Consider the following 230686-nt stretch of genomic DNA (forward strand, 5'->3'; position numbering starts at 1 on the left):
CAGTGTGATAACGCCCAGCATGTCGGAAGATTTCTTCTTAACCGTTACACCGATTTGGTTTACTTCTTGTGGTAGAGATGACGTCGCCTGTGCCACCAAGTTGTTCACACGAACCTGCGCCATATCGCCATCTGCGCCCACTCGGAAGTAAATACGCAATGTGTATGAGCCATCATTACCAATCACAGAAGACATGTAAATCATGTCTTCAACGCCATTGACTTTGGCTTCTATCGGTTGTGCTACCGTCTTTTTAACCACGTCCGCGTTTGCACCCGGATACATGGTGCTCACCGTAATTACCGTTGGAGAGATTTGAGGATACTCAGAAATTGGCAAGACTTTCAGGGCGATCATACCCATCAATGTCATCGCCAGTGAGATCACCAAAGCAAACTTCGGCCGGTGAATGAAAAATTTACTTAACATCAGTACTCACTCAGCCTTGTTCACTCTGTAGTTCAACGTCTTTCACCGTTGCACCCGGACGCACTTTTTGTAGACCATTGACGATGACTTTTTCGTTAGCCGCCAAGCCAGTCAGCACAGCACGTTTCACACCGTAGGTCTGACCGAGTTCAACGTTACGACGAGACACTACGTGATCATCACCAACCACCATGACGTAGTCACCCGCTTGATCTTGCTGAACAGCCGCCGATGGGATAAGCAAACCATCAATGGTTTTGTTGCGCAGCTTGATGGTCAAGTTGCCATATTCACCCGGCATAAGCGCGTAAGTTGGGTTATCAAATTGTGCTTCTGCTCGAATTGAGCCTGTTTCTAAATCGATCTTGTTGCCAACGGCGTAGATCTTGCCATCAAGCGGATACAATGAACCGTCTGAAAGCGTCAGTGTTAAATCAACATCCAGTTTGTCATCGTTACGATGAGCCACATCAATCGCACTTCTTACGCGGCGGTAGAGCTTCTCATCCACATCAAAGCCAAAGCGAATTGGGTCAATTTGAGTGATCGAAACAAGAGGAACGAGTTGAATTTTCGAAATACGGTCACCCACTCGGAAGTTGCTGAAACCCACGCGGCCAGAGAAAGGAGCACGCACAGAGCTAAATTCAAGATCGAGCCTTGCTGAAACCAGCGTCGCTTTCGCCTCTTCTACCGAGGCAATCGCTGCGGCGTGCGCAGCAATGGCGTCATCGTATTGCTGCTCACTGATGCTTTTATCTTTGATGAGTTTCTTCACACGTTCTGCATCACGCGTAGTTTGAACGAGTTGTGCTTTTGCTTTTTGCAACGACGCTTTTGCATACGCCAGTGCCGCTTTGTAAGGACGGTCGTCGATTTCAAACAGCAATTGGCCTTTTTCGACCATATCGCCATCTTTAAAATGAATCGCGGTTAATTCGCCACCGACTCGAGGCATAATATCAACGTCATTTACCGCTTCAGTTCGACCGATAAAAGTATGATAAGGAGTGATTTTTGTTTCGGTTAGGGTAACGGTTTCAACAGAGGGTGCTTGGGCAGTTTTCGTTGCGATATCGCCAGTTTTGCATCCTGATAGTAATGCAGAAGATATAGCAATAGATACCAACGCAAATTTATATTTGGCTTTCATGATAAACCTACTTTATGTAGAAAGTGCCCTAGCCTAAATTTTTAAATATATGGATAAACACACTTTCTATTCTGGAAATAAACGAGGGAGTTAGAATTGGTAGTTAAATTCGATACGGTGATCACCATCACCGAAATTAACGTGCTCATTCCAGTTTGCAAAGTAACGAATATTTGCGCGAGGATTAATTTGATAAGACAACGCAAACTCATGAGTTAAGATATTATCTTCACCCGCGTAATAAGTATCTTTATATTGACTAGACCCTGACAATGTATGCATATACATTGGGTTGTAGTTAATCCAGATTTTATCGGTTAATTCAATTTTTGAGTACATACCGACAACAGTGAAAGTACCTGGAATTTCATAACCTTTGTCATCACCACTAAAATCATTAGCAATAGTGACACCCGCACCAGCCAAAGGAAATAACTGCAACATGCCAAACTTAGGTAGGCCTTGAATAAAGCTATAAGATGCATCTAATTTATCGTTATCAACATCGTAGTTTACATCCAATTGACGGCCTAGACCTTTTGCGACTTCTACTTGGAAATTACGTAGTCGGAAAGAGTCAATGCTATCATCAACATTGGCATACATTGGATCGTCATTATCGCGAATGCCAAATAGCTCACCACCAATGCCTTTCATTTCGATGATGTTCATCGCCATGGTGCCAGGCTGGCTAGATTGGTAAGTTTGACCGATTTTGATGTTCGCGCCTTTGTCAGTAATACCAAAGCCCGCTTGGGTGTAAACCGCAAGTGGGTCAGACATATCTTGTAGTTCTTCGTCATTATTTGTCTGAGCATAAGCAGAAGACGCGAGTTGAAGGGCTGCTGCCATGATAACAACAGACGGTTTCACTAAATTCATAAAACTGTATCCATTTTAATGATTATAAAATTATTCACGTCATGAGGTCATCATAAATAGCAAGCAACACAACTCGCTTTGGATAATATAAATTATCAAAGCAAATTTAATAATGACGAAACATTAGACGTTTTAATTAAAATAAAATAAAGCGTCGTAAAAGTTCAATCACTGCTACTTATATCTTATATAACTTGAAATTTGGTAAGCTTTACGAAGAAGGGAATATTAAAACTTATGAAAATTCAATTATCATTAGAACAAATGATTAATTAAATTTACCATATAAATAAGGAGTGCAATGGTGTTAGGTGATCGCGATCAAGTTTTATTTTTATCGTATATTACTCTTCAGGTAAAGAAGATAGTTGTAATAAATTGCAAATACCTTAATTTAATTAGCCTTGCGGTCAATTTAGAATAGTTACTCCACAATAAATTGAAAGGAAATCACACTCTGTGATTCCCTTTTATTTTCGAGTGCAAAAGCACCAATGCATTTCGTTAACTAAAAACGCAAACGATTCGCACTATTGCAGTTTCTCTATCCCCATATTGAACAGTGCAAAGCTATAAATATCTGCATTTGTCTCAATTATTTTACGCGTTGGTGTGCCAGCACCATGTCCTGCATTGGTTTCGATGCGAATCAAGGTCGGATTTGAACCCGCCTGTTTTGACTGCAACTCAGCAGCAAATTTGTAAGAGTGAGCAGGAACAACACGATCATCATGATCACCCGTTGTAATCAATGTCGCTGGGTATTCCACCCCCGCTTTTACATTGTGCACTGGCGAATAACCTTTCAGATATTGGAACATCTCTTTACTTTGCTCTGCCGTACCGTAGTCATACGCCCAACCAGCACCTGCGGTAAAAGTATGATAACGCAGCATGTCCAGTACGCCGACTGCTGGCAGCGCCACTTTAAACAACTCTGGACGTTGCGTCATAACAGCCCCCACTAACAAGCCACCATTCGATCCACCGTTAATGGCTAACTTGTTTGATGACGTTACCTTTTCATCAATTAGAAATTCAGCCGCCGCAATAAAGTCATCAAACACATTTTGCTTTTGCATTTGAATGCCAGCGTTGTGCCACTCTTTACCATACTCCCCACCGCCACGAATGTTCGCTACCGCGTAAACACCACCAAGCTCAAGCCAAGCTGCACGTGTCGGGCTAAAAGATGGTGTGAGGCTAATGTTGAAACCACCATAACCATATAGGATGGTTGGTGCACTGCCGTCCATCGGTGTCCCTTTTTTATAGGTGATGATCATCGGCACTTTTGTTCCGTCTTTTGAGGTGTAAAACACCAGACGAGATTCATACAAAGCTGGATCAAATGGCGCTTTAGATTTGTAGTACACCTCGCTATCACCATCTTTGATGTTCAGACGATACGTAGTGCTTGGCATCTTGTAGTTGGTGAAAGAATAGTAGACTTCGGTTTCTTCTTTTTTACCTGAAAAACCGTACGCACTACCAATATCAGGCAGCTTGATTTCACGGATGAGTTTGCCGTTCATGTCGTATTGCTTCACCATCGAGATCGCATCAACAATATAGCTCGCAAACAAATTGCCACCCGCGGTAGAAACGCGTAACACATTCTTTGTTTCAGGAATCAAATCTTTCCAGTTTTTGGGCTGCGGCTGACTCGCATCCACCGTCACGACGCGTTTGTTCGGCGCATTAAGGTTCGTAACCAAGTACAGTTTCGTGCCTTGGTTGTCTATCACCCAAGTATCAGAGCTGGTGTTATATAAAATGGTTTTAAGCGGGCTGTTTGGCTTACTCAGATCTTTAAAGAACAGTTTGTTACCCGATGTCGATACGCTGGCTGAGATAAACAAGTAGCGTTCATCATCCGACGTATAACCGCCAACATAACGGTATTTCTCTTCCTCAAACCCGCCGAAAATCAGCTGGTCTTCACTTTGTTTTGTTCCAAGGGTATGAAAGTAGAGCTTGTGTTGATCTGTCTTCGCGGAGAGTTCACTCCCCTGTGGCTTGTCATAACTTGAGTAATAGAAACCTTGATTGCCGAGCCAACTGATACCGCTGAACTTAATATCCACCAGCGTTTCACCGACTGGCTTTTTGGTTTCTGTGTCTAACACAATGACTTTGCGCCAATCGCTACCGCCTTCCGAAATGCTGTATGCGACCAAAGAACCGTCTCGTGAAAAGCTCACTCCCGCTAACGATGTGGTGCCATCTTCACTAAAAGTATTTGGATCGAGGAAAATTTCTGCTTCACCATCACCTAGCTGCCGATAAAGCACATCTTGGTTTTGTAGCCCGTCATTTTTGTAGAAATAAGTGAACTTACCCTCTTTGAACGGTTGACTTTGTTTTTCGTAATCCATGAGCTTAGTAATGCGCTCTTCAATCTGCTCGCGGTAAGGGATTTTCAACAGATAATCAAACGTCACTGCATTTTGTGCCTTCACCCATTCTGCGGTTTCTGGGCTGAGATCGTCTTCCAACCAGCGATAAGGATCACTCACTTTTGTACCAAAGTAGTCATCGACAACATCCACTTTTTGTGTGGTTGGGTACGTGATGGCTTTCGGGTTTACCTGTTCAACCGACGACTGCGCCGCTTCATTTGCATGCGCCACAGACAACACACTTCCGAGTGCGAGAGCCGTTGCGAATGCTAGGGTGTTCTTTTTCATGAAATTCCTTTTTATTTTTCTGTTGTCTTTTTGTGCAATACATCAGAACTCTACTATATATCGACAAAATGAATCTAATTTCATTAAACGAGTTGTGAAAGCCATCCTAACTCCCTCATTTCCCACCAATTCTACATATCGGTAAGTGGCGGTGTAGAGCTTAGGAACAACGCTGAAGAGCTACGATGGCGTTTACTCTCTTTCGTTTAATTCAGTTCGATTTGACGCAAAACCCCAGACTCAGAAGCGAAATCTTGGTCGTGACTAATCAGAACAAATCCACCTTTGTATGTATTTAACGCCTGACTAAGCATTATTTTTGACTCGAGATCGAGATGATTATCTGGCTCATCAAGCAGCAGCAAAGGCTGGGAGTGTTGATGGCTGACGATCAGCATTGCGAGCTTCATCTTCTCGCCACCACTGAGTATGCATCCCAACCGAAACACAGCGTCTCGACGAAAACCGATCCCGGCCAATAAGGTTCTCGCTTCACTTTCCGTCATCTCTTGGCAGGTCTCCATTACGTTCTCAAGTAACGAAAGATTTGGATTCACTGCGCCAAAGTGTTGGTCGAGATAATACAAAGGCGTATTCACTTGCAGCTCACCTCTCAGCAACGACAACTCGCCAAGCAACGTCTTTAACAAGGTTGACTTTCCGCAGCCATTTTTCCCTTTGAGATGGACTTTATCGTTCGCAAAAATCTGCAAAGTGATAGGAGTAGAATCCCCAAAAGGCAATATACCTTCTTGTATCGACAACACTTTTCTCGAACGGTTCGGATTATCTGCAAGATAAAGCTTTTGCACTTTGAGCTGCTCATGTCGCGATTGCAATGCCCGGTCTTTGGCTTGTAAATGCACTTGTCTGAGTTGCTCATTCTTATTGCGACTTGAGGTGCTGGCGGTCGCGCTATCCTTTTTGCCATCAAGCAAAATTTTGGGCTGACTGCCGTCTTTGCGCAGTTTGTTCCCTTGCGCGGCGCGTTGGTCTGCTTTTTCGCGATTTTTCTGGGCTTGCTCAGCTAACCGTTTTTTCTGTTTATCGACCTGCGCCAACTGCCTTTCGACCGCTTGTAACTCAGTGCGTTTTTGCTCGGCATACACATCGTAATTTCCACCAAAAACCTTTAAGCCTAGGCCCGAGAGTTCCCAAATTTCCTCCATTGCTCGCAGCAGCTCACGATCGTGACTGATGAGTAAAATCGCGCCGCCGAAATGCGTCATAGACTCTATCAACCATTGTTTCGCCTCGGTATCGAGGTGATTGGATGGCTCATCGAGAATCAAAAGTTCGGTTTCGTTTTCAAACAACTGCCATAACTGCAAACGCGCCAACTGACCACCACTGAGCCGAGCACATGAGAAATCAGGGTCTTGCGGTAAGCCCATCGCAGCAAGCTGCTGTTTGAGTTTCTGTTCAATATCCCACTGTTCGCCAACCAGTTCGAACCAATGCTCAGAAACATCACCTTGTTCAATCTGCTTTAAAGCATGCAAGACCGAGTCTGTTCCCAGGAACTGGGCGATCGATTGCTGACCTGAAAGCAAATCAGACGGCTGCTGGCGATACATCATGAAAGAAGAGGGAAAAGTCACAACACCGCTGGCAGGCTGAGTTTCGCCCGCCAAAATGGAAGCCAAAAGCGACTTACCGATGCCATTGCGCCCAACCAAACCAACACGTCGTTTAGTCATGGAACAAGAAATAGACTGGAATAGCGTCTCGCCATTATCAAACTGATGGCTAACATTAAAAGCTTGTAAAACTGGCATAATTTGCCTCCTGTATGACAGGGACAACAGCCGTAGCTATGATTTGAGATTGCAACAAAACGCGTGCACAAACGCATTAAGCTCTATGCAAAGCTCGACGATAAACGTCAAATCAAAAAGTCGTCTTGTTGCAAAGAAATATCGGAAAGTGAGCTACGCCTACTAACCCTGCAGATCCAAAAAATCAGTAAAAATATGGATAACAGGTTTAGTTCTTCATGTTGGCGTAATCTCCTAGAGAAATGATTTGCGAAGTTTAGCGGGTTTTCTGACTAAAAAGCAAGCAGCATTATTTATCAAAACTTTGAACGATTTCGAGATCTTATCTACACAAATTTTGCCCAAGCCATACTATGCTTACAGTAAAGCTAATCCACATAAGGGCGTGGTAATGAAATACAAACATATCCTTGTTGCACTCGAACTGTCCGATGAAAGCACAGTTCTGATCGACAGAGCCGTAGCGATGGCTAACTATCTCGACTCCGATATTTCATTCATCCATATTGATGGAACTCACGGGGAAATTTATCGTGAGCTCGTAGACATTAAAGAGAACCCAGACCAAAGGCCGCTGAATGAGCACTCTATGGAGTGCTTGAGAACATTCAGTGAGTACATGGATTATCCACTCAAACACTTCTTCGTGGGTACTGGTGATTTAGCCGATAAGCTCGAAATTACCATCAAAGAGCAAGAAGTGGACTTGCTGATTTGTGGCCATCACCAAGATTTCTGGAGCAAAATCATTTCCTACTCAAGACATCTTATCAACAAGTCACCAGTCGATATTTTAGTCGTTCCTATTCATGATTAATTAGAATTTGACGCTTGCCAAAACCACCAACTTATTTGGTGGTTTTTTATTGATATTGAAACAGCTTAAGCACTTTTCCAAGCTAGCTTGACGGCCATTTATGAGTTACATTTTCTAACCAACCTGCGCTCCTACCGGGCATGGTTATTTAGATAGCAAGGATCCTTATGGCGAATAAAAAAGTATTAATTCTCTTTGCTCATCCTTCCCAGCATCGTTCAGAAGTGAATACTCCACTTTTCAAAGAAGCTCAAAAAATTGAAGGCGTGACATGTGTTGATCTCTATGGTGAATACCCTCGTTTCGATATCAATATCGACCGTGAACAACAACGCTTGCGTGAGCATGATGTAGTGGTTTTTCAATTCCCACTATATTGGTATTCAACCCCAGCAATTTTAAAAGAGTGGCAAGATCTGGTTTTGGAGTATGGCTTTGCTTACGGCACTGAAGGAACCGAACTACAAGGTAAAACCATGCTGTGCGTACTTTCGGCCGGCGGCAAGGAAGAAGCCTATAAAGCCGAAGGCTACAACCATTTTACGATTCGGGAACTGCTCGCTCCTATTGAGCAAATGTCAGCGCTCACGGGTATGCACTACATTGCGCCTCTTGCTTTGTTCGGCGCACGTACAGCCGAAGAGGAAGGACGAATTCCCCGTCATGTCCAACGGTACAAAAGCCTGCTAACAGCATTAGTCGAAGATAGACTGGATGTTGAAGCAGCTGCGTCATTAATCAAACTCAACAGCGCACTTCCGAAGCTCATCAAGGAGGCTTCATGACAGGGATATTCTTACAAGCCTTCGTGTATTTGATTGCCGCTGTAATTGCGGTACCACTTGCCAAGCGTTTAGGGCTCGGTTCCGTTTTAGGTTACCTCATCGCTGGTGTGGTAATTGGTCCAATTATCGGTTTAGTCGGTGAAGAAACAACGACAATTCAGCACTTTGCCGAATTTGGCGTGGTGATGATGCTATTCCTAGTGGGGTTAGAGCTAGAGCCTAAAATGCTCTGGTCAATGCGAAATCGTTTAATGGGCTTAGGCGGTCTTCAAGTTGGCGGGACCATCGCGGCGATTATGGGTATTGCCCTGTACTTTGAGCAGCCTTGGACCATTGCCTTAGCCATCGGCTTGATTTTCGCCCTTTCTTCTACCGCGATTGTTTTGCAAACTTTTAGCGAAAAAGGGTTAACGAAGACAGAAGGTGGACAAAACGCGTTCTCTGTTTTGCTTTTCCAAGATATCGCTGTTATCCCGATGTTGGCCTTTATTCCGTTGCTGGCCCTGCCAGAGTTAGTCGAACAAGCACAAAATGCCGTTCAAACTGCTGCGCAGCATCATGACGATTTAAACCTCGTGGCCGATTTACCGGGCTGGGCGTACGGAATCGTGATCACAGCATCGATTGCGATTGTCGTCGTTGGTGGACACTTTTTAAGTCGACCTCTGTTGAGCTATGTTGCTAGCTCTGGGCTGCGTGAGATTTTTACCGCCACCGCATTGATGCTGGTGATCGGCATCGCAGCACTGATGAGTTTGGTTGGCTTATCTCCTGCATTAGGAACGTTCTTGGCTGGCGTTGTATTGGCGAACAGCGAATTCCGTCACGAGCTAGAGTCCAATATCGAACCATTTAAAGGGTTGCTGCTGGGTCTGTTTTTCATCACCGTCGGCGCAGGGATCAATTTCTCGGTTCTATTTGGTGACTTCTGGTTGATCATGGCACTGACCATTGGCGTGATGGTATTGAAAGCCTTGGTGCTATTTATTCTCGCGCTGATATTTAGGGTGAAAGGCAGCAACCGCTGGCTGTTTACCTTAAGCTTGGCTCAAGCGGGTGAATTTGGTTTTGTGTTGCTAAGCTTCTCTGTGCAAAACCACGTCATTCCGTTTGAACTCTCACAAACGCTTGCGCTGGTTGTTGCTATCTCAATGTTCTTAACGCCAGGTTTGTTCATTCTATTTGACAAATTAATACTGCCGCGTTTTGAAACTCAATCAAACGAAAGGGAAAGCGATACGATTGAAGAAAAAGGCACAGTAATCATCGCTGGTATCGGCCGTTTTGGTCAGATTGTTAACCGCTTGCTTGTTTCTAATGGTGTAACAACCGTGGTGCTCGATCACCAAGCCAACCAAGTTGATAACATGCGCCAGATTGGCACTCGTGCTTATTTTGGCGATGCGACTCGACCAGATATGCTGCACACTGCAGGCATCGAGCATGCGGCTGCGTTGGTCGTCGCAATTGATAACCAAGAATCGAGTGTGGAACTGGTGAAGTACGTCAAACACACGTACCCCAAAGTAACGGTGATCGCACGCGCCTTTGACCGTGGTCACGGCTATCTTTTGCGTCAAGCTGGGGCTGATATTATTGAATCGGAAACCTACCATTCCGCATTGGAGATGGGTGGTCACACGATGAAAGCACTCGGTATTCATCCCTTCTTTGTTGAGCAGCAAAAAGCGACATACAAGCGTGTTGAAGCACGCAAGTCCGAGATACTCTACAAAGCTTGGGAAGATGATTCTGAAGGCGAACGTTATGACAACAATTTCCGACAACTGTTTATTCAGTTAGAGGAAAAAATGGCGGAAGAGATGCAAAAAGATCGCCATGACAAACTCTCGCGCTCAGAACGTGGTTGGACGCCACCGCCGAAAGGTTACGCCGATGACTTCAATGAAGATAACGTTCAAGAACTAACACCGCCGAGAGAAGAGCCGCTCTGACGGTAACTTGCTCAATATTAAAAACCTCCCGTTTGGGAGGTTTTTCTTTTTCAGTACCGAGTCACATGCCGTGCAGGATAAAATGATCTTCTCACGAGATTACATAAGATCATTCATTAAAATCTCATACTCTTCGTTTGCTTCTTCCACTAAGTGAGAAAGCTCTAACGCATCAGTAACTGCAAGATTGAACTGCCACGGAGTTGTGTCTTCTTTACCACAGATTCGAGTTTCACACCCACGGCTCTCAAAAGACAAATCATCAAACTCTGTGGTATGGCGCTCTTGAAGTTCTACAATCTCAACTTCTAATTTACCGACAGGGTTAACTTTAACGTGAGCATGTAAATCTGAACTGTTAGACAAACAATAATCTCTATGAACCGCAATCATGGCCGCCTCCTTGGTCTGCCAACTGACAACTCACCCATGAGTGTAGACGAGGGAGTTTGAACGTGGGGTGAAATAATAATGAAGATTGATCTGTCTCATTGAAGTAGACAATTATTGTTGTGCTGGTATGAGCCGGTATGAATCTCATCTGATTTAAATCGTTACTAGATCACAAGAGTTGGCATTTACCGAGACTTTCCCTATTATCGAAACAAATTTACTGTAGTCATTCTTTAGAGGTCAGTATGGAGCTTGAAGCCGTCGCTAAAGCACTAAAAGAGTTAGGGCATCCTACTCGTTTAAGTATTTACAAAGAAGTTGTCAAAGCGGGATACAAAGGTATCGCGGTAGGCGGCGTACAAGAAAAGCTTGGCATTCCTGCATCCACTCTCTCTCATCATATTTCTAGTCTAGCCTCAGCCGGGCTTCTCACCCAACGTCGTGAGGGGCGAACCCTTTTTTGCGTTGCAGAGTACCAATGTTTAGATGATGTAATCGGCTTTTTAAAGGCTGAATGTTGCGTTAATGAGTGCTCATAACCTCATAGCATAGGCGAAAGACTTCGGTTTTACATTAGACTTTACCCGTTCTTGAATGACCGCCGACAAACATAAACACCGAGCTCGCTAAGCTCGGTGTTTTATTTTTTAGTTTTCGACGAGCAACATTGAGGCTTTAGGTGGCACAATTAACTTACCGTCAGATGGAACGTCCTGATCCGTCATCAAATCCACCCAGTCGCCATCCATTTTCAATGCCAAAGACTGCTGACGCTGCGATTTATTAAGCACGACAATGCCTTTGCTCCCTCGCTTAAATACCAGCATATCATCGTTACCTTCAAGAACACTCATCGACTCGCCATGCGTCATATTATGGAACTGGATCATTTTCGCCATTCGCGGATCGTGCCATGCGCCTTGCCATCTTGGCTTGCCATTTTTATCTGTAATACCGCTAGTGTTTAAGTCGGTATAAACCAATGGCACACCACCATCGCGGCCTAGAATGTAAGCATAAGCTAACCATTCGTTTTCCTCATCCATGATCAGATCAAGAAAAACGTCATTGTTAGGAATGTCATGCGTGACAACAAATGTAATGGCGCGACCAGGCGAAAGGGCCTGACCGAAACAGTATGGGTCAATCAACGACTTGAAACTGCCCTTTTTAGCAAACGCCTTAAAAATGGTCGAGAACAACGGGAAATCGTAAGCGCCTAAGCGAGTTTCCTGTAAATACGGCTCAAGAAACAACTGATACTCTTCTTCCGTCGCACCGCCATCGGTAATAATTTCGCCAAATATATGCACATCGCGCGTGATGTCGTCTGTCCAAACACGTTTAAGATGCTCTAACGTCATGTGTTTCGCGGCATCAATACGAAAACCTTTCACACCAATGGCTTTCAGTGCTTTTAGGTAAGCGCGTTGCTGCTCAACGACATGGTCACAAACACGGAGGGTTGGCAAGCCAGGATCGGTTGGTCCACCTGTGATGCGTCCATTTTGTACCTGCCATTTATCTTTCCAGTCTTTAATACCGAACGCTTCAACAAAGTCCTCTTCATCAAAAAGCGGTTGAGATAAGTCGCCAAATAACGTTAGCGACTGATATTTCTGTTTGTTTTGTTGGTATTCCTCCAAGACATCTTTTCTTGGGTATTGGAGGTCTCGGCGAAGGTGGGCCTCATTTGCCATATGGTTAAACACCACGTCAGCGTAAACCCACACGCCAACTTGCTCCAGTTCACGAACCATACGGATAAAGTCTTTGGTATCACCCAACGCATTGTCGATGACACGGTAATCTTGAGGTTGATAGCGCTGCCACCAGCGATCATCGTGGGCGCTTTTCATTGGTGGCGAAACCAGCACGGAGCCGTAACCTAGCTCGTGGATTTCTTTTGCTCGTTGGGCAATGTCAACATACTTCCAATCAAATGCATGTAAGATAACATTCGCACCGAATGATTGTATTTCCTGTGAGCCACTCATGTTGTTCTCCTACTCGTTTTCACTCACGATTACTTGTTTGCATTTTTTTGTGAGTGAATTCAATAGTCGAAATTATAAGAGCTATTCATCAGACGCCCTCACCCTTTTCGCCCTAACTCAAGGCTGAAAATGAAGGCGTAGTGACTCCTCCATTGCACAAGTAGAAACGGTTCTGGACGTAAACGAGTAGATGGCATTCAAGCACACCGCACATAAAATAAATTAAGTCATTGTTTTGTATTGCAAAAAATTGCATTCAAAATATATGAAAGAAAATGCCCGGGTACGCCCTAAAGGAGGCCAAAGACTAAAAACAGCCAAACCACTCTATTGAGTAACTAATTTTTAATAAAGTGAAACTGGCAGGTGGATCACGTTTGGCGCGTATTCAAAACAGCCCCCTTCTGCGTATCCAACCTTAAAACATGGAAGATTACCGTTTGTATCTATCCCGAAATGACTTCAAAATGCGGAACTTAGCTTATGCCTATTGGTATGAATTACCTTGGAGGGTAATCATGAATATCAAAGAGTTTTCTAGCCTCGTCGGCTTGTCTGCTCATACACTTCGATACTATGAAAAAATTGGCTTACTTAAACATGTCCATAGAAACGCGAGTGGGCATCGAGTGTATAGTGCGAAAGATCTAAGCTGGATTAGCTTCGTAAAGCGATTAAAAGAAACTGCAATGCCGCTTGAAGAGATTCTGGAATATGCAAAATTAAGGGAAGTCGGCTCAGAATCTGTACGACAACGCCAAGCCTTGCTAGAGCAACACCAAGAAAACCTCAAGCTCCACATTGAACAGCAGCAAAAGCACTTAACGGCTCTAGAAGAAAAAATTGCATTGTATAAAAGCGGAAAAGTTCGTTGACTTAGAGTTAACTCTAACGATTAAGGTATGTTTGCATTTATTCACTAGGAACATATCGATGGAACAATCACGCTTTAACAAAGGATTAGAACTACTCTCTCACATTGATGGCGACGCTGGTCACAATGTCATCGAAAGCTTACAAGATATTTGCCCAGATTTAGCTCAGTACACCATTGAGTACCCGTTTGGCGATATTTATGCTCGCCCAGGCTTAGACCTAAAATCGAGAGAAATCGCAACCGTCGCCGCGCTAACGGCAATGGGGAATTGTTCGCCACAACTGAAAGTACATCTCAATGCAGCACTGAATGTAGGCTGCAGCGAGGCTGAAATTAAAGAAGTCATCTTACAGATGTCCGTCTACGCAGGGTTTCCAGCGGCATTAAACGGCATGTTTGCATTCAAAGAAGTGCTAGCGGAAAGAGCAGAGTAATAACGACGTTGGAATCAATTTAAAGGCAATTAAATTAAAAACGGCCCTTGGGGATCGGGCCGTGATTTAAACAACGAGTGAATTAGCGCTCAGGGGTTTCAAGCAGTTTAACCGCGCAATCTACCGCGTTGTTAATGCCTTGACTACTCTCCAACTTGCCTGAACTTGCAGGACCAAGGGCACAAGAATACAAAGCCAGCTGCTTATCGAACGGCAGATCCAACTGTTCATATAGATTTTGTCGGATTCTTGCATGTTGTTCTGGTTCTTGGTTAGCAAGGCTAATCAACGTTTCATAAATAAGCGTTTTCATGTCTTTCCCTTTTCACTTTATTGCACGGGGTGCATATATATTGTATCCGTTTGGAAAGCACAAATCAGAAGCTAGGTCACAGAACGCGTCGCTAAAAAAGTTTATGTGCGCGGTAAATTGTAATACAAACCTAAAGCCGTTTAGAAAAAGAGCAAAGGATAACTCGATAAATCAGCCGATTAACTGGCATTCGCCGCTGTTTGATCACAATAGCGTCCGATACAAACAAAAACGCCGCCCTATGAGCGACGTTTTTTATCTCGATTTCAGCTAATCGAACATGTTTTAGTTGAAGTGCACTAACATTTCAACGTCATCACCTTGTTCTGGTGCTTGAAGAGAGAAGTGCACATAGCCCGCTTCAGTAACAGGAATCGCAAGGTATTCGTTGCTGCCTGCATAGTTGGACACGTACTCGTGTTGCTCAACTGTAGGCCAATGCTCCCTACTCGCGTATAGGTCGACATTACCTGTTTGAGAGTGAGCCGTTAGCCATACACGAACCTCTTCAACACCTTCAGGTACATACACTGCCGCATAACGCTGCTTGTGAACGGTCAGCATTTTTGCTTCACCAGACTCTAATACCACCGGTGCCAAATCGTCTTGCACTTGTGTTGGCGGTGTTTGCGCTTCAACGTCTAAAGCAGCCACAAGATTCACTGAGTCATAGTTATCACGGCCAGTTAAACTGATGTAGTAACGACCTGCTTTCACGTAACCATCCTGCTCTGGCTCAAATACAATCTCTTCATTGCTGCCATCGCCATACTGGCTCATTTCAAAGTCGTAGTAATGCGCAACTTTGTTGTAGCTCATGTAAAGATCCGCATCCCCCGCACCTTCAATAGATACATTAAAGCGAACGGTGTTGGCTGGTACGTCAACGTAGAACAGTTTTTCACTGTATGCTTCGCCACTGAGTTGAATGCTTTGGTTCGCCGTCAATTCAGTCACTTGTGCTTCAGGTTCTGTTGGTTCTATTGGCTCTTCTGGGTCAGTACCTGGTTGCTCTGGCTCCACTTCTAACGTATCCAACCAACGCTCAAACTCTGCGTCATATTGTTGACCTAATGTCGTCACCTGTTGCGCCCACTGTTCAAACTGACCAGTGCGCGACAACGCCAACAAGCTTTCTACGTCTTGCGGATGATTTTCTAGCATGAATCGAACGGCCAAGTAACCCCAACGATAGATACGATTAGTATCGTGAGAATATGTGGTATCAAACACAGTTGAAAGGCTCAGTTTACCGCCTGCAATCAGTTCGATCGCCGCTTGGTAGCCTTGTTTGTAATGCATGTATTCAGCAAAACCTTCCAGCCACCACACGATATGACCGTGGGCTAAGTTATCACTGAACGAGCCGTACTGGTTAAATCGCGCGTCCAAATAGTGCGTGTACTCATGCTCTAGATTCAAGATCGATAAATCTTCGCCATTCGCATAGCGATAAGCCACGAAACGGGCGGTATTGTCCGCTTTTGATGGATTCCCTTCAAGGTACTGACCACCGTTGTCCGTTGTATTACCAAACAGGAACGAAGAATAATCAACGTAGCTGTCGTTACTAGCAAACACCGCCACCTCAACACGATCATTCAAGTCATCAGCGACAGGTTGATTGCCCGTATTCACCACTTGATGGAAGTCGGCTTCTTTCGCAGCCAGTACTTCACACGCTTTCGCAGCTTGAGCATCGGTTAGATCTTCAGAGCGAATGATGGCAGGTCCCTGACACTCAAAACGATTTGGCATCACGCGCGCTGCTAGATCTTGCTTCGCTTGGTCTAGGTCCAGACCGTTTAAGCCTTCAGGAGCGTAGTAGCTCATCATCTCTACGGCAGCAAGCCACAGTTTGTCATGCTCACTGCCCAATGGATAACGCTGCATCACTTGTTGCATCACAACCAAGGCTTTGCGTTTGGTCTCCTGGTCTGGGCTCGCAAGCAAACGACCAGTTTCACGTAATGCATTGAAAACAATAAAGCTCGCATCCGTATCCAATGCCCAAGCGTTATCAGATGCGAATCTCGCTAATGTATCAATATGGTGAGTATTGTTTGCCATGTAGCGGTAGAACTCATCGTTTGCTACATGACCTGCCATAGAACGGAACAGGTTGTTTAAACCATCGACCCATTGCGTGTCCTGCGCGGTTTCACGATTAAAGTGCATCAACGCGGCCATCATGCTATCCATGGTCAGCGGCAACTGCTTCACGTTATCAACCATCAAAGTCAAGCTCTTCATTGCGCCAACTTGTTCACGGCCTTGATCCAAAGCATGAGGGTTGTTAAGGAATAGGTTCGTCGACTGAGCAAAACGCTGACTCAACGCTTCTGAAAACTCAGGTGTACCTGTGCCAGCATTGTAACGAACGTAGTATGCAGCACGAATAAACTCGCCCAGATTTTCTAGAACACGAGCTTGCTCTGCTTCTCCACGATAGCGGGCAATTTCTTGATCCAACGCGACTTGGATACGGCTTAAGCTCGCTTCGCTGTAAATATCGTTCAGCGTTGCGGAAGGAGCTGAAAACCAAGCGTGGTAGCAATCATACTCAGCACCAGAAACGGCAGCAGCCAAGTCTCTCGATTGTTGTAAATCAGCAACAGCGCACTGGTTTTGTGCAAAAGAGAAGCTAGACACACTCGCTAGCATACAAGCAAGCGCCAAACGATGGCGCGGGAAAAAACGAATATGAGACATAACAACACTCATTGATTATTAACATACATTGAGTGGGGGTTTATATTCTTTACAGCTCAAACAGTGAAATCAGTGTCATAAAATTTATGAAATCGCTCCCAAAAATAGGCTTTTTACTCTAAATTTATGGGATCAATCCCAACCCAAGATTTCTCACAATTATCAATAAAAACATTAATTTACCTTTTTCTAAATAACAACTTTATGAGGAAAATTGCCCTTAAACGCCCCCCTTAACTCTTCCAGATAGAGTTCACGACAATCAAAGGTTCTAAATTAAATTTTGATGCTTGATACCATCTATTTTTATTTGTGACTCATTCCCAATAAGTCATCGAGTGCATATCAAAAGGTTGGCATTAATGGTAAATTCTCCGCCAAATCAAACACATTTACTCCTCGAGTCATTGATGAGTGAATAAAGCAGATATTTGGCTAGGGATAATACATGTCACTTTGGGTTTTTTTGGGAGCGGGGATTGCCTACTTCATGACAACGTTTGCCTTTGTTTTTGGCGGCATTTTTTGGTTATGTGCTGAAGGTAATACATTAAGAGAAACAAAGCGCCAATCATCAATAATGTCCGGGGTTATTGCTTGTACTATTGGAACTTGGGTGCTTGCTTTTGGTGTTTACGTTTACGGTTACTTTTGGGATAACTCTTCTCACTATTATTTTTATTTGCTCGCTCCATGGGGACTTGCCATTTTTGGGGTAAAACTTCGTAACCGCTGGGTTAAGCAATACGCGCGTGTAAAACACGCAAAAGAAGAACAGTGGCAAAAGCGCTGGCGAGAATTATTAGGGGAAGATACTGAAGATCTTCCACCATATCCACATGATTACGAGCTCTACTCGGGCATTTGGCAAGCCAATGAAGCGCTCCGAGAACAGTGTTTTTCAGCCCTTCCTCACGGGAAAGCAGTCTACGAGAGAGTGAAAGCCTTCCAAACGATGGCCTCCCCCGCTGGTGACATAAACAATCAAGTTTTGCTGAGTAAACTCGATCAACTAGAGGATGAAATCATTCAAGTTCTTGAGCAACACTCGCAAAAGAAAGTAAGCATTGAAACTGGCGCAGGTACTTTACGCAAAGAGTCAAAACGCAATGTTTATCACCATGAGAATAGCCCAACAGAAGAGCAACTGTACGACTCAATCAACCTCCAACATGATTTGGATCGAGAGCTACGCAACATTATCTATGATCGGCTCGGTTACGATGGCGAAGATGAGTACTTTTTCCTCCAAGCGCCACTCGAAGAGCTTACCGAGAATGAAACCGCAATCAACTGGATGCTCTGGGGTTTAGTAAGCGACCATTTTGCTGTTGACCCATACCAAACGGCGTTGGATCTCAGCCTAATGAATGCGGAACCAAGATGGGGCCAAAATGAACGGTTTGTAATGATTACGGCTCAATAAACGCAAGTACTAAGTCTAACTTTAATACAACCTATTCTGAGACCACCCTCGCGTTGGTTAACTTAGCCAATAAGCCGCCAACGCGATCACGCATTTCACGTCTGTCCACAATCATATCTAATGCGCCATGTGCCAATAAAAACTCACTTCTTTGAAACTCGTCTGGTAGCTTTTCACGTACCGTTTGTTCAATAACACGCCTTCCCGCAAAGCCGATGCTTGCTTTAGGCTCACCAATATTGATGTCTCCCAACATGGCTAAACTCGCCGAGACGCCACCATAAGTTTGGTCCGTCAATACTGAGATATAGGGTAATCTGTGCTCAGATAAATGGTTTAACGCGGCGCTGGTTTTTGACATTTGCATTAGTGCTACCAAAGACTCTTGCATGCGCGCCCCTCCGCAAGCAGAAAAACACACTAGCCCAGATTTTGTATTAATCGCAGTTTCAACGGCGCGGACAAATTTCTCGCCAACCACCGCCCCCATCGAGCCAGCCATGAAAGAGAATTCAAACGCACAAGCTACAACAGGCAAGCCTAGCAACTTCCCCTGCATCACAACCAAGGCATCTTTTTCTCCAGTCGTTTTCTGCGCGATGGCAATTCGCTCTTTATATCGCTTTAAGTCTTTAAAACCCAAAATATCCTGCGGTTCCAACTCACTTGCCAACTCTTGCTGTGTTCCATGATCCAGAAAAGTGTTCAACCTTTGACGTGCAGCCATTCTCATGTGATGAGAGCACCTAGGACATACTTCCAAATTCTCTTTTAATGCCGCGCGATAAAGTATTTGTTCACATTCAGGGCATTTTGTCCAAACGCCCTCAGGAATAGACGCTTTGCGCGAACCTATTATATTCTTATTCTCAAATAACCTTTCTAGCCAACTCATGAGTACCTCATTATTGATCACCTCGTAGCAGGACATCTGCATCGTTTGCCCGCTCTGACTGTTAAATAAAATTGTATGCAACTCAGTCTGAGGATAAAGTGCAATATGCTGGCTTGATAATCCAATAAAGTGGGACAATAGAATGTTTGATAACGTCGACCAAATCTGGTTAAAAAGTTTTCACTGTGTGTATGAAAACAACAGCTTTAAGCGAGCCGCTGAGTGTTTGAATATACCAACATCGAATGTCAGCCGACATATTGCCCTGCTTGAAGAAAAGTTAAACATCAGGTTGTTCAATAGAACGACAAGGCGAATGACGCCTACCGAGGCTGGAGAAGAGCTCTATAGCAGCACTCGTCCACTACTAGAACAACTCAACAACGCGCTAGAAACCGTGACTCGCCACTCGCACACCGTAACGGGAGAGCTACGTATTCTTATGCCAGACACACCTGTACTGGCCAAAGCGGTTGTCACCTTTTGCACGCAATACCCGTCAATCTCTTTGTCTTGCGATACAACGCTAAACCCTAAAGATGATGTTATTGATAGCTTTGATGTCATTTTGAGTTTTCATAGAGGGACTTTGTCTGACAGCAATTGGGTAGCAAGGGAAATCAAACGCTGGCCCAGTGCTATTTTGGCTGCGCCTCAACTGCTTAATAAGTACGCCAGCCCTTACAAAATTACGGATTTAAATCATGTTCCCTGTATCACGACACTTACCGCAGTAAATGGTGCTCCCTGGGTGTTTAAAAACCCCGACGGAGGTCATATTACACAAACAGTACAATCCTCGTTCAAAGTAAACAGTGGCCATCTCGCTAAATCTGGCGCGTTATCAGGGCTTGGATACGCAATACTTCCAATAGAATCATGCAAAGATGAGATCGAGAGCGGCAAGCTTGAAGTCATCCCTCTAGAATACGAACCTGAAGATTTAGTGCTTTATGCGTTTTACTCTTCTAGAAAGCACTTAGCCAAGAAAATCTCTATGTTTGTTGAGCACTTAAAACAACACGCGAAGCTTAACGCCTAGTTAAGCACTAATCATTTATCCCAATAACTATAAAAACTGGCATAGTAGAGCAAATCGACATTCGATTTTCTCAAATAAAAAAGCCAGCAATCGAGATTTACTGGCTTTTGCAAAAGGATTTCCGTTGGCGTTTAAATTCTAAACGCTCCTACGTGGCGATCGAGAGTTCTCGATAATTCCGCAAGTTGTTGACTTGATTCTTCCAATTGCTCACTCGCCGTTAGCGCGTTTTTAACGGAGTGACTGACGGTATCCATATTCATGTTAATTTCATTTGCTACCGTCGATTGCTGTTCTGTTGCCGTTGCCACTTGAGTATTGATATCCAAAATAGTAGTAACTTGATCAGCAATTGCCTCTAGTGCTTGTCGAGCCAGCTCCGTTTCTGCAGTGCCTTCTTCAATAAGGATTCTACTATTACTCATTGAATTAACCGCACTTTGGGCTTCGGTTTGCAACTGATGGATCATATTGTCAATTTCATCAGTGGACTGAGCCGTTTTAGTTGCAAGATTACGAACCTCGTCTGCCACTACGGCGAAACCTCGTCCGGCATCACCGGCGCGCGCTGCTTCAATAGCGGCATTTAACGCCAATAAGTTCGTTTGCTCAGAGATCCCTCTAATGACTTCGAGAATACTACCAATCGACTGAGTGTTGTCCGCAAGACTTACGATAATATTGGAAGTACTGTTCATCTCGTTTTCAAGATTCGTCATCGCCGTCTTGGTGCGTTCTAGCGTCTTGTAGCCATCTTGAGTCTCATTACTTGCCGTGCTCGCAGCACTCGCTGCACCAGCAGCATTTGACGCAATTTCGTTGACGGTCGCGATCATTTCGTTCATAGACGTGACAACCAACATGGTTTGCTCATTCTGCTCCTGCCCTCTTGCGAGCGCTTGTTGAGATTGTCCACGCAGCGCAACAGCAGAACCATTCAGATCCACACCAGTATTTACAACTTGTGTAATTATTTCATGTACCTTGCCAACAAACACGTTGAACGCCGAAGAAATTTGTGCGACTTCATCATTACCTTTTGCTGGTAAACGAACCGTTAAGTCTCCGTCACCTTTCGAGATGTCTTGCAACGCCTCCTTAAGCGCAGATAGCGGTCGCATCAGCTTGTTGAGTAGAAGCGATAGAGCCAAAACACACAGAACGAAGATCACCACCATGGAAATCAGTTGGGAAGTAATAATTCCATTCGTCGCTTGGCTTACTTCTGTAATAGGAATACCAATATCAAACGTACCGTACAACTGACCATTCACGTAGATCGGCGCCATGATATCAAACACCCACACTTTCTGGACATCGGCATACCACTTTGAATACTGTTGTACACCTTTGGTTGCACCTTCAACGGTGTAGTTATCATTGTAGGTTTTATTTAGCTTCTGCTTATCACTGTGAGCAACCGCCGTCACATTGCGATCAATTACGACTGCATAGCTTACGTCTGAACGTTGTTTCAAACCCTCAACAAGCGATTGTAAGTCTTGCATTGGGTTGGCTGAGTTCTCCAAAATATAACTTGCATTTCCTGCTAAAAACTCAGCTTGAACTTGGGATTTGTTTAAGATGATGTCATCGATTTTCTGACTCGAAATTAGGTACGTTGATGCCATACTTGCCACGACAGCAATACCAAACATGGCGCAAACGGCTAATAAGATGATTCTTTTCATTTTAATTGTCTCGGTACAATTCAATGTGATGCTCACGACAGAGCGTTAAGCCTTTCGCCTCTTATAACCAACACAAACTGTATTTTTAGCCTGTCTGGCAAAGCTAGACGTAACTTTGTAGCCACTGTATCTGCCTGATTACCGATAACTTTAGAATGAAGGAAGAAAAGTCTTCAAACGTCACATTTCTACGAGGTTTGACTGAAAAACAAGAGAGCAATCGCTAACTTCAAGTAAGCGGCCACACTAGCATCGAGAGTTAAAAAAAGAGTTCTAGTTAGAGCCTTGAAAATATAAATAAGCGAGCGCTTCGACCTATATTCTTACAATTCTCCTTTGCTCAATTAAGTTAATTCTATTCCAAACTCTTTAATAACGATGGTCACAATGAAGAAACAAACGATTGAAATAATGGCGCAAATTCCCAAAGAGAACCAAAACGAATATCGGCTCAGTAAGAAAGGAAAAACTAGAAACATCGGCAATGTAGGCAGTACATACCAAAAAGTATAAAACGCGTGGTTCGCGAGCTTTTCCTGACCTTGCCCTTCAATATACATCCAAATTAAAGCTAAAATAGTGACCGTCGGGAGCGCGGCAATCAGCGCTCCCGCTTTATCACTTCTCTTGGCAACTTCAGATATCAGCACCACTATTCCTGCGGTTAACGCGTACTTAGTAATCATCCACAACATGAAAGAGCTACCTTTAATAAACAAAAAGCGACGTAATAATTACAACAGAGCTTAGCTCATTAACGTCGTAAACCCGTGCATGCCCATATACATACCAACGGCACTAATCAAGATCCCCGATAGATAAGGTGCACGACGAGCCACATCGTTCAAACCACTCCACTTCGATGTTGCTTTTTGAACGCCCACTGCCGCGACAACACCAACCGCAACTAAAGTTAACGCTAGACCAATACTGAACGACACCACCAAGGTTGCACCAAGTGTCATGGCCTTAAGTTGCAAACAAATGAGTAAAACAGTGACCGCCGCCGGGCATGGTATTAACCCACCAGTCAAACCAAACAGAAGTATTTGTCCATTGGTAACATCTCGATCGCCAAAGCGCTTTTGAATATCTAGAGCGTGAGCACGCTCATGAGCATCTTGGTACTCTTTATTCTCACTTTCCGAATGGGAATCCGCATGAAAATGCACCTCGAAATCGTGGGTGTGATCATGGTGCCCGACCATCAATGTGACGAAAAAATCATCAGAGGCTTCAATACAGGAGGCAGATTCCAAATAGCCATCGCGCTCAATAAAGTGATAAATATCAGAAGGCTGTCTGATTGCGTTGGGTAGCACTAGTTTAACGTTTTCAGCCGTTAAAGGCTTACCGTTAAGTGTGCGTAACTGAAAACGGCAGTGATGCCCTTCTTCTACGATAGAAAGCGATAGATGCCCATGACCAGTATCGACAACTTGCGTTCTCCAGTCTCGAGCTTGCTTATGAGCTTTGTGCCAAGCTCGCTCATCACTCCACGTTCTCCAGAACATCCATAAACCCGTCGAAACGATAATCACCCCAGAGATAAGCTGCATCCATGGCTCCGCAGCTTCTGCAGTAAATCTTTGACTTATATACATCCCACCCGCAGCAATTATCCATACGATCGCCGTATGGGAAAGCGTTGCAGCCAACCCCAACATCACGGCCTGCTTCACTGTTCCTTTTACGGCCACAATAAACGCGGCCATCATCGTTTTTGAATGTCCTGGCTCTAATCCATGTAACGCTCCTAATAAAATGGCGCTGGGTATAAAAAACCATCCATTACCTTGTTGTAATAATGCGACAAAATCCATTGTTATTCTCAATATGCTCTTCTAAAGTTGCCCCAAACTATACTCCCCCCCAGTATTAAATACTACCCCCCAGTATAAGATAAGTGCTACATTATCAGTTAGAATCTCGCAGTCAGTAACTTAAAGAAGATAAGTCATGTCCCATACAACCAGAGATCAAAAGAAGCTCAATACCCGTGTCAGCAAAATACAGGGTCAGGTGAATGGTCTTAAAAAAATGCTGGAAGAAGAACATGAGTGCCAAGATGTGTTGCAACAAATCGCTGCAATTCGAGGGGCTGTAAATGGCTTAATGAAAGAAGTAATTAAAGGCCACTTACTTGAGCACGTTGTACTTGAGGAAGACAAAACTCAACGTGAAAAAGATATGGAAGTCGTATTGAAAGTACTGGACTCTTATATAAAGTAACCCTACTTCGCTAGAGTAAAGTCACTAGGGTTAAACTCGAATAGATCCTTTATATGTAATCGTTAACTAAACGGGAAATAGAGATTCCATTTCATATCGATTAGGTTGAAAGAAACTATATCAGTTCAAGTTAAATAGTTTAGTTATCAGAACTAAAACGGCCCAAACGTAGGGCCGTTCATATTATTAAAAATCCCTAAACTATCTGCTAAAAATACATATTGTGATAGGTTTTGACTTTATGGAAGAGTACAAGTAAACCTTTATACCTCTTGTAATTCGACGTGCTTAGCGCTGTAAGATTTTGTAAATGCAATACACCCCAAAAGTACAGCAAGTGGTAACACGGGATCAAAGATTGAACCATGAGATCCGAAGAATAAGTTAAGAATCATGACTAATGAACCACCAATAGCCCAAGCAATTGTTGTTGGAATAGTCCAAATAATGAGTTGTTTCTTAACCTCAGTCACCCCCATTAGTCGATTAACAATATGGAATAACGAGTCATTAAAGTAGCCAGCAAATAGAGATCCCATCGTAGCTGCCGTCGCTGCGAATAAAAGGTTAACATCAGGAATATTCACTAAAACTGGGGCAGATATAGAAGCAGCGGTTATCATGGAGACTGTACCAGAGCCTTGAATAATGCGAACTAACGTCGCAATAATAAATGGAATCATAACCGCAGAAATAGGAAGCCCTGCAACTTGGTTGGCAATCTCTGCGCCCGCCCCCGTTTCACGCAATACCGCACCTAACGCGCCACCAGCACCTGTTACTAACAAAATGATGCCACAAGTGGAGATTCCTTGTTCCATCTTTTCATTCGCTTCTTCTTTGGTAAGGTTATTACCCAATGTGTAAACCGCTAATAAGGTTGCTATTGATAGTGCAATTGTAGGGCTGCCGATAAAAGCGATAAATTGACCAAATGTTGTTGCTGTCAGCCCTTCGAAACCGAAAGTACCCTCTAATAAACCCATCACTGATTTCGCAAGTATAAGTAAAATAGGGATAATAATTGGAGCGATAGATTTACTTAAAGATGGTAGGTCTTTCGCTTCTTTACTTGCAATGTACTCTTTGTGATCATTAATCAGTTGCTCACTAGACTTCGAGAAATGTTCGGTTGGAATGAATTCAGGAAACTGCTTTTCTAACCATCTTGCATACCAAACAATACCCATGACACAAGGCGCTGCGATCATCAAACCAAAACCTAACATGCTGGCAAGATCGACACCAAAGATACCAGCAACTCCCAAAGGCCCTGGAGTCGGCGGAATAGCGTGATGCGCTACGACCAAGCCGCCCGCCAGAGCAACCGTAAGCGTTAAAATCGAGCGATTGGACGTTTTTGACAAAGACTTCGCTATTGGATAAAGAATGATAAGCGCGCTATCCACAAAGATTGGGATGCTAACAATATAGCCAGTTACAGCAAGAGCGGCCTCTTCTTTCTTTTTTCCTAACCACTTTATAAAATTATAGGCAATACTTTCTCCTGCTCCAGAAGCCTCTAAAATAGCCCCCATCATAACGCCGAGACCGATGACAATCCCTATACCGCCTAATGTTCCACCAAATCCTTTGCTAACGGTCGCAATAGTGTCGTCAACACTTAACCCACCAATAATACCTGCGATACATGCCGCAATTAACATCGCAATTAACACATGTACTTTTGTACGTAATACAAGAAAAACAAGGACTGATACGGCTACTATTAGTCCAATTACTGAGGTTGGTAACATTAGACAATCTCCATATTGTTAACAGAAATAAATTGTTGTAATACATCCTTGAAATTACTGTCTGCTTTAAATCCAAGCTCCAGTTCTTTAGTACAATCAATTTTTTGTGGCCAACTACTCACAATACGATCAATACCCGCATCATGCTCATAGGTAATATAATTAGAAAGTTGTTTACCCATTAGAGTGTCCATTGTTTGAATCATCTCAGCTGGTGTAGTTTGAATGCCAGGTAAATTAAGCGTTCTATAGGACAGATTATTTAACTGCTCATAAGGCATTAGCCCTGCATACTGAATATTGTCAACCACTCTAGACGGGCTCGATATCCAAAGTTTTAGCGTAGGGTCTACAGGACAATTTGATTCTTGAGCATTCAAAGGCTCACGAATAATTCCGCTTACGAAAGAGCTAGCGGCAAGGTTTGGTTTCCCAGGGCGAATACAAATAGTCGGTAAACGTACGGATACAGCTTTAACAAAGCCTTTACGGGCATAGTCGTTCACCAATAACTCACCTATAGCTTTTTGCGTCCCGTAGGATGACTGAGGATGAAGTGCTGTTATTGGTGTAATCGTTTCCGGAAGATCACCACCAAATACAGCTAAAGATGAAGCAAACGTAAAACGAATATTAGGGTTTACTTTACGGCAACGCTCAAGCAATAACTGTGTGGTCGTCAGATTTACAGCTACGCCTAAATCAAAATCTTGCTCAGCATGGCTCGATACAATTGCCGCTAAATGAAAAATGTGTGTCGTTTCGGCAGTAATAACTTGGTCTATATTTTCTCGCTTTGTCATATCCATGACTAAAGAAACGACTCGGTCATCAATGCCCTCTAAGCGCGACTTTTGAATGTCGATAATAGTAATACTTTCAGCTTTGTTTTCTTTTAGTAGTGATTTGGCAAGTAGGGTTCCGAGAAAACCCGCCCCTCCAGTTATGATAATATTCATAGTCACGACCCTTTGTTTTTGTAATTAGTTTCAAGTTATTTATGGATAGAAATTAAAATTGTTATAGGTATGGTTTAACCCAACTAAGGCCCAGCTGCGTGCTATGCCTTGGGTTGTATTCACAACCGATCCAGCCTTGGTAACCAGAGTCATCCAAAACATTGAATAGGTGTGGGTAATTCAGTTCGCCTTCCGATGGTTCGTGCCTTTCAGGCACAGAAGCAATTTGAATATGGCCTGTGTATGGCGCCACATCGCGAATCAACGTACTCAGATCACCGTCCATAATTTGTGCGTGATAGAGATCGAGCTGCAATTTCACGTTTGGACGAGCCACTTGTTTGATGAGTTCCACCGCTTCACGTTGATGTGCAACAAAGTAGTTCGGTACATCGCGATTGTTGAGTGGCTCAATCATCAGCTCAACACCATGTTCGGCAAACTTATCCGCTGCATAACGAATGTTTGAGATAAAGGTTTCAATATGCTGATCACGAGTGAAGCGTGAATCAACAATGCCAGACATAGCGTGAACCTTTTTACAGTTCAGTGCCTTGGCGTACATCAACGCAGTCTCGACGCTCGTTTTAAATTCATCCTCACGCCCCGGAATAGCTGCAAAACCTCGTTCACCTGCATCCCAATCACCTGGAGGCATGTTGAATAACGCTTGCTCAAAACCAAACTGCTGTATCTTGCTTGCTAGTTCTTGCGCTTCGAATGCGTATGGAAAAAGGTATTCCACCGCTTTGAAGCCCGCTTGGTGTGCTTTTTCGAAACGATCTATAAAAGGAACTTCTGTGAATAACATTGTCAGATTTGCCGCGAATTTAGCCATTACTTACCTCTCCCTTTTAGGTCTTGAATCTCAGTATCCGTTAAGTAGCGGATGTTGCTGTCTTTAAGAATGAACGCTAGCTTCGCTGTCTCTTCTAGCTCTTCTGCGTTATCCACTGCATCTTCAAAGTCCGTACCCGTGATCACTGGACCATGGTTCGCCAGGAGGAAAGCTCTGTAGTCACTAGCCCGCTGCGCAAGTTCTTCAGCAATCTGAGGGTCGCCCGGGCGCAGGTACGGAATCACTGGCAGTTCGCCAATGCGCATTACAAAGTAAGGTGTGAAAGCTTTGATGGCATTCTCGCGATCTAAACCTTCAAGACAAGAAAGCGCCGTCAAGTAAGTAGAATGCAGATGCACAATCGCATTACACTTTGAGTTATTTCGATAAATCGCCAGATGAAAAGCCACTTCTTTTGATGGCTTTTCACCAGAGATATGGTTGCCATCAATATCCACAACCGAAAGCTCTTCAGCAATCAAGCGGCCGAACGAAGAACCAGTTGGCGTTGCCAGAAAGTGTCCATTAGGCAGTTTTAGAGAAAGGTTGCCAGCGCCGCCAGTCGCATAGCCACGTTCAAACATAGAGCGCGCCATAGTGACCATTTGCTCTCGAAGTTGTTGTTCTGTCATCAATTCTTTATTCATCACAACCTCACCTATTCAAAAAACGACTGTGCTTTGGCAAAGAAGTGTTCATCGCCGAAGTTGCCCGATTTCAGAGCCAAAGAAAGCTCGCCTTCAAGTGACTTCACCCAAGGTACACCTGGTGCGATTTGAGGACCGATATGAAAACCTTTTACGGCTAGGCTTTGGGTTACAACCCCTGAGGTTTCCCCACCCGCAACGATGAAATTTTTCACACCGTGCTGCTGAAGTTTGATTGCAAGTTGGCTAAAGAATTGTTCAACCGCGTGACTTGAAGCATGCGCGCCAAACTCTTGTTGAATCGCTTTTAACGCCGCTGCATCTGCGGTTGCGTAAACCAGTGGTGCGAACTCGCTTTCGATGTTGGTCATGACCCAATCAAACACTTGATTTGAGTAATCTTCTTCCGTCAGACACGCCTTCACATCAATAGCAAAGTGTGGCGCTTTTTCTTTGTAAACAGCGACCTGTTGGTTGGTCATGACAGAACAAGATCCAGATAACACAACGGTTGGTGCCTTTTTAGGGTTCCCCTCTTGCTTCGCATCACTTTGATCTTCAAGGTTCTCTATCCAGTTCTTAGCAATACCCGCAGCCAAACCAGAACCACCAGTTACCAGTTTTAGAGACTTCGCCGCTTGACCAAGTGTGACAAGATGCTCTGCATTGAATGCATCAACCACTGCATAGCGGTTGCCTTGTACTTTTAGCTCTTCAAAGCGCTCAATTACCGCTTTTGGACCTTGTTCAATTATTTGGAAGTTCACCAGGCCAGATTTGCCTTGAGATTGAGCATCCATCATACGAACTAGGCTTGAATCAGTCATTGGTGTCACAGGGTGATTACGCATACCTGAGTCGCTTAGCAAGTCTTGGAATACAAATAGATGGCCGTTGTAAACTGTGCGACCATTCACTGGTAATGATGGGCATACAATGGTGAACGCTTCACCTAGCTCTGCAAGCAGTGCATCCGTTACAGGACCAATGTTACCTTCTGCTGTGCTGTCAAACGTTGAGCAGTACTTGAAGTAAAACTGCTGACAGCCATTTGCTTGCAGCCACTTAAGCGCAGCTACTGAATCCTCGATTGCCTCATCTACAGGACAGGAGCGAGATTTAAGACTGATCACGACCGCATCTGCGTTTACATCAATCTCTTCTTTTGGAATACCGTTAAGCTGAACTGTGCGCATGCCGTTTTCTACAAGAAAACCTGCGATGTCTGTTGCGCCAGTAAAGTCGTCTGCGATAACGCCTAATAACATCATTTTTTCTCCGTTTTACGTGCGCTTACTTCTGTTTGTTTTCTACACCTGGAAGCTCAATACCATCAAAAATCTTGATAACGGCACTGTCGTCTTCCTGGCCAAAACCAGCATTGCTTGCACTCAAAAACATGTTTAGTGCTGTGCTTGATAGAGGAAGTGGAAATTTGAGATCTTTTGCTGTGTCCGATACGAGGTTTAGATCTTTCACAAAGATGTCGACCATAGATTTAGGGGAGTAGTCACCATCAACTACATGCTTCATGCGGTTCTCAAACATCCAAGAGTTACCCGCTGCATTCGTCACCACGTCGTACATCAGGTCAAGAGGAATGTTTGCACGTGCCGCTAATGCCATTGCTTCAGCACCAGCTGCGATATGAACACCTGCTAGCAATTGGTGGATAATCTTCACAGTTGCGCCTAGGCCAATCGCTTCACCGATGTTGTAGACCTTAGCTGCCGTTGCGTTGAGTACTGGTTCAAGTGCATCAAATGTGCTTTGCGCTCCCGACGCCATAATAGTCATCTCACCTGATTCTGCTTTTGCAGCACCACCAGATACCGGTGCATCAAGCATCACAAGGTTGTGTTCTGCCAATTTCGCTTCAATTTGTTTTGCGTCTTCTGCTGAGATGGTTGCTGAAACCATTACTGGCGTATTCGGCTTAAGCGCTGTAGCAAGACCGGTTTTGAACAAGACCGTGTTAACTTGAGCTGCGTTCACAACAAGAACTAGAACCGAATCAAGCTTATCTGCAAACTCAACTGCATTTGTAGAAACAGCTTTTGCACCGAATGAACCTAGCTCTTCAAGCGCTTGAGAATTTAAATCGAAACCATATACATCTAGGCCTGCACGCACACATGACTTTGCGGCGCCCATTCCCATAGAGCCTAAACCGATAACACCTACAGATTGAACATCACTCATAAAAACAATGCCTTCTGGTCTATTAAACTTTGTTAATTCTTGTTTGGTTGATGTGATTATATGTGAAGATTAATACTAAGACTTCGCTTTGAATCACATTTTTTCACATAAATTAACAATGTCGTGATATATACCTCTTTATGGGAAGAGACATTCCGAGCAGTTAACACAAGCGAAGGCTGTTCTTACAACGTTGAGAACATAATTCACAGATATTCACAAAAAATAAAAAGATTGGTAGGATACTGAAAAACAAGAATATAGAAATGAAATTATGATCCCAGCAGAACGTCAAAGAACCATATTATCCCTGTTATCACATCAAGAAGTGTTAAGCATTTCAGATTTAACCGACCACCTTGGCGTATCACATATGACCATTCGTCGTGATATCGTGAAGCTTGAATCCTCAGGTAAAGTCGTTTCTGTTTCTGGTGGAGTGCAACTCGCTCAAGCTCTACATTCAGAACTTTCCCATGATGCGAAGGTCGAGCAACAAGCGGATGAAAAGATTCAAATTGGTAAGCTGGCGGCTACGTTAATTGGCCAAGACGCTACTATTTACTTGGATGCGGGAACAACCTCTCTAGAAATCGCCCATCAAATAGCAAATCGTAGTGATCTTTTAGTGATCACCAATGACTTCTCTATTGCTGCTTTCCTTATGACGCACAGTGAATGTGAGCTTTACCACACAGGAGGAAAAATTGACCGCGAAAACCAATCCACCATTGGTGGAAAAGTCGCAGAGTTCTTGAACGGGCTAAATATTGATATCGCCTTTATTTCGACTTCTTCTTGGAGCTTGAAGGGCTTATCAACACCTAATGAAAATAAAGTTCTCGTAAAAAAAGCGATCATCAAGGCGGCACAAACCAACTATCTGATCTCAGACTCAACTAAATACGGTCAGATAGCGAGCTTTCATGCATTAGACATCGAGCAATTGGACGGAATTATTACCGATCGAAACCTATCAGAAGTGGTCACACAAGAATTAACGGATAAAGGATTACGTGTTTATAAAGAGTAACACTACCTAAACACCTGAGTTCGCGTCACTTTTATACTCGTTAATCTATAGGTGCTTCCAATATACATAGACCTTACTGTGTACTTTCTGGCAGAAAACACATCCTTTTGTTTTCTAAATTACCAAATTACTGATTACATCTGGATATGGACGCTCACTTCGCTTTATCGCTGCTCGTCACTTGTCATCAACCGCAATTGCCATCAAAACTAAGCCTGAGATTGGCAGCAAGACACCTAATGGCGAGCGCTCTATGTAAGGCAGATTCTCTGCAATCAATAAACCCCACTCGGGTTCTGGCGGCTTAACGCCTAGTCCGATAAAACTCAGAGAAGTCAGGCTGATCGTAATGTACGGCAAACGCAGAAACGCGTGACGAATCAATGGCGGCAGCACATAAGGCAACAAGTAGTAACGGAGTACTCGCCACTGACTGGTTCCCCAAATGGGCGCAAGATGCGTATAAGGCTGCGCTTTGGCTTCCATTAACAAGCTCGCGCAGGGCGCCGCTAATGGTGCCCACGACACCATAACAATCGCAATCAAGGCACTGTTTGGGTTCATCCCCGTTAGACCAGCGGTCAGCAGACCCGCCACAATGTATGGCACACCTTTGGTGATCTCAATTAAGCCTCGGCTATAACGAGTCACGAAGCCGAGCAGCAAACTAATCACCAAACTTAGGAACGTTGCGATGATGCCCATTTTGATCGTCGACATCATACCGCCGCCTACACGAGCAAGCAGATCTCGACCAACGGCGTCGGCACCAAACGCAATTCAAGGCGAGTAAAGTGGATGGTGTAAGGATCGCGCATTAACGCCCACCCCGCACAACCAATCAGCAAGGCAAAGCGTAAGATTTGAAACTTACTGATGTTCGCCGATAGCCAAGTGATCACCCAAGGCTCATCTAATACACGCTGAGGCTGTCATTGAGCAAGCGCCCGAACATGAACCAGAGTTCTCCAGCAAGGAATAGCATGGATAACTGATACAACCAGCAAACGTATTCTCATACAAAGCTTCAAATAGGATAACGACTTATGAGAAAAGCCAAGTTAACTACATATAAATGAGTTTCTAGTTTGGAAAGATTAGCGTTTGGTTGAGCATGGCAGATCAGAATGTATCTGCCATGTCATAACGGTAGTGATTGGCGAAAAGAGGCCGTACAGATGATATTTAAGGCTTGTGGGTTTCATCTGACAATGTTTAGGTATATACCAAGCCTTATGTTCTGTAAAGCACCTTTACAACATGCCAACCGAACTTGGTTTTAACTAAATGTGGCGTCAGAACCTCGCCAGAAAAGCACACTTTGTCGAACTGAGGTACCATTTGACCACGGCGGAACTCACCAAGATCACCACCGCGCTTACCTGACGGGCAAGTGGAATACTTCTTCGCTAGTGTCTGAAACTTTGCGCCTTTTTTCAGTTGCTTGATAATGTCTTCTGCTTGCTCTTTGTGCTTCACAAGAATATGTAATGCGGCTGCTGTATTTGCCATTGATCTATCTCTCACTATTCTGGTCGCGCAAGTGTACCCAATCCCTTTTAACACGCCAAACATTTCTTGTTTATACCTAGGCGGCTTCAAGGCTCAAATACATGGGACTATAAAACTTTCGGCATAACAAGATTAAAATACAACCAAGTTTTGCTCAGTTAATCACTATTCTTTAAGAGATTGTCTAAAAAGCTCACATTTGTCTCTCCGATGGTTGAAGCCTTCGTCTGATAAGATTAGATTAGACACAATTCGGTGGTATTTATAAGGTTATTTCATGGCAAAAGTCGTTAGTAAAGCGAATCAATCTCAGGGCATGTTGATGTTCAAACTCACCCTGCAACAGAGTTTCGCGATAGGCACGCTAAAAGTCCGTGAAATCGTTCCGTATATGCCAACCACGAAGATCCCTTACTCGCATCATCACGTCATTGGCACCGTTACAATACGTAACTTAACAGTGCCTGTGATCGACATGTCAGCGGCTGTCGGCTTTCGTCCTATCAGTGAAGAAGAATACAAGAATTGCTACTTGATCGTGACAGACTGTTTGCGAACCGTGGTCGCCTTTATGGTTCGTAGTATTGAGAAGATCATTGAATGCGATTGGAAAGCCATTGAAACCCCACCAGCGAGCGCTGGGAAAAATATTTTCGTAACAGGTATTACTCGCTACGAAGACAAAACGGTTCAGATGCTGGATGTAGAACTGCTACTTTCCAAAATTTATCCGCAATACGAAAACTCAAAGATCCCGATGCTGACAGATGTTGAACGTGAGCGCCTAAAAGCATTAAGCATTCTTTTGGTGGATGACTCTTCCATCGCTCGTAAACAGCTGTGTGATGCTCTTGATAGTATCAATATCGGATACCAAATTTGTAAAAATGGTTTAGACGCATTAGAGCTGATGAAAAGCGAGGCTGAGGCTCATCGACCAATCGATATTTTGGTCAGTGATATTGAGATGCCAGGGCTTGACGGCTACGAGCTAGCATTCGAAGTACAAAATGACTCCGCTCTTAATCACTCATACCGCATTTTGCATACGTCGTTATCGAGCGAAATCTGTGTAGACAGAGCTCACCAAGTTGGCGCACACGAGGCGCTTGAGAAGTTCAATGCTGGTGAGCTGATTGAAGCCATGCTGCGCGGAGCAAAAGAACTAGAAGCCAAAGCTATGGCTTCTTAACTCTAAACTAAACAGCCAAGAAGCAAATTGTCGAATATGGTGTTTTTCGGCCATTTTTTCGCGCAGAAGCTTTGATGCTCGCAGCTGCTAGTTTCTCAGGTCACTTCTTTGGCATCGAGTAACTACGAGATACAAACTCTGTCTCTTCGACTTGATTGATGTGATTAATATAAGAAGCCAAGCTATAAAGTACATTCGCTAATAAGTTCGCGTAACGAAATAGAATGGGGGCAGGTTGCTTCTTACCTGCATGTTCGATCGCAACTAATGCTCGTACCGTTTTTTTAGCTTGACAGCGGCACAAATGCAATTGACTGGATGCAGGGTACCCTCCGGGTAGAACGAAACCTTTGAATCCACCATCAATGCGTTGCTTAAGCGAATCATAATCTGCCTTTAGCTCCTCAACTTCCGCTTCTGTAATCGCCAGCTTTCCGCGAACCGAACCATTTAGGTGATAAACATTAGGCTGCATTCTTGTCAGTATATCGCGGCTAAACTCGTCCAGATCCATCGCGAGAACTAAACCAATACGACTACAAAGTTCATCTGCCGTGATTTCAAAGTCACAAACTGGACTGTCCTCGTAAATAAAGGGATAGCAAATCTCGCTCAATTCCTTGCTCACAGGCTTCATGCTTTTGTTCCAATATAAAAAAGGGAGCCAGTATAACCTAACTCCCCTTATGCGTTCATTATTCCGAATGATCGATATTTACATGACCGATTTACAATCAAGCACTTTCGATTTTCTTGTGACCTTCTTGAAGGTGAACAAAATCTACTAAATCATCACCAGACACTTGATACGCCTGACCAAAGCCTTTAACAAATAGCCCCGATTCTGGCTTTAAGTTAAACAACACGAAATCCTCTAGTTGGCTGAGACCATCAATTATCTCCCCAAAACGTTCTTTCATTTGTCCAACAACTTGGTGCCACATCTCCGTGTCACGCTCAACCACATTTGCCACAGCATCAAAAGTTAAACGCTTACGAGCAAACAACTGCTTTGAAGATTCTTCATCTTCGATCATCATCAAAGAAACGTTTGGATTTTCTAGAAGGTTACGAGCATGACGAGCGATTTTAGAAATGAGTACGAAGTAGCCTTCCTGGTTTTGGACATAAGGCGCGTAGCTTACATTCGGGCGACCTTCTGCATCGACAGTTGCAAGCTGAAGTGTACGACGCTCCTGACGAAACTCTTTGATCTCTGGCCCTAAACGACCTTGCAAACGCTCTTGTTTAACTTGTTGATCCATATTGATACCTGACTTTACTAATTAGTATTCGAGTTGAGCCTCGATTATGTTTGTGATTACTTTTTCAATTCGGCTTGTAGGGCGCGGAATGCGGTGACTTGATCTTCAAGTAGCTCGCGCTTTTCGTTACGGCCTAAATAAACTTTGAAAATATTGCTTCCGCACTCAGAGAAAAAGCCAAAATAGTGACTCTCTCTACCCATAAACGGTTTGCTTACCAACGCAACATTTTTAACATTATCTAGTTTCAAGTGACCGTGTAGCTCACCTTCTCTGCCCATTAAATTGTAATAGCCACGCGCCACTTTTCCTTTTGGGAATGGTGCTTTGACTTCAAAAATAGAGCCAAAAGAGTGAACAATAGTCGTCACCGGGCCGAAACCAACCAAACCTTCTAGAATGCTTTGTGCTTGCGCTCCTGGAGCGATGGCCACCATTTCCTGCGGCAAAGCCGCAACAACCTCAAATTCAGAAAAACCGAGACGTTCTGCCATCGCTGCTGGCAATAATTGCGGTTCTTGCTCTAGTAATGCTTCAACTTGTTGTTTGATTGATTCCATATGTTTTCCGTCTTTGTTCAATTTTTTCATTAATTATTGGATACTTTCGGTACGGTTTCGTTCATCTCTGACGTAAGTACCTGAATACAACCTTGAGCCAATGAAACAGCCCAGAAACTACCAGCAAGAGTAAGAACTAGGCTGCGTTCATGCAGTTCTACTAAACCTTTTTGCTGCCACACTTTAAATAGAGGCATTAAAAATCCGAACGTGTCCTCCCCCATAAACGATGGCAGTTGGTTTGCCTGAACGATACCGCGATCAAACCCGGATTTGAGTGCAGAAAATAGTGGCTCTAGAGGGCTTTGCTTCATCATCATAGCGATGGTGCTTTGTCCTTCTTTGATGGCTTTAATATAGGTCGCCAATGTGCGATGTTGCATCATTCCGTAACCACCGATATTACCTCCAGCGCCACAGCCAATTGGCAGTACCTCTGCATATGTCTTGGCTAAACTGTTGTATAAACTACGTTCACGGTTATCGATTGCCCAATGGTTCACACTCAGTTGCTTCATATGGTGTTTGGCCATAAAGTTCACACCGAGCTCATACATGCCTGCTTTTTCTGGCGTGGTAGCTGGTGGGGGGATTTTTCCTTTTTCTACAAGGTTAAGCATGGGTGCTGAACCACCGACGACCAACTGATATAAGTCCAACCCGTGTGCGCCAGTCGAGAGAAAATCATTTAAATCTTGCTCTAACACTTCTTTGGTTTGATAAGGCAAGCCGTAGAGTAAATCGATAATGACAGGAATTTTGTCTTCGTTGGCAATCTCGCTAACTCGCTTGAGCACATCTTCTCTATCATCTAATCGTTTCGCGCTGCGACGCACTTGTGTATTAAAACTTTGTACACCAAAAGAGAAACGATTAAATCCACCATCGAGAGCGCCTTGGTATAGCTCATCAGAAAAACGGTTGATGCGACCTTCTAAGGTGATTTCACAATCCGAGGCCAAAGGAAAGTGCTCATGAATCGCCTGACCTAACACGCGAACCTGTGCTGGAGACAGATCCGTTGGCGTTCCACCACCGATATACACAGCATGGAAAATACCGTTTTGTGTCCAAGGCAATGCAGCTTTCTCCTTGAGCTCCTGCATCAGTGCGTCAAAGTACTCATCAACCAGTGCGCGGCTCGCAGCATTTTGAAAGAAGTTACAAAAGGTGCAACGTACGCGACAAAATGGAACGTGAATATAAAGACAACGTTTATTGGTCGCTTTAACCGAGTTAGCGGTAACGCTTGAAAAAATCGCCTGCTGCTGAGGTGGAGGTACAGGCACGCTCGCTCCGCCAGCGTGTGCCGAATGTTTCTTAACAAAGGCAAATCGCAATGGGTCAGGGCTATCGCTTCCCAACACTGATTCGTCAAATTTATCGATATCGACGCTCATATATACTCGCTTAGCTCCCACCATATAAGGGGTAGAGGCTGGTCTTTAAAAATCTGCAAGAATCATAATTTGAGCGTAATGATAATGCAATTGATAATTGATCTTATTTCGGTTGTGAGTAATAATCTGCTCAAGTTTTCATAGTTTCCCGAGATATTCCGTGAACGTACAAAGATATGTCATTGCAGGAGGTGCTTCCCTTGCCATCCATGCCGCACTTCTTTTTGTTTCTCAAGAAACGAAAGTGTTCGCGATGCCTGCTGGAAATCCAGCAAGTTCGGTAAGTTTAAACCTTGTATCGGCACCACCACCTACCGTCGAAAAATCCACGCCAGAAAATGTGGCGCCACCAAAAGAGCCTCAGGAGCAGCCTGAGCCAGAAAAGAAGATCGTAAAGAAACAGGTCGTCAAGAAAGACGCTGTTAAGAAAAAGGTAGTGGAGAAAAAAACAGAGCCAGTTAAACAATCTAAGCCTAAGACGGTTAAACCAACCAAAGCCGTAACAAAACAAGAGAATCAGCCCGAAGCCAAACCGAAGAAAAAAACGGAACCGGCGAAGAAAGAGATGGTCGCTCAGCAAACCGCGCCAGCGAGCCAATCCAAAGGGGCAACGTCTCAACCTATTTTGGTCGACAAACCAACGTTTGTGAATCAACCAACTCAGCCTCGCTACCCAAGATCTGCACAAAGACGCGGTATCGAAGGCGTAGCCTTATATGAAATATGGCTCGATGAAAATGGCAATCAAATTAAACAGGTTTTGATTGAGTCTTCCGGCACAGAATCGCTGGATGCCTCAGCGCTTCGTGCCATCAAACAGTGGCAATTTACACCACATATTTCGGGCGGGCTAAAAGTGGCTCACCGAGTACAAGTACCTGTTCGTTTTAAGTTGGATGGATAATGGAACAACTACAAGAATTACAAACTCAACTTGGCCTAATGACATGGCCTTTGATCATTTGCTCAGCCCTCACCGTCATGATCATTACCGAGCGGTTATTCCACGTTTTGATTAGCCTTGGCGTCGGGAAACGAGCCATTCGCCAAAAACTCATTGGGTTAGACCCAACGAATGGAAACGATCTTGAGACGCTTGCAGAAGAATTGTCGCATAAGCGACCGCTCCTTTATCGTGGCGTTGCCATGTTGCTTGCCCATCACTCTTTCTCAAAGTCTCTAAGAGAAGATGCCGCAGGCATTTGGCTACAAGAAAAACGTCATCAGCTGCATTCTGGCCTTCGCTTACTGACGTTGATTGGCGTCATTAGCCCTTTGATTGGTTTGCTTGGTACGGTACTTGGCTTAATTGAGATGTTCAAAGGCATCGCTGTCTCAACGGGGAATATCACCCCGAATGATTTGGCAGACGGTCTAGGCTTGGCCATGCGCACTACTGCAGCAGGTCTTATTATCGCCCTTCCTGCGATTTCAGGAGCACAAATCATTGGTTTGTGGGCGGATCGTGTGATCGCCAAACTCGAACACACATTAAACTATGTCAACTTATGGCTTGAAGGTATCTCTCTGCAACACGTGTCGCCAGACAATTCAACATTAGCAGTGCGCTCTTCTGCAAAGGTCGAGGCAGAAGCACAATGATTAAAACGCCACAAGACAACACTCGTAACGACTTAACTCCAGATTTAACACCGCTGTTGGACATCATTTTTATCGTAATGGTTTTCCTGATGTTAACTGCAGCGGTCAAGCTCGATTCATTAGATGTCAATTTACCGAGTACAGAATCTCAGGCCGTTGCAGATGTCGATAAGCAATCCATCACGGTAAATATTCTCAAAGACGAGCCTTACTGGGCCATTAACGGCAAGACATACATCGATTGGGACAACTTTACCCTCGCGCTGCTAGAAGAGAGTAAATCAAGCGATAAACCGATTGTGATTGGAGCAGAAAAAACCGCGAACATTCAGTCGCTAGTTCAACTTCTCGGCTTTTTACAAGAAAACGGAATTCAGGCAACTCAGTTACTCACTGAAGAGCCATCATAAAAATAAGTAAGATAGAGATCCTTTCAAAATGAAGAACACACGTGCCACCATTCATGCTGTTGTTACGGCTGCCATTTCCCTACTTGCGAGTAGCCAACTTTTTGCCAATGAAACACCATCATCAGAGCGTGTTGTTAGTGCAGGCAGTGCCGTCACTGAACTGTTGCTTGAACTCGACGCCAAAGATAGCTTGGTTGCTATCGACGTAACCAGTCAGTTACCAAAAGGCATGGAGCTGCCTAAAGTAGGCTACCATCGCCGCCTTTCAGCAGAAGGGTTGCTCGCCTTACGTCCGACAAAAGTCATTGGCTCTGATGAGATGGGACCGAAAACGGCATTGAACCAATTAAAAGCGGCGGGGGTAGATGTAGAAATCGTCAATACCGATGCCAACGTTGAGGGCCTTTACCAACGTATCGATCAAATTGCGAACCTTATGAATCGCCAGGCTAAAGCGGAAGATTTAAAGCAAGATGTGAAAGCACAAGTTCAAGCACTCAATGCAAATCAACCTGCTCAAGCTCAGAAAAAGAAAGTACTGTTTCTACTCATCCATGAAGGTCGACCTGCGAACGTTGCAGGATCAGAAACCACACCCGATGCAATTATCCAGCTAGCAGGAGGACAAAACCCAGCTGCTGACCAGCTGTCTTCTTACAAGCCTTTATCCACAGAAGCCATGGTAGAGATGCAGCCTGACGTTATTCTCGTTAGCGGTCGCAGCTATGAAACGCTGGGCGGTGCCGATGCGATTTTAAAAGCAATGCCACTTCTCGCCGCAACACCTGCGGGAATGAATAAAAATATCATCACGATTGACGGTCACGCCCTTGTTGGTGGTTTGGGTCTTAAAAGCCTTGCAGAAGCCGAGCGTTTGAATACGCTGCTTTACCCATAGAGACATGGCATGTTGTTAAGACGTATCTCCCTTTCAACGACGTTATCCGTACTTAGTGGCTTTTTAGCATTTGTTGCTATCGCCTCTATTACCGTTGGTCCAATGAGCATTAGTTTCACTGACAGTTTGCGTAGCCTAACAGGAAGCAGTTCTGATCTCGCTCCTCACATTCAGTTGGTGATTAATGAGATCCGATTACCTCGCACCATTTTATGTATGTTCATCGGGGCTATTTTGGCGATTTGTGGCGTGGTTATGCAGGGCTTATTCCGCAACCCGTTGGCCGAACCCGGCATCATTGGCGTGTCTGCTGGCGCTGCTCTTGGTGGTGCATTCGCTATTGTTGTATTTGCTGAGTTTAGCCAAAACTATCCGCATCTAATGAACTTAGCTGCACTGCCTCTTTTTGCTTTCCTAGGTGGTGCGTTGACGACCATTCTCGTTTATAAGCTCGGCACAAGTAAATTTGGTACCTCAGTGACGATTATGTTGTTAGCTGGTGTTGCCATCAGCGCGCTTTCAGGAGCGGCGATCGGTTACATGAACTTTATTGCTGATGATCAGATGCTACGAGATCTAACACTTTGGTCGATGGGCTCATTAGCTGGCGCAAATTGGTCGGGGATAGGCCTATCCGCTGTCACGCTGGTCGTCCTATTATTCTGGTTCCAGAAAAAATCGATGGCGCTGAATGCTCTTCTGCTAGGGGAATCAGAAGCAAGACACTTGGGAGTTCCGGTCCAAAAACTCAAACGACAGCTTATTTTGCTCTCTGCATTGGGGGTTGGTATCACGGTGAGTATTAGTGGTGCAATTGGTTTTATCGGGCTCGTGATTCCTCACTTAGGACGCATGCTAGCAGGCCCCGACCATCGAACGCTACTGCCAATCTCTGCACTCATGGGAGCGCTGCTTCTTACCGCTGCTGATATGTTTGCTCGTATTGCCGTGGCACCAGCAGAATTACCCGTCGGTATCGTGACCGCCTTGATCGGTGCACCCTTCTTCATCTACTTATTGTTCCAGCAGAAAGGGAAGATTTTGTAATGAACCAGATCGTTTTATCGGGTAAAAACATTTCGATGAAATTTGGCAAGCGAATTGTTCTCGATGACATCAATATTGATATCCGAGCTGGTGAAGTGACCGCCCTACTCGGCCCCAACGGTGCGGGCAAAAGTACTTTGCTCAAGCTTCTGTGTGGTGAAATCTCTTCAAATCATGACATCGCCTACTTCGGTAAACAAAAGCATGATTGGGAGCCTGAAAAAAGCGCAAAACACATTGCGATGCTTCCACAGCACAGTACCTTGACCTTCCCATTTCTAGCCAGAGAAGTGGTCGAATTAGGCGCGATTCCGCTATCGCTGTCCAATAAAGAAACAACTAAGTTAGCTTTACATTACATGGAACAAACCGATGTAATGCATTTGGCAGAAAGCCTCTACCCATCTTTATCTGGTGGCGAAAAGCAACGATTACATCTAGCACGCGTGATGACACAGCTACACCAATCTGGCGAGGAACGAATCTTGATGCTTGATGAGCCAACCTCTGCGTTAGATCTCGCCCACCAACACAACACGTTAAAGATTGCTCGTGAGGCCGCGAAAATACAGAACGCCGCAGTCGTTGTCGTGTTGCATGACTTGAATTTAGCCTCCCAGTACGCAGACCGACTTGTACTTTTACATAACGGAAAACTGGTTTGTGATGACACACCATGGAATGCACTGACGCCAGAACGCATTGAGCACGTTTATGGCTACCGCTCCATCGTGACAAAACATCCAACTTTAGACTTTCCTCAAGTTCACGCCGCCGCTTAGCGTGTATCTCTTCTGAGCCGTCTCTTCTGCTTTCCAAACGACAAAGGCCCGCAATAATCATATTGCGGGCCTTTGCTTTGATATTTAATCGAATCTTGGGCTCAAAAGAGCGGCGAGAAAATTACTGTGTTCTGCCTTGGCTTTACAACCAAAGCAGCAAACAAGTGTTCATCTAGCGCTCTCAATTGCTATTACTTACTCATTTGGATCAATGAACGACCAATCAACCACTCGAGCTCTTTGTCACCACCTGCGCCAAACTGGCTTTCAACCATTTTGTATAAACGGTCAATACCGTTAGCAGCAAATTCTTGCGCATTTTCGGCCGTGACAATGTGATGGAATAGCAGTCGTAAAATCGCGAGGAACTCAGCATCTTCCAGTGCTTTAATCCAACTTTGTGAAAATGCACTTAGCCCTTTATCAAACTCTAGGTGTTCAATAAACATTTTAAAGATACGGCCATCCAGTGCGGCGGTGAAGTCCGTTTTCTTAGGGAAGTGATGGCTAATACCGGTACGAGATATACCTGTCTGCTGACTTAGAGTCGTGTACGACATTTTGTCGTAACCTAGTCTTAGTAGCTGATCAACAACGGCATCCATGATCTTTTGGATAGTGATTTCGGTATCTTCTTTACTACGCTTTGGCATATTTTAAGCTCTTCTCTTTGTAAATCCATCTAACTCACTATTAAATGAGGCCAGAATGAAATCATTCTTAGCATTATACCCAATTAGCCCAAGGCACTTCGTTAAGCGAAACCTAAAAATTGAACCGCTAACACCTGCGCATTAAGGCCGTTTGGATATATGTACTGCGACTACTTAATATAAAGTTAAGTTCCAAATCATAACGTCTTTACACTGCGTAATGTGCAATTTGCAGTTATGTTTTTGTCAATACATGCTACTCAAAATAAGGCGAAAAGTTAGTCTCATCAAAACCTTGCGCCAATTATTCATCGAAACTATTCAAAGACCAAGAATGATAATTATTAAAAATAATCAATCAAGAAATAGTCTTATAAATTGTCCATTAGTTCAACTGGGCTGAGCGAAATCTCGTCACTATGTTCGTTAATTGATTTTAAATGTTGATATATATCACATTAACGTTCTTGATGATTTAGTAATCCAATCTTTAACCCTTACTTAACAAGCGCCTATTCTGTTCTTTTTTTATTCAAAACTCGTCATTTTTGTAGATACAGATCAAATACCTGATAGAATACCCTTAGTATTTACAAGAGGATTCGTTATGAGTGTCGAATTAGAAAAAAACCAAGTATGTGAAGCTTGCGGCTGCGCAGGCGAGATTGGCTTCATCATCAAAGAAGGTGACGAAGTTGCCGACGTAACGGTTTTCGCACAGACAAAAACAGAGCTAGAGTCTGAACTACAAAAATACATTGAGCTCGCTAAATCAGTATGTGCTGATGTTGAATACAATGTTTCTGAAATAACAGAAGAGTCAAACCAAGCGACGGCTCGATTCAAATTTGAAGTAAGTGCTGAAAAGCTTATCTTTGAATTAAAAACTCGCTCACTCGCGCGTTAATGGAAAAAGCGAGCTCTGTGCTCGCTTTTTTATTTTTCCGTTATCCTAATATTAAACAGACCGTTTTTTGGTGTTTATTTATCTTTTTTGAATACCACCCACTTTAACGAACCATTCGTTTCAAAATCGTTCTCAGCTGTACACATCAGTAATACACCCTCAACATTAATCACGGCTCCGGTGGTGTAGGCTTTATCATCGTAGTAACAGATACGCTGACCTACCTTGCCGTCAGCGACCACCAGCGCTTTGCTTTCTGGCGTACTGTATGATTTAGCAAAAGCGGCCCCAGATAGTAGTACTGCTACAACACCAGCGACAAAAATAGACACTCTTTTTAACTTCATGAAAATCTCCCTCAGACGCTCATGATACTAACAAGGACGCTTGTTCAGTTCTTGGCAGAACCTCATATTCTTCATATCTCTACTGATATTTTTCTCACATTTACTTTTAAATAAACTATATAATCAATCACTTAATCATTCCCTAACTTGCACACTGAAGCAACTCGGCATCGTGAGAGCGTGTATGCTTTCAGATAAAGCCCTAATTTGAAGTTCTTGGGCTATAAATCAAAAACTGTTAACAAAGTATGCATAATGAGTCTATTTAAGTATAAGATGAGCACTTAAGATCTCTATGTTTAACTAAGTCTCTGGCTATGCGTATTGTTTCCCTTTTCCTTACTTTGATGCTGCTCTGCTTCTCATCTTACGCATATGAGCTAGATTACTACTCTAAGTTTGGTCACACCGATAATTACGGTAATCTTGATCTACGAAACAAACCTTACACCCAATTACCTTCTGGGTTAGTGGTCAAAGGCAACTTAAATATCTCGCAAACCCCGATCAAAAAGCTGCCTAAGGGGCTTGATGTTGGAGGCAGTTTGGAAGCAACCAACAGCGCGCTCAAAACCATTCGCTCAGGTACAAAGATAAAAGGTTATGCGAATCTACTGGGTAGTAAGATCGAAAGCTGGCCTAGGGGCATCAAACTCGGCGGTTATCTGAACTTGACGGATACACCATTAAAAACGCTCCCAGCTAAACTTCGAGTCAAAGGCGATTTAAGTGTTATTCGCACTCCTATCTCTGCTCTTCCTGAAGGATTGGTGGTTGATGGTAACCTTTATATAGGAGGATCCGCGCTACAAGTATTTCCAGACACGATGACGGTGAAAGGGAATATCTTTTTAGGTGGTAACAAGATCACCAAGTGGCCTAGCAATTTAACCCTTGGCGGGGCTGTTGCACCTTAAAAAGCAGACAAGAAAAAGCCCCGGGAAACCGAGGCTTTAAGGCGTTCATAATCCATCAAGTTCAGTGATGAATATTACTCTTGATTGTTCACTGGGTTGGCATAGCTCGCCACCAAATAAGGTCTTGCCCCTTCAGGTAACTGCTCCAATTTATCCGCGAGGTGACGCTTCACCGCCTCTGTGATGATGCTTGAATCTTCGCGTCCAGCAGCTAGCAAGTTGATTGGGTACAACTTGTAGTTGTTGTGAATTTGGCGGTCGATTTCGCCGGCAAGAGATTCTGGCGTTTCAAACTCTTGATCAATCACATCACCAAACGCGACATGCACACGGCCTTTATAACCAATGATGCCCTGAATGATGCTTTCGATATCTTCAAATTCACCTTTTTCATAACGGCCATTTTCTGCTTTTTCGTACAGCTCTTTTGCTTTGGCAATGTCACATGGATCATTTTCATAGGCAATCGAGACAGGAACGATTTTCAAAGAACGCGTGTATTCACCAAAGCTGATCTTCTGCTTGCGACCTTCAACATGGAACATTTTTAAAATCGCAGGATCAGTAAAGTCATTTCCATCTTTGGCACGACCTTCCTTTTGGGCAATCCAAATTGAATTACCGGTATCAAGCGAGTGTTTAATGTAGCTCGACAGTTGTCCTAATGCTTTCATCATTTCTCTAGGCGCCTTAGCAGAGCGCTTAACGATGAAGCTTTTATTGAGTCGCATCAATTCAGTCGCACATGGCTTCTTCAGCAGGTTGTCACCAATCGCAATACGAACTGTACGGTGCCCACTTTGGTACAAGCCATAGTTTACTAGCGCAGGGTCCATCGCAATATCACGGTGGTTAGAAACGAATAAGTACGACGTGTTTTTATCCAGCTTATCCAAACCAGAAAAAGTGACGCCATCCGTTGTCTTATTCAATGTATCTTTCAGATACTTCTTCACTTCAATCTGAATCGCTTCTACAGAATCAAGCTTGCTCCATTTAGCTTTCAGGTAGATGCGCAGGATCGGGCTCATTAGCGTTTTAAACCACGCTGCTTTATTAGCAAAGCGATGATCGAGAATAGCAGTGATAAATTCATCATCTTGGATTAGACGATCCAGCGCTGCTGGAATTTCTTCGTCATTGTAAGGACGAATTTCAATATAAGGATCGGTATTGGCAGTCATTGTTCATTACATATCAAAAAAAGCTGGCACATTTTACGCATAGTTTTGCTGACAAGCAGCATTTCAACCCATACTTTTAACATGGTCATACCAGTTAAGCTACAATTTCTCATGCTAAAAAATTCTCTCAGCTGGTTGGAATCGTATAGGTTTAACGTTACCCTTAGCGCCAAAAAACACTGGTACTCATAATGAACTACGCAATTGAATTTCACGACGCTAAATACCCCTTTCTTGAAGTAGCTGCGCGCAAAAAAGCACTGAAGCACAGTCTGCTGTCTGTCGTCGAAGGGTTAGCCGTCATTAAATTGGGTAAGCAGGAGTATGCCATTGAACCAGGCCAATATTTTTGGATTCCTCAAGGATGTTTGAGCTCCCTCACCTTTTTACCTAATTCTCGTGTATATCGTTGTGATTTTTCTGTGCGTTTAAATGATGACTTCTCACAACAAGCAGGGTTTGTGAAACCTTCACCGCTGCTAAAAGCCCTCGTCGAGAAACTAGCAACAACAGCCGAGCGCTCAGATCTGCAAACCGATCTACTGACGGTAGTAAGACATGAAGTATTGACTCTCTCTCCGAAACTAGCGCACTCAACGTTAACAAAAACCATCAATCAGTGGACGCCTGGTTGTGACATGGACATTTCTAAGGAGCTGTGCTTGGTACTGACACTCCGTGAAGCAAGAAAAATGAAGCTGTCGGGAAAGAAAGAAGAGCAGATTGTCGATACGCTTTTTGCGGGTAATACAGAAGAATATGAGCAACTTTGCTTTTTGGTCTTTGGAGAAGCGCTATAACTCGCATTCTAAAGAGCGATCTTTTCAGTATTACGCAGAGTGACGCGCGCAGAAAATAGAGACTCAGATAAAAATAAAAAGGGCGTACATGGATGATGTACGCCCTTTTTATGTTCGCTCAAGGTGACTAGAAGGGAACTTCAATCTGCATCATCCAGTCAGCGTCGTAATATTCGTGCCAACGATAATCAAATCGCATTCTTGGCTGTCCGTCGGATTTATCACCAAAACCCACGCTGAACATCAGGCCATGACTACGGAGCCACTCTTCTGTGTCCATTTTGCTCTCTTCGTCTCGGAGCTCTTCCGGCATCCAAAAACCAAGCCCAAAATAATTCTTTTCTAGATTTTGGGTTAGGAGTGGTGTGTCTTCCGGCTTAATCGCCCACTCTTCCCAATAGTTTTCTGTTGGCCCTTCGAATTTCGCTTCCGCAGCATACCAAATCAACGCATCCGTACTTAATACGCCAATGGAATCTAAAATTTCTTCACAGATAGGAAGGGTGTTATCTTCAAACACAACAGAACGATCAGAAAAATAGTTACACGCAGAATGAGCTTGTGTGACCACAAGCAGCGCACATGCACTAAATACGGCTAATCTGACCATGAAAATCTGACCTCTCAGTTCCCAGATAATGTTTCTTTGTATAAGCCTTTGTTAAGCAACAATTCACAGACGGACGGGGTTGTGTAGGCGTTTATGTCTTCACCCGTAACCAATGCGTTACGTATATCCGTGCTTCTGACTTTTACTTTTTCAGGGCACGCCATAACAGTCCAACGTTCCATAATCTCTTCTGCTCTACTAAATTTAGCAAATTTGAAGAAATTATCAGGACCTATGACAAAAGTTATATCGGCTGTTGGGTAGATTTCTTGAATTTTTTCTAACAACGCATAGGTTGTCACACTTTGTCCGGGTTGGTATAAAGCTTGCTCTGCATCAGAACGCTGAACATTAGAAAGCCCCATATCTTTGATGAATGCATCAACCATTTTGCACCGAGTTGGGTAATCGAGCATATTCTTGCCCCAAGCGTGTGCAATGCTAGGTTCAAGTAGCACAAGGTCAAAGTGGCTCAATGACTCAATAACACTTTTATGCCCTAAACTAGGTGGGTTAAATGCACTACCAAAAATGGCGATTTTTTTCATATCCGGTGATTACCTGGTTGAAGAGAGTTTTCTAATCTGATGATTTCGGTATGATACTACTAATCTTTACAGCTTTTGACCCTAAAGTCGTGTTTATCAGTCTCAATTGCATGGTTTATCAACATTTGAGCAAGCGGGCTTTGGTGTCTGAAATATTTGCAGGAAAAGGAACCCTAAATGGAACAATCCATCCGTGATGAAATGCGTGTACTCCCTTCAATTGATCCGCATTTTGAAATTGAACGCCGTATTGCTTTTATTAAGCGTAAGCTACAAGAAGCAGGTTGTAAGTCACTCGTGCTTGGCATTAGTGGCGGTGTTGACTCAACCACGTTAGGTCGCCTTGCCCAGCTTGCAGTAGAACAATTGAATGCGGAATCTGGTACTGACAAATATCAGTTTATCGCAGTACGTCTGCCTTACGGTGAGCAAAAAGATGAAGATGAAGCGCAACTGGCACTCTCTTTCATCAAGCCAACACACTCTGTGTCTGTGAACATTAAAGATGGTGTTGACGGTTTGCATGCGGCGACTGATACCGCGTTGCAAGGGACGGGCCTGCTTCCGACTGAAGCCGACAAAATTGATTTCGTAAAAGGTAACGTAAAAGCGCGAGCTCGTATGATTGCACAATATGAAATCGCTGGTTACGTTGGTGGCTTAGTATTGGGAACAGACCACTCAGCAGAGAACATCACTGGTTTTTACACTAAGTTTGGTGACGGCGCGTGCGACCTTGCCCCTCTATTTGGTTTAAGCAAGCGTCAAGTCCGCGAGTTGGCTGCAACATTAGGCGCACCAGAACTACTTGTTAAGAAAGTACCAACGGCAGATCTAGAAGAACTAGAGCCGCAAAAAGCAGATGAAGATGCTCTGAACTTAACTTATGAACAGATCGATGACTTCTTAGAAGGCAAACCCGTTCCACAGCAAGTGAGTGATCGTCTGGTAGCGATTTACAAAGCTACGCAGCACAAACGTCAGCCAATCCCGACGATTTACGACTAAGCGATATTTTTCGTTCACTTTTAAACTCAAAACGCTGCTAAAGTTAGCAGCGTTTTTATTGAGAACCCGGGAGCCTTCTCGCTTAGTTTGTTACCGTCACGTCCGTCTCTGGAACAGCACAACACGCCAATACGGTTCCCATCGCACGTTCCTCATCTGTCAACGCAGGCACGTCCGGATGATGTACTTGACCCGACGTAAGCTGAACCTTACACGCGCCGCATAAGCCAGCACGGCAGCTATTGCTAACAACCTTCCCTGCGTCTTCAAGCTGATCTAACAACGTTTTCTGATTATTCCCTACAACTTTCGTCCCATTAAAATCGATCGCTATGCTCTTCTCTGGTCTTGAAGTGACTGAAGATACGCCAAACGCTTCTTGATGGTAGTTTTCTTCTGGCAGCCCTTTTCTTAGTAGGAGATTTTTCGCTTTCTCCATAAAACCATCAGGACCACACACAAACACTTGGCGCTGTTCAATATCTTTGATTTGCTTAATGTGTGACAAACTTAAACGCCCTTTTAACCCAAACCAATCAACGGCAGGCTGCGTCAAGCAGATTTTCACTTCTAACCCCGGGTGCTTACGCTTTAACTGCTCCAACTCAGAGCGACAAGGAATATCATTTTCGGTACGACATTGATGGTAGAAAACCACGTTCTCCAACTGATTATGATCCGCTAAGTAACGTACCATCGATAGCATTGGTGTTACTCCACTGCCTGCAGAGAGTAACAATAAAGGCTGCGCTTCATGAGTTTTTAGGTGGAACTGGCCATCAGGTTGTTCTGCCTCTAAAACATCACCGACTTGTAAATTGTCTAAGAGCGAATTAGAGACTCTTCCACCTGCAATACGCTTAACAGAAATAGCATAGCGACCCGGACGAGACGGACTGGATGATAGCGTATAGCGTCGACCTACTTTCTTACCATCAATATTCACTTCTATTGGCAGGTGTTGTCCTGGCAAGTAATTAGGTAAAGAACCTTTGTTTGGTTCTAACCATAAGGTCACGAAGTCTTTGGCGATTTCTTCACGCTCAACACATGTTAACGTCATGCGCACTGGCGAGTTATCTGCGTAAAACTCCGGCTCTTTGTACTCCAATACTTCAACTTTATCGCCTTGACGAATAATGCCTTCATTTCGCGCGACAAGATTTTGCCCGAAGAACACACCACCGACATCATTTGCACGGAACTGTTGTAAGGTTTTAAGTGGCTCCTTGCTCTCTCGGAACGTGCCTCTTTGAGTATTCACCGTAGTCAGGATACAGCGCTCGCAAGGTTTGAGAGACTCAAACTCTACCTCACCGATTCGTATGCGCTTCCATGAATCTTCTTCAAACGGCTTGGTATCAGAGACCACTAAGTTAGTACGGAACTGATCCATAGAGTGTTGCTCAGAGCTTCTTCGGTTCAGTTCATCAAGGGAAGCCTGGCTAATCACTAACACCGGATAACCATCGGCAAAGCTAACGTTTTGTCCTAGCTTTTCGCGAACACGATTAGATTGCTCACCACTAAACAACAACTCAACACGTTGACCCAATACACGACTAAACCAATCATCTGCATCATCTGTGGTGGTATATGCAGTAAAGGTGTCTTTCCAAACTGTTGCTGGCGTTTCCTGCATTTTAAAGTCTTGATAACGGATTTTAAGCGGCTCCATCCCCAAACTGCTAAACACAACCCCATCGGATAATAAGGCAGACTTAATGGTTACCATTTGCGGATACTTTCGCGCAGTGATCATCGAGCCATCAGCTTTCGCAATCATAAAGCGACGATCGAAGCTCAATCCTTGCTTCTCAACCCATACGGACGACAGCGATAATCCGCCAACTGACTTAACCGGAAAAACATTAATTTGGGATAAAACGGGTTGCGACATGGCCTTCTTCCTACAGGGTGTTTTTTATTTGTTGCAGTATTGTATACCCAAATCACATTAAGTTGCAGAGTCTACTGCCGCTTCATCCAACTCAACTTTTCTGAATGTTATTCTTATAAATTTGGTTTGAGCGACAAGTATTTACTACACTCAACATTCGCGTTTTTTAACACCGTTCTGACCAAATACCGTTTGATAAAGTGTGATACGGCACACATAATTCATCTGAGTTATCACTGCCCCCATTTATTGATTTGGAGCTTAATTATGGATACAAGAAAACTGGTTCTGATTTTGTTATGTATCTTTCTTCCACCCGTCGCGGTGTTTATGGAGAAAGGTTTGAACAAAGACTTTTTGATCAACCTAATCTTGACGTGTTTCTTCTTTCTACCAGGTACGATCCACGCGCTTTGGTTAACAATGAAGTAACCACTTACACTCTCACTCTGTAGAAAAGTGAAAAATGGGATGAAATGTGAGGGCAATTCCTCTATCATCCTGTCGCCTAAGCGCAAGCGTTTGCTCAAAAGCAAATACGGCGCTTAGGCTCCAATCAGACAACTTTTCAATGGTGGGAGCAATTAATGACAACACTGACAATCACTCGTCCTGACGACTGGCACGTTCACTTACGCGATGGGGAAGTTCTTAAAGACACCGTTCGCGACATCAGCCGCTACAATGGCCGTGCGCTGATCATGCCAAATACCGTCCCACCAGTTACTACAACTGAGCTCGCCCTAGCCTACCGTGACCGAATTCTAAAAGAGCAACATGGCGAACAGTTTGAACCTTTGATGGCGCTTTACCTCACAGACAACACCACACCAGATGAAATACGTAAGGCTAAAGCCACCGGAAACATTGTTGCTGCCAAGCTTTATCCTGCAGGCGCTACCACAAACTCAGATTCCGGTGTGACCAATGCGAAGAACATTTACCACGTTCTCGAAGCAATGGAAGAAGTCGGAATGTTACTTCTGGTTCATGGCGAAGTAACACATCACGATGTTGATATCTTCGACCGAGAGAAAGAATTCCTTGATACTGTCCTCGCTCCTATCGTCAATGACTTCCCTAATCTTAAAATCGTTCTAGAACACATCACTACCGCCGACGCAGCAAACTTCGTTAATAACGCCTCAGATAACGTAGCTGCTACCATCACTGCTCACCATCTTCTTTTCAACCGTAACCATATGCTTGTGGGTGGTATTAAACCTCATTTCTACTGTTTGCCAATTCTTAAGCGCGGAACCCACCAGCAAGCGCTGATCGAAGCAGCAACTAGTGGTAGCAAGAAGTTTTTCCTAGGTACAGACTCGGCACCACATGCGAAAGGGGCAAAAGAGTCCGCTTGCGGTTGTGCTGGTTCTTACACTGCACACGCAGCGCTAGAGCTTTATGCAGAAGTATTCGAGAATGAAGGCAAGCTGGAAAACTTGGAAGCGTTTTCAAGCTTCAATGGTCCTGATTTTTACGGCATTGCGCGCAACACAGATACGGTAACGTTAGAAAAATCCGCTTGGGATGTGCCGGAAACGATGCCATTTGGCAATGATATCGTTGTGCCTATTCGAGCAAATGAACAGATCGAATGGAAAGTGAAGTAAGTACTTTATTGACGTTCCATCCATAAAAGAGGGTCATGCCTTTCTGTGAAAAGAAGTCATGACCCTTGTTGTTCTTTTCTTGTTTTGAGCTGTGATTACTAGTGGCCGCGAATTTTTTCTACAGCAGTCCACACAGCAACCACAATCAAACCCGCCACAAAGCCGATAATGCCGTTAAGCAAAATAGGCAGAATCGCTGTAGCAACCGAATGACCACTAAAGTTCATAATAATCGGCTCTACAAAGTGATGAATGGCAGGTACGTTGTGCACAACAATCCCCCCGCCGACTAAAAACATCGCGGCAGTTCCCACAATCGTTAACAACTTCATCAGCTTTGGTGCGAAAGCAACTAAAGCACTGCCGACTTTCGCCATCCAGCCCTTACCTTTTGAGCGAATTTCAAGGTAGAAGCCCAAGTCATCCAATTTCACGATGCCTGCTACTAAGCCATAAACACCAATGGTCATGATGACTGCAATTAAGCTCACCACTAAGATTTGCGTCACAAGGCTCGCCCCAGTCACGGTACCCAACGCAATCACAATGATTTCCGCTGAAAGAATAAAGTCCGTTCGAATCGCACCAGCAACTTTGCGTTTTTCATACTCTTCTATCGACTCGCCAGTATTAACTAACTCTTCTTTTTCTTCGTGCGGATGCGAGTGAGGGAACACTTTCTCAAGCACCTTTTCTGCCCCTTCAAAGCAGAGAAACAAGCCGCCAATTAGCAATAATGGCATGATAAGCCATGGAATAATCGCGCTAATTAGCAATGCTGAAGGAACTAAAATCAATTTGTTTTTGAACGAGCCTTTCGCAACCGCCCAAACCACTGGAATTTCTCGCTCAGATGCAACACCAGACACTTGTTGAGCGTTTAACGCTAGGTCATCACCCAACACACCTGCGGTTTTCTTTGCCGCCATTTTCGACATTAAGGCGACATCGTCGAGTACCGTGGCAATATCATCCAACAGTGTGAGTAAACTTGCTCCAGCCATTTTTTGTCTCTTATATGAAATTGAGTAAGTAACAAAATGTAACACCAATAAATCACTCATCAAAGTGATGATTTTGCAAAGAATACTATGCCAAATGGTGTTTTATATTGCCGTTAAGATAAGACAGGTCTAGTCTTGTGGTACCTTTCAGCAGTCAAAAGAAAAAGTATAGATGAAAAGTGGATACATTTACCCAATCGGTACCCCTGGCCAACCTTGGAGCGAAGAGGAACGTAAAGCTTGGTTAGCAACGCAAGAAGTAAAACGTAGCTACCAAGATGAAGTCGTCAGTAAAATCGATGCCCTACGCGAGCGTTTTGATGTTGAACAATATGGTGCGCTCTCATACAACGAGGCACGTTTCCCTCTGTTTTGTATCAAAACTCGCAATTGGGATTCAACGAAGCCTATTGTATTGGTCACAGGCGGCGTGCACGGTTACGAAACCAGCGGTATACATGGCGCTTTAAAGTTTGTAGAAACAGAAGCAGAGCGCTACGCAGAGCATTTCAATATTGTCGTTGCACCTTGCGTGAGCCCTTGGGGTTACGAGGTGATCAACCGCTGGAATCCAAACGCGATTGATCCAAACCGCTCTTTCTATAAGGATAGCCCCGCCGAAGAATCCGCCAACCTCATGAAGCTCGTTGCGACATTAGGCGATGTATTAATGCACATTGATTTGCACGAGACGACAGACTCCGATGAAACAGAGTTCCGTCCTGCGCTTGCCGCTCGTGATGGCATTGAGTACATCGAGGGCATGATCCCAGACGGTTTTTACACAGTTGGAGATAGTGAAAACCCTCAACCCGAGTTTCAAAAAGCGGTGATTGAATCGGTTGCGAAAGTGACTCACATTGCACCTGCAGATGAAAATGGCGAAATCATTGGTTCACCAGTCGTACAGTTTGGCGTTATCAACTACCCAATGGTGAAGCTGGGTCTGTGTGGCGGCGTAACAAATTGCGTTTACGGCACGACAACGGAAGTGTACCCAGACAGCCCAACGGTGACCGACGAAGAGTGCAACGATGCGCAAGTTGCAGCCGTGGTCGGTGGTCTAGATTACGTTCTGGCTCAGTTATAATAAGCGGTTCTTATATTGCTCCGGTGTCATGCCGGAGTATTTCTTGAACATCGCGATAAAAGGGCTGGCTTGGTTATAACCTAACGTTAGCGCGACTTCTTTCACGGTCTGCCCTTTACGCAACAACTCCATAGAATGCAAATAACGCACACGTAAACGCCACTCAGTAAAGCTCATGCCCAACTCACTCTGACAGTGTCTCGCCAACGTGCGTTCTGTGGTATGCACTTTTTCCGCCCACTCCGCCAAACTGATCTCATCCGTCGGCGATTCTTCTACTGCTTTTAAGATCGGTTCAAGATACTTGTTATCGGTCGTTGGTAAAAAGTGGTGTTCCACTTCTTGCTTTGCAAGCTGGTCCAATAACACCTGGACCAAGCGCTTGTCTTCATCACTTTGCGCCACGTTAATGTCTCGTTGGCGAAAGTCCTCAATAATGGACGACACGATTGGAGTCACTTTGATCAGACTCGTTTTGGTAGGAAAGTGCGCTGTCAATTCAGGGGCAATGTTCAAAGAACAATATTCGATAGGTTTACGGTTGTAACTAGTATGACGGATACCAGCAGGAACCCAAATTGCAAGATGCGGAGGCGCTAGAAATCTTGTATCTTCTGCATCCATCTCTAGGATCCCACCGCTGATCAGCTGCACTTGCCCCCAAGGATGGCTATGAATTCGCGTTTCTGTATTAGAGAGAAAGGCTTCAAAATTCATAAATACATCCGATGGTGCGCGGTCGATTGATAATGAGGGATGAAGATTTCTGGCGCTCTTTTTCAAAATTGTCTTCCTATCGCTTACGATGTCTTTTAAGAGATACTTTTTATTATAAAGACCTGCCAGACTAGCGCCATCAATAATTGTGCTATAGGGTTCTCATGATTTATTTACTTCCGTTTTTCACCGTTATGATTTGGGGTGGTAACTCAATTGTGAATAAGATGGCAGCAAGCGCCATTGAACCAAGTGCGATGAGTTTCTATCGTTGGTTTGTCGCAATGGTACTTCTAACTCCATTTTGTCTACCTGCGATCATCAAACAACGACAAATTATTCGACCTTACTTAACTAAGCTGGCATTTCTTGCGTTACTTGGCATGGTACTCAACCAATCACTTGGCTACTACGCTGGTTTAACGACAACGGCTTCCAACATGGCACTGATTACCTCTTTGGTTCCTTTGATCAGTGTATTTTTAAGTGTTCCTCTGTTAGGCAAGTCTGTATCAATGTTAAGTATCGTCGGTGGTGTGATTTCGCTCGGCGGCTTGGCGTTTATGCTTGGTCATGGTGATATCACCTACTTTTTACATCAAGACATGACCCAAGGTGATAGCCTTATGCTGATTGCAGCCATGGTATACGCGGCTTATTGCGTGCTGCTAAAACGCTGGAAGATGCCTTTCAGTAGTTTGACTCTGGTTTACATGCAAGGCTTCTTCTCGGTTGTGATGCTTACACCACTTTGGCTCTCTAGTGAGCAACTGTTACCAAGCCAAGGCGCGCTACCATTAATCGCCTATGCTGGCATTGCGGCTTCCATTTTTGCGCCGTTAATGTGGGTGAAAGCGATTGATTCAATTGGCGCTGATTCAAGTGCCATGTTCATGAACTTAATGCCCGTGGTTTCTGTCGTACTTGCTTCAACGTTGATTGGTGAGAAAATTTACGCTTACCACATTATTGGTGGGCTGTTAGTCATCTCTGGCGTTATCCTGTCGCAAATAAAAATACGACACAGAAAGCCATTGCCCAATTCTGAGATTGCCTCCACCGCCAATTAATCCCAGTTCCCCAAGCCACAGAACTACGCTGTGGCTTTTTGTTTTCAGCGTTCGAATAAAAGTTAATATTTTGTTTCATTCGCTATTCCCGAAAATTCATCTTGCTGCTAAATTGGGAAAACAATAACCCATCAAGGAAAGACAGATGAGCAGTGGTCAAAGAGACATTACCCTTCGCTTTTTAGCAGAACCCAGTGACGTCAATTTCGGCGGAAAAGTGCACGGCGGTGCCGTAATGAAATGGATCGACTTAGCAGCCTACGCCTGCTCTGCAGCGTGGAGTGGCAAATATTGCATTACTGCATACGCAGGTGGTATTCGTTTTGTTGCGCCGATTCATGTCGGCAACTTAGTCGAAGTTAGCGCGAAAGTCATTTATACCGGACGAAGCTCAATGCACATCGCGATTGACGTGCAAGCCAGTGACCCAAAACAAATGAAAAACAGACTCACCACCCACTGTATCGTTATTATGGTTGCTGTAGATGAGAACGGAAAACCAACCGACGTGCCGAAATGGGTTCCAGAGTCTGATGAAGATAAAGCCTTGGAACAATCCGCTATCCGCCTTATGAACATGCGCAAAGAAATCGGGGAAGAGATGGAAGCGCACGTAAAGTATCTCAAGTAACCTACATCCGTTAAGAACGCTATTGACTACCTCAACGTTACTTATAATCAGAGTGTGGAGCAACATCATGGTTTTGCCATTTGCTTCACACTCGGCCTCCTCTGTCATAAATCCTTCACCTAGCTTTGCTTAAATCCTTCCACTATTTTGGAGTTGGATAGAGTTTGGATCTTGAGACTAAAAGAAACGACCTTAAGTGAAGAGACGTTGACCAATTTAAAAGCGGTCGAGTACCAGTGGGTAAGAACCATGTACGTCGAGGGGTATAACGAAACAGAAATTAACCATTACATTCAAACCTGCTTTGGCGGTGATGTCACCTTTGCAAATTTATTTCGTCGCGTCGCACTACAGCAAGAAAGCTTATACACGCTGCTTCAATACGTTGGATGTGCCCCCTCCAGTCGAGAGTTTTAATCCTTACCTACCTCAATTTTACTGATACCTGAACTCAGGTTATTTATGTGAAGTGCTACGCAGGGCATTATTCAAGCCCTGTGTAATCCATTGCAAAGCCGCTAATCTTTATCTGCTTATTGAACAACTGTATTTAACAAGTATAAAAAAACCTGAGTCTAAACTCAGGTTATGGTTACAAAAACTGTTAGTGATTGAATCGTAAGGAACTAAGCTAACAGCCAGCTATGCGTAACGCCAATAAAAGCCAAGATATTACTGATCGGCGGCCAAACCAAAATTGTAATATCCGTGCTACGTATAAGGGCGACCATGTGGTCGCCCTTTTCTAGTTATTCTTATCAATCTCAGACCACAAGAGATTATCCTTTCACACCACCAGCGGTTAGACCACCAACCAACCAGCGTTGAGCAAGTAAGAATACGGCAGTGATTGGCACTGCTGAAAGTACAGCAGCTGCAGCAAAGTCACCCCACAAGTAGTTTTGTGGATATAGGTATTGCTGCATACCCACTGCAAGTGTGTACGAGTCTACATCAGAAAGTAGTAGTGATGCTACAGGAACTTCACCAATTACCATGATGAACGACAAGATGAATACTACCGCTAGGATTGGCACAGACAGTGGCAGCAATACCAAACGGAATGCTTGCCATGGTGTCGCACCATCCAGTGCCGCCGCTTCTTCTAACGAAGAGTCAATACTTTCGAAGTAGCCTTTAATCGTCCAAACGTGCAGTGCGATACCCCCTAAGTAAGCGAATATCAGACCGCCGTGCGTGTTGAGACCAAGGAATGGGATGTACTGACCCAATTTGTCGAACAACGCGTATAGAGCAACCAATGCCAATACCGCAGGGAACATTTGGAAGATCATCATCGCTTTTAGGATAGTGTTCTTACCTTTGAACTTCATACGAGCAAACGCATAAGCTGATGTGGTTGATAGCGCCACGATTAGGATTGCAGAAATACCACCCACTTTTACTGAGTTCCACAGCCATGTCATGACTGGGAATGGTGGCGGTGTAACTGTACCGTCTGGGTTCGTCACCGAGAAACCTAATGCCAATTTCCAATGATCAAGCGTTGGGTTGTCTGGGATCAGGCTACCCGTTGCAAAGTTACCTTCACGGAATGAAATCGCGATGATCATCAGTAAAGGGAAAATAATCAGTGCCAAGAATGCCCACATCGCAATATGAGTAGCCCAAACACGATACTTTAATGACTTACCTTGTACCATTGCCATTGTAATCTCTCCTTAGTCCTGAGCTACTTTAGTTACGCGTAGGTTGATAAGTGCCAATGCGCCAACCAATAGGAAGATAAGTGTTGCTACTGCACTTGCTAGACCGAAGTCTTGACCGCCTGCACCTTCGAATGCGATTCGGTAGGTGTAACTTACCAATAGGTCTGTGTAACCCGCAGGCTCTGACGTACCAATCATGTTTGGACCGCCGCCTGTCAACAACTGGATAAGCACGAAGTTGTTGAAGTTGAAGGCAAAGCTCGCAATCAACAGTGGTGTTAACGGCTTCAACATCATTGGTAGCGTGATACGAGTAAAGTTAGTAATAAAGTTCGCACCATCAATTGCTGACGCTTCATATAAATCATCAGGAATCGCTTTTAGTAGACCCATACATAGAATCATCATGTAAGGGAAACCAAGCCACGTGTTCACAATCAGAATCATGGTTTTCGCCATGAATGGGTCTGAGAACCAAGCTGGGCTAATACCGAACAAACCTTCCAGAAGCATGTTGATCTCACCAAAGCTTTGGTTAAACAAACCTTTAAAGATCAAGATAGAAATAAACGCCGGTACCGCATAAGGCAGAATCAGTAAGAGTCGGTAAACCGAGCGGCCTTTTAATGCTTCCCACTGAACAACACTTGCTAGAACAAGACCAATTACAAGCGTAAATAGTACGGTGAGTGCCGAGAACACAATCGTCCAGATAAAGATACTGATAAACGGCTCTTTGATGCCATCATCTTTCCACACACGCTCAAAGTTGTGCGTGCCAATATTCACCACAAAGCCAGGAGACACTGTGCTACCAACAAACTGACCATTTTCATCGACAGGTTGGTAGTAACCTACTTCCATATTTGGACGTAACGTCTCTTCAGTACGATTGTTGTAAAGCGTTTCGCCGTCTTCTTGCAGCGTGTACAAAGGCACAACTGCCGCAAACTTACGTAACCCGCTCATGCGGATGTCTTCACCGCTCGGCAGATGCAAATCAACACTGCTCAACGTATTACGGCTCTTAACAATCGTCTTGATTGATTCTTTCTCGCCCGTTGCTTCTTCAATTGGCGATAGGTCAAGATCCGATGCTGAGAGGCTATCTAGTTGAAAAGTGGGCGTAGCAAGTAGCTCACCATCTTTTTCAACCACAAGCTGATGTCCTTGATCCGTTTTATATAAAGTGAACGGGTAGCTATCACCACTTTGATAAGTTCTGTCCAAAAGTACGCTCTGCGCACGATCAAAAGAGAGTTGGTTTTTCGCGCTGTAGTTGGTAAACGCCAAACCTATGGTGTACGCCAGAGGGAAAAGAATGAAAAGGATCATCCCTGCGATACCAGGGTAGATGTAACGGTGTGCGTACGTCTTTTTACTACCAAAGATGAACAACGCTAAAGCGGTAAGAATGATCGTAAGTAGTGCAAACGCAATCTCACCGCGTGAATACATAAGGATTGTTGCGTAGCCATTGATAATGCCGACTGTGCCTAAAAGTGACCATTTCATGAACACTTTTTTGCTGCTCGGAAGGCTGGCTTCTGGTGCTGTCATAGCATTTGTACCTTGAACTGACTGCATAGGGAACCTGCTAGCGAATATAGAATAAATATAGAAAAGTAAGGAGGAGTTGCCCCCTCCTTAAAAAGGTCTTACTTAATTATTTAGTCATTTGTTTTTCTGCGTCTGCCAATGCTGCATCGACAGTTTGACGACCATCAACTACGTTGATGATTGCGTTCTTAGCCGCGCCCCAGAATGCGTTCATTTGAGGAATGTTTGGCATAATTTCGCCGTTCATCGCGTTATCCATAGTCGCAGCGATACGAGTATCTGAATCTAGTTCACGTTGGAACGAGTTAAGCGCTACCGCACCTAGAGGCTTATCGTTGTTAACCATACGTAGGCCGTCGTTTGTTAGTAGGTAGTTCTCAATGAACTCAACCGCTAGGTCTTTGTTTGGAGACGCAGTACTGATACCAGCCGTTAGAACACCAACGAATGGCTTAGAAGATTGACCTTGGAACTTAGGTAGCGTAGTCACGCCGTAGTTAACGCCAGACTTCTCGATGTTGCCCCAAGACCATGGACCGTTGATCGTCATCGCTGTTTTGCCTTGGTTGAATGCAGACTCAGATACTGAGTAGTCCATATCTGCAGAGATTACGCCTTTGTCGACCAAGCCTTTTACGAAGCTCATTGCGTCTTTAACGCCTTCTTTCGCGATACCTGCGTCTTTAACATCGTAACCTTCAGAAGTGTATTTGAACGCGTAGCCGCCATCAGCAGCCATTAGTGGCCAAGTGAAGTACGGTTCTTTTAGGTTCCACATGATTGCAGACTTGCCGTCTTTTTTAAGTTTTGCATCTAGCGCTGCAACTTCTTCCCAAGACTTCGGTGGGTTTGGAACTAGGTCTTTGTTGTAGATTAGAGATAGAGACTCAACCGCAACTGGGTAGCCGATCAATTTACCGTCGTAACGTACAGCATCCCAAGCGAAATCAACAATACCTTCTTGAATGTTCTTAGAAGGTTTAATTTCTGCTAGCAGGCCAGCTTCTGCGTAACCACCGAAACGGTCGTGAGCCCAGAATACGATGTCAGGACCGTCACCAGTCGCTGCAGTTTGAGGGAATTTGTCTTGAAGGCCATCTGGGTGAGCCACTGTCACTTTAATGCCAGTGTCTTCTTCGAATTTTTTACCAACTTCAGCAAGGCCGTTGTAACCTTTGTCGCCGTTGATCCAGATAGTAAGTTGTCCTTCTTCGATGGCAGCATTAGCACCAAAAGAACCCAAAGCAACAAGAGTACCTAGTGCTACAGCGCTTAACTTTTTCATGTTCGTATCCTTTTTATATTTTTGATGTAGGGCTAGTCCATTGAGGTTCAGCCGTATTTCGACATATATCATCTGAAATAATCCAATATGTCTCATCCTCCTAATCCCTACGCCCTTACAATTATGACGTATTTTCGTGATCTAAATCGCCAAGGGTAAGAGACTCAAATCACAAAACGGATACTTCCTGTGATCGGTTTCAACTTTAGGTGGTGCAATAATGTGATTTCCGACCAACTGCTTTATTCCTCCTCCTTTTTTACTCCTCCCTACCTACTCCCCCTACAATTATTTCTATTAGGAGGATGTCGCACCTCGCACAATCTTACAAACTTCAGTCATCCAAGAGTGGATGGTAAGAACCCTTTCCCAGCAGTGCCTACGTATTAGGAAAAAGATTTGCTGGTTTTGCATTGCCAGACGAGTGGAATGTCATTATTGGTGTTGTTTGTGGTAATTATTTCACGGGGGAGACAACACGAATAATGTGGGGGAGAGAAACTCGTACTTGGCTATGATGGGTAGCACTTCTATTCAGGACATTTTATTGAAGTGCTACCCTACTTTTCTTACCAACCGCAATAACTTACCGATTCCTACTGTTACTGCTCGCTAGATAATTCATATAATGATGAGCGGTGAATAATAAAAAATTGATCGAGGACGAGCTACATGGCGAGTGTCACGTTAAAAAATGTTTGTAAAGCGTATGGCGACGTACTGATTTCTAAGAACGTAGACCTAACAATCAACGAAGGTGAATTTGTTGTTTTCGTAGGTCCATCAGGTTGTGGTAAATCTACCCTTTTACGTTGTATTGCCGGTCTTGAAGACATTACTTCAGGTGATTTGTATATTGGTGACCAGCGCATGAATGACGTCGAACCATCCAAACGTGGTGTTGGTATGGTATTCCAGTCTTACGCTCTTTACCCACACCTTAACTTATATGACAACATGTCATTTGGCTTAAAATTAGCAAAAGCAGACAAAGCAGAAATCGACAAACGTGTTGAGCAAGCTGCAGAAATTCTACAATTGGGCCACTTACTTGAACGCCAACCAAAAGCGCTTTCAGGTGGTCAGCGTCAACGTGTGGCGATTGGCCGAACACTGGTATCGCAGCCAAATGTATTCCTTCTAGATGAGCCTCTATCAAACTTGGATGCGGCACTGCGTGTAAACATGCGTGCGCAAATCACTAAGCTACAACGTCAACTTGGTTGTACCATGATCTACGTAACGCACGATCAGGTAGAAGCAATGACAATGGCAGATAAAATCGTTGTACTAGACGGCGGTTATGTATCGCAAGTTGGTAAGCCGCTTGAGCTTTACCATTACCCACAAAACCGCTTTGTAGCAGGCTTTATCGGTTCTCCGAAAATGAACTTCATGAGCGTATTCATTGATGAAGTAGAAGCAGAGCGCGTCAAAGTTCAACTATCTAATGGCGTATCTTTCTGGATTCCAGTGGATGGCACGACGGTTAACCGTGGCGACCGAATGTCTTTAGGCATTCGCCCTGAGCACCTATTATCCGCTTCTGAAGCTGATGCAAGCATTCACGGTGAAGTGATGATTGTTGAGAAGCTAGGTAACGAAACTCAAGTATACCTAAACCTAGAAGGTGCGGACGCGGACGTTATTTTCCGTCAGCCTGACACGCTCGCAGTCGATACCGGCGATAAAATCGAGATTGGTATTCCAGCACACCGTTGTCACCTGTTCCACAGTGATGGTCGTGCATGCCGCCGCCTATACAAAGAAAACGGCGTAGAAGTCGAATAATTCATTCGTCCTTAATCACAAAAAATCCCTCTCACTTGAGAGGGATTTTTTTATCCTAATAAATATCAGTAATTCGATACTAAATCATTAATCGTTAACGAATAAGATCACCCGTTTCTTCTACCTTTACATAAACCATTGTCTTTGTACTGATACTTCATTTTTAATACTTTTCCTCATCCCTCATGAGTAAGTACCAGCTTTTTCCTAACCCGCCAAACTTAGCCAAAGGTCTAAATTTCATTCTTATTTCCACTTACCTCAACAACGCAAATTTTTACACTTATCAACGAAATTACACGTGATAAAAAACTCAGAAGCATTCAACAGAATGCTCTGTTCACTAACTACTAATAACGCTCACGACACGGCAATTGGGGGAGACACCCAAGGGCGGTAGCGTGTAAGAAGGGAAACTGAGTCATGAAACAAAAAGGACTTATCCGCTCTCACGAGATGGAGTTCGCTTTTTTATATCGCATCTCAGATCTTGCTGTCATCGTCTCTTTTATGCTGCTTTTAGTGTTCAAAGACATGAATACTGCGATGGGGAAAGATTACGTCATACTGGCTTTTGTTGGAGGCATCTCCTTTCTATTTATGGCAGAAAGCGGCAACCTATACCGCTCTTGGCGAACCAGTTCGTTTAAAGAGCAGATGATTATTGTCTGTGTGGCCTGGGCAGTAACTTCCGCGCTTATCTTTATTGTTCTGTATTTTTCGGAAGTCTATGACTTATTTGATAACACTATTCTGGCATGGTGGTTTGCGATTACGCCCGCTCTACTTTTGGCATGGCGAGTGACATTCCGTACCGGATTAGCCTATTTAAGAAAAAAAGGATTCAACACTCGTACTGCAATAATCATCGGCCAAACTCCTCACGGCATTACCCTTGCTAACGAAATTCAAAACCACACTGAACACGGTGTACTTTTTGATGGCTTTTACGATGAGCGTTCTTCCGACAGATTGCCAAATTCTGCTTACCCTATTAAAGGGGCAGTTGACCACGCTCTTGAGCGAGCCAAAAAAGGGGAAGTGGATTACGTCTATATCGCAATGCCAATGCACGCAAAAGAACGTATTGCATCGCTTCTTAACCAATTCTCAGACACCACCGCAAATACGTATCTGATTCCCGACTTCTTTACCTATAACCTTTTGCATTCTCGTTGGGCACAAATCGGCCAAGTTCAAACGCTCAGCGTGTTTGATACACCATTTGCTGGAGTTTCTTCCTGGGTAAAACGGTTTGAAGACATCTTGTTTTCGAGCATTATTTTAGCCTTGATCTCTCCAGTCCTGCTCACCATTGCGATTGGCATTAAGCTGACCTCTAAAGGTCCGGTCATTTTTAAACAGCATCGTTACGGCCTCGATGGACGCAAGATTGAAGTCTGGAAATTCCGTTCAATGACCACTATGGATCAAGGCCCTCACGTGAAACAGGCGACAAAGAACGACCCACGCATTACGCCTTTTGGTGGTTTTCTGCGTCGCACCTCTTTGGACGAACTGCCTCAATTTATCAATGTACTGCAAGGGACCATGTCTATTGTTGGTCCACGCCCTCATGCCGTGGCGCACAATGAAGAGTATCGCCAGATTGTTGACCGATACATGCTACGTCACAAAGTAAAACCAGGCATTACTGGCTGGGCGCAAATTAATGGCTATCGCGGCGAAACAGACACCTTAGAAAAAATGGAAAAGAGAGTCGAGTTTGATTTGGATTACATCCACCACTGGTCGGTTTGGATGGACATCAAAATCATCTTTATGACCGTTTTCAAAGGCTTCACTGGTGCTAACGCTTACTAAGGTTGAGATTATGAAGAAACTGACAATGGCAATAGCATTGAGTCTGTTTTCAACTGGCTTACTCGCAGAACCGATGGCTTACCAAACCGAGTCTGGCATTGAGTTTATTCCCCTCGTAAGAACTTTCTACGAGGGCGATGACAACATCAACAAAGCGGAGGAATCCGGCAATGTAGAATCGGTCAATATTTGGGGTATAGAGCCAAGCTTATTAGCACGTATAGAAAGGAATCACTATCGCGCAGATATTTTATACAAGTTGAAAGCAGGTTTTTCATCCGATGACCGCAACGACTTCGACGATCATACCTTTCAGTTTTCCAACTTTTTTGAGTTCAATCATCGTCATCGTTTAGTGGTTGATTATCGTTTTCGCGCCCAGCATGAAATTAGAGGGGAAGACATTACCGAAGGTAATGGTAGCGCAATAGACTCACCAATTGAGTTCAACCGTAACGATATCAAAACCAATTATGTCTTTGGCTCTAACGGTGCAAAAGGCAGACTCGAATTCGGTTTAGGCTACAGTGATAAAACCTATCAAAATTACCGTGACGGCTTACCTGGGCGCACAAACGCTAAAACAAAATACAACGATTTTCGAGCCCCTAATGCACACTTGGAATTCTATTTAAGGGCGACGCCAAGAACCTATTGGTTAGTTGGGACAAAACAAATAGTAACCGACTATCAGCACCGAAATTCTGCTCTTCCTTCCAAAGATAATAGCACCAGTTTCTATTACACCGGTGCCGAATGGGAAGTAACGGGAAAAACCAAAGGCATCGCTCGACTCGGTTATCAAATCAAAGATTTTGACAGCGCTCAACGAGAGACATTTAAAGGGTTCAGTTGGGATATCGGCTTTGAATGGCTGCCTCAAGAACAAACTCTAGTCAGCGTGAAAACCACTCAAGCGGCAGTTAACCCAGATCAAGATGGCGATTACAACCTACAAACTCGTTATCGACTGAACCTCAAGCACGATTGGAATAGTTACCTTGCAACTCGCTTAGGTGCTATTTATCAACAAGATGACTATACGGGAATCTCCAGAAACGACGATCGCTACACCCTATCTTTTGGTATCGATTATCAAATTAAACGCTGGATACAGCTGCAAGCCGACTGGCAATACCAAGATAAAACCTCTAACCGACCAGGTTATAGCTTCGAACAGAACATTTGGACTTTAAGCGCACAGTTTTCTCTGTAAAAAGGATTATTAATGAAGGCATTCATCACATTCATGAGTGTAGCGTTGTTGCTATTTAGCACTTTGGTCAACGCTGACTCAAACGAGGAAGATTACTTACTCGACACGGGCGATACCATTTCCGTGCAGGTCTACGGTGAAGAAGATCTTACGATTAAAAATATTCTAATAACGTCAGATGGCTATTTTGATTACCCCTACCTTGGCCGAATCAAAGCAATCAAAAAAACACCGAAACAACTCAAGTACGAAATAGAAACGGGCTTAAAAGGCGATTATCTCATCAACCCAAAAGTGATGGTCACCATCAATAACTTTCGTCTGTTTTATGTCAATGGCGAAGTCAGGAAACCAGGTGGATTTGAATATCGACCAGGATTAACTATCGAAAAGGCGATCGCTTTAGCTGGTGGCTTGACCGACCGAGCCTCACGCAAAGGCATTAACCTCACCAAACATAAAACGGGTCAAACGATAGAGGGTGTCAGTATGCACCGCAACGTTGAGCCTGGTGACATTGTATTTATCGACCAGAGCTTCTTTTAAGTGACAGGGAATCAAATGAACGGGACTCATCCAAATAATCTCCAGATGAACAAAGTAGAACTGATTCGTTTTGGTCATCACTTTAAAGCGATTAAAAAGAATTGGCTAAGCATCGCAGCTTTCACGCTTCTGTTTTCATTAACTTGTACTTGGTATATCTACTCCAAAGCCTCGATATACCAAGCTACAGCAACGCTACTCATCCAAGAAGAGCAAAAAAGCGCCCTTTCAATCGAGGAAGTATATGGCGTCGACACGACAAAAAAAGAGTACTTTCAAACGCAAATCGCTATTTTAAAATCGAATCATATCGCAGATAAGGTCATTAGAGAGCTGAACCTAACTCAACTACCGGAGTTCACACGCTCAGGTGGATTAAATCAAAAGATCGACCAAATAAAGTCGATCCCTTTTGTTCAAGACCTACTGAATGTGGCACCAAGCCCAAAAGAAACCGCCCAGTTTTCAGAGTCCTATTATCAAGCGCTTCAAGCTTTCAGAAGTAAACTCGATATTGAGCCGGTACGTAACACCCAATTAGTCAGAATTCGCTTTCGTTCTACCGATCCTAAGCTTGCGACAACAATCGCCAACGCGGTCGGCCAAGCCTACATTGACGCAAATTTTGAAGCCAAATTGGTCGTTACACAAAATGCGGCCACTTGGTTGACAAATAACTCACAAAAATTGGAGGAGCGATTACGTAACTCTGAGCAAGCGCTGCAAGAATTCTTGTTAAAAGAAGGATTGATCGATATAAACGGTATTGATGAAATTTACGCAAATGAGCTAGAAGAACTCACTCGCAAGCTAAATGTCGCTGTTAATAAGCGCATTGAAGCGCAGACGTTAATCCAACTGTTAAGACGTAAATCCTCACAAAGTTTAGACAGCTTGCTGTCAATTGATGAATTCGCTAATCAAGCGCAGATCCGCGACCTAAAATTATCGGAAGCTCAGGCAGCCAAAAATCTCTCTGAGCTGGCACAGCGCTACGGCCCCAAGCATGACCGAATGATTCAGGCGAAAGCGCAGCTTGCTGAAATTCAATCTAGAACCCAGCAACTCATTCGTGACATTTCCTTCAGTAAGCAACAAGACCTTCTTGCTGCAAAGGCTCAAGAGGACATGCTTCGAGCAGAACTCGATCACAAAAAGTCGGACTTCCAATCGTTAGGGTCACAAAAAGCGCGTTACGAACAGTTAAAACGCGAGGTTGAATCCAATAAGGCACTCTATGAAGCGTTCTTAAATCGTGAGAAAGAGACCAACGCCACCAGCGACTACAAAAATGTCACTGCACGTTTTACTGATAAAGCCATCATCCCTCTATTTCCGGTAGCACCGCAACGAATCAAACTGGTACTGATTGCCACATTTTTTGGCTTTGCCATTGCTTGTGCGCTGGTCATCATCTTAGAAACTCTGCGAGAAGTTATCCGAAGCACAGCCGATGTGCAGGAAAAACTTGGTGTTACGTGTTTAGGCGTGATTCCGATGGTCAAAAAACGCAATTTGCGTAAAAACGGCGTCAGTTATACCGCGTATTTAGATGATGAAGAAAAGCTATTTAGTGAAGCTTGTCGCTCCGTCAGAACCTCGCTTCTGCTCAGACTAACCAACACTAAGCAAAAGATATTGCCCTTTACTTCTGCCATTCCAGAAGAAGGAAAAACATCGACCAGTATCAATATGGCGGTGTCGTTTTCAAAAATGGAAAAGGTATTGATCATCGACTGCGATTTACGCCGACCTTCCATCGCAAAACGGTTTGGTATTGCTGAATCAAGCCCAGGCTTAACGCATATCCTGACTATGGATACGCCAATCAAAGATTGTGTTACGCATATAAAAGAAGCCAACTTAGATGTATTACCGGCAGGCCTAATTCCGCCAAACCCACAGGAACTGCTAGCTTCTGATCGCTTTAAAAAGTTGCTCGAACATTTTCAAAATAAGTATGACCGGATCATTATCGATACACCGCCCCTACTGTCAGTGAGTGATGCACTTATTCTTGGTCAGTATGCCAATGGTCTGATTACCGTCATTCGCTCTGAGTCGACAAAATCATCACTGGTTAACCTTGCGTTATCTAAACAAATACAACACTCAGTTCCATCTCTTGGCGTCTTAATCACACAAGCCAAGACTAAGGAAGGAGAAACGCTTTATGTCCAGAAATACGCCTACTAACTCAAACGCATCTTGGTACCAAACGTTGAAAAGCCAAGAACAACCGGTATTGATCTATCAAATGGGCAAAGTAGGTTCGAGTGCATTAGAACATTCCATTCCCAACTCGATTCACTTGCACGATCTTATGACTGTCGATGCGCAAAAACAGATATCCCCTGTAAGGGCGCAATTGCATAAACCTCAGATCAATGCGTTAAAGCGACGACTCAAGCGCATAGCGATGAGCCGTATGTTAAAGCGCAAGAAAAAAGTTCGAATTATCTCGCTGGTGCGTGAACCGATCGGACGAAATGTTTCAATGTTCTTTCAAGCACTTCCGTTTTGGATGGCGGACAAATATCTAAAAGATGACAGCGCAATACGTACCGAACGACCGCAATTACTCCAAGAGGCATTTGATAAGCACATGAATCATCAATATGCGCTGCAGTGGTTTGACAACGAGATCAAACAACTAACAGGGATTGATGTGTTTAACGAACCTTTTAATCACGAAGTAGGCTATCAAACATACCACAACAACAACTTCTCACTGTTGGTCATTCGAAGTGACAAGCTAGCGAAGGCTAACTCCGCAGTTGAAGACTTTTTAGGTTACCCCGTGGATGTTGTTTATGAAAATCAGTCAGACAACAAATGGTACTCGCCACTAATGAAAGAATTCAAAACGCAATTTCAACCTACACCCGAGTACGTTGAAGAAATGCTGAATTCTAAATTGACGAAGCACTTTTTCTCAAATGCAGAAATCATCGACCTTAAACAGCAATATCTGACCAATTAATCATGAAAACCAAGATTCTACATATTATTAATGATCTTTCTCAGAACGGCGGTGCTCAGAAGTTCTTAGTCGACCTTGTTTTAGAACATAAGCCTGAATACGAAATCAAAATTTTGGTCTTGTGTGATGAAAATGATTACTTACCAACGCTATCCGCCCAAGGGATAGAGTGTTTTAACTGGCGCACTTTGTCATTGAGTGAGAAATACTGTTTGCTGCGTTGGCCGCATGTCGTTCACGGGCACCTCTACCCTTCCATTTATCTAGCGCTATTGGCGGTAGGTAAAAAACGAATCCAGACTGAGCACTGCTCTTACAACCGTCGACGTGACTATCCGTTGTTTAAGTTCATGGAATATGTCTTGTATTGGGGCCACGACTTGACGGTCAGTATTAGTGAAAAAGTACAAGATGAACTGGTGAAGTTCATGCCTCGCTACCAACATAAATATCACGTGGTGCACAATGGCGTTGATTTAAAAAGGTTTCCTATGATGCCGAAGTGCGCCAGCCACCTGATCGACAAACCAGTCATCAAGATTGGCATGGTGGGCCGACTTCACCAACATAAAGATCATGAAACGCTTATCCAAGCACTTGTCCATTTACCAAGACGATACGAGCTCCATCTTGCTGGAGATGGCGAAAAAAAATCGCCACTGCAAGCATTGGCAACAAAGCTCAACGTCACGCAACGTGTTCACTTTCATGGGGTAGTTTCTGATGTTCCAGCGTTTTTGAACGACATGGACATTTACGTGCAATCATCGCATGTCGAAGGCTTTGGCTTGGCGGCGGTTGAGGCCATGGCAGCAGGCTTACCCGTATTATCATCGGACGTACCCGGTTTGGATGACGTCACCGGACGTGCCGAATATTTATTTCAGGTTGGTAACTCAAATGAGCTGAGCCAGAAAGTGCTCCAGCTGTGTGAAAGTGTTGAGCGGTATGACGCTGCAAGTCAATACTCAGTCAATAGGGCCTCTCTTTACACCATCGATAAATTTCGTGAAGGTTACTATGGAATCTACCAGCAGCTTTGCACCAACAAATAGCTCCGCGCCATCGAGCCATCGAGCCTCATGGTTTGCAGCATGCCTATTAGCATTGTTCTTTATTCCTATGAAGTTTCGTGCTGGAGGAATAGCACTAGCACCTTCAGACATCGTAAGTCTTTTGTCCATTGGTTTTACAGCGTTAGTGGTATTGGAAGGAAAAGCTGAAAAACTCATGCATCCCTGCATGGGGTTCCTTGTACTGTTCAGTGGGTATGTGTTCTTAAATGGCCTGCTAAATCGCGTCCCCTTAATGCCGCTAGTTATAGAAACCGTGCAATGGCTGGCGATTCTCTGCTTGCTTAGCCTAATGTACGCCTATGGCGTGTTTGATGATGAATGGGTAATGGTTTATTTCACTTATCTGCTGTTTTTGATCTGCACGCTCGTTGCCTTATGGCACTTTGCTCAAGGCTATCAAAGCGGCTTTAAGTTACTCGGGGTAAGTAAATACGGTTTCGGTGTACTTTGCTCACTACTATACCTTTATCGGGATAAAATTCGCGCTTTCCACCTTTTAATGCTCGTTGCTTTGGTACTACTGGTGTTGTCGCAAGAAAGAAAAGCACTACTTGGTTTTTGTCTGCTTTTCTTCTTTGACCAGCTGCTCGTAAAAAACCTGATGAGAAAATCGCTTAATGAAACGTACACGTGGACGATTTTATTAGCCTTAAGCTTCATTGTGTTTACTGCCGTCACAACCACACTCTACGTTGGGTTTGAAACGCTAGCGGACACATTGGAAATAACCCAAGAAGACGTCTTATTTGCCAACCAAAGTGAAGCCCGCTGGGTATCGAATCTTCATAGAAAACTCTTACTTGCCAATGGGTTAGACATTTTACTTCAGCACCCTGTTTTAGGTGTCGGCGCGAAAATGTTACCCAACTTTATGATCAGTTACTTTAACTATGATGAGCTGGCGATCTACACCCACAACTTTGTGTTAGATACCGCAATTGAATACGGGTTGCTCGGTATCGCCCTATTGTTTGGTGGTTATTTTCTGTTTATTCGCTTTTGCTTCCGTAGTCTCAATGACAACAGAAAAAGCCTCTTACTCGCGATATACGCCCTCATCATGGTGTTCTTCGTTGCGGTAAATACCACCATCATTTTAATACTCTTATTACCCGTCATGATAAGCATGAGCCGCGAGTCAAAGGTCAACACCATTGCTCATACTTTTCCGGTAAACCATCACCACGAATTTGAATAATCAAGGATAGGATAGATGAAGTATTCAATCTCTCGACAATTTGAAAAGAACCGAGAACTCCAAGCTGACAATTTTGTTTTAGTTTACCAAATGGGCAAAGTTGGCTCATCGTCAATTGAGCACACGCTGGGAGAAAGAAATATCCCAAGCTATCACATCCACACCTTTGATGATCACGAAGAATTTCACATGTATCACAATAAAAAAGACGTGAGTAAATTTTTCGATTTCAAAAACCGTGCGCTCTACCGCTTAGTGCTCAAGCAACGAAAACGTATCTTACAAAAACGCGAACAAATCAAAATCGTCACACTGGTCCGCGATCCAATCGCAACAGTCTTTTCTCGTTTCTTTCAAGACCTCCATTTGCAATTTATCGAAGGCAAAAAGAATGACGCAATTCACCGAGATATGGCAGTCACGTATCAGCACCTCGAACATTGTTTCGATAACTATATCAATCTCAACTATTTTGCGGACTGGTTCGACAACGAGTTAAAACGTAACTTCAATATCGATGTGATGCGTCAAGAACTGGACAACACTCAACCTTTCTTCACATTCAAGAACGAGCAAGCCAACGTCATGCTAATCAAATGCGAAAAGCTCAGTTCTCTCGATAAAGAAATTGGTGAGTTTCTCGGGCTGCAAGACTTCGTGCTGAAAAACAGCAATGAAGCGAAAAACAAGTGGTACTCCAATATCCACCAGCACTTTAAGCATCACTACGACTTTTCAAAACTGTTCTATATGTACGATCTTCCCTTATATCGCCACGTTTATTCAGAACAAGAACGTGATGCTTTCAAGCATAAATGGATACAGACACCAGGAACAAAATCATTATGAAAAAAGTGCTCCATATTACAGAAGCCTTCGGAGGTGGCGTTCAAACCGCCCTCTATAGTTATGCTCACTCCTCTCGAGATGAGCCCTATCAACATTTCTTGCTAGCCAGAGCTCGAGAAAGCGACTTAACCAATGAGAACAACCATCATATTTTCACACAGACCAAATGGGTGGAAGGCAGCTTACTTCAATTTGTTCGCGAAGCAAACCACATGATTGCATCACTTACGCCTGACGTTGTGCATTTGCACTCGAGTAAAGCGGGATTTCTCGGGCGATTTCTAAAACTTGGCAAGGCGCGCTTGGTTTACACTCCGCACTGTTATGCTTTCGAACGTGAAGATATCTCCGAACTCGCGCGCCAGCTCTATAAAGCGCTAGAGAAAGTAAAACTAAGCAAAATTGATGTGGTGGCAGGCTGTAGCCAACGAGAATGTGACCTGGCGATTAGCATTGGCGCGAAACGTGCTGAACTGCTCAACAACTACGTGTCTTATCAAAGTGAAGAGCGTTTAGTGCGAAACAGACAAGAAGCGCTGCGACTTGTTGTGCTTGGTCGTGTCGCGCCCCAAAAGGATCCGCAATTTCTCATCGACACATTGCAACACCTTAATCGATATGCGCTTAACCGCCCATTAGATATCACTTGGATAGGTGGCGGTGACCACACACTCGAACAAAAATTGCGTACAGAAAATGTGGATGTGACTGGCATGTTGCCTCGTGATGAAGTGGTTAAAAAGCTCAAGGGTTCAGACCTTTACTTACATACTGCAGCATGGGAAGGGATGCCGTTAACTATTCTAGAAGCAGCCAAATTACATCTTCCTATGGTGATTCGAACTATCGGCGCGACCCAAGATCTCAACTACCCATTTTTAGCGCTAACACCTGAAGAAATGGCCAAGCAGATCGCACACTGTGTCAATCATTATGATGAAATTGATTTTTGCCAATATACAACAGCGTTAAACGACGCCTTCAGTGAAGAAAAACAGCGCCTCGCACTCAATAATATTTACGGTTAAATACCTCTATGTTTCACACTATTCAACAAAAATTACTGTTGATGCCCAGCGGTAAAAAAAGCTTGCTATCTACTGGATTGAAAACCGCAATCACGCGTGTGTTGAGTGCGCTATTTGCTTTTTTACTGACACTGATTGTATCGAAGACCAGTGACCCTTCGACGTCCGGTCAATTTTTCTTTTTATTCAACCTAGTCTCACTACTCGCGATCGTTTCTCAGCTAGGTTTTGATGTCTCATTAGTTCGCTACAATGCGATCGCTTTTAATAACAAAGAGACACTTCAACAAAGCCATAACTATAAAACAGCACTTTATCGAAGTATGGCGTTTTGCTTGCTAGCCATTGCCGTTTTGTTGGTAGGATTTAATCTGTTTCCTGAACAGCTAAATCAGACCCAATCGCCAATGCATGCGATTACTTTAGGCTTGTTCTGCATACCGTTTTTGGTGCTTGCACAGACCAACAGTCGTGTGCTTCAAGCATGTAGAAAGGTCGTGTCATCACTGTTTGCTTTACAGCTTGGCGTGAGTATGTTGATGGTCTTTTTTGTCTTTGGCTTGGACTATATCGGTCAGCAAAATATCAACAATCTGATGACCGCACTGCTTCTGGCGAGTATGAGCGTCGCGGTAATATCCAGTGTTAATTGGCTAGGTTCAGGTCAGTATCAGACATCGGCTTTCGTACCAAACAAAAAAATGGTCGCTTCTGCCAAGCAAGTCTGGATTGGCAGTATCTTCACGAACGTTCTTCAATGGGGAAGCCTTGTCATTGCGGGCTTTTTTATCTCAACAGCGGAACTCGGTCTATTAGCTGCAGCTCAACGTACATCACTACTGATTGGCTTTGTGCTGATTACCATTAACTTTGTGGTCGCCCCTATGTTTGCCTCTCTCTACAAAGAACGCCAAATGATCAAACTGCAAAGCCTGAGCCGTTTAGCTTGCCGAGCCAACGTTGGTTTGGCCATTGTGCCCGTGATTATTTGCACTCTATTCCCAGAGTTTGTGATGCGGTTTTTTGGTGAAGAGTTTCTTGCTGCTGCGCCACTGTTAGTCGTCCTGTCTTTAGGGCAGTTAGTCAATGTTGCGACTGGCTCTGTAGGGTTTTTATTACTCATGAGCGGTCACGAAAGAACCATGAAATACATTACAATTTCCTCCGGCACAATCTCTATCTGCTTGCTCATTGCGCTTTGCCAAACGTTCGGTGTTATTGGTGCAGCATGGGCGATGGCAATTGGCATGGCAATTCAGAATCTAGCAGCGTTGTACTTTGTAAAACGTTACTTAGGCTTCTTTCCAATAGGTTAATTATGGTTTCAATACTGACACGGATAAGTTTTGTTTTCGTTCTGACGCTTACGGCTTCACTCTCTTTGTGGAAAAGCTCTGACTTACACCATGCCACTTACTTGCAAATGGAAACCTACTTAGGTGGATCGAGTACGCTTCACTTTACTTTCAGTTTATTGATCGGCTTTTTATCGGTCTTCACCTTTCCCTCTTTAGTAAGTTCCAGTAAAGCCGACGTCTTTGGCATCCGCCTTTTGCTACTGCTGTTGGCTATCGTTTCAATGGAAGAAATAAGCCAAATTTTTATTCCAAGTCGCTCATTTAGTTTTAATGATCTCAGTACCAACTGGATAGGCATTATCTCGGGTTACTTTAGTGCCAAGTTGATTCGCGTCCTGCGCACTCGCTCGTTCTCTTGAAATAAGCACCTCAAGGTTATTTGGGTATATAATTACGCCAAACAATCAGACTAACGAGTACATCATGTCATCCCACCCAACCAAGATTACCTTTTTTGAATTCTTAACCCCGTTGATCACATCAGGCAAAAAAACGATTACGATTCGAGATGAATCAGAAAGTCACTACGTTCCAAATACAGAGGTCGAAGTTTTTACCCTAGAGACGGATCGTAAAGTCTGCAACATCAAAATACGCTCTGTAGAACCACTCAACTTTGAAGATATCAATGAGTTTCATGCTGAACAAGAAGCCATCGAACTACCAAAACTCAAGCAGTTAATTCGAGAAATCTACCCAAACACCGATACGCTATTTGTGATTGAGTACGAGCTAATCAAATAACCTACAACAAACACTAGACGACTGGTCTAATTCATTCTATAGTACGCTTCATGAACGCAAAGACGAACGACACACGCCAACATATTCTCGACGTCGGATACGAGTTAATCGTAAACCGAGGGTTTACGAGTGTTGGCCTTTCAGAGCTTTTAAAAAAGGCCGCGGTGCCGAAAGGCTCGTTTTATCATTACTTCAAATCCAAAGAACAATTTGGTGAAGCGATGATTCAAGACTACTTTACTAAGTATTTTGAGCGTTTAAACGCACGCTTTACCAATACCGATCTGAATGGCTACCAACGCCTAATGAGCTACTTTGAAGAAATGGTCAAAGTAGAAGACGACGTATGTAATGCGAACAAATGTTTGTTGGTCAAGTTAAGTGCGGAAGTCTCCGATCTCTCAGAGTCCATGCGTCTAGCGTTACGCCAAGGTGCAGACAAAACCATTCAAGCAATGGCGGATTGCATTGACGTAGGCATTCAAGATGGCTCTATCCCAAATGGTGACAGTGCTTTATTGGCAAGGCAGATATACTACCTTTGGAACGGCGCAAGCTTGCTGAACAAACTGTATCAAGATCAGGCAGCATTAACGCAAAGTCTGACCTATACTCAACATCTACTGCAAAACACGCGAACTTGCCCATAGTAGGTAGCGTAAAAGTAAGATGAACACCCTACATGTGTTTCACATTTGGTAATAACTCCTGTGATTACACAATACACCTTCCCGCTCTATGAGCGGGATATTTTGAAATCAAAACTAGACGACCGGTCTAATCAATAAGTGAGATAAATATGACTAACGCAACAAATCGCAGAATCGTACTCGCGTCACGTCCCCACGGTGCACCAACAAAAGAAAACTTTCGTCTAGAAGAAGTGGCGAAACCGACTCCTCAAGATGGTGAGATGCTACTGAGAACCGTTTACTTATCTCTCGACCCATACATGCGCGGTCGCATGAGCGATGCCGAGTCATACGCCGATCCTGTTGCGGTTGATGACGTAATGATCGCTGGCACAGTTTGTCAGGTAGAAGCATCGAACCACCCAGATTATGAAGCGGGTGAATGGGTTCTTGCATACACTGTTGGCTGGCAAGACTACGCGCTCTCAACTGGTGAGATGGTGATTAAACTAGGCAAAGAACCACAAAACCCATCATACGCTCTAGGTGTTGCTGGCATGCCAGGCTTTACCGCGTATATGGGCTTGCTCGATATCGGTCAGCCAAAACCAGGTGAAACCATTGTGGTAGCGGCCGCGACGGGCCCTGTGGGCGCGACTGTTGGTCAAATTGGCAAAATCAAAGGTTGCCGAGTTGTTGGTATTGCAGGCGGAGAAGAAAAGTGCCGTTACGCCAAAGAAGTCCTTGGCTTCGATGAATGTATTGATCACAAAGCTGACGACTTTGCAGAGCAGTTGAAAAACGCCTGTGACCAAGGTATCGATGTTTACTTCGAAAACGTAGGTGGCAAAGTATTCGAAGCTGTAATGCCACTTCTGAATACCAGCGCACGTATCCCACTTTGTGGTTTGATTTCTCAGTACAACGCAACAGAACTGCCTGAAGGTACCGACCATCTTCCATTATTAATGGGTAAGCTGCTGACTAAACGAATCAAGGTGCAAGGCTTCATCATTTTTGATGACTACGGACATCGTTACGGTGAATTTGCGCAAGATATTAATCAATGGTTGGCAGAAGGAAAGATCCAATACCGTGAACATCTAGTACAAGGACTGGAGAATGCACCAGAAGCATTTATCGGTCTGTTGGAAGGTAAGAACTTCGGCAAGCTTGTAGTACAGATTAACGACCCATTATAAGGAAGGGATAAATAAATGATTAAACTTCACCATCTCAATCAGTCTCGCTCAAAGCGCATCATTTGGTTACTTGAAGAGCTAAATGTGGATTACGAAATCGTGCCTTATGTTCGTGACAAAGTGACCTTCATGGCACCGCCTGAGCTAAAGAGCGTTCATCCGCTCGGTAAATCGCCCCTGCTTGAAGATGATGGCGAGTTCATCATTGAGTCAGGCGCGATGACCGAATATTTGATTGAGAAGTACAGTGATGGTGCGTTGGCTCCTGAGCGTGGGACGAAGGCGCACACTGAGTACCTACAATGGATGCACTTTGCTGAAAGTTCAGCAATCTTACCAATGTTGTTAAAAATCTTTATCAGCAAAGAGCCAAACGAAACTCAATTTCTATCAGGCTATGCTGACAAAGAAGCGATGAACGTTCTGGGTTATTTCGAGCAATCGCTAGAAGGCAAAACTTACCTAGTAGAAGAACGTTTAACTGGCGCAGACATCATGATGTCATTTATTGTCGAGCTCGTGCATAAGTTCGGTTTGGCTGGTCACTTCCCGAATATTGAGCGTTATGGAAAACAACTCGCAACGCATCCAGCGTTTGAAAAAGCTGAGCAAATTGAAGTGAAGTACTCCTAATCATTCCGCCCCTTTGATGTTCAATAAAGCGATATCAAAGGGGCGATTTCCGACATTAGCCTTGTCAACAAAGCGCAATTCATGCAAATGCTTGCGTGCTCTTTTTACCCTTTTCGCCAATACGTTAATAAACCAATCATAAAAATCAGCTAAGAATTTGATTCTAAGTTACTTTTCATCATCGTTACCACCTATTGAATTGATAAGCAGTATCAGTTTTTGCTTCCAGCTTTTCCGTAATAATCTTCTCTTCAGTTGCTAAGGTATTGATCCCTGGAGGGGAAGAAAAATGACAAATAAGAAATTAACCACCGCCGCAGGCTGTCCTGTCGCCCATAATCAAAATGTGATGACTGCAGGTCCTCGTGGCCCCCAACTACTGCAAGACGTTTGGTTCCTTGAAAAACTGGCACACTTTGACCGCGAAGTGATTCCTGAGCGCCGTATGCACGCCAAAGGCTCAGGCGCTTACGGCACCTTTACTGTGACTCATGACATCACAAAATACACTCGCGCGAAGATCTTCTCGGAGATTGGTAAAAAGACCGAGCTATTTGCTCGCTTTACCACCGTTGCGGGGGAGCGCGGTGCCGCAGATGCAGAGCGCGACATCCGTGGTTTTGCTCTAAAGTTTTACACCGAAGAAGGCAACTGGGACTTGGTTGGTAACAACACGCCAGTGTTCTTCCTCCGTGATCCACTAAAATTTCCAGATCTAAACCACGCGGTGAAACGCGATCCACGCACCAACATGCGCAGCTCGACAAACAACTGGGATTTTTGGACATCACTACCAGAAGCATTCCACCAAGTTACGATCGTTATGAGTGATCGTGGTATTCCAGCGTCTTACCGTCATATGCACGGCTTCGGTAGCCACACATTCAGCTTTATCAACGCAGAAAACGAACGTTACTGGGTGAAATTCCACTTTAAAACTCAGCAAGGCATCAAAAACCTGACTGACCAAGAAGCAGAAGCGATCGTAGGTAAAGACCGCGAAAGCCATCACCGTGACCTTTACGAAGCGATTGAGCGTCAAGACTTCCCTAAATGGAAGATGTACGTACAGATCATGCCTGAGCTAGGAGCGGATGAAGTGAACTTTAACCCGTTCGATCTAACAAAAGTATGGTCACAAAAAGATTATCCATTGATCCCAGTAGGCGAGTTTGAACTGAACCGTAACCCAGAAAATTTCTATGCGGAAGTTGAGCAATCCGCATTTAACCCGGCAGCTATCGTTCCTGGAATTGGCTTCTCGCCAGACAAAATGCTGCAAGGCCGTCTGTTTGCATACGGAGATGCGCAGCGTTACCGCCTAGGTGTAAACCATCACCAAATTCCAGTTAACGCGCCTCGTTGTCCGGTACACAGCTACCACCGCGATGGCGCAATGCGCGTTGATGGCAACTTTGGTTCAACACTAGGTTACGAGCCAAACTACAAACAAGAATGGGCAGAGCAACCAGATTATTCTGAGCCACCTCTACGCATCAACGGCAATGCTGATCATTACGATCACCGTGTAGACGAAGACTACTTCAGCCAAGCGGGTGACCTATTCCGTCTTATGAGCGAAGAACAGCGTCAAACTCTGTTCGACAACACCGCTCGTGCAATGGATGGTGTGCCAGACTTCATCAAAGAACGTCACGTTAACCACGCCTACCAAGCGGACGAAGCTTACGGCAAAGGCCTTGAGATTGCGCTAGGCTTAAACAAGTAAACGGACACTGCACCAGCAAATGCTGTGATAAGTAGACATAAAAAAGGAGGTGCCCCAAAGCACCTCCTCATTCAAGTTCGTTAGTCACACACTAATGTTCAAGGGGAACGATTGTGATCAACTTAAATTTCTTCAAGCTCTTTGATACCAAAGAACTGTTTATCTACTACTGATTCTTAGCGACGGCTCTAATCAGAACAGACGTATCCATGCGGCCTAAACCATCACGCTGAAGGTCAGCGTATTGCTCATCCACTTTCTTAGTCAGTGGGAGCTCTAGACCCACTCGCTCTGCTTCTTGCAGACAGAAGCCTAAGTCTTTGCGCATCCAATCAATCGCGAAGCCAAAATCAAACTTATCTTGCGCCATCGTCTTGGCGCGGTTTTCCATTTGCCATGACCCTGCAGCACCGTGCTTGAGTGTTTCAACTACTTGTTCAATATCCAAACCGGATTTCTGCGCGAGTAACAACGCTTCGCTCAAGCCTTGAAGCACACCACCAATACAGATTTGGTTTACCATTTTACAACGTTGACCTTGGCCATTTTCACCCAGAAGCGTCATTTGCTTTGCATATACGTCCATCGCTGGAGACACACGATCAAAAATGTTCTGCTCGCCACCACACATGATGGTTAGTACGCCATTTTCTGCGCCGGCTTGACCACCAGATACCGGAGCATCAATAAAGTGGTTACCATATTTGGTACAAGCGTCGGCCAACTCAACGGCTAAATCAGCGGAAGTCGTGGTGTGATCAACCAGTACCGCGCCTGCTTTTAGACCGACTAGAATGCCTTCTTCACCGTATACAACGCTGCGCACGTCATCGTCATTACCGACACAAGTAAATACGATATCGCAACCTTCTGCCGCTTCTCGCGGTGTCTCACACGCAATGCCGTTGTATTCTTCAGCCCATTTATCAGCTTTGGCTTTAGTGCGGTTGTATACTTTGGTTTCATACCCCGCTTTGCTCAAATAGCCCGCCATTGGGTAACCCATAACACCCAAACCAATAAATGCTACTCGTTGTTTTTCCATTGCACGCTTCCCTTAGTTCACCTGACTGAAATGTTTTGTAACATGCTACTAAAGAATTGAAAACATTACTCGTAATTTATCCTTCACTCGCGGCACAAATAAAAGCGAACCGCGATGTTGGAGTAAATACCAAAAGCATTCATCAGGGTCATCGAGGAGACATTTCTCAGAAGTTAAATGTTAAGACACTCTACGAGCTTGCAACAAAGCCGTGGCGTTCAACATGGCATCCTTGGTACTGACATCCAAGACTTGGATTTTTCGAAAACGTTCCGGTTCTTTAATCGCCACATCGTGAGCAAAAATCACAAACTTCGCTTTCTCGATGTCTTTCTCGGTAATTCGGTTGATGACTCCATTCGCGCCTTGGGTTTCGACTTTAATCTTAATGCCGAGTGCACAAGCCGCTTTTTCCAATGACTTAGCCGCTAAGAACGTATGTGCCACACCTGATGGACAAGATGTGACCGCCAAAACATCCGCCTCACCTTCGCCTTGAACAGAGCCATATACTTGAGAATGACCAGTGTAACTCTCATCTTCGGTGACGGTTTTCTTTAGTGCAATCACGATCAACGCCGTGGTAACAGAGCCCGCAATCGTGCCGATGATGTACCCAATTTTTCCATCCACAACAGGGAGAACAATCCAACCGCCCCACGGTGCATGGTTCATTACGTGGAACATAAAGCCAATCACGTTACCAACGATGCCACCCGCCACAATAGCGGGTAATACTCGCGCAGGGTCACCAGCGGCAAAAGGAATCGCACCTTCGCTAATACCGATCATCCCCATAATACCTGCGGCTTTCCCCGCTTCGCGTTCATCTCGCTTGAATTTACTCGGCGCCAAAAATGTGGCTAGTGCCATACCCAATGGCGGCGTACAAATTGCAATACCGACCCCGCCCATCAACCATGGTTGCGTGTTCACTTGGGTTTGAGCAAACAACGTCGCCACTTTGTTAATTGGGCCGCCCATATCAAACGCGGTCATTGCCCCAAGCACAGTTCCGAGCATCACTTTGCCTGACCCCGCCATGCCCGTCAGCACCTCGTTCATGGTGGTCATTGCGCTGGCTATCGGAGCACCTATCACCCACATCACCGCGCCGCAAGTAACAAACGTCCCCACTAGCGGATAAATAAAAATCGAGCCAAGCGAACTCATGCTGTCTGGTAGCTGAATTTTCTTTAATAGCCAAACGACAAAGCCAGCAAAAAAGCCGACCACAATCGCACCTAAAAAACCCGTATTGTAATGACTGACAGCAATCCAAGATCCAATCATACCCGGCGCAAGGCCCGGCTTGTCGGCAATAGAATAAGCAATGTAACCACCAAGAACGGCAGTAAACAATGTCAGGCCAGCAATCCCCATTTGAGCAATATCGGCCAAAATGCCCTCTTGTGGTACACCACCGTGACCAGAGATCATCACCGACAACGACAACAACACACCGCCCGCAACGATAAACGGGATCATGTGAGATGTGCCAAACAGCAGGTGCTCTTTAATGCGACCAAGTTTTTGCGCCCAAGGGCTTAGGGGTTCTGATGTAAATTCTAAAGAAGTTGGGAGAAATTCATTGGATTGGGTTTGAATATCAGTCAACATCTCAAGCGCTTCTTCTCGCGATTGAGCCTGTTTGAGCTTTTCAACAAAGCCGTCTTCGATAATTTTGGTGGAAATTTGTGCCAATACTTCAATGTGATGATGATCATCACCATCTGGGGACGCCAGCATGAAAAACACATCGGACAGCTCGCCATCTTCGGCGCCATAATCAATCCCATTACGGCTGATCCCGACCGCGACAGCCGGTTTCGCTACAGCATCACTTTTGGCATGAGGGATCGCAATACCATCATCAAATCCTGTGTTACCGATCTCTTCTCGTTTCCAGATATCTGCCAAGAACTGGCTTTGACTATTGAGCTTGCCGGCTGCCTCTAGCATCTCGACCAGCTCTTTGAGCGCTTCATCTTTGGTTTGAGCTTTTAGATCTAAACATATCGTTTCCAGCTCAATTAGGTTTGTGATGTCCATTGTTTTACCTTCCAATATTCACGCTCGAATATATACCCAAGTGAGTTTGAGATACAGGATCCCCCTGGCTCGTATGCGTTCCTACTCATTTTATTTGGGCATAGATTAACCAGTGCCTCCCCTTTGATATATAGGACTAAAAGTGCATTAACTGGATTAATGTAACATGAGATTCAAACTGTGATAGAGCTCTTGCGTTAATCCAGCTCAAATCAATTCAATCTGCGGTGGCTGTGCTAATATCCACAAAAAATAAAATGGATAGAACATGAAAATCGTAGCGGTGACAGCATGCCCTACAGGCATCGCTCATACTTATATGGCAGCAGATGCACTAATGAAAGCTGCGCCAAAACATAACGTGCAAATTAAAGTAGAAACGCAAGGTGCGATGGGGATAGAAAATCAGCTCACTCCTCACGATATCGCTCAAGCGGATCGGGTTTTGATCGTGTCGGATATTGAGATAGAACAACCAGGCCGATTCGAAGGGACGCGCCAAATTCAAATCCCCATTGAAGAGGTTTTGCTTAACGTCGACAAAGTATTCCTCGTCCACTGCCGCGACTAAATTTGTAGATGAACGAATACCAAATCACCTTTTTCGTCGATAATGCAAATGCCAGTGCGCACGTTGCTCAGCCACTCAATCGAGTGGCAAAGAAGTTCAAAAGCACCTTACATATCATTAATTTAACGCAAAATCGTGTTGCGGAACTCACCAAGTCCGTGGCGATTTTGCAAGCAGGTCTACAACAAGGTGATTTGTGTCAAATCACAGCGATTGGCATTGACGCAGAGCTGGCCTGCTTCGTCATCAAAGACATGATTGCTGAACACTTTACTGTGGTGGGATCTCATATCAACTATGAGTTTTCTAGCCAACTGGCCGAGCGTTTACCGCAAATTTGCCCACCTTGTGAAATCAAATGGCAGTACGCTAAAGCGCATACCGAGCTCACCAAGTTTGAATGCCTTAAAGGACTGGCTCAGCTCATCCACCCCATTCATCCCGACGAACTGATTCTTGCTTTTATTAAACGTGAAGAACGTTCATCAACTTGCGTGACTCCGGGGATCGCTCTACCGCATGTGATGTTTTCAGGTGTTGACCATATTTCTATTGCTGTTATTGCGAATGAAAAGTCGATGGATTGGGCTTCGAAGATGGGTGATGTTCATCTGGCTATTGCACTGGTGATGCCAGAAAAGCCGACCCGAGAACAGATCATTGCGGCCACTAACCTCACACGAAATATGCTTACCGATCAAATGGCGGAACGCCTACTACTAACAAAAAGCAGCGTCGACTTACAAGCGCTGCTGATGTACGCCATGTCGAGGCTGCTCGCCTAAACTTCTCTATGATTTACGCATTCTGACTGAAGGCTTAAATCGAACCACGATATTCCGTCGGCGTTCTGCCTGTACGGTTCTTAAATACTCGGCAGAAATAGTTCACGTCTTTAAATCCACAGCGCACTGACACGTCATTGAGTTTGAAGTTGTATTTCTTGAGCATAAACTTCGCGCGATCCACGCGTACCCAAGTAATGTAGTCTGCCAAGGTCATGTGCCCCTGCTGACGGAACAAGCGCGACAAATGGTTCGAGGAAATACTGAATCTCGACGCAATGCTGTCACGCGTGATTGGGCGATGGAAGTTCTCTTGAATGTAGATGCAGATCCCTTGATAGAGATCTTGCACACGGCTATGTGACTGCTGCTCGACTGGCGCATCCAACATCGTCTTCGCGTATTGCAGTAATGCTTGTAGTAAAAGCTCATCCATTGGTTTTTTAGTATTCTCACGAGCCAGTGAGCTCAACGCTTCTAAGATGTTATCTATCGCAAATCCTGAGCGCGTTTGGATGCTATGCTTTTGAATATCGTAAAAGTTTGCCTCACCTTTGCGTTTGCTCACCAAACTCAACCCAAGTTGTCGACGCCCAAACAAAATACTTAACACTGAGCAATCGGTATCCCAGTCTGGTTTATTCCAACAGTTAGGTGGAATAAATATCGCGTCGCCTTTTTTAGCAACGATGTGCGTTACTTTTCGATCATGACTTTCCATTTCATTAATATATTCCCCATCCAGAACTAACTCTAGGCGAGGGAAATTAACTTGATAGCTAAATTCAGGCGGCGTATGAAAATCTCCTGCAAACCAAATATTATGAAATGGCTCTCTTTCATTTAATACAGCTGAAATTAAATCATGAAAAATCATTGTCTCACACTCTATATATGCATCAATGATGCTATTTACTATAGATATACACCGGACTGGACTTTTGTGCTATTGAGCAAAATCACACTTCCATTTTAATGTTACAAAAATCCAGTTAACGCATCAAATCTCCAGTAACAAAAACTCTATCAACAACACTCAATCCCTTTTCAAGTGGGAGCGAGGCCACATTTCACTTATCGTTTAGCTTCTTATCCATCATGTCACAGATATGCAGCTAGATTTGTCCAGTGAACGATCTAAATCACACTATAGTTAGTCGGTTACAATCCTCCAGTAAATGCATTTTTTCTTCACTACAGTCTTTTTCTCACTAATTTAAAAATATCCCTGAAATAAAAATTATATTTATAGGGGTTCTACAATGATCACCAAACTAATAAATGAAGACTTAATTAAGCTTGATCTTAAAGCGTCTTCAAAAGAAGACGTATTTAAAGAACTGGTTGCCGTTCTTCATGCCCAAGGTCGTATTTCTGACCAAACACAATTTCTTGCAGATATAAAAGCACGTGAAGAATTAGGAAATACTGGATTTGAAGATGGCGTGGCAATTCCACACGCGAAAAGCGCCGCTGTGATTGAACCAGCGGTTGTGATCGGCGTAAGCAAATCAGGTATCGAATACGGCGCGGAAGACGGCTTGCCTTCAAAACTGTTCTTCATGATAGCTTCTCCAGACGGTGGCGATAACCACCATATCGAAGTACTTGCAGAACTGTCTTCAAAATTGATTGAAGATGGTTTCATCGATGCGTTCTTAGGCGCAACAAACATCCACGACGCACTGGCACTCCTTCTTGCTAAAGAAGAACCGCAACCAGTGACAGATGCTCCAGCAAACCAAGGTTTCATCATTGGTGTTACTGGTTGTCCTGCTGGCGTTGCCCACACGTACCTAGCGGCGGAAGCGCTAGAGAAAGGTGCAGCGGCGATGGGTTACGAAATCAAGGTTGAAACGAACGGTTCAATCGGTGTGAAGAACAGCCCAACCGCAGAAGAAATCGAGCGTGCAGATGCCATCATCGTCGCCTGTGACAAACAAGTCGACATGAACCGCTTCGCGGGCAAACGCGTGGTTACAACCAACGTAAAAGCCCCAATCCGCGATGCTCAAGGACTGATTAGTGAAGCGTTAAACGCACCGACGTACCAAGCTGAGTCCAATGGCAATACGCAAGCGTCAGTTGCAAACAAAGCTTCTCAAGCCCGTTCTGACTTATATCGCTACTTGATGAACGGCGTATCACACATGATCCCCTTCGTCGTAACGGGGGGTCTGTTGATTGCACTTGCTCTTGCAATCGGCGGTCAGCCAAGTGAAGCCGGCATGGCCATCCCTGAAGGCAGCATGTGGAACCAAATCCTCAACGTCGGTGTGGTTGCCTTTACGCTGATGATCCCAATCCTAGCGGGTTACATTGCTTACGCGATTGCTGACCGCCCTGCTCTAACTCCTGGCTTGATCGGTGGTTGGATTGCAAACAACGGTTCTTTCTACGGCGCAGACGCAGGTACAGGCTTTATCGGTGCCATCATCGCAGGCCTGCTTGTGGGTTACTTCGTGAAGTGGATTACGTCGATTAACTACCACAAGTTTATTCAACCTTTGGTGCCAATCATGATTGCGCCAATCACAGGTTCGTTGTTCATCGCAGGTCTTTTCATCTTCGTTATCGGCGCGCCAATCGCAAGCCTAATGGACGGTCTGACTGCGCTACTAACGAGCATGAGTACAGGTAACGTCGTTCTACTGGGTATCGTACTTGGAGGTATGGCTGGCTTCGATATGGGTGGTCCATTCAACAAGGTCGCATTCCTATTCTCTGTGGGCATGATTGCGAGCGGTCAAACTCAATTTATGGGTGCGATGGCGTGTGCAATCCCTGTTGCACCTTTAGGCATGGCACTGGCAACGGCGCTTGGTCGTAAGTTCGACCTGTTCGAAGAATCAGAAACCGAAGCGGGTAAAGCCGCAGGCGCAATGGGTCTGGTGGGTATCTCTGAAGGTGCGATTCCGTTCGCAGCGCAAGATCCAATGTCAGTGATTCCTGCAAACGTACTTGGCTCAATGGTGGCGGCAGTAATGGCGTTCTCATTCGGCATCACCAACAGCGTTGCTCACGGTGGTCCCGTGGTCGCTCTGCTTGGCGCGATGAACCACCCAGTCCTTGCTCTGATTTGTATGGCAGCTGGCGCAACGGTTACCGCAGTAACGTGTGTAACGTTGAAGAAAGTGCGTAAAGCAAAAATGATGCAAGCAGCCGCTTAATCCCCCCTCCCCCAAATGGCTCCTATGGCTTGGGCAATGTCGCCCAAGCCATGATTTTCTCTCATGGTGACACTCTATGTCTGATTTAACGATGTCCGATACACAAACGATTCAAACTCAAGCTAAGCATCCGACGTTTTTCCTGATGAACAACGTGATTCAAAACTACGCTTGGGGCAGTACTACTTCTGTTAACCAACTGTTTGGCATTGAAAACCCAACGGGCGAACCACAAGCAGAAGTATGGATGGGCGCGCATCCAAACGGTTGCTCAGTGGTGATGGTAAACGACGAGGAGACCAAACTCTCTTCACTGATTGCTCTAGACATGAATGCTTTTCTGAGTGAAGAAGTCGCAAACCGTTTTGGTGAACTTCCATACCTGTTTAAAGTGCTTGCCGCCGAGAAAGCGCTGTCGATTCAGGTGCACCCAAACAAGCAACAAGCAGAACTGGGTTTTGCACTGGAAGAAAAACAAGGCATTCCCCTAACCGCTGCAAACCGTAACTACAAAGATCCAAACCACAAACCAGAATTGGTTTACGCGCTAACCGAATACCAAGCGATGAATGGCTTCCGCCCAACAAGTGAAATCATCAGCTTCTTCTCTGAGCTGGCGATTCCTGAGCTGCAAGGCTTGGTGGATGACCTTATCGCAAACCAAACGCCAACGGGCTTAGCGACCTTCTTCTCCGGTCTACTGTCACTAGAAGGCGAACAGAAAGAGATGGCGTTGACGGTGCTATTGGCACAAGCTCGCATCACCGACTTACCTCTGTTCAACCTGATCTTGGAGTTAGAAACGCAATACCCGGGTGACATTGGTTTGTTTGCGCCCTTGCTACTCAACGTCATCACGCTGAAACCAGGCGAAGCGATGTTCTTGAATGCAGAAACGCCACACGCGTACTTGAAAGGTACGGGGCTTGAGATCATGGCGAACTCAGACAACGTGCTACGTGCCGGTTTAACGCCGAAGTATATGGACGTAAAAGAACTCGTTGCATGCACATGCTTCGAAGAAAAGCCATTCGACACTCTACTGCTTGCGCCAATCGAAAACGACGACATGTTGGAATACCCAATTCCCGTCGACGATTTCAAATTCGCGATTGTAAAACAAGCCAACCACCGAACGCTTGATGTAAGAACCGCAGAAATCCTGTTGCCGCTAGATTCCCCGCTCGTGATTACACACGCAAATGGTGAAACGTGTGTAGTAGATAAAGGCCAATCTGTTTTCATCCCAGCTTACGCCAAACAATACAGTTTGAATTGCGAAGGTCGTGTGGCGCGGGCTTACAGTTAATATCGCTGATTAAGTTTGCATGTCGTTACTGCCAATAAGCAAAAAAGAGCAGAGAAACGTCTCTGCTCTTTTACTTAATATGCGCTTTTCCCGATAAATTCACGCAATAATCAAATTGTCTAGAAAGGTTTACTGCTTAGCGTGGAACATCGCTTGTCCACTTTTATCTTTATTCGACCAAAAGTTAATATTGAACTGTGCATCATCGCTCATTTCAATACGATGCCAATACTGTGGCGGGCTTGTCGCGAACTGACCTGCGTTGATCACGACGACCATTTCAGGCTCTGTCGTGAATTCATCAGCAAAACCATAGTAGGTGACTTGCCCCTCCATTACGCATAACTGCCCAAACACGCCTTCGGCTGTGTTGTGATGAGTTAGAAGAGCTGGAGGCACACTGCCTTTGGTAAAAAATGGCGTCGAACGTTGAACCGTCCAGTCTTTCTGAATACGAAGATGTGACATGGTTATACCCTCTTTGAATATAAAATAGTGCTGCTTGAAGCGAGTTACGATTGCGCGACTTGAGACAGTTCACGCAGTAACGGAAAAGCCTGAGCCACTTGCTCGCCCGTAACAACAAACCCTGTCAATATGCTTTGTTCATTTTCAGCTTTTGCTACGATGCCAGATTGAGAAATCTGCACATTCCAATTCGCGACAGCACTGAAGTCCCCGGCAAGCTGAATTGGGTAACTCGGCGTTTTGACTTTTACCATCATTGGCGGCAACTTCAATTGCGCTTCCTGCCCAAGCAACTGCTTACCTAAAACATTAGCGCTCAACACGATTGGCTGAAGGTATGGAAGCATGCGCCCTTGTATCTCGGCGCAATCGCCCAGAGCGAATACATTGTTCGCAGAAGTCTGCAGCTTAGCGTCGACAGCAATGCCTTTCCCAACCTCTAATCCACAAGCATTCGCTAATTGAGTGTTTGAACGTAAGCCAGCGGCAGAAATCACTACATCAGTATCGATCACTTCACCGCTGTTCAAAGTCGCCACCAACGAATCGGCGGTACGATTCACCTCAACAACCCCATTTCCCAACGCCAGTTGAATGCCTTGCTGCTTAAGTTGGCTTTCCAGAGGCAACGCCACAAACTCAGGAATAAGATTGGCAAGCAAGCGTTGGTTTGATTCAACCACCGTAACGGCTTTGCCGCTGCTCGCAATATCCATTGCAATCTCAACGCCAATCAAACCACCACCGATAACCATTACGCGCTTTGCTTGACTGATTCGCTCTTCTGCGAGCTGATACTCTTGTAACGAATTGAGCGTTAGGACATCGCCAGAAGCATCACCTCGCATTGGAGGAACAAAGGCTTTCGCGCCCGTTGCAAAAATCAGTTTGGAGTACGCATAAACTTGTCCATCTGCTACCACTTGTTGGGCTTGCGTATCCACACTCTCAATTTTAGTGTGGGTTAATAACTCGATATGGTGCTCTTGGGCAAACGCTTCTCCCGTTTTTACCACCAGATCCCTCGCGGTCTGTTTTCTACTGAACACATGGCTCAAATCAGGCTTGTTATACTCCGCACCGTCATCAGCGGTGAATACTTGAATTGACACCTGTGCATCCATTCGACGCACAGTTTTAACCAGTTGATAGGCAGCAAAGCCACTGCCTATGATTACTATTGGTGCTTGCATCACAGCTCCTCACCCCTTGAACTCAACAAATACATCTTTACCCAAGTGACATTCAGGGCAGAGGAAGTAGTCCGGAACGTCTGACCACGTGGTACCCGCTTCAATTCCTTGATTAGGCTCACCCTGAGCAGGGTCATACACCCAGTTACAAACGGTGCAAATCATGCACTGGCAATCTGATGGATGTGCTTCTGAGCTTGGATTAATAAGCTCCCTTTCGACCACGGCTTGCGTTTCTACTTGTACAACGGGCTGTGATTGAACTTGCGGTTCAGACGCAGCCATCATCGGAGACGCAGCAGGACTTGTTAGTGGATGTTTCGCCCACAATTTCGCGATGCTCTTGCCATGTTCACGACACTCACGCATCGCTTTACCATCTGGTCGCCATTTGGTTTTCAGGCTGACTGCCGTTTCAAAACCCGCATCGGTCAACCGTGCGTGGATACGGTCTACCGCACCACCATTCCAACCGTAGCTACCGAATGCAGCGGCTTTTTTCGCTTTAAAGCGCAGACCGGTAATTTCTTCTAGCATGCCTGCGATCTTCGGCATCATGACGTTATTCATGGTAGATGAACCAACCAATATGCCTTTTGAGCGGAACACATTGGCGAGGATTTCATTTTTGTCATGTTTAGAGACATTGAAGACTTTGACCGCCACGCTAGGGTCAACATCGTGGATGCCCTGTGCAATCGCGTCCGCCATCATTCGGGTATTGTTCGACATAGAATCGTAGAAGATGGTAATACGATCTTCTTGGTAGTTATCCGCCCATTCCAAATATTGCTCGATGATTTGAACTGGGTTATCGCGCCATACAATACCGTGTGAAGTTGCAATCATGTCGACAGGCAAATTAAAGCTCAACACTTCTTTAATTTTGGATGTTACCAAGCTGCTGAATGGCGTTAGGATGTTTGAGTAGTAACGCAAACACTGTTCCATCAACTCATTTTGATCCACCTCATCGTTGAACAAACGCTCATCGCAGTAGTGCTGACCAAATGCGTCATTACTGAATAGCACCGCATCGCCCGTTAGGTATGTCATCATACTGTCTGGCCAATGCAGCATCGGCGCTTCCACGAACACCAATTGCTTACCGTTGCCAATATCAATGCTGTCACCCGTTTTTACCGTTTTAAAGTTCCATTCGGGATGATGGTGATGGCCAACAATCGAATCAATCGCCGCTTCCGTACAGTAAATTGGCGTGTTCGGAATCTTCTCCATCAATGCAGACAATGCGCCCGAGTGATCTTCCTCTGCATGGTTCACGACGATAAAATCGATCGTCTTAAGATCGATTTCCATTTCTAGGTTCTGGATAAATTGCTGGCTGAATCGATGATCGACCGTATCGATCAGTATGGTTTTCTCTTCACGAATTAGATAACTGTTGTAACTGGTGCCTTTTGTCATTTTGTATTCTGTACCATGGAAATCTTGAACTTCCCAATCGCGTTGACCTACCCAGTGGATATTGTTTTTTACGTGAATTGTCATAATTACTACCTTGAATGACGGGATAAACAAAAATAATTTCTTCTTGTATTGCACTGGGCATGCCAACTTTTAATTACCATATATTTCAATAACTTAATTAAAACACAACTTTAACAACTGTCATTAAGACACAGTTGATAATTGTCATTAAGACACTAAAATAGTCATATTGACACAATTGGTATTGGCTATGACTTCTTTAATCGCGCAATGGCTACACATCACGCAAGACCTAAATTCAGCGCTCACTCGGCAAGCTCGATTTGATACCTTATTAACAACGATTCGCGAGATATTAAAATGTGATGCTTCTGCTCTTCTTTTGTATGAAGATCAGCACTTTAAGCCGCTGGCTATCAATGGCTTAGCAAAGGAAGTATTGGGACGCCGTTTTTCTATAAACCAACACCCGAGATTGGAAGCCATTGCACGCGCTGGCGATATCGTACGGTTTCCATCGAATAGCGACTTACCCGATCCCTATGACGGGTTAATTCCGAACCACGACGACAAGCTGCACGTCCATTCATGTATTGGCCTCCCTTTGTTGATCGACGATCAATTGATTGGCGCGATCACTATTGATGCCTTCGACCCGAACCAGTTCGATGGTTTACTCAATCAAGAACTACGCTTTGTAAGTGCGTTAGCCGCGGGTGGCTTGCACACTGCTCTACTACTGGAGCAGTTAGAAACACAAGCTAGCTTGCCACGTGGGTCTTACACTGAGAAACGTACGCTAAGCAACGAAATCATTGGCAAATCTGCTGGGATGAAAGCACTTCAAGAGCAAATCGATGCGGTGGCAGATACCGAGCTATCAGTGTTGATAATGGGTGAAACAGGGGTTGGTAAAGAGCTCGTCGCAAACGCAATTCATCATCGCTCTCACCGAGCCAATAATACCTTGGTGTACTTAAACTGTGCCGCGTTACCTGAATCTGTCGCAGAGAGTGAACTTTTTGGTCATATCAAAGGTGCTTTTACTGGTGCTATCAGTAATCGGAAAGGTAAGTTCGAGCAAGCCGACGGCGGCACACTATTCTTGGATGAAGTTGGCGAACTTTCTCTGGAGTTGCAAGCCAAGCTACTTCGCGCATTGCAATATGGCGATATCCAGCGTGTTGGGGATGACCGACATATTCGAGTCAACACACGCATTGTGGCGGCAACGAACCGTGTTCTGCATGAAGAAGTAAAAGCTGGCCGTTTCAGAGCAGATTTGTACCACCGTTTGAGTGTATTCCCTCTTCATGTTCCCCCACTTCGTGAACGTGAAGACGATGTCGTGCTACTGGCTGGTTTCTTTGCAGAGCAACTACGCAGCAAGTTGGGGCTGAACAGTGTTCGACTCTCTCCCACTCTAGTTCAAGCACTTAAAGATTACTCTTGGCCGGGCAACGTGCGTGAACTGGAACACGTCATCAAACGAGCGGGCGTGCTTGCCAAAGCTAGAACTCAATCGCTGGATATCGAATTGGTGGAACAAGATTTCGATATCAAAGCGTCGAACAATCAGCCCACCACTGAAGAGTCAGGTATACCTAGCTCTTCATTTGAACTGTCAGACGCTGGTTTAAAGCAAGCCACTGACACCTTCCAAAAAGCCATGATTATAAAAGCACTAGAGCAGAATCAAGGAAACTGGGCTGCAACAGCACGTCAGTTAGAACTCGATAATGGTAATTTACACCGCTTAGCCAAACGGTTAGGTATAAAGTAAAAAAGGATACGGACGGTTTGAATTCCGCAAGAAAATCTATCTCGCTTATGTCAAAATGCACCATCACAATCGAAAAGTCTGTAATGTAATGAACTACCAAGCTGCTATTTTTGATATGGATGGTTTGCTCCTTGATACTGAGCGCGTCTGTATGCGTATTTTCCAAGAAGCATGTGAAGTCCAAAACCTTCCGTTTTATGAAGATGTTTACCTGTCGATCATTGGTCGCAATGCGGCAGGCATTGAAGCAATTTTCCGCAAAGCCTACGGTGAGAACCTAGACCGCCTGCATCATGAATGGCGTACTCGTTACAATGCTGTCGTCAAACACCAAGCCATCCCAGTGAAAAATGGTGTTGTTGAGCTGCTAGAATGGCTGAAAGCACAAGGCTTACCAATCGCAGTAGCGACTTCTACGGCAAAAGAGGTGGCGAAAATCAAACTGGAATTAGCGGGTTTGAGTAAGTACTTCGACAACCTCACCACAGGCTGCGAGGTAAACCACGGTAAGCCCGATCCAGAAATCTATTTACTGGCAGCAAACCGTCTGGATGTAGAACCAAGCCAATGTCTTGCCTTTGAAGATTCCAATAACGGTGTTCGCGCAGCCGTGGCAGCGAATATGGTTACTTATCAGATTCCGGATTTAGTTGAACCTTGCGAAGAGGTAAAACAATTTGGTCATTCCATCGTGCCGTCATTACATGAAGCATTAGATGCGTTGAAGCAAAATCGCTAAACGTAAACTGCCGCTCTAACTGTTAAAGCTCAGCAATTTGGCTGAGCTTTTTTATGCTTGAGCCTCTCCCCTCACCTTCTCTAATCTACTTCTAATAAATGCCAAGATACTGCTCCAAAGGCTTAATAAGATAGACCTTATCTCTGTACGGGGCGTATTCCTTTCTTTTTTGATTTACCTCACGCCATCGCATGAAATAGGGCCTATGAGTGATCAAATAGTGGAACTAACCAGTACAACTTTGCAACAAAACGTCAATATACCGCTTGAAGCACGTTTTTCGAGTGAAAATTGGCTGATAATGAGAACTATTGGATGAGGTTAATCCAAGTCAGCCCAAAATATAAAATGGAGAGTGTTATATGTCTTTACGTTTATTAGCAGCAACCTTCGCATTAGTAGGAATGAGCTTTGGTGCCCAAGCCAGTGCCGAGTGTGAAGTGTCCCTAGATGCTAACGATATGATGCAGTTTTCTACTAAAACACTGAGCGTTCCAGCCACTTGTAAAGAAGTAAAACTGACGCTAAACCACACAGGTAAAATGCCTGCACAATCAATGGGTCACAACGTCGTTATCGCAGATACCGCTAATCTACAAGCAGTAGGTACGGACGGCATGGCAGCAGGTGCAGAAAACAATTACGTGAAGCCAAATGACGACCGTGTATACGCTCACACAAAAGTGATTGGCGGCGGTGAAAGCACCAGCATTACTTTCAGCACTGAAAAAATGAAAGCTGGTGGCGACTACTCATTCTTCTGCTCGTTCCCTGGTCACTGGGCTATCATGCAGGGTAAATTTGAGTTCAAATAAGAGCTAACAAAGTCAAAACAAGACTCACTATAGGGAAGCCATCGCTTCCCTTTTTATTGCACCTTAGTTAAGCACGTCGATGGATAATCTCATCCAAAGGTACAGGCCTTGCTAAGTAAAACCCTTGAACTTTATCAACCCCACTTGACCGCACAAAGTCATAGTCAGACTGCGTTTCCACCCCTTCCGCTACGACCTCGCAATTTGCAATATGTCCTAACTTAGCAACCAATCGATACAGTTGCCGTCCACGATGATCGTTAGCGTCCAATAGCAGCGATCTGTCTAGCTTAATCTTGTTAAATGGATACTTGAACAAATGAGGAAACGATGCGTAGCCCGTACCAAAATCATCCATTGTGATACGAACTCCCATACTCTGTAGAGCTTTCATGGTGTTAGTTAAAGAAACTTCATTGTCTAATACGGCTTCTTCAGTAATTTCAATTTCAAGCCATTCTGCCGGGATTCCAAAATAGACCAACCTGTCTTGTAAATGCTGAACAAAATCCACTTGTTGAATGGTAGCAACAGAAACATTAATGGCCACTCTTCGCTGCTCAGATAATCCCATTTCCTTCATATCCGACAACACCTTTTCGAGTACTAATTTATCGAGCAGTGGCATGGCATCTAACCGGTGAAAATCTTCAATAAACGTTGGTGAAAGTAAGTTTCCATCTTCATCTTTATATCGAATAAGCGCTTCGTAAGAATACTGTTCCGCATCCTTTGTTGAGTGCTGCTTTTGATAAAACATCACCAACTCGCCTTCACGAAGAATGGAAGTTAAACGCTTCTGCGCGGATGACTTGCTGATACTCGATGTGTTCGCATCTTTCACACTACTGAGTAGTGATTTAAATAGGGATTGTTCTAAACCATTGTAAGTATTACTTACACCAAGCTGCCCCACATATTTGCCTGCATAGGCTAGATAAAAAGGTCGATAAATTAGTACACCAATCGCAATCACCACCAGTTGAAGTATCGCCCCCTGTACCTGATGCCCCATTGCAACATAACCACTCAACAGAGGCGGTGTCATCCAGTTCACAATATTTTCAACAGGCGCAATTAAGCCGGAAGCAATCGCACAGTAGGTGATGATAAAACTTACCAGCGGTACTAATACAAATGGGACGACCAGAATAGGGTTAAAGATGATAGGCAAGCCAAATAGCAGCACTTCATTGATGTTGAACATCACCAATGGTGCTGCCGCTAACGCCAGTAAAATATGATTGCGCTCTTTAGCGAACAATAACAGACACAGGAGTAAACTGATGCTATTCCCTGACCCGCCCATGGATAAAAATGCGTCGTAAAAACCTTGGCTAATGACGTTAAGCGACGCTTCGCCTGTTTGCCAAGCAGCCATGTTGGCTTCGGTCGCAGCGTATATTTGCTGCTTGATGGCAAACAACATGTTGTGACCATTAATGCCCGCCGCTCCTAATAAGCTCAAGATGGATTGATAAAATAATCCTCCTGTGAACGTCAGCGGATCAAAGTTAAGTCCAGCCACTGTTGTAGTAAAAGCATCCATCACCGCTGCGGTGACATGAGATAAGCTAACCGCAAATAAAACGAATACGAAAAAATGTAAGACATCTTTAAAAAGACGAGAAGAGAAGTCCATTGCTTGAGGATCAAGCAGCTCAATTCGGAAACTTTTACAATAAACGTATGACACCGTTGCACTGAAGAGTGCTAATAAAGGGTTATTCGGCAACATGTAATTACTAGAAAGGCTGTCATTCTCTATTGAAATTAAATAGAACATGACCAACGAATAAATGATGATAATCGCACTCGACACATTCACTTTATGCGATAAATAGTAACCAGCCACAATGCAAAACGCTGTGGGATATAAGTTGATTAAAATATCAGAAAGATGGAACAATAACTGAGAAACCTCTGACACCCCTAGGATTCTAGAAGCGTGACCAAGAAAGATAGCAAGTGCGTTAGATAGCGTCAGCGGTAACAGCAATAAGGCAATAGATGCGAGATCAGTAAGATAAGATTTAGATCCAAGTCGCCATTTATCTGTAAATACCGTTAGACGATGAAAGGGATCAAATACGCGTTCACGACGAGTGTGCATGGTGAGTTCTTATATTAAGTAATAATCATCGGCTGCGAAATAGGCAGCCGTAAATGCAACGGCCAGACTCAGTAACGTATTATTTGGTGGATAATTTTTAGTGTTTCTATTGGCTAAAACAATAGTTTGAATTGCCAGTCACAGCGCAAAGATGTCGCAAGTGCAATTTAACGATTATATACCCCTTGATCCAATGAGATTATTATCCTTAACGATAAAAGCCATACCAAGCATCTCGATATGGCTATCGTTAAAACTGATGTATATACCCTAATGACTTCAAGAAGTAGGCTTCGGTGACATGCCCTTGACGGGCGAGTTGATTTGGCTCACATACACTGTGAACGATTTTTGATTTAACACGAGTAGAACTTCAAGTCGTTGTCTCGTCTGTAAAACAAGTCATTCAATCCCGTGTAGCTCTTTCCAGTTTCCTGGATGAACCACGTAGCCGAATAGAGCATGCCCACCATAAACTAGCTCGGTTCCTTCCGGGATCCACAGCATTTGACCTGGGTGCACAAAATGTGTCTCACCATTTGCGGTCAGCTCGAAACAGCCTTCAATCACAAAAATAACCTCATCATAAAGCACCGTCCAAGCCACTTGAGCGCCTTCCCATTTAGCAAAGCCTACGCCAATGTTTGGTGAGATTTCTGGGCTTAACGCTCGGGCTACGTACGCCATTCCCGGCGTATCACCACGAACATTAAAATCTAGGTTTTTACTATCAACGAGTTTGACTTGCTTCATAACTCACTCCGGCTTTGCCATTTTGCTAATTGGATACGCGTTTTTACTCCCATGCCTAAAAAAGGCTCTGGCGGATTCAAACAAGGCATTCCTGTCACTTGCTGTATGTCATCCAATGATTTAGATGTCGCACCAACGACATAGTCAGCTAACAGCGTTCCAGAAATGGTTCCCCACGCAGCGCCAACACCATTGTCACAAGCGCTGGCATAAACACCTTCATCTAATTGACCAAAAAAGTTAGTAAAGTTACGAGAGATGGCATATACCCCACCCCATGTGTGAGTAAATGGTACGTCGGCCAGCTCGGGGTAACGCGCCAAAAAGACTTGACGATGATCGTCTCGGATTTGCTCTCTGACTTTATCGTTCATGCTTGAGCCATATTTCGGCACGTGTTTGTAAGTATTTCGGATCAAAATACGTCGATCGGCGGTCATACGTAACGTCGTTCCCGCATGATCTGCTGGAGTTAAACCCCAATTCAGCTCACCTCCGTATCGTTGCATTTCTGCGTCGGTCAATGGACGCGTCCAGCTTGCAAACGTCATCACTGGCAGTAATCTGTTTTTAAGGTAACCAAACTCACGAGTAAAAATGCTGGTGCCAAGTAACAGTTCAGTGGTTTCAACAGAACCACTATCTCCATGTAATACCCAGTAACCGTTTTCTTTACTGAGTTTGCGGATTGGCGAGTTTTCTAACACCTCGACATTCTCTGGAAGGCTTTCCCCTAGCCCACGCACCAGAGCAGCAGGTTGCATTAAATAACCACCTGGCGTGTAAATTGCGCGGCTGTAGTAATTTGTCCCTAAGACTTTCGCCAGCTCACTGCCATTAACATGGAAGTATGGTTCGCCAAGGTCTTTCATTAGGTGCTCAAAGTGATCGAGATACGCTTCACCGCGCGCCCCTACGGCTGCTTGATATTTGCCCTTTGCTGACCACTGACAAGAAATACTGTGCTTCGACACTAAAGTGTCTAGCTGAGCAATCGCAGAACGGTTGAGCGATAATAACTTTTGTTTGTGCTCAGGATCGGGATGCTCAAGTGAAAACTTATGAGGCAAATCGATCACAAAGCCCGAATTTCTCCCTGACGCCCCTTGGCCGATACGTTGCGCATCAATCAGTATAATTCGTGCGTTAGGCTGAAGCTCAGCTAAACGTCTTGCCATAGCTAGTCCAGCGAAACCGGCACCTAGCACGGCATAGTCAGCAGTTTGTTTACCTTTTAACGCTGGTTTTTCTGCAATACTTGGCAACGCATGGTACCAACCACATGTTGCATCATCATTGGGTAAATGAATCATCTTCTTTCTCCGTTACGCTGCTGACAGTTTCAATGACAATTGATCTAGCCAAGGACCTCGTAATGACTGTACTTTTCTTCCTAGCAACGCAAAGCCAAGCATCGTTCCCTCAGGAGAATAAAACGCAGCGGTCAATTCATCTGCCTGACTCTCGATGTACCATTGTCCCAGTTCGTTCGGGGCAACCGGGAAAATAGTGAGTGGAAGAATCGGCGTTTTTACAATCACAGGAGTTGGCGTTAACGAGATTGACGCGACATCGCCTAGCAAGCTTTTCGCTACGGAAGGAATCATTTGATTAATCGGCGCAATATACGGCTGCCAACCTTGCTCGGTTTCAACACAGTCGCCTAGCGAGTAAATACTCTCATCACTCGTCTGGCCGAATTGATTCACTTTAATGCCGCGGCCCACTTCGAGCCCTGCTTGCTCAGCCAGCGATACATTTGGCTTGAGCCCAACCGCGCTTAGCACTAGGTCTGCTTCAATCTGCTTGCCACTGTTTAGATGCAAAACCGCGCTTGATTCGGACCTTGGCTCGATTCTGGCGATACTGTCTTGTAGAGCCCATTGCACGCCTCGATCTGCAAGTGCGCTTTGTAATGATTCACCCAACTGTTGCGGGATCAAACGCTCCATTGGCCATTGACCTAACCCGATAACTGTCACTTCATAGCCGCCTTCGATCAGGTCATTCGCGAACTCACAGCCAATTAAGCCATCGCCGAGGATTGCGATGCGCTTTTTGTTCTGAAGCTGAGCTCTGAAACGGCGGTAATCAACTAAGTCGTTCACACTCATAACACAAGAGCGATCGCCCTCAATTGGGATTTCAATCGGTGATGCACCTGTTGCCAGTACCAAACGGCTGTAGGCGTATTTACCGATAGAGGTGTGTAGCGTTGAATTGGCACGCTCGATCTTTTCAACGCGGGTATGCGGGTAAACGCGGACATTGAGACGGCTTTCCCACTCCAACGCGCTCTCACTTTGTAGCGCGTCGCCATCTTTCTTCATGGCCAGTGCATTAGACAAGGCAGGCTTGCTGTACAGTGCGCCATCATCAGCGGTAAAGACAGTGATCGGAACCGTTTCAGATTGCGCTCTAAGTGCCGCTGCCAACTGGTAACCACTGTGGCCACTACCGATGATAACGATAGGGTCAGCTGAAAATATAGGTTGAGTGACTTCAGATGGAAGTGGCTGAGCCGAATTTGGCTGAACAGACGATCCTACCGATACCGAAGACACTGCCGCGACCTCTTCTACTGGCTCATCGTCGGTGATTTCGATCATTTCAAAATCGGCCTTACCCACTAAACAGTCGGGGCATAACCAATCATCCGGCACATCTTCCCATGCTGTTCCTGGTGCAATGCCATCGGATGGCCAACCTTGTGCTTCATCATAGATTAAGCCGCAAATAATACAGAGCCACTTTCTCATCACTTTTACTCCAACTACCTTGTTCAGAATTTCCGTGTTTACAAACCACTGTCAGATTTGTAGCGATTCCATCAACCTCGCCCTAGCTTGTGGTCTGAAATCCAAGCCGGTGCGAGGTGATGAAAATCAAGTTACACGGTAGCTATACGTTGCTGTCTTGCTGCAAACGAATGGCAATATTGCGTGTCTGGACATAGCTATAAATCGCTTCTTGTCCTTTTTCTCGCCCAAAACCGGACAAGCCCACGCCACCAAATGGTGTTTCGATACCACCAGCAAACCATTCATTGATGAACACTTGTCCACCACGCAGTTGCTGTGCCACACGCAATGTTTGGTTTAGGCTTTCACCAAAGACACCAGCAACCAGGCCAAAATCGGTGCCATTCGCGATCTCGATTGCTTCTTGCTCAGTTTCAAACGGTGTAATCACCAATACAGGACCAAACACTTCTTCTTGTGCAATGCGCACATCTGGTGAGGCTTCAATCACCGTCGGTGCCACAAAGTAACCCGATAAATCAGGGGCGTACCCACCTGTTAGGATGTTCGCGCCGTCGGCTTTTGCTTGTTCAATCATTTCAAGCACGCGTGCTTGTTGATCAGCCGATACCAACGGTGTGATGTCCGGCTGGCTTTCGCCTTGGCCAATGGTTAGGCTTTTTGCCATTTCCACTACTGCCGCTTTTACTTCTTCATAACGCTCTTTTTGAATCAGCAAACGAGACATTGCCGAACACACTTGACCAGCGTTAAAGAAAATACCGACTTGAACGCTTTTCAAAAGTGTTTCGAGGTTCGCATCTTTCAGCGCGATAGCAGCAGATTTACCACCCAGCTCCATCACCGATGGTGTGGCGCGTTGTGCAGAATCTTTCAGGATGCGTTGACCTGTCGGTACCGAACCCGTAAAGACGATTTGATCGACCTCTTGATGCTGCACCAAATGACTGCCAACCACAGAGCCTTTGCCACATAGCAGGTTAATCGTGCCTTTCGGGAAGCCCGCTTTTTCAATCGCTTTAATCAACAACGTCATGGCAAGTGGGGAAATCTCCGGCGATTTGATCACCACTGCATTACCAGCAGCTAATGCAGGTGCCAATGAGCGTGCACAAATAGAGACGGGGAAGTTCCACGGCACAATCTGCACTGACACGCCAAACGGCACATATTGAGTGAAGTCGACATAGTCTTTGCCCAACGGAATTGACGTGCCTTCCAGCTTGTCGGCCATGCCAGCGTAGTATTCGAAGTAACGTGCCGATTCTAAAAACTCATCTTTGGCATCTTGCAAAGATTTCCCATTTTCACGACAGGCAACTAACCCACCTTCATCAACCATTTCACGAATAGCTGCGGCTGCTTTTAACATCCACTCGGTTCTGACGGCTGGACGAACGTCCGAAAGAAGACCTTGATTGACTACTCGACGTGCCGCTTCCATTGCGCGATCGGCATCGGTGATAGTGGCTTCTGCAATCGTCGCATACGGTTCGGCTGTGCCAGGGTTCATGACGGTCAGCGCTTGCTCTGAATCGCACCACTCACCATCAATATAATTAAGGTAATGCATCATATTACTGCTCCAGTGCCGCTTTCACTTGCTTTGCCAACCAGGTTTGGAAGAAATGCGTCGGAACATCCATTTCTGGTGAGAACACACCACCACCAAAGCCAGGTGAGTAACGACCTTCCTGCATACCTTCGACCGCTCCAATATCTTCGCCGAACACGACTCGCCACGACTCAACGGTAGCAGTACGACACGCAGCAAACTCATCTTTCGTTGCTTCATCACCCACATAGAAAACACGTAGGTGCTCAACACTCTTATTCGCAGTGATTGGTTCAATCATCATTGCAAAGGCATGATCGGCTTGAATACCAAGCAACACGTTTGGAAAGAGTGCAACGTATTCTGCATGACGCAGTTTATCTTCTGGCCAGCTTGGAAATTTAGGTAAGTGTGTTCCTGCTGTATCTGAAAGGTTGTACGCGAGACTACCTTGACCAGCAAAGCGCTCTGCAAACATGATGTTGTAGTGATCCTCTAGGCGAGAATAACTGTTCAAACTCGGATGCACCCAAGGTAAGTGGTAAGCCTCACAGTAGTTTTCTACGGCAAGCTTCCAGTTACTTTTCACTTCTATCTCTAAGTTGCCACCCATGTTCACGCGGCGAAGAAGCCCTAACCCTTCTTCACCTAAGAATTGCTGCCAACGTTGCTCTAGCGGCGCGATATGCTCTTCAAAGCTTTCTGCATTGCCCGATAAGTTGACGAATACCATGTCCATCCAAACGGCTGAACGAAGTGGCTTAAGGCCGTGCTTTTCACACTTAAATCGATCATCTTTGTGTTTTGCGATACCACCAATGTGTGGTGTGCCTTTTAGATTGCCGTCAAGATCGTACGTCCATGAATGGTAAGGACAGCGAATCATGCCTTGAACTTCGCCTGCCTCATGAACCAGCTTCATACCTCGGTGGCTACACACGTTGTGGAAAACTTGGACTTCACCTTGGCGATTTCTCATCATGAGTAGTGGAAGATTCATGAAATCAAGTGGCATCACATAACCATTTTTAAGCAGGTCTGATGCAAAACCAATGCATACCCAAGTGTTACCAAACACCTGATCACGCTCAAAAGTAAAATACTCTTCGCTGGTGTAGGCCTGATTCGGCATTCCTGTTGCTTCACTGATTGGGTTCAGTACATTATCAACAAGTTCAACAGGAATAATGGTTTGGTTGACATTGCTCATATTCTTATCTCCGAGAGTCGAGTTGCATCCAGTGCGTACAACATCGTGTTGTGTTAGTGGAGATGATTTTGATTAACAACCCGGCAACAAACAAACGACTTTTTCGCCGGGCTTGGATGAGTTTTTGTCATTCATGCATTGATCTCGAACAAAAAAATAACCTTTTAATAAACAATGATCTTCTTGTCATGATTAATACTCATTAACCGATGAGTATTAATCAGTTGAAACACAAAAGCCCTCTCTCTACTCTCTTTCAAAAATTAACAATAACGCAACAAACAATAACGCTAAAACAAACGCACTGTGAGGGATGCCTATGAGAGCAACATCTGGGATATTGAAAGGACTCAATCCGACTGTGACAATCGCATCAAAGATCGTCGTTATCGGTTTTGTACTTTTCTGCGCCATTCTCGCCAATCAAGCGGGCCAATACTTCGAAACGATTTCCGGCATTTTGCTACAGAATATGAAGTGGTTTTACATCGGACTTGTTTCACTCGTTGTCGGTTTTCTTCTTTACCTTATGGTTAGTCGATATGGGCATATTCGTTTGAGTAAAGATGACGAAAAACCAGAGTTTAGTTATTTGTCTTGGGTATCCATGCTTTTTTCCGGAGGCATGGGGATAGGCTTAATTTTCTGGTCGGTCGCCGAACCGATGTGGCATTACGCTGACAACCCATTTACTCAAGGCCTGACCAATGAAGCCGCAACAACATCAATGAAGCTGACATTCTTTCATTGGGGTCTACATCCTTGGTCTGTCTTTATCATTGTTGCACTCGCATTAGCTTACTTTTCCTACCGTAAAGATCTGCCTTTTACCCTACGCTCTATCTTGTACCCTTTGATTGGCGATCGTATTTATGGGCCTATCGGGCACACGGTTGATATCCTAACAGTCGCGGTGACTGCTTTCGGTATCTCTCAAACCTTAGGGATGGGAGTTATCCAAATAAACTCTGGTTTGAATCAAGCCTTTGGTCTAGACATTAGTTTGGGGATTCAACTCTTTATTATCGTTTCCCTTTGTACTTGTGCGGTTGCATCGGTGCTATCTGGTGTAGGGAAAGGTATTCGCCGTTTATCAGAATGGAACATGCTGCTCTCACTCGCACTCGTGCTGGTCGTACTTTACATTGGCCCAACTCGCTATATCTTAAATACGCTACTCGAAAGTACGGGGCTTTATGCACAAAACATTGTCGGTATGAGCTTATGGAGCGATGCACAGAATGACTCTGGCTGGCAAAACTGGTGGACGGCTTATTACTGGCCTTGGTGGATGACTTGGGCACCTTTCGTTGGCATGTTTGTAGCTCGTATCTCTAAAGGGCGCACAATACGTGAGCTTATCGGTGGTGCTCTCATAGTTCCTACGCTGATCACGTTTTTATGGATTTCAGTATTTGGTGGCGCAGCGTTAAAGGTAGAGCAAGACGCTCGTGTTGCTCATCAAGAGCAAGTCACTGCGGCACAAGAAGCCAAACAAACACCACCTGCGGATTTTTCTGGCGGCCCGATTCTTGAAGCGACTAAAGCCGATACGACACGCGCTTTGTTTACGCTATTCGACAATCTAGATACAGGTATGTTTGGTAAACTACTTAGCGTACTTGCGTGTTTATTACTCGGTACTTATTTCATTACCTCCGCTGACTCAGGTACCTTAGTTCTATGTACCCTCGATGCCGCTGGACACAGTGAGCCTCCTACCTCTATACGCGTATTGTGGGGGATCATGATCGCCGCCATTGCGGGAGTGCTTCTATATGCAGGAGGGTTAAAAGCAATGCAAACGGCCTCAATTATTGCCGGTTTCCCTATCGCGATTTTTATCGCGGTGATGAGCTTAACGCTGTTCCATAGTATTCGACGCGAACCTAAGCCATGGGCAATGCTTCCTGAGCATGTTCACCCAGAGCAAGAGAAACTTGATGGTCCTGTTGAACCGCTTGTTGAAAGCAAAACTGTGGCTTCCGAGCCTATCGCTTCAACATCCTCGCTGAAAGATGATTCCACACTTAATCAGGGACCAGTACTAAGTTAGTGCGTCGTTTCATCAATCAATTAAAAAAGCGGGAACTGATATTCCCGCTTTTTTAACATTACCAAACTCTGTTATTTTCTCTGCTTATTGATTTAAGCTAAGCCTCGATCACCTACCTCATCTGGCAACTGATGCAAAAGCCATTCTCTAAAACGTTTGACGCTGGCTGGGATTAAACCTCTATTTTTAGGTTCAAGCATAGAGAAATTGGAAGGTGTTGAAAGCACGTGTTCGACTGGCCTAACTAAAGCACCGCTTTGTAAGTAGTCGTCCACTAATGATCCCCAGGCTAACGCGATTCCCTGACCATTAATTGCCGCTTGTAACAGCATTGGATAGTTATTGATGTTCATGCGATTACGAGGCGAAATATTTGGCAATCCAACACTCGCAAACCACTGCTCCCAATTCACCCAATCTCTTTGAGACTCTTCCAGATAGAGTAACGTTTTATTGAAGATTTCTTCTGGCTCACTAGGCTGGCCTATTTTCTCTAAATAAAGCGGGCTACACACAGGGAATACTTCTTCTGAAAATAGCGTTGTCACATCCATTTCCGCAGGTGGAGTGCGACAATAAAACAAGGCGATATCGCAATCTAATCGGCGTAAGTCCAACACATTATCTGAGGCCAATATCCTTATATCGATGTCATCATGTTCATTTTGAAATTGAGCGACCTTAGGCAACAACCACAAAGCGGCCATTGCGTTTGTCGTCGCAACCGTGATCTTTTGTTCGCCCTGCCATTTCTTCACTTCACCCGTGATTTGAGCAATATCGAGCAAAGATTGGCTGACAGCTTGATAATATTGAAGACCTGTAGGCGTTAAGTTAATGCTTCGATTGGCTCGCGTGAACATAGCCTTGCCTAAGTATTCTTCTAATTGTCTAATTTGGCGACTGATAGCACCTTGGGTCACGTTTAGCTCGTCAGCGGCTAACGTAAAACTCAAGTGCCGCGCCGACGCTTCAAACGCAACGAGGCTATTTAAAGGTGGGAGGGGTTTGATTTTCATGTATCTTCCAGTAAGGCAGTATTGTAATTATTTTTATTCCCGGCAATCTTATGTTGCACGTGGATAATGCCATTCTGGACAACACCTCAAAAACGACAATTTATAAATGATAAAAAATAGAGATGAATCATAAATTGTTGTGAGAGAGACTGCCGTATACAGTTTCGTGGCTACAACGAGCACAAAAAAGAGGAGCAGTTACTCCTCTTATGCTTAGCCTTTTGGTCATTTTCTCCGAGTTAGCCCATTTACCCTATTGCCAGTTTAGTACTCACGTAACGCGCTTTTTTCTTTCTTGGGCTGGCTAAGAAGTACGCCAAAGTAAGTGGGCCTAATCGTCCCATAAACATCATGAAGATGATCACTAACTCACCCGGTTCGGACAAACTGCCCGTTAAGCCTCGCGATAACCCAACCGTACCCAGCGCTGAGACCGCTTCAAACATAATGTCTAACATAGACGCTTTCTCTGTCAGTAACAGCATGAAGATGGCAAACCAAGTCACGCCCACCGAGATCAGAGTCAGCGCCAATGCCTTGCTGATGGTCTCTTTGGGAATCTCGCGTTGAAAGGCATAGGTTGCTTCATCGCGACGCAAATAGCTGTAAGTTGCCAAGACTAACACCATAAATGTCACAACTTTAATGCCACTTGCCGTGCTCAATGATCCACCGCCGATAAACATCAACACCAGAATGATCGCCGTTGTGGCATCTTCCAACTGATCGATAGCTAAAGTATTGAACCCTGCCGTTCTTGGCGTCACCGCTTGAAACCACGATGCCCACCATTTCCCCGCTTCGCTCAACGGAGCAAGCGTGTTGGGGTTGTCATATTCAATCAGGTAAATCGCAATAAGTGCCACCACGTTAATGATCACCGTGCCTAAGATCATCATTCGACTGTAAACGGTGAGTCGGTGCCAACGGCGATTGCGTTTTAAGTCAATCCAAACCGAGAAGCCTAAACCACCAATAATAAACAAACTGGTAATGGTGAAGTTAACGACCGGGTCGTCCACGTAAGGCATTAAGCTATCGGCACTCAACGCAAAACCTGCATTGTTAAACGCACTGATGGTGTAGAAGAAACCATGGAACAGACTGGTTTTCCAGCCCAGCTCTTCACTCCAATAAACGCTCAAAATAGTGAAACCAATAAGTTCAACGAGCAGAGCGAACATCAATACAGATTTAGCAGTGGCAATGAGTGTCGACGAGTCAGTTTGGTTGAACGCCTCTCTCGCGACGGCTCGCTCCAAAAAGCCAATTTTTCCGCCCAGAGCCAGCAAGGTCACGATGGCAAACGTCATTAAACCTAGGCCACCACATTGAATCAGGAAAGCAATAACCACTTGCCCAAAAGGCGTAAACGCCGTGCCCGTGTCCACCACAACTAATCCCGTCACCGTAATGGCCGATGTTGCTGTAAACAGGCTTTGAATCCAAGTGATGGGCTCTGTGGTGGCAATCGGCAGTTTGAGTAAGACCGTGCCGAGCATGATCAAACACGCAAAGCTGAGGCTAAGTATTAATGGCGGTGCGCCCAACAATTTTTTGCCCGCTTTGGGTTTTCGCTCGATTGGGATAATAGAGGGATGCCACAAAACCATGTTACACCAACCTTGGAGCGACGTATTTCAGCTCAGCGCGACTACCACAAAGCAACAGCGTGTCGAACTCATTAAGCACAAACTCATCATTGATATTGGTGTAGACGGCTTCTTCGCGCTTCACCAAGATAGGCTGAATGTTGTAACTGCCTCGGCTGATCAACTTAGAAAGCGGCGTATCGTGCAGATTGGATTTAACGTGGATTTCCACCACATACAAACCATGCCCCATTTCCAAATAGTTGTTCACCATCGGATAGTTGAGTGCCTGCGCGACTCTTACGCCCATCTCCTCTTCCGGATGAATAATGCGTTGTACACCAAGCTTAGACACGATGGTGTGGTGTGCTTTGGTGCTCGCTTTGACCCAAATGGATTTCACGCCTAAATTTTTCAGCGCCAGCGTACACAACAAACTGGCTTGCATGTCTTCGCCAATCGCCACCAACACCACATCACTATTCGCTAACGCTAACTCTCTGAGTGCACCTTCGTCTGTTGCGTCACATATGACCGCTTGCGTTAACTCTTCGACGTATTTTTCGACGATTTTCGGGTCGCTATCCACCCCCGTTACGGTGTGTCCAAGATGAATAAGTTCTAAGCTGGCGGCAACGCCAAATCGCCCTAAACCAATTACTGTAAAGTGAGCCATATCAATACCTAACTGTGTTTTATGTATAGAAAATGCTAATGCGTTAAGGGCTAGACTGATTTTCCGTCGCGGAAAATAGGCAACACGAATCCTGTTCGAGTGCCGATAACCAGCACTAAACCTTGGCATTAACGTTGATTAAATTTGGAATTTAGTGGTGCTTGGACGTCTCAAGCACTAAACGATAACCCAGCCCCGGCTCGGTTTTTAATAGCCGCTGTTCGTCAGCACTATCGTTCAGTTTTTTGCGTAGTTGACTCACTAACACGCGTAAGTAGTGAGTATCTTCGATATGACTTTTTCCCCAAATTACCGATAGCAAATGAGTTTGCTCAATGAGTTTTCCCGGCTTGAGAATCAACTGTTCAATGAAGGAAAACTCTTTCTTGGTGAGTGGAATTTCCCTCTGATCCAACCAAAATTGGTGAGTACTTTTGATGATTTTGACTCGGCCAGCCACCAGCTCATCAGCGACGGCTTGCTCATCCACCAAATCTCGAACCAGCACTTTGATGCGCGCGATGAGCTCTTTTACGCCAAAAGGCTTGCTCAAGTAATCATTCGCGCCCGCTTCTAAAAGGCGGATTTTTTCCTCTTCTTGATCGCGAGCTGTCAGCACTAGCACTGGCGTTTTATAGGTCTGACGAAGCGCAGTGAGGAACTCCGTCCCATCGCCGTCGGGCAAGCCTAAATCTAGCAGAATGACGTGCGGCGAATGCGCTTCGAAACACGCTTTGGCTTCTGCAATGGTACTCGCGCCAATGTAATCAAACCCTTCAGCAGACAGCGAAATTCGAATAAAGGTATGAATGCGAGGCTCATCGTCCACGACTAAAACTTTGTAACTCACGCCTGCTCTGCTCCTTGATTGAGTGGAAGTCGAATGCGGATCAGCGTCCCTTCTGATACTGGCATAGATTGAATCTCTCCTTGGTGTGCGGTGATGATGCCTTTGGCAACCGCGAGTCCCATTCCGGTTCCTGAATCGGCCGATTTGTTGTTCACGCCGGAATAGAAAAGGTTGAATATTTTTTCCGCATCTTCAGCTTTGATGCCAATCCCCATGTCCCGAACATCAATCACGCACGACGAACCCTGCTTAGAAAGTGAAACCTCAACAGATTCATTCTCTGGTGAAAATCGCATGGCATTATCCAACACATTAAAAATCGCTTGTTCGATGAGCGAACGACTTACTGACAAATGACCAACGGAATCATCTATATTCATGGACACTTTCTCGGTGTAATTCGGCAAACGAGAAACCGCATCCCGAACAATATCTGCAATCGACTCGTCTTTTTTGGTAATTTTTAATGTACCGTGCTGGAGCTTAGTCGCCTGTAAGAGGTTCTCGATATATTGATGCAAGCGGTGGCTTTCTGAAGTCGCACTGTCGAGCAATTCTTTACGCTCTAAGTCATTGAGCTTGGGCATGTACTCGTTGAGTGTGGTCAATGTTCCAATAATGGTTGCCAGCGGCGTGCGTAGGTCATGGGACACCGATAGCAGGATGCTGTTTTGCAGCTTGGTTTGTTTTAACTCGCCCTGCTGACGACGATAAAGATCTGCAAAAGTGCTGGTGATAAATGCCACCACCATAAACACGACTAGATTAAAAATGTCTTCCGGACGAAGCATCTGCAAAGAGTAACGAGGCGTCGTGAAAAAGAAGTTGAAGCTCAACGCTTCGATCACCGCCGCCGCATAAGCGAATCGCGAGTTGCATTGAAACGCCACCACCACAACTGCTAACTGCAAAATCAGCAGGACCGCAGCTGTAGAGCCAAACAATTGGTCCAACAGCCATGAGGCCACAACCGCGCCAACAATCACGATGGCAGAAAAGAGAAATGTGTTATCTCGCCAATGAGCAAACATAAAGTACATCAACCAAAATTCGATGCAGAAACTTTAGCAAAAGCCCATTCGGAGTTCGCGTAAAAAAAGCGTAAAAAATGCAAGAACGACAGTGAGTTATAGACATAACCATCATTAAGTTGGCCTAACTTAATGAATAATCACAAGTAAACGTCACCCATTGACGCCTACTCACTCGGTATAAACGGCAGACATAAAAAAGAGGAGCATTTGCTCCTCTTTCGTGTAGCGTCATATTAGATGACTTGCAGTTGAGCATCACCTTGCTCAGACAAAAAGCCGCCGGTTTGATGCTTCCACAACTGAGCGTAAACACCACCCAATTGCAGCAGCTCGTAATGCGAGCCTTGCTCAATGATTTTGCCGTCATCCATCACAATCAAACGATCCATCGCGGCAATCGTTGATAAACGGTGAGCAATCGCAATCACAGTTTTTCCTTCCATCAGAACTTCAAGGTTTTCTTGAATTGCCGATTCTACTTCTGAATCAAGTGCAGACGTTGCTTCATCCATGATCAAAATTGGCGCGTTTTTCAGCAGCACGCGAGCAATCGCCACACGTTGACGCTGACCACCAGACAGCTTCACACCGCGTTCACCCACTTCAACGTCATAGCCAACGTTACCTTGCTCGTCTCGTAGAGATTGAATGAAATCATGAGCATGTGCTTTCTCAGCAGCTGCGATAACGGCATCCATTGAAGCATCTGGATCACCGTAAAGAATGTTCTCTTTAATTGAACGATGCAGCAAAGAGGTGTCTTGCGTGATCATACCGATATGTTGGCGCAGCGACTCTTGTTCGACTTGAGAAATGTCCTGTCCATCAATACAAATCTTACCCGTATTTACGTCGTAAAAACGCAGCAACAAGTTAACCAACGTAGATTTACCCGCCCCTGAACGACCGACAATGCCGACTTTTTCGCCCGGTTTGATGGTCAGATTCAAGTTCTCAAATACCGCCTTTTCATCACTGTAGTTAAAACCTACGTGATCAAAGCAGATCTCACCTTGAGAGATTTGCAGAGGCTTGGCATTTGGTATGTCTTTTACTTCAACGTCGTTTGAAATCGTATTAATACCGTCCACTACCGTACCGATGTTTTCAAACAGTGCACTAACTTCCCACATGATCCACTTCGACATTCCTTGTACGCGCAACGCAATACTAATGGCAATCGCAATAGCACCAATAGTTACAGCGTGATCTAGCCATAGATAAACCGAAATGGCACTGATAGACATCAGCAGTAAATAGTTGATGGCATCGACACTAAACAGCAAACAAGTCACCATGCGCATTTGGCGGTAAACCGTCACCAAAAATTGCTTCATGCTGCTTTCTGCGTATTCCAACTCTCGCTGTGAATGAGCGAATAGTTTTACGGTAGAAATGTTGGTGTAAGAATCGACAATGCGCCCAGTCATTACAGAGCGAGCATCCGCTTGCTCTGTCGCTACTTGTTTCATTTTAGGGATAAAGTAGAACTGGATAACCGCGTACATTCCTATCCAAATCACAATAGGCAACATTAGCAAACCATCGGCTTCGCCCATCATCCAAAGCATCGAAAGAAAATAAACGCTGATATAAACCAGTACATCCACCAGCTTCATGACCGTTTCTCGTACCGCTAACGCACTTTGCATCACTTTGGTCGCAACTCGGCCTGCAAAGTCACGTTGAAAAAATCCAACCGCTTGTTTTAGCAAGTAACGGTGAATCAACCAACGGATAGACATCGGGTAGTTACCCAATAACGTTTGGTGCATCACCATTGAGTGGACAAAACCCAGAGCTGGCATCACAACCGCAACTAAGAACAGCATCATTAGCATGCGATCACCCTGATCTTGCCAGAATGTTGCGCGATCTTGATTAGAGAGAATATCGACGAGCTCACCCATATAACGCAACAGCGTCACCTCAGTAATGGCAATAAGCGCACTGAACACAGCCATGACAAGTAAAGGGGCTTCAAAGCCACGAGTGTAAAAGCGACAGAAGCCAAAAAGTGTCTTCGGTGGCTTTTCGGTTTCCATCTGGGGAAAGGGTTGGGTCAGTTTTTCAAACCAATTGAACATAACAACGACTTTAAGTACCGCGAATGAATTTGCGAACGTTTTACTATCTTTTGATACAAAAGTCAGTAAAATACCGAAACAAAAGTTCAAATGATAATAATTACAATTAAGCTTAGCGTTAATCATAATTGTCGGGAATATATTTATGACAAAGAATAACTTACTGACCATCGCGATCCGTAACGCATTGGTCTGTGCTTTGGCACCAACAGCAGCAGTGGTTGCATTCACAGCACAAGCTCAAGAAGACGTTGTACAAGATGACATTATTGCAATGGAGACCATTACGGTCACCGCACAAGCACTTAAAGTAGAAACCCCTGCGGCAGAAACGCCGCGCAGCGTATCTATCATTTCTGAAGATGAACTTCGTGTTCGTGCACCGCAAAAATTGGACGAAGCATTACGCTACACGTCTGGTGTAACCGCTCAACCTTATGGCGCAGACAACGACACTGATTGGTTCAAAGTTCGTGGATTTGATGCAGCGACTTACCTAAACGGCAACCGCCTATTCCGCGATGGTTACTACACATGGTTGGTCGAACCTTACGGCCTAGAAAGTGTGGAAGTGGTTAAAGGCCCATCAGCTATTCTGTTTGGTGAATCGGCACCAGGCGGCATCGTGAATGCGGTGCAGAAAAAACCAACGTTTACGCCTCAAGGCGAAGTAAAAGTCGAAGTGGGCAACAACCAACACCAGTCTGTGGGTTTTGACATTGCTGATGAAGCAAACGACGATGGCACAATCCGCTACCGTTTGGTTGGCCTGATGACAAGCCAAGATGGCGAACTGGACGGCACCAATAACGAGCGTTTTTATCTAGCGCCAAGCGTCGAGTTCGACATTTCTGACCGCACAATGCTGACCGTTTTGGCCACTTACCTTCGTGATGACGGTGTGCCAACCAACCCATTTTTCCCAGCGGCAGGCACTCTGATTGGTTCTAACTTTGGCAAAATCGATCCTTCGACTAACCTTGGTCAGCCAAACTACGATAAATACGAACGCACGCAGTTCTCTCTAGCTTATTTGCTAGAGCACGACATCAATGACACGTGGTCATTCTCTCAAAACCTCAACTACGGCTCCAATGAGTTGTACTTGCGCAGCTCTTACGCATTCTCAAACAACGATCCTGCGAAAGAAGAATTAGCGCAAGGCATCGTATTCCGTGACGGCAAAAACCAGAGCATCACATTCGACAATAACGCTGTCGGCAACTGGATGACTGACAACGCAGAGCACACGGTGCTTGTCGGTATGGATCTGCAATTCCACAAAACCGATGGCGACGAGCAGGACAACTACGCGTTTGGCACCATCAACCCGTGGAACCCAGTTTACGGCAACTTCACCCCGCTTGATCCTGCCAACAACGTGAAACGTGAGATTGAGAAATCTCAAGCAAGTCTCTATTCGCAATACCAATTGAAACTGCATGAACAGTGGATTGGTAACGTGGGTGCTCGTTACGACTGGGTGAAAACAGAAAACTCTGGCAAAGGCGCAGGCGTTGATCAAAACGAATCTCGTGATGATGGTCAGTTGTCTCTCAGCGCGGGTGTAATGTTCCTTGCAAACAATGGTTTGTCACCTTACGCAAACTACTCTCAGTCGTTTGAAGTGATCAGCACCATTGATGCTGCAACCAATGAGCTTTACAAACCGCTGGAAGGCGAGCAAGTAGAAGTGGGTGTGAAGTATGAGCCAAGCTTTATGGATGGCTTTATCAACCTTGCATGGTTCGACATTACGCAAAAGAACGCGTTGGTGACTAACCCTTCAACATGGATCGCGACACAAACGGGGGAAGTGACTTCTCAAGGTATTGAGCTTGAAAGCACGGCGCAGCTAACCGACGATCTAAAACTGATGGCAAGCTACACCTACACTAAAGCGAAAACAGATGAGAGTTTTGGCCAAGGTAAAAAACAAGCCGCACTTATTCCTGAACACCAAGCTTCAGCATGGGTAGACTACAGCGCCTACAGCCTGATTCCAGGCCTCAATATCGGTACTGGTGTGCGCTACGTAGGTGAGTCAAAAGATAACCCTAAGAGCTCGAACCTAACTGTTCCTTCAGTCACTCTTTGGGATGCGTCAGTCACTTACGACATCACTTCACAGTGGCAAGCACAGCTAAACGTTAACAACATTCTGGATAAAGAGTTTGTTTCAGGTTGCGATTACTGGTGTTACTACGGCCAGTCTCGCTCTGTCATGCTAAACGCAAACTACCGCTGGTAATTGAACTTTCTACTCCCCTCTCTTGAGGGGAGTTTTCTCCTGAGAGCCATCCATGTTTCAACTGTCTAATATTGAGATCGTTCGAGGTGGACGTCAGATCCTCGGCATCGACCAACTTAACATCCCAACGAATGAACTGACTGTCGTTTTGGGCCATAACGGTTCGGGCAAATCGACACTGGTGAACCTTCTTTCTGGTCAAATGTCACCAGATAAAGGCACGGTAGCATTAAACGACACTTCCCTTTCATCACTCAAAACCAAAGAGCTGGCAAAGCAGATCGCCTATTTGCCACAAAAGCTGCCCTCCTCGGCTGGTTTAACAGTAGAAGAGCTAGTGCGCTTAGGTCGCTTTCCGTGGCGTGGCGCACTTGGTCGTTGGAAACCTGAAGACAAACAGATTATCGCTGAAGCCATGGCTCGCACTGGCGTAGCTCCGTTTGCTCAAGCATTAGCGGACGATTTATCGGGTGGTGAGCGCCAACGCGCTTGGGTGTCTATGCTGTTGGCTCAACAATCACCGATTTTGATTCTCGATGAACCGACCTCCGCACTCGATGTTCACCATCAGTTTCAACTAATGGCGCTGCTGGCAGAGCTGAATAGAACCGAGAACGTAGGCATTATCGTGATCCTGCACGATCTGAACTTAGCACTGCGCTACGCAACGCACATTGTCGCGCTCAAAAAAGGTCAGATTGCCTTTGAAGGCACCGCCGACATGTTGTTAGATGAAGCGCGTTTGTCTGCACTTTACGAATCACCGATTAAGCTCATTGATCATCCAACTCCAGCCAACACATTGGCGAGCCAAAAGGTGGCTGTTGTATGCGCATAATAGCTCGTTTACTTACTGTGGTTACACAATCTGCTTTTCTGTTAGCATTTTTTATGACTAATGCAAATGCAGTCATCACCGTTACCGATGAATATGGTGAGCATAGTTTTGAGCAAGCGCCGCAGCGCGTTATCGCCTTAAATTGGGACATCCTAGAACAAGTTTTGGCGCTAGACGTGGAACCGATTGCCGCCCCCAATTTACCAGGCTACCGCCAATGGGTGGTTAATCCGTATGCGCCAGAGTCAATCGAAGATATTGGAACCCGAGCCGAGCCCAACTTAGAAAAAATCGCCAACTTGAAGCCTGATGTCATCCTTGCTGCGTCTCCACAGCAAGACTTGATTCCGTTACTCAAACAAATTGCTCCGGTTATCTATTTACCTAATTTTTCTGAAAATGAGGCTGCGGCCGAGACTGCTATTCGCCACTTTCGTACGCTTGGCAAGCTATTCAATAAAGAGGCACTTGCTGAACAGAAACTGGCAGAATTAGATGCTTCATTTGCGCAGATGCGCCAGCGAATTCGCCACTATTACTCTGAGTCACTAAGTGTTCTGGTGATGCGTTTTTCAACCCCGAATACGGTGTTTCTTGCAACCGAAAATTCCACCACAGACTACGTGGTCAGAAAGCTGGGATTACAGACTCCAATTAAAGAGGCTCCACGCGCGTGGGGCGTAAAGCAAGATCGGATTAATCGACTTCAAAACCTTCAAAGCAGCTACGTTCTCTACGTACAACCTTTCCCAGAAGAACGCAAACTGAAAGATTCGCCACTTTGGCAAGCGATGCCGTTTGTAAAGAAGCAGCGGGTAAATTCAGTCAGAGCAGTGTGGGCGTATGGCGGTGCTATGTCTTTGCAATACACCGCTGAAGCGATTACCGACAGTCTAATAGAGTTGGCACCAAAGCAATGAGAACGAAACATTATATTGGTTATCTGGCGCTGATTACGTTACTTAGCGTCTTTAGTCTACAAATTGACACTAATTTATCACTCTTCGAACAGTGGCAATTATTAACAAAACCAGAGGTAGCGAGCGAATTTCGTGACGTATTTTTTACGCAAGCTCAGCTTCCTAGGTTAAGTATTACTCTGCTTGTTGGTGCCATGCTTGGTCTCACTGGCAGCTTAATGCAGCAATTAACGCAGAATAACCTCACCTCTCCTTTGACTCTTGGCACCTCTTCTGGGGCTTGGCTTGCATTAGTCGTGGTAAACATTTGGTTTGTTGATTGGGTAGCCGACTACTCTGCATTAGCCGCAATGGTAGGCGCCTTAGTGGCGTTTGGCCTGATCGTATCTATTGCCGGTGTGCGTAATATGACAGGTTTGCCGTTGGTCGTTTCGGGGATGGTGATCAATATCTTGCTCGGTTCTATCGCCACAGCCATTATTATTTTAAACGCCCAGTTTGCACAGAATATTTTTATGTGGGGAGCGGGCGACCTTTCACAATACAGCTGGGATTGGTTTGAGTGGTTATTGCCTCGCTGCGCTATCGCAATCGTCATTTTGATCGTCGCACCACGTATTCTGACTCTAATAAAACTAGGGCAAGAAGGCGCTGCAGCCCGAGGCTTAGCGGTATTACCTGCTTTTAGCACGTTAATGGTGATGGGTATTTGGCTGGTATCAGCCTCAATCACTGCGGTTGGTATCATCAGTTTTATCGGCTTGTTAACACCAAACATCGCCCGTGCAATGGGAGCGAGAACGCCACGCGACGAATTGATCAGCAGCATGCTAATGGGCGCAATGCTATTAATCATCACCGACTCTGCCGCCATCTCGCTAAGCTTATGGTTAGAGGAAACCATTCCTAGCGGCGTAGCGGCTGCAGCTATTGGCGCTCCCGCTTTAATTTGGTTTACTCGTAAAAAGCTGACGGCAACCGATCAACTTAACCTTTCAATGAGCCAAGGAAAAACGGCGCTTTCTAAACGCGCGGTATGCAGCATTGCGCTATTCAGTCTGGTTGGGATTCTAGCTTACTCATTCGTTACCCATGGTATAAACGGGATCCAATGGTCCGTGCCAGGGGAGTTTCAATGGCAATTGCGCTGGCCGCGAATGTTAACCGCACTTTCTGTCGGTATTGCTCTATCCGTTGCCGGAATCATTTTGCAACGCATTGTTTACAACTCTCTGGCAAGTCCCGATATTCTCGGTGTGTCTTCCGGAGCCACGTTTGCCATTATTACGACTGGAGTTATCGCTGGGTCACTTCTCTCCGCATTTAACTGGGGTATCGCTTTTTTCGGAAGTATGTCCGTATTGATGTTATTGCTGATTATCGGTAAACGAAGCCATTTTAATCCATCTAACTTCGTGTTGTCCGGCATCGCACTAACGGCACTATTGGAAGCCCTCGTTCAATTTTCGCTAGCTCAAGGTTCTGGTGACAGTTACAAAATTTTATTGTGGCTAACTGGTTCAATTTATCGAGTCACAGCCGACACCGCACTGATGCTATGTTTGGCAATAATGGTTCTGCTTACCGCTGTATTCGCGATTTCTCGCTGGCTAACATTAATTTCCATCGGACGACAATTCTCAAATGCACGAGGACTTAACCCCACCGTAGCCAATACGCTAATGCTCACCATCGTTGCTTTATTATGCGCCTTTTCTACCGCTACAGTTGGTCCGATATCTTTTGTTGGCTTGGTCGCTCCCCATATGGCGATGATGTTAGGAGCAAGAAAAGTGAAAGAGCAACTAAGTGTCGGAGCCTTAATTGGTGCAACCCTAATGTTGTGGGCAGATTGGCTGGGACAAATCGCTATTTATCCAAGTCAGGTCGCAGCTGGCACATTGGTCGCTATTTTAGGCAGTACTTACTTTCTGTTTTTAATGCTGAAAAGTAAATTCAGCTAAGTATTCAGGGAATATAGTTAGAGCTGGAAATACCGTTAGAAAAACAAACCCCGCTATGTTTGATAGCGGGGTTTGTTCTAACTGGCGTACGACACTTCTCTATTTTTCACTCACCACAGGAAAGCGCTGCTCATAAAGTTCCATAAAGTCTTTACGAATCAAATGCTCCAAGTGGTTAGCTTTATCGGTCGGACAGAAAATCATAACATGCAAAATCTGCTCACCATTGATATTGCTAGAAATATGCATATGTGGCTCTGCACCGGGAAGATCGACCCCAGCGTGTTTTTCAATCATCGCATTGTAGCGATGTGCAACATCACTGAAGTAGCTACAATGCTCTTCAATCTTGTCGGTCAAGATTGGTAACAGAGGATACAAATTAACGAAGTCTTTCACCACGATAGAGAAATTGTGGTAGACGTAGCGCTTCATAAAATTGAGGTTCTTTACTGGGTAAGTAAAAAACATACTATTGGGTAAGGTCGCGGTTTTTCCGGTGTAGTGATATTGCCCATGGTGCAGGTCGATCTCTTGAATCACCGTCGCCATCATATTGTGCTCGATCACTTCGCCGCACAGTTTACCGACCTCAATCCAGTCACCGACACGAAAAGAACGTGAGCTTGCTCTTTGAATCGAGCCTGTAAAACACAAAATTATCTCTTTGGATGCCACAACAATGGCAACCGCTATCGCCGTGACGCTTAGAGCAAACTCGTTTATTTCTGATTGCCATAAAATAAATAAAATCAGTAATGTAACGGCAAAGGTGCCGTTCTTAGTTCTGGACATCCAGCTGCGCTGATCTTCAGAAAGAAAGGCATGATCACCACGAATCATCGATAAAATGGTACGACGAATTAACCACATAATCACAAAGATCAGTGCGGTAAAAATCAGTTTATGAGTGAGAAGAAAATCGACGACTAACTGCACTTTCTCCATTCCACGGCTCCCTTAGAATTAAAATACGGCCTAGTAACGGGTAACCATAACAAATTATTTTGTCAGTTGTCCGTGTTCACTCAAGTACTTTTGAGATTACTCCTCTCTAAAGGCGCGATTCATGCTTTCAGTGATTGGCTTTATTAAATAACTTAAAGGCGTTCGCGGTTCAGATAAAATAAGCACTTCCGCGTTCATTCCTGAAGTTAAGCGGTGTTTGGCTACATCTTCTTGCGAAATTGCAATTCTAGCGAGGTAAAAATCCTCTTGGTTTTCTTGTGAAAGCTTATCCGCAGAAATCGTTAACACCGTGCCGTCTAATGGTGCCAACGTTCTAGCATTCAGAGCGGTCAGACGAACATGCGCCTGCTGACCTGGGTTAACTAGATCGATATCCTGAGGATTCACGCGAGCCTCGACTAACAACTTATCGTCTTGAGGAACCAACTCCAATAGCGTTTCACCCGAACCAATCACACCTTTTTCAGTAAACACCTGCATGTTGACCACACGGCCTGCAATAGGTGCATTGATGGTTGTTCTCGCTACAATATCTTGTGCTGAGCGATACTCTTCACGAATGGCGACGATTTCCTTTTTGGTGTTTCGTAGCTCCTCGACAATCTCATTCAGTCTTTCAAGCTTCAACTCTTCAATTTGCGCTTGGTTTTCATCCAACCTTTTGCTGACTGTGAGTGATTGTCTGTCTAACTGACTTAAGGTACTCCGCACTTCCGCCGCAAGACGTTTGAGTTGAAGTAAGGTGGATTTACCCGAAAAGCCTTTTTGAACTAGAGCTTGGTTACTGTCTATTTCTTCGGCGATAAAATTGAGTCTTTCTCTCTCAATTACCTTGGTTTGCTGGAGGTTTTCCAGCTCCAAATTTGCCCCAGAAATACTCTGCTCAATGATGCTCAGCTTACTATCAAAGAATCGCTTTCTCGCTTCAAAGATCTTGTTTTGAACCAGTTGAGCTTCTTGGACGATATCGACGCGAGGAATACTTTCAAGATCATCAGACCATACGATCGTTGGCAATTCATCTAGCTCAGCACTTAGACGGTTTTCCTTCGCTAGAGTATGAATAAACTGACCACTTAATGAATCCAACTTCGCCATAGCTTGTCGCTTAGAGAGTTGAATTAATAATTGACCTTTTTCAACCAAGTCTCCCTCCTGCACGTACAGCTTTTCAATAATGCCGCCTTCTAGATGTTGAATTTCTTGTCGCTTAGTGAGAACAGACAAATCGCCATAAGCAATCGCAGCACTCTCTAATTTCGCTGTCGCAGCCCAGTAGCCTAGACCGCCAAGAAAAACACTTAGCGTCACCACACCAAGTAAAATTGGCTTTCGAAAGCTTAGTTTCGCTTGCGGACTAAAACGATAAACGGTTTCAGACGGATGCTGATTAACGGCTGGCAGTTGATTGCTCATTTCTTACCCTTGGAATATCTGTTCTTTCTTCGCCCATCAAGCGTTTTAATACTTCATCTTTATCACCGTATAATTTGACTCGACCTTCAGCTAAATACAGCAATCTATCCATTTGTCGTAATGTACTCGGATTATGGGCAATGACGATAATCGTTGATCCTTGCGCCTTTAAATGGGCAATCAAACGTTGATATGCAGCCTCTCCTTCACCATCAAGGTTGGCATTAGCTTCATCGAAAATCACAATAGATGGATCGCCATAAACGGCTCTTGCAAGTGCGATTCTCTGCCTTTCTCCTCCAGATAAACCACGGCCATTTTCGCCAATAACGAAATCATAGCCTTTGTTTTTCTTGAGTATTAATTCATGACATCCTGCTAGTTGCGCCGCCTTGATGACTTTAGCGGGGTCTTCCTCTTTGAAGCGCGCGATGTTCTCCCGAATTGTGCCAGGAAACAACTCTACTTCTTGAGCGAGATAACCAAAATGGGCGCCGCGGTCTTCCGATGCCCAAGTAGACACTTCCATACCATCAAGCGTAACCTTACCCGCTAGTGGCTTGATCGTACCTAATAACAACCGAGCAAACGTCGATTTACCAGTACCAGAAGGGCCAATAACTCCGACAGCGACTCCGGGAGGAATAGATAAGTTGATCGATGAGAGTACAGGGTCTGCTGTGCCAGGATGGCGATAAGCAAGTCCAGTAAGTTCATAGTGTCCTTTTGGCTTTGGCAGTGGCATATTCGATTCATCTTGGCGCACGATTGCGTCGATTTCTTTAAGTCGTTTATACGCGCCTTTAGCAGACATAGCACTTCGCCATGTACCAATCGCCTGCTCCATCGGCGAGAGTGCCCGACTCATTAAAATGGAACTCGCGATCATCGCTCCCGCAGTAATCTCATGTTGGATCACTAACCATGCTCCGCCCCCCAGCAAAAAGATCTGTAGTGAACCACGTACAAACTTAGAAAAGTTAGCCATGTAAATGGACTTACCTGCCACTCGCTCTTCGAGCACATTGACTTCATTCACGCGCGACTGCCATTTCTCTAAAAACGCGTTCATCATCCCCATCGCAAGAATTGAATTGGCATTTTGCGTGGCTAGCTCGGCGTTGTTGATATGAGAGATCGCCCTAACTTCACTTTCTTGCATGGTTTTACGCGTCATTAGCTCATTGAGTAGCCCGAGACTAAACAATACGATAGACCCGAGTAACGCGATGTGACCCAATACTGGGTGCAATAAATATACGAACAAAATAAACAGCGGTGTCCAAGGCGCATCCAATAGTGGATAGGGTGCTTGGCTGCTCAAAAAGCTTTTGATGTTCTGAATGTCTCGCAGCGTTTGCGAGGTGTAACTCTTCCCGGTGTGCGATTGGTATTGAATGCTGCGCTTAAGCATAAAAGTGGACAGTTTGGTGTCCATCCAATAACCAAATGATTTACTCATTTGCGCGCGAGCGATATCAATAATTGACATGGTTAATAACGCGACAATCACGATAATAGTGAGCAAAAGTAGAGTATCGGTTGAATAGGAGGATATCACTCGGTTGTACACTTGAAGCATGTACAAGGGTATCGAGAGGACTAGTAAGTTGATAAAAAGGCTAAAAGCGATTAGCAAGCCCGCAAGCGTGCATAGTTTTTGTCTCACTTCTTTGAAAACCGTTTTTTGCACGACTATTTCCGTTTAAATTGAAAATGTAGGCGCCAGCAAAAGCTAGCACCTAACTTAAGACAGCCTCAAATACACTCTAGAATGACCGAGTTAGTTCACCTCAGCGTGACAGAGCCACACAAACTAATCCCATTCTGAGTGATTTAGGTCATTTAAATTGCAAATAAATCCGCACCGTAAGTATTGATGTCAGTTTCGGTAACGCCAATGAGTTTCACGGTTAGATCAGCACCATCGGTAAACACGGCATTACCTACAGCATCATAGCTAAAGCTTAAATCACCGAAGTCTGTGACCGAGTCGCTAATAATGTGCAAAGAATCTTCACCAATGGTGAAATCCACAACTTTTGCTTCGCCATGGCCACCAAACTTATCCGTGAACACAAACTTATCGCCATTGCTGCCGCCAACTAGAACATTATCACCAGAACCAGCTACAAGAATATCTTCACCGACGCCGCCATTTAGTTTGTTGTCACCCAACAAACCCAAAAGCAAATCATTACCTGTACCACCGCCGAGGTAATCGTTTCCTGTACCAGCCCTTAGGATGTCATCACCAGCACCACCAGTTAGGCGATCATCACCGTCGCCGCCGATCACATAATCGTTACCGCCACCGCCAACAAACGAATCATTACCACCAAAACCAATAAACAAGTCATCGCCGCCATCGAAATCAGCAAATTGGTTATTTACACCTGCATCGCCTAGATACGTGTCATTGTCACTTGTGCTCATTTTTATTCCCTCTTGTCTTAATAATTGAATAGACCTTTTATTCTATGTCTGAGTAGATTTGTAACAGACATGAGAAGTCTAATAGTCAACCGAATAGGAATAAGTTTGAATATGGGATGATATTTCAGACTGACATTTTAATAATAAATATAAAACTTAGTACTTTATAGAGCATTTTCTTTTTATTACAGTAAGTTAATACTAGTACTACAGATTTCGCCTAGCCCAACTTGTTGCTTGCGTACGGTTCTTTACTTCTAACTTTCTAAAAATATTGTATAGATGTGATTTAATAGTATGCTCACTGATAAATAAAGAATCAGCAATTTCCATATTTGAGCCTCCTTCTTTCAACATTTTTAAAACTTGAATTTCACGCCGAGTAAGCTCTACCTCGATAGCGGGCTCAATAATGCTATTCGCTTCTTTTCCTCGATAATAATTAACCAGCTGATCCAGTAATCTTCGAGACAGCCAATTATCTCCTTTTATTATTGCTTTTAACCCCTGACACACCTTGTCCATGGAGTCTCCCGGACCGAATATACCCTTTACATGCGGCCATGAGGCGAGTTCTTCTGTGTCTAAGTCATAACCTAAATTAAGCATTATGGTTCCTAGTACTTTATTACTATCTTTTAAATAAACTAAAGTTTCGGATGGAATCTCAACTGAAAAATCAACAAGCAAAAAGTAGCGTTCCGGAATGAGTTCGTGATAACTAGGGTTTTTAGTATCTATGATCGTTATTTTAGTTTCTATATTTTTAGAAAGCATTTCCTTAAAGTTTTCACTCTGTAAACTTTGTTGAGTGAGCATTAGGACTTCAGGCTTTTCCATATACTGTTCCATAATGTTTCTCATACTTTCAGTGACTTAACATTCTTAAATTAGTCGTTAATCGTCCGCACTTAATGTGATATGTAAGTGCTAGTCCACAGAGTAAAGTTATTTGCTACTTTTTTAAATTCCAAAGTTATTAAAAAGAGAATCAAAAAAAGTGTTTCTCATAAAAGAAACACTTTTAACACATTTAGGTCACAGTAATGATTAAGAATTCACTAAATTAAATAACGCAATATTTCAAGGACATTACACTGTTAACGAGTTATCCGAAATATTTTCTTTCGCCCAAATAAGTGCTTGGACTCTATTTTTTACTTCAATCTTCTTGAAAATATTGTGTAAATGAGTCTTTACCGTATTCTCGCTCACAAATAGTTGTTCGGCAATTTGTTGATTGGAAGCCCCCATAGAGAGAAAGGTAATTATTTGTTGTTCTCGTTTGGTCAAAATAGCGGGAACATTCTTATTTATCGGTTTGCAGTGGCGACGAAGGTGAGTAATGTATTGCTGAGAAAACTTACGGCTGAACCACATATCTCCCTGAAGTACCTTACCAATTCCAACTTGCAGCGTTTTTATATCATCAGAGGTATAGAAAATACCTGCAAGAGTACGCCAAGCAAAAAGATCTTCAGTAGAAATGGATTGATCACAATTAATTAAGATTTCGAGCGTATCTTTCTGTTGCGACTCTTTAAATTCCGAATAACGCCGAAAGATTTCATCAGTGATCACGCTGCAATCAACAATAATGGCCGACGCTAAAGGCGAATCTAACGCTCCGTGAATAAGAGAGTCTGGTGTGATTAGAGCAACACTAATACCGAGTTTGGTCTCCAATACATCTTTCAGCAGAGATGACTGCAGACTGCCCTCCGTGATTAAAATGACATTTCTTGTTTTTTGTTGCTCCATCCTGATCGCATTCCCTTGGTCGCTTTTATTGAAATACGCAATAGATTTAGATAGAGCAGTAGTATTGTCAAGTATGAAAATAACTAGTACTAATTAATAACTCATTGAAGTGTCAATAATTTTTAAGTGGCAAGTCTGTAAGAGGTATTAGCATTTTTCAGGCATTAAAAAAGGGAGCATACACTCCCTTTTTTGTATTTTAGTTGGTGATTTTGTCGCGCCCGTTAGAGCCGAAACCTCACCCTAGCTTAGTGAACTGGAACAGAGTTTTTTTGGTTAAATTTACCAAAGTGTTGCTCTAACACTTCTGCCGTCAACTTACCTTCTGCTTCCAGCTTTTTTAGCTCAGCGACGATCGCTTTTTGCTCTTCTAGCGACGGCAGTTTTACTTCTGGCTCCTGAGCGGCTTCCTGAGAAATCTGCTCTAGTTCTTTTTCGAAGTCATTCATAGTACTTACCTAAATTTAGTTAGTGAACTTTTAAACTTCGGCTATTCTATCCAACTCTATAGCTTGAAGCTACCAACCATCTTGTCCAAACGTGAAGAGAGCGCTTGAAGATCACGACTTGCATCCGCCAGTTCTTCTGCCGTTGCCGTTGTCATTTCATTGATCGCGTTGATTTCTTCAATGTTTTGGTTAATGGTATGCACCACCGTGGATTGCTCTTCCGTCGCCGTTGCAACTTGTGTATTACGATCAGAGATGTCTGTAATTCGCTCAGAAATATTGACTAACACTTCCACTGCTTCATCGGTTGAAGCGACCCCTTCAATAGTGACCGCTTTACCCGCTTCCATCGCACTTACTGCGTCTTGTGCGTCACTTTGAAGTTGGTTGATCATCCGTTGGATCTCTTCTGTTGAATCAGCCGTGCGTGACGCTAGGTTTCTTACCTCGTCAGCAACCACCGCAAAACCACGACCTTGCTCTCCAGCACGTGCAGCCTCAATCGCGGCGTTCAACGCAAGCAAGTTGGTTTGTTCTGATATGTCACGAATTACGCCCAGAATCGAGCCAATATCTTTAGTTGTCGATGCCAGCTGCGTGACGACAATATTGGTCGTTTCTACGTCATCAGCTAGGCGGCTAATCACCTCTTTGGCTTTCATAACCACTTCACGACCCGTTTGAGTATTACCAGAAGCCTGATTTGCCGTATCGGCAGCAGTAGCCGCGTTCGATGCAATTTCGCTGATGGTCGCACCCATCTGGTTAATCGCCGCAACAACTTGAATGGTTTGATCACGTTGCTCTTGGCTGTTGTCATGTGTGGATGTTGCTTTCGTCGATACACTTTCTGCCGCTTGACTTAATGAGCCGCTAGTTAATGCAACTTCTTTCATTGTGGCGTGGATCTTCTCAATAAATCCGTTGAAGCCTTTTGAAAGCTGAGCAATTTCATCATTACCCTGAATTTCAATGCGCTGCGCCAAGTCGCCTTCACCTTGCCCAAGGTCAGTAAAACGATCGGCAATCAGTCGAATTGGTTTAGTAATACTATTTGCCAACCATACGCCCATCAGAATGAATACAACGGCGACAATGATGGTCGTAAACAGCATTTTTTGCGCAGTAGCATTTAGGTCCGCGAAGACTTCATCGACAGGAACTACACCAATGACAAACCAATTCATTGAAGGAACATACAAACTGGAAACAAACGTGTCCTGCCCTTCAAAGTCCACATTAATCAAATTGAAGCTGTTTTTATTCAGCAGTGCACTCGCATCACTACCAAATAGCTTGGTGATAGAAGTTTGGTTTTTACCTTGTTGACGATGTATTTGAATCTCACCCTGTTCGTTAGTGAGGAACACATAACCCGTATCTTCAATTTTAAACCCATTGAGCAGCGCAACCATGTCGTCCATCGACTTTGAAAGACCTGACATTGATGTACCATTTAAGTCTTGGTAGTTGGCAAACATTTTTACTTCGCCGTTTGCCTCTTGGAAAACGCTCACTGACGTTTCTTGACCAGAAGACGTAAAGCCAAAGAACCAAGCATCTTGAGTTCGATTAAGCTGACGCAAGAACCCGTTTTGATTCCAGTAATATGCCGTTTGACGATTGGCTACCGACGCATCATTAAGTCCGTACTGGGATTTAACGTTATTGAGCTGCTGAACTAACTGAACTTCTACCGACGGGTCGCGGTCTGTATTAGATAGGGCTTCGACAATAAACTCGTTTGTTGCGAGCTGTTTTGCGGCTTGTTGCATTTCTACAACTTCGCGGTCAATTTCTGTATTGATTTGCTGCAGCATCGCAGGTAGTTCGATATCAATAAGACGGTGGCTCAACACATCTCTTGCATGACGCTGAGCCATAACACCAACGATAATTGTTGATGCTAAAACAGCAAACGTAATACCAAGTACAACCTTCTGTTTGATGCTCAAGGAATGAAGTTTCAACATATTCGGACCTTTTAAAAGAATCACTTGTTATTGGCCCCATAAGGGGAATCTGGTGCATATCTCATGACACGCACATCACAGAAACTTTATCGGCTCACATATACAAAACTAGAGGCATTTCTCACTATATTATGAAAAATAAATGTAACGCTCTGTCAGATAAGAACTTTCAGTGATAGCAAGTACTTGCAATTCTCTGCAGAGTCCCAATATTGAAAAGATAAATTGCGAAAGCGCATTGGAACTTTTTCCATCTGGAAAATGACCAATACTCAACACAAAAATCAAATGGATATCGAGAGTCCAAAGCATGCATAAATCTAACTTCGAAACTCTTCAGCAATACCTAGAGTCGCAGATCATTGGTCAGCAAGATCTAGTCAAACAACTGCTTGTTGCCCTTTTGGCAGATGGACATATTTTGGTTGAGGGCCCTCCTGGGCTGGCAAAAACCCGTGCAGTAAAATCACTCTCAGATTGTGTTGAAGGCGACTTCCACCGAATTCAGTTTACCCCTGACTTGCTGCCAGCCGATTTAACCGGCACCGATATCTTCCGCCCCGAAACCGGAGAGTTCACTTTCCAATCTGGTCCTATCTTCAATTCTCTTATCCTTGCGGATGAGATAAACCGTGCACCGGCCAAAGTACAAGCGGCGATGCTTGAAGCAATGGCAGAGAAACAAGTCACAGCAGGTCGCCATACTTACCCGTTGCCAGAGTTGTTTTTGGTCATGGCGACTCAAAACCCGATTGAACAAGAAGGGACTTATCCACTACCTGAAGCACAGCTAGATCGCTTTTTATTACATTTAGAAGTGGAATACCCAGATGCGGAGCATGAGCTATCTATCTTGCGTATTAACCGCGGTGAAGCAAAAGGCGAAACTACCGTCGAGCGCCCAATGTTAAGCCAACAAGATATATTCACTGCGCGTAAAGAAGTGTTGGATATTCATATGGCCGAAACGATAGAGCAGTACATCGTCCGTTTAGTTATGGCAACACGTCGAGCCAGCGAATATGACACTGAGCTGGATAAGTGGTTGTCAATGGGCGTTAGTCCACGTGCCACCATCGCTCTGGATCGTTGTGCCCGTGCGCACGCTTGGCTTGCAGGTCGTGATTTTGTGTCCCCAGAAGATGTTCAAACCATGGCTTATCCGGTTTTGCGCCACCGTTTATTACTGAGTTACCACGCTCAAGCGGAAGGCATTACGGCAAACCAAGTCATTGATAAGCTGCTAAACCTCGTTGGCAGTGCATAAGACGAGGGAGTGATATGTCCACAACGCATCCATTGCCACCTCATGCGAATGGGGTGACATTAACCCTTGAAGAGCTGCTGCAATACCGCACTCAATCTGTACGTTGGTTGCCACCAGCACAAAGTATCTGGTCGCAAATGAGCGGTAACCATACCAGCCGCCAAAAAGGGCGAGGCATGGATTTTATGGAAGTACGCCAATACCAACCTGGCGATGATATCCGCAGTATTGATTGGCGGGTAACTGCTCGTACAGGGAAAGCGCACACAAAGTTATTTGCAGAAGACAAAGAGCAAGCTGTGATTCTTTACCTTGACCTGAGTTCTAGCCTGCATTTTGGGTCTAAGTATATGCTTAAGTCGGTTCAATTGGCTCACTTTGCCAGCGTGTTGATTTGGCTCACTTTGGCTAAAAAGGATCGCATCGGTGCGGTGATTGACGATGGACATCAATGTTTTGAGTTTCGCCCTTCCTCTCTACAAAAACAGGGGCTGCGGATTCTTAATGCTATCGTCGATACACATAACGCGCAGGTGGCTCGTACTGCCAACAACGAGGCTCGTACACTGCAGTATACTCAGGTGTTAGAAACACTTCATACACTGACACCTAAGGGCAGCGAACTGATTATGCTCAGCGACTTTGCCCACATAAGCGCAGCAGAGTTGACGCAGTTACGTCGACTAAAACAGCACAACAGTGTGAGGGCTATTCAGTTTTATGATCCTTTAGAAAGAGGTGAAACAAACTTTAGAGGTCAAGTAAAAGCCTCGGATGGACAACGTAGTCAATGGTTCAACTTTGGCTCCAAGGGCCAAAGAAAGGAACTCGAAACACACTTTACTCAACACCAAGAAACCATTAAACAGCAATGCCATTCGATGGCGATTCCATTTAACACGCTATCAAGTGGTTGGCCCTTGATTTCACAATTAAGCTAACAAACTGTACAAGCAGCATTTATTAAGCAGTAATAATAATGACAACAAACAACCAAAGCCTAGACCTTGAACCTCTGATTTTACCAAACGCTCCGGATTGGTTTCCGCTCGCTTGGGGATGGTGGGCAGTGCTTGCGGCCACCGTACTTTTCGTTTTCAGCATTTATCTTTATACGAAGTGGCGTAAAAAACGCCTACGCGCGCAAAAGGCAGCCTTAAAACTTTTAACTCAATCTGTCACACCTCATACCCCTTCCTCTGCTCTAGAAATATTGCGTCAGGCGGCATTGAGTTACTTTCCGCGTGAAGAAATCGCGCCATTAACTGGAATCGCTTGGTATGAATTTCTCGATAGCCATACCAAAGAAACTCGATTCGTAGACAAACAACATCAGTGGCAAGAAGCGCTGTATCAGAAATCCTCTCAAGAAAATCATCAAAGCTTGGTCGATGATTGTGTCTTTTGGATAACTCACGCTTTGCCACCAAAGAAAAAGGCAAATAACCGTGACTGAGCAAACACTCATAACCGATCTTGCCCAATGGCTAAACATTGAATTTGTCTGGTGGTGGGCACTATTTTTGCTGCCTGTCCCCTGGCTGGTATACAAGCTCCTGCCACAAGAATCTCAACAAGCCGAGATCAAATTGGCGTACTTACCAACTAATGAGAATGGCAGCAAGCCTAGGCAAGCCCTGCAAAAATCACTATCAATGGCGATCTGGGTTCTTCTTATCATTGCTTGTGCGCGTCCAGTTTGGTTTGGTGATCCAGTTGAGTTCCAACCCAAATATCGGGACTTGATGTTAGTCGTCGACCTATCTGGCTCGATGCAGCAAGAAGACATGGAGCTCAACGGCGAATACATCGACCGCCTCACCGCTGTCAAAAAAGTTCTGTCTGATTTCGTGGCAAAGCGAAAAGGCGACCGTCTCGGGGTTGTTTTGTTTGGCGATCACGCGTATTTGCAAACGCCACTCACTGCAGACCGTAAAACCGTCATGCAGCAGATCAATCAAACCGTCATCGGCCTGGTTGGTCAACGAACCGCCATTGGTGATGGCATTGGTCTAGGCACGAAAACCTTTGTAGACAGTGATGCTCCGCAACGAGTCATGATTTTGCTTAGTGATGGCAGCAACACTGCCGGTGTGCTCGAACCGCTCGAAGCAGCGGAAATCGCAAAAAAATACAAAGCGACCATTTACACCGTAGGCGTAGGTGCTGGTGAAATGATGGTGAAAGAGTTTTTCATGACTCGTAAGGTTAACACCGCAGCCGACTTGGATGAGCAAACACTAACTAAAGTGGCAGAGATGACTGGTGGACAATATTTTCGGGCGCGAGATACTGATCAGCTCGAAAAGATCTACGACACGATCAACCAGCTCGAGCCCGTGTCAAGCGACACGCAAACTTGGCGTCCGCAGTCAGAATGGTTCCCATACCCATTAAGCGCTGCATTCGTACTGTCGGTATTGTTATTCCTACTGAGGAGAAAACATGGCTGAGTTTATTTTCCTTAACCCTTCTTGGCTTTTGGGGCTTATCGCAATCCCTATTGCGCTCTTGCTCAATCACAAATTTAGAGCAAAAAAATCGACACTGATTGCCCCTCACCTAGCTAAAGTGCTCGGACAAAACACGCAGTCCAAACACTATTTTATTCTCTGGGGCGTAGCTTGGGCGCTTGCCTGCATTGCGCTAGCGGGACCAAGCTGGCAATCCAACGCTCGCCCAAGCTTTGAGTTAAACCAAAACCGCATTTTAGTGCTTGATATGTCTCGCTCGATGTTCGCTACGGACATCAAGCCTAATCGACTCGCGCAAACACGTTATAAGGCGCTGGACTTACTTCCTAAATGGAAAGAAGGGGCTACAGGTCTTATTGCTTACGCTGGCGATGCCTATAACTTAAGTCCACTGACGACTGATTCCAGTACGCTTGCCGGCATTATCGAGAATTTGTCACCAGAGCTAATGCCTTTTCAAGGGGCAAACCTGCCTTCCGCAATTGAATTAGCGCTCAACCAGTTCTCTCAAGCAGGTGTGCAACAAGGCGACATCATCGTGTTAGCTGATGACCTTGATGAGTCAGAACTGTCTCGGACGTTGAATTTGGTCGAAGGTAAAAACATTCGCATCTCAGTTCTCGCAGTAGGAACCGCTAATGGCGCTCCCATCGCCCTACCCGATGGTTCTCTTTTAAAAACTGCACAAGGCACAACAGTCGTAGCGAAAACAAATCTGAAGAATTTACAAATACTAGCAAAGAAAACAGGTGGAATTTTTGTTCCTATTCAGCACACCAATCGCGATGTTGAGAACATTTCAGCCTTTACGAACAACGTTGGCAGTCAACTTTCGGCCAAGCAGAGTGAAGAAGTGAGCACTGACTCTCGCTTAAACGGTGGCTTTTGGTTGCTGCCGCTGTTACTTCTGCCTGCAGCTTTACTGTTCCGACGCGGCCTGATTTGGATGTTTGTGGCAACAATAATACCTATGACTTGGACACAACACGCCGAAGCAAATCCGTTCTTAAATGCCGACCAACGAGGAGCGGAACTCTACAAGCAAGGTGAGTATGAACAGGCGCAAAATCTATTTACAAACCCAAGCTGGAAAGGGGCAGCCAGTTACCAAAAAGGTGACTACGAAGCCGCTATCGAAGCATTTTCTCATGACGCCTCTCCTAACGGCCGCTATAACCTTGCCAACTCTCTGGCGCAAAATGGTCAATTAGAAGAAGCGGCAGAGCTTTATAAAAAACTGCTTGAAGAAAAGCCCAACTTTGAAGCTGCAAAGAAAAACTTGTCGGTTGTGGACCAAAAGCTGAAACAGCAACAGCAACAGCAACAGCAACAGCAACAGCAACAGCAACAGCAACAGCAACAAAAGTCTCAAAACGGTGAGAAGGAAGAGCAAGGACAACAGTCACAAAATCAGCAAGAATCTGAAAATAAAACAGAAAAGCAAAAAACAGAGCAACATCGACCGAAACGAGGTGAAAAGCAGGCTCAGGAACAAGGTGAACCAATGCAGGCTCAAGTGCAGCCAAAAAACACGCATCGGGATGATCCTGAATTCCGTCGTCTAGAAGCAGTCGAAAGCGCTCGCGATCCAAGCTTTTTGATTCGTGCACAAATGCAGCTTCAAGCTCAACAAAAACAACCTCCACAACAATCTCAAAAGGAGTGGTAAGCCCGTGATGAACAAAGGCGTACAACTGATCTTTATTCTTGTGGCCAGCCTATTATCCAGCTTCTCGGTGATGGCACAGACGCTTCAAGCAAGCGTCAATAAAACACAAGTTGCTAAGAATGAAGTGATCAACCTCAGAATCATGGCAGATACTGAGCTCAGCTCAGATGCAATTGACTTTAATGTACTTGAGAACGACTTTTTCTTGGGTCAACCTCGTTATGGGCGCTCCAGCAATAACATTAACGGAAGAAAATCTGTACGTACTGAGTGGAGTATCTCGATTGCGCCGATGAAAGAAGGTGTTCTGACTATTCCGAGTTTTTCCGCAGATGGTATGAGAACGGAGCCAATAAAGCTTCGCGTCACCGCAAGCCAAGCTGAACCCAATCTCGATGACCTATTTAGCTTTAATATCAGTGTCGATAACAGCACGCTGTACCCTCAGCAATCTGCGACATTACGTATGCAGCTTTTGATCAAAGCAGATACCCGCCGTCTTGATAACCCACAAATTGTGCCTCCACAGATTGAAGGCATGAAGCTTGAAGCTATTGGTGGCTTACAGCAGGGACAAAAGATCTTAAATGGATTAGAAGTAGCGGTCATTGAACAGTCGTTTCGCTTAACGGCGAATCAGCCGGGTACTTACACCTTGATTGGTCCTAGACTGACAGGCTCTTACATTTATGGCGACAGCTTGACGGGCTCTACCAAGATCATGCCAATCAACACCAAAGCTGAGCGAATGCCTATCGAGGTAAAACCAATCCCAAGCGAATTTGAAGGGGAATGGCTTCCAGCTTCAGCGTTAGAAATGACGCAGAGCTGGCAAGACGATCAAGGTAATCCACTGTCGGTTAATACGCTCAACACTGTCAAACAGGGCTCTTCTCTCACTCGAACCATTCAAATTAAAGCTCGCGGAACACAAGCCGAATACCTTCCACGAGTAAGTATTGATTATCCAAGTTCGCTGCGGGTCTACCCAGAACAGCCTCAATTCGACAGCGCAAGAGATGGCACCGTTATCATGACCGTGAAGCAAGTCATTATCCCCACTGAGGCTGGGTCATATACCTTGCCGGGATACCATTTGAACTGGTGGGACAGCCAAAATGATGAAGCGAAAAAAGCGACGTTACCAGAGCTACAATTAGAAATAGAGCAAAGTGACACCGGGCTTATCACATTGCCGGAATCGCCTCTGCCAACACCACCTGAGTCAGCCATCAGTCCCGAACCAAACGGTGGAGTGAGCAGCCTCTGGCAAACCCTGACCTTTGTTTTCGCTGGGCTTTGGGTGGCGACGTTAGGAATCGCGATTTGGGCATGGAAGAAGCGTCCTATGACGGCGAGTAAAACGGTTTCGAATACCGAGCAACCTCTTTGCGTTGATGCGTTGAAAAAAGTCATCAATGAAGGGGACGCTGCTAAAATTGAACGCTCAGTAAACGAGTATCTAAACACTCACCGAGACAGGTTAAGCTCTGGTGATGTGCAGGCAGTAAAACAAGAGCTTGACGCCATGAACCAAGCGCGTTTTAGTGCCAATCAACAACCTTGGCATCCAGACTCGCTACTGGCAAAAATTCAAAACCTTGGCAAAGCAAACGTAACGAAAACCGACCACCAGCTAGAAAAACTATAAAGCAAAATGGCAGCTCAAGAGAGCTGCCATTTTTCTTGTGCGACCAAACTCACTTTAGCAGTTTTATCTAAAAATCAACCAAACTGTCTCAGTAACTTTGATGTTATGAGCATCACTTATTCAACAAAAGCTTGATGCTCGAACTCATATCGCCTTACGCAATTTCGACCATGACTCTTCGCTTGATAGAGAGCCTTATCCGACAACTGGTAAAGATGGTCGAAATTAAAGTCTTTGCCTTTCGTTTTGTAGCAAGAATAACCGACTGACACAGTGAGCAACTCCCCTTCTGGGTTGTGTTGGTGTTTGATGCCTTCATCTTCAATGCATTGACGAATACGTTCCGCTCTCTGCTTTACCGCCTCTTGATCAGAGCCGATCATTAGTAACACAAACTCTTCTCCACCAATGCGACAGAAAACCTCGTCTTCACCTTTGGTATGATGATCCAAGATATGACCCACGCGCATTAGTGCGATATCCCCTTCGAGATGGCCATAGTGATTGTTAAACAAGCCAAAGTGATCAATATCAATCAGGATAAGACCAAAGGACATCGCTTCCTCACACTCTAGCGCGCAATATTTCTGCATCACATGTTCTAACATACGGCGATTGCCAAGACGTGTCAGAGGGTCAAGTTTAGAAAGCACCTCAAGCTGTCGGTTGGCTTCTTCCAACTCTTTGGTTCGGTTCTGTACTTCTAACTCCAGGTTTTCGTTTAATCCGCGAATCGCCTCTTGCGCTTGAGTACGCTGCAAAACCTCCGCTAGACTGGAAGCGAACATACGAATCACTTCACGTAGCTGAGAAGTCAGCGGCGCGCGCGTCAATAAGTTATCAACAGCAATAAAGGCGATGGGCCCGCTGCTGTTCGAAGTCAAAACCGTCATCGCAGCCCAGCCAAAGCCGACAATATTACAGTCATGATAAATAGGAACGGATTCCTCAAATGCCACTTCACTAGGTACGGCGCGAGCTAAATTGATCAACGAAAAGTCTTGTGTCTCACCAAAGAAATAAGACTCATCCACCACATTGCCTTGAATATCAGTCCCCCAAGTGCCTTGCATGTATGAGCAATTTTCATCAGTCAAAAACACCGCCATCCGATCAATACCAAGATTTTTGATGGCAAAAGTGACGGCCGATTTACATACATCACTGACGGTTGTACAGCGTGATAGCTCAACCATGCTTGAATGCAACATACGCACGTTCTGCTCCTGGCGCTTTCGAATGTAAATTTGTGAGAAAAGGGAGCCAAACGAGTCCAACATCTGTTTTTGATACGCTGTTATCGGCTTGCGATGAATAAAGTTATCAAGCGCGAACCAACCAAATGGCTCATTGCCATCACGTAGGATCAACATCGCGTTCCACCCCTGCCCAACCACTTTACCAGCTGTGTATATCGGCGCATCTTCCACGATCACTAGGTTGCTCTCAAGGCTTGACAGCGCAGCGATGTATTCTTCGCTCAGTTGGTGTAAATCGTATTGCGTGTGGAACTCATCAATTGTGATGCCTGATTCATCCGTGCCGTATGTTCCACTGAAACTGCGCTTTTTCATATCTAGAAGCATCAGTGTGGAGCGATCAAACCCCAACCGTTGACGTAGCGCTTCGACGGCTTTGTAATACAAATCTTTTAAGGAATCAGGGTTGGAGATCTCGAGAGCAACTTGCTGAACTAACTTCATGTTCTCGATAAAGCGCTCGCGTTGGTTAATTTCATCGACATATTGCGCTTCACGAATATCTCTGTGTCTCATCTCTTGCGACGCATTTTTCTCAGCGCGAATGCACTGCCAACGCGCCGCTGCAAGCTGCATTGCATCATAGCTTTCTTCATAGATATTGTGTGCCGTGCGAGCATGAACAGATTGAATCAGTAGGTAGGTGCGTTTGATAGGCGTGTTATCGAGCATCATTATGTAACTATCTCCACCTAAATCTTGGGTGTGATTCCAGTTACAAGTATTGATCGCCAGAGGAATGATGCTTTCAGAAGTGTCAAACTGACTTGCCCACTCCCAGAAGCTGTCAGGATAGCTTTGGATTGGGTAAAGCTCCCCGCGAGAGAAACTCACAGAATAACGGGGATTGATTGAAGGATCTTCAAAAATGGCTAAGGCTTGAGGGGAGAACAAACTCTCTAAATGATCAAATATCGCCTCCGCTAATAAGCGATGATCCCTCGTTGAAGACACTTTTCTTGTAAAACTTCTTAAACTCACCCTACCAACCTAATCTACTTTTTTATTCTCGATAAAAAACTACTTAGGCCATCATATGCAATCAATACAATCAAATTTGAGCTGTTAAGTCATTCGCAAAATTATCAGACTTAGTTTCACATTCGAGAGCTCTTCAGCACTTTTATAACCGTATTTCACATAAGTTACATGTTCTATAAAAAGGGGGGTATTTGTGCTTCCTTGCAAGAATTATTGGTATAGGTTGGTGTTATAAATCTGCAGCTTGAAAAGAAAAAGGCCCCTCAAAAAGAGGGGCAAAGTTACCATCGCTTATAGTTATTTAGTTATGCTTGTAAATATGGCGAATTAACCGAAATCACCATTTACGTAGCCTTGAGTACGGTCGTCTTGAGGGTTGCTGAAGATCACTTGAGTATCGTTATGCTCAACCAGTTCGCCCATCAGGAAGAACGCAGTACGGTCAGAGATACGACGCGCCTGTTGCATTGAGTGAGTCACGATAACGATGGTGTAGTTCTTCTTCAGCTCTTCCATCAATTCTTCGATTTTATGTGTCGCAATTGGGTCAAGTGCCGAAGTTGGTTCATCCATCAGAATCACATCCGGCTCCATAGCGATCGTACGAGCGATACAAAGACGCTGTTGCTGACCACCCGACAGACCAAATGCGTGTGACTTCAGACGATCTTTCACTTCGTCCCAAAGTGCTGCACCGCGTAGTGAACGCTCTACCACTTCGTCAATGTGTTTCTTGTCTTTGATACCTTGAGCACGTAGGCCGTAAGCCACGTTTTCGTAGATGCTCATCGGGAATGGGTTTGGCTTCTGGAACACCATGCCAACCTTGATGCGAAGATCCGCGACATCAATGTTGCCGTAAATATCTTCGCCGTCCATCGCCAATTTACCCGTGATTTTCACGCCTTCGATTAGATCGTTCATGCGGTTCAAACAACGTAGAAGCGTTGATTTACCACAACCTGACGGGCCGATAAGCGCCGTTACTTGGCGAACTGGAATTGGTAGGTTGATCGATTTCAGTGCTTGGTTTTCACCGTAGAATAAGTCTAGGTTTTCAATATCAAATTTGTTCATTTTCTTAATCTCTTAAATCTTGAATTCGTGTCTTTTAACGTGCGTTCTTAATTAGTGTTGTTAGTAAGTTGCGGTGTTAAAACGTCTAGCAATCAGTTTCGTTACCATGTTGATCAGAAGAACAACCACGATAAGCACTGTTGCGGTACCGTAAGCCTGATTCCATTCTTCAACGGTAAACAGTTCGGTAGTCAGTTTGTATAGGTGAACGGTTAATGTACGACCGGAGTCCAACAGAGAATCTGGAATACGAGCAACCATGCCTGCTGTCAGAAATACAGGAGCAGACTCACCAATGACACGACCAATACTTAGAATGACCGAGGTTAAGATACCTGGCATTGCGCTCGGAAGAATCAAACGCCAGATAGTGTAAATTTTCGAAGCGCCAAGGCCGTATGAGCCTTCACGATACGTTTGAGGCACTGCCATTAGTGCTTCTTCCGTAGTACGGATGATCACTGGCAGAATAAGAATACTTAGAGTCAGTGCACCCGACAGAATCGAGAAGCCCAGGCCAAGAATTGCCACGAAGAACGTCATACCGAATAGACCGAAGATGATCGATGGGATACCCGCCAACGACTCAGTACAGAATCGGATAATCTTTACCAATCGGCTACCGACTTTCGCGTATTCGGTTAAGTAGATTGCCGTCATGATACCCAGTGGCGCCGCTACCGCGATGGATGCGATAACCATGTAGATGGTCGAGACGATCATCGGGAAGATACCGTGCTCTTCACCAGTACGTGTGTAGTTATCAGTAATGAAGTTCCAATCTACGTGTTGTAGACCATTTGATAGGATGTACCAGATAATCCAGAACAAAAAACCTACCGTTAGTGCTGCCGAAATCCAAACCAAAGCGTTAAAGACGTTATCTTTGAACTGGCGAGCTTGTTTTAGTTTTGCGCGATCCATAATAGTCACCTTTAACGAGCGATTACTTCGCTTTTTCTCGGTTTAGGTAAAGAAGTACAGCGTTCAACGACATGATGAAGACCAGAAGTACAACACCAGTGGCGTAAAGAGCGTTGGCGTGAATACCACTTGCGTAAGACATTTCAATCGCGATGTTTGCGGTTAGCGTACGTGCCGAATCTAGGATGCCTTCTGGCATAGCAGGTGCATTACCCATCACCATGATGATCGCCATTGTCTCACCTAGAGCACGGCCAATACCCAAAATTACACCCGTCATGATCCCTGAACGAGCCGCTGGAACGAGCAATTTGAAGATTGTGTAGATTTTCGAAGCGCCAAGTGCCAAAGAGCCTTCTTTGTATGCACGAGGCACAGCTCGAATAGACGTTTCAGATACCGTGATTACGGTCGGTAGAATCATCACACCAAGCACGATGATACCTGCCAAAATCGTGTTACCCGCAGGGACATTAAAGATGTTTTGAATCAGCGGTACGATGATGACCAAACCAAAGAAACCATAAACCACAGACGGGATACCTGCCAAAAGCTCAACTGCAGGACGAATAATATCCGCAAGACGCTTTGGTGCAATTTCGGCAATAAAGATAGCCGTCAGCACACCAATTGGCACACCGACGATTACCGCACCTGCCGTCGATACAATAGATGCAACAATCATTGTCGCAACACCGTAAAGTGCAGGCGGCAGCCAGTTTTGTCCAAGAACGATGCCCGATACACCAGCTTCTTGGAATGCCGGGATACTTTCTCGAACAATAAAGTAAGCAATAACGGCTAATGAGACGATGCCGATAACGGCACTGGTTAGGAACAAGCCGTGGAAGATACGCTCTTTCCAGTCTACGCGACGTTTCTCGCGCAGGCCGGGCTTGCTGATAGCTTTAGCGTCAGTATTCATAAGCTTTTCACTATTTGTTGCGATGGTCATTTAAAAAATCTCACGGTTCTGGGCGTTTTGCCGGTGAACACTATGGATAGAAAAGGCTCAGCCCTAAATGGTGGGCTGAGCAAACTTAAGAGTCCCGATAGAATTAGTTAACTGAGATGTAACCGTTTTGGTCAACTAGCTTTTGCGCATCTTCAGTTAGCATCCAGTCTAGGAATTTTTGCGTTTCAGCTGATGGCTTGCCTTCTTTGTAAAGCACAAGGAATGGACGAGCTACTTTGTAAGAACCGTTTTTCACGTTAGCTACCGTTGCATCAACGCCGTCGATTGCTAGAGCATTAACAGTGTTGTCTACAGTACCAAGAGAAATGTAGCCGATTGCGTATGGGTTAGATGCAACCATTGTTTTTAGTGCGCCGTTACCGTTTGCAACTTGAGCACGTTGAGAGATAGCTGATACCTTCTTACCAGAAATCTTCATTTTAAGAGACATGATGTCTTCAAATGCGCCACGAGTACCTGAAGCCGTGTCACGAGTAATTGCTACGATTGGCTTGTCTGCACCACCGACTTCTTTCCAGTTTGATACTTCGCCTTTGTAGATTGCAGTCACTTGCTCTGCTGTTAGGCCAGGCAGTTTGTTTTGTGGGTTAACAACCACTGCGATACCATCACGAGCAACCACTTCTTCGATTAGTGTTGATTCTTTTTCAGAGTCTTTTAGATTACGAGAAGACATACCAAGGTCTGCTGAACCATTTTTTGCTGCTTTAACACCAGCTGAAGAACCAGGGCCTTGAACTTCGATAAATACGTTAGGGTTCTTCTTCATGTACGTTTCAGAGAAAACTTCCATCAGTGGAGTTACGCTGCTAGAACCCACTGCAGAGATAGTTTCTTTAGCAGAAACAGGAGTCACTGCCATTGCGCCTAGAAGTGCGATTGCACCGATTACTGTCTTTTTCATCACAATTTCCTTAAGTGGCTTTATTGCCGTTGTGTTTCACTTGAACGGTGCTCACTTTAGAATTTGAATATGACAGTTGTGTTTCACTTAGTTGAACCCTCTATGACACGTTGTCATTTCTGTATATTAATTCCGCGACTGATCCCTCTACCGCTTTTAGCTTAGCGCTTTTATAAATTGCCGCGCGTTAAAAATGATAACTCCATCGATTTTGGTACATTTCATAACAATTGGATATGAGTAAGTCATTGATTTGACGAATGTGGCAATTAAAATCGAGATGCTTATTTATAAAAAAGATAATAATCAAACCGATAGAGGGTCAATCATGCGTCAATTTCTTAGTACGCTTTCTATTAAACTTCAGGTCTTTTTGCCTGTTCTATTCACCGTTGTATTACTCGTCATTGGATTGAGCGTCGGAATCGGCAAGCTCGACCAAGCATTCAATAAGGTTTCCACTTCCACCAACAAGCTGATCATTCATAAAGAGGAACTCAGCGCCATCGTAGACAACACCTACGCCATGCGCATCAAAGCCATTTACAGTCTATTTAGAGCCGAAGATGTCCAATCTCTCAACCAAGAACTGTCTGAACGACAAAACAAAAACCGCGATTTTCTGAATTCCATCGATAGCCTCCCAGGCGTTCAAACCGAAGTGAATACTATGCGCAAAGCCATGGATCACTATGTTGATTTCACGCGCGTCACCATGACACCTCTGCTCACCACCAAACACTCTTCTGGCTACACCACATCCGATTTCAATCAAAAGTACGAATCTGCGATGGCAGAATATCGATTGGCAGGCGAAGCAATGATCAACGCCATCGACAACCTGTCTAAACAATTGAATCAAATCGTCACCGATGAAGTGAAAGCGAATGGCGAACAGCATTCAACCACGCTCACTTACAGTGCGGTTTCACTTGCGGTGATCTTGAGTGCTGCTTCGCTTATTAGTTGGATACTAGCCAGCTATATCGTTGCACCGATTCGTAACCTTCAAGGAACCATGCAAGAAGTCGCGAAGGGAAATCTATTGGTTAAAGCCGAAGCCATCGGAAAAAACGAAGTGTCGCAACTGGCTCAGGATGTAAACCAAACCATCGACAAACTGCGTGAAACCGTGAGTGCATTAGTTCGAATTAGTGAAGATGTGGCATCAGCATCGACCGAGTTAGCGACTGTTATGACTCAAAGCAGCGTTAACTCAGATCAAGAAAAGCAAGAAGTTGAGCAAGTGGCTTCGGCAATCAACCAACTAGAATCGACTGCAGCTGAAGTGTCGACCAATGCACAAGAAGCCGATAGCGCATCAAATCAAGCAAGCATGCTTACCTCACAAAGTCTGAGCATGTTTGAGGAAAGCACTCGCGCAAGTGAAAAGATGGCGGAACAACTTAACGAAGCCGCTGCCGTCGTGACTTCGCTAAAAGATCAATCAGAACACATTGGTCGCGTGATCGAAGTGATTGAAGGTATTTCGGAGCAAACGAATCTACTTGCACTGAATGCAGCGATTGAAGCTGCGCGAGCGGGCGAAAGTGGCCGAGGCTTTGCGGTAGTGGCCGATGAAGTACGTATGCTGGCAGCGCGAACTCAGGAGTCCACCAAAGAGATCCAAACCATTATAGAAGAGCTACAGCAACAATCTGGTCACGCAAATGAAAGTATGCATTCCAGCTTAGCCATGTTGTCAGACAACCAAGCTCTGACACAAGAAGTTAGCCAATCACTTGCTAATATCAGTAATGCTATCGCCGATCTGAACTCAATCAACACTCAAGTTGCGACCGCATCAGAAGAGCAGAAGCAGGTCACAGCTGATATCAACAACAACTTAACGAACATCTATGAACTAGTGAGCCAGAACGTCACTGGTATCACTCAATCAGCCGCGGCAGCGCAAGAACTGTCTGGTTTAGCAGAAAACCAAAAACATCAGCTTAAGCAGTTCCAAGTTTAAATCTCTGAACAACACGATAAGTTCCAAAGGTTAGAAAAGAAAAAAGCTCCGCACTGGCGGAGCTTTTTATAAAGGCAAAGCTATCAATCTTTATTAACGTAATAAGTATTATTCATCTGTCACTAACAAGAGAGAGCTTTTGAAACTTGAGTCTAATGGATCTCTATTGAAAACCTCACCATTAGTCGTATCAAGAGTAGCAACATGCTTACCGTCACCATTAGGTGTGTTACTCCAGATATTACGTCCTAAAATATCGTCCTTGTCTGTCAGTGTATAACCGCTCGCAAAGCCTGTACCATTCATCGCTGGGCTATAGCAAGCTTGCTCCGTTAACGATACCAACTCTTTAATATTTGCTAGTCGCCAATTCTTTTTGCCAGCAAAGTTGTGTAGAGGGTGGTTACCGGACGGATTACGAATTTGTTGGGCCGTAGACAGCGCGAATTGCCATGACATCGTAGCTCGCGTTCCGGTGCATTCTTCGTTTGCTGCATTCCATGTCATACCGACTGGACAGCGCATCCATGTAAGACCTGTTTTTAAGTCAGTTACAGTTCCCTTATCTGAATAAGTGTAACGTGTATTAGGTGCTGTTTTAGCAAACTCAGTCGAACACTCTTGTGCTGCCATTGCTACTTGAGAAGCCAACACAAGAGATAGCGCGGTCATTAGTTTCTTCATCTTATTGTCCCTTAACTGCTACTAGACGGATTGGGAATTGGTAGGAATCATAGGCATCTTCACTTGTACTGCTTGAGCGAATCTCAACGAATGAAGTGGCCCCTCTATCTGCGCCCCGAGAGACAATTGCGGGGAAATAAATCTCACCATCCATGAGCTGTGATGATGTTTCCGTAAACCTAAAACCATCATGCCAAAACGCACCTTTTTCTAAATAAGGGCTGCCTAAAGTTTGCTGTGGGAAGTATTTGACATTAAAACCATACACATTGTTCGGTTCATATTCTGTGCTCGGCGCAAATAGTGTCTTTTCACCGAAATCTAGTAAGTCATAAGTTTCACGGTAAGTAGGCAGGCGCCAACCAGTGATTCCACATAACGATTGTTTGTTTATGTACTCAACGTATTGGCTCGTAGTACAAATTTCATCGCCCACCTCTTTACAGCCCGCAAGATCTACATCTTTGCTAAATGGCTTAAATGTTTCAGACTCAAACGCAAATAGGCGGTCTTTAAATTGAATAGAGCTCGCATCCGCACTTTTGTTTTCCCAAACAAGACCAGTACGTTCGTCCATAGTACAAGACCATTCAGTGGCATCTGAAGCTAAAGCAGCGCCTTGTGAATCTAGCTTAACGAACTTAAAGCCTGCGCCTGTCGACGTTTGCTTGTCCTGTTTGTCGAAGCCGTATTCCGCATCTTGACCAGGGTAAGAAGCTTGAACCTCTGCAACATCTGCAGCGCCATCAGCAAAGTGAAGAATGGCACCCGTGTCGTTACTACCAACCGTTTGTTCAGCAACCGCTGCAATTTCTTCAGCAAATGCACTCACTTCCGCTTCAGACAGAAGATCAGAGGCTAGCGATTTACCTTGGAAGCTAAGACTTTGAGCAAGCAGCGCTACGCCTTTGGTCATTTGTTGTGGTTGCATCGCAGCTAATAGCGCAACCGTGTTTTGCTCTAGCTTGTCTAGCTCGCTGGCTTCTGCATTAGACATCACCGAACCATTCAGCGAAACGCCTACACTAGCCAGTTGCGCTTTAACAATCTCTTCAGCTTGAGCAACGGTTTTACCGTCAACCACAAGACCTGCGAGCAATGTTGTTACACCATTTACTGTGTTACCCGTGGCTAAGTTTTGGCCTGGAGCCGCAAGACGCAACGTTTGGTTTGAGCCTTGATCAACTTGAGCAAGAATCGTGCTGGTTAGTATGTTTTTGTCGCTTGAAGTCAGGCTAAATTTACCGGCATTATCCGTTTTAGCACTCGGTTCAGTAGTATCACAAATGTAGTTCTGGTTTAAATCGATACATACTGGCGTATCAAGAAGTGTACCTGCAGAAACGATGGTGCCAGCTACATTATAGGTCGGTGTTGACGTGTCACCACCAGAACCACCGCCACAACCAGCTAGGGCTAGTGACATAGCAACGAAAGAATATTGAAACTTCATAAATTTTGTCTTCTTTAGATTTTAATTAACGAGAACGAATCACTCTCACCATTGAAAGCAGGAAAAGTCCTAACAAGGTCCAAGGCGAACCACTGCCACCTGAACCACCACCACTGCTTTCTTTAGTGGTATCAGCACTACACTGATACTGAGCAAAGTGACTCACACCCCACTCTTTCAACACCCCAGAGTTCCCTGACACGCGGTCAGATACTTCGAGACGCCAAGTACCCCAACTCGGCTGACCGACAAGTGCTTGTAACTCCTCGTCATACTGAGCGGTGAAGTAACCTTTAAATCCATTGGTATTGCTTGATTGATGGCTAAGTAGCACAACCGATTTACCTTGCGGAGACACAAGCGTCACTTGCAGATCCTGCAGTGAGTCATGTTCGATGTTCAGGTAAACCGCAAACGAATCATCAATCGTGCGTGACTTGTCCGATAGCGTCTGAGAGAACAATCTGTCGCCCTGCTCCGGCAAAGCAGAATTCACTGATTGAGGCTGGATATCGAGATCTGGCGTACCATTAACCAGCATCACCTTTTCACTCCACTGGTGAGTCTTTAAGCCTTCAGCAAATTGGTAATCCAATGAAATAGAGGAATCGAATTGCGTGCCACATGTCAGACCGCTTGGTAACGCCACCTTCATTGAGGTCGAGTCAGAAAGCGATTCATTAAAGTCGAAAACGGATGCGTTATTTAGCTGCCATTGCCCTTTGATGCTCGCTTCGCGGCCAGTTTGGCTCAGGCTCACTCCCACGCCTTGACCTTGTGCGATGTATCGAGCGTCATAGCGAACGCGAAGAGGCGCTTTAAGTAAGTTGTGTTTGTTGAAGCTGTCCGTCAGAAATTGGGCATAGTCTTTATTTGGGAACAAGGTGTTTGCTGCAAACACGGTCGATTCCGCAAGATCATGCATTTTCACGCCACGACCAATACCGTACATGCCTTCAAGTACAATGGCGTCAAACTCGCGGAACACGTTATCGGTATCATCACCGTATCGTTCAACCGATGCTTTTAGCGCTTGGAACAGTGGCGTTGACCATAACTCGTCGCCTAGTTCACCGCCTACGCTAACGTGCGCTGGATACTCCGAGCTCTCGAAGTAACGCGCTCTTTGGTTCCATAAGCTACGAGTTGTTTTGCGTGTTCCGAACATACCGTCCCAGTTGAACACCGTATCTAACTCGAATTCTTGGCCACGGCGAGCTGCGTCTAAATACTGTGTTCGGTAGCTCGCGCTGCCCGCCCAGTAATCACCAACACCTTCTCCAATCGCGCCAGTATGGCCATACGCCCAATCAGGAACGATTTGATAGTGAATCCCGTGTCCTAGCTCGTGCAAAATCACATCTGCATCTGCAGCATCTGGAGATACTCCGCCAACGCCTAACATCAGCGCACGCGAACCTGTGTAGTAAGAAGAGTTGTCGAGCGCTAAACCACGCCCATCAAAACGAAGCGGTTCGTCAAATAAGTCATAGCTCAAGCTCGATAAGTACTGCAGTGAGCTGTCAAGATGGTAAAACGCCATCAACTGCAAAAAGGCATTCTCGCCAAGTTGAGCGCTTTGCATCGCTTTTACATCCGCAAAAGATTGAACCCCCTCAGGCGGCAAAATACTGCTTGTATCACGCACAGGCTCCGCACCTACCGCAGGTGAAGACAGTAATGCAAGTGCATCCACCTGTTTAACGCGCTCGTTAGCTAGGTAGAACTTGCCACCAGACTGCAAAACTTGAATCTGCTTCTCAACATATTGAAGTGGCTGTGGATAATCCTCTAACGAATTCCACGCAGAGTCAGGCGCAGCTTGTTGTTGCATTGTACGTAAATCAGGATCAAAGAGTGAGACGGGAACGGTCACTAACTCACCAGAGCTCAATGCTGGCGGCTCGGTCACTTCCAAGCGAACAGGCAGTTCCAGTTCTCCAGCTGGCATCGCCTCACCATTACGAATCACCGTATCTTCAAGGCTTTTGAAAATACGCTCAACTTGACTGTCTTGGTTAGTCGACAGCACAATGGTGCGTTGCGGTTGATACTGCCCATCGACCCACACATCAAAGTTGTAATGATCTCCGAGCTGAGAACGAGTTTGATAGCGAAACTTAAGTTCGCCAGCGCTAGCGTAATTGGCTTGTAAGTAGCGCAGCGCTTCGGCTTGGTTCGTGACCGTAATAGCCGCGCTAGGGTAATCCCACTCGGCAGCGTTCGTCACTTGAACGCCTGCCAACGCAAGAGAAAGCGCTAAAAGTTTGAGTTTCATGCAGGGCTCCTACTAAAAGATGTACTTCGCGTTAACCGTAAAGTAACGACCTGGTTCCGTTGAGTAGCGTTTGCTCTCATCTGCTATGCCAGCAACGTCTTGGTAACGAATGTATTCTTTGTCGAACAGGTTGATGATGGTCGCACTCAAACGAAAATCTTTGGTGATTTGGTAACTTGCCCCCAAATCAAGCGTGTTCCATGAATCTGTTTGTGCGCACTCGGTCTTTTGTCCAAGTGACGTTTGGCAGCTCGGCACACGATCCATCGAACCAGCCCAGTTCCACGTCGCGAACGCATTAAAGTCTTGCTGCTGATAGTTCAGCCCAACATTGCCCTCGAAAGGTGTGATGCTACGAACGTACTCGCCTTCGGCGTCCTTTCCGTCAACATAACCAAGCTTGGTACTTAGCTTCCAAGACGAAGTGAAAGCGTACGCGGCAGAAAGCTCGGCGCCGTAGGTTTCAACGCCGTGTAAGTTTTGGTATTGCTTGATGTAGTTACCGAAGTTATCTTGCCCTGTGGTAACAACATCGATGAAGTTTTGGAACTTGTTGTAAAACGCAGAAACGTAAAGTTGCGCGCGGCCATTATCGAATTTGTTACCGATTTCAAAGGAGTCCGAAGTTTCAGCCTCTAGGTCCATGTTCGGTGCAATGACAAACGGCGTTAGCGGCACAAAGTCATGGTTTACGAAGCCATACGCTTTGTCGTATTCCGGAGCACGATAACCGTGGTTATAAGATACATAAACGATGTTATTGGCAAACACTTCATGAGAAATCGATAGGCTTGGAGATACCTCTGAGCTATCCATGTCTTTTAATGGGAAGCCGCCCACTTCACCCTCACCGTCCGGTGTTAGACGATGCGCATCAAAGCGCAAGCCGCCTGTAATGGTCCATTTATCCAGCTCCACCATGTCTCGAACGTACAGACCAATGTTATAAGCACGAGCAGGAGCGAAAGGTTGTTTGGTCGAAGGCGTTACCCCGTTCCAATCAATCTTGGAATCGCTATCTGTGCGTTCATAATAGTCAGTAGAAAGCTCGATACCGTAAGCCAATTGGTGCTCAGCATTTGCAGCATAAATCGTATTGGTGAAATCACCACGGAAGCCAATTGTTTCGTCAATGAAGGTTTTGTGTTCTAGCTCGCGACGTCTAACAGTCAAACCATTGTGGTCAACTTGTCTCATTAAACGATTCGTGTCTTCCACCACTTCGGTGTGGCGCCAGTAGACCTTTGTATCTAACTCTTCGAACCAAGTTGGATTAATCGGTGTAACCTCTGCACCAATGTAAGCGCTGTACTCTTTTGTCGATTCATCTTCTGCGAAGTCTTCGATATGCCATTTGCCATCCTTCTGTATAGATGGCGAACCTTCCAGGCGTTGTTGGTCTTGCCGATAAAGTTCGGCACGCGCTTTGACCATCACTTCATCATTGAGGAAATGATTGATGGCGTATGACGCGCTGTAACCATCCAAATCGCGGTTGTACAAATCTTGGCTGAAGTTACGCGTCTCTTCACCTTGCCAATACGCCGCGTTGACTAAGCTTTCCGTGTCGCCAGAACGAAATGCCAGATTGCTCGCGCCTTTGTATTTATTGCTGATCCCCGTGTACGTGCCCGTGGCATCAACATAAAAGTCACGATCTTTTAAAAACTCGCCCGGCTGTTTGGATTTTAGAATCACAGCGCCACCGATAGCACCAGAACCCAAGACTGAGGAGCTCGCCCCTTTCACTACTTCTAATGATTCAAGATTAGAAAGATCAAACGTATCGCGGCCCACTTTGTCATTGCTATCATTCGCACCAAAACCGTCTGCTGAGCGAATGCCGTCACGAATGATCATAATGCGGTTACCCGTCATGCCTCGAATCGTGATGTTTTGTGGACGCCCAGCTCCGCCAGAAACACTTACCCCAGGTTCATGACGCAGCGCATCATAAAGCTCTGTTTCGCCCTTTTGTTCAATCTCTTCGCTAGTGACAACTGCGACGCTGCCTGCTAGTTTAGACATTGGTTGTTCAATCCGATTCGCCGTCACCACGACCTCTTCCATAGAGAAAACGTCAGATTTGGCGTGCACTTGGCTGGCAGCTAGTACCGAAAGTACTGCCGCTGACACTGGGGTAAGCTTCATTTACTGCTCCGCTTTAGATGTTTTAATTAGTGATAAAAGAAAGGCGTATTCTTTTGCTTGTTGTTCTTGCGCTTGTCGTGGGTCCATTTGGTGGCCCGAATTAAAATCGGTCTGCAACAAATACGGCCCGTCGCGCTCACTTAGCGCAGAAACCTTGGCGAGATACTTGGCACCTTCCCAATAAGGCACGCGCTGGTCGATCAAACCGACTTGAACCAGCATGGGTGGGTAAGCGTCTTTATGAATGTTGAGAATTGGATCGTACGCTTTCATTAGCGCCAGTTGCTCAGATTTGGTTGGGTTACCCCATTCGCCATACTGCTGTGTGGTCAGCGGAAGTGAGGTGTCCGACATGCTTGCTACCACATCAACAAAAGGTACTTTAAGCACGACACCTGAAAACAATTTAGGGTCTTGATTAACCGCTCCCGCGACCAACGTGCCACCCGCACTTGAGCCGATGGCAAAAACCTCTCTATTGCCACGTTCGAATGTTTGCAGCGCCTTAGCCGCCGCGACAAAATCACCAATAGAATTGGCTTTTCGCACACCACGACCCTGCTCGTGCCACTCATCGCCAAAGTACCCACCGCCGCGAACATGGGCGATAGCGTAAATCATGCCTTGGTCGAGCAAGCTTATGACTTGAGGCATAAAGTACGGTTTCATCGTAAAACCATATGCGCCATAGCCGTAAATCATCACGGGTGATTTCGCGTGTAATTTGTCTTTGCGATACGCCAAAGAGACCGGGACAGAAACACCATCGTGCTTGATAAAAATGCGTTGGGAGACATAACGTTGGCTATCAAAATCTTGGTAAGCATCTTGAGAATACAAGGTTTTAGTCAGCGTTTTTACATCGAACTCTTCCCACTGAGGAGGCGTAGTCATCGACATGCTTCGTATACGAATCTTGTTTGATTCAAAATCGCCCAACGTGCTCAACCAAGCGACATTGCCATCCTGTTCCAATGGCAGTATCACTTTTTCCTGACCTTGGTATGAATACACCGTCAATGTCGCCACGTTGTTCGGCTTACTGAGTGCCACAACTCCTGCATCATAAAGGAAGAACTGGTCAAGCGGTTCACGAGGGGTCGTAAAGCGTTGCCATGTTGCGCTAAGAGGTGCTAGATCGGTTTGATAAAGTGCAAATGTACCTTCAAGATTGCTGTTGACGTAAACGCGCCCTTTCGCCACATCCGCGTAATATTCCACGCCCGCTTCCGGCACTCTCAGTGAATCGCTTACGGTGCCCGTTTCTAGATCAACAAGCTTCTGCTCTGTGGTTGACTCGTTGTTGCTTTGCAGTACCACGTAACGGCTATCTGCCGCACGGTAGAAAGAAAGTAACCAATCTGATTTGTATTCGTGCCATACAACGGTTTTAGCCAAAGATTCAGTGGAGATGCGTAGGATCTGATGAGGTCGCTGTGTACGCATTTCCTTCGAAACGAGGTAAGCCATCTTACCATCAGGTGAAAGCAATACACCGCTATCGACGTGCGTTGCCAGCTCCGTAGATTGGCCAGAGAGTAAATCAACAACCACGGCGCGATATTGCTCACTGCCATCAATATCTTCAGTAAAAAGCAACGTGTCTCCGCTTACTTGCCACTGCCCTACTTGATAATACGGATATGCAGATTGACGTTCAGAGAAATCAAATACTGTGTTCTCTTGTGCATACTGGTTCGAACGTGATAGCAACACATAACCACCGTCACGACGCGTTAACGTCCATTCGCGTCCATTTACGATCGACCATGGTTTATCACCTTTATCTGCCACCATGGCTTCCCACTGCGCGAGCAGATCTTGCGTCAACGTCTGATATTTTTTTTGATGCTGTTCAGTCTTACGGTTCTGCTCTGTTAGGTAGGTAAGAACTCGCTCATCTTTACGAGCGTCATCTCGCAACCAATTAAAGTCATTAACGGCAAAGCAAGAACTAGAGGTAATTATGAGCCCTAAAAAAACATGAGTAAATTTCATATAGAGAGCGAATTCATTTATAGGATTAATACAATGGCGCGTATTTTGCCCTTAAATAAAAATGAGATCAATTATCATTTTCATAATCATGTGAAATTTTTATCTAGTATGTGAGGAAAAACGTTTGCTTGGACCGAGGTGATAAAACTTAATATCTCTCTAAATTAGCGATCTATGCTGTTTATATAAAACCAGATAAATATAAAAGCCTAGCAAACACGTTAGTATAGAAAGACATCATTTCGCCTGGAGATAAGCATAAAAAAACCCGAGTGCGAACACTCGGGTTTTGAAAAACTAAAATCAGTTGAAAACTGGAGCGACTTTTACTCTTCAGAGTTTGGTGCCGCTGGCTTTTTCTTCGGGATGAACACATCATCACCCACTGATACGTTTTTGTAGAAACTCTTGTCACGTTTAACAGGTTTCTTAGCCGACTTCTTCGCTTGAGGGCGTGATTTCTTCGCTGTCGCTTTCTTGTTACGGAAATCTGGCTTAGGTGGCTTCAGGCCTTTGAACTTACCTTTCAGATCTTCGAATACTGAAAACTCAAGATCTTGTTGTAGGTAAGCTTCTACACGTTTAAAGCTATCCCAGTCTTTTGGACCAACAAGAGAAATCGCATCACCCTTGTTACCAGCACGGCCCGTACGGCCAACACGGTGTACATATTCTTCAGTATGCTTTGGCATATCGAAGTTAATGACGTGTGTCACTGTCGCAATATCCAAACCACGAGAAGCAACATCTGTTGTCACTAGGATCTTGAATACCGCTCGCTCAAACTGGCTCATGATCGTATTGCGTTGAGTCTGGTTCAAGTTACCACTCAATGCAACGGCCTTCAGTTTCTTCTCGTTTAGCTTCGCTGTTAGGCGCTCAGTATCATCGCGCGTCGCCGTAAAGATGATAACTTGGCGATATTCTGCTTCTGAAAGTACGCGATCTAGAATCGCCTCTTTATGATCAAGATGATCACACAGGTAGAATTTTTGCGTGATATCTTTGTGTTCTTCGTTAGAAACACCGATAGCAATACGTTTCGGAGCATTAAGCATTTCAGCCGCAATGTCATTTACGTCGGCGTGATCCAACGTTGCAGAGAACATTAATGTTTGACGGCGACGATGCTTAGCTGCTTTATGGATACGACGAAGCTCTGGTGCAAAGCCCAAATCCAGCATACGGTCTGCTTCATCAAGGATCAGCGTTTCCAAACCTTCAAGGTAAAGCGAGCGGTGCTCTAAGTGGTCAGCCAGACGTCCTGGTGTCGCCACGATGAATTTCGGGTAACGGCGCAGTGCTTTCACTTGATCATTAAAGTTCTCACCACCCAAAATCAATGCAGCTTCATAAGATAGGCCAGCAAGCATAGAGCGAAGCTCACCATACACTTGTTTCGCTAGCTCACGAGTGGGAGCAAGAATAACTGCGCGAGGGTCTTTGGCAGAAAACGATTTTGTCTTTAAAGACTTGTGAAGCATTGGTAATACAAACGCCAAAGTCTTGCCCGAACCCGTTTTCGAAGATGCCAATAAATCCTTGCCTGCAATCGCAACAGGAATAGCCTGCTTTTGAATGTCAGTTGGTTTTTTAAAATCGTAGTGTTTTAGGTTCTTCAACAATCGGTTGTCTAGGCCTAGATCTTTAAATTGCAAAGTATTCTCCAATAAATCAGTCAGCGTCTGAGCGCTCTGTAATGTCGTTTCCGCTCTAACGCAGCAAAAAAATAAAGCTCGGTATAATACCGCAAATCATAGGAGTATAGATAGAGATCACACAAACTAATTCCCACGGATGAAAACAAAACATCATTTGCGGCTCAATTAAGAACACCCCCTCGCTTTATTGGTCAGCTGCTTGGCTTAAGATTTAGAGAAAAGCGAGCTCAAGGTGCGCCTCTCGTTCTCCAATAAAACTGCGTAAATAGCAGTTATTTGCGCCGAGAAACTTTCATTTGTGTCAATATCGTCTAAATTATTGATATCAGGAACGTGGCAAAAACACCTGCTATGAGAACTGTTGTGGGAATAAGGGAGATGATAATTCACTCACCTTTGTTAAGCTCAGGTAAAAGTTGACGTCAGGTACTCCATGAAATTCTTGGGTTTTTTTGACTTTTGCTACATCATGTACTGATAAAATGTATCCACATTTAACCTCGCTACTGTATAAAATAATAGTTGGTAGTGAGACTTTCACTATAAGCAAGGAGTTCTTATATGAACAAAACGTTGATCGCAGCTGCAGCAACTTCAGTACTTCTACTAGCAGGTTGTGCTTCTTCTGATGACGCAGCAACAGCAAATGCAGCAAAACTAGACGAACTAAGCAACCAAGTTAGCCAACTAAGCCAAGACGTACAAGCTCTTCAATCTGACGTTCAAAAATCAGGTGCAGCAGCAATGGCTGCTCAAGAAGAAGCTGAGCGTGCTAACGAGCGTATCGATAACATCGCTCAGTCTTACACTAAGTAAGATTTGATACCGCGTCTTAACGCCTGTTAAGGCGCGGTTATTTCGACAGGAACCCCATTCTGTGCGGCAATCGCTGCTTTAGCCTTCACATTTTTCAGTCCGAACTCATCCAGCCACCACTTTAACTCTTTTGGTACCTGTAGGTGATCTTTCTCACCATTGCTGCGAGTCAATGGCTCATGTGCCTCTAAAAATACACTTCTGTCCGGCTCTAGTGATACTTTCACTGGTTGATTAATGATATTCACTTCTTCACCGTTACGAACTTTTTCAAACAACCATTCAATGTCGCTTGGATCCATACGAATGCAACCTGCACTCACGCGCATGCCGATGCCGAAATCTTTGTTGGTACCGTGAATAAGATACTCGCCATTTCCGTAGGCTAAACGCAATGCAAACATGCCCAGCGGGTTGTCTGGACCGGCAGGTACAACGGTTGGCAAGTCAATGCCCTTCGCTTTGTACTCGGCACGAATCGAGGCTGGCGGCGTCCACGTAGGGTTTGGACGCTTTTGACTAATACGCGTTGTCATCACCGGGGTGTCTCGCCCAATTCGCCCGATTCCCACGGGGAATACATGCACAATATCTTCCCCTTTCGGGAAGTAGTATAAGCGCAATTCCGCTAAATTGATGACAATGCCTTTGTGGGGTACATCTGGGAGGATCAGTTGTGTTGGAATAGTAAGAACGTGTCCCTCTTCTGGCAAGAAGGGATCCACGCCTTTATTTGCCGCCATTAAACCTAGCATCCCGACATCGTAGTGCTTGGCAATATTTGCCATGGTTTCGCCTTCTTGCACGACGTGGTTTTCAAGGCGACCAATTAAACGACTGCCATCCTCTGGTAGCTCGTACATTTTAGCGAATGACAAACCACTCGCTAAAGATAACGATACAGATAACAGCGTACGTTTTGCGAAACTCATTGATCGCTTTTTGCTAAGCATTTCACTTTATTCCTTGGCACTTTTAAAGAGCCGTAAGGTTATCTCTCTTTCTGTCTTGTGATCAACCATCGGCTTGTGATATTCCAGTAAAGAAAATCCCTCCCAAGTCCAAGGTTTATGGATGTATTTGTTTGGCACACTTTTGATTTCAGGCACCCAGTGGCGCACGAATTGGCCATCAGAATCAAACTTCTCACCTTGGCTTATCGGGTTGAAAATACGGAAGTACGGCTGGCCATCACAACCCGTCGATGCAGACCACTGCCAACCACCATTGTTTGCTGCGAAATCGCCATCCACCAGCTTACTCATGAAGTACGCTTCGCCCCAACGCCAGTCAATGTGTAAATCCTTGGTGAGAAAGCTCGCGACAACCATACGAAGCCTGTTATGCATCCAGCCTGTTTGGTTGAGCTGACGCATTGCTGCATCGACGATCGGGTACCCTGTCGCTCCAGCCTTCCATCGCTCAAAAGCCTGCTCATCATAAGACCACTGAATTTTATCCTCCCAGTCGATAAAGCCTTTGCCTTTAACGAGCTTTGGTTCGAAAACCAACAGATGCTGATAAAACTCACGCCAAATGATCTCACTCAACCAAGTTGCTTTTCCTTCTGTTAGGTCATTTTGTTGGTTTTCAGCATACAAGCGAGCAATACATTGCCTTGGTGACAACGCACCAATCGCAAGATAGGGAGACAGTTGACTGGTGCCATCAATAGCCGGAAAATCTCGATCTTCCTTGTAAGCATCACTGCGCTCACGAGCAAATTCCCTAAGCTGCTTTAAAACATCATTGGTCGAAGCAAACCAATCCTCGCTGGACTCTCGAGGATAGCTAAACGTGAAGTCTGAACTAAATCGAATCGGCTCTAATTGTTCCAATAGTTTGCTGCTTAGCGGCGCTTGTTCTTGAGGCTTTGTTACCGCTGGCATTTGAAACTGCGTCAACCAAGCACGTTTGAATGGTGTAAATACCTTAAAATACTCACCTTGCTTATTGAGAACCGTCGTTGGTGGGTGCACACATTTGTCGTGGAACAGTTCAAAGTCGATATCATGGGAAGCTAGCGCCTCACTCACTTGTGCATCGAGCTCTCGTTCATTCACTTCATAGTGAATATTCGCCATAACAGACGTTGCTTCAAGTGTTTTCGCCCATTCACTAATCACTTCGGTACAATCAGAAAACGACGGCACCTCTTTATATAAAAAAGGAACATTCAGGCTTTCCAACTCGTCGTTGAGATACTCTAAACGACGAGCAATGAGATCCGCCTGCATCGGTGCCATGTGGTGTTCTCGCCACTGCTCTGGCGTCGCGATAAAACAAGCGACAACAGGCTGACCTGAATCTAACGCCGCCTTAAGTGCGGTGTGGTCTAACGTTCGTAAATCACGTCGAAACCATACTAAGATCATGGTGTCTCCTTCGTTTCGTCTACTCTGTTAGGTGCAGTTTCTCAATCACTTCAGAACATCCAATACGTTCTCCAAAACGTGTTTGAAGCATTTTGATGGACTCCACTTGCTTAGCTGCCAGCGCTTTATTGGAAAACAGGTAAATGAGCGAGTAGCTATCAACAACTTCGTGCTCCAGTAAACCAGAGACATCATCAACTTTGTCGATCAACGTCGTGTGATACCCTTGCTCACACAACTTCGCTGCTTGAATCCAGCTCTCTGCTTCTCTATGTTGTTCAAAGCTGATAAGCAAGCACTTCCCTTTGGAAGCGGCTTTGTTTTCAGAGTCGATAACAAGGGCAAGACGAGTAATCAAACAAGTTTGAAATAACCCCATCTGCAACGATCTCAGCGATCCTTTGACCATCTCCAGCGCGTCAAATACAGGGTCAATAAACTGTTCAATAACCAAGTTCAATGGATACTCTTTGAGAACAGAAGCAAGTAAGCTCTCCGCTTTGCCTCGATTCAGTTTCGAAAGTGCTGATAACATGGTTTCTACTTCTTCGAGAGTACGAACTTCATTGTTGACTTCTACGTCAGCACTTTTTCCCAAAAGTCCCTTTACTTTACCGATTGCAATCCCCTTCGCGAGCCAACTCTGGACTTCACGAATGGTATCGAGATCTTGCTGTCGATAAAGTCTGTGCCCTTTTTCTGTTCGCTGGGGCTGGATCAAATTGTATCTTCTCTGCCAAGCTCTCAGCGTAACTGGCTTCACACCCGTGATTTCTGCGACGTCTCGGATCGCGTATAGTTTTTCTTCTGAACTACAAACCATAGCGTAATCTCATCTCCTGCGGATACGGTTCTAAAAACTTCTGTTTTGCTAAATACTCATCTGGGTAAGTGTTTAAGTAGTGCTTAATCAATGTCAACGGTGCTAATAATGGCAATGTACCAGTGCGGTAGTCATGAATTACTGTTGCTAATTCTTCTTTTTCGTCTTTAGTTAAAGCGCGCTTAAAATACCCTTGTAAATGCATTAGTACGTTAGTGTTATTTTTTCGGCTAGCACGATTCGCAAGTGCCTTCATAAGACCTAAGCGATACTCTTGATAGAATTCTTCGATTTCATAGCTAGCGACATCGGCAACTAAACGACCAAGAGAGCGGTATGACTCAGGGTGATGCGCCATCAAGGTCAACTTATAGCGCGAATGAAAATCGATAATTTTGCCTCGAGTTGGCTCTCCGTCCATCGAGTCATAAAAGTCGTTCAGGCAAAATACTCGGGTAATAAAGTTTTCTTTTAATACAGGATCGTTGAGTCGGCCATCCTCTTCGACGGGCAACCAAGGCATTTTTTTCATCAGCGTTTGCGTGTACAAGCCGACGCCCTCTTTCGCTGCGTTATTTTTGCTATAAACCTTGACGCGTTCCATACCGCAAGTTGGAGACTTGGCACAGACGATGTAACCGCAAAGTTGCTCGCTTTGTAACTCCTCCACTTTGTTAGCAGAGTAAGCAAGCATATTATCGGTATGGTCATTTTCTGGATTTTTAGTTTCTACCAGCGCCACACGCTCTTCTTCGGAAATCAAACGAATTGTTGGTCGCGGCACTGGCATTCCGACGCCCACTTCGGGGCATACCGAAACAAAGTCAAAATATGGGCTGAGCTCTTTAGTCACAAAGTTACTTACTTTATGACCAGAGTCAAAACGAACCCGTTCACCCAAAACACAAGAACTGATACCTACTTTGATTGAAGATTCCATGATGACGCATCCCTATACAAAATGTTTTGTTGTATAACTTATAGCAAGGCTTTTTAGATTGTACAAGAAAATAAACTGTACAATTTAATCGTTTTACTTTTCTCAAGAGCATTTCGATCAGCGCTTTCTCAAAAGTTTTTTATGTTCTCAATGTCCATTTTGTGCGCGCAATCGACAAATCGCTCAAAAGCGAATCGATTGCTCTTTTGCTTTCAACAGATTTAGTTATCAATGATGTTCATGGTTTCTAAAAGCGTGGTTTTTGTGACTAAGCTCTCAAGGGGCCACTGTACGTCCCGATATTATTGCTTCAACGAAAACGAACAAGTTCAACAGAATTGGTAATAGCGTTCTATACTAGAGGCGTTTTATCAAAACAAAACTTTGGAGAGCACTTATGGCAACCCCACACATCAATGCACAACCAGGTGATTTCGCTGAAACGGTTCTAATGCCAGGCGACCCTTTACGTGCTAAATACATCGCAGAAACGTTTCTTGAAGATGTGAAGCAAGTTTGTGACGTTCGTAACATGTTCGGCTTTACTGGCACTTACAAAGGCAAAAAAGTGTCTGTTATGGGTCACGGCATGGGTATCCCTTCTTGCTGTATCTACGTACACGAGCTAATCGCAGAATACGGCGTGAAAAACGTAATCCGTGTAGGTAGCTGTGGTGCGGTACGTGACGACGTTAACCTAATGGACGTTGTTATCGGTATGGGTGCTTCTACAGACTCTAAAGTAAACCGTATCCGTTTCAACAACCACGACTTCGCTGCAATCGCTGACTACGGCCTTCTAGAAGAAGCGGTAAATCAAGCGCGTGCTCAACAAGTACCAGTGAAAGTTGGTAACGTATTCTCTGCAGACTTGTTCTACACACCAGAAGCTGACATCTTCGAGAAGATGGAAAAACTAGGCATCCTAGGTGTAGACATGGAAGCAGCTGGTATCTACGGTGTTGCTGCAGACCTAGGTGCGAAGGCGTTAACTATCCTAACGGTTTCTGACCACATCATCCGTGGCGAAAAACTAAGCTCAGAAGAGCGTCAAAAGTCGTTCAACGACATGATGAAAGTTGCGCTAGAAACCGCAATCAACATCTAAGATCTAGTAGTAAGTAATAATTTGCAGCCAGAGTTATTGCTGGCTGCCCGAATTATCCCGAGGGGGCGATTGTGTCTAACGGCGAACTGCCAAAAGACGCAGATGGGTTACAACTCAACTTTTGTAAAACATTGGCGTGTGACAACTTTGGATTGAGTGATGCAAAGCGTTACGTTCTGCAACATGCTAACCCTAAACGTCCGGCGATGGTATGCCGTGAATGTGGAGCTTTCCCCCCCTTACTTAACAATCGCGATGTCGTGAACGAACTTCATCGCCTGCGACACGTCCACAGTGACGGGTTGCCTGCGTGCCGCAATGATGATTGCGAGAACTTTGGACTATCCGTCCACACACATAAACACCTCTACCACGCTTTCGGTTACAGCGGCGATCGTCAACGTTACCGTTGTAAAGCGTGTCAAAGTACCTTTGTTGATAAATGGTCAGGCGCGAACAAGAAGCTACAATTCCAAGAGAATTTAATGGGCTTATTGTTTACTGGTTACTCTGTGCGCGAGATCTGCCGAAAACTCAGTATCAACCCGAAAACCTTTTACGATCATGTTGATCATATTGCGAGTCGCTGTCGCCGTAAATTAGCCACTATTGATGCTCGTTGGGTAAACCACGCAACGCACTATGAATTGGCCTCAAATTATGTTGCATTGCAGCCAAACAGCAATAATGGTGTCTACTGGATTGTTTCTGGTGAAGCGCACTCAGGCTATATTCTTTGTCAACATGTGAACTATTCTGCTGATGAAGAGCCAATCGCCACGCTAGACCATAACCCGTACGACGAGGTCTCTCGTTTTGTTTCCCAAGAGTACACAGCGGAAGCAAGTGAACCGCCAGCGGAACCTTCGAACCTCCTGCGTGAGCGTATTGACCAAAAATACCAAACCATTTTGGCTCGCGGTAACGTGGAAGATCCTCTTGGTAATCTTTCCGTATTCCATTACCCATCTAAAGGTGCATTAGTTCGTCCGCCTTACACATCATACGCTCATTACTTGCATGTACTTGATATGTGTTGCCCCAACAAACGTGTATCTCTATATATGCCTCAAGATCCCCTGCTACGTTCGGCAGCACTGAGCGTTTGTTTGTCTCGAATTAAAGAGAAAAATGTCGACTTGATGTACGTAGAAGAAGATGCAAATTGGGACATGAGCACACCTTTTGGCAAGGTCGATATCGCCTATATGAGCTGGTGGCGAGATCGCTGGGCGATCTCCACTCAAGACGAAAGCCACAAAGGCATTTGCTACCTTGCTGGTGATAGAAATGAGCCCGAGAAATGGTTTAACGTTGCAACAACTCGCCATGTGCAGTTCTATCAAAATCGCTTCCAGATCCTTTTCGAAAGCTTCATTAACGAGCCACGTCGCAAATTACGACCTGCTGGAATTTTACCTCTTTTAGATATATTCAGAGCTTGGCATAATTTGTGCTATCAGGATAAGCAGGGTCTTACCGCCGCACAAAGGCTAGAAGTCACTGATGCTCCTTTGACCATCAAACAGCTCCTATCGTAACTATTGGCATTTAGATGTAGTAATTAGGGGCTGTGACAGTATACATTACGGCACCTAATCGTTTACCAAAGCGTTATCCGCATCGTTTTGGTAATAAAACATGCATCTAACCACTTAATATTAGGTGTGAATTCCAGTTCGATAGTCATGGATGTGAACGTTGGATAAAAACCAAATTCAGCTAGAAGATGAGCTCAAAAAGCTTAAAGGCCAAATAAAAACGGCCCCTGAACACACCTTCAGTATTGCGCAGCAATACCGTATCCGCGCGGAGCAAATTTTATTTGTGGATGGTGAAATCAGAGCATTGCTGATAATGGCGCAGTGCTGTTGGTGCCTAATGGATTACCGACAAGGCTTAAAGCTAGTCAAAGACGCCTACAGCAAGCAAACCCAACTTGAAACCGACGACCACCTGCCCGAAATTCTTCATTTATTTGCTCTCCAATATTGGGGACAAGCAAAGTATTACTCAGCCCAACAATATTGGATTAATGCACTCGAACAATCTGCCCTCGTTGATGATATTGAAATTCAAATCGAATCTCTAATTGGGCTTGGCAACGTATGGCGTATCACAAATGAGCATCAACTTGCCGCTTCCACTCATGAGTTGGCGGTTAAAGTGGCAAACAACGTCCGTATTGCTTGGTTGGAAGGCAAAGCTCGTATCCTGTTGGCTTGGGACTATTACTTACTGAATAAGTTTGTCGAAATGCTCACTGTGCTGGATGGTGCAACCGAAGTACTAAAAGATCATGATGACAGCACATGGCAAGCCGAAATCTGGGACTTTAAAGGCCTAGCGCTACTTGGGCTAGAACGCCTTGATGCCGCAGAAGAAGCCACACAAAAGGCCCATAAACTCGCTATTGAACATGATCTCATTTGGATGAAGGCACACTCGTTTATTAGCCGCGCAAGGCTCGAACTCTTGCGCAAAAATACGGATAGTGCAGCAAAGTTACTACTCGCAGCAGAAGAGTCCGCGCTTAGTTTTGACAACGGCGAGCTACTAAGTCAGATCTGCTTTCAGCAATCCCGAGTCGCTGAAGAGCAAGGTGATTTTGAATCAGCGTTTAACGCGTTTAAAAAATACCGTAAACATGCACTTAAAATGCTCAAAGAACAGACTCATCGAGTCAGTATGGATAAAGCACGCGGCTCCAAACGCCAGCTAGAGCAACGAGCGCGTAAGCTGATTAATCGTATCCGTTCCCAACATGAATATGACCCTGAAAAACAGTTTTCTAATGTTGTGTCCGAGACCTACTGGTGGGAACAGTTAGTTCTGTTTAAAACAGAGCTCAAACGCTCCAACCACGCGATCATTATGATTCAGCATGCAAACCCCGAATTTCTCGATGTTTGTACTGAGCTAGTTCATGCATTGACGACCTCAAGTGATCTCATCTCACGAATTTCCAGTGACAGACTAGCTATGTTAATTGCAGAGAAAGGTCAAGCAGCAGAAGATGTCTATCGCACGGTTCAGGCAATGTTAGACATCTATCCATGGAAACGTCGCGGGCTAAAAGGTCCCAAACCGATACTGTATTTGCAAGATATCCTGACCTTCCCATTCACTTTGGAGCAACTCGAAGAAAGCTATATTGAGGTAATGAAGCATGGAACAACTGCTTAGCAAGGTGACTGACGCAGGCATCGATCCTTCTTCCGTCTCTGGTGAAGAAGCGATTACGCTGTGGGAGCACATCGGGTTACATATTGCATCCACGAACCGAGAAAAAGCACATTGCTATATCATTAGTGCCGAGTATCGACGAGAAATTAAACAGCTCAACGACAGTATCGAAGAACTACGACAAGCCCTTGAGTTGCTCGTTTTACCCGACGACGTAGAAGATATTCTGTCTGTAAAAGCAAGCTTGAGTGATCGTTTAGTAGAAGTAGGTGACTACAACGCAGCATTAACCGAGTATGTTGCTGCAACGAATATCGCCGTCGAATATGGCTATATTGATGAGTACGTACTGGCTATTATTGGAATGGGAAATTTGTGCGATGCCTATTGGGATCACCATCGTGCTTTGCGTTATTACCAAAAAATCGATGCGATCGATCACGCCATTAGCAGTCGCTCCCTACGTCTGCGCTACAAGCTTTACATGCTTGCTTGTTACATCAGTTTGAACCGTACCGCAGATGCACAAGAATTATTGAGTGAGTGTGAAGAGCTAAGTATCCTCGTCAGTGATAAAAACCTTGCTGCGCAAATTCATCTCTACCGAGCCAAACTGCATCGTTTGCAAGAGGATTACCCTAACGCATTGCTTGCTATCTCGAATGTTCAGTATACGACGGGCAGTGCTACCACGTACTGGTTGTCCACAATGGTCAAAATCGAGACCGCATATTGTCTAAACGGTGTCGGACACATCTCTTTAGCCAACTTAGTGTTGGACTCTATCGGTAAACGAATTCAGAAGCACTCTTCTCCTCTTGTCGCTCAGCATTTTTACAACGCAATGAGTCAAGTTTACGCTTCTCAAGGGTTATTTCAGAAAGCATTAAACTGTGAAAAAAAAGCGTTTCGCATTGAATCTGACCTTGTCAAACACATTCCAATTGGTGAATTGGGTTCTACTCAATTACGTCGACTTTCTCGTTTTGAGCTACAGCTCAAACTCATTTTGTCAGAACTTGAAAACAAAGAACTCAAGGAAACCACCAAACAACATAAGAATACGGTCGCTCAACTACAGCAAGATGTCTTTACTGACCCGCTAACCTCTTTGCACAACCGACGTTGGTTAGAAGTCAAACTCAAAGACCTGCTTTTGCACGATACTGAATTTGCGTTGATGGTCATCGATATTGACCACTTTAAGTCCATCAATGACGAGCTCAGTCACCTTGTTGGAGACAAAGCGATTAAACGTGTGTCTCAAGAATTAGCAGGATACTTCAAATTTAAAGGCGCTTCTTGCGTTCGCTTTGGCGGTGAAGAGTTTCTTGTCATTCTAGAGAATAGCAATCTAGAGCGGGCAGAAATGCATGCCGAGAATTACCGCGAACGCATTTATCAATATGGTTGGGACGATATTCTTGGCGAGCGGGGGTTGACCGTATCGATCGGGATTACCTTACATCGAGAAGGAGAGAATACCCAACGTACCTTCTATCGCGCCGACAAAGCCTTGTACCGCGCCAAAGCCAATGGCCGAAACCAAGTCTGTACCGAACTTTAAACCATGCCCCAATCTTCACTTGGGGCATAACCGTGGCTTTTATTCTCCATTCCTTCCTTTATTACTACTTAGTTTGAATATAGTCGCCTTCACTTCTTATTGTCCTCGAATCGCAATCGATACGGATATCGCATAAACATAATTCAAGTACAAAATAACTTGATTGAACGATAGTTAAGACAAATACTTAAACTGTTCATTTACGTAAGATTTTCCATTAGGTAACAAGCACAGGCAGGTAAGATGTTTCTAGACTATTTTGCACTTGGGTTACTCATCTTCGTTGCTTTGGTGATCTTCTACGGGATTATCGTTATTCATGATATTCCGTATGAAATTGCTAAAGAACGCGAACACCCTCATCAAGACGCAATTCATTACGCAGGCTGGGTTAGCCTTTTCACTTTACATGCACTGTGGCCATTTTTATGGATATGGGCAACATTGTGGCGCAAGGAGCGAGGCTGGGGCTTCAAACAACTTGAGCAAGAAACTCACGACATTCATCACCGTCTTGAAGAGCTCATCGACGAAGTCAACGAACTCAAAAACGAAGTATCGATGTTGAAACAACAAAAGATTCAGCAAAGGCCTTTGACTGAACAAAGTAAAGAGGACGAATAATGGATTTATTGCTGATTCTGACTTATACAGCCCTTTGTATCGCCATTTTTAAAGTCTTTAATATTCCTTTGAACAAATGGACTGTACCTACAGCCGTACTTGGCGGCGTAGTGTTAGTGGGCACACTCGTCCTTCTTATGAACTACAACCACCCATTTACTCAGTTAGGTAACCAAGTGTTCCCAACTACGCCTATCGTCTCTGGTGTACGTGGCCGCGTTGTGGAAGTGCCCGTTCAAGCGAACCAACCGCTCAAAACCGGCGATATTCTTTTCAAAATCGACCCTGTGCCTTTTGAAGCGGAAGTCGCACGCCTTGAAGCGAAAGTGAAAGAAGCAAGCCAAGGTGCGTTGGGTTTAGAGTCTGACTTGAGAGAAGCAGAAGCGGCGGTTTTGAAAGCGCAAGCCGATAGAGATAAAGCACAAAGAGAATTTAGCCGATATCAAAGGGGCTTTGATCGCGGCGCGTTTACGGAACAAGATTTAGATACTCGACGCCAAGCGTACAAAGCGGCAGAAGCCATGCTAGACGTTGCCATTTTGCAGCAAGAGCAAGCACAGATCGCATTAGAGTCGGAAATCGGCGGTGAGAATACCCAAGTCGCGCAACTACTCGCTGAGCTACGTAAAGCAGAGTTCAACCTTGAGCAAACCGTCGTTCGTGCGCCAACCGATGGTTACGTTACGCAATTGGCTTTGCGCCCTGGTGTGATGGCTGTGCCATTGCCGCTTGCCCCAGCAATGACCTTCGTGCATACCGAAGACATTACGTACACCGCGGCGTTCAGACAAAACTCGCTACAACGTTTGAAGGCAGGCTTTGAAGCGGAGTTTATGTTCCGTGCGATACCGGGCAAGGTATTCCGTGGCGAAGTCATCGACGTGATTCCAGCCATTGGTGAAAGCCAAATTCAAGCCAGAGGTGCTCTGCTTGGTACCGATGCCCTGCGCACAAGCGGACGTGTATTTGCGAAGCTGAAAATCACGGACGATTTGAGCGAATACCACCTACCAATGGGTACCGCGGTTGAAGTCGCCGTTTACTCAGACAGCTTTACTCACGTGTCAGTGATGCGCAAAGTGCTGATTCGCATGAAGAGCTGGCAGAACTATTTGTACCTAGACCATTAATGAACAGCTAGCTCATTCATTTATCGATGAAAATAGTATCAGAAAGTGTAATCGGGGGCTGACAATCAGCCTCCGATTTCATTCTAGCCATCCAGACAGATAGCATTCCCACTTTTATCAATATTCTGTATAATGCGCGCCTTATTTTTAATGCTTGCTAAAAAACAAAGCCAGTCAAAGGGATACGTGAATCAAATCACACATTTCCTGAAGAAAAATAGAGCAAACAATAAGCAGCTTGGTTGTTTTGGATATATGTTACACAATCAAATAACCAATGCTTTCCAACAATATAAATGAACGTTCTTTAAAATCGACCATTGAACTGAGGTTATCTATGAATCTTTCTGCTAAAACCGTTGTGGTTATTGCAATTGGTGCTGCTCTTTACGGCATCGGTGGCTTACCTATGTTTGGCATCCCTGTGTTTGCAAACACAACGCTAAAACCAGCCATGGCAGTATTAGCATTGTTCTCAGTACTATTTGGCCCACTTGTTGGCTTTTTGGTTGGTTTTATTGGCCACTGGGTCACTGACCTATTCGCAGGTTGGGGCGTATGGCTCACTTGGGTACTTGGTTCAGGTATTGTTGGTTTGATTATCGGTCTATTCCCTTCTCTAACGCGCTACCGTTTAGAGAAAGGCGATTTCAATATGAAAGACTTCGCGTTATTCGTAGTACTTGCGCTATTAGGCAACGTATTTGGTTACGGTTGCTCTGCATTCCTCGACACGATTTTATACGCAGAACCGTTCACTAAAGTGTTTACCCAGCTTTCAATTATCGCGATCGGTAACACCATTCTTATTGCTATTGTTGGCTTCTTCATTCTTAAGTCTGTCGCTAAACGTAACAAGCAAAGCCGTAACTTAACAGAGGCTTAATGTCGAATGACAATCGAATTTTCTAACTTCTCTTTTAGATATGAGTCGCTGGACAAACCGACGCTAAAAAATATCAATCTAAGGATAGAGAAAGGAGAGAAAATCGTCATTATCGGTCCAAGTGGTAGTGGTAAATCTACCCTTGGGCAATGTCTTAACGGACTGATCCCACACGCAATCAAAGGGGAAACCAGTGGAACATTGACCATCAATGGTCAAGACACCGCCCCTTTCGACATGCACCAATACACTGAGCAAGTTGGCACCGTACTGCAAGATACGGACAGCCAATTCGTCGGTTTGAGCATTGGCGAAGACATCGCATTTGCGCTGGAAAACCAGCTAACTTCTAACATCGACATGTACCCATTGGTCAAAGCCACGGCCAAAATGGTCGACTTGGAACAGATGTTAGATCGCTCTCCCCACGATTTATCTGGCGGCCAAAAACAACGTGTTTCTTTGGCGGGCATTCTCGTCGATGACGTCGATATCCTTTTGTTTGATGAACCACTAGCTGCGCTTGACCCTAAAACGGGTAAAAAAACCATCGAGATCATCGATGATCTACACCGCGAAACAGGCAAAACCATCGTAATCATTGAGCATCGTCTTGAGGACGTTCTGCATCGCTCAGTTGACCGTATTATCTTGATGGAAAGCGGCGAAATCATTGCCGATACAACGCCAGATGAAATTTTAGCATCGCCTCTGCTAGAAGATTACGGCATCCGCGAACCGCTTTATATTTCGGCTCTGAAAGAAGCAGGCTGTGCGATTGAGGGCGATGCAAAACCTTCTAGCTTAACTACCTTACCGTTGGAGCAATATAAACCAGCAGTACAAGCATGGTTTGATGGTTCAACAGCACAACCACCTAAAACGCCAGCCGAGACTTTGCTTGAAGTCCGTGGCCTCACCTATTCTTACGACGGTGAGAAAAACGCGTTAGAAGACGTGAGTTTTGACATCAAGCGTGGCGAGTTTGTCTCTGTACTTGGCAAAAATGGCTCGGGTAAATCGACCATCACCAAACTGATTATGGGCGTTATTGAAGCGGATAGCGGCTCAATGAGCATGAATGGTCAAGATCTTAACGAACTGACCATCTTCGAGCGCAGCCAGAAAGTGGGCGTGGTGATGCAAAACCCGAATCACATGATTTCCCATCACATGATTTTTGACGAAGTGGCCTTCGGCCTCCGTAATCGTGGCATTGAAGAGAAACAGATCGAAGCTAAAGTACTTGAAGTCCTTGAGCTGTGCGGTTTGAGCAAATACCGTCACTGGCCAATCGAAGCATTGAGCTACGGCCAGAAAAAGCGCGTGACCATTGCGTCAATTTTGGTCTTGGAACCAGAGCTTCTGATCCTTGATGAACCGACGGCAGGTCAGGACTACCGGAACTACACATCAATGCTGAGTTTCATCGAAAAGCTCAATCGCGAGTTGGGCGTAACCGTGATGATCATCTCCCACGACATGCATTTAGTGCTGGAATACACCACACGCTCTATCGTGATTGCAGACAGTAAATTAGTCGCGGATGCACCAATGACGCAGGTATTCAGCAGTCCAGAGCTAATAGACCAAGCAAACCTCACCACAACAAGTCTGTTTGAGTTGGCTACGAAAGTTGGCATCGAAGACACCAATGGCTTTATGCAGCATTTTATCAATGTAGAAAAAGCGCACCGCCAACAAAAAAGCAGCGAAGTAAACCAACCAGAGAAAGCAGTGGCATGAAAGACAATAAGATGAAGTTTGGTATCAACTATATCGATACCCAATCGCCACTTCATAAGTTGAATGGCATTACTAAGTTCTTGCTTTTCATTGCTTGGGTAACGGTGGTGTTGACCACGTTTGACTTGCGAATCATTGCACTGTTGATCGTGCTTGGTTTGGGCTTATTGAAAATGACCAAAGTGCCATTTCATGTCTACAAACCGCTATTATTCGGTACTGGCACGGTATTACTGATCAATGCCCTGTTTATGTTCGCGTTAGCACCGCAACAAGGTACTGAGTTCATTGGCTCATCAACGGTTTTACTCTCATTAGCCGGTAATTACTCGCTCACTCAAGAGACGTTGTTTTATCTAGTAACAGTGACGTTGAAATACTTCAGCATGTTCCCAATCGCGTTAGTGTTTGTATTTACCACTCACCCGACGGAGTTTTCAGCCAGCTTGAACCGCTTGGGTGTGCCTTACAAAATCGCCTATGCCGTGAGCTTAACGCTGCGCTACTTGCCGGAAGTGAAAAAGGACTTTGTTAACATCATGCACGCGCAACAATCACGCGGAGTAGAACTGAGTAAGAAGGCTCCGTTGTTCACTCGTATGAAGAACGTGGCGAAGATTCTTGGCCCTCTGATTTTCTCTAGTTTGGACAGAGCCGACCAAATCTCAAACGCGATGACGCTACGTGGTTTTGGCCGTCACTCATCTCGCACTTGGTACAGCCTAAAACCACTTACCAAAGCCGATATGATCTGCATGGCGGGGATTGCGGTTATAGTGATTGCTGCGATCAGCAAGCGTGTTATGGACACACAACTGTTCTGGTATCCGTTTTAAATTCTAAAGCTTCAAACTGAACATAACGTGGTTAGTGTTGTGACCACGTTATGTTTCCCTCTTTCCCCTCGATAACCCGCTCATTAGCCTCTTGCTTGCAGGTGCTCAAAATAGGCGTGTAATCTCAGCGGCTCGTTGATGTGCCAGAAAGTTGCTTATTTAAGCGACCAACATGAACTAAACTCATCAGTTTTATCAGGGGCTTAATGATCAACTGCGCGCTGCCTACGATGAACAGCCAAGTACCACTTTCAATCAACGAATCATTCAAAAAGAAAAAGCTACCAATTAAAAACCAAATAGCAATGAGTAGGTCGTTTGTAGCACCTAACGCCTCATAGCGGCGCTGAATAACGATGTGACGGCTTCCTAGATCTAAATCCAACTCTCTGCCATGTATCTGCACTGTATAGCTCCCCTCTTATTGTTTCGCGTCAGTTATGCCCAAGTTATTTCGAAATACTTAGTTCTAAACCCTAACGGACGTGGCATGCATTGACAACCATTGGAGGGATTATCTATTTGCAATAAAAAGAAAAGGGCGCATAAGCACCCTTTTTAGCGAGTCTAATTACAGGTATTCGCTTTAATGATTAGATAGTGAGTGCCAACTTAACTCCACTTCAACAAGCGAGTTTCGTTGCCTTCTTCCGGCTTCGCTGGAATATTGAGTGACAACAGCAAGCTCACTGCTGCCATACCAGCGCCGATGTAAAATACGCTCGCAGGTGAAACAAGCCAAATGACACCAAACGTAACAGGTATTACAACCGCCGCAATATGGTTAATCGTAAACGCAACGCCCGCGGTCGACGCCATATCGGCAGGATCGGCAATTTTCTGGAAGTAGGTTTTAATCGCAAGCGCTAACGCGAAAAATAAATGATCGACAACATACAATGCTGCCGCCCACTCTGCCGTTTGCACCAAACCGTACCCGACGAACACGAAGATCAAACCGACGTATTCAAACATCAACGCTTTGCGCTCACCAACAACGCCGATAAAACGGCCTATTCGCTTCGCAAACAAGAAGTTAAAGACATAGTTGATCAAAAACAACAACGTAATGTCTGCGGCAGAGTAGCCAAACTTCTCTACCATCAAGAAGCCAGCGAAAACCGTGAAAATCTGACGGCGAGCACCACTCATAAACGTGAGCGCATAGTACAACCAGTAACGTTTACGCAGAATGAGTTTCTTGTTTTGAGGCACTTTTGTTTTAAATTGAGGGAAAGCAAATGCCATCACCAAAATAAGCACAAAACCTAAACCACCTGCCATTAGATAGACCGTTTTAAAATCAAGTTTGAGCTGTTCGAGCGAAACCCAAATGGCGCCGTAGGTAAACAGAGAAGCCAAAGCTCCAACAGAAATAAATTTACCCAACATTTCCGGTGCTTCTTCTTTCGATAGCCATTGTAAAGACAAAGACTGCTTCAGCGTTTCGAAGTAATGAAAGCCGGTAGACATCAATAAGGTTGTAAAAAGTAGACCGTACAAAGTGGGAAAATAACCTGTTAATGCCGTACCAAGCGTAAGCATCGCCAAAGAGACGAGCATAAAGCGTTGTTCACGGATAAAAAGTAAAACGAATACCGCAGTGAAAGCTAGAAAGCCAGGTACTTCCCTAACACTTTGAAGTAAACCGATATCAGCGCCATCAAAGTTCGCTTTCTCGATAACAAAGTTGTTCAACAACGCCATCCAAGTAGAAAAAGCAATGGGCACGATAATGGAAATTAACAGGAGGAAATTTTGCGGCGTTCTCCAGCCTTGCGATGAGGTAGTCATGATGTTTCCTTTAAATATGAAGGCATCATCATAGCTTCAAATGTAACAAATTCGCAATATCATTATTATTTTCAACCCAAACCAAGCAGATATTGCATAGGGATATTGTTATGAAGATAAACATCGCACTCAATTCCTTGGCTAAGCGCGATGTTGAAATATCGAGAGAAATAGGTAAAACGCCAGTGATGAGGCTCAGTAACTTAATCGATATTCTTTACTGTTAGACGATTCTTAAATTCAAACACATGTTCTGGACACACATCCAAACAGCGGCCACAGCTAATGCAGTTTTGATCCATAACTCGACGATCTCCCTCTTTCAATGGTTGTCGAAGCACCTCAGGTTCTGGGCAGACGTAAAAGCAATCCATGCATTTGGTGCAATCTTCGCGGCGAACAGCAGTAACGCGCAACAGGCTTTTTCGGCCTATCACACCATAGGTAGCACCCAGTGGACATAAGTGCCCACACCACCCATGCTCAACTAAGAGTAAATCCAGTACGAACACCAGTGCGATCAACACCCAACCTGCGCCCATACCAAACACCAATCCGCGATGCAATGCCGCCACTGGATCTAACCATGTCCAAAGAATCGCGCCAGACAGAGCACTACCCAACATCAAAACAGGGATCAGCCAATAACGAATAGTAGGAGACCAACGATAGCTCGCTTTAATGTTGAGCTTTCTGCGCAGCCAAGCCGCCAAATCTGTCACGACATTTAACGGGCACACCCACGCACAAAATGCGCGCGGTGCTAAAATCGCGTAGAACACCACGACAATCACTACGCCTAACAGCGCATTAAACTCCGGAACATGCCCTGTCGCCAAAGCTTGAAGCAAAATTAACGGGTCACTTAACGGCACTGCATCGAGCAACATACTCGATGAGAGGTTACCAGTTAGAGCCCCTAATGTCGGCCCAGCCATAAACAGCGCAATGATGGTGAGCTGGCATAGTCTGCGTAAAATCAAAAACCGATGCGCGCGCCACCAGCCAAGCTTTTCAACCGCTTCTTTGCCAGCATTTTGAGCTAAGTTCTTTGCCATTACTTACCTCCTTTTAGCGATTCAAGCGCACCTTCCGGCACAGGCGTCTCACTAGGGAGGATATTTTCGAGTGGTTTGTCGATCTCTTTCCAACCAAAATTGTAGTGACTGCCCACTTTGCCTTTCGCCAAATCCGTCGGGACGACTTTAATAGCAGCGACATCCAACACGCACGCTTGTTCGCACTTACCGCATCCGGTACACACTTCGGAATTCACTGTTGGGATAAGTTTGGCGTGATAACCGGTTCGGTCGTTGTGAACCATCTCTAACGTGATGGCTTCATCAATCAGCGGACAAACGCGATAACAAACGTCGCATCGTAATCCTTGCCAGTTAAGGCAAGTTTCATGGTCAATAAGAACCGCTGTACCCATTCGAGCATCATCAATATCGGTTAGTTTCGGATCCAGCGCCCCACTCGGACAAGCGACAACACAAGGAATGTCTTCGCACATTTCGCAGGGAATATCGCGCGCAGTAAAGTAAGGAGAACCAGTGGCTACAGGAGAAAGTAATGTCGCGAGTTTCAATGTGTCGTAAGGGCATGCTTGAACACACAAGCCACATCGAATACAGGCTGATTCGAAATCGCCTTCTGGCAAAGCACCGGGTGGGCGAATAGGCACACCTTTCGTTTCTCGAGCTTGGCTTTGCAGCGATTGTAAGCCCAACACACACGCCGCTGCGCCAACACCTGCCGCAGTTCGGACAGTATCACGCAAAAATCGACGCCGACTTTGCGATGTTTTAGACTGAGAGGATTTCATGCTATTTCCTCAACGAAACTCCTTTATCAAGTTAAGCATAAATAGCGCTAAACGTACCTCTTCCCCATACCTCATAAGAGGTAACTCCACCCTCAATTGATTCAAGTCAACTGATATACAGTGCCGTCGTCACAGTTTGAATAATTCCATTTATTTCCTCCAACATGAAATTCACCACGATACTCTGCCGTGCACGCCATTTTCAGTACAATAATTCAACGCCTTTGCAATCTATTCGCTAAATTCAAAGATAAATGACTACTAAAATTTAGAAAAACATCGCTATAACAACCTAATTTAAAAGGTGTTTATCTCTCAAACTTAAAAAAATACTATCCAAAATAAGGAACTGTGGTTAGATTGAAAATTAATACTAAAAAGCGAAGGAGAGAAGCATGGAAATTATCGTACGTCCAACAACCGTTGAAGACGCAGCGGCACTCGTAGAAATCTATTCACAACCAAAAGCACAACGTGAAACCCTGCAACTCCCAAAACCTTCGCTCGCAATGTGGGTAGAACGATTGTCAAATATGCCCGCTGGCGTTTACAGCTACGTCGCTGAAATCGATGGTAAAGTAGTGGGTAACATTGGCTTTCATCACTCGCAGCGTCCAAGAACGGCGCACACGGCCGCGTTTGGTATTGGCGTTCACGACCAGTTTCACGGCCTAGGCGTGGGAAGTAAGTTAATTGAAACCATCATCGAGTTGGCGGATAACTGGTTGAATGTAAGACGCATCCAGTTAGAAGTTAATGCCGACAACGAGACCGCCATTGGCCTGTACAAAAAGCATGGATTTCAAATTGAGGGCGAAGCGATTGATGGCTCCTTCCGAGATGGCGAGTTCATCAATACCTATTACATGGCACGTATCAGGCCAAGTAAAAAGTAAATCAAAGCCTCCTAATTGGAGGCTTTTCTTTTTAAACTTCTACTCACTTTCGTAAGTGAGCCAGCGCTCTGCGAGTCAATGCTTCTGTGTAAGGATTGATCTTCCAGTGATCGGGGCTCCAACCTTTCACAAATCGTTGAAAGTCAGCCCACGCAACCGCAAACAAAGGACGCCATTCGCGCTCGACTTCATTGGGGTCGAGATTCGGCTGATAAACCATTAACGCCTGTTGCAACTGAGCAAAATACGTGTCCAAAACCCAAACTTCCATCTCTGCACAACGTTCTGGCTTGACGGCGCTGCTCATGAACAGTGCTACGTCTTTCATCGCACAACCATGTCCAACGTATTGAAAGTCGACCGCAGCAACGCTTGATTCTTCTCGATCAAAACAGAAGTTAGCCAATTTGGCATCACCGTGTACAAGCGTCTTGAACTTGGCTTGCGAAAGCGTTTGATCAATTAATTGAGCGGCATTTTTTAGCTCGGTGTCTTGCAGCACCTCAAGCTCATCAGGTCTGGTTGCCAAGTGCCAATACGTGCCGATATGCCACAGCTTATCCGAGCGAACACCGATGTAACGCGCATGAAAGTTCGCCAACCAAGCAAGGCAGGCTCGTAGATGCTCTAGCTTTGCATCGGTGATGACTTTTGGAAAGCCCGCCTCGGCGAGGTCTTCCATCACAATTAGCCATTCATTCTCCGATTGGAATGTTTTTAGACCTTGTGGTACTCGGCAGCGAGTGCTCACCTCTCTGGAAAAATGCGTATACCAATTCACTTCCACCTGATAAGAGTGCAGCTTTCTTTGGTGAGATCGGTCAGTATTCCAACCTCTTGGATGCTCTGAAGGCTTAGGGAGTTTTACATGCTTAATGATCACCGAACAAGTTGAATAAGTAACTCGGACTAACTCACCATAGCCTCCCCATAGCGATTGTATGACTTCTACCGATTGATAATTCCCGAGCTTTAGCTCCTGGCCAATGCTTTGGTAACGTTGGTGGTTGTCGTTCATCATCATGCAAGCAGATGTGACCACGCTTGGTTTTTCTCCATATAATGAATGACATATGGACAGACTGGTTTGATTTGATAACCGAGTGCCTCAATTTCTGGCAATACCGCTTCCATCATCACTTTTCCGTACCCTTTACCTCGTAATGCTTCAGGAACTACGGTTGATGTGATGTGCATGACATTATTCTCAAGCTGATAAACCACCTTGGCTTTATAACCTTGTTCTAAATCAACCCAAAATGTGTTGTTTTCAACTTCATGAGTTACTTTATGCATATCTTGCTCTCTAATTTTTGTTACGGATTGATTGAATCAAACTATATCACTGAATAGAATCAACACCATGCGGAAGTGCTGTGTCACTTCACGCCCTTACCTTCTCAAATCAGGTACGACAATAATAATGAGAAATATGAGCCCTATTGCCAGAGACGGCAAACTACCTCTGCAAAGCAAGAAGGCACCCGAACGTCAGGCAAGTACACTAAATAGCACCGATGCAATGGCAATGGTCGAACATGGCAGTGAAGTAAGTTTAAACGTCACGACACCTGTTGGTACCAAGTTTATTACAACCAGCACATTTGTCGGCTGTCACTCAAATAATACCGCATTGATAGAGGTTCCGAACATCTCCGATGAGGACTTGAAATTCTATTTTCAAGAAGGCTTTTGGATCAATGTAAAAGCGTACTCTCATCGAGGGGAAGGTGCTGTCATTCCATTTCGGGCGCAATTGCAGCACCGACTCGGCGACCCGTATCCAATTTTAGTGCTAAGTCTACCTAACACCATGCAGGTCTTTCAGCTTCGTAAAGAAGTACGTTACGAAGTGAATTTGAGGGCGCGCGTTTGTTTAGAGGCCTATCGAACTGAATGCGAGATAAGAGATTTGTCTCGTAGTGGGTGCCGCTTTGTGACATCACCAATGAGCCGACCACTTCAGGTTGGTGATCGCGTTTCATTGGACCTAACCATGCCCGGTGAAAGCCACATGCTCGCGCCATTGAGAGGTCGTATTTGTAACTTACAAAAATCGACACACCATGCTCGCTATGGAATGGAGTTTGATGAGGTTGGTAAAACCAACGCTAAAAGTCTCCTGAGTCACCTAAAATTTGATGGGACTAAACTCACACTAAAAAGGTAGCTTTGATAACGAGCACCAAGTAGCGACCAGTTTTGATACCCGGAAAACAAGAAACCCCTTACTGTAAAGTAAGGGGTTTTGTTTACTAAGAATAAGGCAGAATCTTAGATAACAGTTTCGACTTAGAAGTCGTAACGTAGACCTAGCGCTAGTTCATCTTTTTCATCAGCGCCTTCGTTATCCATTAGATCGAAGTTGTATGATGCGTAGCCACGGAAGTTAGGCTTGAAGTAGTAAGTAACATCAACAGCTAGGTTTTCTACAGTATCAGCATCTTCTAGCTCACCTTTGTTGAACGTAGAAGTAAATACAGTTTGACCCATAGTGTATGATGCAGCTAGTTCGTAGCCTTTGTAATCCGCAGACTCACCTGCAACATCCACGTCTGCGCCTGTGTAGTTACCAGCGAAGTAGAAATCACCTACAGAGTATGCAGCAGCAAGCATGAACTCATCACTATCGTTTTGGTCTGCATAACCAGCACCTAGTTCAATACCAGTATTAGCAAATGCGTAGATACCAGATAGAGAGAAGCCATCTTCCTCGTTGTCTGTAAAACCTTTTGCATCTGTTGTGCGATCAGCAAAGCGGTAGCTAGCACGTACAGCTAGTTGCTCGAATTGGCCTTTGTAAGAAAGCATGTTATCTGTACGGTCAGATACAGGCAGCTTAAGTGCTGCAGTGTTACCGTGGTAAGCCATAATATCGGTAAAGTCAGTAAGAACGAATAATGCACCGTCGTTTTTACCGTAAGTTACTTCACCGTATTTACCGCCTAGGCCTGCGTAAGCGTAACGAGTTTCAAGATCACTGTTGTTATCTACGGCACCTTCTTCTTTTGTTTCGAACTCACCTTCCCAAAAACCAACACCGTATAGGTTTTCATTGATTTCCTGTTTGCCTAGGAAGTTAAGACGGATGCGAGTACGGTCTTTTGCCTTACCATCCATCATAGAAAGACGCGCTTCAGCGCGGCCGCCCATCTCAAGAGAAGTGCCATCTTGGTTGTATAGTTCTGAAGCGACAACTTGAGATCCTGATGCCATTAGCGCCACTGCTACAGCTAAAGTTTTTAATTTCATTGTTATTTTCCATATCATTGTTTTATATGTGTTTTCTCACCAGAAAAACAGGACTTTTCTGTACCAACGAGAAAACTGGCGGCATAGTAGCAGCTGTTATTTTTCACGCAACGCGTTGAATAAACAGCACTTATAGAAGAAAACACCAAGTAAAATGACGATATGAATACCTCTCAACCATCAAGTTATCGGTTGAGGTAAAAAAATCGTTCGTGTCAAAAAAAAATTGACGCGAAAAACGTAAAAACAATCTCATTATATGTGATTTTGCTCGCAAAATATTTTCACTAAATGACTGTTTTAGATAGACTTCCTGATTTTAAATCAGTTTCTCACAAACAAAAAATCCCCAAGCAATAGCTCAGGGATTTATACATTTTGTTAGGCGAATAGCGAATTAAAGCTTAAAGAAGCTCAATTGCTCTTTTTGCTTCTCTGCAAGTAATGAAAGCTCAGTACTCGCGCTTGCGCTTTGACTAATACCCGCCACATTCTGGTTAACCAGTTCAGACATGTTAACCACGTTGCGGTTGATGTCTTGAGTGACTTGAGACTGCTCTTCGGCTGCGGTTGCCACTTGCGTGTTTGAATCGTTAATGTTGGCTACCGACTCGGTAATACCAACCAATGCCTCATTCGCTTGTTGCGTCAGTTCGTTGTTACGACTGAGCATGTCAAGGCTGACTTGCATGCTGTCATTCGCAAGCCCAGACTGCGCTTGAAGTTCTTCAATAATCGTTTGGATCTCTTGAGTCGAGTCTTGCGTGCGTGCCGCGAGCATACGTACTTCATCCGCAACAACCGCAAAACCACGACCAGACTCACCAGCACGCGCAGCTTCAATCGCAGCGTTCAATGCGAGTAAGTTGGTCTGCTCAGAGACACCGCGAATCACTTCAATAACGTCGTTGATCTGAACCGACTGCTCTTTTAAACGCAGTACGACTTGCGCTGCATCGTTCAATGCCTGAGACATCTGTGCGCTTGCTTCTGCGCTCTCTTGGAAGATAGCCAGACCTGATTGCGCAAGACCATCAGCTTCGCGAGCTGTCGAATCCGCAGACGTTGCGTTATCGCTCACGTTGTTTGCCGTGCTAGCAAGTTCATTAACAGCCGATGCGACTTGTTCGATCTCGGCTAGCTCTAGCTGAGCATTCGCTTCTGCTTGCGTCATTACTGCGGCAAGCTCAGTCGATGCCGATGCAACCTCTTCACTGATGCGAGTAAGCTGGTCGACCGTGTTATAAAGCTGTTCTGCTGTTTGGTTAACATCTTTGCTCAGCTTCGCAATTTCGTTATCACCATCTACATCTGCGCGAACTGATAAGTTGCCCATTGCCAACTGACGCATCACTTCTTGAAGTTTTTGAATAGGCGTAACAATCATGCCTGATAAGATCCACGCCCCGACCAATGAGAATGCAAATACCGCAAGAACTGTCAGCATAGCGTTGTTTTGTACACGCTCATTCTGTTGATGGCTTCTTATGGTTGACTGCTCTGCTTGGTCATTCACATGCTTCGACAGAGTATTGATTTGTTGAACCATTTCTCGGCCAACATTACGGTACTCTTTAATGAATGCACGGTACTCACTGTCCGACTTCAAGCCTTGATCGTACTGGTTAAAGAAAGCCACTGAGCGCTCTGAATATCGAACATAGGCTTCGATCGCTTGGCGAACTTTAATCGCATCTTCACGAAACAGATTACGAGCTTCAATCGCACTTAAATCAGCTTCAACCTGCTTTAAGCCTTCTTTCAATTCATTAAGAAAATTTTCACGACGGGAAGCGTCGTAGATAGCGTAAACCGCTGTAATACGAAGTGGATAAATTTCATCGTCAATACGCGCCAAAGTGTCTTTATGGAAAACCAAAGACTCTTGGTTGGAAGCAATAACATCTTGCTCAGCTTGAAGATTGTTTTTAGTAATCCACAAAGCAATAAACAAAACAATCGCGGTAAATAATACCGGAACCAAAATTTGCGTTCGTACTGACAAATTTTTCAGTGATAACTGCATGACTGGACCTCAGTTGTATGCGTGATGCCTATATCCAAACGAACTCAAGCAACTCTCAATACTGAAGCTGCATTTCGGTTATTTGAATATCTATGCTTCCTTGCGACGGGAAAGTTCCCAGACGAATAAACAAGTGGCGAATATTAGAGGTCGATCACACTTTTGTCTAGTACAAAAAGTCCCCATTTTCAATCTGTTATTGACAATATCCCGACAGTAGTGTCGGGATATTGTCGTTATGATAAATTGTGATCACTTATGATGAGATACATTCACATTTAGGGCGGTTTTAGGCTATTTTCTCAACGAATTGAGCTTAGCTTGAGCAAGGCCAAAAATCGTATCTATTGGATAAGAACCTTCATCGGTTGGCTCACCGGCGACTTTCCCCGTGAACAGCTCGATGGCTTCAGTAACATGATCAATCGCCCAAATATTAAACTCACCTTTTTCTACTGCTTTCACGATGTCGGAACGGAGCATCAAGTTATGAACATTAGATTGCGGGATAATGACCCCCTGCCCTTCATGACGACCTTTAATCACACACACATCGTAAAAGCCTTCAATTTTTTCGTTCACACCACCAATCGGCTGAGCTTCACCAAACTGATTCATCGAGCCTGTAATCGCAATGTCTTGTCGGTTTGGTTGCTTTGAAAAAGCAGACACTACAGCACATAGCTCAGCCATGCTGGCACTATCACCGTCGACACCACCATAAGATTGCTCAAACGTAATCGTTGTGGTTAATGGTACTCGCGCCGTTTTACCAAACACGGAAGACAAGTAGGCCGATAGAATCATCACGCCTTTAGAGTGAATACTGCCGCCCAAATCCACACTGCGTTCGATATCGATAACATCCCCATCGCCGTAACACGTCGTCGCGGTGATGCGATTCGGCGCGCCAAACATGTAGTCGCTGGTACTTAATACCGAGAGGGCATTCACTTGACCGATAGCCTTCCCTTCAGTGCGAATCAAGGTTGTACCGTTAACAAACGTTTCCATCACGTTGTCGCGTAATCGGCTCACTCGCATTTCTTGGTTCTTGAGCGCCTCTTCCACATGACCGATACGGATCATGTTGGAGTTGGCTTGACGAGCAACGTAGTTTGACTCACGTAATAAATTCGCAATATTGGCAGAGTGGAGTGATAGCTTGGTTTGATCACCAGACAAGCGTGAACTGTATTCGATAATCCGTCCCATGGACTTTCTATCACAGTGCAGCATGTTGTTATCGTTCACGACGCTAGAAATAAAGCGCGCATAGTGCAGTTCCGACTCTGGCGTTCGCTTCATCTCATCTTCAAAATCCGCTGTCACTCGGAACAACTCACTGAACTCTGGATCGTAATGCTGCAGCAATTGATAAGTTCGGTAGTCACCAAACAGAATGATTTTAATATCGAGCGGGATAGGCTCGGGATCGAGTGATACCGCCCCTGTCAATGTCACTTCTTTTTCTAGGGAGGTAAAGCTCAATTGACGAGCACGCAGTGCGCGCTTCAAACCATCCCAAACGTAAGGCTGTTCAAGCACTTTCTGTGCATCCATTAACAGAACGCCGCCATTCGCCTTATGCAAACTCCCCGCACGAATCAGCGAAAAGTCGGTAAACACGGTTCCCTTGAAAGTGGCTGTCTCAATCGAACCGAAGAGCGAATGGTAATTGGGGTTTTCTTCAACAACGATAGGAAAGTCACTGCTGTTGCGGCTTACCAAGACGTTCACTTTATAACGACGTGGCAATTTTTTATCCAACGACGCCGTTGCAATTTCGCCTTGCTCACCACTTTGATCAAGGAAGATATCTGCGTTTTCAACAATATCTTTTTGCAGCTCAGTTAAGTACGTTTTGACTTCAGAATATTCCGCGTAATCCACTTTGAGCTTTTTAATGAAGTGAGTAATCACATCGAGCGTCACTTCATCATTAAGCTTTTTGATTTTGTCGCTGTAAGTTTCTTCCCACTCTGTGAGTTCACGAACCATCGAACGTAATCGTACTTCGAGTTCATCAATGGCATCGCTGAACTGCTCTTGCTCTTTCTTACTTAGTGCATCAAAAGACTCTTCCGTATGAAGCTCATCACCATTCATGGCGACAAACTGATAATCGCCTTGTGTGGTAAGCGTCAAGCTAATGCCTTTCTCTTTTGCCTCTCGGCTAATGCGGTCCAGCTCGTTTTGTTGCTTCGCCGCCAATTGGTTTTTTAATCGCTCAGCTCGGCTAAAGTACATTTCATTGTCGAACGCTAGGGGTAAAGCATTCAGTAGTTTGCCCATTAAGGCTTCAATATCAACACGTAACTTATTCCCGATACCACAAGGCAGCTTCAACACCATGGGTGTGCGGGTATCTTCAAAGTTCGCAACGTAACACCAATCAAACAAGGCTGCTGCATCGTGCTGGTGACGATTCAGATAGCGCAGGATCATGGTGCGTTTACCTAGCCCATTCTGACCAATGGCGTAGATGTTATACCCTTTCTCTTTGATGGACATCGCAAACTCGACCGCTTTTTGCGCGCGCTCTTGGCCCACAATCTCATCAATTGGAGGTAACTCCTTGGTCGACTTACATGGCATATTCTCTAGATCTGCTACAGAATATAGCTGCTTAGCTTCCAATCTTAGTATTGCCATATCCACTTCCTTTTTTCTTATTTTCGTCATTTGAGTGTAGAGATTATTTGCTTAATTTTAAGTGATTTACCTTCCACCCTAGTTTGATTGGACATTTTATGAGCACAAAAGTGATATTAATACGCACTTGCAATTGATAATCAATTTCATTTAATATCAAAACAAATCAACTCTTGTGGAGATGGACATGAATATTGAGCAATGCTGGATGCGCTACTTGAAAGCAGAGCAATTGATGGAACAAGGCCACTGGCCCGAGGCACATCGTTTATACGACGATGTACTCAGCAATCTACCCAACCACATTCATTCGGCGCTCGAAAATGCTCACACCAAACCTTGTCAGTTTGTCTGTCTTATCACCGGGCTGAGAGATGCGTGCGTTGCACAATCGGAGATTCTCAACAAACTCGGATTACAGCGCGATGCTTTTTCAACACTCAATCAAACGTACGCACTATTCCAATTCTTGCAATTAGAGAATCATGAACTTGTTGAGCGTGTGGGTCATTTACTTGGTCAACAAAGTGAGGACTTGTTAGCTCATATGGCGGCATTTTGCTCTGCTCAACGCAATGCTCAATGGATGATTGAGCTAGACCATGTGACGCGCGCACATGAGCAGTTTTTGCATTTGCAAGCGATGAGTTCGGCAAAGTCTTCGCCTTCTCACCTTTATAATTAATCTAAAGCCCAAGCATTGAGGTCTGCCAGACTTAGCGCAGCCCATTGCTTGTGTTTCATTTGCTTTATCAACCACAAGGATCTGTGATGTCTTCTAAAACCATTCTTTCGGTGAATAACCTATCGGTCAGCTTTACGACAAACGATGGGATCGTCGATGCAGTAAAGAATGTTAGCTTCGATTTAAAAGCAGGCGAGACGCTTTCCATCGTTGGCGAGTCTGGGTCTGGCAAGTCAGTATCAACCAATGCACTGATGAAACTATTGCCAGACAACGCTATTTTGCATACGGACTCATCCATCATGTTTGAGGGTAGCTCCATCTTGGATAAAACGGAGCGTGAAATGCAAAGTATTCGCGGTGATCGTATCGGTATGATTTTTCAGGAGCCGATGACCTCATTGAATCCATACATGCGGGTGGGGATCCAAGTCGCTGAGGCCATCATGTGCCACCGTCCAGTGGATAGACGGAAAGCCAAAGCGAGAGTGTTAGAGCTGTTTGAACTGGTTGACATGCCAGAGCCAGAGAAAGCGTACAGCAAATATCCGCACGAGTTTTCTGGCGGTCAGTTACAACGCATCATGATTGCAATGGCACTGATTAACGAACCCGATATTTTGATTGCCGACGAACCAACCACCGCGTTAGATGTCACGGTTCAAGCAGAAGTGCTGCACCTGATTAAAGAAATTCAGGCTCAGATGGGCATGGCGATACTTTTTATTACTCATGATTTAGGCGTTGTAAAACACTTTGCCGACCGTGTCATTGTGATGTGTAAAGGGGAAGTCGTCGAAGAAGGCGAAACGCAAACACTCTTCGAAGACCCAAAACACGAATACACACGTATGCTGATCAACTCTATTCCAAAAGGCAGTAAGGACCCTATTAGCGAGAGTGCTACACAACTATTAAAAGCTGACGATATACGAGTCAAATTCTTGATAAAGTCGCATTTTATTGCCAGTAAAAATGAGTACTTCGAAGCCGTAAAAGGCATTTCTCTTGAGCTCAAACAAGGGGAAACACTCGGGATTGTTGGGGAATCCGGTTCAGGCAAGTCTACCCTCGGCCGCGCACTGATAGGCCTCCTACCATCCACAGGTAAAATAGAATATAAAGGCCAAGATATGGCTTTGCTAACAAACAAAGAACGTTTTGAGCTGAAAAAAGACGTTCAGATGGTGTTCCAAGACCCTTATGGTTCGCTTTCTCCTCGTATGACTATCGGTGAGATCATCACAGAAGGATTAACTGTCCACCAGCCAATGTTGAGTAAAAAAGAACGTATGCAGAAAGCACGCGACGTGCTTCGAGAGGTTCGCTTAGATCCCGCGTCCATCAACCGTTATCCGCACGAGTTTTCGGGAGGCCAGCGTCAGCGTATTGCTATCGCGCGAGCACTGATCCTTGAACCTTCGTTTATTCTGCTTGATGAGCCAACCTCTGCATTAGACCGCTCGGTGCAACTGACAGTGATTGACCTTCTGAAAGATTTGCAGAAAAAGCATAATATTGGCTACTTGTTTATTAGCCACGATCTATCAGTAGTTAAAGCACTCTCTGATCGTGTTCTAGTCATGCAAAAGGGCGAGGTCATGGAACAAGGTACGGCCGAAAATATTTTCCAAAACCCTAAAAATGACTACACGAAAAAACTGATAGATGCCTCATTTGATCTTGAAAACAGTGAAAATCAGCACAATGCGGCTTAGGTTCATCACAGTTTCATATTCATAAACTAGGATTAAGAAAAGGTGATAAGTTCATCTTGTCTTAAGAATGGCGTAGCTGCCTTTCGGTTTGGCCGCCGAGACTGGTTGGTTCAAGAGTCAGACTTAGTCAACCTGGCTCACATACAAGCAAACAGTATGAATTGAGTTCCCCCAACCATGAAAAATGCCGCGACAGTGTCGCGGCATTTTTTATTCTCAGAAGCTTCGAGCAACTAAGGCATTAAATCGACTCAATACCCATATTATGTAACGTAAATGCATACACGTCTGTGGTGAGGTCAATTTGCTTACTCAGCGGCATCCCTGCACCATGACCAGCATTGACATCAATGCGTATCAATACTGGATTAGCACCTTGCTGCTTGTCTTGCAGTTCCGCAATAAACTTGTACGAATGTGCTGGAACCACACGATCGTCGTGATCGGCGGTTGTCACCAATGTCGCAGGATACTGCACGCCTTCTTTTACATTGTGAACAGGAGAGTAGCCAAGCAAGTATTGGAACATCGCTTCGCTTTGCTCAGACGTGCCATAGTCATACTTCCAGCCTTCTCCAGACGTAAACGTGTGGTAACGGAGCATATCAAGCACACCTACGGCTGGCAGCGCCACCTTAAATAACTCAGGACGTTGCGTCATACACGCACCAACCAACAAGCCGCCATTTGAACCACCACGAATCGCTAGACGCTCGGAGCTAGTGTAGTCGTTTTCAATCAGGTATTCCGCCGCCGCAATAAAGTCATCAAATACGTTTTGCTTTTGCTGCTGAGTGCCTGCGTTGTGCCAAGCTTTACCGTATTCACCGCCGCCTCGCATGTTGGCTACAGCGTAAATACCACCCAATTCCAGCCAGTTGGCCACATTGCCAGAAAACATCGGAGTGAGGCTGATGTTAAAACCGCCGTAACCATACAGCATGGTTGGCGCACTGCCATCAAGCGCGATGCCCTTCTTGTATGAGATGATCATCGGAACTTGCGTGCCATCTTTTGAGGTGTAGAACACCTGTTTTGATTCATACTCACTGCGATCGAATGGCGCTTTTGATTCTTGAAACAGCGTCGATTCACCAGACTCAACATCAAATGAGAAGATCGTCGGTGGCGTCACGTAGTTAGTAAAGGTGTAATACAGCGTGGTTTCTTCTTTTTTACCCGCTAGACCATAAGCCGTACCCTCTCCCGGCAGTTCAACATCTCGAATCCATTCACCTTGGTAGTTAAACTGCTGCACTTTAGAAAGTACATCCACCATATAAGTCGCAAACAGATAACCGCCACCTTTGCTGATTTCTAACGGCTGTTCTTGTTCAGCAATCACATCCATCCATTGCGCTGTTCGGGTGTTGTAGCTGACAACTTTGCCATTCGGCGCATCTAGGTTGGTGTAAAGCAGCAAGGTTTCGTCTTGGCTATCAATCAAGTAGGTGTCGCCTTGCGTTGTATCACGAAGGGTCACAATCGCTTGGGACTCAGACTGTAAATCGATATAAAACAGACGATTACCCGATGTGGATTCTGCGCCAGAAATAATGAGGAAGCGATCGTCCGTCGTCGTGGTACCAGACACATAACGGTGAACCTGCGTATCCAACTCACCGAAAATCACTTTATCTTCAGACTGAGGTGTACCAAGTTCATGATAATAAAGCTTGTGATGTTCAGTTCGCGCAGATAACTCACTGCCTTGCGGCTTATCATAGCTTGAGTAATAGAAGCCTTTGCTGCCCAGCCAAGAAATCGACGTAAACTTCGCATCCACAATCTCAGGCTCTAACTGTTCTTTGGTTTCCGCATCAATAACAAAGATCTTGCGCCAGTCACTGCCCCCTTCCGAGATGGAATACGCGACCAAACGATAATCTTTCGAGAAGCTGACTTCGCCAAGAGAGGTCGTGCCCTCCTCGGAGAAAGTATTTGGGTCAAGGAAGACTTCGGCTTCTCCCTCGCCTTTACGGCGATACAATACGCTTTGGTTTTGCAAACCGTCGTTTTTGTAGAAATAGGTGTAGTCACCACGTACAAATGGCTGGGAATATTTTTCGTAGTTTTGGCTGTTCACGACCAAGTCACGGATTTGTTGGCGGTACGGGACCTGACCCAGGAAATCGAAGGTCACTGAGTTTTGACCCGAAACCCATTGTGCGGTTTCTTCGCTGCGATCATTTTCTAACCAGCGATAAGGGTCGGCAATGTCGTGACCAAAGTAAGTGTCCACGACAGAATCTTTACGTGTTTTTGGGTAATGCATAACGTCCGTGTTACTCCGTTGTTTTTATTAAGTTGTTTATTTTCATATCGTTTTATTGCGGTGATTACCTTAGAGCACCCAATATTGATTTCAACGACATTGTTTTAAATCTATGAAGGAACTAGAAATAATGAGATATCGTTAAGTAACGATCACGAATGTGCTCAATAAGCAGTTTCACTTTATTCGGTGGTTGACGAGTAAACGGGTACACCGCGTAGATACCCAACTTTTTACCTACTAATTCAGGAAAAATATCCACCAGTTGACCATTACGAATATCGTGATACACCAAGCAGCGCGGGACGTAAGCTATACCATGGCCGCCCAGAGCGGCTTTACGTAATGCGGTCGCGTTATCAGTAGAAAAGCAGCCCGATACTTTGACGATGTAATTACCATCTTCGCCTTTAAACTCCCAGTCTGTTGCACCTGTGGTTTGGTAAGCGTATTGCAGACAATTGTGTGTGGTGAGATCAATAGGCTCGATCGGCTTCCCATTTTTAGCGATATATGAAGGGGACGCGCATACCACCCATTGGGAATCGAGAATATGTCGTGCGATCAAACTGGAATCGGCTAGGTAGCCAGTTCGAATGACTAAATCGTAACCATCAGCCACCAAATCGACAAAGCGGTTATCCAATGACATGTCCACGGTCAGGCCCGGATGAAGGTTACAAAATTCCGCAACGGCATCAGCAAGTATCAAATCTCCAGAGATACACGGCACGGACATTTTTATGTGACCGCTCACATTCTCTCCAAAGCCTGCAACAGCGTCCATAGCCTCCTGAGTGGCCTGCTTCACATTTTTAGCACTGTGGAGTAACACCTTACCTGCTTCGGTTAAGGTCAATTTACGCGTTGTTCGATATAATAGCTGCGCCCCAATCTCTTCCTCCAACCTTGCCATTCTTTTGCTAACTACCGAATTTGTAAGGTTATTTGCTTCTGCAACCTTACTAAAACTGCCCAGTTCGATTACTTGAGAAAATAGGATTAAGTCGTCTGCTCTCATACGATTATGTCACTTTTGGAATTAATTATTTTCATTATTTCCCTATATCAACAAAAAATAAAGGAGTAAATTCACGCCAAATTAACAAAACCATTACAACAAAAAGTCACCTCTACAGCGGATTGACACCGTTCGAGAAGTCAGCGTACGAAGGATGTACAAATGAGTGAAACCCTACTTGCCCTAGTGGCATTTTCGCCAATTGTTGTTGCCGCCATCTTATTGGTTGGTCTCAACTGGCCTGCTAAAAAAGCCATGCCTGTTGCGTTCGGTTTAACCGTCGCTATTGCCCTAATGTTTTGGGATATGTCAGCCAATCGCGTACTGGCTTCTGTATTCCAAGGGCTAGGCATTACTGTCTCTGTTCTATGGATCGTGTTTGGTGCCATCTTCTTGCTCAACACTTTAAAACACACTGGAGCGATCACCACTATCCGTAATGGATTTACCGATATTTCAGCTGACCGCCGTGTGCAAGCCATCATCATTGCTTGGTGTTTTGGCTCATTCATTGAAGGCGCATCAGGGTTCGGTACCCCGGCAGCAATTGCTGCACCACTACTGGTTGCAATCGGCTTCCCCGCGCTTGCCGCTGTCCTAATGGGTATGATGATCCAGTCAACGCCAGTTTCATTCGGTGCGGTGGGTACGCCAATCATCGTGGGTGTAAACAAAGGTTTAGACACCCATAACATCAGTGAGTCTTTGGCTGCACAAGGCGCAACATGGGAAATGTACCTGCAAGATATCACCGCGCACGTTGCTGTGATTCACGCTGTTGTAGGTACGATGATCCCTGTATTAATGGCGATGATGTTAACACGTTTCTTCGGCAAGAACAGAAGCTGGAGTGAAGGTCTGGATATTCTACCATTTGCGTTATTCGCAGGCGTCTCTTTCACTGTGCCATACGCGTTAACCGGTGTGTTCTTGGGCGCAGAATTTCCTTCACTAATCGGTGGTTTGGTTGGTCTTTCTATTGTTGTTACCGCAGCGAAAAAAGGCTTCTTAGTACCAAAGACTAAGTGGGATTTCGAAAGCGAAGACAAATGGCCTGCTGAATGGTTGGGCTCGCTAAAAGTCGATCTAAACGACAATCCAGGCAAGCCAATGAGCATCGTAAAAGCTTGGGTACCATATGTAATGCTGGCGGTAATTCTCGTCGCAAGCCGCGTAAGTCCGGAACTGAAAGGCTTTGTACAAAGCGTAAGTTTGTCGTTCAGCAATATTCTTGGTGAGACTGGTGTGAGTGCCGCTATTCAGCCATTGTACCTGCCAGGTGGCATCCTCGTGTTTGTCGCACTGCTTGCCGCAATGTTACAAAGCGGTAGCGCAAAGCCATTGCGTGAAGCGTTTGGCGAGTCAAGCAAAACACTGATTGGCGCGGGGTTTGTCTTGGTATTTACCATCCCGATGGTTCGTATCTTCATCAACTCTGGTATTAACGGCGCTGACCTAGCAAGCATGCCGGTCACAACAGCGAACTTTGCCTCTGACCTTGTCGGTTCTGCGTTCCCAGCACTAAGTGCCACCGTTGGTGCGCTGGGTGCGTTCATCGCTGGCTCAAATACGGTTTCAAACATGATGTTCAGCCAGTTCCAATTCGAAGTGGCACAAACACTGTCTATTTCGAGTGTGATTGTTGTGTCGCTTCAAGCCGTTGGTGCTGCCGCAGGTAACATGATTGCGATTCACAACGTTGTTGCCGCATCAGCCACCGTAGGCTTACTTGGCCGTGAAGGCGCAACATTACGTAAGACTATTATCCCTACGTTCTACTACATTGTAATGACGGGCATTATTGGTTTGGTGTTGATTTACGGCCTCCAAATGACGGATGTCTTGATGAAGTAACGCGAAACGCAGGGTTTGTAGCCCTGCCTAATTTGACACAGCTGTCAGCACTACTACCCCGACATGTTGATTTAGCTTGCTACATCAATCCCCCCGACAGCTGTGTCATCCTTTCCAATTTGTATAACTGATTGAGTGATTTAACAAAATTTTTCAATCAATTATGTAAATGAGTTACCAACATCACCAGTTCAAACGTAACTGAACCATAGGTAACTATACTCATTTTGATGCCTTCACTGCTTTGCGATGAAGGCTCAACGAAAGAGCAAATTGCTCCACAACTTTGCTTAGAATAACCGCTAGGACACCATTATGATTATCTCAGCTTCTACTGACTACCGCGCTGCCGCGAAAGCCAAACTTCCCCCGTTTCTATTCCATTATATTGATGGCGGCTCTTACGACGAACGCACGCTGAAGCGTAATACTGACGATTTAGGTGATGTCGCCCTTCGCCAACGCGTCCTACGCGATATGACAGATTTGAGCCTAGAAACCGAGATCTTCGGTGAGAAACTGGCAATGCCAATCGCGCTAGCTCCTGTTGGTCTAACTGGTATGTACGCGCGCCGAGGCGAAGTGCAAGCAGCAAAAGCGGCCGAGAAGAAAGGCATCCCGTTTACTATGTCGACCGTTTCGGTTTGTCCTATTGAAGAAGTCGCACCTGCAATTGAACGTCCAATGTGGTTCCAGCTTTACGTGCTTAAAGACCGTGGCTTTATGAAGAACGTGCTTGAGCGTGCAAAAGCAGCGGGCGTCACAACGCTGGTGTTTACCGTTGATATGCCAGTTCCTGGCGCGCGTTACCGTGACATGCACTCAGGTATGAGTGGCCCTAACGCAGCCATGCGTCGTGTATTCCAGGCGATGCGCCACCCAAGCTGGGCACTGGATGTGGGTCTACTTGGTAAGCCGCACGACTTAGGTAACATCTCAACGTATCGCGGCGAACCAACAAAACTAGAAGATTACATCGGCTGGTTAGGCGCAAACTTCGACCCGTCTATCTCCTGGAAAGATCTTGAGTGGATTCGTGACTTTTGGGATGGCCCTATGGTCATCAAAGGCATCCTCGACGAAGAAGACGCGAAAGATGCGGTACGTTTCGGCGCGGATGGCATTGTGGTATCTAACCATGGTGGTCGTCAGTTAGATGGCGTACTTTCAAGTGCTAAAGCACTACCAAGCATTGCAGATGCGGTAAAAGGCGATCTTAAAATCTTTGTTGACTCAGGTATCCGTACTGGTCTTGATGTGGTTCGTATGCTCGCACTTGGTGCAGACTGCACACTGCTTGGTCGTTCATTTGTGTACGCATTGGCTGCGCAAGGCGGCGCAGGCGTTGAAAACCTACTGGATCTGTACGACAAAGAAATGCGTGTAGCTATGACGCTTACTGGTGCGAAGTCTATCGCGGACCTTTCTCGCGATTCCTTGGTGAAAATCCCATAATCTTTGCAGGCGAGCAAAACAGAAACGAAAAAACGAGCCACAGTTGGCTCGTTTTTTATTGCTCTTCAACCCGATAATTTGACGAGCAAGCTAACTAACTTGGTGAACGTACTCGATCACGACTTGGTTGCCGTCGATAAACACGTTACTGATATCGCCATCCACCGTCACACGATTTTGTAAATAAACCGTACCAGATGCAGATAGATCACGCTCCGTCAAAGACGGAATCACCTGACCAGGACGTACATGTAGCTGCTCGCATAGCTGTTTTACAAAACCTAGCGTCAGTGGAGAATTACCACGTAACAAGCCAGAAAACTCGTGTAGACTCAAACCAAGGCGCTTCGCCATTTCCATTTGAGTGATGTGCATTTTGGCTTTTTGTGACATCCAGATGTCGTAGAGCGCGTTTCGATCCAGCTCTGTAAATTCCATATCTGCCTCCGCTAATTCAAGAGCCAATACACTCTCACACTTACTTAAGATAAATGTTAGCGATAAGTCAGAGAAGTTATAATTGATCGTTCAAATATCAACGCACATCGGAGATGACGAAGCTCCGCACACGAATGGAACGGCGGCTCATCACCCAGTTTCGACCACTCACTTTTCACCTCACGAAATAGCCTACCTCAGGCGATTTATACATAAGTAAATGATTTAAAGGAAATCACTGGGGTGAAGGAGTAATATCTGCTACCTTTCCATCCATGGTTCACTAGAAAGAAGTTACATATGTCACAGTGGTTTACCGATTTGCAAAGCTATATTGAAACATCTCATCAAGATTGGAGTGGGAGTGTCCTTTTCATTACACTCGCCAGCTTTATTGCTTGGATAGCTTGGCGACTGATCCGCTCTCGTCTCGCAGTACTAGTAGAGAAAACCCCTTTCCACTGGGATGACATGTTGCTTGACGCGCTAAAAGCGCCAGTCAGTACACTCATTTGGTGTTGGCCTGCAACCGTCTCTATCGGCATCATATTAGAGAGCGAGCTCAACGATAAAATAAACTGGTTAAGCACGCTGAAACTGATTTTGGTGATCAGTATCTTCGTCTGGACCGTTATGCGACTCATTACCAATGTTGAAGAGTACGTCCTAGAACAAAAAAACCGAGATGAAACAACAGTGCAAGCGATAGCTAAAGTCGCGCGCTTGTTCTTTATTACCGTCGGAATTCTCACTGTGATGCAGGCGTTTGGCTTGTCACTGTCAGGATTGCTCACCTTTGGTGGTGTCGGTGGTTTAATCGTTGGTTTAGCGGCGAAAGATCTACTATCGAACTTCTTTGGCGGCCTTATGATCTACTTCGATCGACCGTTTAAAGTTGGCGACTGGATCCGCTCTCCAGATCGCCAAATTGAAGGTACGGTAGAGCGAATTGGCTGGAGAATGACCATCATACGAACTTTCGACAAGCGTCCTCTTTATGTGCCAAACTCTGTGTTTAGCAACATAGTCGTAGAAAACCCATCTCGCATGCTAAACCGACGCATCTACGAAAAAATTGGACTTCGTTACGACGACGCCGAAAAAATGCCGCAAATCATTACAGCGGTGAAAGAGATGCTTAAGAATCACAAAGATATTGATGCACGCCAAACGCTTATCGTCAACTTCGATACGTTCGGTCCATCGTCACTGCATTTCTTCATTTATACCTTCACAAAAACCGTGAATTGGGTGAGATACCATGAGGTTAAACAGGATGTTCTTCTTCAAGTAATTAACATCATTAAAGAACACGAAGCAGATATCGCCTTCCCAACTCAAACACTCAAGCTCGATCCAGTTCAAATGATAAAAGCTGAAGAGCAAGAAGATCACGGCTTCTAATTTCCATCAATACCAATAACAAAGCCCGCTTTATTCAAGCCCGCTTTATTCAAGCGGGCTTTTTCATTTTTTATTTGCTTGGATTGGTTAGTGTTGCATTAACACCATACGAGCATTCAATGGTTGGATAGGACGATTGTTTTTCCCCATCACTGTCGTAAACGCTTTAATCTGCTCAGGGGAAATGGTTTGTGCTTCTTTCATCACTAACCAACGTACCCCTTCAGAGCATGGTGGTGTCGTTAGTGAGCCATTAAAGCGATAATACGCTTTGTCTTTTGGAAGCAACGCATCCGCTTCAAATGGCAATTTAATCTCTACACCTTGATCTTTACTTGGTATGTTTGCCAGTAACTTCGCTAAATCTGGGTTCGCTTTTCCGGATTGAAAAAACACGGCCACAACCGCCAAATGGCCAGTTGTATCAGCATGCACAAAGTGCGCTTCTAATGGGTATTCTTTGCCATCCACATGGTTTTCTGACGGAGTATGGAAGTGGAACTGCTTTAACGTGAATGCATTGCCATCAATCAACAGTGTGTTGTCACCCTCTAGGCTGGTTTGCAGGGTGTGGCCGTTATTGAGCAATGAGATTGCTTTGCCATGGTAGTCGAACTGCAATTTGTCTAACTTCGCTTCTGCTGCGGAGACAATATTAATTGGGCTTTGGTTTTGACCTTTGGAACATTCAGACGCAAACTCGCCCCAATGCTCAGGCCCGTGACTCCCCTCGTAACCCCAGCTTGCTGCGTTAGCTGTTCCTGTAAATACCAACGCCAAACCTAGTGCTGCCAGTGACTTCTTCATAGTTTTCCTTATTCCTTCAAGTTAAATGTTGTGAAAACAAAACCATACTAATCGCAAAGAATTAAGCGGGAATAGAGTGAAAACTATGATTACAAAAGTTTTTTGGAATAGATGCCTCTAGTTATGCAATTGATATGATGCTCAAAATTGAACATCAACGATTATCGAGTCGGTATAAGTGCCAGCTGGTGGGGTGGTTTGGCTTGTTATTATCTCTGCGCGATAATTGAAGTTCTGCGGAGTGATGCCATCGGGAATGGTGTCACCCGTATCCACATCGCTCTGTTCACGACGTTCAGAACCAGTCCCCCCCCACCGCTCCGTCGATGAGGATTTATAGATTTCATACTCCAAATAGTTACCGCCAGATGCCATGCGTCGTTGGCCTCCGGAGGCATTCACACCGTCGTTTAAACCAATGGTAAAAGCACTGTTCTTGGTACAGGTTAATGATATAACCTGACTGACAGGGTCAAAACCTGCCACCAATGGTGATGAACCAAAATTAATATCTGGTGCCGTGATCATACAATCGGGAGTGACTTCCAACTCTACCGTAATCAAGCTTTGTGCATTGCCTGTTTCTCGCCCAAGACATACGCCTCCAACTCCAATTCCTGAGCAATAATTCCAAATCCAAGACACCGTAATTTGGTCTCGATAAGTCCCTGCTGAGAGATTACTACCAGCTCCTGTCCGGGCATAAAGCGGAAATTCAGCTTGAGTGCCAAATAAACCTAGTAAATCGAGCAGCCCAATTTCAAAAAAATTGTAAGTTTGGCCAAAAATGTACTCTTGCGAAAGGCTTGGGTCTCCAAAAATCTGATAGCTAAGTTCCGAACTGATATCCGCCGCATTAAGCAACCGCCCATCGTTAGCGCTGTTAAACGTTGCAGACACATAATCGCCACTCAACAAAGAAACAAGTGTAGAAAAGTCACACGTTATCCCTGCGTGAGGCTGGGCTGAGCTCTGTTGCTGAATAGTTGAAACGGTAAACGAGGAAACGCTTCCAAATTGAATCAAAGGCGTCGGCGCAGTGAGCTCACAAGCCATGTTACCGGACGATATAAAAAGAAGAAAAAACCAAAGATAACGAGAATACCGACTCATAATTGTACCTCTGCTTTTTGCTCTTTCGTGCAGACTTGTTTACCTAATGTCTGTATCTTCTCGCTCCGTGTTTGATAGAGTCCCGTTATAAATACTTTACATGGTGGAAAGCCTTCGGGGTAAAAGATAATGTACTCACCTACATTACGCCCCTCAAAATACGTTACTCCATCCCAACCAATTTGCCCAACCACTCCAGTATCTGATTGACCATAAGTTCCTAACGGCAAGTAGGCGTCATTTTCATCAACAACCTCCATACTTAACGCAACTTGCAAAGCTATTGGGAACTCGAGCAAATAGCCATACCCAGAATGTATCGACGCGTATTGTTCTGTTGTTGGGAAAAAAGCATTGGCAGGTAATCTAAGCGGATCAATTTCATATTTTGCGGTGTAATATGCCATTGCCCACGGTACAAGTAAGTAACCGTCATCATCAGTCAATCCAACGACTTGATTCTCATATTTGACGGGCACACCTTCAAAACCGCTAGTACTGACAACAGCGAAACTATCATACACATTATTTGCAGGGAATATTTCACCATCGAGTGACGCAACCGAACCCGACATTTCGGCAAAATAATCGTAATTACCACTCGTCCCGTTTAAGCCCGCTCGGAACTCCGCCCAAGAGGCTCGGTAAGTAACATCGGCCTGCTTTCTATTGTCAGGCTTTTCATTAATATCATGCGCTAAGTTGATTCCCAAACCACCTCGAATCGGCGCAAGTCGACTAACACTAGCACGGCCACTAAGATGACCATCGCTTTCACGCTTCATGGTTAATCCCGCGCTACCAGAGAAAGCGCTCAAAGGTAATGAGAATTGTGCTAACGTAACTGCCTCCCCACCGATGTTTCGATTAAACGATAATGACATGTTGATATCGAACGGAAGCGAGCGGCTGTAAGTTACATTAAGTATTCTCGATCGAGAGTCGGTTTGCTGAACATCAAAGTATCCCCCTGATAACGAACCCCACTCATTCAGCCGGGCGCCAACATTTATCTGAGAGACATGCCGAGACAAATTCTCTCGCTCGTTAGTGTTGTCACTTCTCAAGCTCTCTGGTGCTTGGGAAAGCGTGTAAAATCCCTCGCTCTCAACTTGGGTACGAGCGGAAAAGCTAAACATTCGAGATTGATAACTATAACCAACTGAATAGGAACTCGCTCTCTGCTCATAATTGCTAAACCTTACCGCCCCATCAATCGTTCCCATATTGAATAGGTTGGTAACAAAACCGACTCCCGCAACAATTAAGTCATCTTTCGCTTCGGTTTGTGCCTCCAACGTTAGCCAGTTTGTCATTCCGTGCCTCGCAGCTGCGACAACAGCACCATCGCCATAGTCATTTGAAGCGTTGCCATAGTTTCGGCGTAAAGCACCAAAACTAGCGTTGTAAGAGGTATAGTTAGCCTTCAGCAAGTTAGCTGAAAGGAAAAATGGACTGGTCATTGCAGTCCGCCTTCCCTGAGCATCCGTTGCAATCACTGTCGCTTCACCAGCTCCCGATACCATTGGAATATCATTGATAACAAACGGTCCCGGCCCCACAAACATTGAATCGGTTTTTAATCCGTTTACAAATAAATCTAACGTCGTGGGAGCAGTTACTTCGCCATAAAATGCAGGTAAAGGTGCGGTAACCACATCTGGACGCATAGAGAAGTCATGTGAGAGTTGAATACCAGCCATTCGAACTGGTTGACTCCACGCAAGGGGCCTCACAATGTAATCCCCTACTTCAAAGCGCAATCGACGACTTTGATCAACATATTCGTACCTCGTGTCGAAGCGTGTATATTTATTACTTTGTTGCGCTTGAACGTCGCGATGAAGGTTAGATTTAAATATTCCCGTCGTAGAAAGTACGCCGAATTCAGAAAAGGCTCTCAATTCGTGGTTAATAGATACTTCTTTTTGACTACTCTCGTTATCATAAACACCAAACACACTGTAATTAAATAACCCACCAGTTCCGAATTTAGCAGGGGAAAAACGCCTCCTGTTCTGCGCAGAAAAGCGTTGCATCGGCAACCAATTCGGAGGCAATGTGATTGATAATTGCAGTGACGATTGCAAATAATCGACCTCTACACCCGATATTGATGTTATGTCTAACTTCTCTTGCGTCCCAGGTAATACATCCGCGACCACGCCAGCAGACAGTAAATCGTCTCTATACACGAAGTAACGCTCGCCTTTACGTTCAACATCCGAGATTAAACCCGTCGGTCGTTGATTAATGACTAGTTCTAACGACAAATGAATATTTTCAAAGTTCTCATAAGAAAAGTTTTCAGGGCTAGGTAACTGCGATAAATGGGTCACTACGTTATCGCACCAACCCACGCCAGGCGTCATACTGGTAAATAAACAAGATAGATATAAAATCTTATTCATTTTGTTCGAGTGGAATAACGTAACGCTTACCTTCAATATCCGCCTTTACTTTTATATTTTTCATATTGGAGTAAGAAATAGGCCACGTTTTATATTGCTCAGGTAATATATACCCTGCTAACCCTTTCGAAACGATAAAAGGCGATTGGTTTGGTGCGGTCACTGCTAGGTTGACTAATCTGACATAGTGATTACTGGTGTTTTCTATATGAATAAGGTTCTTATCTTTACTCTTTATAATCTTTGCCTGTAGTCCGCTCCAAACTTCATTTGTTCCTTGGGATGGTCTTTTCATCCCTTTACCGTACATAAACAATGGTATGGAATATCTCATTCTCACTTTTACTTCCAGATCATTTTCTTTATTTTCATCTTGAGGCCCTTTAGCTGGCGGGAGTTCATCGATGATAATACGATATGCGTACTCTTTATTCGAAAGCGCCCCATCTTGATTTAATATACGAATAAGTTGCTTGGCACCAGGTGCAATTTTCACAAAAGGAGGCGTAGCTATCAGTTGTCGTTGCTGCGCATATGTATCCTGCCCATCCTTCTGTCCCCACCGAAAAATACGAACCTGCAAATAAAAATCTTCAGTGCCTTGATTAACCATCCAAATTGATGTTGCATTCGATTCAGAAGATATTTTAGGGTAAATAGGCCAAATAAGGAGAGAATTAGCATAGGCCTGTGAAGTTAACGTTGATAAGAAAATAGTGACGAAAACCAGTCTTTTTATTATTAAATCCATTTAATTTCTCCGAAGGTTATCATTTCTTCGAAACAGCGCTTACCACTCAAGCGTTAAGGTAAGAGTATCTGTATAAATACCAGCGATTTCATTTCCATTTAATATCGCCTTTGCCCAAATTGGCACCTGAATGTTGTCAGGGTCTTCATTAGTTCCAACAGAATAGGGGGTATCAATGTCTAACACTTGAGAGTGTTCTGCATCTTCAAATAATAAATAATCCACCGTACTCGACTTTTCTGTGTGCTTCAGCTTGCGCACCCCTACCGAAGCGTTCAAACCACCGTCAATCTTAATATTCATGGCTATGCCAGGGGTACAACTTAACGTAAGCCCACCGTTGTAGGTGATGCTGCCTTCTACTTCCGCAGCATAAATAGCAGAATGTTCACCAAAGTTTAACTCTCCTATTGTTCCAATTTGAGTGTTACTCTCTTCTGTCAGCGCACCATTGATCAGACATCCCGTATCAATGGTCGCTGACACTTGGAAAGTTTCACTCTGCGCTGCAAAAATAGGATAGGAAAAAGTGGCACAGGCGGTGAATAAAAATGCTTTGAGTAATATAGAGTTCACTTACCAACTCAGAGTTACGTTTAGTGTATCAACATAATTTCCTGCGACGCTGCTGGTACCGTATGCCGTGGCGTACAAATTAATGGTCTCTGAATCAACACCATTAAATGTAGAGAGTGCTATAGGGTTACTCGAGGTAAACTGGGTAGAACGATCTGAATCAGTGAAGAGAGTGTAATCCACAAACTCGGATCCGTTGGTCATTGCGTGATTACCTGTCGTCGAACTGGGATCGTTGGCACCACTGACTAAAGAGAAAGTAGGCGTGACTCCATTGCTGCAAAGTATTTCGATCCCCGTACCACCTTCCCCAGTCAAGACTGCTTCTTGCTCAGTAAAAATGGCCGGAACGTCACCAAAATTTAATGAGCCAAAACCAATATTACTGGAACCGTTCACCGCATTGTTGCCATTAATGACACAGCCTTCCACTAAATTGATCGAAACGTCTATCGTACCGCTAATTGTCTCTGCCCTCGTTTGTAAGCTCAACACTGTAAATAACAAGGGAATAATCAAACAAAAAATTTTCATATGAAGCTCCATTTCTATCTCTGTGAACTCTATACAGATGATTGTATTATTAGTTATAGCTCAACAAATAAAACAAAGTGCATATCAAGATTAAAAAGATAAAAAGAAGTCAGTTCATTGTAGTTGTCAAAAGAAAAGCAGTGCTTTAAACCGAGATATTCTTTTAGGTTGGAATATAAAACCACCAATTAACCATATTAAATAAAAGGTCTTTAGTGTGTTCTGCATACGTTGAAACACGAAGAAGGCAGTTTTTTCTGAATTGGACAGCTTTTAGAAACGAAAAGAGACAGGGTGTGAGCTAAATAATAAAAAATCTAAGCGTTTAAAAAACGAAAAAAAAACGCCCCTTTCGGAGCGCTTTCTTATTTGAGCAGATTATTCCCAATCAAGGATAACTTTGCCAGACATGCCTGAACGCATGACATCGAAGCCTTCTTGGAAGTCATCAATCTTGTAGTGGTGCGTGATAATTGGTGATAGATCCAAACCAGATTGAATCAGTGAAGCCATCTTGTACCATGTTTCGAACATTTCACGACCATAGATGCCTTTGATAACTAGGCCTTTGAAGATCACTTGGTTCCAATCAATGCCCATATCTGATGGTGGAATACCGAGTAATGCAATACGACCACCGTGGTTCATTGTGGTTAGCATTGAGTTGAATGCCGCTGGGTTACCAGACATTTCTAGGCCTACGTCAAAGCCTTCTGTCATGCCTAGTTCAGCCATTACATCTTCAAGCTTCTCTTCAGCAACATTTACTGCGCGTGTTACACCCATTTTACGAGCTAGCTCTAAACGGTACTCGTTTACGTCTGTGATAACCACATGACGAGCGCCGACGTGTTTCGCAACTGCGGCGGCCATGATGCCGATTGGGCCAGCACCAGTGATGAGCACGTCTTCACCGACTAGATCGAAAGAAAGCGCAGTGTGTACCGCGTTACCGAACGGGTCGAAGATCGATGCTAGATCGTCAGAAATCTCGTCAGGGATCTTAAACGCGTTAAATGCAGGAATCACTAGGTATTCTGCAAATGCGCCTTCACGGTTTACACCCACACCGATCGTGTTGCGACACAAGTGAGTACGACCGCCACGACAGTTACGGCAGTGACCACAAGTTATGTGACCTTCACCAGATACGCGGTCACCAATTTCAAAGCCACGAACTTCCTGACCAATCGCAACCACTTCACCCACGTATTCGTGACCGACAACCATAGGAACTGGAATTGTCTTTTGTGACCATTCGTCCCAGTTGTAGATGTGTACGTCTGTACCACAGATAGCGGTTTTCTTAATTTTGATCAGAATATCGTTATGGCCAACTTCAGGTTTATCAACCTCAGTCATCCAGATGCCTTCTTCAGGCTTTAGCTTTGATAATGCTTTAATTTTCATAATGTAACCTTAATTAAAGGCCCTATTATCTAGGACCTAGAGTCTTAAATAAGACCCATGTCCTTACCAACTTCGATGAACGCATCAATTGCACGATCTAGCTGCTCACGAGAATGCGCTGCTGACATTTGAGTACGGATACGCGCTTGGCCTTTTGGTACCACAGGGAATGAGAAGCCGATTACGTAGATGCCTTTCTCTAGTGCTCGTTCAGCAAATTCTGCTGCCACTTTCGCATCACCTAGCATGATTGGAATGATCGCATGGTCAGCGCCGCCCATTGTGAAACCAGCAGCTTCCATACGTGCGCGGAAGTGTGCTGCGTTTTCCCATAGACGGTCACGTAGGTCACCGCTCTCTTCTAGTAGATCTAGAACTCGGATAGAAGCGCTTACGATTGCTGGTGCAACAGAGTTAGAGAATAGGTATGGACGAGAACGCTGACGTAGCCAGTCAATCACTTCCGCTTTACCAGACGTGTAACCGCCTGAAGCGCCACCCATTGCTTTACCTAGCGTACCTGTAATGATGTCGATACGGTCAACCACGTTGTGGTATTCGTGCGTACCTGCACCCGTTTTACCCATGAAGCCAACCGCGTGAGAGTCATCAACCATGGTCAGTGCGCCGTATTTTTCAGCTAGGTCACAAATAGCCGGAAGGTTCGCCACTACGCCATCCATTGAGAACACACCGTCAGTAACGATAAGAATGTGGCGTGCGCCTGCTTCTTTCGCAGCAATCAGTTGTTGCTCTAGCTCTTCCATGTTGTTGTTTGAGTAACGGAAGCGCATTGCTTTACATAGACGAACACCGTCGATGATTGACGCGTGGTTTAGTGCGTCTGAAATAATTGCGTCTTCTTTACCGAGAATGGTTTCAAACAGACCTGCGTTTGCATCGAAGCAAGAGGTGTAAAGAATCGTATCTTCTTTACCTAGGAACTTAGACAACTTCTGCTCAAGCTCTTTGTGGATGTCTTGAGTACCACAGATGAAACGTACTGAAGCCATACCAAAGCCGTGTTCGTCCATACCCGCTTTACCCGCTTCAATTAGCGCAGGATGGTTAGCAAGACCAAGGTAGTTGTTTGCACAGAAGTTTAATACTTCTTCACCGGTAGAGATTTTAACAGCCGCTTGCTGCTGAGACGTGATTACGCGCTCTGATTTGTAAAGACCTTCAGCCTTCACTTCTTCAATTTGCTGCTGAATCTGTTGGTAGAATGCAGAAGACATTTGAAATTCCTTCCTGGTTATTTTGGCGAGTATTTACTCGTTTAGAATTAGGTTGAGCCTTTATGTGACGGGCATCACGGGCTATCACTCATCAATTAATTGTAGTGTAATTCAAGGAAGGAAGAAGGATTATCCCTTAAGGTGGAAAAGCATTAATGAATCCAAGACACAAATTCAATTAATGCTTTCCTATAATATTGTAATAAAAGGAGTTATAGCCCAGTTGGTTGTTTAAGTAGTGCTTCAAAGTCCTTAGCTGGTAACGGGCGGCTATAGTGGAAACCTTGCCCGAACTCACAGTTTAAGTCTTTTAGATAATCGACATGACGCTGTTCTTCAATGCCTTCAGCGACAATCTTAAGGTTCAGCGCTTTCGCCATTGCAATGATCACGTTGACGAGCTCACGATCGGAGTCGTTCTCGAACATATTTTGCATAAAGCTGCGATCAATCTTAAGGCGATCGAACGGGAATTTCTGTAAGTAACTCAACGCAGAATAGCCAGTACCAAAGTCATCGATGGTAAGCTTAGTGCCTAACGCTCTTAAGTTATTGAGCATGTCTAATAGCTCTGAGTCGTGGTTAAAGAGAAGGCTCTCTGTCACTTCAATATCGAACTTATCTGATGGAAGACCAGACTCCTCAAGGCTCTTCTTAATAAACGCAAGTAAGCGATCACAATACCTAAATTGAACACTGGAGAAATTCACAGAAACAAACAGCGGCGTCAGACTTTGCCATTGCGCCGCTTGGCGGCACGCTTGCTGGATAGCGAATTCACCAATTTGATGAATCAAGCCATTTTTCTCAGCAATAGAGATAAACTCTTCAGGATTTACGAATCCGTACTTCTCATCATTCCAACGCATTAACGCTTCTGCGCCAACAATTTTACCACTGCTCAGCTCAATAATAGGTTGATAATACAACTCTAGTAATTGACTAGAGATGGCATTTCTTAGTCGATTTTCCAAATCCAAATAGCGTTGCAAGTCTTGGTTCATATTGTGGTTATAAAAGCAGAAGGCATCGCGTCCATCTTGCTTCACGCGATACATCGCCATGTCAGCACAGGCGAGGAGCTGCTCGGCATTATCTCCATCATCCGGAAATACAGACATTCCGACGCTGCTACTCAAGAAGAATTCATGGTTGTTCCATACAAATGGATCGTTAAACGCCGAAAGCACGCTTGAAGCAACGCGCTTCGCGGTGTCATTATCAGGCAAGTCAGGAATCACTAATAAAAACTCATCCCCACCAATTCTCGCCAATAAGTCTGTTTTTCTCGCGACTTGATGCAGTCGTTGAGCACTAAGTTTAAGGATCTCGTCGCCAACAAAGTGACCCATTGAATCGTTAATCTGCTTAAAGTGGTCTAAATCAATAAACATGACCAATACTTTTGAACCACTACGTGACGCTCTAATCAACTCCAAAGCCAGTCTCTCAGAACCATAGCTGCGATTAGGCAAGTTAGTCAACGTATCGTATTTAGCTTGGAAGGCGAGTTCTTTTTCAGACGCTTTTCGGCGTTCAATTTCGTTAGTTAGTTTTTGGTTCTGTTGAGAAAGAATGTCTTTTCGCTTTTTCTCTTCTTCAAGTTTAATTTTCAATTCAATTCTATTATTGTTTGTAATGAACGCATAACACAGCGCAATAACAACCATAACAGCAAGAATACTCAAACCGAGAATGAAGATCCGTGATGTGAAAATATCTCGCTCACTCAAAGGCTCAAACCAAGCCATAAGTTTGAAGTGATGTTTTTCAACAGGCACTTCAAAATATATCTTTCCATCAACGGCTTCAGATATTAAATAATTCTCATCTTTATTATGAGAAGACGTTTTATTTATTGTATCCCATACGACCATCTCAACGTCTTTTATTTTGAGCACCATCCGGCTATAACTGTCTTCGTGCTCTTGATTAGTGAGCTGATCAATAACAATGTTTTTATTGAGATCTGCAATTAGAAAGGCAACTGGCTTTCCAGAAAACTTAACTTGCTTAATGACTTGAATACGCACGTCGTCGTTATATCGAGTTGCACAAACCTCTTCGGGATGCCCATGTTGAGTCATTAAGGTTTGGATATCCATCTTATGCTCTATGTTGTCTTCAGAGCCCGTCGTGACAATCGTTGTGCCATCACTTCCTACCAGTGTGAGCTTTTTATAGATTTGGCTGCTATTAATTAACTTACCATCTATCTTTTCATCGAAACGACGCTTCAAGTTAATTAAACTCGCTCCTAATCCGTACTCCATTGACATGCCAGAGGCTAAATTAGCAAAGAAGGTTTGTACTGTTTTATCTGTAGATAAATTATCAACATCCTCACTGGCAATGGTAAATAAATTATCGAGTGTGCTTGCGTAGCTTTTTACTTTTAAACCGAGTTCCCTATGTTGGGATTCTTTTAATTTATTTTGCCCCAAACTTGTCACAACAATAAGCATAGCTAAATAAATAGAGACTAATATTGCGCTTATTGCAATAAATTTTTTACTGGATATTTTTTTAACGGCCTTTTTCATCGGGTTTTCTTACTATCTTCTATGAAGTAATCGTTATAAAAGTAGTAAATAGATGGATAGTATTTTTTTACTAATTTTTCGTAGGTTCCATCTTTCTTTATTGAATCTAAATAACGATCAAATGCTTTGCGTAATTCCGGCGAGTTTTTCCGGAATGCAACAGCCATTTTCTGATTTTCGGATACTGGACCAATGACTTTTATTTCACCTGGCCATTTTTCTAATGCAATTAACGTATCGGCGACGTCTAGTAATGTGCTTTCCGCATCATTTTTCATTATCGCTGGCACCATCTCATTCAGAAGACGAGCCCCATCAGGCAGTATGACTTTTGCGCCTGTGTCATATAAGTCATAAAGGTTAGGGTCCAAGCAAGAGTGCTCCAACGCCAACACTTCGCGACCATGAATAAGCTGCTTGACGGTTTTTACATCTTCATCAACCGACCCACTGGGTTTAATCGGACTCAGCGTGGAATCTGTTCTGGAAACTAACCAAACGCCTGACGGGAAGTAATCTTGTGAAAAGTCTAAAACTTCAGAACGCCAGTCAAGAATGGTAACGCCATTTGCGATCAAGTCCCCCTCGATTGGAACACTTTCTCCCACGACGGCTTGCTTATTATGGTATTGAACATCTTGGCCCGTCAGCTTACCGACCATATCGCTCCACTGAGCTGGAACATATTGGTACTTAACGCCCAACGACTTGGCAAAGCCTTTTACTATCTCTACATCTAAGCCAGTCAAGGTTTCCACTTCACCTTGTTCAATATAAGAAACGAAGTTAGCGTACGGCACACCAATATGGCGCAACACTCCGCGATCACGGATCTGTTGTAAGTCGTCTGACCAAGCGGAAGAGGACATAACAGAGGCCGCCATAAGCGCCATCGCCGCTAAAGTTCTTTTGAATGTTTTGACTGACATAATAATATCCTTACCTTTCACAAAGCGCCCAATCATGGGCGCTTGAGTGATAAACAACGATGTTAGAACGACGAGTAATACAAATTCGTCATCGCCACCACGAGCCCTTCAACATCCTGCTCGTCATGGAACAAGTGCGTGGAGATACGGAGTGCGTAAGTATCAAAGTCATCATCTTTATGCAGCTTAAAGCTGGTTGTTCGAATGATGTAGCCATATTCTTCACGTAGACGATCTCTGAATTCAGTCAATATGTCTTCATTCGTCACATCAGAGAATGGGTTAACTGTGGTTAAGCCACTCGTTAAACCTTCCACGTTTGGTGAGTACATTTGGGCTTGTGGCAAGTACTCTTGAAGTAAGGTTTTACACAAACTACCAAGACTTAGAACACGTTCCTCAATGCGGTCACGGCCAATCTCATCCCACATTTTACAGCTATCAACTAACGCTTGTTTAGCAGGATAGTTGTCGTTCCCGATGTACTGCATCTGTAATTGTTTGCCTAAGTAATCCGCATGAGAAAGTGAAGAGTTGATCAACCACAACGGGTTTTCACGATCACTCCAATACTCATTCAAGCGATTGGCGTTATCACGTACGTACAAAATACCGGTTGCGCCAGGACCACACTGCCATTTGTGGCCAGAACCTGCATAGAAATCACAATCCATATCATGGAAATCGAGGTCAAACATACCGACAGTATGCGCTCCATCTACAAGCGTAGGCACACCATATTCTTTCGCTAAAGCACAAATGGCTTTGGCTGGTAACGCCGTTCCCGTTTTATAGGTGATATGAGAGAACATGATGAGGCGAACGTTTTGATGCGCATCAAGCGCGTCGCGGAAAGCTTGGATGTAATCTTGTTCAGAAACGTCTTCAGTACCAGTAAATACCGGTAGTTGAATTTCAACAACATCGACGCCAAAACGATGCTTTGCGACGTTCATCGGTGATGTTGCAGCCATATGCTCATGGTGCGTTGTTAGAATCACATCGCCTGGTTCAAAGTGTAAGCCGTTAATGATCGAACATAGACCATCAGTAGTATTGCGGCTGAGAATGATTTCTTCTGGGTTAGCACCAAAGCCAGGCGCTACTTCTTGAACCATCTCAGAGACATAAGGCCAAGAGCCAAACTTGCCCTTCATATCCCAAGGATACTTAGCCACCAACTTGTTGTTATGCTCGTAATCTTGAAGAACTTGTCTTGGCATAGAACCCGTTGTGCCAATGTTCATGTAAGTCGTACGTTTATCCAAAACGAACTGTCGTTGCACTTTACGCCAAAAGCGCTTATCGTGTTTTCTACCTAGCCCGCGGCTGCTCCAATCAATTTTCTGTTCTCGTGCTTGAACTGCGCCCGAGAAAGCGGAAGCACTCACACCAGCAACAACAGCTCCTGTTGCGCCTTTCAGAAAATTACGGCGGCTGCTATTAGTCTGAATAGATTCCTTGTCTTTCATCTTTTTCAATCCTTGTCGGAAATTAGCCATATTATTAATTTTAAGTGCGTAACTATCTGTTACTAAAACATTATTACCCATTAAAACCAGAGTTTAATTTTTTCCTCTGCCATTAAGTGACTTTAGTTCCAATTTTTTATCTTATTTGATGATATAAGCAACAGTTTGACCACAAACCTATAAACAACCATATTCACATTAAAATATTCATTAAATTGATTATTTTTTATAGAAGACAATTCCGACAACTTCTTTATAAAACAATTATGAGCTTTGTTATAAAGTCATTAAAAATTTAACTTTGCGTTAATTTAAAAATATTCAGGCTATTTTTTGATTGACGTCTATTCTTTTTATATCTGAACAATCTCAATATGTTAAGTCTTAATAAAGGAGAACTGGTTTCGCAGATAGATACCAGTTTAAGACAATAGAGTGAGACACATCACTCTCTGACATAAACCCACCGCTCAACAGACATAAGGAAGAGAAGTTTTCACTAATATGTGCTTGAGCGTACAACCAAAAAGAAGGAAGTCCCATGTTAAAAGGATTGCTATGCATTTCAGTTGCTGCCACTCTCGTAGCCGCTCCTAACGTACTTGCGCAGACTGTCGCGATGACCGATCTCAACAGCAAGAAGAGCGCTGGCACCATTGAGATTTCACAAAGTGACTATGGCGTGGTATTTATGCCTCAGTTATCAGGTTTGTCATCAGGGGTACACGGTTTCCATGTTCACACCAATCCATCGTGCGATAGCGCGGAGAAGAATGGCAAAACCGTCCTTGGCGGTGCAGCAGGTGGTCACTATGACCCCAGCAACACAGGGAAACATGGCTACCCTTGGACCGATGACAATCATTTAGGCGACCTGCCTCCACTCTACGTGGACATGGATGGCAATGCTAATCAGCCCGTTGTCGCGCCTCGCCTAAAATTATCAGATTTAAAAGGCCGAGCATTAATGATTCATGCTGGTGGTGACAATCATTCCGACCATCCTGCTAAATTAGGCGGCGGCGGTGCGCGCGTTGTATGTGGCGTTATTAAGTAGTCATTCGATAAGCCAAATTCGCGCTTCTCCTCAAGTAGCGAGAAGTGCGAATTTTTGTTGATACTCAGTGTCAGTCTCACACGTCTCTAAGTAGCTGTGGTGCAACATTAAAATTGACTGCACTATCTTTGTACCAATTCCTAATGCGCCCCCGACGGCATCTTTATCAATTCGATTGACAAAAGTGAACAGGATTCGCGACTTATCTTCACTCAAATGCGCTTGGCAATGCACTTCTGAGCCAATTGGGCTGTGGCGTAATGCATTTTCAAGCAGGTTAAATACCAACCGCTCCAATAGCCCCTTGTCACCCACGGTTTGGATTTCGCTATCGATATCCACTTTCAACACCACTTCTTTACGAGAAAACTGGCTCTGCATCGTTTCAGCACATTCTGCCATCAACGCGCCAAGCTCCACGGGGCGGTACTCGTAGTTTGGCATTGGGGCTTCTTTACGGGCAGCGTCTAATAAAGAATGCAATTGAGTTGAGAGCTTCTCACAATTTCGGAACGCGACCTCAATCAGCGGATCGGATTCCGGATGTTGCAAACGCCACGTTTCCAGATAGCCAAGCACGCTCGATAACGGCGTTTTTAAATCATGACTGAGCTGCAACAAGCTCTGACGACGATGAGAAGACTGATACTCCAACTGTAAAAACTGCTGCTGAATGTGCTTCGCCATCATCTGATAAGAGTGCGCAATCGGCACGAGTTCCGGCACTTGGTGAGTAAAGTCAGGTTGCAGGTGAAAATCATGTTCGGCTTGCTGTTGAAGTTGCTTGGTCACACGCTCAATCGGGTTCAATAGGCTACGTTTGACCAGCACATAAGCCCCGAGAGCAAAGCCTAAAATGGACACTAAGACCAATCCTGCCAGCGCGATGTAAGGGGTATCGACTTGCGCATTGGCAATGGCGTCATGTCGGGTACTGCCAATCACCACATAGAGATAACCGACCGTAGAGCCTAATTCCTCTATCGCCGCGACAGAAAAGACTTTGTGTTCACCGCGATTACGAGGGTCTTCGCCTAAGATGGGAAGCGGTTCGTTGTTTAAGAATTGCTGAATGGGGTTCAGATCCACCGAGTCCATAAGCTTTGCCCCATCTGGCGCAGCATGGGTGGTGATATTGCCTTGGCTATCGAGGAAATAGATTTCAAAATCAGGGCCGATCAGCATGAGGGTATGAAAGATCGACTTGAGCGCTTTAGGGTTGTAATCCGTACCAATCATCAGCGGATTATCATCGCGCATGTGGCTGGCTAGCTCTTTGTGCAGGCTTTGCTTAGTCCGTAACTCAATGGTTTCTTTTTGCCAATTGTAAGTCAGTGCAATCACCACCGCCGCAAGACAGAACCACAAGCTAGTAAATACTACCAAGCGAGATTTGAAGCTCATCCTATCGCCTCCTTAAACAGCGGTGTTTTTGAAACACCCGTGATGATTGAAAAATGACCTGCCGACTTACTGTCTGGCTTGATGTTTTGACTTGCTTTTTTGCATTAGTGTCTTGGCTGAAACTTATACCCAACGCCCCACACGGTTTGGATGAAGTGATGATCAGAGTCAGACAAAGACAATTTGCTGCGTAAACGGTTAATGGTGCTACACACCGTGTGGTGATAACCAGAATGACTGGTGTTCCATACGTGATCGAGCAATTCATCTTTACTGTAGACTCTGCCCGGACGAGTCGCGAGAAACTGCAGCAAAGTAAACTCTGTCGCGGTAAGAGTGACATCCTTGTCGTTTAGGGATACTTGGTGCAACTCCGGAATGATTCTTAGCGGACCAAAATCCATCGCTTCGTCGAGTACTTCATTTGCTACTTTGGCCTCTGCGGTTTGACTGACTCGGCGCAGCACGTTACGTACTCGCGCTTGGAACTCTAATACACTAAATGGCTTAGTGATGTAGTCATCAACGCCCGCTTCTAAACCGTCAACCTTGTCCATTTCGCCGTCTCTTGCTGTCAACATAAGCACTGGGCTCCAATCTTGTTGCTGCCGCAAATAATGGCAGATGTCTAGACCATCACCATCTGGTAAGCCTCGGTCAAGGATCAATAAATCAAAGGGGTGTTGCTGGTACTGCGTTTTAGCATCGGCGACATTTGTGGCTCGCGACACTTGGTGTCCTTGAAACTTGAGATGCATCTGAACCAGTTCTGCCAAATCATCGTCATCTTCCACCAACAAGATGTTCGCGACTAAATTGATTGCCTGTTGTTCCATGGTCCTTTCCTTGCCTTCGAGTATCCTCACTTTGCACATGACCGGAACAAATTAGAAATTCTTTCAAAAAAGGTTCCGATGACGCCATGAGGGATAAAGCGCTCGGCTACAAGCGCTTTGGAAAGGAGACGTCATCGGAGCCTGTGTTACTCGACTCGAGTGATGGTGACTTTCGCACCTGGGTTCAAGAAACGATGGTTCGCAGAGAGTGCTGAGTTTGCTAATCCATCACCTTGGCTAACTACCCCCGCATGGAAGGCAACGACATCATTGCTGTCATTACGCGCGGCATTGAAGCCCTCACCGCCACCTGCTGGGCCTGGAATGGTTGCGGCAAGCTCATCGTTCAGTTCTGTGCCAGAATCCCAAACGTTCATGCTCATTTCATAGCTTTCACCCACTGCGAGCGATTTGAGCGATAGCCCCGTTTCGCCAACAAAGGCATCGTTGGTATTCACGAACATAGACGCCACAGACAAGTAACCGTAACGACTTGGGTCAACCGTGATAGTGACTTCGTCCGATGCACCCGGCAACACCAATCCATTGCCCGAAATACCTTGGTAAACACTGTCATTGCTGTTCATCAACTCAATCAGCTCAGCGTTACTACCGCCTTCGGCAAGGTGCTCAAGTTCAACAGATGCGGCTTGTCCAATTTCAAACAATTGGTAGTCACCATTGTGAGTGAGTACAGCGAGCGGAGACATTGGTTGATTCGCAGTCAAGTTCGCCACGTTGACGGTGTAGCGGTACGATTTCACTACGTCGTTATCATCATCGCTTGGACAACCGGCGAGCAAGCCGACTGAAGCTGCTACTAGTAAGATTCTGACTTTCATACATCCCCCTTACTTCACAACGATTGTGATGGTTGCGACTGGGTTTAACCAACGATGGCTGCTGCTATCTAGGTCACTGATGCCGCCGGTTGGATCGCTATCACCAAGGTTACCCGGATGCACGTGAACTTTGTCGTTAGTTACTGTTGCTTCAACGCCTGTGCCGCCAGTACCAAAGGTAATGAAAGGTGGGTTTGGCATGCTAGACGCAAGTTCATCGTTCGCTTCTGTACCGGCATCGTAACTTCTTAGCGTTGCTCGGTATGTACCCGCTTCCGTTGGAATCTTCCAGCTATCCAGACCGACGAAGCCATCATTGGTTGGCAGCAACATAGCGCTCAGAGAAAGATAACCGTGGTCACCACTGTCCAAAGTGAAGGTGGTTGCAACACCCGGATTCAAAATACCACCAGCAGGATTCTCAACCACCACACCACCAGCGTTACCAATCACACTAGCAAGACCAGAGATATCACCGCCTTCTGCCATTGCTTCTAGTTCTGGCGTTGCTGCTTGACCCGTTCTGAACATTTGAAGGTCGGAGCCATGTGCAGCAACAATAAGTGGCGTAAAGTAGATGCCTTTGGTTGCGTTTGTCACGGTGATTTCCAATTCCGCCGCATTCACTGATGCAGAGCCTAGTGCCATAGCGACTGAAGTCATGACGAGTCCGAGTTGGGTACGTTTTTTCATTGTGATTCCATCCTTTAATGAGGGTTGAACTACCCAAGCCCATCTGTACGGCTTTACTTCTTTGTTCGTGACTTGAGTAGGTTAAGCATTACGTTTCGAACGTTTTGCGTTCTTGCCTCTAAGAATGACGAGCAAATCTATCAGCAACTTCATCGAATTCTCATAAAATTCTCACAAGTTCTGTTCGAATTCTGTCAGCAGCACTTTTTTATTTATACTCAAGTAACCTCGAGATGCTTGGCTCAGCGAGAATGACTTGGTTTGAAGGCGAGGCAACAATTTGAAGATCTAGTGGTTCTAAATCGAAAATTGTTAACGAAGCATGCGAACCAAGGCAACTCGCCCTTCGGGAGCGTGTCACTGAAGCAATTTCTTCGTCAAACAACTTGGAAAGAGCTCGCTATTCCGCTTCGTTGTTTTCCTTGAACTTGAATCAGTGATAACGCTCTGAACCATGTATCTTGAAGTCACTTGAGTATATTCAGCTATTTACACTTCTCGGTTTCCCCTCCTACAATGCTGTATTCCCTGTTTAAATCACGATTCTCACCATGATTCATAACGTTCTGTCTGCCTACTATGGCGAAATCTACGGCATCGCTTTTTTCAACCACTACTTGAGCCATTACGCCCAAAGTGAACAACAAACACTGTGGCAAACCTTGATTGAAGTGGAAGAACTCACCGCAGAAAAGCTCAAACCTGTACTGCTGACAAATGGCATGGATATCGAAAGTCGACACCAAGAGATGCTGGATAAAGGCTTGGCAGATGCAACCAAGTGGATTGGTTTACCATGGCAAGAGTTGGTGGCGACTCTTCTGAAATGGGTGGAGCCTTATGAGGTCAAATATCGAGAGTGGCATGAAGAAGTGAAAGCTTCAAAACAGTATTCAATCGCTGAGCGAGAAGCTATCGAATTGATTGCAGACCACGAAACGGCCATTTATCACTGTTGGCAGCAATACCATACTGGTGAATCTGGCTTGCCTGCACTCAATGCATTTTTGGCAAAATATCGTTAAAGCGAGACGGTGACACTTGAACCTCGTGAAACCGTACCAGACAATATCGTTATTCCGCTGCGCAGAACTGAACAATTATGGTTAATCCAAAACTCATTGCCCTACTTCCTGATCTTGCTTCGTTTATCTTGGTGGTAAACGAAGGCAGTTTTACCGCTGCAGCCAAACAACTCGGCGTGACGCCATCGGCTTTAAGTAAGTTGATCACACGGTTGGAACAAGCCCTCTCAGTGAAACTGTTTGAGCGCACAACTCGTAAGTTGCTCATCACTCAAGCAGGGCAAAAGGTTTACGACCAAAGCATCGCAATGGTGAATGCCGCGCAGCAAGCGGTTGAATTATCGGCGGAAGATCATGCCGAGCCCACGGGTGCACTCACAGTGGCTGCACCCGAAGCGTTTCTTAACTCGGTGCTTCAACCGTTTGTGTTGCCATTCCTAGAACGTTATCCAAATATACAGCTTAAGCTGCGTGCAGCAGATGGTGAGATCGAGCTGTTCCGCCAAGGAATTGATGTCGCCTTTAAGCTCACCGACAAACCCGATGAGAATCTGGTACTCAAAGAGATCAGCAAGACCAATCTCGTTTTATGTGCCTCTCCAGATTACCTCACCAAACACGGTATGCCTGAGCATCCCACTGAGCTTGAACAGCACGATTGCATTTACCTTGCCGAGAACGACAAAGACAACATCTGGTCGTTCTTTAAAGAGGAAGCCTTTCATTCGATTGCCGTGAGTGGCCGTTATGCCGTCAACCATTCTCAAATGCGCTTGAACGGGGTTAAGTCTGGCTTGGGAATTGGAATCTTCCATGACTTCGTGATCAAAGACGCGTTAGAGCAAGGAGAAGTGGTGGAGGTTCTATCGGATTGGATGATCAAGAGTAACTACCACGGTGCTATCGCGATGCAGTATGCACAAACCAAATACATGCCTGCTCGCCTGCGCGTGTTTATTGACTTCGTTAAGGAGCATTTAGTCTCCGAGGACGCTAACCATGCTTGAGGATACTAGCCATGTTTGAAGAGGTTAACCATGTTTAATGCCATTCATCACGTCGCGATCATTTGCAGCGATTACCCAAGGTCAAAACGCTTTTACACTGAAGTGTTGGGGTTAAAAGTCATTGCTGAAAACTATCGTGAAGCCAGAGACTCGTACAAGCTTGACCTCGCTTTACCTGACGGCAGCCAAGTGGAACTGTTTAGCTTTCCGGGCGCACCAGAGAGACTTAGCTTTCCGGAAGCACAAGGGTTAAGACATCTCGCGTTTTTGGTTGATGAGGTTGAACAGGTGAAAGCCTACCTAGAATCGAATGACGTTGAAGTTGAACCAATTCGTATTGACGAATTCACAGGCAAAGCATTTACCTTTTTCAAAGATCCAGATGGCTTGCCGCTAGAAGTTTATCAACGCTAACTTTGGTGGGGCACGAGGAACTGGCGTTTCAAATCGTACACTTAGAGCCAAAAAAGTGTAGCTTTCAGAAATGACCAAGCTCAGTTGTGGAAGTATTGGTGTAGTTGGAAGTGTTTCGTGATGAAAAGTCGAAAAGTGGCTAAAAGGACACGGTTTGCCTTTATGGCTGACGGCATTGTCACTTTCTTCGATTTGAACCAATTCAAAACCATTAAGCGTACATAGCGTCGCCCACACGCCCATGCTGTTACCATGAGCATTGATAACAGGCATCAGCGTCACTAGCACCCAACTTAGAGCACTAGCAAATAGCATGGAGCGATAAAAAGGAATTAATCTACGCATAACGGTGACTTAACAAATTTAATTCAGCGTAACTAATTCTGAGTGCTAGCTCAAAAACAGGATCAATAAGTGGTTTCCACCTCACAGCTTTTCTTCAATACCGCAATTGACAGACACAAAAAAGCCCACCAAAACGGCAGGCTATTTTCATATTCTATTGTCAGCTTTTATCGCGATTAGCCGAACAGCTTACTCCAAATACTTGGGTTACGCTTGTCATGGTATTCTTCACGTAGGCTATCAATTTCACGTAATTGTGCTTTCGCGTCTTGCAGGTTACCAGCGTCTAAGTCTGCTTCAATCTTGTCTAACGTTACCGTTAGTTTATTAAAGCCTTCTAAGTAGGTATCGAATTTCTCTGGTGGATAGTTACCGCGCTTAGATTGCTCGACGATTGCTTGCAAGCTATCAATTGCAGACTTCATGGTTTCAACATCCGACGCTTCTGCCGCCTGTTTGAATTCCATCTTCATCTGCTTCATGTTTTGTTTTAAATCAACCGCTTCCGCCATTGCGTATGTTGAGCCAAACGCAATCGCACACCCTAGGACTAAAGGACGTAACATTTTCACTTCTCCATTTATAGTGCCGAATTCTGTGTCGGCTTTATTTACCCAAATAACCCACGCCATAAAAGGCGACAAACTAGCTTAGTTGAGTATTTCCGGGTCGCAGTGTAAAGCAATCTTACGCTAGGTGCATACCTAAAATGTAATCAAGTTTATGCGTTGCGAATGTCGTCATACTCTGGAATTGGCTTACGGCCTCTCAGAGCTAAGAAAGACAAAAACTGCTGAGCGGTGTGAGTAATCACTTTTTTGCTATCGATACCCACTTTATCCATTAGCTCTCCAACCAAATCCAGATTACCAACATCATGACAGAAATGCGCATCACTTCCCGTTGTGAAGAAGACACCGAGATCTTTACCGATTTGTGCAATCTCGTGGCAACGGTCTACGCTACCCACTCGGCTATTCCCTTTTAGCGTGGTGTTATTGATTTCAATCGCAACATTATGCTCTTTCGCGCACGTTAAAACGGCCTGAAAATCAAAGTCGAAATTTGGATTCCCAAGATGGCCAAGCGCATCAATACGACCGTTTTGAATCACATTAATGAGCGCTTCCGTATGAGTTTCTTTGTTTGCAGGACGAAAAACAGGTTCATGGAAACTTGCAATAACCCAATCTAGGTTACGATCGACACTCAGCGGAATATCGATGTCGCCTTCGGTATTAAGAATGTTGGATTCCACACCCCGAATGATCGCGATACCGTCCAAAAATCGAGGCAGGATTTTTTGGTTGGAGAAAAACCAGTAATGCGGCGCGCCCGGCATTGATTCTGCGTGATCGGTAGTACAGAACATATCCAAGCCGTTCTCTTTCGCCAATTTTGCATTTTCAATCAAGGTGCTGTACGCATGACCACTGGCGTACGTATGTGTATGGGTATCAACTTTAAATTCCATCATCCACTCTCTTAGGTGCGCTATCTTGCGTGCTATTGTATACCTACACGTGACGTACCGTCAGCCCAAGATGAATATCAGACTTAAGCTTGCTCCTCACTGATGGCTTTTATTAGGGGCAACGCTTTTTCCCATCCGTGATTAAACATAGAAACAAAGTCGCTGTGCGTATGAATGGTGACATTGAGTAACAAACGATCACTATTGGTGTCGATCTGATAGATCTCTCGTGATCCAATCCACTTAGATGCTAAATCCCCATCCAATTGCTGCCTATTATCCGGATTAAAAATAGCAATGTGATGAAATTCAAGACGCTGTTGCGGTTGCACGATATCGATAGTCGCTCGCGTTCCGCCCATATCGGGATCAAAAAAAGTGATGTCTTGCCCTTCTTCCCATATCCCATCAAATTGAGACTGGGGTGAGAAAGCCTGTGCCCAGCGTTTGTATAACTCAGCATCGGTTAGCACTTCCCACACCCGTTGCGGTGTAGCTGAAATCTCAACGTAATAATTTAGCGTAAGCATTATTTCTCTCCCTGAACCTTTCTTGACGCTAGTTCATTGTCAGAAAAAATCAAACCTCACCTCTGATTTGCCTTACTTAATCCTCTATTTTCCGACAGGCTAAGAAGTTCTCGCTTGTAACCTACCACCACGATGCGCCGTAAAGCGAACCCAACATGTGTTCAGTATGGTTGCGAACACGATTAAACTCATCCCGATAATTTGGCTTTGACTCATTCGGTCATCGAAAAACGCACTCTGCCAAACCGCGGTGAACAGTAGGTTAGTAAAAATAAGTGGTGCAAGTTGAGAGCCGCTGCTTGCCAGTTGATACGCTTTGGAGCGGAAAACTTGGGTGTTAATGATCATCAGGGACATCACACCGAGCCACAGCATATTAGAAGAAACAGTAGATTCCATCACATTGGCTTTGAGGAAAACATCGATGTCGTTAAACAACGTTAGCGGTAACAGAAATACGGCAGCAAACCCAAACGCCCAAAAGTTGATTTCTAATGGCGACATATCAGTTTTACTCACTTTATATAGCGTAAGCTGAGAGCCGGAATTGAAGAGTCCACCAGCTAGACCGAGTAATAAATCCGAGCGCCAAGTAAACTCCCCACCAACTCCCGCCAACATAACCACTCCAGTAAACGCCATTGCTAAAGCCGCCAATGTTGAAACGCGAATGTGGCCTCCCATAAACAGCTTTTCAACCAAAGGAATAAATAATGGGCCAGTGGCAAACAATACCACCCCTTCTACCAGCGTTAACGTTTGTAGTGACGCGATGAAACACAACTGTGATAAGCCGATACAGAAGGCGCGAAGCAAAATCGGTTTTAACGTCCCAGCTTTAGGAAAGGTAAGATTTTTGAAACGAAGTAAGACAAGCAAAATAAGTGCAGGAGCCAAAAAGCGTAAGAAACTAAACAGTGTGACGGAAAGTTCACCTGTCAACTGCTTTGCTAACAACCCAGTAACAGATAAGCTTAACGTAGACATCAGCATGAAAAGAATAGATTTATTTACTGCATTCATTCGATACTCCTTAATATATGGAGTATTTTATGAGATATCACTTATTGTAAATAGCGAGTAATATTAACCATTAATGTAAGAAAAACTTACAGGTTAACTTATCTCTCATCATGTTACGGTTTCTAAAATATGCGTAAATTAGTCCCTCTAAAATCCATCTATGCATTTGTCGCTGTGGCGGAATCTGGCAGCATGACAGAAGCAGCGCAGATATTAAGTGTGAGTCACTCGGCGGTGAGTCAGGCGATAAAGTCACTGGAGAGTCAGGTCAACAAGCCTCTGTTTGATCGCGTAGGCAGACAAGTTCAACTTAATGCTGACGGTAAAAAATATTATCGAAAGGTTGCGCCAGCTTTAGAACAAATTGTCGATGCCACAGAAGCGCTAATCCAAGACCAAAACTTACAACGTATTACGCTTAATATGGTGAATTCCTTGGCGCTGCATTGGTGGATTCCGCGAATGTCGAGTTTGCAGGACTTTGCTCCGCAATTAGACGTTCGTTTATCCAACCTGTCTGGCAAGTTTAATCTAGAACAAGAAGGCATCGACGCAGCACTCGTGCATGGAAACACCGAGGAATGGCAAGATTATTACTGTGAAAAGCTCAGTGAAGATGAACTGGTTTTGGTGTGTAGCCCTGAATTGATAGCTAAGACGAATGACTCAAATATCGCTCAACTGTTAAAGCAGTATCCCATCATTGAAGTCACTAACGAACGAAGAAAAAATGACTGGAACGTGTGGCAGAATGCGACTGGCATCCTGCGACCTAAAAGCAAAAAACCAATCACTTTTAATATGTCGATACAAGCCGTGCAGGCGACGACTCGACGTTTAGGCTTATTGGTGACTCATCGCTTGTTTGTAAAAGATGACATCAAATATGGCCAGTTAATCGAGCTGGGTAAACCCGTCATTAATCCTAACCAACAGTTTTACTTTGTTTGCCCACCACACAAGCTAAAGCTGGAATCGTTTCACCTTCTGCGCTCGTGGTTGCAACAATCATTCAATTAAAGAAACCTTTTGTTAAGCACATTCATTGAAAAATTAGTATAAAGTTAGAAAGAGCACTTTTCATCCAAGGATGGTTTATGAAGCGGTATCAAATATGGTTAAGCGTACTCTGCCTCACAGTACCCATGAGTGCAGTCGCTGAAAGTGAAGACGCTCATTCAGAGCAAGGCATCTCAACGGCAATCATAGGCGGCCAACAAGCCACTCAAAATCAATTGCCCTTTTTCGCACGACTCATTCTACACAAAACTGGCGCTAATCAATTTGCCAACATCTGTGGCGGCACGATTGTTAATGACCGCTTCATTTTAACCGCCGCTCACTGTGTAGAGCCGAGTGTTTTTTCTGACGGATGGACAATCAATGATCTACGAGTTTTAGTAAAAAACCCGACAATGAATGATGTGTTTGTTGAGGAATTCAAAGATGTTCGCTCTATCGTCATTCATCCAAATTACGAGCCTAGTGATTTATGGATTAATGATATCGCCGTACTTGAACTTACCCACCCGATCACCGACAACGTTCAATCCATTACGTTGCCGCAAGATTTTGGTGATTACAGCAGCCAATCGGTTTATCAGATATTCGGTTTAGGGCAAACCTCGACCAACGATGAAAATGGACCAAATTATTTGCGATGGGCGGAAGTAAAACCACTCACTGATGCGCAATGTGCTTCTTTAGTGACCGGGTTTAATGCTCAAGAAAGCTTATGTGCCAATGGGTTTCCTGAGCGCAGTTATACCGGTATTTGCAGCGGTGACTCTGGTGGCCCTCTCACCTATCAAGACAATAACGGAATGTATCAACAAATCGGTATTGTAAGCTATGGTTCTTCTGTTTGTGAATCCGCTGCGATTCCGAGTGTGTTTACTGAGGTTCTAAATTACACAACATGGATTGAATCCCAAACCAGTTCGGGAGTGAAGACTCGTTACAATGCCCTCTTAGCAAGCACAGAAGATTATCATAGTGAAGGTGATTCCGGCTTTGAACCAGAAGATACCAACACATCTGGCTTTGAGGATAATGGCAGTAGTGGTGGCGCACTTGGCGCAGGGATGATCATGCTTGGAGGCTGGTTTGGTTGGCTAAGACGCCGCCACAGAAATTATTCGCGCTCCTATTCGCGCTCCTAATAGCTTCGACAAGACATCATAATATCTTGCGCTTAACACGAGAGTTGATGATGTCTTCTATTATTTTTTGCTCTTTTTTCGCTTTTTCATAATTTTGCTTAGTACGCCATCGTTCGAGCACTTTTTCTAACCCTTGAACACGAGCATGTTTGTGCTCCAGCGTTTTTTGTACAGACGCGCATTCCGCTTGCATGACGGCTTGTTCATGCTCATGGTGGCGAAGCATTTTTTGCAGCATTTGATCGACACGATTAAAGTTCATCAGTGCTGCGCTTGTCAGTGTTGGAACAGTTCTTGTTGATTGTCCCGCATGGCCTTTCAATGCTGACAATTGTTCCAACTGCATTGAAAGATGGGAGTGACGTTGGCGCATGGCATCAAGTTGCTGACCCACACGATCACGTTGCTTTTCTTCCATTTGTTGCAGCTTACCCACTGCTTTTAACTTGGATTTCATCTCAACGATACCACTCCCACTTGGTTAAGCACTTTGAAAAAGCTGCGCGAGCTCGGTCAAACTGGTTGGGTAATCCACTGACTCATTGGCGGCTTGTTGTAAATACGCACGTAAGTTTGGATACATAGCAACAGATTGATCTAATTCAGGATCTTGCCCCGGTTGATAGCCTCCTAACGGCAGCAGTTCTTTCACCTGAAGATAGTTGGAGTACATCTGGCGGAAATTATTCGCGATCGTGCTATGCGCCTCCTGTGTACAGGTGCTCATACAACGGCTAATAGACGCATTAATATCAATGGCAGGATAGTGCCCTTGCTCGGCAAGTTGACGCGATAATACGACATGCCCATCTAAGATAGCACGCGCAGAATCCACGACAGGATCTTGCTGGTCGTCCCCTTCCGCCAACACGGTATAAATTGCGGTTAGGCTACCGTGCTGATTTTCACTGTTGCCCGCACGCTCAAGGAGTTGCGGTAACACGCTGAAGACAGAGGGCGGATAACCGCGAGATGCTGGAGGCTCGCCAAGCGAAAGAGCGATTTCACGCTGTGCCATGGCGTATCGAGTGAGAGAGTCCATCAACAACAGAACATCTTTGCCTTGGTCTCGAAAATACTCGGAAACGCGATGACAAAGCAGTGTCGCTCTTAACCTCATCAGCGGGGATTCATCAGCAGGAGCTGCGATGATAATCGCCTTATTGCGCGCCTCTGGGGTTAAGTTTCGTTCGATGAACTCGCGTACCTCTCGGCCTCGCTCACCAATAAGACCGACCACAATCACATCGGCTTCGGTGTTTTTGGTGATCATCCCCATTAAAACACTTTTACCGACACCACTGCCCGCCATTAAGCCAATGCGTTGCCCTTTTCCGACGGTCAAGAGTCCATTGATTGCGCGCACCCCAACGTTGAGTGGGGTATCAACAGGACGTCGCTTCAATGGGTTAATCGGTTTTGGTTCAAGTGAAACACGATCTCCCCCTTTTAGCGGTGCCCCGTCGTCCAACGGCTCACCTAAACCATTCAGCACTCGCCCTAACCACTGAGCACTTAACTGCACGGTACTGTCACCGTCCAGAGGAATGACTTTCGCACCAGCAAATAAGCCACCTAAGCGCCGAATAGGCATTAGGTAAGCAATAGTGTGCTCAAAGCCCACCACTTGCGCTTCGATCATGTCGCCTTCTGCGGTTTCTACAAGACAGCGCTGCTCCAGTTTAAACCGGCACCCAACGGCTTGTAACATTAAGCCGTTTACTTTAATCAAGCGCCCTGTCACGCGAGCAACAGGGATTGAATCGAGCGAAGCCAATGCTTCGCTCAAACGCTCACTCAATAGCTCATGGCTTAAGGTATTACTCATGCTCTGATTCTACCTGCGGAATACTAACTTCATCCAAAAGGTGTTGTTTTACATTGTCCATACAGGCTTCTAAACGAGAGTCGCAGCTTGCATCCGCCTCTGCATCATCGGTCACTAGTTGGCAGCCACCAATCGGAAGTTCCGTATTAGCCACCAGTTTCCAAGATTGTGGCAGATCAGCATTAATGTGAGTAATTCGTTCTAAATCCTGCGGATTTAAATGCACGGTTACGGTTTCCGCTTTACCAGGCATGGCAGACAATGTCTCATCCACCAAGGCAAGGATCTGTTGAGGCATTAAAGTGAGCTCAGCACGAATCACTTGCTGAGCCACTTTTTGTACCAGCTCACAAATCATATGGCGTTGCTGTTGCTCTTTTTCGTCTTGCCAACGAGACAGCGCATGAAAGAGCTCGTTCACGGGTTTCGCCGCCTCTAGAAAACTCTGTTTTCCCGACTGCTCACCAGACACAAAGCCTTTTTGGAAGCCTTCTTTTTGCCCATCTAGCAGACCTTGTTGCTTACCCTGCTCGATACCTTGACGTAAGCCTTCCTCATGCCCTTGCTGTAAACCTTGTTGAAAACCGGCTTCAAGCTGTTGTTGAATATCAACTTGCGGCTCTTGCCAACCCTGGTTATCTAGCCCGAATTCGTCTTCTATAGCCTTAGGCTGCGCCAAAGGCGGAAAACGGTGCAAACGGTATCTACTCGGCGGCAGTCGCATCGTACTTGATTTTGTCTCTACCATGACGTTACTCCACCGTTGGCTCTTCATAAAGAAGCAACTGAACTTCACCAGATTCATCCAACTCACGCACCATTTGCATGATGTCTTGACGCGCTTTTTGAACACGACTTAGCGCAACAGCCCCGCGCGCTTCCATATCGTCTTCCAGTGCTTTCACCATACGCTGAGGCATAGAACGTTTAATGGCTTGCTGTAACGTAATTTCTGAACCTTTGAGTGCAACTGCCCACAATTCTAGTGGGATCTGCTGCACCAGCATGTCCATGGTTTCTTCACGCTGACGACCAAGAACCATAAAGTCGAACATATTCTCTTCAATGGCATTAACGACATCTTCATCATGCAACTTCAGCATTTCCATCAACGACCCGCGATCACCTTCAAAGCGGTTAATGATGTCAGCAGCTTGCTTGACACCAGATAGCGGTGTGCTTTGGCTTGCAGATACTTTTTCAATGCAGCGCTCAACGAGCTCATGCAAATCAATAGCAACTTGATGATCGATGTCTTGCAGCTGAGCAATTCGGAACAAGATTTCGTCATGGTAATCTTGTGGCAGGTGCTTCAACACCGCTGAAGAGCTATCGGCTGGCAAATACGCAAGAAAAATCGCTTGCATTTGCGGGTGCTCATTCACAATGAAACGAGCAAGCGTTTCTGCTTCTACCCACTGTAAGCGCTGCATATTGTTGCGAATTTCATCACCATACAGCGTATTCAGCAGCCCTTTTGCCAAATCATTACCCAATGCTTTACGTAGCGTATTGGACAAATATTCTTTAGAAGCTCCACGAATGCCACTGTGCTCACGAAAGTCTTCAAAGAAAGTTTGAATAACGCCGCGAGCGGAATCACTCTTAATGCCATTCAACTTCGCCATTGCACGAGTCACCCGCTGGGTTTCATCACGGCTAAAGTGCTGTAAAACCTTCGCAGCGGCATCCTCGCCCATGCCTAATAGCACGAGCGCGGTTTGTTCTACATAACTAAGCGTCTGCTTTGATGGAACTGTGTTCATTGATGTTTACCCATTGTTTCAGTATTTCGGCTACGCGCTCTGGCTCTTCAGTGGCAATAAGCTGTAGGTGTTTCAATTGAATCTCTAGTGGCGAACCGGCTGGAGGCAGCATGTCGCTGTTTACATCTAAACCGGAAGAGGCTGAGATACCTTTTTCTGATAGACGACGATCAAGCACTTCTTCATGCTCACGCTCTTCACGCGTTTGCAGGTTGTCGTAATCAGGCTCTTCTTGCGGCTCTGCAAAGTCTAACTCTGGTACTGGCTTATCAACGCCAGTGAGGTGCATGATCAATGGGCGTAGTACGAAGAAGATCATCGCCAAGCCTAACAAACCACCGATAACGTAACGTATTGGCTGCTGTACTGTAGGGTCTTGCCACCACGGCAGCGCAGGAGGCGCATCAATTTCAATTGGAGTGAAGTTGAAACTCATCAAGCTTAAGCTGTCACCTCGTGCCGCAGAAATACCGACAGCATCCATGATCATATTTGAAATCTGCTCTTTATCTGCTTCACTCCAAGCAACACCATCCGGAGAGGCTTTCGAGTTCAACAGTACCGACACGCTCATTTTCTCAATTTGACCTTGTTGGTATTGAGTACGACGAACACTACTCCCCACTGCATACTGACGGTTTACTTCAGAGCGTGCGTTGGTGTTTTGGCTATCGTTCGTTTCTACTTCTTCACCAGTTACTGGCGGTTGGTTGCTTAGAGAACCTGGTACGCCTAGCGCGATTTGGTCAACTGAGTTGTTGTGAATGGTGTGCTCGTTACGTACGACAGGTGCGTTATCCAAAATCTCTTGCGTTTCTTCAACTTGGCTAAAGTCCATATCGGCAGCAACTTGCACACGGAAGTTACTCGGACCCACAATTGGCGTAAGCATGTCTGCTGCGCGTTGAATGATCTGCTTCTCAACGTTCTTTTGATATTCAAGGTATTTTGCATTGACTTTACCTGCTTCCGCCGAAGCAACATCTGCACTGAGTAAACGACCATATTGGTCGATAACAGATACAAATTCAGGCTTCATCGCCGTCACGCTACCAACCACTAAGTTGATGATTGCTTCAACTTGCTCAGACTTGAGGTCTTCGCCAGGTTTCAGCTCAAGCATCACTGACGCTGAAGGGTTCTCGCTGTTTTGACGAACAAATAAGGTTTGACGAGGAATAGCTAAGTGAACACGCGCATTCGCCACTGAATTCAGAGACATGATAGTGCGTACTAACTCACCTTCTAAACCATGACGGTAACGCGCCGTTTCCATAAATTGGCTTGTACCGAGAGAGCTGTCTTCTTTAAGCGAATCCAAACCTGTCGGCAGTTTGGCTTTAACACCTTTTGATGCAAGCAACATGCGAACTTTCGCAACTTCGCCTTCTGGCACAAGAACTTGGCCATTTTGCTCTTGCATACGGTAGCTCACACCTTCGCTTTCTAATACCGAAACAATCTCTCCGATATCAAAACGTTCTTGTTGGCTATACAGTGGACGAAAGCTTTGTGAGGAACTCCAAAGAGCGACCACAATGATTGCCGCAACAATTGCAGCGAGTACGGCAGATAACACTAGATTTCTCTGGCTACTCGACCAGATTTGCTTCAGCTTCGTTGTTACATCGTCCATGCTATTCGCAGTAGAAAATGTCTGTGCTGAGCCGGAGGTCATGGCTGTATTTCCGGCGACTTGGGGGGTTAGTTCTGACATGAATTACACCGGCATCTTCATAATATCTTCAAATGAGGTCACGACTTTGTTGCGCACTTGCATCAAAGCATTAAATGATAAACTGGCTTTTTGGCTAGCGACCATCGCACCAACTAGGTCATCACTTTTTCCTGTTTCTACGGCCGTCATTTTTTGACTAGCCACTGATTGATGTTGATTCACTGTATCCAACACATTTGTCATCGCTTGTGAGAACGATAATGGTGCGTTTAGTGATTGTTGATCTAAAGGATTTGCACTCACGATAAACTCTGGCGGCTGCACTTGTGCCTGCATCGCCTGCATTTTTGACAACATAAGTTGCTCTGCCGAGACCGCATGAGTAGGTTGACTTGCCATCTATTTTTTCTCCTATTAGGCAGCCGAGCCTAGTGCCGACTGTAAATCAATACCATGTTCTCGCATGGCTGCGAGTTTGTAGCGTAGCGCTCGAGTTGATACTCCAAGCGCGTTTGCGGTTTTCGTTCGGTTTCCACCAAACTGACGTAATTTTTCTAAAATAAATTGATATTCGGCCTGCTTCTTCGCTTCTACATGACCAAAGCTTGAAGCTGGCTCAGCGGATGGAACTGGCGCAACAAGTTCAATAGGCAGCATCAGATCATGGGCAGTAATGTAGTCACCATGACGCATGACCAATGCACGCTGAATGACATTTTCCAACTCGCGAATATTGCCTGGCCAGTGATACTGACTCAGCACACTGATCGCATCTTGGGATAGATGACAGCGACTGCTATCTTGATACTTTTCAATAAAGAACTGGCTGATCGGTAAAATGTCTTCTTTTCTTTCACGCAAAGGCGGCCAGTGCAGAGGCAAAACATCCAATCGGTAATAAAGGTCTTCACGGAATGTGCCTTTTTGAACTTCTTCACGTAAGTCTTTATTGGTTGCCGCAATAACACGAATATCAAGCTTCACCGCCTTGTGGCTGCCTACGCGTTCCACTTCACGCTCTTGAAGAACGCGTAATAACTTGGCTTGAACTGCAGGGGACATTTCACCGATTTCATCTAGCAAAATCGTCCCGCCATTCGCTTCTTCAAACTTACCGCTTTGAGAGTTAGTCGCTCCTGTGAAGGCACCTTTGACATGACCAAATAGAACCGCTTCTAGCATCGACTCTGGAATGGCGGCGCAGTTAACCGCCACAAATGGACCATCAATACGTGGAGAGTGCTCATGCACATATCGAGCCAGCACTTCTTTACCCGTTCCCGATTCGCCTGTAATTAACACACTGGCGCTGGTGCAAGCGGCACGATGCGCCAATTGCAGTACCTGCTTGCTTCGCCAAGATTCCGCAACAATGTTGGCCATTGGCTTACCTAACGCTTCAACGCGCTTCAGTAAATTAAGCAGCTGATTCGCTTCAAATGGGCGTAATAGATAATCGGTTGCTCCCGATTTCATCGTCTCAGCCGCCAAGATTCCCTGCTCTTGATCGACAATAGCGATAACAACACCAGAGTTACGTTGCTTTTGGTGGCAAGCAACAAACTCGCGGACACACATGTCCGGTAAAGTAGAGCTCACAAGAGTGATTTCTGCTCGCTCTTCAAGTAATGCGCCTCGGCCAGTACGAGTGTGTTTTGCGGTGTAACCTGCATTTTGCAACACATCCAATACTGGTTGAGCAAGAGCTTCATTCGGCTCAACCAACAAAATTTTCGTTTTCGTCATCATTGAACCTTAACTTTCGTTTGTTGATTTTGTTGTTGTACATCAGGGTGGTGTTTCACTGCCGTTCGCTCGTTATCTCTAACTAGGCGCAACGTTACACGTCGATTTTTCGCTTGGCCCTTCGTCGAACTATTGCTGGCAATTGGGTAACGAGAACCATGCGCTCTTGTTTCGAGCATCGATTTATCAATACCAAGTTCAACTAAGGCCTCGGCAACTTGCTCTGCTCTAGTACGTGATACTGAAAGGTTCGCCAAGCTAGAACCAACGTTATCGGTGTGGCCATCAATTAAGATCTTGGTCACACGATCATCAACAGATACATAGCTATTTAGCGCTGCGAGCGTTTCTTGCTGCTTACGACTTAGCGCCTTCTGACCAAAGTCAAAAGACAGAACAAGATTTCGTGCCTCTGAAAACGAAAGCTTAGGCAAACGCGCTCGACAGGCATTAAATGACTTGAGCGCGTTTTGAATTTGAATAGTCGGAATCACAATCTCCGACAAAGAGGAAGCATTACTTCCCTTTAGTGACAACGTCACCCAATTACCAGTAGCAATTAAATCCATGAGTTCATCAGCACCTTTGCTGAAGACAAATCGTTGGGATGGCTTAGTAAAATCAAGGGTGGCAAACTCTTTTCTATAAAGCTCACTAGACCATGGGGCACTTTGACTTATTAGAGCAATCGTTTTCCATTTATTATTTTCATAATGTATATCGGAAATAAAATAAGTTTTATTGTTAGGTTCCGAACGGAAATAAAACTTCCCATACGGCGTGCTTGAGTGCAATAAGTTGCATTCAAAGTTGTTTCCTTTATATGTCCACTTTGAAAGGTCCATGGGGATGGTCACAACCTCACCTGAATATGTCACCTTAGACACTAGCAAACTGACAAAAATAAATATTTTACAATTTATTAAACCGTTAGGGTTCATGTATATCTTACAATTCCATGACCTTATCAATTTAATTAAATATGCCACTAAGCCGTGATAACTGGCATAGCTAATCATGTTAATTACCTATTCTGAATATTGAAACTGGTTACAAAATACTCACAAGAGCATATCCAAACCTTTGAAATCAAGATTTAAGCTTTAAAAACAATGTCTTATATTTTAATTATCTAAATTAGCCGTTACACCATGAAGATGGTTTTAAAAAGTTAATAACAACTAAAAACGCTTAATATTTTTATATTTTCTTATTAAGCAATTTATAAAGGAAACTAACCCTTTTTAAATTTTATTAAAAGATTAAGACTATATGCTCAAGGCAACATGTGAACTAAAGTCACAATCTTAGAGTTTGAAACTAAAAGATCATTAAAATTTCTGTGTAGACTACACGCCATTAAGTTAAAACAGTTTCGATTGTTAACGCACGGTAAAATATAAATGGAAAATAGAGTTAGCGAGCCTATTTCTGATATTCAACTACTTGATGTAGAATTATTAGGCAAACCTATTCATATCATTCGTGAAAAGCTTGAAGGCTTGATTTCTGAGTCTTGTTCCAGCCTTACGATTGAATTACAAAATTGGCTCAGTACGAGTAAAGTGGAAGCTAGCTTAACCTCTGTAGACTTGCATCGCTTTACACCGATAAAAATGGATAAAGACCAAACGTCAACCTATCAACACCAAGAAGGCGGCATGGTATTTGTTCATGGAGATTCTCACACGTTAATAAAACTGGCAGATCGGTTCTATGGCGCCAGCACTGAGCGTTCAGCAACAACACTGACAGCAAGTGACCTCCGCTTACAAGAGCGAATCAGTCGTATCATTATTGGTTGGCTTGCACCTGGTGAGATGTGGGAAATGGGTGAGTACGAAGCGCCCCGAGGGATTGGAATTAACGTGCAATTAAACATCGCGTTTGACGATCACCAAGGCTCAATTCATCTCAAACTAGATAGCCACCTTATTCAAACACTGATCGAGCAGCTTGAACTGCAGCCCGATACTGATTTGTACCAACCATTCTGTCGCTCTTTAGAGGCAACGCCTGTTCGACTGAATGTTGTTTTAAGTAAAAAGAAGATGCCGTTGAGCGACGTTGTTGGCTTACAACCTAACGATATTTTACCAATTGAGCTTCTTAATACGGTTCCAGTCAGCATTGGTAACCAATCTTTATTTACAGGTCGTATTGCTGAGCAAGACGGCCAACTTGTTTTGATCTTTAACCCTGATAAGGAACCGCAGCGATGAGCGAAGCGCCAGAAACGAATGCATTCGACGCAGAAGAATTGAACTTTGACGACTTTCAATTAGAAGACTTTGAAGCTGAAAGTACGCTCCAACAAGAACCAGCAACTGCGGAACGTGATCTTAGCTTTTTCAAAAGTATTCCCGTCACTGTCACGCTGGAAGTTGCAAGCAAAGAAATCCCACTTGGGGACTTAATGAAAGCCGGAGAAGGCACGGTTATCGAACTTGAAAAGCTCAATGGTGAGCCTTTAGACGTAAAGGTAAACGGCTCTCTAATGGGGCACGCTGAAGTCGTCGTCGTTAATGATAAGTACGGACTTCGTCTGATCGATGTACATGACTCTGCATTGAGTGGCGTTGGTCAATAATCTTAGGTAGGCATCACAATGAAAAATCTGAGCGCTTGGCACCGTTGGTTACCTCTTTTGGTACTGGTGTCACTTTTGTTTGCTTTCCCAACCATGGCGGCAGACAACGGCTTAACTATCTTGTCCGTTTCTGATGGCGACACACAGCAAGAATACAGCGTTAAATTGCAAATTCTGTTGTTGATGACGGCGCTCAGTTTTCTTCCAGCATTCATTCTGATGGCAACGAGCTTTACTCGGATTATCGTCGTCCTCGCGATTTTGCGCCAAGCCCTTGGTCTTCAACAAAGTCCTCCTAACCGCGTATTGGTTGGGATTGCTTTGGCATTGACCTTGCTGATCATGCGACCTGTTTGGAGCGATATTCATGAAAATGCATTTCAACCGTATGACAATGGTGAAATCACGCTAATACAAGCATTCTCTGTAGCAGAGAAACCAGTGAGAGAGTTCATGCTGGCACAAACTCATCAAAGCTCTCTTGAGCAAATGCTGCGTATTGCCAATGAACCACTCGACCAAAACGTTGAGGATATTTCTTTTGCGGTTGTCTTGCCTGCGTTTGTCATCAGTGAACTAAAAACCGCCTTTCAAATTGGCTTTATGCTCTTCATCCCCTTCTTGGTTATCGACTTGGTTGTCGCCAGTGTGCTCATGGCAATGGGTATGATGATGCTATCACCTTTGATTGTTTCACTCCCTTTTAAACTGGTGGTGTTTGTACTCGTGGATGGCTGGGCAATGACGGTTGGCACGTTATCTGCCAGT

205 protein-coding genes and 2 pseudogenes (2 of these 207 cut by a window edge) are annotated in these 230686 nt (G+C 44.8%); 89 read left to right on the forward strand and 118 right to left on the reverse strand.

Features of this window, described 5'->3' with window-relative positions; genetic code table 11:
• From vmeQ to R2S67_RS00555, 5 genes are all read right to left on the reverse strand, one after another.
• Window positions 1–429: the 5' portion of an efflux RND transporter permease subunit VmeQ gene (vmeQ, locus tag R2S67_RS00535; protein ID WP_317341724.1), read on the reverse strand. It extends 2718 nt beyond the left edge of the window; only the first 429 of its 3147 coding nucleotides appear in the window; the start codon lies at window positions 427–429; the stop codon falls past the left edge of the window.
• A 10-nt stretch (window positions 430–439) separates the two neighbouring features.
• The gene (gene vmeP, locus R2S67_RS00540) at window positions 440–1582 is read right to left on the reverse strand and encodes an efflux RND transporter periplasmic adaptor subunit VmeP (protein ID WP_005391278.1); all 1143 of its coding nucleotides are present in this window, start codon (window positions 1580–1582) and stop codon (window positions 440–442) included.
• Between the two features lie 90 nt (window positions 1583–1672).
• On the reverse strand, window positions 1673–2464 hold the full coding sequence (locus R2S67_RS00545) for a hypothetical protein (RefSeq protein WP_005479226.1): 792 nt from the start codon (window positions 2462–2464) through the stop codon (window positions 1673–1675).
• Between the two features lie 530 nt (window positions 2465–2994).
• Window positions 2995–5154, reverse strand: coding sequence for a prolyl oligopeptidase family serine peptidase (locus R2S67_RS00550; protein WP_317341729.1), 2160 nt, complete (start codon window positions 5152–5154; stop codon window positions 2995–2997).
• A 206-nt stretch (window positions 5155–5360) separates the two neighbouring features.
• Window positions 5361–6932 carry an ABC-F family ATP-binding cassette domain-containing protein gene (locus R2S67_RS00555; protein ID WP_317341730.1) on the reverse strand — a complete coding sequence of 524 codons (1572 nt, stop codon included), beginning with the start codon at window positions 6930–6932 and terminating at the stop codon, window positions 5361–5363.
• Window positions 6933–7323: 391 nt separating this feature from the next.
• Here R2S67_RS00555 and R2S67_RS00560 point away from each other — a divergent pair, with 391 nt between their 5' ends.
• The 3 genes from R2S67_RS00560 (at window position 7324) to R2S67_RS00570 (ending at window position 10489) form a co-directional block, all read left to right on the forward strand.
• Window positions 7324–7749: a universal stress protein gene (locus tag R2S67_RS00560; protein WP_005392539.1), complete on the forward strand. Its 426-nt coding sequence runs from the start codon at window positions 7324–7326 to the stop codon at window positions 7747–7749.
• A 167-nt stretch (window positions 7750–7916) separates the two neighbouring features.
• On the forward strand, window positions 7917–8534 hold the full coding sequence (locus tag R2S67_RS00565) for an NAD(P)H-dependent oxidoreductase (protein WP_164665805.1): 618 nt from the start codon (window positions 7917–7919) through the stop codon (window positions 8532–8534).
• Complete coding sequence (locus R2S67_RS00570) at window positions 8531–10489, forward strand: monovalent cation:proton antiporter-2 (CPA2) family protein (RefSeq protein ID WP_065645746.1); 1959 nt, start codon at window positions 8531–8533, stop codon at window positions 10487–10489. Before R2S67_RS00565 ends, R2S67_RS00570 begins: the two co-directional genes overlap by 4 nt.
• Window positions 10490–10588: 99 nt before the next feature.
• Here the strand turns inward: R2S67_RS00570 and R2S67_RS00575 are convergent, their stop codons facing one another.
• Window positions 10589–10882 (reverse strand): hypothetical protein, encoded by a 294-nt coding sequence (locus R2S67_RS00575; RefSeq protein ID WP_005392536.1) that lies wholly within the window; start codon window positions 10880–10882, stop codon window positions 10589–10591.
• Window positions 10883–11127: 245 nt separating this feature from the next.
• On the opposite strand from R2S67_RS00575, the gene R2S67_RS00580 reads away from it, so the two are divergent.
• Window positions 11128–11421 (forward strand): ArsR/SmtB family transcription factor, encoded by a 294-nt coding sequence (locus R2S67_RS00580; RefSeq protein ID WP_005375388.1) that lies wholly within the window; start codon window positions 11128–11130, stop codon window positions 11419–11421.
• 108 nt (window positions 11422–11529) lie between these two features.
• Here R2S67_RS00580 and R2S67_RS00585 read toward each other — a convergent pair whose 3' ends face one another.
• On the reverse strand, window positions 11530–12879 hold the full coding sequence (locus R2S67_RS00585) for an alpha-amylase family protein (protein ID WP_317341731.1): 1350 nt from the start codon (window positions 12877–12879) through the stop codon (window positions 11530–11532).
• 518 nt (window positions 12880–13397) lie between these two features.
• Between R2S67_RS00585 and R2S67_RS00590 the strand changes: the two genes are divergently transcribed.
• Together R2S67_RS00590 and R2S67_RS00595 are read left to right on the forward strand one after the other, a co-directional pair.
• Window positions 13398–13754: a MerR family transcriptional regulator gene (locus R2S67_RS00590; RefSeq protein ID WP_005392533.1), complete on the forward strand. Its 357-nt coding sequence runs from the start codon at window positions 13398–13400 to the stop codon at window positions 13752–13754.
• Between the two features lie 58 nt (window positions 13755–13812).
• Entirely contained in the window at window positions 13813–14190 is a 378-nt protein-coding gene (locus tag R2S67_RS00595) for a carboxymuconolactone decarboxylase family protein (protein WP_053809605.1), read from the forward strand.
• A gap of 82 nt (window positions 14191–14272) precedes the next feature.
• Here the strand turns inward: R2S67_RS00595 and R2S67_RS00600 are convergent, their stop codons facing one another.
• Window positions 14273–14503: a PAS factor family protein gene (locus R2S67_RS00600; protein WP_005375384.1), complete on the reverse strand. Its 231-nt coding sequence runs from the start codon at window positions 14501–14503 to the stop codon at window positions 14273–14275.
• Between the two features lie 285 nt (window positions 14504–14788).
• Window positions 14789–17215: a M9 family metallopeptidase gene (locus R2S67_RS00605; protein ID WP_317341732.1), complete on the reverse strand. Its 2427-nt coding sequence runs from the start codon at window positions 17213–17215 to the stop codon at window positions 14789–14791.
• Window positions 17216–17663: 448 nt separating this feature from the next.
• Between R2S67_RS00605 and R2S67_RS00610 the strand changes: the two genes are divergently transcribed.
• Window positions 17664–18641: a hypothetical protein gene (locus R2S67_RS00610; protein WP_317341733.1), complete on the forward strand. Its 978-nt coding sequence runs from the start codon at window positions 17664–17666 to the stop codon at window positions 18639–18641.
• 31 nt (window positions 18642–18672) lie between these two features.
• Here R2S67_RS00610 and accD read toward each other — a convergent pair whose 3' ends face one another.
• Window positions 18673–19536: an acetyl-CoA carboxylase, carboxyltransferase subunit beta gene (gene accD, locus R2S67_RS00615; RefSeq protein ID WP_047008421.1), complete on the reverse strand. Its 864-nt coding sequence runs from the start codon at window positions 19534–19536 to the stop codon at window positions 18673–18675.
• Window positions 19537–19678: 142 nt separating this feature from the next.
• Between accD and R2S67_RS00620 the strand changes: the two genes are divergently transcribed.
• Window positions 19679–20578 (forward strand): LysR family transcriptional regulator, encoded by a 900-nt coding sequence (locus tag R2S67_RS00620; protein WP_085344499.1) that lies wholly within the window; start codon window positions 19679–19681, stop codon window positions 20576–20578.
• A gap of 131 nt (window positions 20579–20709) precedes the next feature.
• On the opposite strand, the gene R2S67_RS00625 is transcribed toward R2S67_RS00620, so the two are convergent.
• The 3 genes from R2S67_RS00625 to R2S67_RS00635 all read right to left on the reverse strand — a co-directional run bounded on the left by R2S67_RS00625 (window position 20710) and on the right by R2S67_RS00635 (window position 24092).
• The gene (locus tag R2S67_RS00625) at window positions 20710–22269 is read right to left on the reverse strand and encodes a methyl-accepting chemotaxis protein (RefSeq protein ID WP_317341734.1); all 1560 of its coding nucleotides are present in this window, start codon (window positions 22267–22269) and stop codon (window positions 20710–20712) included.
• A gap of 344 nt (window positions 22270–22613) precedes the next feature.
• On the reverse strand, window positions 22614–22964 hold the full coding sequence (locus R2S67_RS00630) for a DUF3147 family protein (RefSeq protein WP_005392525.1): 351 nt from the start codon (window positions 22962–22964) through the stop codon (window positions 22614–22616).
• Between the two features lie 51 nt (window positions 22965–23015).
• Entirely contained in the window at window positions 23016–24092 is a 1077-nt protein-coding gene (locus tag R2S67_RS00635) for a nickel/cobalt efflux protein RcnA (protein ID WP_104970192.1), read from the reverse strand.
• 136 nt (window positions 24093–24228) lie between these two features.
• Between R2S67_RS00635 and rcnR the strand changes: the two genes are divergently transcribed.
• Entirely contained in the window at window positions 24229–24501 is a 273-nt protein-coding gene (gene rcnR, locus R2S67_RS00640) for a Ni(II)/Co(II)-binding transcriptional repressor RcnR (RefSeq protein WP_085344497.1), read from the forward strand.
• Window positions 24502–24764: 263 nt separating this feature from the next.
• Here the strand turns inward: rcnR and R2S67_RS00645 are convergent, their stop codons facing one another.
• From R2S67_RS00645 to ltnD, 6 genes are all read right to left on the reverse strand, one after another.
• Window positions 24765–26258, reverse strand: a complete 1494-nt coding sequence (locus R2S67_RS00645; RefSeq protein WP_048625307.1) for a GntP family permease — start codon at window positions 26256–26258, stop codon at window positions 24765–24767.
• On the reverse strand, window positions 26258–27217 hold the full coding sequence (gene denD, locus R2S67_RS00650) for a D-erythronate dehydrogenase (RefSeq protein ID WP_317341735.1): 960 nt from the start codon (window positions 27215–27217) through the stop codon (window positions 26258–26260). Before denD ends, R2S67_RS00645 begins: the two co-directional genes overlap by 1 nt.
• A gap of 61 nt (window positions 27218–27278) precedes the next feature.
• The gene (otnI, locus tag R2S67_RS00655) at window positions 27279–28055 is read right to left on the reverse strand and encodes a 2-oxo-tetronate isomerase (protein ID WP_243327589.1); all 777 of its coding nucleotides are present in this window, start codon (window positions 28053–28055) and stop codon (window positions 27279–27281) included.
• Window positions 28055–28702, reverse strand: a complete 648-nt coding sequence (locus R2S67_RS00660) for an aldolase (protein ID WP_005385078.1) — start codon at window positions 28700–28702, stop codon at window positions 28055–28057. The genes otnI and R2S67_RS00660 overlap by 1 nt, the downstream gene beginning before the upstream one ends.
• Before the next feature lie 11 nt (window positions 28703–28713).
• Window positions 28714–29970 (reverse strand): 3-oxo-tetronate kinase, encoded by a 1257-nt coding sequence (gene otnK, locus R2S67_RS00665; protein ID WP_048625565.1) that lies wholly within the window; start codon window positions 29968–29970, stop codon window positions 28714–28716.
• 25 nt (window positions 29971–29995) lie between these two features.
• On the reverse strand, window positions 29996–30904 hold the full coding sequence (ltnD, locus tag R2S67_RS00670) for an L-threonate dehydrogenase (protein WP_317341736.1): 909 nt from the start codon (window positions 30902–30904) through the stop codon (window positions 29996–29998).
• Window positions 30905–31178: 274 nt separating this feature from the next.
• On the opposite strand from ltnD, the gene R2S67_RS00675 reads away from it, so the two are divergent.
• Window positions 31179–31937, forward strand: a complete 759-nt coding sequence (locus R2S67_RS00675) for a DeoR/GlpR family DNA-binding transcription regulator (protein WP_243327587.1) — start codon at window positions 31179–31181, stop codon at window positions 31935–31937.
• 177 nt (window positions 31938–32114) lie between these two features.
• Here R2S67_RS00675 and R2S67_RS00680 read toward each other — a convergent pair.
• Together R2S67_RS00680 and ppiC are read right to left on the reverse strand one after the other, a co-directional pair.
• Window positions 32115–32791: pseudogene (locus R2S67_RS00680) on the reverse strand (ABC transporter permease); the annotation flags it as partial.
• 379 nt (window positions 32792–33170) lie between these two features.
• Window positions 33171–33512: a peptidylprolyl isomerase PpiC gene (ppiC, locus tag R2S67_RS00685; protein WP_074189873.1), complete on the reverse strand. Its 342-nt coding sequence runs from the start codon at window positions 33510–33512 to the stop codon at window positions 33171–33173.
• Between the two features lie 214 nt (window positions 33513–33726).
• Between ppiC and R2S67_RS00690 the strand changes: the two genes are divergently transcribed.
• On the forward strand, window positions 33727–34641 hold the full coding sequence (locus R2S67_RS00690; protein ID WP_005392519.1) for a chemotaxis protein: 915 nt from the start codon (window positions 33727–33729) through the stop codon (window positions 34639–34641).
• Window positions 34642–34741: 100 nt separating this feature from the next.
• On the opposite strand, the gene R2S67_RS00695 is transcribed toward R2S67_RS00690, so the two are convergent.
• The 4 genes from R2S67_RS00695 to hutW form a co-directional block, all read right to left on the reverse strand.
• A complete protein-coding gene (locus tag R2S67_RS00695; RefSeq protein WP_005392518.1) occupies window positions 34742–35278 on the reverse strand; it encodes an ATP:cob(I)alamin adenosyltransferase in 537 nt (178 codons plus the stop codon).
• Between the two features lie 97 nt (window positions 35279–35375).
• Window positions 35376–35906: a heme utilization protein HutZ gene (gene hutZ, locus R2S67_RS00700; protein WP_006742192.1), complete on the reverse strand. Its 531-nt coding sequence runs from the start codon at window positions 35904–35906 to the stop codon at window positions 35376–35378.
• A 56-nt stretch (window positions 35907–35962) separates the two neighbouring features.
• Entirely contained in the window at window positions 35963–36466 is a 504-nt protein-coding gene (hutX, locus tag R2S67_RS00705; RefSeq protein WP_317341737.1) for a heme utilization cystosolic carrier protein HutX, read from the reverse strand.
• 29 nt (window positions 36467–36495) lie between these two features.
• Window positions 36496–37866 carry a heme anaerobic degradation radical SAM methyltransferase ChuW/HutW gene (gene hutW, locus R2S67_RS00710; protein WP_282149841.1) on the reverse strand — a complete coding sequence of 457 codons (1371 nt, stop codon included), beginning with the start codon at window positions 37864–37866 and terminating at the stop codon, window positions 36496–36498.
• A 160-nt stretch (window positions 37867–38026) separates the two neighbouring features.
• On the opposite strand from hutW, the gene R2S67_RS00715 reads away from it, so the two are divergent.
• Genes R2S67_RS00715 through R2S67_RS00740 form a run of 6 tightly spaced genes read left to right on the forward strand, consistent with a single transcriptional unit; the run spans window position 38027 to window position 42605 of the window.
• Complete coding sequence (locus tag R2S67_RS00715) at window positions 38027–38770, forward strand: energy transducer TonB (protein ID WP_258680583.1); 744 nt, start codon at window positions 38027–38029, stop codon at window positions 38768–38770.
• Window positions 38770–39468 (forward strand): MotA/TolQ/ExbB proton channel family protein, encoded by a 699-nt coding sequence (locus R2S67_RS00720; RefSeq protein WP_005392513.1) that lies wholly within the window; start codon window positions 38770–38772, stop codon window positions 39466–39468. Before R2S67_RS00715 ends, R2S67_RS00720 begins: the two co-directional genes overlap by 1 nt.
• A complete protein-coding gene (locus tag R2S67_RS00725; protein ID WP_005392512.1) occupies window positions 39465–39878 on the forward strand; it encodes an ExbD/TolR family protein in 414 nt (137 codons plus the stop codon). The genes R2S67_RS00720 and R2S67_RS00725 overlap by 4 nt, the downstream gene beginning before the upstream one ends.
• A gap of 28 nt (window positions 39879–39906) precedes the next feature.
• The gene (locus R2S67_RS00730; RefSeq protein ID WP_237311258.1) at window positions 39907–40776 is read left to right on the forward strand and encodes a hemin ABC transporter substrate-binding protein; all 870 of its coding nucleotides are present in this window, start codon (window positions 39907–39909) and stop codon (window positions 40774–40776) included.
• 9 nt (window positions 40777–40785) lie between these two features.
• Window positions 40786–41823, forward strand: a complete 1038-nt coding sequence (locus R2S67_RS00735) for an iron ABC transporter permease (RefSeq protein WP_317341738.1) — start codon at window positions 40786–40788, stop codon at window positions 41821–41823.
• Complete coding sequence (locus R2S67_RS00740) at window positions 41823–42605, forward strand: heme ABC transporter ATP-binding protein (RefSeq protein ID WP_237311260.1); 783 nt, start codon at window positions 41823–41825, stop codon at window positions 42603–42605. Before R2S67_RS00735 ends, R2S67_RS00740 begins: the two co-directional genes overlap by 1 nt.
• A 191-nt stretch (window positions 42606–42796) precedes the next feature.
• On the opposite strand, the gene R2S67_RS00745 is transcribed toward R2S67_RS00740, so the two are convergent.
• On the reverse strand, window positions 42797–43258 hold the full coding sequence (locus R2S67_RS00745) for a TetR/AcrR family transcriptional regulator (protein WP_005392508.1): 462 nt from the start codon (window positions 43256–43258) through the stop codon (window positions 42797–42799).
• A 607-nt stretch (window positions 43259–43865) separates the two neighbouring features.
• Between R2S67_RS00745 and R2S67_RS00750 the strand changes: the two genes are divergently transcribed.
• Complete coding sequence (locus tag R2S67_RS00750; protein WP_005375307.1) at window positions 43866–44165, forward strand: YfcZ/YiiS family protein; 300 nt, start codon at window positions 43866–43868, stop codon at window positions 44163–44165.
• 74 nt (window positions 44166–44239) lie between these two features.
• On the opposite strand, the gene R2S67_RS00755 is transcribed toward R2S67_RS00750, so the two are convergent.
• The gene (locus tag R2S67_RS00755) at window positions 44240–44512 is read right to left on the reverse strand and encodes a YnjH family protein (RefSeq protein ID WP_046873765.1); all 273 of its coding nucleotides are present in this window, start codon (window positions 44510–44512) and stop codon (window positions 44240–44242) included.
• Window positions 44513–44829: 317 nt separating this feature from the next.
• Between R2S67_RS00755 and R2S67_RS00760 the strand changes: the two genes are divergently transcribed.
• The gene (locus R2S67_RS00760) at window positions 44830–45429 is read left to right on the forward strand and encodes a hypothetical protein (RefSeq protein ID WP_046873766.1); all 600 of its coding nucleotides are present in this window, start codon (window positions 44830–44832) and stop codon (window positions 45427–45429) included.
• 74 nt (window positions 45430–45503) lie between these two features.
• On the opposite strand, the gene R2S67_RS00765 is transcribed toward R2S67_RS00760, so the two are convergent.
• On the reverse strand, window positions 45504–46613 hold the full coding sequence (locus R2S67_RS00765) for a 1-acyl-sn-glycerol-3-phosphate acyltransferase (protein ID WP_006742201.1): 1110 nt from the start codon (window positions 46611–46613) through the stop codon (window positions 45504–45506).
• A gap of 191 nt (window positions 46614–46804) precedes the next feature.
• Between R2S67_RS00765 and R2S67_RS00770 the strand changes: the two genes are divergently transcribed.
• Window positions 46805–47413, forward strand: a complete 609-nt coding sequence (locus tag R2S67_RS00770; protein ID WP_047008435.1) for a hypothetical protein — start codon at window positions 46805–46807, stop codon at window positions 47411–47413.
• Window positions 47414–47540: 127 nt separating this feature from the next.
• Here R2S67_RS00770 and R2S67_RS00775 read toward each other — a convergent pair whose 3' ends face one another.
• On the reverse strand, window positions 47541–48023 hold the full coding sequence (locus tag R2S67_RS00775) for a hypothetical protein (protein ID WP_006742203.1): 483 nt from the start codon (window positions 48021–48023) through the stop codon (window positions 47541–47543).
• A 14-nt stretch (window positions 48024–48037) separates the two neighbouring features.
• Window positions 48038–48571 (reverse strand): nicotinate-nicotinamide nucleotide adenylyltransferase, encoded by a 534-nt coding sequence (locus tag R2S67_RS00780; RefSeq protein ID WP_317341739.1) that lies wholly within the window; start codon window positions 48569–48571, stop codon window positions 48038–48040.
• Between the two features lie 177 nt (window positions 48572–48748).
• On the opposite strand from R2S67_RS00780, the gene nadE reads away from it, so the two are divergent.
• The gene (gene nadE / locus R2S67_RS00785; protein ID WP_006742205.1) at window positions 48749–49579 is read left to right on the forward strand and encodes an ammonia-dependent NAD(+) synthetase; all 831 of its coding nucleotides are present in this window, start codon (window positions 48749–48751) and stop codon (window positions 49577–49579) included.
• 82 nt (window positions 49580–49661) lie between these two features.
• Here nadE and R2S67_RS00790 read toward each other — a convergent pair whose 3' ends face one another.
• A complete protein-coding gene (locus tag R2S67_RS00790; RefSeq protein ID WP_317341740.1) occupies window positions 49662–51479 on the reverse strand; it encodes a hybrid-cluster NAD(P)-dependent oxidoreductase in 1818 nt (605 codons plus the stop codon).
• Between the two features lie 267 nt (window positions 51480–51746).
• Between R2S67_RS00790 and R2S67_RS00795 the strand changes: the two genes are divergently transcribed.
• Window positions 51747–51911 (forward strand): YqaE/Pmp3 family membrane protein, encoded by a 165-nt coding sequence (locus R2S67_RS00795; RefSeq protein WP_005375297.1) that lies wholly within the window; start codon window positions 51747–51749, stop codon window positions 51909–51911.
• Between the two features lie 155 nt (window positions 51912–52066).
• A complete protein-coding gene (gene pyrC, locus R2S67_RS00800; protein ID WP_048625318.1) occupies window positions 52067–53095 on the forward strand; it encodes a dihydroorotase in 1029 nt (342 codons plus the stop codon).
• 98 nt (window positions 53096–53193) lie between these two features.
• On the opposite strand, the gene R2S67_RS00805 is transcribed toward pyrC, so the two are convergent.
• Window positions 53194–54099 (reverse strand): DUF808 domain-containing protein, encoded by a 906-nt coding sequence (locus R2S67_RS00805; RefSeq protein ID WP_046873771.1) that lies wholly within the window; start codon window positions 54097–54099, stop codon window positions 53194–53196.
• A gap of 172 nt (window positions 54100–54271) precedes the next feature.
• On the opposite strand from R2S67_RS00805, the gene R2S67_RS00810 reads away from it, so the two are divergent.
• The gene (locus tag R2S67_RS00810) at window positions 54272–55189 is read left to right on the forward strand and encodes a M14 family metallocarboxypeptidase (RefSeq protein ID WP_317341741.1); all 918 of its coding nucleotides are present in this window, start codon (window positions 54272–54274) and stop codon (window positions 55187–55189) included.
• On the opposite strand, the gene R2S67_RS00815 is transcribed toward R2S67_RS00810, so the two are convergent.
• The gene (locus tag R2S67_RS00815) at window positions 55184–55972 is read right to left on the reverse strand and encodes an AraC family transcriptional regulator (RefSeq protein WP_048625321.1); all 789 of its coding nucleotides are present in this window, start codon (window positions 55970–55972) and stop codon (window positions 55184–55186) included. The genes R2S67_RS00810 and R2S67_RS00815 overlap by 6 nt on opposite strands.
• A gap of 98 nt (window positions 55973–56070) precedes the next feature.
• Here R2S67_RS00815 and R2S67_RS00820 point away from each other — a divergent pair, with 98 nt between their 5' ends.
• The 3 genes from R2S67_RS00820 to R2S67_RS00830 all read left to right on the forward strand — a co-directional run bounded on the left by R2S67_RS00820 (window position 56071) and on the right by R2S67_RS00830 (window position 58024).
• Window positions 56071–56976, forward strand: coding sequence for a DMT family transporter (locus tag R2S67_RS00820; RefSeq protein WP_258687373.1), 906 nt, complete (start codon window positions 56071–56073; stop codon window positions 56974–56976).
• Window positions 56977–57121: 145 nt separating this feature from the next.
• Window positions 57122–57607 (forward strand): acyl-CoA thioesterase, encoded by a 486-nt coding sequence (locus tag R2S67_RS00825; RefSeq protein ID WP_005392490.1) that lies wholly within the window; start codon window positions 57122–57124, stop codon window positions 57605–57607.
• Window positions 57608–57778: 171 nt separating this feature from the next.
• Window positions 57779–58024, forward strand: a complete 246-nt coding sequence (locus R2S67_RS00830) for a hypothetical protein (protein WP_005375277.1) — start codon at window positions 57779–57781, stop codon at window positions 58022–58024.
• A 362-nt stretch (window positions 58025–58386) separates the two neighbouring features.
• Here R2S67_RS00830 and malG read toward each other — a convergent pair whose 3' ends face one another.
• The 3 genes from malG to malE all read right to left on the reverse strand — a co-directional run bounded on the left by malG (window position 58387) and on the right by malE (window position 62122).
• Window positions 58387–59277, reverse strand: a complete 891-nt coding sequence (malG, locus tag R2S67_RS00835) for a maltose ABC transporter permease MalG (protein ID WP_005375275.1) — start codon at window positions 59275–59277, stop codon at window positions 58387–58389.
• A gap of 12 nt (window positions 59278–59289) precedes the next feature.
• Window positions 59290–60864 carry a maltose ABC transporter permease MalF gene (gene malF / locus R2S67_RS00840; RefSeq protein WP_031780258.1) on the reverse strand — a complete coding sequence of 525 codons (1575 nt, stop codon included), beginning with the start codon at window positions 60862–60864 and terminating at the stop codon, window positions 59290–59292.
• Window positions 60865–60943: 79 nt separating this feature from the next.
• The gene (gene malE, locus R2S67_RS00845) at window positions 60944–62122 is read right to left on the reverse strand and encodes a maltose/maltodextrin ABC transporter substrate-binding protein MalE (protein ID WP_005375272.1); all 1179 of its coding nucleotides are present in this window, start codon (window positions 62120–62122) and stop codon (window positions 60944–60946) included.
• Window positions 62123–62794: 672 nt separating this feature from the next.
• Here malE and malK point away from each other — a divergent pair.
• The 17 genes from malK to R2S67_RS00930 all read left to right on the forward strand — a co-directional run bounded on the left by malK (window position 62795) and on the right by R2S67_RS00930 (window position 80931).
• Window positions 62795–63913 carry a maltose/maltodextrin ABC transporter ATP-binding protein MalK gene (gene malK / locus R2S67_RS00850; RefSeq protein WP_005375271.1) on the forward strand — a complete coding sequence of 373 codons (1119 nt, stop codon included), beginning with the start codon at window positions 62795–62797 and terminating at the stop codon, window positions 63911–63913.
• 423 nt (window positions 63914–64336) lie between these two features.
• Window positions 64337–65737 carry an undecaprenyl-phosphate glucose phosphotransferase gene (locus tag R2S67_RS00855; protein ID WP_317341742.1) on the forward strand — a complete coding sequence of 467 codons (1401 nt, stop codon included), beginning with the start codon at window positions 64337–64339 and terminating at the stop codon, window positions 65735–65737.
• A 10-nt stretch (window positions 65738–65747) separates the two neighbouring features.
• Window positions 65748–66953, forward strand: coding sequence for an outer membrane beta-barrel protein (locus tag R2S67_RS00860; RefSeq protein ID WP_317341743.1), 1206 nt, complete (start codon window positions 65748–65750; stop codon window positions 66951–66953).
• 12 nt (window positions 66954–66965) lie between these two features.
• Window positions 66966–67499, forward strand: a complete 534-nt coding sequence (locus R2S67_RS00865; protein ID WP_005392485.1) for a polysaccharide biosynthesis/export family protein — start codon at window positions 66966–66968, stop codon at window positions 67497–67499.
• A 15-nt stretch (window positions 67500–67514) separates the two neighbouring features.
• Window positions 67515–69695 carry a GumC family protein gene (locus R2S67_RS00870; protein WP_317341744.1) on the forward strand — a complete coding sequence of 727 codons (2181 nt, stop codon included), beginning with the start codon at window positions 67515–67517 and terminating at the stop codon, window positions 69693–69695.
• Entirely contained in the window at window positions 69673–70482 is an 810-nt protein-coding gene (locus R2S67_RS00875) for a putative capsular polysaccharide synthesis family protein (protein WP_317341745.1), read from the forward strand. The genes R2S67_RS00870 and R2S67_RS00875 overlap by 23 nt, the downstream gene beginning before the upstream one ends.
• A gap of 2 nt (window positions 70483–70484) precedes the next feature.
• On the forward strand, window positions 70485–71537 hold the full coding sequence (locus R2S67_RS00880) for a glycosyltransferase (RefSeq protein WP_006742216.1): 1053 nt from the start codon (window positions 70485–70487) through the stop codon (window positions 71535–71537).
• Window positions 71503–72756, forward strand: a complete 1254-nt coding sequence (locus tag R2S67_RS00885) for an O-antigen ligase family protein (protein WP_317341746.1) — start codon at window positions 71503–71505, stop codon at window positions 72754–72756. Before R2S67_RS00880 ends, R2S67_RS00885 begins: the two co-directional genes overlap by 35 nt.
• 15 nt (window positions 72757–72771) lie before the next feature.
• A complete protein-coding gene (locus tag R2S67_RS00890) occupies window positions 72772–73605 on the forward strand; it encodes a putative capsular polysaccharide synthesis family protein (RefSeq protein ID WP_317341747.1) in 834 nt (277 codons plus the stop codon).
• On the forward strand, window positions 73602–74633 hold the full coding sequence (locus tag R2S67_RS00895; protein WP_317341748.1) for a glycosyltransferase family 4 protein: 1032 nt from the start codon (window positions 73602–73604) through the stop codon (window positions 74631–74633). The genes R2S67_RS00890 and R2S67_RS00895 overlap by 4 nt, the downstream gene beginning before the upstream one ends.
• A gap of 8 nt (window positions 74634–74641) precedes the next feature.
• On the forward strand, window positions 74642–75949 hold the full coding sequence (locus R2S67_RS00900; protein ID WP_268853519.1) for an oligosaccharide flippase family protein: 1308 nt from the start codon (window positions 74642–74644) through the stop codon (window positions 75947–75949).
• 2 nt (window positions 75950–75951) lie between these two features.
• Window positions 75952–76350 (forward strand): VanZ family protein, encoded by a 399-nt coding sequence (locus R2S67_RS00905; RefSeq protein ID WP_317341749.1) that lies wholly within the window; start codon window positions 75952–75954, stop codon window positions 76348–76350.
• Window positions 76351–76414: 64 nt separating this feature from the next.
• Complete coding sequence (yqfB, locus tag R2S67_RS00910) at window positions 76415–76735, forward strand: N(4)-acetylcytidine aminohydrolase (protein WP_005392475.1); 321 nt, start codon at window positions 76415–76417, stop codon at window positions 76733–76735.
• A 50-nt stretch (window positions 76736–76785) separates the two neighbouring features.
• Window positions 76786–77385 (forward strand): TetR/AcrR family transcriptional regulator, encoded by a 600-nt coding sequence (locus R2S67_RS00915; protein WP_006742221.1) that lies wholly within the window; start codon window positions 76786–76788, stop codon window positions 77383–77385.
• A gap of 149 nt (window positions 77386–77534) precedes the next feature.
• Window positions 77535–78569, forward strand: coding sequence for an NADP-dependent oxidoreductase (locus R2S67_RS00920; protein ID WP_065645713.1), 1035 nt, complete (start codon window positions 77535–77537; stop codon window positions 78567–78569).
• A gap of 15 nt (window positions 78570–78584) precedes the next feature.
• Window positions 78585–79202, forward strand: a complete 618-nt coding sequence (locus tag R2S67_RS00925; RefSeq protein WP_006742223.1) for a glutathione S-transferase family protein — start codon at window positions 78585–78587, stop codon at window positions 79200–79202.
• A 289-nt stretch (window positions 79203–79491) separates the two neighbouring features.
• Window positions 79492–80931 (forward strand): catalase, encoded by a 1440-nt coding sequence (locus R2S67_RS00930; protein WP_237284393.1) that lies wholly within the window; start codon window positions 79492–79494, stop codon window positions 80929–80931.
• 166 nt (window positions 80932–81097) lie between these two features.
• Here R2S67_RS00930 and R2S67_RS00935 read toward each other — a convergent pair whose 3' ends face one another.
• Together R2S67_RS00935 and R2S67_RS00940 are read right to left on the reverse strand one after the other, a co-directional pair.
• Window positions 81098–81976: an NAD(P)-dependent oxidoreductase gene (locus R2S67_RS00935; RefSeq protein WP_317341750.1), complete on the reverse strand. Its 879-nt coding sequence runs from the start codon at window positions 81974–81976 to the stop codon at window positions 81098–81100.
• A 180-nt stretch (window positions 81977–82156) separates the two neighbouring features.
• Window positions 82157–84028, reverse strand: coding sequence for a fructose-specific PTS transporter subunit EIIC (locus R2S67_RS00940; protein WP_237309038.1), 1872 nt, complete (start codon window positions 84026–84028; stop codon window positions 82157–82159).
• Window positions 84029–84296: 268 nt separating this feature from the next.
• On the opposite strand from R2S67_RS00940, the gene R2S67_RS00945 reads away from it, so the two are divergent.
• The gene (locus tag R2S67_RS00945) at window positions 84297–84599 is read left to right on the forward strand and encodes a PTS fructose transporter subunit IIB (RefSeq protein WP_006742227.1); all 303 of its coding nucleotides are present in this window, start codon (window positions 84297–84299) and stop codon (window positions 84597–84599) included.
• Window positions 84600–84607: 8 nt separating this feature from the next.
• Window positions 84608–85384, forward strand: coding sequence for a PTS sugar transporter subunit IIA (locus R2S67_RS00950; RefSeq protein ID WP_317341751.1), 777 nt, complete (start codon window positions 84608–84610; stop codon window positions 85382–85384).
• Between the two features lie 34 nt (window positions 85385–85418).
• Here the strand turns inward: R2S67_RS00950 and R2S67_RS00955 are convergent, their stop codons facing one another.
• Window positions 85419–86261 carry a helix-turn-helix transcriptional regulator gene (locus R2S67_RS00955; protein ID WP_006742228.1) on the reverse strand — a complete coding sequence of 281 codons (843 nt, stop codon included), beginning with the start codon at window positions 86259–86261 and terminating at the stop codon, window positions 85419–85421.
• Window positions 86262–86646: 385 nt separating this feature from the next.
• Here R2S67_RS00955 and R2S67_RS00960 point away from each other — a divergent pair, with 385 nt between their 5' ends.
• Together R2S67_RS00960 and manA are read left to right on the forward strand one after the other, a co-directional pair.
• Entirely contained in the window at window positions 86647–88554 is a 1908-nt protein-coding gene (locus R2S67_RS00960) for a fructose-specific PTS transporter subunit EIIC (RefSeq protein ID WP_317341753.1), read from the forward strand.
• Window positions 88555–88630: 76 nt separating this feature from the next.
• The gene (gene manA / locus R2S67_RS00965; RefSeq protein WP_317341754.1) at window positions 88631–89863 is read left to right on the forward strand and encodes a mannose-6-phosphate isomerase, class I; all 1233 of its coding nucleotides are present in this window, start codon (window positions 88631–88633) and stop codon (window positions 89861–89863) included.
• Window positions 89864–89992: 129 nt separating this feature from the next.
• Here the strand turns inward: manA and R2S67_RS00970 are convergent, their stop codons facing one another.
• Genes R2S67_RS00970 through norV form a run of 3 tightly spaced genes read right to left on the reverse strand, consistent with a single transcriptional unit; the run spans window position 89993 to window position 93036 of the window.
• A complete protein-coding gene (locus R2S67_RS00970) occupies window positions 89993–90331 on the reverse strand; it encodes a DUF1971 domain-containing protein (protein ID WP_317341755.1) in 339 nt (112 codons plus the stop codon).
• A 44-nt stretch (window positions 90332–90375) separates the two neighbouring features.
• Window positions 90376–91524, reverse strand: coding sequence for an NADH:flavorubredoxin reductase NorW (norW, locus tag R2S67_RS00975; protein ID WP_237284398.1), 1149 nt, complete (start codon window positions 91522–91524; stop codon window positions 90376–90378).
• A gap of 9 nt (window positions 91525–91533) precedes the next feature.
• Window positions 91534–93036: an anaerobic nitric oxide reductase flavorubredoxin gene (norV, locus tag R2S67_RS00980; RefSeq protein WP_317341756.1), complete on the reverse strand. Its 1503-nt coding sequence runs from the start codon at window positions 93034–93036 to the stop codon at window positions 91534–91536.
• 190 nt (window positions 93037–93226) lie between these two features.
• Here norV and norR point away from each other — a divergent pair, with 190 nt between their 5' ends.
• The 3 genes from norR (at window position 93227) to azu (ending at window position 96313) form a co-directional block, all read left to right on the forward strand.
• The gene (gene norR / locus R2S67_RS00985) at window positions 93227–94759 is read left to right on the forward strand and encodes a nitric oxide reductase transcriptional regulator NorR (RefSeq protein ID WP_317341757.1); all 1533 of its coding nucleotides are present in this window, start codon (window positions 93227–93229) and stop codon (window positions 94757–94759) included.
• An 88-nt stretch (window positions 94760–94847) separates the two neighbouring features.
• A complete protein-coding gene (locus tag R2S67_RS00990; RefSeq protein ID WP_005392456.1) occupies window positions 94848–95498 on the forward strand; it encodes an HAD family hydrolase in 651 nt (216 codons plus the stop codon).
• A gap of 362 nt (window positions 95499–95860) precedes the next feature.
• Window positions 95861–96313 carry an azurin gene (gene azu / locus R2S67_RS00995; RefSeq protein ID WP_005392455.1) on the forward strand — a complete coding sequence of 151 codons (453 nt, stop codon included), beginning with the start codon at window positions 95861–95863 and terminating at the stop codon, window positions 96311–96313.
• A gap of 67 nt (window positions 96314–96380) precedes the next feature.
• On the opposite strand, the gene R2S67_RS01000 is transcribed toward azu, so the two are convergent.
• From R2S67_RS01000 to R2S67_RS01030, 7 genes and pseudogenes are all read right to left on the reverse strand, one after another.
• The gene (locus tag R2S67_RS01000; RefSeq protein ID WP_317341758.1) at window positions 96381–98426 is read right to left on the reverse strand and encodes an EAL domain-containing protein; all 2046 of its coding nucleotides are present in this window, start codon (window positions 98424–98426) and stop codon (window positions 96381–96383) included.
• A gap of 402 nt (window positions 98427–98828) precedes the next feature.
• Window positions 98829–99179, reverse strand: a complete 351-nt coding sequence (locus R2S67_RS01005; RefSeq protein ID WP_025768531.1) for an ethanolamine utilization protein EutQ — start codon at window positions 99177–99179, stop codon at window positions 98829–98831.
• The gene (locus R2S67_RS01010; RefSeq protein WP_317341759.1) at window positions 99176–100492 is read right to left on the reverse strand and encodes an FAD-binding oxidoreductase; all 1317 of its coding nucleotides are present in this window, start codon (window positions 100490–100492) and stop codon (window positions 99176–99178) included. The genes R2S67_RS01005 and R2S67_RS01010 overlap by 4 nt, the downstream gene beginning before the upstream one ends.
• A 12-nt stretch (window positions 100493–100504) precedes the next feature.
• On the reverse strand, window positions 100505–101788 hold the full coding sequence (locus R2S67_RS01015) for an NAD(P)/FAD-dependent oxidoreductase (protein WP_317342136.1): 1284 nt from the start codon (window positions 101786–101788) through the stop codon (window positions 100505–100507).
• Window positions 101777–101938: pseudogene (locus R2S67_RS01020) on the reverse strand (rubredoxin); the annotation flags it as partial. The pseudogene R2S67_RS01020 and the gene R2S67_RS01015, both read right to left, overlap by 12 nt.
• A 142-nt stretch (window positions 101939–102080) precedes the next feature.
• A complete protein-coding gene (locus R2S67_RS01025; RefSeq protein ID WP_317341760.1) occupies window positions 102081–103517 on the reverse strand; it encodes an aldehyde dehydrogenase family protein in 1437 nt (478 codons plus the stop codon).
• Window position 103518: 1 nt separating this feature from the next.
• Window positions 103519–104706 carry an aromatic ring-hydroxylating oxygenase subunit alpha gene (locus tag R2S67_RS01030; RefSeq protein ID WP_053307899.1) on the reverse strand — a complete coding sequence of 396 codons (1188 nt, stop codon included), beginning with the start codon at window positions 104704–104706 and terminating at the stop codon, window positions 103519–103521.
• Between the two features lie 319 nt (window positions 104707–105025).
• Between R2S67_RS01030 and R2S67_RS01035 the strand changes: the two genes are divergently transcribed.
• Entirely contained in the window at window positions 105026–106762 is a 1737-nt protein-coding gene (locus R2S67_RS01035) for a BCCT family transporter (protein WP_053303842.1), read from the forward strand.
• 92 nt (window positions 106763–106854) lie between these two features.
• Here the strand turns inward: R2S67_RS01035 and R2S67_RS01040 are convergent, their stop codons facing one another.
• The 6 genes from R2S67_RS01040 to R2S67_RS01065 all read right to left on the reverse strand — a co-directional run bounded on the left by R2S67_RS01040 (window position 106855) and on the right by R2S67_RS01065 (window position 114020).
• Window positions 106855–107781, reverse strand: coding sequence for a LysR substrate-binding domain-containing protein (locus tag R2S67_RS01040; protein ID WP_005392445.1), 927 nt, complete (start codon window positions 107779–107781; stop codon window positions 106855–106857).
• A gap of 248 nt (window positions 107782–108029) precedes the next feature.
• Window positions 108030–109394, reverse strand: a complete 1365-nt coding sequence (locus R2S67_RS01045) for a TrkH family potassium uptake protein (protein WP_317341761.1) — start codon at window positions 109392–109394, stop codon at window positions 108030–108032.
• A gap of 1 nt (window position 109395) precedes the next feature.
• On the reverse strand, window positions 109396–110049 hold the full coding sequence (locus R2S67_RS01050) for a potassium channel family protein (protein WP_005375180.1): 654 nt from the start codon (window positions 110047–110049) through the stop codon (window positions 109396–109398).
• A 151-nt stretch (window positions 110050–110200) separates the two neighbouring features.
• On the reverse strand, window positions 110201–110899 hold the full coding sequence (locus R2S67_RS01055; RefSeq protein ID WP_258687396.1) for a response regulator transcription factor: 699 nt from the start codon (window positions 110897–110899) through the stop codon (window positions 110201–110203).
• Window positions 110896–111930, reverse strand: coding sequence for a DUF4118 domain-containing protein (locus tag R2S67_RS01060; RefSeq protein ID WP_167713270.1), 1035 nt, complete (start codon window positions 111928–111930; stop codon window positions 110896–110898). Before R2S67_RS01060 ends, R2S67_RS01055 begins: the two co-directional genes overlap by 4 nt.
• A gap of 236 nt (window positions 111931–112166) precedes the next feature.
• Window positions 112167–114020, reverse strand: coding sequence for an ABC transporter ATP-binding protein (locus R2S67_RS01065; RefSeq protein ID WP_258669430.1), 1854 nt, complete (start codon window positions 114018–114020; stop codon window positions 112167–112169).
• Between the two features lie 145 nt (window positions 114021–114165).
• Here R2S67_RS01065 and R2S67_RS01070 point away from each other — a divergent pair, with 145 nt between their 5' ends.
• Genes R2S67_RS01070 through fhuB form a run of 4 tightly spaced genes read left to right on the forward strand, consistent with a single transcriptional unit; the run spans window position 114166 to window position 119993 of the window.
• Window positions 114166–116271: a TonB-dependent siderophore receptor gene (locus R2S67_RS01070; protein WP_317341763.1), complete on the forward strand. Its 2106-nt coding sequence runs from the start codon at window positions 114166–114168 to the stop codon at window positions 116269–116271.
• A 52-nt stretch (window positions 116272–116323) separates the two neighbouring features.
• Window positions 116324–117109, forward strand: a complete 786-nt coding sequence (locus R2S67_RS01075) for an ABC transporter ATP-binding protein (protein WP_258680602.1) — start codon at window positions 116324–116326, stop codon at window positions 117107–117109.
• A complete protein-coding gene (locus R2S67_RS01080; protein WP_237284410.1) occupies window positions 117100–118029 on the forward strand; it encodes an iron-siderophore ABC transporter substrate-binding protein in 930 nt (309 codons plus the stop codon). Before R2S67_RS01075 ends, R2S67_RS01080 begins: the two co-directional genes overlap by 10 nt.
• Complete coding sequence (gene fhuB, locus R2S67_RS01085; protein WP_317341764.1) at window positions 118026–119993, forward strand: Fe(3+)-hydroxamate ABC transporter permease FhuB; 1968 nt, start codon at window positions 118026–118028, stop codon at window positions 119991–119993. The genes R2S67_RS01080 and fhuB overlap by 4 nt, the downstream gene beginning before the upstream one ends.
• 99 nt (window positions 119994–120092) lie before the next feature.
• Here fhuB and R2S67_RS01090 read toward each other — a convergent pair whose 3' ends face one another.
• The 8 genes from R2S67_RS01090 to R2S67_RS01125 all read right to left on the reverse strand — a co-directional run bounded on the left by R2S67_RS01090 (window position 120093) and on the right by R2S67_RS01125 (window position 128997).
• Window positions 120093–120941: a mechanosensitive ion channel family protein gene (locus R2S67_RS01090; protein WP_005392418.1), complete on the reverse strand. Its 849-nt coding sequence runs from the start codon at window positions 120939–120941 to the stop codon at window positions 120093–120095.
• 96 nt (window positions 120942–121037) lie between these two features.
• A complete protein-coding gene (locus tag R2S67_RS01095; protein ID WP_047008476.1) occupies window positions 121038–122378 on the reverse strand; it encodes an HlyD family type I secretion periplasmic adaptor subunit in 1341 nt (446 codons plus the stop codon).
• Entirely contained in the window at window positions 122353–124071 is a 1719-nt protein-coding gene (locus tag R2S67_RS01100; RefSeq protein WP_317341765.1) for a type I secretion system permease/ATPase, read from the reverse strand. Before R2S67_RS01100 ends, R2S67_RS01095 begins: the two co-directional genes overlap by 26 nt.
• 152 nt (window positions 124072–124223) lie before the next feature.
• Window positions 124224–124814, reverse strand: a complete 591-nt coding sequence (locus tag R2S67_RS01105) for a calcium-binding protein (RefSeq protein WP_005392412.1) — start codon at window positions 124812–124814, stop codon at window positions 124224–124226.
• 207 nt (window positions 124815–125021) lie between these two features.
• Window positions 125022–125678: a LuxR C-terminal-related transcriptional regulator gene (locus R2S67_RS01110; protein ID WP_080619247.1), complete on the reverse strand. Its 657-nt coding sequence runs from the start codon at window positions 125676–125678 to the stop codon at window positions 125022–125024.
• Window positions 125679–125906: 228 nt separating this feature from the next.
• Window positions 125907–126575, reverse strand: a complete 669-nt coding sequence (locus R2S67_RS01115; RefSeq protein WP_150917684.1) for a LuxR C-terminal-related transcriptional regulator — start codon at window positions 126573–126575, stop codon at window positions 125907–125909.
• Between the two features lie 248 nt (window positions 126576–126823).
• A complete protein-coding gene (locus tag R2S67_RS01120) occupies window positions 126824–127024 on the reverse strand; it encodes a restriction endonuclease subunit S (protein WP_047008479.1) in 201 nt (66 codons plus the stop codon).
• A gap of 56 nt (window positions 127025–127080) precedes the next feature.
• Window positions 127081–128997: a methyl-accepting chemotaxis protein gene (locus R2S67_RS01125; protein WP_317341766.1), complete on the reverse strand. Its 1917-nt coding sequence runs from the start codon at window positions 128995–128997 to the stop codon at window positions 127081–127083.
• A gap of 310 nt (window positions 128998–129307) precedes the next feature.
• Between R2S67_RS01125 and R2S67_RS01130 the strand changes: the two genes are divergently transcribed.
• Genes R2S67_RS01130 through R2S67_RS01155 form a run of 6 tightly spaced genes read left to right on the forward strand, consistent with a single transcriptional unit; the run spans window position 129308 to window position 136058 of the window.
• The gene (locus tag R2S67_RS01130; RefSeq protein WP_005392397.1) at window positions 129308–130264 is read left to right on the forward strand and encodes an AAA family ATPase; all 957 of its coding nucleotides are present in this window, start codon (window positions 129308–129310) and stop codon (window positions 130262–130264) included.
• A gap of 14 nt (window positions 130265–130278) precedes the next feature.
• Window positions 130279–131205 carry a DUF58 domain-containing protein gene (locus R2S67_RS01135; RefSeq protein ID WP_006741915.1) on the forward strand — a complete coding sequence of 309 codons (927 nt, stop codon included), beginning with the start codon at window positions 130279–130281 and terminating at the stop codon, window positions 131203–131205.
• A 38-nt stretch (window positions 131206–131243) separates the two neighbouring features.
• Entirely contained in the window at window positions 131244–131720 is a 477-nt protein-coding gene (locus R2S67_RS01140; RefSeq protein WP_047008481.1) for a DUF4381 domain-containing protein, read from the forward strand.
• A complete protein-coding gene (locus tag R2S67_RS01145) occupies window positions 131713–132717 on the forward strand; it encodes a vWA domain-containing protein (RefSeq protein WP_074190417.1) in 1005 nt (334 codons plus the stop codon). Before R2S67_RS01140 ends, R2S67_RS01145 begins: the two co-directional genes overlap by 8 nt.
• Window positions 132710–134407, forward strand: a complete 1698-nt coding sequence (locus R2S67_RS01150; RefSeq protein ID WP_317341767.1) for a VWA domain-containing protein — start codon at window positions 132710–132712, stop codon at window positions 134405–134407. Before R2S67_RS01145 ends, R2S67_RS01150 begins: the two co-directional genes overlap by 8 nt.
• 4 nt (window positions 134408–134411) lie before the next feature.
• Window positions 134412–136058, forward strand: coding sequence for a BatD family protein (locus R2S67_RS01155; RefSeq protein ID WP_317341768.1), 1647 nt, complete (start codon window positions 134412–134414; stop codon window positions 136056–136058).
• A gap of 116 nt (window positions 136059–136174) precedes the next feature.
• Here R2S67_RS01155 and R2S67_RS01160 read toward each other — a convergent pair whose 3' ends face one another.
• The 5 genes from R2S67_RS01160 to R2S67_RS01180 all read right to left on the reverse strand — a co-directional run bounded on the left by R2S67_RS01160 (window position 136175) and on the right by R2S67_RS01180 (window position 142179).
• Entirely contained in the window at window positions 136175–138298 is a 2124-nt protein-coding gene (locus tag R2S67_RS01160) for a diguanylate cyclase (RefSeq protein WP_256894837.1), read from the reverse strand.
• A 327-nt stretch (window positions 138299–138625) separates the two neighbouring features.
• On the reverse strand, window positions 138626–139375 hold the full coding sequence (pstB, locus tag R2S67_RS01165) for a phosphate ABC transporter ATP-binding protein PstB (RefSeq protein WP_005397884.1): 750 nt from the start codon (window positions 139373–139375) through the stop codon (window positions 138626–138628).
• A gap of 60 nt (window positions 139376–139435) precedes the next feature.
• Window positions 139436–140299 (reverse strand): phosphate ABC transporter permease PstA, encoded by an 864-nt coding sequence (pstA, locus tag R2S67_RS01170; protein WP_005397882.1) that lies wholly within the window; start codon window positions 140297–140299, stop codon window positions 139436–139438.
• A 22-nt stretch (window positions 140300–140321) separates the two neighbouring features.
• Window positions 140322–141254, reverse strand: coding sequence for a phosphate ABC transporter permease subunit PstC (pstC, locus tag R2S67_RS01175; RefSeq protein ID WP_006741921.1), 933 nt, complete (start codon window positions 141252–141254; stop codon window positions 140322–140324).
• Between the two features lie 103 nt (window positions 141255–141357).
• Window positions 141358–142179: a phosphate ABC transporter substrate-binding protein gene (locus tag R2S67_RS01180; RefSeq protein ID WP_006741922.1), complete on the reverse strand. Its 822-nt coding sequence runs from the start codon at window positions 142177–142179 to the stop codon at window positions 141358–141360.
• Between the two features lie 328 nt (window positions 142180–142507).
• On the opposite strand from R2S67_RS01180, the gene R2S67_RS01185 reads away from it, so the two are divergent.
• A complete protein-coding gene (locus tag R2S67_RS01185) occupies window positions 142508–144151 on the forward strand; it encodes a methyl-accepting chemotaxis protein (protein ID WP_301949860.1) in 1644 nt (547 codons plus the stop codon).
• Window positions 144152–144259: 108 nt separating this feature from the next.
• Here R2S67_RS01185 and R2S67_RS01190 read toward each other — a convergent pair whose 3' ends face one another.
• The 6 genes from R2S67_RS01190 to R2S67_RS01215 form a co-directional block, all read right to left on the reverse strand.
• Window positions 144260–144835 (reverse strand): DUF1566 domain-containing protein, encoded by a 576-nt coding sequence (locus tag R2S67_RS01190; protein WP_053808314.1) that lies wholly within the window; start codon window positions 144833–144835, stop codon window positions 144260–144262.
• A 1-nt stretch (window position 144836) separates the two neighbouring features.
• The gene (locus R2S67_RS01195) at window positions 144837–146288 is read right to left on the reverse strand and encodes a DUF1566 domain-containing protein (RefSeq protein WP_317341769.1); all 1452 of its coding nucleotides are present in this window, start codon (window positions 146286–146288) and stop codon (window positions 144837–144839) included.
• Window positions 146289–146313: 25 nt separating this feature from the next.
• Entirely contained in the window at window positions 146314–148566 is a 2253-nt protein-coding gene (locus R2S67_RS01200) for a proprotein convertase P-domain-containing protein (RefSeq protein WP_317341770.1), read from the reverse strand.
• A gap of 12 nt (window positions 148567–148578) precedes the next feature.
• Window positions 148579–150717, reverse strand: a complete 2139-nt coding sequence (locus R2S67_RS01205; RefSeq protein WP_317341771.1) for a TonB-dependent hemoglobin/transferrin/lactoferrin family receptor — start codon at window positions 150715–150717, stop codon at window positions 148579–148581.
• A complete protein-coding gene (locus tag R2S67_RS01210; RefSeq protein WP_317341772.1) occupies window positions 150718–152715 on the reverse strand; it encodes a prolyl oligopeptidase family serine peptidase in 1998 nt (665 codons plus the stop codon). It lies immediately after the preceding gene.
• A gap of 326 nt (window positions 152716–153041) precedes the next feature.
• Window positions 153042–154385: a DEAD/DEAH box helicase gene (locus tag R2S67_RS01215; RefSeq protein WP_047009779.1), complete on the reverse strand. Its 1344-nt coding sequence runs from the start codon at window positions 154383–154385 to the stop codon at window positions 153042–153044.
• A gap of 552 nt (window positions 154386–154937) precedes the next feature.
• Here R2S67_RS01215 and R2S67_RS01220 point away from each other — a divergent pair.
• On the forward strand, window positions 154938–155192 hold the full coding sequence (locus R2S67_RS01220) for an Lpp/OprI family alanine-zipper lipoprotein (protein WP_005375145.1): 255 nt from the start codon (window positions 154938–154940) through the stop codon (window positions 155190–155192).
• Window positions 155193–155218: 26 nt separating this feature from the next.
• On the opposite strand, the gene R2S67_RS01225 is transcribed toward R2S67_RS01220, so the two are convergent.
• Genes R2S67_RS01225 through R2S67_RS01240 form a run of 4 tightly spaced genes read right to left on the reverse strand, consistent with a single transcriptional unit; the run spans window position 155219 to window position 159330 of the window.
• On the reverse strand, window positions 155219–156145 hold the full coding sequence (locus R2S67_RS01225) for a L,D-transpeptidase family protein (RefSeq protein WP_005394922.1): 927 nt from the start codon (window positions 156143–156145) through the stop codon (window positions 155219–155221).
• 6 nt (window positions 156146–156151) lie between these two features.
• A complete protein-coding gene (gene phrB, locus R2S67_RS01230) occupies window positions 156152–157567 on the reverse strand; it encodes a deoxyribodipyrimidine photo-lyase (RefSeq protein WP_301609697.1) in 1416 nt (471 codons plus the stop codon).
• 19 nt (window positions 157568–157586) lie between these two features.
• Window positions 157587–158390, reverse strand: coding sequence for a MerR family transcriptional regulator (locus R2S67_RS01235; RefSeq protein WP_047009571.1), 804 nt, complete (start codon window positions 158388–158390; stop codon window positions 157587–157589).
• Window positions 158380–159330, reverse strand: a complete 951-nt coding sequence (locus R2S67_RS01240) for a YbgA family protein (protein WP_046875782.1) — start codon at window positions 159328–159330, stop codon at window positions 158380–158382. Before R2S67_RS01240 ends, R2S67_RS01235 begins: the two co-directional genes overlap by 11 nt.
• Window positions 159331–159727: 397 nt before the next feature.
• Here R2S67_RS01240 and deoD point away from each other — a divergent pair, with 397 nt between their 5' ends.
• From deoD to R2S67_RS01285, 9 genes are all read left to right on the forward strand, one after another.
• Window positions 159728–160438 (forward strand): purine-nucleoside phosphorylase, encoded by a 711-nt coding sequence (gene deoD, locus R2S67_RS01245; RefSeq protein WP_005394915.1) that lies wholly within the window; start codon window positions 159728–159730, stop codon window positions 160436–160438.
• A 71-nt stretch (window positions 160439–160509) separates the two neighbouring features.
• Window positions 160510–161979 (forward strand): hypothetical protein, encoded by a 1470-nt coding sequence (locus R2S67_RS01250; RefSeq protein WP_005394913.1) that lies wholly within the window; start codon window positions 160510–160512, stop codon window positions 161977–161979.
• Between the two features lie 160 nt (window positions 161980–162139).
• Complete coding sequence (locus tag R2S67_RS01255) at window positions 162140–163624, forward strand: tetratricopeptide repeat protein (protein ID WP_047009573.1); 1485 nt, start codon at window positions 162140–162142, stop codon at window positions 163622–163624.
• Window positions 163608–165191, forward strand: coding sequence for a GGDEF domain-containing protein (locus R2S67_RS01260; protein ID WP_317341773.1), 1584 nt, complete (start codon window positions 163608–163610; stop codon window positions 165189–165191). The genes R2S67_RS01255 and R2S67_RS01260 overlap by 17 nt, the downstream gene beginning before the upstream one ends.
• Window positions 165192–165434: 243 nt before the next feature.
• A complete protein-coding gene (locus R2S67_RS01265; protein WP_006741936.1) occupies window positions 165435–165815 on the forward strand; it encodes a DUF3302 domain-containing protein in 381 nt (126 codons plus the stop codon).
• Window positions 165815–166945 carry an HlyD family secretion protein gene (locus tag R2S67_RS01270; protein WP_005394904.1) on the forward strand — a complete coding sequence of 377 codons (1131 nt, stop codon included), beginning with the start codon at window positions 165815–165817 and terminating at the stop codon, window positions 166943–166945. The genes R2S67_RS01265 and R2S67_RS01270 overlap by 1 nt, the downstream gene beginning before the upstream one ends.
• A gap of 337 nt (window positions 166946–167282) precedes the next feature.
• Complete coding sequence (locus R2S67_RS01275; protein ID WP_005375133.1) at window positions 167283–167831, forward strand: ECF-type riboflavin transporter substrate-binding protein; 549 nt, start codon at window positions 167283–167285, stop codon at window positions 167829–167831.
• Between the two features lie 6 nt (window positions 167832–167837).
• Entirely contained in the window at window positions 167838–169577 is a 1740-nt protein-coding gene (locus tag R2S67_RS01280; protein ID WP_317341775.1) for an ABC transporter ATP-binding protein, read from the forward strand.
• A complete protein-coding gene (locus tag R2S67_RS01285; RefSeq protein ID WP_317341776.1) occupies window positions 169574–170413 on the forward strand; it encodes an energy-coupling factor transporter transmembrane component T in 840 nt (279 codons plus the stop codon). Before R2S67_RS01280 ends, R2S67_RS01285 begins: the two co-directional genes overlap by 4 nt.
• Before the next feature lie 124 nt (window positions 170414–170537).
• Here the strand turns inward: R2S67_RS01285 and R2S67_RS01290 are convergent, their stop codons facing one another.
• The 4 genes from R2S67_RS01290 to napG all read right to left on the reverse strand — a co-directional run bounded on the left by R2S67_RS01290 (window position 170538) and on the right by napG (window position 174035).
• Window positions 170538–170819, reverse strand: coding sequence for a YrhK family protein (locus R2S67_RS01290; protein WP_317341777.1), 282 nt, complete (start codon window positions 170817–170819; stop codon window positions 170538–170540).
• A gap of 206 nt (window positions 170820–171025) precedes the next feature.
• Window positions 171026–172207: an MFS transporter gene (locus R2S67_RS01295; RefSeq protein WP_005394895.1), complete on the reverse strand. Its 1182-nt coding sequence runs from the start codon at window positions 172205–172207 to the stop codon at window positions 171026–171028.
• Between the two features lie 203 nt (window positions 172208–172410).
• Window positions 172411–173265 carry a quinol dehydrogenase ferredoxin subunit NapH gene (gene napH / locus R2S67_RS01300; protein ID WP_048625377.1) on the reverse strand — a complete coding sequence of 285 codons (855 nt, stop codon included), beginning with the start codon at window positions 173263–173265 and terminating at the stop codon, window positions 172411–172413.
• Window positions 173265–174035 (reverse strand): ferredoxin-type protein NapG, encoded by a 771-nt coding sequence (napG, locus tag R2S67_RS01305; RefSeq protein WP_015313573.1) that lies wholly within the window; start codon window positions 174033–174035, stop codon window positions 173265–173267. The genes napH and napG overlap by 1 nt, the downstream gene beginning before the upstream one ends.
• A 395-nt stretch (window positions 174036–174430) precedes the next feature.
• Between napG and R2S67_RS01310 the strand changes: the two genes are divergently transcribed.
• Window positions 174431–174931, forward strand: coding sequence for a GNAT family N-acetyltransferase (locus R2S67_RS01310; RefSeq protein WP_164665886.1), 501 nt, complete (start codon window positions 174431–174433; stop codon window positions 174929–174931).
• A gap of 43 nt (window positions 174932–174974) precedes the next feature.
• Here R2S67_RS01310 and R2S67_RS01315 read toward each other — a convergent pair whose 3' ends face one another.
• A complete protein-coding gene (locus tag R2S67_RS01315; protein ID WP_301579098.1) occupies window positions 174975–175949 on the reverse strand; it encodes an ecdysteroid 22-kinase family protein in 975 nt (324 codons plus the stop codon).
• Between the two features lie 2 nt (window positions 175950–175951).
• On the reverse strand, window positions 175952–176227 hold the full coding sequence (locus R2S67_RS01320; protein WP_006741945.1) for a GNAT family N-acetyltransferase: 276 nt from the start codon (window positions 176225–176227) through the stop codon (window positions 175952–175954).
• Window positions 176228–176354: 127 nt separating this feature from the next.
• On the opposite strand from R2S67_RS01320, the gene R2S67_RS01325 reads away from it, so the two are divergent.
• Window positions 176355–177101: a flagellar brake protein gene (locus tag R2S67_RS01325; protein WP_043884593.1), complete on the forward strand. Its 747-nt coding sequence runs from the start codon at window positions 176355–176357 to the stop codon at window positions 177099–177101.
• Between the two features lie 122 nt (window positions 177102–177223).
• Here the strand turns inward: R2S67_RS01325 and R2S67_RS01330 are convergent, their stop codons facing one another.
• From R2S67_RS01330 to R2S67_RS01340, 3 genes are all read right to left on the reverse strand, one after another.
• Window positions 177224–178183 (reverse strand): porin, encoded by a 960-nt coding sequence (locus R2S67_RS01330; RefSeq protein ID WP_005394882.1) that lies wholly within the window; start codon window positions 178181–178183, stop codon window positions 177224–177226.
• A 397-nt stretch (window positions 178184–178580) separates the two neighbouring features.
• Complete coding sequence (locus R2S67_RS01335; RefSeq protein WP_005394881.1) at window positions 178581–180209, reverse strand: methyl-accepting chemotaxis protein; 1629 nt, start codon at window positions 180207–180209, stop codon at window positions 178581–178583.
• A gap of 294 nt (window positions 180210–180503) precedes the next feature.
• On the reverse strand, window positions 180504–182864 hold the full coding sequence (locus R2S67_RS01340) for a Lon protease family protein (RefSeq protein ID WP_268845466.1): 2361 nt from the start codon (window positions 182862–182864) through the stop codon (window positions 180504–180506).
• 187 nt (window positions 182865–183051) lie between these two features.
• Here R2S67_RS01340 and R2S67_RS01345 point away from each other — a divergent pair, with 187 nt between their 5' ends.
• Window positions 183052–183549, forward strand: coding sequence for a hypothetical protein (locus R2S67_RS01345; protein WP_317341779.1), 498 nt, complete (start codon window positions 183052–183054; stop codon window positions 183547–183549).
• Window positions 183550–183635: 86 nt separating this feature from the next.
• On the forward strand, window positions 183636–185267 hold the full coding sequence (locus R2S67_RS01350) for an ABC transporter ATP-binding protein (RefSeq protein WP_317341780.1): 1632 nt from the start codon (window positions 183636–183638) through the stop codon (window positions 185265–185267).
• Between the two features lie 241 nt (window positions 185268–185508).
• On the opposite strand, the gene R2S67_RS01355 is transcribed toward R2S67_RS01350, so the two are convergent.
• Window positions 185509–187542, reverse strand: a complete 2034-nt coding sequence (locus R2S67_RS01355) for a prolyl oligopeptidase family serine peptidase (protein WP_317341781.1) — start codon at window positions 187540–187542, stop codon at window positions 185509–185511.
• A 121-nt stretch (window positions 187543–187663) separates the two neighbouring features.
• On the reverse strand, window positions 187664–188563 hold the full coding sequence (locus R2S67_RS01360) for a LysR family transcriptional regulator (protein ID WP_005375112.1): 900 nt from the start codon (window positions 188561–188563) through the stop codon (window positions 187664–187666).
• A gap of 162 nt (window positions 188564–188725) precedes the next feature.
• On the opposite strand from R2S67_RS01360, the gene R2S67_RS01365 reads away from it, so the two are divergent.
• Together R2S67_RS01365 and lldD are read left to right on the forward strand one after the other, a co-directional pair.
• Entirely contained in the window at window positions 188726–190417 is a 1692-nt protein-coding gene (locus tag R2S67_RS01365; protein ID WP_006741952.1) for an L-lactate permease, read from the forward strand.
• Window positions 190418–190732: 315 nt separating this feature from the next.
• A complete protein-coding gene (gene lldD / locus R2S67_RS01370) occupies window positions 190733–191872 on the forward strand; it encodes an FMN-dependent L-lactate dehydrogenase LldD (protein WP_005383962.1) in 1140 nt (379 codons plus the stop codon).
• A 90-nt stretch (window positions 191873–191962) separates the two neighbouring features.
• On the opposite strand, the gene R2S67_RS01375 is transcribed toward lldD, so the two are convergent.
• Window positions 191963–192310 carry a helix-turn-helix domain-containing protein gene (locus tag R2S67_RS01375; protein WP_005375109.1) on the reverse strand — a complete coding sequence of 116 codons (348 nt, stop codon included), beginning with the start codon at window positions 192308–192310 and terminating at the stop codon, window positions 191963–191965.
• 300 nt (window positions 192311–192610) lie between these two features.
• Between R2S67_RS01375 and R2S67_RS01380 the strand changes: the two genes are divergently transcribed.
• A complete protein-coding gene (locus R2S67_RS01380; RefSeq protein WP_046875767.1) occupies window positions 192611–193714 on the forward strand; it encodes a mechanosensitive ion channel family protein in 1104 nt (367 codons plus the stop codon).
• A gap of 87 nt (window positions 193715–193801) precedes the next feature.
• Here R2S67_RS01380 and R2S67_RS01385 read toward each other — a convergent pair whose 3' ends face one another.
• From R2S67_RS01385 to R2S67_RS01435, 11 genes are all read right to left on the reverse strand, one after another.
• Window positions 193802–194521, reverse strand: a complete 720-nt coding sequence (locus R2S67_RS01385; RefSeq protein ID WP_253644831.1) for a carbonic anhydrase — start codon at window positions 194519–194521, stop codon at window positions 193802–193804.
• A gap of 141 nt (window positions 194522–194662) precedes the next feature.
• The gene (locus tag R2S67_RS01390) at window positions 194663–195634 is read right to left on the reverse strand and encodes a spore coat protein U domain-containing protein (protein ID WP_170902711.1); all 972 of its coding nucleotides are present in this window, start codon (window positions 195632–195634) and stop codon (window positions 194663–194665) included.
• Complete coding sequence (locus tag R2S67_RS01395) at window positions 195631–198006, reverse strand: fimbria/pilus outer membrane usher protein (RefSeq protein ID WP_317342138.1); 2376 nt, start codon at window positions 198004–198006, stop codon at window positions 195631–195633. The genes R2S67_RS01390 and R2S67_RS01395 overlap by 4 nt, the downstream gene beginning before the upstream one ends.
• A 31-nt stretch (window positions 198007–198037) precedes the next feature.
• Complete coding sequence (locus tag R2S67_RS01400) at window positions 198038–198796, reverse strand: molecular chaperone (protein ID WP_317341782.1); 759 nt, start codon at window positions 198794–198796, stop codon at window positions 198038–198040.
• Window positions 198797–198835: 39 nt separating this feature from the next.
• Complete coding sequence (locus R2S67_RS01405; protein WP_237309164.1) at window positions 198836–199372, reverse strand: spore coat U domain-containing protein; 537 nt, start codon at window positions 199370–199372, stop codon at window positions 198836–198838.
• Window positions 199373–199906: a spore coat U domain-containing protein gene (locus tag R2S67_RS01410; RefSeq protein WP_233059815.1), complete on the reverse strand. Its 534-nt coding sequence runs from the start codon at window positions 199904–199906 to the stop codon at window positions 199373–199375.
• 378 nt (window positions 199907–200284) lie between these two features.
• The gene (gene tdh / locus R2S67_RS01415; RefSeq protein WP_005394871.1) at window positions 200285–201316 is read right to left on the reverse strand and encodes an L-threonine 3-dehydrogenase; all 1032 of its coding nucleotides are present in this window, start codon (window positions 201314–201316) and stop codon (window positions 200285–200287) included.
• A 44-nt stretch (window positions 201317–201360) separates the two neighbouring features.
• Window positions 201361–202554 carry a glycine C-acetyltransferase gene (locus tag R2S67_RS01420; protein WP_005394869.1) on the reverse strand — a complete coding sequence of 398 codons (1194 nt, stop codon included), beginning with the start codon at window positions 202552–202554 and terminating at the stop codon, window positions 201361–201363.
• A 212-nt stretch (window positions 202555–202766) separates the two neighbouring features.
• Window positions 202767–205097 carry a bifunctional diguanylate cyclase/phosphodiesterase gene (locus R2S67_RS01425; RefSeq protein ID WP_317341783.1) on the reverse strand — a complete coding sequence of 777 codons (2331 nt, stop codon included), beginning with the start codon at window positions 205095–205097 and terminating at the stop codon, window positions 202767–202769.
• On the reverse strand, window positions 205094–206026 hold the full coding sequence (locus tag R2S67_RS01430; RefSeq protein ID WP_005394865.1) for a transporter substrate-binding domain-containing protein: 933 nt from the start codon (window positions 206024–206026) through the stop codon (window positions 205094–205096). Before R2S67_RS01430 ends, R2S67_RS01425 begins: the two co-directional genes overlap by 4 nt.
• Window positions 206027–206088: 62 nt before the next feature.
• A complete protein-coding gene (locus R2S67_RS01435) occupies window positions 206089–207498 on the reverse strand; it encodes an aminotransferase class V-fold PLP-dependent enzyme (protein WP_006741963.1) in 1410 nt (469 codons plus the stop codon).
• A gap of 541 nt (window positions 207499–208039) precedes the next feature.
• Here R2S67_RS01435 and R2S67_RS01440 point away from each other — a divergent pair.
• The gene (locus R2S67_RS01440; protein ID WP_005394862.1) at window positions 208040–208555 is read left to right on the forward strand and encodes a superoxide dismutase family protein; all 516 of its coding nucleotides are present in this window, start codon (window positions 208040–208042) and stop codon (window positions 208553–208555) included.
• 30 nt (window positions 208556–208585) lie between these two features.
• On the opposite strand, the gene R2S67_RS01445 is transcribed toward R2S67_RS01440, so the two are convergent.
• The 4 genes from R2S67_RS01445 to R2S67_RS01460 form a co-directional block, all read right to left on the reverse strand.
• Complete coding sequence (locus R2S67_RS01445; protein WP_317341784.1) at window positions 208586–209959, reverse strand: HAMP domain-containing sensor histidine kinase; 1374 nt, start codon at window positions 209957–209959, stop codon at window positions 208586–208588.
• 104 nt (window positions 209960–210063) lie between these two features.
• Window positions 210064–210795 (reverse strand): response regulator transcription factor, encoded by a 732-nt coding sequence (locus R2S67_RS01450; protein WP_171058453.1) that lies wholly within the window; start codon window positions 210793–210795, stop codon window positions 210064–210066.
• A 146-nt stretch (window positions 210796–210941) separates the two neighbouring features.
• The gene (locus R2S67_RS01455; RefSeq protein ID WP_317341785.1) at window positions 210942–211637 is read right to left on the reverse strand and encodes a spondin domain-containing protein; all 696 of its coding nucleotides are present in this window, start codon (window positions 211635–211637) and stop codon (window positions 210942–210944) included.
• Window positions 211638–211646: 9 nt separating this feature from the next.
• Complete coding sequence (locus tag R2S67_RS01460) at window positions 211647–212330, reverse strand: spondin domain-containing protein (RefSeq protein WP_054866843.1); 684 nt, start codon at window positions 212328–212330, stop codon at window positions 211647–211649.
• Window positions 212331–212881: 551 nt separating this feature from the next.
• Here R2S67_RS01460 and R2S67_RS01465 point away from each other — a divergent pair.
• The 3 genes from R2S67_RS01465 (at window position 212882) to R2S67_RS01475 (ending at window position 214776) form a co-directional block, all read left to right on the forward strand.
• On the forward strand, window positions 212882–213355 hold the full coding sequence (locus R2S67_RS01465) for a hypothetical protein (RefSeq protein WP_053808288.1): 474 nt from the start codon (window positions 212882–212884) through the stop codon (window positions 213353–213355).
• A gap of 77 nt (window positions 213356–213432) precedes the next feature.
• Window positions 213433–214362, forward strand: a complete 930-nt coding sequence (locus tag R2S67_RS01470; RefSeq protein ID WP_317341786.1) for a LysR family transcriptional regulator — start codon at window positions 213433–213435, stop codon at window positions 214360–214362.
• A gap of 30 nt (window positions 214363–214392) precedes the next feature.
• On the forward strand, window positions 214393–214776 hold the full coding sequence (locus R2S67_RS01475; protein WP_317341787.1) for a VOC family protein: 384 nt from the start codon (window positions 214393–214395) through the stop codon (window positions 214774–214776).
• Here R2S67_RS01475 and R2S67_RS01480 read toward each other — a convergent pair.
• From R2S67_RS01480 to R2S67_RS01500, 5 genes are all read right to left on the reverse strand, one after another.
• A complete protein-coding gene (locus tag R2S67_RS01480) occupies window positions 214756–215121 on the reverse strand; it encodes a hypothetical protein (protein WP_253644933.1) in 366 nt (121 codons plus the stop codon). The two genes, R2S67_RS01475 and R2S67_RS01480, sit on opposite strands and share 21 nt — an antisense overlap.
• Before the next feature lie 176 nt (window positions 215122–215297).
• Window positions 215298–215687 (reverse strand): cytochrome b562, encoded by a 390-nt coding sequence (locus R2S67_RS01485; protein WP_005394852.1) that lies wholly within the window; start codon window positions 215685–215687, stop codon window positions 215298–215300.
• Window positions 215688–215842: 155 nt separating this feature from the next.
• Window positions 215843–216595, reverse strand: coding sequence for a phosphatase (locus R2S67_RS01490; protein ID WP_046876136.1), 753 nt, complete (start codon window positions 216593–216595; stop codon window positions 215843–215845).
• Between the two features lie 83 nt (window positions 216596–216678).
• Complete coding sequence (locus R2S67_RS01495) at window positions 216679–217125, reverse strand: SRPBCC family protein (protein ID WP_005394850.1); 447 nt, start codon at window positions 217123–217125, stop codon at window positions 216679–216681.
• A 99-nt stretch (window positions 217126–217224) separates the two neighbouring features.
• Window positions 217225–218148 (reverse strand): DMT family transporter, encoded by a 924-nt coding sequence (locus R2S67_RS01500; protein WP_317341788.1) that lies wholly within the window; start codon window positions 218146–218148, stop codon window positions 217225–217227.
• Window positions 218149–218277: 129 nt separating this feature from the next.
• On the opposite strand from R2S67_RS01500, the gene R2S67_RS01505 reads away from it, so the two are divergent.
• Complete coding sequence (locus R2S67_RS01505) at window positions 218278–219168, forward strand: LysR substrate-binding domain-containing protein (RefSeq protein WP_317341789.1); 891 nt, start codon at window positions 218278–218280, stop codon at window positions 219166–219168.
• A 125-nt stretch (window positions 219169–219293) separates the two neighbouring features.
• Window positions 219294–220310 (forward strand): S1 family peptidase, encoded by a 1017-nt coding sequence (locus tag R2S67_RS01510; protein WP_411057024.1) that lies wholly within the window; start codon window positions 219294–219296, stop codon window positions 220308–220310.
• Between the two features lie 16 nt (window positions 220311–220326).
• Here the strand turns inward: R2S67_RS01510 and fliJ are convergent, their stop codons facing one another.
• From fliJ to R2S67_RS01550, 8 genes are read right to left on the reverse strand one after another with little or no spacing between them, the layout of a single operon-like run.
• Window positions 220327–220767, reverse strand: a complete 441-nt coding sequence (gene fliJ / locus R2S67_RS01515) for a flagellar export protein FliJ (RefSeq protein WP_005394844.1) — start codon at window positions 220765–220767, stop codon at window positions 220327–220329.
• 24 nt (window positions 220768–220791) lie between these two features.
• Window positions 220792–222138, reverse strand: coding sequence for a flagellar protein export ATPase FliI (gene fliI / locus R2S67_RS01520; protein WP_317341791.1), 1347 nt, complete (start codon window positions 222136–222138; stop codon window positions 220792–220794).
• Entirely contained in the window at window positions 222131–222886 is a 756-nt protein-coding gene (fliH, locus tag R2S67_RS01525) for a flagellar assembly protein FliH (protein WP_301645852.1), read from the reverse strand. Before fliH ends, fliI begins: the two co-directional genes overlap by 8 nt.
• Before the next feature lie 4 nt (window positions 222887–222890).
• Window positions 222891–223904: a flagellar motor switch protein FliG gene (locus R2S67_RS01530; RefSeq protein ID WP_005394839.1), complete on the reverse strand. Its 1014-nt coding sequence runs from the start codon at window positions 223902–223904 to the stop codon at window positions 222891–222893.
• Window positions 223873–225621 carry a flagellar basal-body MS-ring/collar protein FliF gene (gene fliF, locus R2S67_RS01535; protein WP_317341792.1) on the reverse strand — a complete coding sequence of 583 codons (1749 nt, stop codon included), beginning with the start codon at window positions 225619–225621 and terminating at the stop codon, window positions 223873–223875. Before fliF ends, R2S67_RS01530 begins: the two co-directional genes overlap by 32 nt.
• Window positions 225622–225624: 3 nt before the next feature.
• Window positions 225625–225981, reverse strand: coding sequence for a flagellar hook-basal body complex protein FliE (gene fliE, locus R2S67_RS01540; protein ID WP_005375045.1), 357 nt, complete (start codon window positions 225979–225981; stop codon window positions 225625–225627).
• Window positions 225982–225996: 15 nt separating this feature from the next.
• Window positions 225997–227328, reverse strand: coding sequence for a sigma-54 dependent transcriptional regulator (locus tag R2S67_RS01545; protein WP_317341793.1), 1332 nt, complete (start codon window positions 227326–227328; stop codon window positions 225997–225999).
• Window positions 227328–228347 carry an OmpA family protein gene (locus R2S67_RS01550; protein WP_164665903.1) on the reverse strand — a complete coding sequence of 340 codons (1020 nt, stop codon included), beginning with the start codon at window positions 228345–228347 and terminating at the stop codon, window positions 227328–227330. The genes R2S67_RS01545 and R2S67_RS01550 overlap by 1 nt, the downstream gene beginning before the upstream one ends.
• Window positions 228348–228731: 384 nt before the next feature.
• Between R2S67_RS01550 and R2S67_RS01555 the strand changes: the two genes are divergently transcribed.
• The 3 genes in view from R2S67_RS01555 to fliP are tightly spaced (at most 18 nt apart) and all read left to right on the forward strand, a layout consistent with a single transcriptional unit that may run on beyond the window.
• Window positions 228732–229550, forward strand: a complete 819-nt coding sequence (locus R2S67_RS01555) for a FliM/FliN family flagellar motor switch protein (protein ID WP_074190374.1) — start codon at window positions 228732–228734, stop codon at window positions 229548–229550.
• Entirely contained in the window at window positions 229547–229918 is a 372-nt protein-coding gene (fliN, locus tag R2S67_RS01560; protein WP_005398044.1) for a flagellar motor switch protein FliN, read from the forward strand. The genes R2S67_RS01555 and fliN overlap by 4 nt, the downstream gene beginning before the upstream one ends.
• An 18-nt stretch (window positions 229919–229936) precedes the next feature.
• Window positions 229937–230686 carry the 5' portion of a flagellar type III secretion system pore protein FliP gene (gene fliP, locus R2S67_RS01565; protein ID WP_005398045.1) on the forward strand. 9 nt of this gene lie beyond the right edge of the window, so only the first 750 of its 759 coding nucleotides appear in the window; the start codon lies at window positions 229937–229939; its stop codon lies beyond the right edge, outside the window.

This window comes from Vibrio sp. T13N (assembly GCF_032970445.1).
GTDB classification, from domain to species: domain Bacteria; phylum Pseudomonadota; class Gammaproteobacteria; order Enterobacterales; family Vibrionaceae; genus Vibrio; species Vibrio diabolicus.

Coding starts and splice junctions, on each gene's coding strand:
- vmeP (WP_005391278.1), bottom strand. CDS start 1,582: ATGAAAGCCAAATATAAATTTGCGTTGGTATCTATTGCTATATCTTCT.
- R2S67_RS00545 (WP_005479226.1), bottom strand. CDS start 2,464: ATGAATTTAGTGAAACCGTCTGTTGTTATCATGGCAGCAGCCCTTCAA.
- R2S67_RS00550 (WP_317341729.1), bottom strand. CDS start 5,154: ATGAAAAAGAACACCCTAGCATTCGCAACGGCTCTCGCACTCGGAAGT.
- R2S67_RS00555 (WP_317341730.1), bottom strand. CDS start 6,932: ATGCCAGTTTTACAAGCTTTTAATGTTAGCCATCAGTTTGATAATGGC.
- R2S67_RS00560 (WP_005392539.1), top strand. CDS start 7,324: ATGAAATACAAACATATCCTTGTTGCACTCGAACTGTCCGATGAAAGC.
- R2S67_RS00565 (WP_164665805.1), top strand. CDS start 7,917: ATGGCGAATAAAAAAGTATTAATTCTCTTTGCTCATCCTTCCCAGCAT.
- R2S67_RS00570 (WP_065645746.1), top strand. CDS start 8,531: ATGACAGGGATATTCTTACAAGCCTTCGTGTATTTGATTGCCGCTGTA.
- R2S67_RS00575 (WP_005392536.1), bottom strand. CDS start 10,882: ATGATTGCGGTTCATAGAGATTATTGTTTGTCTAACAGTTCAGATTTA.
- R2S67_RS00580 (WP_005375388.1), top strand. CDS start 11,128: ATGGAGCTTGAAGCCGTCGCTAAAGCACTAAAAGAGTTAGGGCATCCT.
- R2S67_RS00585 (WP_317341731.1), bottom strand. CDS start 12,879: ATGAGTGGCTCACAGGAAATACAATCATTCGGTGCGAATGTTATCTTA.
- R2S67_RS00590 (WP_005392533.1), top strand. CDS start 13,398: ATGAATATCAAAGAGTTTTCTAGCCTCGTCGGCTTGTCTGCTCATACA.
- R2S67_RS00595 (WP_053809605.1), top strand. CDS start 13,813: ATGGAACAATCACGCTTTAACAAAGGATTAGAACTACTCTCTCACATT.
- R2S67_RS00600 (WP_005375384.1), bottom strand. CDS start 14,503: ATGAAAACGCTTATTTATGAAACGTTGATTAGCCTTGCTAACCAAGAA.
- R2S67_RS00605 (WP_317341732.1), bottom strand. CDS start 17,215: ATGTCTCATATTCGTTTTTTCCCGCGCCATCGTTTGGCGCTTGCTTGT.
- R2S67_RS00610 (WP_317341733.1), top strand. CDS start 17,664: ATGTCACTTTGGGTTTTTTTGGGAGCGGGGATTGCCTACTTCATGACA.
- accD (WP_047008421.1), bottom strand. CDS start 19,536: ATGAGTTGGCTAGAAAGGTTATTTGAGAATAAGAATATAATAGGTTCG.
- R2S67_RS00620 (WP_085344499.1), top strand. CDS start 19,679: ATGTTTGATAACGTCGACCAAATCTGGTTAAAAAGTTTTCACTGTGTG.
- R2S67_RS00625 (WP_317341734.1), bottom strand. CDS start 22,269: ATGAAAAGAATCATCTTATTAGCCGTTTGCGCCATGTTTGGTATTGCT.
- R2S67_RS00630 (WP_005392525.1), bottom strand. CDS start 22,964: ATGTTGTGGATGATTACTAAGTACGCGTTAACCGCAGGAATAGTGGTG.
- R2S67_RS00635 (WP_104970192.1), bottom strand. CDS start 24,092: ATGGATTTTGTCGCATTATTACAACAAGGTAATGGATGGTTTTTTATA.
- rcnR (WP_085344497.1), top strand. CDS start 24,229: ATGTCCCATACAACCAGAGATCAAAAGAAGCTCAATACCCGTGTCAGC.
- R2S67_RS00645 (WP_048625307.1), bottom strand. CDS start 26,258: ATGTTACCAACCTCAGTAATTGGACTAATAGTAGCCGTATCAGTCCTT.
- denD (WP_317341735.1), bottom strand. CDS start 27,217: ATGAATATTATCATAACTGGAGGGGCGGGTTTTCTCGGAACCCTACTT.
- otnI (WP_243327589.1), bottom strand. CDS start 28,055: ATGGCTAAATTCGCGGCAAATCTGACAATGTTATTCACAGAAGTTCCT.
- R2S67_RS00660 (WP_005385078.1), bottom strand. CDS start 28,702: ATGAATAAAGAATTGATGACAGAACAACAACTTCGAGAGCAAATGGTC.
- otnK (WP_048625565.1), bottom strand. CDS start 29,970: ATGTTATTAGGCGTTATCGCAGACGACTTTACTGGCGCAACAGACATC.
- ltnD (WP_317341736.1), bottom strand. CDS start 30,904: ATGAGTGATGTTCAATCTGTAGGTGTTATCGGTTTAGGCTCTATGGGA.
- R2S67_RS00675 (WP_243327587.1), top strand. CDS start 31,179: ATGATCCCAGCAGAACGTCAAAGAACCATATTATCCCTGTTATCACAT.
- ppiC (WP_074189873.1), bottom strand. CDS start 33,512: ATGTTTGGCGTGTTAAAAGGGATTGGGTACACTTGCGCGACCAGAATA.
- R2S67_RS00690 (WP_005392519.1), top strand. CDS start 33,727: ATGGCAAAAGTCGTTAGTAAAGCGAATCAATCTCAGGGCATGTTGATG.
- R2S67_RS00695 (WP_005392518.1), bottom strand. CDS start 35,278: ATGAAGCCTGTGAGCAAGGAATTGAGCGAGATTTGCTATCCCTTTATT.
- hutZ (WP_006742192.1), bottom strand. CDS start 35,906: ATGGATCAACAAGTTAAACAAGAGCGTTTGCAAGGTCGTTTAGGGCCA.
- hutX (WP_317341737.1), bottom strand. CDS start 36,466: ATGGAATCAATCAAACAACAAGTTGAAGCATTACTAGAGCAAGAACCG.
- hutW (WP_282149841.1), bottom strand. CDS start 37,866: ATGAGCGTCGATATCGATAAATTTGACGAATCAGTGTTGGGAAGCGAT.
- R2S67_RS00720 (WP_005392513.1), top strand. CDS start 38,770: ATGGAACAACTACAAGAATTACAAACTCAACTTGGCCTAATGACATGG.
- R2S67_RS00725 (WP_005392512.1), top strand. CDS start 39,465: ATGATTAAAACGCCACAAGACAACACTCGTAACGACTTAACTCCAGAT.
- R2S67_RS00730 (WP_237311258.1), top strand. CDS start 39,907: ATGAAGAACACACGTGCCACCATTCATGCTGTTGTTACGGCTGCCATT.
- R2S67_RS00735 (WP_317341738.1), top strand. CDS start 40,786: ATGTTGTTAAGACGTATCTCCCTTTCAACGACGTTATCCGTACTTAGT.
- R2S67_RS00740 (WP_237311260.1), top strand. CDS start 41,823: ATGAACCAGATCGTTTTATCGGGTAAAAACATTTCGATGAAATTTGGC.
- R2S67_RS00745 (WP_005392508.1), bottom strand. CDS start 43,258: ATGCCAAAGCGTAGTAAAGAAGATACCGAAATCACTATCCAAAAGATC.
- R2S67_RS00750 (WP_005375307.1), top strand. CDS start 43,866: ATGAGTGTCGAATTAGAAAAAAACCAAGTATGTGAAGCTTGCGGCTGC.
- R2S67_RS00755 (WP_046873765.1), bottom strand. CDS start 44,512: ATGAAGTTAAAAAGAGTGTCTATTTTTGTCGCTGGTGTTGTAGCAGTA.
- R2S67_RS00760 (WP_046873766.1), top strand. CDS start 44,830: ATGCGTATTGTTTCCCTTTTCCTTACTTTGATGCTGCTCTGCTTCTCA.
- R2S67_RS00765 (WP_006742201.1), bottom strand. CDS start 46,613: ATGACTGCCAATACCGATCCTTATATTGAAATTCGTCCTTACAATGAC.
- R2S67_RS00770 (WP_047008435.1), top strand. CDS start 46,805: ATGAACTACGCAATTGAATTTCACGACGCTAAATACCCCTTTCTTGAA.
- R2S67_RS00775 (WP_006742203.1), bottom strand. CDS start 48,023: ATGGTCAGATTAGCCGTATTTAGTGCATGTGCGCTGCTTGTGGTCACA.
- R2S67_RS00780 (WP_317341739.1), bottom strand. CDS start 48,571: ATGAAAAAAATCGCCATTTTTGGTAGTGCATTTAACCCACCTAGTTTA.
- nadE (WP_006742205.1), top strand. CDS start 48,749: ATGGAACAATCCATCCGTGATGAAATGCGTGTACTCCCTTCAATTGAT.
- R2S67_RS00790 (WP_317341740.1), bottom strand. CDS start 51,479: ATGTCGCAACCCGTTTTATCCCAAATTAATGTTTTTCCGGTTAAGTCA.
- R2S67_RS00795 (WP_005375297.1), top strand. CDS start 51,747: ATGGATACAAGAAAACTGGTTCTGATTTTGTTATGTATCTTTCTTCCA.
- pyrC (WP_048625318.1), top strand. CDS start 52,067: ATGACAACACTGACAATCACTCGTCCTGACGACTGGCACGTTCACTTA.
- R2S67_RS00805 (WP_046873771.1), bottom strand. CDS start 54,099: ATGGCTGGAGCAAGTTTACTCACACTGTTGGATGATATTGCCACGGTA.
- R2S67_RS00810 (WP_317341741.1), top strand. CDS start 54,272: ATGAAAAGTGGATACATTTACCCAATCGGTACCCCTGGCCAACCTTGG.
- R2S67_RS00820 (WP_258687373.1), top strand. CDS start 56,071: ATGATTTATTTACTTCCGTTTTTCACCGTTATGATTTGGGGTGGTAAC.
- R2S67_RS00825 (WP_005392490.1), top strand. CDS start 57,122: ATGAGCAGTGGTCAAAGAGACATTACCCTTCGCTTTTTAGCAGAACCC.
- malG (WP_005375275.1), bottom strand. CDS start 59,277: ATGGCAATGGTACAAGGTAAGTCATTAAAGTATCGTGTTTGGGCTACT.
- malF (WP_031780258.1), bottom strand. CDS start 60,864: ATGCAGTCAGTTCAAGGTACAAATGCTATGACAGCACCAGAAGCCAGC.
- malE (WP_005375272.1), bottom strand. CDS start 62,122: ATGAAAAAGTTAAGCGCTGTAGCACTAGGTACTCTTGTTGCTTTGGGT.
- malK (WP_005375271.1), top strand. CDS start 62,795: ATGGCGAGTGTCACGTTAAAAAATGTTTGTAAAGCGTATGGCGACGTA.
- R2S67_RS00855 (WP_317341742.1), top strand. CDS start 64,337: ATGAAACAAAAAGGACTTATCCGCTCTCACGAGATGGAGTTCGCTTTT.
- R2S67_RS00860 (WP_317341743.1), top strand. CDS start 65,748: ATGAAGAAACTGACAATGGCAATAGCATTGAGTCTGTTTTCAACTGGC.
- R2S67_RS00865 (WP_005392485.1), top strand. CDS start 66,966: ATGAAGGCATTCATCACATTCATGAGTGTAGCGTTGTTGCTATTTAGC.
- R2S67_RS00870 (WP_317341744.1), top strand. CDS start 67,515: ATGAACGGGACTCATCCAAATAATCTCCAGATGAACAAAGTAGAACTG.
- R2S67_RS00875 (WP_317341745.1), top strand. CDS start 69,673: ATGTCCAGAAATACGCCTACTAACTCAAACGCATCTTGGTACCAAACG.
- R2S67_RS00880 (WP_006742216.1), top strand. CDS start 70,485: ATGAAAACCAAGATTCTACATATTATTAATGATCTTTCTCAGAACGGC.
- R2S67_RS00885 (WP_317341746.1), top strand. CDS start 71,503: ATGGAATCTACCAGCAGCTTTGCACCAACAAATAGCTCCGCGCCATCG.
- R2S67_RS00890 (WP_317341747.1), top strand. CDS start 72,772: ATGAAGTATTCAATCTCTCGACAATTTGAAAAGAACCGAGAACTCCAA.
- R2S67_RS00895 (WP_317341748.1), top strand. CDS start 73,602: ATGAAAAAAGTGCTCCATATTACAGAAGCCTTCGGAGGTGGCGTTCAA.
- R2S67_RS00900 (WP_268853519.1), top strand. CDS start 74,642: ATGTTTCACACTATTCAACAAAAATTACTGTTGATGCCCAGCGGTAAA.
- R2S67_RS00905 (WP_317341749.1), top strand. CDS start 75,952: ATGGTTTCAATACTGACACGGATAAGTTTTGTTTTCGTTCTGACGCTT.
- yqfB (WP_005392475.1), top strand. CDS start 76,415: ATGTCATCCCACCCAACCAAGATTACCTTTTTTGAATTCTTAACCCCG.
- R2S67_RS00915 (WP_006742221.1), top strand. CDS start 76,786: ATGAACGCAAAGACGAACGACACACGCCAACATATTCTCGACGTCGGA.
- R2S67_RS00920 (WP_065645713.1), top strand. CDS start 77,535: ATGACTAACGCAACAAATCGCAGAATCGTACTCGCGTCACGTCCCCAC.
- R2S67_RS00925 (WP_006742223.1), top strand. CDS start 78,585: ATGATTAAACTTCACCATCTCAATCAGTCTCGCTCAAAGCGCATCATT.
- R2S67_RS00930 (WP_237284393.1), top strand. CDS start 79,492: ATGACAAATAAGAAATTAACCACCGCCGCAGGCTGTCCTGTCGCCCAT.
- R2S67_RS00935 (WP_317341750.1), bottom strand. CDS start 81,976: ATGGAAAAACAACGAGTAGCATTTATTGGTTTGGGTGTTATGGGTTAC.
- R2S67_RS00940 (WP_237309038.1), bottom strand. CDS start 84,028: ATGGACATCACAAACCTAATTGAGCTGGAAACGATATGTTTAGATCTA.
- R2S67_RS00945 (WP_006742227.1), top strand. CDS start 84,297: ATGAAAATCGTAGCGGTGACAGCATGCCCTACAGGCATCGCTCATACT.
- R2S67_RS00950 (WP_317341751.1), top strand. CDS start 84,608: ATGAACGAATACCAAATCACCTTTTTCGTCGATAATGCAAATGCCAGT.
- R2S67_RS00955 (WP_006742228.1), bottom strand. CDS start 86,261: ATGATTTTTCATGATTTAATTTCAGCTGTATTAAATGAAAGAGAGCCA.
- R2S67_RS00960 (WP_317341753.1), top strand. CDS start 86,647: ATGATCACCAAACTAATAAATGAAGACTTAATTAAGCTTGATCTTAAA.
- manA (WP_317341754.1), top strand. CDS start 88,631: ATGTCTGATTTAACGATGTCCGATACACAAACGATTCAAACTCAAGCT.
- R2S67_RS00970 (WP_317341755.1), bottom strand. CDS start 90,331: ATGTCACATCTTCGTATTCAGAAAGACTGGACGGTTCAACGTTCGACG.
- norW (WP_237284398.1), bottom strand. CDS start 91,524: ATGCAAGCACCAATAGTAATCATAGGCAGTGGCTTTGCTGCCTATCAA.
- norV (WP_317341756.1), bottom strand. CDS start 93,036: ATGACAATTCACGTAAAAAACAATATCCACTGGGTAGGTCAACGCGAT.
- norR (WP_317341757.1), top strand. CDS start 93,227: ATGACTTCTTTAATCGCGCAATGGCTACACATCACGCAAGACCTAAAT.
- R2S67_RS00990 (WP_005392456.1), top strand. CDS start 94,848: ATGAACTACCAAGCTGCTATTTTTGATATGGATGGTTTGCTCCTTGAT.
- azu (WP_005392455.1), top strand. CDS start 95,861: ATGTCTTTACGTTTATTAGCAGCAACCTTCGCATTAGTAGGAATGAGC.
- R2S67_RS01000 (WP_317341758.1), bottom strand. CDS start 98,426: ATGCACACTCGTCGTGAACGCGTATTTGATCCCTTTCATCGTCTAACG.
- R2S67_RS01005 (WP_025768531.1), bottom strand. CDS start 99,179: ATGAAGCAAGTCAAACTCGTTGATAGTAAAAACCTAGATTTTAATGTT.
- R2S67_RS01010 (WP_317341759.1), bottom strand. CDS start 100,492: ATGATTCATTTACCCAATGATGATGCAACATGTGGTTGGTACCATGCG.
- R2S67_RS01015 (WP_317342136.1), bottom strand. CDS start 101,788: ATGATCGAAATCACCGACGATGAGCCAGTAGAAGAGGTCGCGGCAGTG.
- R2S67_RS01025 (WP_317341760.1), bottom strand. CDS start 103,517: ATGATGCATTACCTTAATTATATTGATGGTGAGTGGTGCGATTCAGAG.
- R2S67_RS01030 (WP_053307899.1), bottom strand. CDS start 104,706: ATGAGCAATGTCAACCAAACCATTATTCCTGTTGAACTTGTTGATAAT.
- R2S67_RS01035 (WP_053303842.1), top strand. CDS start 105,026: ATGAGAGCAACATCTGGGATATTGAAAGGACTCAATCCGACTGTGACA.
- R2S67_RS01040 (WP_005392445.1), bottom strand. CDS start 107,781: ATGAAAATCAAACCCCTCCCACCTTTAAATAGCCTCGTTGCGTTTGAA.
- R2S67_RS01045 (WP_317341761.1), bottom strand. CDS start 109,394: ATGGTTTTGTGGCATCCCTCTATTATCCCAATCGAGCGAAAACCCAAA.
- R2S67_RS01050 (WP_005375180.1), bottom strand. CDS start 110,049: ATGGCTCACTTTACAGTAATTGGTTTAGGGCGATTTGGCGTTGCCGCC.
- R2S67_RS01060 (WP_167713270.1), bottom strand. CDS start 111,930: ATGTTTGCTCATTGGCGAGATAACACATTTCTCTTTTCTGCCATCGTG.
- R2S67_RS01065 (WP_258669430.1), bottom strand. CDS start 114,020: ATGTTCAATTGGTTTGAAAAACTGACCCAACCCTTTCCCCAGATGGAA.
- R2S67_RS01070 (WP_317341763.1), top strand. CDS start 114,166: ATGACAAAGAATAACTTACTGACCATCGCGATCCGTAACGCATTGGTC.
- R2S67_RS01075 (WP_258680602.1), top strand. CDS start 116,324: ATGTTTCAACTGTCTAATATTGAGATCGTTCGAGGTGGACGTCAGATC.
- R2S67_RS01080 (WP_237284410.1), top strand. CDS start 117,100: ATGCGCATAATAGCTCGTTTACTTACTGTGGTTACACAATCTGCTTTT.
- fhuB (WP_317341764.1), top strand. CDS start 118,026: ATGAGAACGAAACATTATATTGGTTATCTGGCGCTGATTACGTTACTT.
- R2S67_RS01090 (WP_005392418.1), bottom strand. CDS start 120,941: ATGGAGAAAGTGCAGTTAGTCGTCGATTTTCTTCTCACTCATAAACTG.
- R2S67_RS01095 (WP_047008476.1), bottom strand. CDS start 122,378: ATGAGCAATCAACTGCCAGCCGTTAATCAGCATCCGTCTGAAACCGTT.
- R2S67_RS01105 (WP_005392412.1), bottom strand. CDS start 124,814: ATGAGCACAAGTGACAATGACACGTATCTAGGCGATGCAGGTGTAAAT.
- R2S67_RS01110 (WP_080619247.1), bottom strand. CDS start 125,678: ATGAGAAACATTATGGAACAGTATATGGAAAAGCCTGAAGTCCTAATG.
- R2S67_RS01115 (WP_150917684.1), bottom strand. CDS start 126,575: ATGGAGCAACAAAAAACAAGAAATGTCATTTTAATCACGGAGGGCAGT.
- R2S67_RS01120 (WP_047008479.1), bottom strand. CDS start 127,024: ATGAATGACTTCGAAAAAGAACTAGAGCAGATTTCTCAGGAAGCCGCT.
- R2S67_RS01125 (WP_317341766.1), bottom strand. CDS start 128,997: ATGTTGAAACTTCATTCCTTGAGCATCAAACAGAAGGTTGTACTTGGT.
- R2S67_RS01130 (WP_005392397.1), top strand. CDS start 129,308: ATGCATAAATCTAACTTCGAAACTCTTCAGCAATACCTAGAGTCGCAG.
- R2S67_RS01135 (WP_006741915.1), top strand. CDS start 130,279: ATGTCCACAACGCATCCATTGCCACCTCATGCGAATGGGGTGACATTA.
- R2S67_RS01140 (WP_047008481.1), top strand. CDS start 131,244: ATGACAACAAACAACCAAAGCCTAGACCTTGAACCTCTGATTTTACCA.
- R2S67_RS01150 (WP_317341767.1), top strand. CDS start 132,710: ATGGCTGAGTTTATTTTCCTTAACCCTTCTTGGCTTTTGGGGCTTATC.
- pstB (WP_005397884.1), bottom strand. CDS start 139,375: ATGAACAAATTTGATATTGAAAACCTAGACTTATTCTACGGTGAAAAC.
- pstA (WP_005397882.1), bottom strand. CDS start 140,299: ATGGATCGCGCAAAACTAAAACAAGCTCGCCAGTTCAAAGATAACGTC.
- pstC (WP_006741921.1), bottom strand. CDS start 141,254: ATGACCATCGCAACAAATAGTGAAAAGCTTATGAATACTGACGCTAAA.
- R2S67_RS01180 (WP_006741922.1), bottom strand. CDS start 142,179: ATGAAAAAGACAGTAATCGGTGCAATCGCACTTCTAGGCGCAATGGCA.
- R2S67_RS01185 (WP_301949860.1), top strand. CDS start 142,508: ATGCGTCAATTTCTTAGTACGCTTTCTATTAAACTTCAGGTCTTTTTG.
- R2S67_RS01190 (WP_053808314.1), bottom strand. CDS start 144,835: ATGAAGAAACTAATGACCGCGCTATCTCTTGTGTTGGCTTCTCAAGTA.
- R2S67_RS01195 (WP_317341769.1), bottom strand. CDS start 146,288: ATGAAGTTTCAATATTCTTTCGTTGCTATGTCACTAGCCCTAGCTGGT.
- R2S67_RS01200 (WP_317341770.1), bottom strand. CDS start 148,566: ATGAAACTCAAACTTTTAGCGCTTTCTCTTGCGTTGGCAGGCGTTCAA.
- R2S67_RS01205 (WP_317341771.1), bottom strand. CDS start 150,717: ATGAAGCTTACCCCAGTGTCAGCGGCAGTACTTTCGGTACTAGCTGCC.
- R2S67_RS01210 (WP_317341772.1), bottom strand. CDS start 152,715: ATGAAATTTACTCATGTTTTTTTAGGGCTCATAATTACCTCTAGTTCT.
- R2S67_RS01220 (WP_005375145.1), top strand. CDS start 154,938: ATGAACAAAACGTTGATCGCAGCTGCAGCAACTTCAGTACTTCTACTA.
- R2S67_RS01225 (WP_005394922.1), bottom strand. CDS start 156,145: ATGCTTAGCAAAAAGCGATCAATGAGTTTCGCAAAACGTACGCTGTTA.
- phrB (WP_301609697.1), bottom strand. CDS start 157,567: ATGATCTTAGTATGGTTTCGACGTGATTTACGAACGTTAGACCACACC.
- R2S67_RS01235 (WP_047009571.1), bottom strand. CDS start 158,390: ATGGTTTGTAGTTCAGAAGAAAAACTATACGCGATCCGAGACGTCGCA.
- R2S67_RS01240 (WP_046875782.1), bottom strand. CDS start 159,330: ATGGAATCTTCAATCAAAGTAGGTATCAGTTCTTGTGTTTTGGGTGAA.
- deoD (WP_005394915.1), top strand. CDS start 159,728: ATGGCAACCCCACACATCAATGCACAACCAGGTGATTTCGCTGAAACG.
- R2S67_RS01260 (WP_317341773.1), top strand. CDS start 163,608: ATGGAACAACTGCTTAGCAAGGTGACTGACGCAGGCATCGATCCTTCT.
- R2S67_RS01265 (WP_006741936.1), top strand. CDS start 165,435: ATGTTTCTAGACTATTTTGCACTTGGGTTACTCATCTTCGTTGCTTTG.
- R2S67_RS01270 (WP_005394904.1), top strand. CDS start 165,815: ATGGATTTATTGCTGATTCTGACTTATACAGCCCTTTGTATCGCCATT.
- R2S67_RS01275 (WP_005375133.1), top strand. CDS start 167,283: ATGAATCTTTCTGCTAAAACCGTTGTGGTTATTGCAATTGGTGCTGCT.
- R2S67_RS01280 (WP_317341775.1), top strand. CDS start 167,838: ATGACAATCGAATTTTCTAACTTCTCTTTTAGATATGAGTCGCTGGAC.
- R2S67_RS01285 (WP_317341776.1), top strand. CDS start 169,574: ATGAAAGACAATAAGATGAAGTTTGGTATCAACTATATCGATACCCAA.
- R2S67_RS01295 (WP_005394895.1), bottom strand. CDS start 172,207: ATGACTACCTCATCGCAAGGCTGGAGAACGCCGCAAAATTTCCTCCTG.
- napH (WP_048625377.1), bottom strand. CDS start 173,265: ATGGCAAAGAACTTAGCTCAAAATGCTGGCAAAGAAGCGGTTGAAAAG.
- napG (WP_015313573.1), bottom strand. CDS start 174,035: ATGAAATCCTCTCAGTCTAAAACATCGCAAAGTCGGCGTCGATTTTTG.
- R2S67_RS01310 (WP_164665886.1), top strand. CDS start 174,431: ATGGAAATTATCGTACGTCCAACAACCGTTGAAGACGCAGCGGCACTC.
- R2S67_RS01315 (WP_301579098.1), bottom strand. CDS start 175,949: ATGAACGACAACCACCAACGTTACCAAAGCATTGGCCAGGAGCTAAAG.
- R2S67_RS01320 (WP_006741945.1), bottom strand. CDS start 176,227: ATGCATAAAGTAACTCATGAAGTTGAAAACAACACATTTTGGGTTGAT.
- R2S67_RS01325 (WP_043884593.1), top strand. CDS start 176,355: ATGAGAAATATGAGCCCTATTGCCAGAGACGGCAAACTACCTCTGCAA.
- R2S67_RS01330 (WP_005394882.1), bottom strand. CDS start 178,183: ATGAAATTAAAAACTTTAGCTGTAGCAGTGGCGCTAATGGCATCAGGA.
- R2S67_RS01335 (WP_005394881.1), bottom strand. CDS start 180,209: ATGCAGTTATCACTGAAAAATTTGTCAGTACGAACGCAAATTTTGGTT.
- R2S67_RS01340 (WP_268845466.1), bottom strand. CDS start 182,864: ATGGCAATACTAAGATTGGAAGCTAAGCAGCTATATTCTGTAGCAGAT.
- R2S67_RS01345 (WP_317341779.1), top strand. CDS start 183,052: ATGAATATTGAGCAATGCTGGATGCGCTACTTGAAAGCAGAGCAATTG.
- R2S67_RS01350 (WP_317341780.1), top strand. CDS start 183,636: ATGTCTTCTAAAACCATTCTTTCGGTGAATAACCTATCGGTCAGCTTT.
- R2S67_RS01355 (WP_317341781.1), bottom strand. CDS start 187,542: ATGCATTACCCAAAAACACGTAAAGATTCTGTCGTGGACACTTACTTT.
- R2S67_RS01360 (WP_005375112.1), bottom strand. CDS start 188,563: ATGAGAGCAGACGACTTAATCCTATTTTCTCAAGTAATCGAACTGGGC.
- R2S67_RS01365 (WP_006741952.1), top strand. CDS start 188,726: ATGAGTGAAACCCTACTTGCCCTAGTGGCATTTTCGCCAATTGTTGTT.
- lldD (WP_005383962.1), top strand. CDS start 190,733: ATGATTATCTCAGCTTCTACTGACTACCGCGCTGCCGCGAAAGCCAAA.
- R2S67_RS01375 (WP_005375109.1), bottom strand. CDS start 192,310: ATGGAATTTACAGAGCTGGATCGAAACGCGCTCTACGACATCTGGATG.
- R2S67_RS01380 (WP_046875767.1), top strand. CDS start 192,611: ATGTCACAGTGGTTTACCGATTTGCAAAGCTATATTGAAACATCTCAT.
- R2S67_RS01385 (WP_253644831.1), bottom strand. CDS start 194,521: ATGAAGAAGTCACTGGCAGCACTAGGTTTGGCGTTGGTATTTACAGGA.
- R2S67_RS01390 (WP_170902711.1), bottom strand. CDS start 195,634: ATGAGTCGGTATTCTCGTTATCTTTGGTTTTTTCTTCTTTTTATATCG.
- R2S67_RS01395 (WP_317342138.1), bottom strand. CDS start 198,006: ATGACGCCTGGCGTGGGTTGGTGCGATAACGTAGTGACCCATTTATCG.
- R2S67_RS01400 (WP_317341782.1), bottom strand. CDS start 198,796: ATGGATTTAATAATAAAAAGACTGGTTTTCGTCACTATTTTCTTATCA.
- R2S67_RS01410 (WP_233059815.1), bottom strand. CDS start 199,906: ATGAAAATTTTTTGTTTGATTATTCCCTTGTTATTTACAGTGTTGAGC.
- tdh (WP_005394871.1), bottom strand. CDS start 201,316: ATGAAAATTAAAGCATTATCAAAGCTAAAGCCTGAAGAAGGCATCTGG.
- R2S67_RS01420 (WP_005394869.1), bottom strand. CDS start 202,554: ATGTCTTCTGCATTCTACCAACAGATTCAGCAGCAAATTGAAGAAGTG.
- R2S67_RS01425 (WP_317341783.1), bottom strand. CDS start 205,097: ATGAAAAAGGCCGTTAAAAAAATATCCAGTAAAAAATTTATTGCAATA.
- R2S67_RS01430 (WP_005394865.1), bottom strand. CDS start 206,026: ATGTCAGTCAAAACATTCAAAAGAACTTTAGCGGCGATGGCGCTTATG.
- R2S67_RS01435 (WP_006741963.1), bottom strand. CDS start 207,498: ATGAAAGACAAGGAATCTATTCAGACTAATAGCAGCCGCCGTAATTTT.
- R2S67_RS01440 (WP_005394862.1), top strand. CDS start 208,040: ATGTTAAAAGGATTGCTATGCATTTCAGTTGCTGCCACTCTCGTAGCC.
- R2S67_RS01445 (WP_317341784.1), bottom strand. CDS start 209,959: ATGAGCTTCAAATCTCGCTTGGTAGTATTTACTAGCTTGTGGTTCTGT.
- R2S67_RS01450 (WP_171058453.1), bottom strand. CDS start 210,795: ATGGAACAACAGGCAATCAATTTAGTCGCGAACATCTTGTTGGTGGAA.
- R2S67_RS01455 (WP_317341785.1), bottom strand. CDS start 211,637: ATGAAAGTCAGAATCTTACTAGTAGCAGCTTCAGTCGGCTTGCTCGCC.
- R2S67_RS01460 (WP_054866843.1), bottom strand. CDS start 212,330: ATGAAAAAACGTACCCAACTCGGACTCGTCATGACTTCAGTCGCTATG.
- R2S67_RS01465 (WP_053808288.1), top strand. CDS start 212,882: ATGATTCATAACGTTCTGTCTGCCTACTATGGCGAAATCTACGGCATC.
- R2S67_RS01470 (WP_317341786.1), top strand. CDS start 213,433: ATGGTTAATCCAAAACTCATTGCCCTACTTCCTGATCTTGCTTCGTTT.
- R2S67_RS01475 (WP_317341787.1), top strand. CDS start 214,393: ATGTTTAATGCCATTCATCACGTCGCGATCATTTGCAGCGATTACCCA.
- R2S67_RS01480 (WP_253644933.1), bottom strand. CDS start 215,121: ATGCGTAGATTAATTCCTTTTTATCGCTCCATGCTATTTGCTAGTGCT.
- R2S67_RS01485 (WP_005394852.1), bottom strand. CDS start 215,687: ATGTTACGTCCTTTAGTCCTAGGGTGTGCGATTGCGTTTGGCTCAACA.
- R2S67_RS01490 (WP_046876136.1), bottom strand. CDS start 216,595: ATGGAATTTAAAGTTGATACCCATACACATACGTACGCCAGTGGTCAT.
- R2S67_RS01495 (WP_005394850.1), bottom strand. CDS start 217,125: ATGCTTACGCTAAATTATTACGTTGAGATTTCAGCTACACCGCAACGG.
- R2S67_RS01500 (WP_317341788.1), bottom strand. CDS start 218,148: ATGAATGCAGTAAATAAATCTATTCTTTTCATGCTGATGTCTACGTTA.
- R2S67_RS01505 (WP_317341789.1), top strand. CDS start 218,278: ATGCGTAAATTAGTCCCTCTAAAATCCATCTATGCATTTGTCGCTGTG.
- R2S67_RS01510 (WP_411057024.1), top strand. CDS start 219,294: ATGAGTGCAGTCGCTGAAAGTGAAGACGCTCATTCAGAGCAAGGCATC.
- fliJ (WP_005394844.1), bottom strand. CDS start 220,767: ATGAAATCCAAGTTAAAAGCAGTGGGTAAGCTGCAACAAATGGAAGAA.
- fliI (WP_317341791.1), bottom strand. CDS start 222,138: ATGAGTAATACCTTAAGCCATGAGCTATTGAGTGAGCGTTTGAGCGAA.
- fliH (WP_301645852.1), bottom strand. CDS start 222,886: ATGGTAGAGACAAAATCAAGTACGATGCGACTGCCGCCGAGTAGATAC.
- R2S67_RS01530 (WP_005394839.1), bottom strand. CDS start 223,904: ATGAACACAGTTCCATCAAAGCAGACGCTTAGTTATGTAGAACAAACC.
- fliF (WP_317341792.1), bottom strand. CDS start 225,621: ATGTCAGAACTAACCCCCCAAGTCGCCGGAAATACAGCCATGACCTCC.
- fliE (WP_005375045.1), bottom strand. CDS start 225,981: ATGGCAAGTCAACCTACTCATGCGGTCTCGGCAGAGCAACTTATGTTG.
- R2S67_RS01545 (WP_317341793.1), bottom strand. CDS start 227,328: ATGACGAAAACGAAAATTTTGTTGGTTGAGCCGAATGAAGCTCTTGCT.
- R2S67_RS01550 (WP_164665903.1), bottom strand. CDS start 228,347: ATGATTAGCTATGCCAGTTATCACGGCTTAGTGGCATATTTAATTAAA.
- R2S67_RS01555 (WP_074190374.1), top strand. CDS start 228,732: ATGGAAAATAGAGTTAGCGAGCCTATTTCTGATATTCAACTACTTGAT.
- fliN (WP_005398044.1), top strand. CDS start 229,547: ATGAGCGAAGCGCCAGAAACGAATGCATTCGACGCAGAAGAATTGAAC.